At 34.6% G+C, this 230,686-nt stretch carries 179 protein-coding genes and 2 tRNA genes (2 of these 181 cut by a window edge); 135 read left to right on the top strand and 46 right to left on the bottom strand.

The genetic code is table 11. From position 1 onward, the window contains the following. The 24 genes from GJJ64_RS08120 to GJJ64_RS08005 form a co-directional block, all read left to right on the top strand. On the top strand, positions 1-1,238 hold the 3' portion of the coding sequence (locus tag GJJ64_RS08120; protein ID WP_154287307.1) for a cytochrome c3 family protein. It extends 127 nt beyond the left edge of the window; only the last 1,238 of its 1,365 coding nucleotides appear in the window; its start codon lies beyond the left edge, outside the window; its stop codon occupies positions 1,236-1,238. A 43-nt stretch (positions 1,239-1,281) separates the two neighbouring features. After that, positions 1,282-4,302 carry a TAT-variant-translocated molybdopterin oxidoreductase gene (locus GJJ64_RS08115; RefSeq protein ID WP_154287306.1) on the top strand — a complete coding sequence of 1,007 codons (3,021 nt, stop codon included), beginning with the start codon at positions 1,282-1,284 and terminating at the stop codon, positions 4,300-4,302. A 24-nt stretch (positions 4,303-4,326) separates the two neighbouring features. Further along, the gene (gene nrfD, locus GJJ64_RS08110) at positions 4,327-5,799 is read left to right on the top strand and encodes an NrfD/PsrC family molybdoenzyme membrane anchor subunit (protein ID WP_154287305.1); all 1,473 of its coding nucleotides are present in this window, start codon (positions 4,327-4,329) and stop codon (positions 5,797-5,799) included. A 2-nt stretch (positions 5,800-5,801) separates the two neighbouring features. Then, the gene (locus GJJ64_RS08105; RefSeq protein ID WP_154287304.1) at positions 5,802-6,338 is read left to right on the top strand and encodes a DUF3341 domain-containing protein; all 537 of its coding nucleotides are present in this window, start codon (positions 5,802-5,804) and stop codon (positions 6,336-6,338) included. Beyond that, positions 6,331-6,912, top strand: coding sequence for a c-type cytochrome (locus GJJ64_RS08100; protein WP_154287303.1), 582 nt, complete (start codon positions 6,331-6,333; stop codon positions 6,910-6,912). Before GJJ64_RS08105 ends, GJJ64_RS08100 begins: the two co-directional genes overlap by 8 nt. A 16-nt stretch (positions 6,913-6,928) precedes the next feature. Then, positions 6,929-8,149 (top strand): quinol:cytochrome C oxidoreductase, encoded by a 1,221-nt coding sequence (locus GJJ64_RS08095; RefSeq protein ID WP_154287302.1) that lies wholly within the window; start codon positions 6,929-6,931, stop codon positions 8,147-8,149. Between the two features lie 21 nt (positions 8,150-8,170). Next, complete coding sequence (locus tag GJJ64_RS08090) at positions 8,171-9,349, top strand: cytochrome c oxidase subunit II transmembrane domain-containing protein (protein ID WP_154287301.1); 1,179 nt, start codon at positions 8,171-8,173, stop codon at positions 9,347-9,349. 17 nt (positions 9,350-9,366) lie between these two features. Beyond that, positions 9,367-11,259, top strand: coding sequence for a cytochrome c oxidase subunit I (locus tag GJJ64_RS08085; RefSeq protein ID WP_154287300.1), 1,893 nt, complete (start codon positions 9,367-9,369; stop codon positions 11,257-11,259). A gap of 75 nt (positions 11,260-11,334) precedes the next feature. Further along, positions 11,335-12,396, top strand: a complete 1,062-nt coding sequence (locus GJJ64_RS08080) for a COX15/CtaA family protein (protein ID WP_154287299.1) — start codon at positions 11,335-11,337, stop codon at positions 12,394-12,396. A gap of 1 nt (position 12,397) precedes the next feature. Beyond that, a complete protein-coding gene (gene cyoE, locus GJJ64_RS08075) occupies positions 12,398-13,243 on the top strand; it encodes a heme o synthase (protein WP_154287298.1) in 846 nt (281 codons plus the stop codon). After that, complete coding sequence (locus GJJ64_RS08070; protein WP_154287297.1) at positions 13,244-13,822, top strand: cytochrome c oxidase subunit 3; 579 nt, start codon at positions 13,244-13,246, stop codon at positions 13,820-13,822. Between the two features lie 35 nt (positions 13,823-13,857). After that, positions 13,858-14,556, top strand: coding sequence for a cytochrome c oxidase subunit 3 (locus tag GJJ64_RS08065; RefSeq protein WP_195759259.1), 699 nt, complete (start codon positions 13,858-13,860; stop codon positions 14,554-14,556). Positions 14,557-14,576: 20 nt separating this feature from the next. Further along, entirely contained in the window at positions 14,577-14,918 is a 342-nt protein-coding gene (locus tag GJJ64_RS08060) for a cytochrome C oxidase subunit IV family protein (protein WP_154287295.1), read from the top strand. Continuing rightward, positions 14,915-15,616 (top strand): SCO family protein, encoded by a 702-nt coding sequence (locus GJJ64_RS08055; protein ID WP_154287294.1) that lies wholly within the window; start codon positions 14,915-14,917, stop codon positions 15,614-15,616. The genes GJJ64_RS08060 and GJJ64_RS08055 overlap by 4 nt, the downstream gene beginning before the upstream one ends. A 7-nt stretch (positions 15,617-15,623) precedes the next feature. Next, on the top strand, positions 15,624-16,196 hold the full coding sequence (locus GJJ64_RS08050) for a DUF420 domain-containing protein (protein ID WP_154287293.1): 573 nt from the start codon (positions 15,624-15,626) through the stop codon (positions 16,194-16,196). A 7-nt stretch (positions 16,197-16,203) separates the two neighbouring features. Then, on the top strand, positions 16,204-16,470 hold the full coding sequence (locus GJJ64_RS08045; RefSeq protein WP_154287292.1) for a hypothetical protein: 267 nt from the start codon (positions 16,204-16,206) through the stop codon (positions 16,468-16,470). 2 nt (positions 16,471-16,472) lie between these two features. After that, the gene (locus tag GJJ64_RS08040; protein ID WP_154287291.1) at positions 16,473-16,865 is read left to right on the top strand and encodes a DUF983 domain-containing protein; all 393 of its coding nucleotides are present in this window, start codon (positions 16,473-16,475) and stop codon (positions 16,863-16,865) included. Further along, positions 16,849-17,520, top strand: a complete 672-nt coding sequence (locus tag GJJ64_RS08035; protein WP_154287290.1) for a DUF2461 domain-containing protein — start codon at positions 16,849-16,851, stop codon at positions 17,518-17,520. Before GJJ64_RS08040 ends, GJJ64_RS08035 begins: the two co-directional genes overlap by 17 nt. A 39-nt stretch (positions 17,521-17,559) precedes the next feature. After that, positions 17,560-18,396 carry an OmpA family protein gene (locus tag GJJ64_RS08030; RefSeq protein ID WP_195759258.1) on the top strand — a complete coding sequence of 279 codons (837 nt, stop codon included), beginning with the start codon at positions 17,560-17,562 and terminating at the stop codon, positions 18,394-18,396. A 509-nt stretch (positions 18,397-18,905) separates the two neighbouring features. Beyond that, entirely contained in the window at positions 18,906-19,514 is a 609-nt protein-coding gene (locus GJJ64_RS08025) for a HEAT repeat domain-containing protein (RefSeq protein ID WP_154287289.1), read from the top strand. Between the two features lie 151 nt (positions 19,515-19,665). Further along, the gene (locus tag GJJ64_RS08020) at positions 19,666-20,169 is read left to right on the top strand and encodes a hypothetical protein (protein ID WP_154287288.1); all 504 of its coding nucleotides are present in this window, start codon (positions 19,666-19,668) and stop codon (positions 20,167-20,169) included. A gap of 102 nt (positions 20,170-20,271) precedes the next feature. Then, positions 20,272-20,928, top strand: a complete 657-nt coding sequence (locus GJJ64_RS08015; protein WP_195759257.1) for a hypothetical protein — start codon at positions 20,272-20,274, stop codon at positions 20,926-20,928. Positions 20,929-21,240: 312 nt separating this feature from the next. Further along, positions 21,241-21,747 (top strand): DUF2199 domain-containing protein, encoded by a 507-nt coding sequence (locus GJJ64_RS08010; RefSeq protein ID WP_154287286.1) that lies wholly within the window; start codon positions 21,241-21,243, stop codon positions 21,745-21,747. 312 nt (positions 21,748-22,059) lie between these two features. Continuing rightward, positions 22,060-22,689, top strand: coding sequence for a hypothetical protein (locus GJJ64_RS08005; protein WP_154287285.1), 630 nt, complete (start codon positions 22,060-22,062; stop codon positions 22,687-22,689). 149 nt (positions 22,690-22,838) lie between these two features. Here GJJ64_RS08005 and rfbC read toward each other — a convergent pair whose 3' ends face one another. The 3 genes from rfbC to GJJ64_RS07990 all read right to left on the bottom strand — a co-directional run bounded on the left by rfbC (position 22,839) and on the right by GJJ64_RS07990 (position 25,677). Beyond that, the gene (gene rfbC / locus GJJ64_RS08000; protein WP_154287284.1) at positions 22,839-23,387 is read right to left on the bottom strand and encodes a dTDP-4-dehydrorhamnose 3,5-epimerase; all 549 of its coding nucleotides are present in this window, start codon (positions 23,385-23,387) and stop codon (positions 22,839-22,841) included. After that, complete coding sequence (locus GJJ64_RS07995) at positions 23,384-23,695, bottom strand: DUF4286 family protein (protein WP_154287283.1); 312 nt, start codon at positions 23,693-23,695, stop codon at positions 23,384-23,386. Before GJJ64_RS07995 ends, rfbC begins: the two co-directional genes overlap by 4 nt. 164 nt (positions 23,696-23,859) lie before the next feature. After that, positions 23,860-25,677 carry a tetratricopeptide repeat protein gene (locus GJJ64_RS07990; RefSeq protein WP_195759256.1) on the bottom strand — a complete coding sequence of 606 codons (1,818 nt, stop codon included), beginning with the start codon at positions 25,675-25,677 and terminating at the stop codon, positions 23,860-23,862. 125 nt (positions 25,678-25,802) lie between these two features. Between GJJ64_RS07990 and GJJ64_RS07985 the strand changes: the two genes are divergently transcribed. From GJJ64_RS07985 to GJJ64_RS07965, 5 genes are all read left to right on the top strand, one after another. Beyond that, positions 25,803-27,728 carry a S9 family peptidase gene (locus GJJ64_RS07985; protein WP_154287281.1) on the top strand — a complete coding sequence of 642 codons (1,926 nt, stop codon included), beginning with the start codon at positions 25,803-25,805 and terminating at the stop codon, positions 27,726-27,728. Continuing rightward, positions 27,725-29,395, top strand: a complete 1,671-nt coding sequence (locus GJJ64_RS17120) for a sensor histidine kinase (RefSeq protein WP_154287280.1) — start codon at positions 27,725-27,727, stop codon at positions 29,393-29,395. The genes GJJ64_RS07985 and GJJ64_RS17120 overlap by 4 nt, the downstream gene beginning before the upstream one ends. A 2-nt stretch (positions 29,396-29,397) precedes the next feature. After that, positions 29,398-30,084 (top strand): response regulator transcription factor, encoded by a 687-nt coding sequence (locus tag GJJ64_RS07975; protein ID WP_154287278.1) that lies wholly within the window; start codon positions 29,398-29,400, stop codon positions 30,082-30,084. A gap of 247 nt (positions 30,085-30,331) precedes the next feature. After that, positions 30,332-31,600 carry a sensor histidine kinase gene (locus GJJ64_RS07970; RefSeq protein ID WP_154287276.1) on the top strand — a complete coding sequence of 423 codons (1,269 nt, stop codon included), beginning with the start codon at positions 30,332-30,334 and terminating at the stop codon, positions 31,598-31,600. Between the two features lies 1 nt (position 31,601). Further along, positions 31,602-32,231 (top strand): response regulator transcription factor, encoded by a 630-nt coding sequence (locus GJJ64_RS07965; protein WP_154287274.1) that lies wholly within the window; start codon positions 31,602-31,604, stop codon positions 32,229-32,231. Here GJJ64_RS07965 and GJJ64_RS07960 read toward each other — a convergent pair whose 3' ends face one another. The 8 genes from GJJ64_RS07960 to hemW all read right to left on the bottom strand — a co-directional run bounded on the left by GJJ64_RS07960 (position 32,232) and on the right by hemW (position 40,511). Next, on the bottom strand, positions 32,232-32,894 hold the full coding sequence (locus tag GJJ64_RS07960) for an MOSC domain-containing protein (RefSeq protein ID WP_154287272.1): 663 nt from the start codon (positions 32,892-32,894) through the stop codon (positions 32,232-32,234). It abuts the gene before it with no gap. Further along, positions 32,891-33,766 (bottom strand): UbiA prenyltransferase family protein, encoded by an 876-nt coding sequence (locus GJJ64_RS07955; protein ID WP_154287270.1) that lies wholly within the window; start codon positions 33,764-33,766, stop codon positions 32,891-32,893. Before GJJ64_RS07955 ends, GJJ64_RS07960 begins: the two co-directional genes overlap by 4 nt. 17 nt (positions 33,767-33,783) lie before the next feature. Continuing rightward, positions 33,784-35,025 carry a metallophosphoesterase gene (locus GJJ64_RS07950; protein WP_154287268.1) on the bottom strand — a complete coding sequence of 414 codons (1,242 nt, stop codon included), beginning with the start codon at positions 35,023-35,025 and terminating at the stop codon, positions 33,784-33,786. Between the two features lie 6 nt (positions 35,026-35,031). Then, positions 35,032-36,513, bottom strand: a complete 1,482-nt coding sequence (locus tag GJJ64_RS07945) for an AAA family ATPase (protein ID WP_154287267.1) — start codon at positions 36,511-36,513, stop codon at positions 35,032-35,034. A 156-nt stretch (positions 36,514-36,669) separates the two neighbouring features. Then, positions 36,670-37,767, bottom strand: a complete 1,098-nt coding sequence (locus GJJ64_RS07940) for a vWA domain-containing protein (protein WP_154287265.1) — start codon at positions 37,765-37,767, stop codon at positions 36,670-36,672. A 170-nt stretch (positions 37,768-37,937) separates the two neighbouring features. Beyond that, positions 37,938-38,486 (bottom strand): fasciclin domain-containing protein, encoded by a 549-nt coding sequence (locus GJJ64_RS07935; protein ID WP_149075659.1) that lies wholly within the window; start codon positions 38,484-38,486, stop codon positions 37,938-37,940. Between the two features lie 101 nt (positions 38,487-38,587). After that, the gene (locus GJJ64_RS07930) at positions 38,588-39,382 is read right to left on the bottom strand and encodes an SDR family oxidoreductase (RefSeq protein ID WP_154287263.1); all 795 of its coding nucleotides are present in this window, start codon (positions 39,380-39,382) and stop codon (positions 38,588-38,590) included. Beyond that, positions 39,372-40,511: a radical SAM family heme chaperone HemW gene (hemW, locus tag GJJ64_RS07925; RefSeq protein WP_154287261.1), complete on the bottom strand. Its 1,140-nt coding sequence runs from the start codon at positions 40,509-40,511 to the stop codon at positions 39,372-39,374. The genes GJJ64_RS07930 and hemW overlap by 11 nt, the downstream gene beginning before the upstream one ends. Positions 40,512-40,674: 163 nt before the next feature. Here hemW and GJJ64_RS07920 point away from each other — a divergent pair, with 163 nt between their 5' ends. The 7 genes from GJJ64_RS07920 (at position 40,675) to GJJ64_RS07890 (ending at position 50,894) form a co-directional block, all read left to right on the top strand. Continuing rightward, positions 40,675-41,235: an RNA polymerase sigma factor gene (locus GJJ64_RS07920; protein WP_154287259.1), complete on the top strand. Its 561-nt coding sequence runs from the start codon at positions 40,675-40,677 to the stop codon at positions 41,233-41,235. Positions 41,236-41,335: 100 nt separating this feature from the next. Then, positions 41,336-43,345, top strand: a complete 2,010-nt coding sequence (locus GJJ64_RS07915; RefSeq protein WP_154287257.1) for a T9SS type A sorting domain-containing protein — start codon at positions 41,336-41,338, stop codon at positions 43,343-43,345. 17 nt (positions 43,346-43,362) lie between these two features. Further along, positions 43,363-44,391: a FecR family protein gene (locus GJJ64_RS07910; RefSeq protein ID WP_154287255.1), complete on the top strand. Its 1,029-nt coding sequence runs from the start codon at positions 43,363-43,365 to the stop codon at positions 44,389-44,391. Further along, positions 44,381-47,659, top strand: coding sequence for a SusC/RagA family TonB-linked outer membrane protein (locus tag GJJ64_RS07905; protein WP_154287254.1), 3,279 nt, complete (start codon positions 44,381-44,383; stop codon positions 47,657-47,659). The genes GJJ64_RS07910 and GJJ64_RS07905 overlap by 11 nt, the downstream gene beginning before the upstream one ends. 10 nt (positions 47,660-47,669) lie before the next feature. Further along, a complete protein-coding gene (locus GJJ64_RS07900) occupies positions 47,670-49,103 on the top strand; it encodes a RagB/SusD family nutrient uptake outer membrane protein (protein WP_154287252.1) in 1,434 nt (477 codons plus the stop codon). A 10-nt stretch (positions 49,104-49,113) separates the two neighbouring features. Next, positions 49,114-49,758: a hypothetical protein gene (locus GJJ64_RS07895; protein WP_154287250.1), complete on the top strand. Its 645-nt coding sequence runs from the start codon at positions 49,114-49,116 to the stop codon at positions 49,756-49,758. Continuing rightward, the gene (locus GJJ64_RS07890; RefSeq protein ID WP_154287248.1) at positions 49,755-50,894 is read left to right on the top strand and encodes a cytochrome-c peroxidase; all 1,140 of its coding nucleotides are present in this window, start codon (positions 49,755-49,757) and stop codon (positions 50,892-50,894) included. The genes GJJ64_RS07895 and GJJ64_RS07890 overlap by 4 nt, the downstream gene beginning before the upstream one ends. A gap of 318 nt (positions 50,895-51,212) precedes the next feature. Here the strand turns inward: GJJ64_RS07890 and GJJ64_RS07885 are convergent, their stop codons facing one another. Continuing rightward, complete coding sequence (locus GJJ64_RS07885; RefSeq protein ID WP_154287246.1) at positions 51,213-51,380, bottom strand: hypothetical protein; 168 nt, start codon at positions 51,378-51,380, stop codon at positions 51,213-51,215. A gap of 53 nt (positions 51,381-51,433) precedes the next feature. Here GJJ64_RS07885 and GJJ64_RS07880 point away from each other — a divergent pair, with 53 nt between their 5' ends. From GJJ64_RS07880 to porN, 7 genes are all read left to right on the top strand, one after another. Further along, entirely contained in the window at positions 51,434-53,119 is a 1,686-nt protein-coding gene (locus tag GJJ64_RS07880; RefSeq protein WP_154287244.1) for a ShlB/FhaC/HecB family hemolysin secretion/activation protein, read from the top strand. Next, positions 53,119-54,090, top strand: a complete 972-nt coding sequence (locus tag GJJ64_RS07875) for a DUF4271 domain-containing protein (protein WP_154287243.1) — start codon at positions 53,119-53,121, stop codon at positions 54,088-54,090. Before GJJ64_RS07880 ends, GJJ64_RS07875 begins: the two co-directional genes overlap by 1 nt. Before the next feature lie 10 nt (positions 54,091-54,100). Next, positions 54,101-54,868 carry a uroporphyrinogen-III synthase gene (locus GJJ64_RS07870; RefSeq protein WP_154287240.1) on the top strand — a complete coding sequence of 256 codons (768 nt, stop codon included), beginning with the start codon at positions 54,101-54,103 and terminating at the stop codon, positions 54,866-54,868. A gap of 278 nt (positions 54,869-55,146) precedes the next feature. Continuing rightward, entirely contained in the window at positions 55,147-56,496 is a 1,350-nt protein-coding gene (gene porK / locus GJJ64_RS07865) for a T9SS ring complex lipoprotein PorK/GldK (protein ID WP_154287238.1), read from the top strand. Between the two features lie 41 nt (positions 56,497-56,537). Beyond that, positions 56,538-57,347: a type IX secretion system motor protein PorL/GldL gene (porL, locus tag GJJ64_RS07860; RefSeq protein WP_154287236.1), complete on the top strand. Its 810-nt coding sequence runs from the start codon at positions 56,538-56,540 to the stop codon at positions 57,345-57,347. Positions 57,348-57,396: 49 nt separating this feature from the next. Next, positions 57,397-58,956: a type IX secretion system motor protein PorM/GldM gene (porM, locus tag GJJ64_RS07855; protein WP_154287234.1), complete on the top strand. Its 1,560-nt coding sequence runs from the start codon at positions 57,397-57,399 to the stop codon at positions 58,954-58,956. Between the two features lie 22 nt (positions 58,957-58,978). Further along, complete coding sequence (porN, locus tag GJJ64_RS07850; RefSeq protein WP_154287233.1) at positions 58,979-59,908, top strand: type IX secretion system ring subunit PorN/GldN; 930 nt, start codon at positions 58,979-58,981, stop codon at positions 59,906-59,908. Between the two features lie 48 nt (positions 59,909-59,956). On the opposite strand, the gene uvrC is transcribed toward porN, so the two are convergent. The 3 genes from uvrC to porW are packed head-to-tail and all read right to left on the bottom strand — an operon-like array spanning position 59,957 to position 66,868. After that, entirely contained in the window at positions 59,957-61,759 is a 1,803-nt protein-coding gene (gene uvrC, locus GJJ64_RS07845) for an excinuclease ABC subunit UvrC (RefSeq protein WP_154287231.1), read from the bottom strand. A gap of 8 nt (positions 61,760-61,767) precedes the next feature. Further along, complete coding sequence (locus GJJ64_RS07840) at positions 61,768-64,008, bottom strand: transglycosylase domain-containing protein (protein ID WP_154287229.1); 2,241 nt, start codon at positions 64,006-64,008, stop codon at positions 61,768-61,770. 1 nt (position 64,009) lies between these two features. Then, the gene (gene porW, locus GJJ64_RS07835) at positions 64,010-66,868 is read right to left on the bottom strand and encodes a type IX secretion system periplasmic lipoprotein PorW/SprE (protein WP_449421287.1); all 2,859 of its coding nucleotides are present in this window, start codon (positions 66,866-66,868) and stop codon (positions 64,010-64,012) included. 131 nt (positions 66,869-66,999) lie between these two features. On the opposite strand from porW, the gene GJJ64_RS07830 reads away from it, so the two are divergent. The 9 genes from GJJ64_RS07830 (at position 67,000) to atpG (ending at position 74,139) form a co-directional block, all read left to right on the top strand. After that, complete coding sequence (locus GJJ64_RS07830; RefSeq protein WP_154287225.1) at positions 67,000-67,863, top strand: M23 family metallopeptidase; 864 nt, start codon at positions 67,000-67,002, stop codon at positions 67,861-67,863. A gap of 10 nt (positions 67,864-67,873) precedes the next feature. Beyond that, positions 67,874-68,305: a bactofilin family protein gene (locus GJJ64_RS07825; protein ID WP_154287223.1), complete on the top strand. Its 432-nt coding sequence runs from the start codon at positions 67,874-67,876 to the stop codon at positions 68,303-68,305. Further along, positions 68,271-68,504: an AtpZ/AtpI family protein gene (locus tag GJJ64_RS07820; RefSeq protein WP_154287222.1), complete on the top strand. Its 234-nt coding sequence runs from the start codon at positions 68,271-68,273 to the stop codon at positions 68,502-68,504. The genes GJJ64_RS07825 and GJJ64_RS07820 overlap by 35 nt, the downstream gene beginning before the upstream one ends. A gap of 400 nt (positions 68,505-68,904) precedes the next feature. Beyond that, positions 68,905-70,005, top strand: coding sequence for a F0F1 ATP synthase subunit A (gene atpB / locus GJJ64_RS07815; RefSeq protein WP_154287220.1), 1,101 nt, complete (start codon positions 68,905-68,907; stop codon positions 70,003-70,005). Positions 70,006-70,124: 119 nt separating this feature from the next. Continuing rightward, complete coding sequence (gene atpE, locus GJJ64_RS07810; RefSeq protein WP_026905005.1) at positions 70,125-70,340, top strand: ATP synthase F0 subunit C; 216 nt, start codon at positions 70,125-70,127, stop codon at positions 70,338-70,340. Between the two features lie 96 nt (positions 70,341-70,436). Next, positions 70,437-70,931, top strand: coding sequence for a F0F1 ATP synthase subunit B (atpF, locus tag GJJ64_RS07805; protein ID WP_026905006.1), 495 nt, complete (start codon positions 70,437-70,439; stop codon positions 70,929-70,931). Between the two features lie 77 nt (positions 70,932-71,008). Further along, positions 71,009-71,557, top strand: a complete 549-nt coding sequence (gene atpH / locus GJJ64_RS07800) for an ATP synthase F1 subunit delta (RefSeq protein ID WP_154287218.1) — start codon at positions 71,009-71,011, stop codon at positions 71,555-71,557. 47 nt (positions 71,558-71,604) lie between these two features. After that, entirely contained in the window at positions 71,605-73,179 is a 1,575-nt protein-coding gene (gene atpA, locus GJJ64_RS07795; RefSeq protein WP_154287216.1) for a F0F1 ATP synthase subunit alpha, read from the top strand. Between the two features lie 78 nt (positions 73,180-73,257). Then, a complete protein-coding gene (gene atpG, locus GJJ64_RS07790) occupies positions 73,258-74,139 on the top strand; it encodes an ATP synthase F1 subunit gamma (RefSeq protein WP_154287214.1) in 882 nt (293 codons plus the stop codon). A gap of 160 nt (positions 74,140-74,299) precedes the next feature. On the opposite strand, the gene GJJ64_RS07785 is transcribed toward atpG, so the two are convergent. After that, a complete protein-coding gene (locus GJJ64_RS07785; RefSeq protein WP_154287212.1) occupies positions 74,300-74,749 on the bottom strand; it encodes a hypothetical protein in 450 nt (149 codons plus the stop codon). 120 nt (positions 74,750-74,869) lie between these two features. Here GJJ64_RS07785 and GJJ64_RS07780 point away from each other — a divergent pair, with 120 nt between their 5' ends. Further along, positions 74,870-75,055 (top strand): hypothetical protein, encoded by a 186-nt coding sequence (locus GJJ64_RS07780; RefSeq protein ID WP_154287210.1) that lies wholly within the window; start codon positions 74,870-74,872, stop codon positions 75,053-75,055. 36 nt (positions 75,056-75,091) lie between these two features. On the opposite strand, the gene GJJ64_RS07775 is transcribed toward GJJ64_RS07780, so the two are convergent. Further along, complete coding sequence (locus tag GJJ64_RS07775; protein ID WP_154287208.1) at positions 75,092-75,880, bottom strand: patatin-like phospholipase family protein; 789 nt, start codon at positions 75,878-75,880, stop codon at positions 75,092-75,094. After that, on the bottom strand, positions 75,877-76,923 hold the full coding sequence (gldB, locus tag GJJ64_RS07770; RefSeq protein ID WP_154287207.1) for a gliding motility lipoprotein GldB: 1,047 nt from the start codon (positions 76,921-76,923) through the stop codon (positions 75,877-75,879). The genes GJJ64_RS07775 and gldB overlap by 4 nt, the downstream gene beginning before the upstream one ends. Before the next feature lie 26 nt (positions 76,924-76,949). Between gldB and GJJ64_RS07765 the strand changes: the two genes are divergently transcribed. The 3 genes from GJJ64_RS07765 to GJJ64_RS07755 are packed head-to-tail and all read left to right on the top strand — an operon-like array spanning position 76,950 to position 79,707. Beyond that, positions 76,950-77,591 carry a porin family protein gene (locus tag GJJ64_RS07765; protein ID WP_154287205.1) on the top strand — a complete coding sequence of 214 codons (642 nt, stop codon included), beginning with the start codon at positions 76,950-76,952 and terminating at the stop codon, positions 77,589-77,591. A 29-nt stretch (positions 77,592-77,620) separates the two neighbouring features. After that, a complete protein-coding gene (locus GJJ64_RS07760) occupies positions 77,621-79,261 on the top strand; it encodes an NAD+ synthase (protein ID WP_154287203.1) in 1,641 nt (546 codons plus the stop codon). A gap of 47 nt (positions 79,262-79,308) precedes the next feature. After that, a complete protein-coding gene (locus tag GJJ64_RS07755) occupies positions 79,309-79,707 on the top strand; it encodes a nuclear transport factor 2 family protein (protein ID WP_229655496.1) in 399 nt (132 codons plus the stop codon). Between the two features lie 162 nt (positions 79,708-79,869). Here the strand turns inward: GJJ64_RS07755 and GJJ64_RS07750 are convergent, their stop codons facing one another. Beyond that, positions 79,870-80,391: a DUF2911 domain-containing protein gene (locus GJJ64_RS07750; RefSeq protein ID WP_154287199.1), complete on the bottom strand. Its 522-nt coding sequence runs from the start codon at positions 80,389-80,391 to the stop codon at positions 79,870-79,872. A 59-nt stretch (positions 80,392-80,450) separates the two neighbouring features. Then, positions 80,451-82,097 carry a glucose-6-phosphate isomerase gene (gene pgi, locus GJJ64_RS07745; RefSeq protein ID WP_154287198.1) on the bottom strand — a complete coding sequence of 549 codons (1,647 nt, stop codon included), beginning with the start codon at positions 82,095-82,097 and terminating at the stop codon, positions 80,451-80,453. A gap of 126 nt (positions 82,098-82,223) precedes the next feature. Here pgi and GJJ64_RS07740 point away from each other — a divergent pair, with 126 nt between their 5' ends. The 3 genes from GJJ64_RS07740 (at position 82,224) to GJJ64_RS07730 (ending at position 85,615) form a co-directional block, all read left to right on the top strand. Beyond that, a complete protein-coding gene (locus GJJ64_RS07740) occupies positions 82,224-83,537 on the top strand; it encodes a M16 family metallopeptidase (protein ID WP_154287196.1) in 1,314 nt (437 codons plus the stop codon). 2 nt (positions 83,538-83,539) lie between these two features. Then, positions 83,540-84,934: a M16 family metallopeptidase gene (locus GJJ64_RS07735; RefSeq protein ID WP_154287195.1), complete on the top strand. Its 1,395-nt coding sequence runs from the start codon at positions 83,540-83,542 to the stop codon at positions 84,932-84,934. A gap of 234 nt (positions 84,935-85,168) precedes the next feature. Next, positions 85,169-85,615, top strand: coding sequence for a hypothetical protein (locus GJJ64_RS07730; protein WP_154287193.1), 447 nt, complete (start codon positions 85,169-85,171; stop codon positions 85,613-85,615). A gap of 136 nt (positions 85,616-85,751) precedes the next feature. On the opposite strand, the gene GJJ64_RS07725 is transcribed toward GJJ64_RS07730, so the two are convergent. Genes GJJ64_RS07725 through GJJ64_RS07715 form a run of 3 tightly spaced genes read right to left on the bottom strand, consistent with a single transcriptional unit; the run spans position 85,752 to position 90,279 of the window. Further along, on the bottom strand, positions 85,752-87,416 hold the full coding sequence (locus GJJ64_RS07725) for a sodium/sugar symporter (RefSeq protein ID WP_154287191.1): 1,665 nt from the start codon (positions 87,414-87,416) through the stop codon (positions 85,752-85,754). Positions 87,417-87,452: 36 nt separating this feature from the next. Continuing rightward, positions 87,453-88,784: a xylose isomerase gene (gene xylA, locus GJJ64_RS07720; protein ID WP_154287189.1), complete on the bottom strand. Its 1,332-nt coding sequence runs from the start codon at positions 88,782-88,784 to the stop codon at positions 87,453-87,455. Between the two features lie 10 nt (positions 88,785-88,794). Further along, positions 88,795-90,279: a xylulokinase gene (locus tag GJJ64_RS07715; RefSeq protein WP_154287187.1), complete on the bottom strand. Its 1,485-nt coding sequence runs from the start codon at positions 90,277-90,279 to the stop codon at positions 88,795-88,797. A gap of 106 nt (positions 90,280-90,385) precedes the next feature. Here GJJ64_RS07715 and GJJ64_RS07710 point away from each other — a divergent pair, with 106 nt between their 5' ends. Then, positions 90,386-91,399 (top strand): LacI family DNA-binding transcriptional regulator, encoded by a 1,014-nt coding sequence (locus GJJ64_RS07710; RefSeq protein WP_317162919.1) that lies wholly within the window; start codon positions 90,386-90,388, stop codon positions 91,397-91,399. 77 nt (positions 91,400-91,476) lie between these two features. Continuing rightward, a complete protein-coding gene (locus GJJ64_RS07705) occupies positions 91,477-91,941 on the top strand; it encodes a response regulator (protein WP_154287185.1) in 465 nt (154 codons plus the stop codon). Here GJJ64_RS07705 and GJJ64_RS07700 read toward each other — a convergent pair. The 5 genes from GJJ64_RS07700 to GJJ64_RS07680 are packed head-to-tail and all read right to left on the bottom strand — an operon-like array spanning position 91,938 to position 98,741. Then, positions 91,938-92,342: a response regulator gene (locus GJJ64_RS07700; protein WP_154287183.1), complete on the bottom strand. Its 405-nt coding sequence runs from the start codon at positions 92,340-92,342 to the stop codon at positions 91,938-91,940. The two genes, GJJ64_RS07705 and GJJ64_RS07700, sit on opposite strands and share 4 nt — an antisense overlap. A gap of 3 nt (positions 92,343-92,345) precedes the next feature. After that, a complete protein-coding gene (locus tag GJJ64_RS07695; RefSeq protein WP_154287180.1) occupies positions 92,346-93,431 on the bottom strand; it encodes a hybrid sensor histidine kinase/response regulator in 1,086 nt (361 codons plus the stop codon). A 9-nt stretch (positions 93,432-93,440) separates the two neighbouring features. Beyond that, complete coding sequence (locus GJJ64_RS07690; protein ID WP_154287179.1) at positions 93,441-95,588, bottom strand: sensor histidine kinase; 2,148 nt, start codon at positions 95,586-95,588, stop codon at positions 93,441-93,443. A 14-nt stretch (positions 95,589-95,602) separates the two neighbouring features. Next, positions 95,603-97,915, bottom strand: a complete 2,313-nt coding sequence (locus GJJ64_RS07685; protein WP_154287177.1) for an Rv1355c family protein — start codon at positions 97,913-97,915, stop codon at positions 95,603-95,605. Between the two features lie 10 nt (positions 97,916-97,925). Continuing rightward, positions 97,926-98,741, bottom strand: coding sequence for a hypothetical protein (locus GJJ64_RS07680; RefSeq protein ID WP_154287175.1), 816 nt, complete (start codon positions 98,739-98,741; stop codon positions 97,926-97,928). A 401-nt stretch (positions 98,742-99,142) separates the two neighbouring features. Here GJJ64_RS07680 and uxaC point away from each other — a divergent pair, with 401 nt between their 5' ends. From uxaC to GJJ64_RS07660, 4 genes are read left to right on the top strand one after another with little or no spacing between them, the layout of a single operon-like run. Then, a complete protein-coding gene (gene uxaC, locus GJJ64_RS07675; RefSeq protein WP_154287173.1) occupies positions 99,143-100,549 on the top strand; it encodes a glucuronate isomerase in 1,407 nt (468 codons plus the stop codon). After that, positions 100,549-101,568, top strand: a complete 1,020-nt coding sequence (locus GJJ64_RS07670; RefSeq protein WP_154287171.1) for a sugar kinase — start codon at positions 100,549-100,551, stop codon at positions 101,566-101,568. The genes uxaC and GJJ64_RS07670 overlap by 1 nt, the downstream gene beginning before the upstream one ends. Then, entirely contained in the window at positions 101,558-102,214 is a 657-nt protein-coding gene (locus GJJ64_RS07665; RefSeq protein ID WP_154287169.1) for a bifunctional 4-hydroxy-2-oxoglutarate aldolase/2-dehydro-3-deoxy-phosphogluconate aldolase, read from the top strand. Before GJJ64_RS07670 ends, GJJ64_RS07665 begins: the two co-directional genes overlap by 11 nt. 30 nt (positions 102,215-102,244) lie before the next feature. Continuing rightward, positions 102,245-103,603: an MFS transporter gene (locus GJJ64_RS07660; RefSeq protein ID WP_154287891.1), complete on the top strand. Its 1,359-nt coding sequence runs from the start codon at positions 102,245-102,247 to the stop codon at positions 103,601-103,603. A gap of 58 nt (positions 103,604-103,661) precedes the next feature. On the opposite strand, the gene GJJ64_RS07655 is transcribed toward GJJ64_RS07660, so the two are convergent. Next, positions 103,662-104,669, bottom strand: coding sequence for a LacI family DNA-binding transcriptional regulator (locus tag GJJ64_RS07655; RefSeq protein WP_154287167.1), 1,008 nt, complete (start codon positions 104,667-104,669; stop codon positions 103,662-103,664). Between the two features lie 357 nt (positions 104,670-105,026). Between GJJ64_RS07655 and GJJ64_RS07650 the strand changes: the two genes are divergently transcribed. From GJJ64_RS07650 to GJJ64_RS07555, 20 genes are all read left to right on the top strand, one after another. Then, positions 105,027-108,215 (top strand): SusC/RagA family TonB-linked outer membrane protein, encoded by a 3,189-nt coding sequence (locus tag GJJ64_RS07650; RefSeq protein WP_154287890.1) that lies wholly within the window; start codon positions 105,027-105,029, stop codon positions 108,213-108,215. Between the two features lie 11 nt (positions 108,216-108,226). Continuing rightward, positions 108,227-110,080, top strand: coding sequence for a RagB/SusD family nutrient uptake outer membrane protein (locus tag GJJ64_RS07645; RefSeq protein ID WP_195759254.1), 1,854 nt, complete (start codon positions 108,227-108,229; stop codon positions 110,078-110,080). Between the two features lie 13 nt (positions 110,081-110,093). After that, a complete protein-coding gene (locus tag GJJ64_RS07640; RefSeq protein WP_154287164.1) occupies positions 110,094-111,695 on the top strand; it encodes a DUF5123 domain-containing protein in 1,602 nt (533 codons plus the stop codon). 61 nt (positions 111,696-111,756) lie between these two features. Continuing rightward, positions 111,757-113,256 (top strand): pectate lyase family protein, encoded by a 1,500-nt coding sequence (locus tag GJJ64_RS07635; RefSeq protein ID WP_154287162.1) that lies wholly within the window; start codon positions 111,757-111,759, stop codon positions 113,254-113,256. Between the two features lie 11 nt (positions 113,257-113,267). Further along, complete coding sequence (locus GJJ64_RS07630; RefSeq protein ID WP_154287161.1) at positions 113,268-114,749, top strand: pectate lyase family protein; 1,482 nt, start codon at positions 113,268-113,270, stop codon at positions 114,747-114,749. Further along, complete coding sequence (locus GJJ64_RS07625) at positions 114,750-116,135, top strand: pectate lyase family protein (protein WP_229655495.1); 1,386 nt, start codon at positions 114,750-114,752, stop codon at positions 116,133-116,135. A gap of 11 nt (positions 116,136-116,146) precedes the next feature. Next, entirely contained in the window at positions 116,147-116,902 is a 756-nt protein-coding gene (locus GJJ64_RS07620; RefSeq protein WP_154287159.1) for a rhamnogalacturonan acetylesterase, read from the top strand. Between the two features lie 2 nt (positions 116,903-116,904). Next, a complete protein-coding gene (locus GJJ64_RS07615; protein WP_317162918.1) occupies positions 116,905-117,645 on the top strand; it encodes a rhamnogalacturonan acetylesterase in 741 nt (246 codons plus the stop codon). Further along, positions 117,645-118,607, top strand: coding sequence for a pectinesterase family protein (locus GJJ64_RS07610; RefSeq protein WP_154287157.1), 963 nt, complete (start codon positions 117,645-117,647; stop codon positions 118,605-118,607). Before GJJ64_RS07615 ends, GJJ64_RS07610 begins: the two co-directional genes overlap by 1 nt. 290 nt (positions 118,608-118,897) lie before the next feature. Then, the gene (locus GJJ64_RS07605) at positions 118,898-120,232 is read left to right on the top strand and encodes a T9SS type A sorting domain-containing protein (RefSeq protein ID WP_154287155.1); all 1,335 of its coding nucleotides are present in this window, start codon (positions 118,898-118,900) and stop codon (positions 120,230-120,232) included. A 73-nt stretch (positions 120,233-120,305) separates the two neighbouring features. Next, positions 120,306-122,042, top strand: coding sequence for a right-handed parallel beta-helix repeat-containing protein (locus GJJ64_RS07600; RefSeq protein ID WP_154287153.1), 1,737 nt, complete (start codon positions 120,306-120,308; stop codon positions 122,040-122,042). A 42-nt stretch (positions 122,043-122,084) separates the two neighbouring features. Continuing rightward, complete coding sequence (locus GJJ64_RS07595; RefSeq protein WP_154287151.1) at positions 122,085-125,813, top strand: pectinesterase family protein; 3,729 nt, start codon at positions 122,085-122,087, stop codon at positions 125,811-125,813. 164 nt (positions 125,814-125,977) lie between these two features. Beyond that, complete coding sequence (locus GJJ64_RS07590) at positions 125,978-127,612, top strand: glycoside hydrolase family 43 protein (protein ID WP_154287150.1); 1,635 nt, start codon at positions 125,978-125,980, stop codon at positions 127,610-127,612. An 8-nt stretch (positions 127,613-127,620) separates the two neighbouring features. Further along, positions 127,621-128,682, top strand: a complete 1,062-nt coding sequence (locus GJJ64_RS07585; protein ID WP_154287148.1) for a right-handed parallel beta-helix repeat-containing protein — start codon at positions 127,621-127,623, stop codon at positions 128,680-128,682. Positions 128,683-128,685: 3 nt separating this feature from the next. Continuing rightward, positions 128,686-129,666, top strand: a complete 981-nt coding sequence (locus GJJ64_RS07580; protein ID WP_154287147.1) for a pectinesterase family protein — start codon at positions 128,686-128,688, stop codon at positions 129,664-129,666. 42 nt (positions 129,667-129,708) lie between these two features. Beyond that, positions 129,709-130,530 (top strand): ATP-binding protein, encoded by an 822-nt coding sequence (locus GJJ64_RS07575; RefSeq protein WP_154287145.1) that lies wholly within the window; start codon positions 129,709-129,711, stop codon positions 130,528-130,530. A 331-nt stretch (positions 130,531-130,861) separates the two neighbouring features. Next, a complete protein-coding gene (locus tag GJJ64_RS07570) occupies positions 130,862-132,574 on the top strand; it encodes a glycoside hydrolase family 28 protein (protein WP_154287143.1) in 1,713 nt (570 codons plus the stop codon). Positions 132,575-132,577: 3 nt separating this feature from the next. After that, the gene (locus GJJ64_RS07565; protein ID WP_154287141.1) at positions 132,578-134,509 is read left to right on the top strand and encodes a glycoside hydrolase family 88 protein; all 1,932 of its coding nucleotides are present in this window, start codon (positions 132,578-132,580) and stop codon (positions 134,507-134,509) included. A 14-nt stretch (positions 134,510-134,523) separates the two neighbouring features. Continuing rightward, positions 134,524-136,035, top strand: coding sequence for a tagaturonate reductase (locus GJJ64_RS07560; RefSeq protein WP_154287140.1), 1,512 nt, complete (start codon positions 134,524-134,526; stop codon positions 136,033-136,035). Between the two features lie 2 nt (positions 136,036-136,037). Beyond that, positions 136,038-137,690, top strand: a complete 1,653-nt coding sequence (locus tag GJJ64_RS07555; RefSeq protein WP_154287138.1) for a UxaA family hydrolase — start codon at positions 136,038-136,040, stop codon at positions 137,688-137,690. Positions 137,691-137,747: 57 nt separating this feature from the next. On the opposite strand, the gene GJJ64_RS07550 is transcribed toward GJJ64_RS07555, so the two are convergent. The 3 genes from GJJ64_RS07550 to GJJ64_RS07540 form a co-directional block, all read right to left on the bottom strand. After that, positions 137,748-138,701 carry an L-threonylcarbamoyladenylate synthase gene (locus GJJ64_RS07550; protein ID WP_154287137.1) on the bottom strand — a complete coding sequence of 318 codons (954 nt, stop codon included), beginning with the start codon at positions 138,699-138,701 and terminating at the stop codon, positions 137,748-137,750. 83 nt (positions 138,702-138,784) lie between these two features. Continuing rightward, positions 138,785-139,567, bottom strand: a complete 783-nt coding sequence (locus tag GJJ64_RS07545; RefSeq protein ID WP_154287135.1) for a hypothetical protein — start codon at positions 139,565-139,567, stop codon at positions 138,785-138,787. An 88-nt stretch (positions 139,568-139,655) separates the two neighbouring features. Beyond that, positions 139,656-140,549 (bottom strand): AraC family transcriptional regulator, encoded by an 894-nt coding sequence (locus GJJ64_RS07540; RefSeq protein WP_154287133.1) that lies wholly within the window; start codon positions 140,547-140,549, stop codon positions 139,656-139,658. Positions 140,550-140,984: 435 nt separating this feature from the next. Between GJJ64_RS07540 and GJJ64_RS07535 the strand changes: the two genes are divergently transcribed. The 29 genes from GJJ64_RS07535 (at position 140,985) to GJJ64_RS07395 (ending at position 183,766) form a co-directional block, all read left to right on the top strand. Further along, a complete protein-coding gene (locus GJJ64_RS07535; protein ID WP_154287131.1) occupies positions 140,985-142,277 on the top strand; it encodes a PQQ-dependent sugar dehydrogenase in 1,293 nt (430 codons plus the stop codon). After that, positions 142,264-142,734: a c-type cytochrome gene (locus GJJ64_RS07530; RefSeq protein WP_229655494.1), complete on the top strand. Its 471-nt coding sequence runs from the start codon at positions 142,264-142,266 to the stop codon at positions 142,732-142,734. Before GJJ64_RS07535 ends, GJJ64_RS07530 begins: the two co-directional genes overlap by 14 nt. A gap of 7 nt (positions 142,735-142,741) precedes the next feature. After that, the gene (locus GJJ64_RS07525; RefSeq protein WP_195759253.1) at positions 142,742-144,430 is read left to right on the top strand and encodes a hypothetical protein; all 1,689 of its coding nucleotides are present in this window, start codon (positions 142,742-142,744) and stop codon (positions 144,428-144,430) included. A 38-nt stretch (positions 144,431-144,468) separates the two neighbouring features. Continuing rightward, positions 144,469-146,931 carry a glycoside hydrolase family 2 TIM barrel-domain containing protein gene (locus GJJ64_RS07520; protein ID WP_154287127.1) on the top strand — a complete coding sequence of 821 codons (2,463 nt, stop codon included), beginning with the start codon at positions 144,469-144,471 and terminating at the stop codon, positions 146,929-146,931. A 1-nt stretch (position 146,932) separates the two neighbouring features. Then, a complete protein-coding gene (locus GJJ64_RS07515) occupies positions 146,933-149,398 on the top strand; it encodes a glycoside hydrolase family 95 protein (protein WP_154287125.1) in 2,466 nt (821 codons plus the stop codon). Positions 149,399-149,402: 4 nt separating this feature from the next. Further along, positions 149,403-151,988, top strand: a complete 2,586-nt coding sequence (locus tag GJJ64_RS07510; protein ID WP_154287124.1) for a glycoside hydrolase family 95 protein — start codon at positions 149,403-149,405, stop codon at positions 151,986-151,988. 27 nt (positions 151,989-152,015) lie between these two features. After that, the gene (locus GJJ64_RS07505; RefSeq protein WP_229655493.1) at positions 152,016-153,626 is read left to right on the top strand and encodes a hypothetical protein; all 1,611 of its coding nucleotides are present in this window, start codon (positions 152,016-152,018) and stop codon (positions 153,624-153,626) included. 9 nt (positions 153,627-153,635) lie between these two features. Next, a complete protein-coding gene (locus GJJ64_RS07500) occupies positions 153,636-155,789 on the top strand; it encodes a glycoside hydrolase family 31 protein (RefSeq protein ID WP_154287121.1) in 2,154 nt (717 codons plus the stop codon). Positions 155,790-155,813: 24 nt separating this feature from the next. Further along, positions 155,814-157,001, top strand: coding sequence for a glycoside hydrolase family 88 protein (locus GJJ64_RS07495; RefSeq protein WP_154287119.1), 1,188 nt, complete (start codon positions 155,814-155,816; stop codon positions 156,999-157,001). Between the two features lie 202 nt (positions 157,002-157,203). Further along, positions 157,204-158,754: an alpha-L-fucosidase gene (locus GJJ64_RS07490; RefSeq protein WP_154287117.1), complete on the top strand. Its 1,551-nt coding sequence runs from the start codon at positions 157,204-157,206 to the stop codon at positions 158,752-158,754. Between the two features lie 7 nt (positions 158,755-158,761). Then, on the top strand, positions 158,762-160,318 hold the full coding sequence (locus GJJ64_RS07485; protein WP_154287115.1) for a glycoside hydrolase family 28 protein: 1,557 nt from the start codon (positions 158,762-158,764) through the stop codon (positions 160,316-160,318). 12 nt (positions 160,319-160,330) lie between these two features. Next, positions 160,331-161,329, top strand: a complete 999-nt coding sequence (locus GJJ64_RS07480; RefSeq protein ID WP_154287113.1) for a glycoside hydrolase family protein — start codon at positions 160,331-160,333, stop codon at positions 161,327-161,329. Between the two features lie 10 nt (positions 161,330-161,339). Next, the gene (locus GJJ64_RS07475) at positions 161,340-162,326 is read left to right on the top strand and encodes a beta-propeller domain-containing protein (RefSeq protein WP_154287111.1); all 987 of its coding nucleotides are present in this window, start codon (positions 161,340-161,342) and stop codon (positions 162,324-162,326) included. Between the two features lie 8 nt (positions 162,327-162,334). Beyond that, on the top strand, positions 162,335-163,963 hold the full coding sequence (locus GJJ64_RS07470; RefSeq protein ID WP_154287110.1) for an alpha-L-fucosidase: 1,629 nt from the start codon (positions 162,335-162,337) through the stop codon (positions 163,961-163,963). A 10-nt stretch (positions 163,964-163,973) separates the two neighbouring features. Next, on the top strand, positions 163,974-165,524 hold the full coding sequence (locus GJJ64_RS07465) for an alpha-L-fucosidase (protein WP_154287108.1): 1,551 nt from the start codon (positions 163,974-163,976) through the stop codon (positions 165,522-165,524). A 4-nt stretch (positions 165,525-165,528) separates the two neighbouring features. Further along, positions 165,529-165,870 carry an L-rhamnose mutarotase gene (locus tag GJJ64_RS07460; RefSeq protein ID WP_154287106.1) on the top strand — a complete coding sequence of 114 codons (342 nt, stop codon included), beginning with the start codon at positions 165,529-165,531 and terminating at the stop codon, positions 165,868-165,870. Between the two features lie 16 nt (positions 165,871-165,886). Beyond that, positions 165,887-166,630 carry an SDR family NAD(P)-dependent oxidoreductase gene (locus GJJ64_RS07455; protein WP_154287104.1) on the top strand — a complete coding sequence of 248 codons (744 nt, stop codon included), beginning with the start codon at positions 165,887-165,889 and terminating at the stop codon, positions 166,628-166,630. A gap of 17 nt (positions 166,631-166,647) precedes the next feature. Then, positions 166,648-169,071, top strand: coding sequence for a glycoside hydrolase family 95 protein (locus GJJ64_RS07450; RefSeq protein ID WP_154287102.1), 2,424 nt, complete (start codon positions 166,648-166,650; stop codon positions 169,069-169,071). Positions 169,072-169,080: 9 nt separating this feature from the next. Further along, positions 169,081-170,376 carry an MFS transporter gene (locus tag GJJ64_RS07445; RefSeq protein ID WP_154287101.1) on the top strand — a complete coding sequence of 432 codons (1,296 nt, stop codon included), beginning with the start codon at positions 169,081-169,083 and terminating at the stop codon, positions 170,374-170,376. 7 nt (positions 170,377-170,383) lie between these two features. Next, a complete protein-coding gene (locus tag GJJ64_RS07440) occupies positions 170,384-170,806 on the top strand; it encodes an RbsD/FucU family protein (RefSeq protein WP_154287099.1) in 423 nt (140 codons plus the stop codon). Positions 170,807-170,815: 9 nt separating this feature from the next. After that, complete coding sequence (locus tag GJJ64_RS07435) at positions 170,816-171,439, top strand: bifunctional 4-hydroxy-2-oxoglutarate aldolase/2-dehydro-3-deoxy-phosphogluconate aldolase (RefSeq protein ID WP_154287097.1); 624 nt, start codon at positions 170,816-170,818, stop codon at positions 171,437-171,439. A 13-nt stretch (positions 171,440-171,452) separates the two neighbouring features. Then, entirely contained in the window at positions 171,453-172,601 is a 1,149-nt protein-coding gene (dgoD, locus tag GJJ64_RS07430; protein WP_154287095.1) for a galactonate dehydratase, read from the top strand. 130 nt (positions 172,602-172,731) lie between these two features. Continuing rightward, positions 172,732-173,694 (top strand): 2-dehydro-3-deoxygalactonokinase, encoded by a 963-nt coding sequence (locus GJJ64_RS07425; RefSeq protein WP_154287094.1) that lies wholly within the window; start codon positions 172,732-172,734, stop codon positions 173,692-173,694. 35 nt (positions 173,695-173,729) lie between these two features. Next, positions 173,730-174,731, top strand: a complete 1,002-nt coding sequence (locus tag GJJ64_RS07420) for an FAD:protein FMN transferase (RefSeq protein ID WP_154287092.1) — start codon at positions 173,730-173,732, stop codon at positions 174,729-174,731. A gap of 417 nt (positions 174,732-175,148) precedes the next feature. Beyond that, positions 175,149-178,226: a SusC/RagA family TonB-linked outer membrane protein gene (locus GJJ64_RS07415; RefSeq protein WP_154287090.1), complete on the top strand. Its 3,078-nt coding sequence runs from the start codon at positions 175,149-175,151 to the stop codon at positions 178,224-178,226. A 5-nt stretch (positions 178,227-178,231) separates the two neighbouring features. Then, a complete protein-coding gene (locus GJJ64_RS07410; protein ID WP_154287088.1) occupies positions 178,232-179,785 on the top strand; it encodes a RagB/SusD family nutrient uptake outer membrane protein in 1,554 nt (517 codons plus the stop codon). Positions 179,786-179,929: 144 nt separating this feature from the next. Next, positions 179,930-181,135 carry a glycosyl hydrolase gene (locus tag GJJ64_RS07405; RefSeq protein WP_154287087.1) on the top strand — a complete coding sequence of 402 codons (1,206 nt, stop codon included), beginning with the start codon at positions 179,930-179,932 and terminating at the stop codon, positions 181,133-181,135. A 103-nt stretch (positions 181,136-181,238) separates the two neighbouring features. Further along, entirely contained in the window at positions 181,239-182,306 is a 1,068-nt protein-coding gene (locus GJJ64_RS07400) for an alpha-L-fucosidase (RefSeq protein ID WP_154287085.1), read from the top strand. Positions 182,307-182,317: 11 nt separating this feature from the next. Further along, the gene (locus GJJ64_RS07395) at positions 182,318-183,766 is read left to right on the top strand and encodes a sulfatase (protein WP_154287083.1); all 1,449 of its coding nucleotides are present in this window, start codon (positions 182,318-182,320) and stop codon (positions 183,764-183,766) included. A gap of 284 nt (positions 183,767-184,050) precedes the next feature. Here GJJ64_RS07395 and GJJ64_RS07390 read toward each other — a convergent pair whose 3' ends face one another. From GJJ64_RS07390 to GJJ64_RS07375, 4 genes are all read right to left on the bottom strand, one after another. Further along, a complete protein-coding gene (locus GJJ64_RS07390) occupies positions 184,051-184,935 on the bottom strand; it encodes a glycoside hydrolase family 16 protein (RefSeq protein WP_154287081.1) in 885 nt (294 codons plus the stop codon). 10 nt (positions 184,936-184,945) lie between these two features. Next, positions 184,946-186,982 carry a glycosyl hydrolase gene (locus GJJ64_RS07385; RefSeq protein WP_154287079.1) on the bottom strand — a complete coding sequence of 679 codons (2,037 nt, stop codon included), beginning with the start codon at positions 186,980-186,982 and terminating at the stop codon, positions 184,946-184,948. A gap of 98 nt (positions 186,983-187,080) precedes the next feature. After that, positions 187,081-188,580: an autotransporter outer membrane beta-barrel domain-containing protein gene (locus GJJ64_RS07380; RefSeq protein WP_154287077.1), complete on the bottom strand. Its 1,500-nt coding sequence runs from the start codon at positions 188,578-188,580 to the stop codon at positions 187,081-187,083. Between the two features lie 242 nt (positions 188,581-188,822). Further along, positions 188,823-190,361: a sulfatase family protein gene (locus GJJ64_RS07375; protein WP_154287076.1), complete on the bottom strand. Its 1,539-nt coding sequence runs from the start codon at positions 190,359-190,361 to the stop codon at positions 188,823-188,825. 371 nt (positions 190,362-190,732) lie between these two features. Here GJJ64_RS07375 and GJJ64_RS07370 point away from each other — a divergent pair, with 371 nt between their 5' ends. Next, on the top strand, positions 190,733-192,367 hold the full coding sequence (locus GJJ64_RS07370) for a right-handed parallel beta-helix repeat-containing protein (RefSeq protein ID WP_154287075.1): 1,635 nt from the start codon (positions 190,733-190,735) through the stop codon (positions 192,365-192,367). Positions 192,368-192,370: 3 nt separating this feature from the next. Then, the gene (locus tag GJJ64_RS07365) at positions 192,371-193,774 is read left to right on the top strand and encodes a sulfatase family protein (RefSeq protein WP_154287074.1); all 1,404 of its coding nucleotides are present in this window, start codon (positions 192,371-192,373) and stop codon (positions 193,772-193,774) included. 130 nt (positions 193,775-193,904) lie between these two features. Here the strand turns inward: GJJ64_RS07365 and GJJ64_RS07360 are convergent, their stop codons facing one another. Next, entirely contained in the window at positions 193,905-197,978 is a 4,074-nt protein-coding gene (locus tag GJJ64_RS07360) for a two-component regulator propeller domain-containing protein (RefSeq protein WP_154287073.1), read from the bottom strand. Between the two features lie 429 nt (positions 197,979-198,407). Here GJJ64_RS07360 and GJJ64_RS07355 point away from each other — a divergent pair, with 429 nt between their 5' ends. Together GJJ64_RS07355 and GJJ64_RS07350 are read left to right on the top strand one after the other, a co-directional pair. Beyond that, a complete protein-coding gene (locus tag GJJ64_RS07355; protein WP_154287072.1) occupies positions 198,408-199,898 on the top strand; it encodes a sialate O-acetylesterase in 1,491 nt (496 codons plus the stop codon). A 53-nt stretch (positions 199,899-199,951) separates the two neighbouring features. Then, positions 199,952-201,328 carry a sulfatase-like hydrolase/transferase gene (locus GJJ64_RS07350; protein ID WP_195759252.1) on the top strand — a complete coding sequence of 459 codons (1,377 nt, stop codon included), beginning with the start codon at positions 199,952-199,954 and terminating at the stop codon, positions 201,326-201,328. A gap of 548 nt (positions 201,329-201,876) precedes the next feature. Here the strand turns inward: GJJ64_RS07350 and GJJ64_RS07345 are convergent. Together GJJ64_RS07345 and GJJ64_RS07340 are read right to left on the bottom strand one after the other, a co-directional pair. Next, positions 201,877-205,014, bottom strand: coding sequence for a glycoside hydrolase family 2 TIM barrel-domain containing protein (locus tag GJJ64_RS07345; RefSeq protein WP_154287070.1), 3,138 nt, complete (start codon positions 205,012-205,014; stop codon positions 201,877-201,879). A 273-nt stretch (positions 205,015-205,287) separates the two neighbouring features. Continuing rightward, a tRNA-Ser gene (locus GJJ64_RS07340) sits at positions 205,288-205,374 on the bottom strand. 109 nt (positions 205,375-205,483) lie between these two features. Between GJJ64_RS07340 and GJJ64_RS07335 the strand changes: the two genes are divergently transcribed. The 4 genes from GJJ64_RS07335 to araA all read left to right on the top strand — a co-directional run bounded on the left by GJJ64_RS07335 (position 205,484) and on the right by araA (position 210,262). Continuing rightward, positions 205,484-206,131, top strand: coding sequence for an HAD family hydrolase (locus GJJ64_RS07335; protein WP_154287069.1), 648 nt, complete (start codon positions 205,484-205,486; stop codon positions 206,129-206,131). A gap of 117 nt (positions 206,132-206,248) precedes the next feature. Then, positions 206,249-207,916 (top strand): ribulokinase, encoded by a 1,668-nt coding sequence (locus tag GJJ64_RS07330; RefSeq protein WP_154287068.1) that lies wholly within the window; start codon positions 206,249-206,251, stop codon positions 207,914-207,916. Positions 207,917-207,949: 33 nt separating this feature from the next. Then, positions 207,950-208,648 carry an L-ribulose-5-phosphate 4-epimerase gene (locus GJJ64_RS07325; protein ID WP_154287067.1) on the top strand — a complete coding sequence of 233 codons (699 nt, stop codon included), beginning with the start codon at positions 207,950-207,952 and terminating at the stop codon, positions 208,646-208,648. Between the two features lie 123 nt (positions 208,649-208,771). Then, positions 208,772-210,262: an L-arabinose isomerase gene (gene araA, locus GJJ64_RS07320; protein ID WP_154287066.1), complete on the top strand. Its 1,491-nt coding sequence runs from the start codon at positions 208,772-208,774 to the stop codon at positions 210,260-210,262. A gap of 66 nt (positions 210,263-210,328) precedes the next feature. Here araA and GJJ64_RS07315 read toward each other — a convergent pair whose 3' ends face one another. From GJJ64_RS07315 to GJJ64_RS07300, 4 genes are all read right to left on the bottom strand, one after another. Next, entirely contained in the window at positions 210,329-211,387 is a 1,059-nt protein-coding gene (locus tag GJJ64_RS07315; RefSeq protein WP_154287065.1) for a methyltransferase domain-containing protein, read from the bottom strand. A 32-nt stretch (positions 211,388-211,419) separates the two neighbouring features. Continuing rightward, positions 211,420-212,490, bottom strand: coding sequence for an arsenosugar biosynthesis radical SAM (seleno)protein ArsS (arsS, locus tag GJJ64_RS07310; protein ID WP_154287064.1), 1,071 nt, complete (start codon positions 212,488-212,490; stop codon positions 211,420-211,422). 2 nt (positions 212,491-212,492) lie between these two features. Continuing rightward, on the bottom strand, positions 212,493-212,828 hold the full coding sequence (locus tag GJJ64_RS07305) for an arsenosugar biosynthesis-associated peroxidase-like protein (protein WP_039448244.1): 336 nt from the start codon (positions 212,826-212,828) through the stop codon (positions 212,493-212,495). Positions 212,829-212,982: 154 nt separating this feature from the next. Beyond that, entirely contained in the window at positions 212,983-213,639 is a 657-nt protein-coding gene (locus tag GJJ64_RS07300) for a DUF2064 domain-containing protein (RefSeq protein WP_154287063.1), read from the bottom strand. A gap of 292 nt (positions 213,640-213,931) precedes the next feature. Between GJJ64_RS07300 and trxA the strand changes: the two genes are divergently transcribed. Next, entirely contained in the window at positions 213,932-214,228 is a 297-nt protein-coding gene (trxA, locus tag GJJ64_RS07295; RefSeq protein WP_154287062.1) for a thioredoxin, read from the top strand. A 69-nt stretch (positions 214,229-214,297) separates the two neighbouring features. On the opposite strand, the gene trhO is transcribed toward trxA, so the two are convergent. Continuing rightward, positions 214,298-215,251, bottom strand: coding sequence for an oxygen-dependent tRNA uridine(34) hydroxylase TrhO (trhO, locus tag GJJ64_RS07290; protein ID WP_154287061.1), 954 nt, complete (start codon positions 215,249-215,251; stop codon positions 214,298-214,300). 107 nt (positions 215,252-215,358) lie between these two features. Continuing rightward, entirely contained in the window at positions 215,359-217,536 is a 2,178-nt protein-coding gene (locus tag GJJ64_RS07285) for a DUF5686 family protein (RefSeq protein ID WP_154287060.1), read from the bottom strand. 233 nt (positions 217,537-217,769) lie between these two features. On the opposite strand from GJJ64_RS07285, the gene pheS reads away from it, so the two are divergent. From pheS to GJJ64_RS07240, 8 genes are all read left to right on the top strand, one after another. After that, on the top strand, positions 217,770-218,804 hold the full coding sequence (pheS, locus tag GJJ64_RS07275; RefSeq protein WP_154287058.1) for a phenylalanine--tRNA ligase subunit alpha: 1,035 nt from the start codon (positions 217,770-217,772) through the stop codon (positions 218,802-218,804). Next, on the top strand, positions 218,804-219,223 hold the full coding sequence (locus GJJ64_RS07270; protein WP_154287057.1) for a Rieske (2Fe-2S) protein: 420 nt from the start codon (positions 218,804-218,806) through the stop codon (positions 219,221-219,223). Before pheS ends, GJJ64_RS07270 begins: the two co-directional genes overlap by 1 nt. Then, positions 219,223-219,798, top strand: coding sequence for a TetR/AcrR family transcriptional regulator (locus tag GJJ64_RS07265; RefSeq protein WP_154287056.1), 576 nt, complete (start codon positions 219,223-219,225; stop codon positions 219,796-219,798). Before GJJ64_RS07270 ends, GJJ64_RS07265 begins: the two co-directional genes overlap by 1 nt. A 44-nt stretch (positions 219,799-219,842) precedes the next feature. After that, positions 219,843-220,097 carry a type II toxin-antitoxin system Phd/YefM family antitoxin gene (locus tag GJJ64_RS07260; protein WP_154287055.1) on the top strand — a complete coding sequence of 85 codons (255 nt, stop codon included), beginning with the start codon at positions 219,843-219,845 and terminating at the stop codon, positions 220,095-220,097. Continuing rightward, on the top strand, positions 220,094-220,351 hold the full coding sequence (locus GJJ64_RS07255) for a Txe/YoeB family addiction module toxin (RefSeq protein ID WP_154287054.1): 258 nt from the start codon (positions 220,094-220,096) through the stop codon (positions 220,349-220,351). The genes GJJ64_RS07260 and GJJ64_RS07255 overlap by 4 nt, the downstream gene beginning before the upstream one ends. Positions 220,352-220,449: 98 nt before the next feature. After that, positions 220,450-221,265: a serine O-acetyltransferase EpsC gene (gene epsC / locus GJJ64_RS07250; RefSeq protein WP_154287053.1), complete on the top strand. Its 816-nt coding sequence runs from the start codon at positions 220,450-220,452 to the stop codon at positions 221,263-221,265. Positions 221,266-221,267: 2 nt separating this feature from the next. Next, positions 221,268-222,140, top strand: a complete 873-nt coding sequence (gene cysM / locus GJJ64_RS07245; protein WP_154287052.1) for a cysteine synthase CysM — start codon at positions 221,268-221,270, stop codon at positions 222,138-222,140. Between the two features lie 64 nt (positions 222,141-222,204). Then, positions 222,205-222,771: a DUF4142 domain-containing protein gene (locus GJJ64_RS07240; protein ID WP_154287051.1), complete on the top strand. Its 567-nt coding sequence runs from the start codon at positions 222,205-222,207 to the stop codon at positions 222,769-222,771. Between the two features lie 720 nt (positions 222,772-223,491). Here GJJ64_RS07240 and purU read toward each other — a convergent pair. Next, positions 223,492-224,319, bottom strand: a complete 828-nt coding sequence (purU, locus tag GJJ64_RS07235; protein ID WP_154287050.1) for a formyltetrahydrofolate deformylase — start codon at positions 224,317-224,319, stop codon at positions 223,492-223,494. A 247-nt stretch (positions 224,320-224,566) separates the two neighbouring features. On the opposite strand from purU, the gene msrA reads away from it, so the two are divergent. From msrA to GJJ64_RS07215, 4 genes are all read left to right on the top strand, one after another. Continuing rightward, positions 224,567-225,109 (top strand): peptide-methionine (S)-S-oxide reductase MsrA, encoded by a 543-nt coding sequence (msrA, locus tag GJJ64_RS07230; protein ID WP_154287049.1) that lies wholly within the window; start codon positions 224,567-224,569, stop codon positions 225,107-225,109. A 158-nt stretch (positions 225,110-225,267) separates the two neighbouring features. Then, a tRNA-Pro gene (locus tag GJJ64_RS07225) sits at positions 225,268-225,341 on the top strand. Positions 225,342-225,636: 295 nt separating this feature from the next. Then, complete coding sequence (locus GJJ64_RS07220) at positions 225,637-226,890, top strand: site-specific integrase (RefSeq protein ID WP_154287048.1); 1,254 nt, start codon at positions 225,637-225,639, stop codon at positions 226,888-226,890. A gap of 609 nt (positions 226,891-227,499) precedes the next feature. Continuing rightward, on the top strand, positions 227,500-230,686 hold the 5' portion of the coding sequence (locus GJJ64_RS07215; RefSeq protein ID WP_154287047.1) for an Eco57I restriction-modification methylase domain-containing protein. Its footprint extends 209 nt past the window's final position; the window shows 3,187 of its 3,396 coding nt (coding positions 1-3,187); its start codon is at positions 227,500-227,502; its stop codon lies beyond the right edge, outside the window.

Genomic DNA, 230,686 nt, shown 5'->3' with positions numbered 1-230,686 from the left:
GTGCAGCAGCGCCGGCGGCTGGTGGAGCGGCTGTAAATGGAGACCCTGCAGCAGGTGAAGCGCTTTACAAAGCTAATTGTACTTCTTGTCACGCTTTAAACAAGCGTGTACTGGGTCCAGCTTTAGCAGGTGTAAATCAAAAGTACAATGATGAAGCTTATTTGATTAAGTGGATTAAGAACGCTCCGGCCATGGTGGCTTCAGGAGACGAAAGAGCTGTTAAAATTTACGAAGAGTACAATAAGGCAGCAATGACTCCATTCCCTCAATTTTCTGACGACGACGTTAGAAATATTTTAGCTTATATACAAGTTGAGGGAGACAAAAAACCAGAAGCTGCTGCTGCCCCAGGTGGAGCTACTACTGGCGCAGAAAGTGCTGATACTGGTGTTAGCAATTTTATGATTATTGGCCTTGTTGCTGTAATCTTAATTGCATTCTTAGTTATTTTAGTGCTTAACCGTGTTATTGCAACTTTAGAGCGCCTTTTATTAAATAAAGGTGAGGCTATTTTAGCAGAAGAAGACGAAACTGAAGAAGAAGCAAAAGATAAGTTTGCTGGCTTAAAGAGAATGGCTAAAAACAAGAAACTAGTTTTCTTTGTGATTTTAGGATTTGTAGTTTTACTAGCTTCTTTTGGTACGGTAGAAATGTGGAACACAGGTGTTCATACAGGTTACCAACCGGTACAGCCAATTAAATTTTCTCACCAATTACATGCTGGTACAAATCAAATAGATTGTCAGTATTGCCACTCTGGTGCTTGGAAGTCTAAAAATGCTACCATTCCATCTCTTAACGTTTGTATGAATTGCCATAAATACGTACAAGCTACTGAAAAATATGATGGAGAAATTTCACCAGAAATCAAGAAAATTTATACCGCTTTAGATTATAATCCAGAAACTCAGGCTTATGGAGATAACCCTCGTCCTATCGAGTGGGTTAGAATTCATAATCTTCCGGATTTAGCTTACTTCAACCACTCTCAACACGTGAAAGTTGCTGGTATTGATTGCCAAAAATGTCATGGTCCAATAGAGACAATGGAAGAAGTTTATCAGTATTCTCCTTTAACAATGAAATGGTGTATTAACTGCCATAGAGAAACTGAAGTTAAACACGAAGGAAACGCTTACTATGATAAAGTAATTGCTGCTCATGATCAAATCAAGAAAGGCGAGAAAGTTACTGCTGCAGTATTAGGTGGTTTAGAGTGCGGTAAGTGTCACTATTAATAATAAATAATTAGCATAAACAATACAGTCTTATATAGCTTAAATGGAAAGCACAAAGAAATATTGGAAAGGTTTAGAGGAGTTGCAAAAAACTCCAGAATTCGTAGAAAATAATAAAAACGAGTTTTCTGAACCGCTTCCTATAGAAGAAGTATTAGAAGGTACCGGATTAGCAGCGGCTACTCCGCGTAGGGATTTCTTAAAAGCAATGGGCTTTGGTTTAGGTGCTGTTACTCTAGCAGCATGTAGCGAAGCTCCTGTTCGTAAAGCGGTTCCTTACCTTATTAAACCAGAAGATGTAACTCCTGGTATACCTAATTATTATGCATCAAGTTATAAAGGTGCTGGTATATTAGTTAAAACCCGTGAAGGTCGTCCTATTAAAATAGAGCCTAATCCTAACTGCCCTATCAATGGCGGAGGCTTAGATGCGCAAGCTCAAGCATCTGTTTTAGATCTTTACGATGTTTCTAAATTAAAAGGACCTTTGTTATCAGGTTCAGAAGCTTCATGGGCTGATGTAGATAGTTTTGTAAAAGGCGAATTAAATAAAGTTCAAGCTTCAGGAAAAGCTATAGCCATCGTAAGCTCAACTGTTAATAGTCCTTCTGCAAAAGCTGTAATTGCAGACTTTATAACACAATATCCAGCTACTAAACATGTAACTGTTGATCCAGTTTCCTATACTGGTATCATCAAAGCAAATGAAGCTAGTTTCGGAAAAGCTGTTTTGCCTCAGTATCATTTTGAAAAAGCTCAAGTAATTGTAAGTTTCGGAGCTGATTTCTTAGGTACTTGGATTTCTCCAACACAATTCTCTAAGCAATATGCTAGCAATCGTGATATTAAATCATTAGAAGCTAAGAGAATGTCTAGACACATTCAGTTTGAATCTGGTATGAGTACAACTGGTACTAATGCGGATTCACGTATCGCTATTAAAGTTTCAGAAGAAGGAGCTGCAGTTTTAAGTTTATATGCTGCTTTAACTGGTACTGCCGTACAAGGTGCTACTTTAAGTAATGCTGGTGCTGCAAGTGCAATAAAACTAGCTGCTAAAGAATTGTTAAATGCTAAAGGAGCTGCTTTAGTAGTTTCTGGTTCTAATGATATCTCAACACAAACTGTAGTAAACGCTATTAACGCCTTCTTAGGTGCTTATGGTACTACTATAGATTTAGATAATCCATCATACCAATACACTGGTATAGATGCAGATTTCAATGCTTTAGTTGCAGATATGAATGCAGGTAAAGTAGGTGCTATTTTCTTCTTAGATAGCAATCCTGTATTTACTTATCCAAAATCAGCTGATCTAGCTAATGCTTTAGGAAAAGTTGCTTTAAAAGTTTCTTTTGCTGATAGACAAGATGAGACTGCCGCTTTATGTAATGTGGTAGCTACTAACCATAATTATTTAGAGTCTTGGGGTGATGCAAATCCTGTCGAAGGATACTACACTTTAGTTCAGCCTACTATCAACCCAATATATAATACTCGTCAGGCAGAAGAGAGCTTATTAGTTTGGTCTAATAATCCTGTTCAAGAGTATTATACTTATGTTAAAAACAACTGGGCTAAAACAGCTTTAGTTGCTTCTGGCAAAACTTGGGATGATGTTTTGCAAGCGGGTTCTGTACAATTAGCTGCAAAACCAGCTGGTGCATATACTTTTGTAGGAAATGTTAGCGCTGCTGCTGCATCTATCGTTCAATCATCAAAAGCAATCGCAAAAGATGTTGAGTTACAAGTTTATGAGTCTGTTGCTATTGGTAATGGTTCACAAGCTAACAATCCGTTATTACAAGAATTACCAGACCCAGTTTCTAAAGTAACTTGGGATAACTATGCTGCTCTTAATCCTAAATATGCAGAGTCTTTAGGTATCAATCAATTTGATATTGTTACGCTTAAAGGCGGAGATTATGCTATCGATTTACCTGTTTTATATCAACCAGGTCAGGCTCAAGGTACAGTTTCTGTAGCTTTAGGTTATGGTAGAGTAAAAGCTGGTAAAGTAGGAGATGCAGTAGGTAAAAATGCTTACCCTTTCTTAAGCTATGTTAATGGTACTTTACAAGGTATAAATTCTGTAAGTATCACTAAAACTGGTGGTTTTGAAGAATTAGCTCAGACACAAACTCACCACTCTTTTGAGGGTAGAAATGTGATTAGAGAAGCAACCTTTGCAGAGTATAAGCATGATGCAGCTCATGGTAGTGGTAATCATGGTGCAAAACATAAGACTTACGATTTATGGAACAAGTATGATCAGCCAGGTCACAATTGGGTAATGGCTATTGACTTAAATGCTTGTACCGGTTGTGGTGCTTGTATAGTAGCTTGTAACGTAGAAAATAACGTTCCAGTTGTAGGTAAGGACGAAGTTCGTCGTCGTCGTGAGATGCATTGGTTAAGAATCGACCGTTACTACACTTTTAACGAAGAAGGTAAAAAAGTTACTGAGGAGAAAGAGATTGAGGCTATAGAAGGTACAATGGAAAATGTTTCTGTTGTTCACCAACCAATGCTTTGTCAACATTGTGAGCATGCTCCTTGTGAAACTGTATGTCCTGTATTAGCAACTGTTCACTCATCAGAAGGTTTAAACCATATGGCTTATAACCGTTGTGTAGGAACACGTTACTGTGCAAACAACTGTCCTTACAAAGTACGTCGTTTCAACTGGTTTAACTACTGGAATGATTCTCGTTTTGATAACTATCTAAACAATGAGTTTACACAGTTAGTATTAAACCCTGATGTAACAACACGTTTCCGTGGTGTTATGGAGAAATGTTCTATGTGTATCCAACGAATTCAAGCTGGTAAATTAGAGGCTAAGATTGCTAAGAGAGAACTTAAAGATGGTGACATCAAAGTTGCTTGTCAGCAAACATGTCCTACTAATGCTATCATATTTGGAGACGCAAACGATCCTAATTCAGAGGTATCTAAAGCATTAAAGAACGAAAGAACTTATTATGTTTTAGAAGAACTTAACGTTCAACCTGGAATAGGTTATATGACAAAAATTACTAATACTGGATTACAGGAAGCTTAATATTTAAAATAATAGCATCAAGATATGGCATCTCATAACGAATCAATATTAAGAGAACCGTTAATTACAGGAAAGGACATCACGTATGCAAGAATTACGAATGAAGTTCTTTTACCTGTAGAAAATAAACCAAATAAAGCCTGGTGGATGGGCTTTATAGTATCAGCTTTAGGCGCTTTACTATGGGTAGGGGCTGTAAGTTATACTTTCTATTACGGAATTGGAACTTGGGGGTTGAACAAGACCGTAGGATGGGCTTGGGATATCACAGGTTTCGTTTGGTGGGTAGGTATAGGTCACGCTGGAACGTTAATTTCAGCAGTACTTTTATTATTCCGTCAAAACTGGCGTAATTCAATCAACCGTTCTGCGGAAGCGATGACAATTTTCGCCGTAATATGTGCTGCTACTTATGTAGTATCTCACATGGGTCGTCCTTGGTTAGCATACTGGCCTTTACCTTTGCCAAACCAGTTCGGCTCATTATGGGTGAATTTCAACTCGCCACTAGTATGGGACGTTTTTGCAATCTCTACTTATTTCTCAGTATCTCTTTTATTCTGGTATACAGGTCTTTTACCTGATATTGCAACCATTAGAGATAGAGCAACAGGATTGAAAAGAAGAATTTATTCTATACTTTCTTTCGGTTGGACAGGTTCAGTGAAAACTTGGCAACGTTTTGAAGCTGTGTCTTTAATTCTTGCAGGTGTTTCTACCCCATTAGTATTATCGGTACACACTATCGTATCAATGGACTTTGCAACTTCAGTAATTCCAGGATGGCATACCACTATATTCCCTCCTTACTTCGTTGCTGGAGCAATTTTCTCTGGTTTTGCGATGGTGCAAACCTTATTATTAATCGCTCGTAAAGTTTTAGGTTTAGAGAATTATATCACCATGTTCCATATAGAATCAATGAATAAAATCATTGTTTTAACTGGTTCTATTGTTGGTGTTGCCTACTTAACTGAGTTATTCATCGCTTGGTACTCTGGTGTTGAGTATGAACAATATGCGTTCTTAAACAGGATTTCTGGTCCTTACTGGTGGGCTTACTGGTGTATGATGACTTGTAACGTAATCACTCCTCAGCTATTCTGGTTTAAAAAGATTAGAACAAGTATTCCTATTTCATGGGTACTTTCTATTATTGTTAACATCGGTATGTGGTTTGAGCGTTTCGTAATTATTGTTACCTCACTTCATAGAGATTACATTCCATCAAGTTGGGCTATGTTTTATCCAACATGGGTAGATATCTCAATATTTGTTGGTTCTATTGGTTTATTCTTTACTTTATTCTTGTTATTCATTAGAGTATTACCTTCTGTAGCTATGGCAGAGGTGAAATTATTAGTGAAAACTTCTTCAGAACAAAGCAAGAAAAAATTATTAGAGTCTGGAGTTATTAAACCAGAAGAAGCCGAGTATTACAAAGAGTCTTTAACCAAGTTTGATAGTGTAGATCAGGCAGATTACGCAAAAATTTAACAATGAGCAATATCAAGTATATTTTAGGACATTTTGAAGATCCGGATGACATGATGCATGGGATCGACAAGCTAAAAGAAAATAATATTAGCATTTACGATGCTTATACACCAATGCCTATACACGGTATAGAAGACAAACTAGGTGTTAAAAGAAGCAGATTACCAATTGTAGCTTTTATATGCGGTATAACTGGAACTTTTACAGCATTTTCTATGATTTATTACATGATGGTACACGACTGGCCAATGAATGTTGGTGGTAAGCCAGCCTTTGCTTTCCCAGACTTTGTTCCAATCATGTTCGAGTTAACAGTATTATTTTGTTCTTACGGAATGGGTATAGCTTTCTTCTTTAGAACACACTTGTTCCCAGGAAGAGCACCTAGAGTAATGGATTTGAGAGCAACAGATGACCGTTTCATTATTGCTGTTGATGCAAATGAAAATGCGGATCATGATAAAATAAATTCTCTTTTAAAAGATGCTGGTGCTGTAGAAATTAAGCACAATGAAAGGAGATATGTAAGTTATGAATAAGACCAGTATATTAGGTTTGGCATTCTTAGCCATTACCGCTATAACCATGATGAGCTCTTGTAAAGATAAGAGTAAACCAGGTTTAGAGTATGCTCCGAATATGTATGATGCAATAGCTTACAATCCGGATCAGAAGAACCCCAATTTTGCAGATGGTAAAACAGCTCAAGTTCCTCCTAGTGGAACTAACCCAATAGGTTATGCTCGTTTTAACTATCCTGATACTAGAGAGGGTTATGATGCCGCTAGTGCAGGAGTTGTGAATCCACTTCCTGTAAATCAGAAAAATTTGGAAGAAGGAAAACAATTATACATTGCTATGTGCGGTCCTTGTCACGGTCCTCAAGGTAAAGGAAACGGTTCTATTGTAGAGCTAGGTAAATATCCTGCACCTCCATCATATTCAACTGGTGTGTCATCAAGAGGTGGTGCCATGAAGGATTTAACAGATGGTAAAATATATCATACTATTCAGTATGGTTTAAACTTAATGGGATCTTACGCTTCTCAACTTTCTCCAGAAGAAAGATGGCAAGTAGTAATGTATGTTCGTGAATTACAAAAAGTACAATAATTGATTAAGATATAAAATGGGAGCTCATAATCATACATACAATTTTTCAGAGCAGTATGAATTCTCTGGAAAAGCCAAAACTTACAGTTTAATTGCCATTATTGTTGGTATTGCTGCAATTGCTTTTGGTTTCTTAACAGGACACGCAGAGCGCACTTTTGCAAATCTGTTATTAATGAGTTATTACTTTACTTGTGTTTGTGCCGCTGGATTGTTTTTCATTGCAGTACAATTCGTAGCTCAGGCAGGTTGGTCTGCAGGCTTGATAAGAATACCTCAGGCTTTTGCTAAAGTATTACCTATTGCTAGCATTATTTTAACTATTGTTGTAGCTACAGGTTTATTTAGTCATAACTTATATCATCACTGGAACCACGAAGGTATTACTGATCCAACTTCTCCTAATTACGATGCTCTTATCGCAGGAAAAGCAGGTTATCTAAACGTACCGTTCTTCTTAACAAGATTAGTGTTCTTCCTAGCATTGTATTGCATTTTCGCTGTTCTTTTACCTAAATTATCTAATAATGAAGATTTAGAAGGGGGCTTAAATAGCTACAAGAAAAGTATTAAATACTCTGCTATATTTCTAGTAATCTTTGGATTTACTACCCCAATTTGGGCGTTTGATGTTATCATGTCTTTAGAAGCGCACTGGTTCTCAACCATGTTTGGTTGGTATAACTTTGCTGCAATGTGGGTAACAGGTTTAGCTACTATAGCTATTACAGTTATATTATTAAAAAAAGCAGGTTACCTAGGTTGGATTAACGAAAATCATTTACACGATTTAGGAAAGTTTGTATTTGCTTTTTCTATTTTCTGGACCTACGTTTGGTTTGCACAGTTTCTATTAATTTATTATGCAAACATTCCTGAGGAAACTGTGTATTTCTACAAAAGATTTGAGCCTGAATATTTACCATGGTTTTGGGTTAATATTGTAGTAAACTTTGTTGCTCCACTATTAATTTTAATGACTAGAGACGCTAAACGTAAAACTAATCTATTATTAGTTGTTTGTATTATTATCATTTGCGGTCACTGGTTAGATTATTACATGATGATTATGCCTGGTACTGTAGAGTCACACAGAGGGTTTGGAATTATAGAAGTAGGAACGTTTTTAGGATTTGTTGGCTTATTTACCTTCTTAATGTTAAATGCGTTAAGTAAAGCTGCTTTAGCTCCTAAAAATCACCCCTTCTTACAAGAAAGTGTACATCATCACATTTAATATTTATAGATACTTAGAGATATGAACTTGAAAAAGTATTTTAATTTAAAAAGCTTGTTAACGGTGCTTACCTTCGGAGGTTTATCTCTAGGTCAAGCTATGGCTCAAGCTACAGAGGAAGCTGCTAAAAATGAAGGTTTAGGTAAGACTGTTTCTTACTATATACTGTTGTTTTTATTAGCATGTGTGTTTATCGGTATTATTGGTAAAGTTTTACAAGTTTATGAGTTAACGCGTAAAATTCAAGGTAAGAAGAGCGGTATTGCATGGGATAAATTTAACGGTGTAATGTTTGCGGCAGCATTAATCTTAGGCTTATATGGAGCATATTGGTCTTATACAGAGCATGGTAGTTTAATATTACCAGAATCTGCTTCAGAACATGGTGTTGCTATTGATAGCATGTTTAATATTACGTTAATCATTACCACTTTTGTTTTTGTTGTTACGCATATTATTTTATTCTTATTTGCTTATAAATATAAGCACAGTAAAAAGCGTACAGCATATTATTATCCTCATAACAATACATTAGAAAAATACTGGACTATTATTCCAGCAATAGCTTTAACTGTGTTAGTTTTAATGGGTTTCTTCATCTGGAGAGGTATTACTAATATTCCTAAAGATCAAATGGCTAGTGCTATACAAATTGATGTTACAGCACACCAATTTGCTTGGGATGTAAGATATGCAGGGAAAGATAATGTAAATGGAAGAAAGAATTATAAGCTTATCGGAAGTTTAAATGGTCTAAACAATTTAGGTTTAGATTTGTCTGATAAGAGAAATAATGATGATTTAAAAGTGAACGAGATTGTTCTTCCGGTTAATAAGTCTGTAAGATTTACTATTGGTTCTCAAGACGTATTACATAGTTTCTACATGCCTCACTTTAGAGTTCAGATGAATGCTGTACCTGGTATGCCTACATTCTTCCAGTTCACACCAAAAGTTACTACTGCAGAAATGCAAGAAAAAACTAACAATCCTGAATTCAATTATCAGTTGTACTGCGCTAAAATTTGTGGAGGTTCTCACTACAACATGAAGTTTTTGGTAAAAGTTGTTTCTGAAAAAGAATATCAAGAGTGGTTGAAAGAGCAAAAACCAATTGTTACTGAGGAAATGAAAAAAGAGTATCAGTTAGCATTAAGCAAACAAAACTCTGTTAATAATCAAATTGCGTTAAATAACTAATTATAATAAAAGGAGATATGGCAACAGCTGCTATTCATAACCCAACTGCAACACATCACGATGAGCACCATGATCATGCTCATCATCATGAGACTTTCTTGACTAAATATGTATTTAGCCAAGACCATAAGATGATTGCAAAGCAATTCCTTATCACAGGTATAGTGATGGGTGTTATTGCTATGATTTTATCTATTCTATTTAGGATTCAATTAGCTTACCCAGATCAGAGCTTCCCTTTATTTGAAGTTTTATTAGGTAAATTTGCTCCAGAAGGTAGATTAGACCCAAATTTTTACTTATCCCTAGTTACTATACATGGTACTATTATGGTATTCTTTGTATTAACTGCAGGTTTAAGTGGTACTTTTTCAAACTTGTTAATTCCTTTACAGTTAGGAGCGAGAGATATGGCATCTCCGTTCATGAATATGCTTTCATACTGGTTCTTCTTTACTGCTAGTGTGATTATGCTTTCAACTTTCTTCATAGAATCAGGACCTGCTGGTGCCGGATGGACTATTTATCCTCCTTTGTCTGCAGTAGCTAAATCAATGCCTGGTTCTGGATTAGGAATGACTTTATGGTTAGTATCTATGACACTATTTGTTGCATCTTCTTTAATTGGAGGTATCAACTATATATCTACGGTATTAAACATGCGTACTAAAGGTATGGACCTTTGGAAAATGCCTTTAACCATCTGGTCTTTCTTTTTAACTGCTATAGTAGGTTTATTATCATTCCCGGTACTAGTTGCTGCGGTTGTATTGTTAATCTTTGATAGAAGTTTCGGAACGTCTTTCTATTTATCAGATATATATGTTGCAGGACAAGCTTTACCTAATGAAGGTGGTAGCCCTATCCTTTGGCAGCACTTATTCTGGTTCTTAGGTCACCCAGAAGTTTACATTGTGTTAATGCCTGCTTTAGGTATTACTTCTGAAGTTATTGCTACAAATGCTCGTAAGCCTATTTTTGGTTACCATGCGATGGTTTACTCTTTAATTGGTATTACAGTTTTATCTTTCATTGTTTGGGGTCACCATATGTTTGTTACAGGTATGAACCCATTCCTTGGAGGAGTATTCATGATTACGACCTTAATCATTGCGGTTCCATCAGCAGTAAAAACTTTCAACTATCTTGCAACTTTATGGAAAGGTAATATCAGATTTACTCCGGCAATGTTATTTGCAATAGGCTTGGTTTCTTTCTTTATTTCAGGAGGTTTAACCGGTATCTTCTTAGGTAATGCTGCTTTGGATATCAACTTACATGATACATATTTTGTTGTTGCTCACTTCCACTTGGTAATGGGTTCTGCAGCTATATTTGGTATGTTATCTGGTATTTATCATTGGTTCCCTAAAATGTTTGGTAGATTAATGAATGCTAAGTTAGGTTACCTTCATTTCTGGTTAACTTTTATTTCTGCATACTTGGTATTCTTCCCAATGCACTTTATGGGTCTAGATGGTGTTCCTCGTAGATACTACTCTTTTACAGAGTTTGAGTCTATGAATGAATGGTTATCTGTTAACGTATTTGTAACATGGGCAGCAATTTTAGGGGCAGTAGCGCAGGTAGCTTTCTTATGGAATTTCTTCTATTCTATTTTCTTCGGAGAGAAATCTACTCAAAACCCTTGGGAGTCTACAACTTTAGAGTGGACTACACCAGTAGAACGTATACATGGTAACTGGCCAGGTGAAATTCCAACAGTTTACCGTTGGCCTTATGATTACAGCAAGCCTGGTCATAACACTGACTTTATTCCACAAACAACTCCTTTTTCTGAAACAATGAGTTCTAACATGCCTCATGATTTTGAAGGTAATGAAGAAGCAGAAAAAATACAAGAAGAGTGGAATGCGAAAAATGTAAACAACACAGAAGAAGTTAAATAATTTCTTATTGACTAAAAAGCATGGGGTATCTTGTAAGTATCATCTTACCGATACCCCATGTTTATATAAAGAATCATGATGCTTAAGGGTGAAAGTAGATTTATTAAGGTTAATTTAATTACGATAATATCTCTCTTTTTATTGATTTTGGCGGGAGGAGTAGTAAGAAGTACTGGTTCTGGTATGGGCTGCCCTGATTGGCCAAAGTGTTTTGATCAATATATACCTCCAACGGATGTATCACATCTTCCGGCTGATTATAAGGAAAAGTATGTAGCTCAGCGTTTAAAGAAGAATGAGCGTTTCGCCAAAATGCTTGATAAAGCAGGTTATTCTGATTTAGCTTACAAAATCCGTCATGATGAAGCTATAAAGCTTCCCGAGGAGTTTAATGCAGCTAAGACTTACACAGAGTACGTTAACAGGTTAATTGGAGCTCTTACAGGTATATTCTTGTTGCTTTGTTTGGTTTATTCAAGGGTTTATTTAAAGTCAGCTACAAGAATATTTGTGTTGAGTTTATTGAATGTTGTATTAGTTGTTTTTCAAGCTTGGTTGGGCTCAATTGTAGTTTCTACTAACCTTGTAGCTTGGATTATTACTTTACATATGCTTTTAGCAGTATTAATAATTGCTATTTCTATTTATACCTATCACGCTGCAAAAGCATTAAGGCAAACTGTAAACGAAACTAAATTTTCTATTTACGTATATACACTCACACTTATAGCTTTAGTTTTATCTGTAATACAAATAACGTTAGGAACAGAGGTAAGAGAAGAAATAGACGCTGTTTTAGATAAGTTCCCAGATTTACAAAGAGCAGAATGGCTATGGGAAGTTGGTAGAGTTTACTCTTATCATAAAGATTTAGCTTTAGCTGTAGTTTTAGTGAATAGTGTGATTTTTTATCTTTTGTTTAAAAATTTTAGAAACTCAAAGTACTTTACTTATGGTACTTACATGGTCATTTTAATAGGTGTACAAATATTGAGTGGTTTAATTTTAGATAAATTTGCAATGCCTCCTTTTGCACAGTCATTACATATTTTATTTGCCACCCTTATGTTTGGAGCACAGTTTTATCTTTTACTCTTGCTAAAGCCAGCGTTTAGCCAAAACAAACAAGATAAGTGATATGAAGGATTTTAAGAATCTGGTTAAATTAAGGCTTACACTTTTAGTAGTATTTTCTGCTTCTATCTCCTATTTAATTGCTGAAGAGAGTAGAGAAGGCATTCATTGGATAAATTGGATCAAGCTAGTTATTGGTGGTTTTTTAGTTACTTCAGCAGCTAATGGATTCAACGAGATTATTGAGAAGGATTTAGATAAATTAATGACTAGAACTGCAGATAGGCCGCTTCCGTCTGGAAGAATGACTAATGGACAGGCTTTAGTACTCAGTATCATGATGGGGATATTTGGAACTTATCTTTTAGGAAGTTTAAATTTAACAACTGGTTTATTATCCGTTTTCTCAATACTTTTTTACGCATTTATATATACCCCTTTAAAAAGAAAAAGTCCTATTGCCGTTTTTGTAGGAGCTATACCTGGTGCTTTACCTCCATTGATTGGATATGTAGCTGCACATGGTAAAATAGACCATATCGCTTTAATATTATTTGCTATACAATTTGTTTGGCAGTTCCCTCATTTTTGGGCAATTGCTTGGGTTTTAGATGATGACTATAAAAGAGCAGGCTTTAGATTATTACCTACTACTAAAAGAGATAAAGTAAGTGCTGGAGTAACATTATTATCTACCATTATTTTAATTCCGGTAAGTTTACTGCCAACTATTTATGGTTTTGGTGGTTATACCATAGCAGGAGTTTCTTTAATTGCTGGCATTCTTTTTATGTATTATGCTTTTAAACTGTATTTGGATTTAGAAGTAAAATCAGCACAGAAATTAATGTTTGCTAGTTTTATTTATTTACCAATTGTTCAATTAGTTTTATTATTTAATCTTACATAGATGCAAAATTTAAATAAAGAAGTAGACAGGTATAACCTGCAGCCAAAGAAGTTTATCATGTGGCTGTTTATGATATCATCTATCATATTTTTTGCAGGTTTAACAAGTGGTTTTATTGTATACTCTGGAGATGGAGGCGGTAAAACACTTAATGTAGCCTTACCACAGGCTTTTATTTATAGTACTATTGTAATATTATTAAGTAGTGCAACCATGCATTGGGCTTATCTTCAAACTAAAAGGTTAAAGTTTGGCAACCAGCGTTTAGGTTTATGGCTTACCCTTTTATTAGGTATATTATTTATAGCTATGCAGGTTTATGGATGGTCTGTTTGGACAAATCTTGGGGTGTTTTTTATTAATTCTAATGCAACCATAAGCTTTGTTTATGCATTTACTTTTTTACATATTATTCATATCTTGGCGGGGTTAATTATAATAATTACAGCGCTAGTAAGCAGTTATAAGAAGCTACCAAATGTCATTAATTTGTTTAGGATGGAAATCGCATCTATTTTTTGGCATTTTGTAGATATTCTATGGATTTATTTATACGTTTTCTTACTTTTGAACCAGTAAAATTTTTACGAAGAATTTACAAGCAATAATTTTTGATGAATACAGTAGCAAAATTAGACGAAGTTAAAACTACTCCCTGGAGCGGAGGAAGATCTCCATTTTCTGTAGAGTACGGAAAATTGATGATGTGGTTTTTCCTTTTATCAGATGCATTTACATTTTCTGCATTTTTGATTTATTACGGAGCACAACGTTTTAGTAAACTTACTTGGCCAGATCCAGATATCGTGTTTCAATCAATTCCAGGTGTAGCAGATCATGGTTACCCATTGGTGTTTGTTGGTATCATGACATTTATTTTAATTATGAGTTCTGTAACAATGGTATTAGCCGTTGAAGCAGGGCACAGAAAAGCTAAGAAAGAAGTAATCTGGTGGATGATAGCTACCATTATTGGTGGTTTTATGTTCTTAGGTTGCCAAGCTCTAGAATGGACACATCTACACCATGAAGGTTTTTGGTGGGGAACTATTCCTGATGCGGAAACGGTAAAATCTTTAGGAGCTGATGGTGTAAGTGCTCAACAGTTTTCTAACTTGTTTTTCACGATTACGGGTTTCCATGGTTTTCACGTATTTTCTGGTGTGGTTATAAATATTATTATCTTGTTTATGACTATGGCTGGTGTGTTTGAAAGAAGAGGCCATTATCTAATGATTGAAAAAGTTGGTTTATACTGGCACTTCGTTGATTTGGTTTGGGTATTCGTGTTTACCTTCTTCTATTTAGTTTAATCTTAAAATATCAGTATCCCATGTCTCAAGAAAATACACATTTAGAACATGCAGAAGAGCATGCAAGCATGAGTAAAGGTAAAATCTGGAAAGTATTCTTCATTTTACTATTCATTACCGTGATAGAGTTTATTATAGCTTTAGCTATTCCAGAAACTGTAATGTCACATGGTGTTAAAAACTTTTTATACATTGCTTTAACACTACTTAAAGCTTATTATATAGTTGCATTCTTTATGCACCTAAAATTTGAGAAATATGCTTTAATAGTAGCTATTCTGGTTTCTTTTGTCTTTATCATCTATTTTATCATTTTGATGTTAACAGAAGGTAATTACATACAGGATAGCATGCCTATATGAGCAATAAATTCCCATTAGCGAAAATATTAATCCTGGTAACCATATTAGCGGTACCAGGATTTTTATATTATTTACTCCAGTCTAAAGGAGAAAATAGGTATAAACCCTTACCAATTTTTGGCCCAAAAGAAGTAGCCACAACTTTCACCAAAAAGCGAGGTAAGAAAATTCCAGATACTATTTTTCATGTTGTAAAATCTTTTGAAGCTACAAACCAAAATGGTAATAAAGTAGTTATTGATAGCATAAAGAAACAACTCATCGTGGTTAATTTCTTCTATAGTCGTTCTAAAGATTTAGTTCCTCAGATGTATACCAATATAAAATGGTTGAATCAGGAATTCAAAGACAACAAAATCGTAAGATTTTTGTCTATATCTGTAGATCCAGTATTTGATAATCAAAGTGTATTAGCGCAATATGCTAAACAAAATGGTGCTTTATCTGGCAAATGGGATTTTTTAAGTGCTGATACCAATGTGGTTTATCCGTTAGCAAGAAATCAATTCTTTTTAAATGCATTGGAAAACAAGCAAACTGGAGAGTTTATACATAGTGAGAAATTAGTCTTGTTAGACGCAGAACATAGAATACGAGGTTATTACGATGCTACATCAGCGTCAGAAGTAAAGAAAATGGGCGATGAAATGAAAATCTTAATAACAGAAGAGTTAAGGAAAATAAAAGCAGAATTTTAATAAGCATATGAACGATAAACTTATTTTCAGAGTTGTAACAGGAGTATCTATTTTTGTTTTTTTAGTGGTGGTTATTTTAAATCGAAAGATTATACCAGTAACCATAGAAACTCCAGACTTTGTTTATTTTTTGCCTACTCTAAATGCTATCATCAATGGTACTTGTAGTGTTCTATTATTAGTTTCTCTATATTTTATCAAGCAAAAAAATATCACCATGCATAAAAGGGTAAATATCTTTACCTTTTTTCTTTCCTCTTTGTTCTTAGTTTCTTATATCATTTTCCACTATTTTGCACCTGAAACCAAGTTTGGCGATCTTAATCATGATGGGAATTTAGATGTTGCAGAAATTGCAGCAGCAGGCAATGTTAGATATGTTTATTACGTTATTTTAATAACGCATATCATTTTAGCAGCAGGTGTTTTACCGCTAATATTATTGAGTTTTTACAGAGGCTTACAAATGCAGGTAGAGAAGCATAGAAAATTAGTAAGATATAGCTTCCCTGTTTGGTTGTATGTTACTGTTACAGGTGTTATTGTTTATTTAATGATTTCTCCATATTACAATTTTTAATAAAGCCATGAAAAGAGTAGGGATAATTATTGTACTATTTATTTTAATAAGTATTTCATCAGAAACATTTGCACAATGTGCTATGTGTCAAGCCACGGTAGAGTCAAACTTAGATAATGGCGGTTCTGCTGGTAAAGGCTTAAACAGCGGTATCATGTATCTTTTAGCGGCACCATACCTAGCTATGTTAGGTATTGGCTATCTATGGTATAAAAAGTACAGAAAAAAAGACGTTACGATTGAAATCAAATCCGAAAGAATTAATCTGAACTAATTATGGCTAAAACACCTGAAATTAAAGCATTTGTTTTAGCTAAATGCCCACGTTGCAGAAGAGGAGATATGTTTCAAAATTCCATGTATGGATTTTCTTCTCAGAAAATGCATGAGCATTGTCCTCATTGCGGTATGCGTTATGAAATAGAACCAGGTTACTTTTATGCCGCTATGTACGTAGGTTATGCCATTAATGTAGCTTTAGCAGTTGGAATTGGCTTTCTTACGTATTTCATCACTCAGGAAGACAAGAGCCCTTGGATTTATATTATAGCTATTTTAACAGCAAGTTTTTTATTGGCGCCATTAAATTTTAGATACTCTAGAGTAATACTTTTGTATTGGTTATCCCCTAAAATTAAATACGTAGCACATTATGATGAAGATAAGTAAGGATACATTTACTTTTCTGAAAGAATTAATTGCCAATAATGACCGCGATTGGTTTAATACCCATAAAAATAGATATGAGCAGGCCAAGCAAAATGCATTAGATTTTACCGAAGAGCTTTTAGTTGGCATCAAAAAAATAGATCCTAGTATTCCGGAAGATTTACAGGCTAAAAAATGTGTACTTAGAATCTATAGAGATGTAAGATTTAGCAAGAATAAAGCTCCCTATAAAAGTAATATAGGTATAAGTATCTCTTCTGAAGGAAGAGGTGGTACCTTACCGGGATATTATATCCATATAGAACCGGGGAAAAGTTTTGTGGCTGGAGGCTACTGGATGCCAGAAGCTCATCATTTAAAAGCTATCAGACAAGAAATTGATTATAATACATCTGATTTTTTAGATATTATAGAAGCTAAAGCTTTTAAAGCATACTTTGGGGGTTTAAGTACAGAAGATCAGTTAAAAAACGCTCCAAAAGATTATCCTAAAGACCATCCTTATATTCATATTTTAAAGCTTAAAAGTTTTATTTGCTCCAGATCTTTTACTGATGAAGAGATGGCTGGCGATAATATGATAAATACAGTATTAGAAGGAATGAAGCTTATTTATCCACTAAATAAATTTATTAAGGAAGCCATAGTAGCATAAGCCTAAAAGAGTTTTGTATATTTATATAAAATAAAAGAAATGAAATTCAAAATCTTATTATTTACCATCATAGCAGCTTTATTCATGAGTTCTTGTATGGTGATGTCTACGAAGAAGTATAAACAATTATTAGCTGATAAAGATTCTATTGCGGCAGGTTGGGATGCTGCAAAAGTTAAAATACAATCTTTGGAAGAAGAAATTGCAAAGCTTAAAGCCGATACAGCTAATTTAAATCAGCGTATTGCAAGTTTAAGTAGTTCTTTAGATGATGTAAATAATAATTATACAAAGCTGAGAACCAATAGCTCTACAGAGATAAGAAAGCTAGCGGATGATTTACAAAAACGTGAAGCTAGATTAAAGGAGGTTGAAGAAGTATTACGTAAAAGAGATGAAGCTACTAACGCCTTAAAAAATAAACTACAAAAAGCACTTTTAGGTTTTGCTGAAAACGGCTTAACAGTGGAAATTAAAAACGGTAAAGTTTATGTTTCTTTAACCGATAAGCTACTATTTAGCAGTGGTAGCATTGTTATAGACGAGAGAGGTAAACAAGCTTTAAAAGAATTAGCTAAAGTTCTAAATACACAACCCGAGATTAATATAGCCGTTGAAGGGCATACAGATAACCAAAGGGTAGTTAACCTAGGGCAAATAAAAGATAACTGGGATTTAAGTGTGCTGAGAGCTACTTCGGTAACCAGATTTTTGATTGATGAGCAAAAAGTGGATGCTAATCGCTTAACGGCTACAGGTAAAGGAGAATTCCAACCGGTAGAGAATTTAAATACACCAGAAGCGAGAAGTAAGAATAGAAGAATAGAAATTATACTTTCACCAAAGTTGGATGAATTGTATAATTTGATACAATAAAAGGTATTCGATATTATTTAAAGGGGATTTTATCTTTGGATGAATCCCCTTTTTTATTGTATTTCAGGTCTTTTCAGCTATAACGGATAAGTCCTTCCAACCTTAGCCGGGTAGCGGTCTTTTTTCTTTTTCTTGATGATAAGAAACAAAAAAGAGGAACGAGTTCATGAATGCCTTTAAAAAACAATGAATTTATACTGAAGATTTAACTTAAATTATCCGTGTATACCCGTGTATATCCGGATAAATCCGGATAATAGTTGTCTTAATTCTTATAATTGTTTAAATTTTTAGAACAAGTATTGAAAATTGTCATACACGATAGGTAGTAGCCATATAAAAAACTAAAATATAGATGATTACAAAGCATATTAGTCAAATAAAAAAGCTCCTTCAGATAATTTGAATATTTAAAATCTAATACTAAATTGTAACTTAATCGAAAAATATGCGCTATAGTATAGCGGATATTTACTAGTTAGCTGCAAGGCTATTACGACAAAAACGATATGACAGACGACAAATTGAAACTAGAATTTGAACAATTAAAGAAAGACGTTTTTTCTGACGACTGGGAGCTAGTTAAATCATCAGCTGATAGACTGGGACAAATTGGTGGTGACGAAGTTGTTGACTTTTTAATATCACTAATTGCTTTAGACAATTCTGGTATTAGAAATCGAGCAGCTTTAGCTTTAGAAGACATCAAGGACAATCGAGCATTAGAACCGCTCTTGACAGCTATTTTTAAAAAGGAAAACCACAATTATAACGGGACAATGGTTTTTGCATTAGAGTCTTTGGACTGTAGTCAAAAACTTAAAGAAATTTTCAGAATTCTATTCTATGAAACTTACGAATCAAAAATAAGTGCATATGCAATACTTTCAGACCAAATATTTGACTTTACAAAAGAGGACTTATTAGAAATACAAAATATGTGGGACGACTGTAAACAGCACCCAGACAAATGTCCTTGCTATGACGATATAGAAACAAGAGAAATGATGCAAGATGCCGTTGATGGCTTTATGAGTTACTTAAATCCTAAACCGACAATAAAAAAGCGAACAAAAACGACCGACAATGTTAATACGAAGAAAAAGCCCAGCAGCTAACAGCACCTACCCAAAAGTGGCGGTTCATAGGTTAAATCAAGCTTTGTGTTTCTATCAAAGTTTGTGCTTGGTTGACAGTGAAGTGCTTCGAAATCGCCACCTTCGGGTAGCTGCAAAACGTTATGCCTAATTTTAAAAAACACGAACGACAATGAAAATCTTTCCCGAAAGTGATTACAATTTTAAAATAACTGGAAATGAAGTAGAAGCTTTAGACCGTTTAAAAAGACGAACTGAATTTTCAAAAAGTTTGACCTCACAAATAACCGACAAATCATTTCGTGGAATAATAGAAAACAATACATTTACAATAATCTCATCTGAAATTGGGAAAGGTGCATTCTGTGTTTTAAAAGGTAAAATTGACAATCAGGTCGGACAACTGAATATTAGTATTAATAAAGCTTTTCAAATTTTATTAAGCGTTATTTTGTGTTTTCCAGTTGTTCTATTAATTACCGACCTAATTTCAGAAAAAGGAAGATTTTCAATAATGACTCTTCTTACTGTAATTCTAATGTTCATTCTTATACGTTTCTTATTTATAGAAATAGCGTTCAGAAGATTATCTAAAAGCAGTATAAATAGGTTGTCTGACATATTAGATATTGAACGTATAGAAAAAACTAGGCATAACCACAAATTTGTATTATAATGGCTGAACTGCTTTATATTATTTCATCGCAATTAACTAAGTCTATACGGGCAGACAAGTTTTTGCTTTTTAAGCCATTACAACACAAATTCGCCAATCGTTATGCCTAAGCTTAAAATGAAGACTCTGCTAACATACATATTACTGCTTCTGACGACAAATCTCTTGGCGCAAACAGACCTTGGCCTTGGACTTGTTTCAATCAACTTTGACGACAAAACGACCTTGCACTTTTACTCGACACCTAGTGGCAATGAACCAAAAAGAACAATTCAGTTTTTTAATGACCAGACAATTAACAGTTGGAATATTCGTGACCTTGACAAACATAAAGAATGGTTAAAGCCAGAGATTTTGTGGCTTGACTATTCCCAATTCGTTTTTCGCTGCTTGACAGCTAAGGGCAATTGGTTGGAAGTTATGGTTAACAATGAAACTGAAGAAACTCTATGGCTAAAAAAAAGCGACTTTACGACTTTTAATGATTGGGAAAGCTATTTAAAGGAAATGTTCGGAGTTGCGAGACTGTCTGACCAACAACAAAAAATTAGAAGTTTACCAACTGACAATTCGGAAGAAATTATCTATCAAGGACAAGACTGTTTTCAAGTAAAATCAATGAAAGGAGATTGGATTGAAATTTTTACGGCAGACTATTGTGACGAGAGCTATACAGAGAGCAAAACGAAAATAAAATCAGGTTGGATAAAGTGGCGACAAGGAAACAAATTACTAATTGAATATTTCACAACAAGCTGACAGACGAATGGAAAGAAAGCCTAGGCATAACAGCACCTACACGCAAGTGGGGGTTAAGTGCTTCTATGACAGTTTAGTGCAAGGTTCAAGTTTAGTGCTTCTAATGAAATTCAGTGCTAAAAAACCCCACCTGCGTGTAGCTGCAAAACGTCAAACTGTCTAAAAACCTCAAAATTGAAATTCCATATACGGACACCTATCTTACAAAATTCTTGTATATTCAATTCTCAGCGATTAGATTTAGGTTTTTAGACAAACTGACGTTAGGTGCAATTTTAAAACGACAATAGTGCTTAAATAAAAACTCTGCAAATGAAATATACCTGTGAAAAATGCGGAAAAGTTCATGAAGAATGGCCAGCGTTGACATACATTTCTCCTTTAGCATACGACACTTTATCCGATGAGGAGAAAAAATCAATTGCAACTTTGGACTCTGACTTTTGTGTCATTAAACATCCCGACCAAACTGATAGATTTATTCGCTGCGTCTTATTCCAAGAAATCACCGACCATTGTCAAGATTTACAATATGGACTTTGGGTTAGTCTAAGCGAAAAGAGCTTTGAAGATTACTCATTAAATTTTAACAACGACAATTATGAAAATAAATATTTTGGCTGGTTAAGTAATGACCTTCTCGATTACGAATTCGATGAAAGTATTCCGACAACTGTTTACACAAATAAAGACGGAAATAGACCGGAAATTATACCTCATAAAGATTTTGACCATCCATTTGTAAAAGACTTTTATAATGGAATTACAAAAGCAGAGGCTGAGAAAAGAATAAAACATATGATTGAGACAACGAGTTGAAATAAAAAATTGAAAAAACCTTAGGAGAAAACATAAAAAAACTGCACCTAACCACAAATTTGTATTATAATGGCTGAACTGCTTAATGTTATTTCATCGCAATTAACTAAGTTTAAACGGGCAGACAAGTTTTTGCTTTCTATGCCATTACAAAACAAATTCGCCAACCGTCAAACTGTCTAAAAACCTCAAAATTGAAATTCCATATACGGACACCTATCTTACAAAATTCTTGTATATTCAATTCTCAGCGATTAGATTTAGGTTTTTAGACAAACTGACGTTATAAGCCATTATAAAAAATCGACATAAATGAACCACTTGAAATTCTTGATTCTCACATTAGTCCTATTTTTTTGTGTTAACAAATCTAACGCACAAGTCGACCATTTAGAACCAGTAGGAGGAATTTTTGATGTTTATAGCTTTCAGTTTGATTATTATTCCAGTGTAAGAAAAGTTCTTTTCAATGGGTTGACTGATGACCCTGAAATAAGATTTTTAGTAATGCCATCATTTAGTCCAGAAAATGTTTTAGATGTAATCAAAGACGAAGAAAAAGATAAATATTATATTGAGTATCACATAGCAGAACAGAGCATTTGGTATTCGAAAAATAAAGCTGATGTGAAAATATCTAAATTTCGAAAACAGTTATCAAAGTCTTCTGTGGCACTAATAAAAAACCTGTACCGAACTGCGATTTTCAATTCAAGATTTATCCAGAAAGAAAGTTTAGGAGTTGACGGAACTCAATACTTTTTTTCAATTAACGACAGTGGTCTTAAAACTGGAACCGTATGGTCACCGGGGGAAAAGAGCTTAATGAGGGAATTAGTTGAAGTGGGATATGGATTAATTGAATTTGCAAAAAGTGACAAAGTCGAAATCAATAACGACCTAGTAGAAAGAATAACAAATTTAACTATAAAACTAAAATAACGGCTTATAACAATATTTTCTCAGCGCTAAAAGGAAGAAATATTGCTGTAATCAAAATTCTGCTTTCATTATTACTTAAAGCTGATATATACGATTCCAATTTTTAGTCGATAAGTTCTTTAAACTTTCCACTCTCAACTCCCTATACCTCAAAAAAACGCTTTCAAATCTTTAAAATTCTGAAGTTGTTTGTCTTTTTCTGATAAGATGGCTTCTTCGGGTTTAATTTTCCAATCGATATTTAAGTCTGGATCGTTCCACAACACGCCAATTTCTGAGTCTTTATCGTAAAAGCCGGTTACTTTATAAGCAAATATGGTTTGGTCTTCTAAAGTTACAAAGCCATGTAAAAAGCCTGGTGGTACCCAAAACATCTTAAAATTATCGGCACTTAGCTCTACAGCGTGGTATTGGCCGTAGGTTGGCGAGTTTTTTCTAATATCTACCGCTACATCTAGCACTTTACCTTGTATAACCCTTACCAATTTACCTTGCGCAAAAGGATTGGCTTGAGCGTGTAAACCTCTTAAAGTGCCTTTTTGTGAAAAAGATTGGTTGTCTTGTACAAATTCTAAATTGATGCCAGCCTGAGCAAATGTTTTCTGGTTAAAACTTTCGAAAAAATAACCTCTTTCATCTTTCCAGACTTTAGGTTCTATTACGATTAAATCTTTGATGGGGGTTTCTATAAAGTTCATATAGTAGCTTGTGTAAGTTCTAAAACGCTTCTGAAAGAAAGTAGGCTATTGCCAAACTTTTGTTTGATATCTGCCTGTAATTTGGGCGAGTAATGTGCTCTGTAATACACTAAATCTTCTTTAGATTTAGCAAAATACTGGGCACAATAGGTAATACCTTCATTTTGTGGTTCGGTAAGGAGAAATAGTTTAGCATCTGAAAACTTACCTGTAGAGAGTACTTCTGGTATATGGATGTTGTACATATACTCCAAATATTCTTGTTGAATATTTTCTTCTATGATAGAAGTAACATTATAGATAATCATGTTGCAAAGGTAAGTTTTTGGATGCTTAATCAATAGCAGTATCCATATATTTTAGCCCCGATAGTAGCGGCACCCCGTAGCGCCCGATTTTAAGAGGGCAGCGAGGAGTATAGCGGATAGCGGGAACAAAGTAAATGGTTTGCACTGCTGTTGCGCTACAAATACTAAATAGCTTCTTTTAGTAAACGATATTTTTTATTGGCTTCTACTACGTATAAACTACCTGGAAATTTCTCTAAAAGCTGCTCGTAACATTGTTTGGCTTTTGGGGTGTTGTTGAGTTTATCTTGATACAAAAGAGCTAGGTTAAACAAAGCATCATCTGCCCAGATGCTTTGACTATGTTTTTCTATAATGGTTTCGTAAGCTTTTGCGGCTTGTTCAAACTGTTTCATATTGGTGAAAATGCGAGCTTTGGAAACCCAAATATCATCATCTAAAGCATGTGTTGGATAGGCTTTTGTTAGGCTGTCTAATAAGCTTAAGGCTTGGTTATTTAGATTTTGGAAACGTAGAAACTCTGCCCGGGCATAAACTTTTAAAGCGTTTCCACTGGTATCTTCAAAAGTGTTGTCTTTTATGAGTAGGCTTAAATCTAGTGCATCGTTGGCAATAAGTTGCGATGTGGAAGCTTTTAAAACGTCTAGTTGGGATTTTGCCCACTTAAAATCGCCTTTGTAGAAAGATATTTTTGCATTTTTAAACTTAGCTTCTTGGCCTAAGGGATGGTTTGGGAATGATTTTTCTACCTGACCGAACATCAGAGAGGCATCCCAAAAATTTTTATTGAGCGTATAAATATCTGCCAGTTCTATTTTTAATTCGGCTAAATCTTCTGCGTTAAGTCCTTTTGTATCTAAGGCAAGTTCTAAAAGTAATTCGGCCTCTTGAGGTTGATTGAGGTAGTAAGCTTTTAAGCGAGCAAGTTCTGATATAGCCTTAATAGTACGAGCATTTTTACCCAGTATTTCTAAAATATCTTCATAGCTGTTGGCTAGTTTTTGTAACTCGGCCACGTTGGGGCTGTGGTTGTTGTTTAATAGTTTTTCTTTTTGGAGTTTAAGAAGTTCTAGTTTTGATGGAATATAATAGCTATTATTATTGCCCTTTTCTAAGATATAAGTGTAGCCTTTTATGGCAGCATCGTAAGCTTCATTATCTGCCATGATATTGCTTAAAGCAAATACTTTAGCGCCATTATCTTGAGATCTTTTATCTAGAGCGATGGTTTGTATAAGGGCTAAATCATATTCTTTAAGTTGGGTAAATGTCCATGCTAATAAATCTGAAAGTGCAATATTTTGTGGCGCTTTTTGGACTTTTTTAATGAGGATGGTTTTAAAAGTCTGATAATCTTCTGTGCTATCAAAAGTACGTTGTAGGCTAGATTTTGCCATTTGCAAATATTCTGGTGCACTTTCTAAAACGTTAAGAATTTCTGCTGATAGGTTGTTTTTATCTTTGGTGTAACGGTAAATATTTATAAGTTCTATACTAAATTGGCTGTTATTACCTAGAAGCTTTCTACCTGCCAAAAAGGTTTTGGTAGCCATCTCAATATTATTGTTATTGTAAAAATTACTGGCAATGGTGCTAATGGTGAAAACATCTGCCGGAAGATTTTTAATCACATCTGCATAAATTTTTTCAGCTTCGGCGGCGTTGCCTTTATTTTGTTGGATAAGCGCTAGGTAGAGCAATAGGCCGGGCGAGTTACCTTCTTCTTTGATACGTTTTTTAACCAGTTTGGTAGCTTCATCAAAATCATTAATTTTCAAAAGGCTGTTAAAATAATTATCGAATATAAAATCTTGATATTGCTGGTTTTGGTAAAGTTTCTCGTAAAGTTTAATAGCGTTTTGATAATCGCCATTGAAGAAGTATTGTTGTGCTTGTATAATAGCATTTTCTTGCTGCGCTTGTAACAATGTAGTGCAACAACTTAGAAAGGCAAATAGTAATATGAGCTTCTTTATTCTCATTTCTACTAAATTAGGAATTATTATATGATATTTGCTGTTTTTCATGAATTAGAGAACGTAAGTTGTATTTTAAATGTTACTAAAATGTATAGCTTTGATTGCCTTGTTTTAGCTATTTTAAATTTTTGAAAGCGATAGCAGATTATATGGTGATGATGAGAAGTTTTTTAAAAATTTTACCTAGATTATTTTTATTTATTTTTCTGGTTTCTTGTAGTACAGAAGAAAAACCGGCCAAAGTCTCGGTTGAAACTTTTTTTAAAAATCCTCAGCAATCTAATTTCCAAATATCTCCGGATGGTAAGTATATTTCATTTTTAAAACCTTACCAAGGCAAGCTTAACCTTTTTGTACAATCTTTAACCTCAAAAGCATCTTTTAGAATAAGTTCTTTTACAGACCAATCTGTACGCAATTATTTTTGGGCTAGTAACACCCATTTATTATACTTTAAAGACAATGGGGCAAGAGAAAATTTCCAGCTTTTTTCTTCTATTTATGATGGTAGTAATACCATAGAAGTTTCGCTCAAGCCAGGTACCAAAGTTAATTTCTTAGACTATTTAAAACACGATTCTAATGATATTTTATTAGCCATTAATGAGCGAAATCCAGAGAATTTTGATGTTTATAGTTTGGATTTGAAAACTGGTAAAAGGGTAATGATAGAAAAAAACCCGGGTAGCATTGTAGAATGGATTGCTGATAATGATGGTGAGATAAGAATGGCTATAGGTAGTGATGGTGTAACCGAAACTTTATATTATCGCGAAAAGGGAAGCAAAGCTTTTAAAGCAGTAAAATCTAGCAATTTCATAAATACTGTAAAACCTATTGGTTTAAGTAGTAAAGCCAACCATATTTTTGCGCTTTCTGATATTAATAGGGATAAAAAAGCGGTGGTAGAGCTTAATTGTTTAACTGGCGAGGAAACTAAAGTGTGGTATGAGAATAAAGAACGAGATGTACTGGAGGTTAGTTATTCTAGAAAAGGTAAATCGTTAAATTTTGTTGTTTTTGAAGACCCTAAAAGAAAAGTACACTTTTTTGATGAGCAACTAAAAAACGCTTTTTTGGATATCAAAAAGAAATTGAATGATGATGAAATAAGATTGATACATAAAGACCAAAAGGAGCAACATTTAATTATTAGATCTTTTACAGATAAAGACCCTGGCTCTTATTATTTCTATAATTTGAAAAATAAGAATCTGATGAAATTGGCAGATGTAAACCCAGATATTAAGCCGTCAATGATGTGTGAAATGAAGCATATTAAGTTTAAAAACAGAGATGGTTTAGAGTTAGAAGGTTTCTTAACTTTACCTAAGGGCAGAGGAGTTAAAAAATTACCAGTTGTTATTTATCCGCATAGTGGACCAAACCAGAGAAATTCATGGGCTTACTCACCTGAGGTTCAGTTTTTTGCTAATCGTGGTTATGCAGTTTTGCAAGTTAATTTTAGGGGCTCTACAGGTTATGGTAAAGCATTTATAAAGCAAGCATTTAAAAATTGGAGTAAAAATATTCAGCATGATATAACAGATGGGGTTAAATGGCTTATACAAGAAGATATTGCTGACCCTAGTCGCATTGCAATTTTTGGGTATAGTTTTGGAGGTTTTTCTGCTTTAAACCAAGTGGTTTATAATCCTAAAATGTATGTTTGTGCGGCTTCCTATTCTGGCTATATCAACTTGTTTACCTACATTAAAGGTTTTCCAGCTTATTATAAGCCCTATCAGCAAATGATAGATTTGATTATTGGTAACCCCGAAAAAGATGTTGAATACCTTCGTTATTCATCACCCATTTTCCAAACTAATAGAATAAAAACACCCCTTATTATTTGGCAAGGTGGTAAAGATCCAAAGGTGAATTTAAGCGAGACTAACCAGTTTGTGAAGGAGATTCGTAAAAATAATGTAGAGGTAAATTACATTGTAAATGAAAATGAAGGACATTATTTAAGTGATGAAAAAAGTAAAATAAATTTTTACGCCCAACTAGATTCTTTTTTTGACAAATATTTAAATAGGTCTAACAGATGAAATCAGAAGAGTTAAGATATCGTAAAAACTTCCTCCTGATTATAGTTTTTATGGTCTTAATTTCTGTTTCTTTAATTATAGCGCTTTTTTTAGGCTATAATTTCACAAGAAAATATGTAGAGAACGAGTTCTCTTCTAAAAAGATTGAAGTTTTAGAGCAAACTATAGCACCTTATAATTCTTTTTTCCAAAATGCCGTTCCGGAAGTTTCCTTTTATCAAGGATATTTAGATTCTGCTTCTGCATCTAAATATGCAGATTCTGTTCTTCAGCAGTACAGATTTGTAGACCGTATTATTTTTTATGATGTTTATATCAGTAATAGGCCAATAGAAGATGGTTTAACAGCGGATAATTTTAAATTAGGTATTAAGAATGTTTTTAGGTATGGGCGTAATATCTCTAAAGATTCTATTGTAATTTATGATAACTCTAGAGATGATAATTTGTCATTAAATGCCTCGGAAGAGCTAAATAAGGTAGGGTTGAAATTTGTTAATTATATAGAACAAGCAGATACCACACAGGCTTTATCGGAAGAAATTATCTTTAAAACTTTTTATAATGTTACTCCTAATCGTATCACCTACATGAACGTACCTAGGAGAGAAGAAATTAAGGTGTACAAAGATTTAATGCTAAAAAAATTACCCCCTTCACCAAGGTATCAACAAGATATTTTTACCTTCGAACTCAATCCTTATCAATTAGTCATTAAAAATATTCATCCAGAGATTTATCAATTTATAAATATCCGTAAGCAATCTTTTGACCCTGTTTTAGAGAAACCAAACTTACTTACAACTGATATTTCTTTATCGGGTCCTTTTGCAGATTATAAGCTTTATTTTGCTAGCGAGAAAGACTTTTTGATTAAAGAAGTAGGTAGAAGATTTATGCCCATCGCTTTCGGAGTATTTTTTATCTATTGTATTTTGGCGTTGATTACTTTTCTCATTTATAGAAATTTAAACATCAATCAAAAGCTATTTAAACTACAATATGATTTTATAAACAATTTTACCCACGAGTTTAAAACACCTGTTTCTGTTATTAAAATTGCAGGTAACAATATCAAAAGCGCAAAAGAATTATCAGAAAGGGAGAAAAACCACTACGGTAAAATTTTGGATGAAGAGGCTGATAGGTTGAATGATTTAATGAATAGGTTACTATCTTTTACTCAGATAGAAAACCGAGCTATCAAACTAAAAAATGAAGATATAAACCTAGAGATTTTTGCGCAAAACATAATAGATTCTTTTCAAATTAAATATGCAGACTACGAGATTGATTTATTAATTAAAGGAGTTGAAACTTTTAAATCAGATCCGTTGTTACTAGGTAGTTTATTTGATAATTTAATAGAGAACGCTTACAAATATGCTAAGCCAGGGAGCAAATTCTTGAAAATTACCATTTATAAGTTTAGGAAAAACATTGTTTTTTCATTTGAAGATAAGGGTATCGGTATAGAACGTAAAGAAATAAAGAATATATTTAAGAAATTTTATCGCATCCAAAGCCAATACAACCAGCAAGGAAGTGTGGGTTTAGGTTTGGCCTTTTGTAAAGAACTGGTTAATTTTATGGATGGCGATATTACCGTAACTAGCAAGCCCGGTGTAGGCTCGCATTTTAAAATAACTTTGCCATACGATAAATAATTATGCAAAAAGACATTAAAATAGCAATTATTGAAGACGATGAAAATCTTAGATTTTTGGTTTCACATCGTTTACAAACAGAAGGATATAAAGTAGTAGAATGTGCGGATGGCAACTTAGCAGAACAAATGGTTTTAACAGAGCAACCTGCTATTGTACTCTTAGATTGGATGTTACCTGGCAAACAGGGTTCTGAAATATGTACTGCATTGAGAGCTAAAGGTTTTGAAAATCTTATCATCATGATGACAGCCAAAGCGCAAGATCCAGATAAGATAGATGCTTATAATTTTGGAGCTTCTGATTACGTAACTAAGCCTTTTAATATGGATGTTTTGGTAGCTATGCTAGATAGTAAGATTAAATATGTAGTTAGCCACGATAAATCTGAAATTAGCAAGTTTGGCGATATGGAACACCATCCAAATACCCATTCTTTATTAAAAAATAATAAGAAAATAGAGTTAACCATTTTAGAAAATAGAATTTTACTCTATTTCCTGAAAAATGTGAACAGCATCATCAGCAGAGATGATTTGATGATGGTAGTTTGGGGTTACAATTCTGATGTAAATACCAGAACCTTAGATATGCATATTGTAAGGTTAAGAAAGAAAATAGAAGATAATCCAGACCGCCCACAGTTTTTACAAACAGTACGCGGGGTGGGGTACAGATTTCAGGTTTAACTTATTAAACATCAGTTTACTCTAAGCATAGCAAAGATAAACTTAATGTAACCGAATAGAAAAGAGAAAAACCGGTAAACTTTATATCCCTTATTGTTTAATGATGATTTCATAATTTATGAGAGTATAGTGTTGTAAAGTTCGGTTAATGATATTAAATAAAAACTACCCAAAAAGGGTAGTTTTTTTATGAAGTAGCGTATCTAATTTAGCCTTAGATTTGGATGAAAATCCAAAAGCTATAACTATGATGCTAATACGATATTTAATTCATCCTAAGCTCAATAATCCTTTACATGAAGATTATAAGAAGGCTGTTATTTTCGCCTATGCCTTGGTTGTTACAAATGTCTTTTTATTCTTTTACTTAGCATACTTTTTCATTTTTCACAGTCAAGATTATATAAAAATAGCTACCAATCTTTTAGGTTATGTAGGCTTTTTAATTGCAGCTATCTATTTCAGATTAAAGTCTGATTTAAGTAGTTCTTTAGGCTTCTTTATGTTCATTTGCACTCTGCCTGTTTTGGTAAGTGTTTATCATACCGGCGGTATATACTCTGTGGATAATATATGGCTACTTTTATTAATAGTTTGTGCTTATTTATTTACCAATGTAAGGGTAGGCAATATTCTATCTAGTTTTGTTGTTACCTTTATTCTAGTACTCTACATTTTAGATAGCAAGAATGCCTTTGCTTTTAAAGATTATGTGGTAAATAATACATCTACTCATAATGCTTTTACCTATGTTTTTGTAATTGTTTTTTTATCAGGGCTAATTATTGCTTTTAGAAATGTTTTAGAGAAGGCCAATCATAAAATACAAAGCTTAAAACAAGAAAAGATTCAGGAGTTAGAAGAGAAAATTAAAGCTAAAACAGAAGAGTTAAGTAAATTAAGAAATGAGTTGGCTAGGGATTTTCATGATGAGATGGGAAACAAGCTTGCTAGTATAACCATTCTATCACAATCTATTAGCTTAAGAATTAATCATCAGGAAGAGCATAAAGAAGAGATAAAAGAACTTTTGCAAAATATAGAAGAGCGTTCTATGCAGCTTTATCATGGTACCAAAGACTTTATTTGGTCTATAGACTTTAAAAGTGATTATGCTGATGAGTTGTTTATCTATTTAAGAGATTTTGGAGAAGATTTTTTTGTAAAATTAGGTGTTAGTTTTAATTCAGAATCTTTTGTTAAGCCAGAAAGTAATCTCAGGTTTAAGGCCACCGTTAGCAGGCAACTCATCTATATCTTTAAAGAAATCATGACAAATGCGGCGAAACATGCTAATGCTTCGCAAATTATTTTTAAGATGAAAGAGCTTAATGATGGAATAGAAATTTATTTTTCTGATAATGGAATAGGCTTTACTGATACTGAAGTTTGTAAACGCGGCATCAATAATATCAACAACAGAATTAAAAAGATTGGGGCTATTTTAAAAGTTTCTTCTTCTTTAAATGAGGGTACAACGTTTACGGTGTGGGCGCCCTTGGCATCAAGAGATTAATATGGATTTAAAAAGGAAAATTGTCATTATAGAGGATAATTGCGATGTTTCTAAAGGGTTTGAACTTTTGATAAACAGTAGTGAAAGCTATAGAGTTATTGCCATTTATGATAACTGTGAGGATGCTATTAAAGATATTAAAAGGTTAAAACCCGATATTGTTTTAATGGATATTGACTTACCTGGGATGAGTGGTATTGAAGGTACATCTATTATCAAAAATAAATACCCTAAAATTGATATCATTATGATTACCGTTTTTGAAAATAGCGAACGCGTTTTTGAAGCCATGTGTGCTGGAGCTATAGGGTATCTTACCAAAAACAATGGTTACCAAGAATTAATAAGAGCTTTAGATGAAGCTTCTAGAGGTGGAGCACCTATGAGTGCTAACATCGCCCGGATGATTGTGAAATCTTTTGAAAAGAATGTTGCTGAAAATCCGCTATCAAAAAAAGAAACTGTGGTTTTAACACAGCTTGCAGAAGGCAAAAGTTATAAATCTATTGCTTTAAACTTAGATATTAGTGTTGATACGGTGAAATTCCATATCAAAAATATTTACATTAAACTACAAGTAAACAATAAAGAAGACGCTATAGCAAGAGCAAAAGAATTTAAATATATATAGCTATTTCAGCTTGTTTAATAGTACTTGAAACTTTTCTCGCCACTCGGCAGTAAGCTCTTGTAAGGCAACTAACTTTTCTAACCAAGTTTTGTTTTTATTATCGTGGTAACGAATACAATTGATATCCATTACCGAAATTTTGGCTGGGTGACTATAAATTTTAACCAATTTATCTGTAACGTTTACTTTTCCGGGTTTTATAGTTCTCAGATAAAAACCTGTAAAGCCTGTTTCCTGACATAAAGCGGGAAACTGCTTTAGATTATGCCTAATACCGATGATATAACATGGGCCGCGTGGCTCAGAAACTTCAACCACAGCTTCGCCTAGCTGGTATCTATCGCCAATAAAAACGTTTTCTTCTAGCGCATCATCACCTTCTAATGTTAAATTTTCTCCAAAAGCACCACTTTGTAAATCCAGATTTAAGGTTTCATTCCAGTATTTAAATCTATCGGCATTATAGCAACAAATAGCTTTATCATTACCGCCATGGTATTTGGTATGCACCACTGTATCGCCTTTAAAACCTGTTAGGGTGAGATAAATATCAGGTGTACTAATGGGTTCTTTATTGTAAGCCGTTCGGGTAGATTGATGGTTGGCAACTAAACGCTCTGCCTTACCTTTTATATTGATAGTTTTAATAGGGATGATACTCATATCGATAAATTAAAAAGCAACAACATCAAGTATTGTAAAATTAAAGTACCATCCAGATAAAAGAAATAATAATACTCGTTTTTCTCCCATGTTGATCTTAGGATGAGCCAACCTGCCAGTACAATGGTAACCATTAACCCTAAAAAACTTGCATTAAAGCCATCGTTAAAAACAAAAAGCATAACAAGGTATAAAGCCAGTAGAAATTGGCAAAATAAGTAAGCTTTCTTTTCTCCAAAAACAGTAGGTATGGTTTTTAAATCAGCATCTTTATCCTGAAAAAGGTCTCTAATATCAAAAGGGACGGTAATGGCGGCTACAAATAAGAATCTTTTTGCCGTAAGTAAAGTGGTATCTTGTAAAGATATAAAGCTAATATGCAATTCATTAATTTCTAATATGGGTAAAGCAACCGTACTTACAGACCAAACTGTTGCAATTAAAAATAGCTTTAAGCCGGGGATATTTCTTAAGCCAAATTTTTTATTGTTAACGCTAAAAAGGGGTAAAGAGTAGCCAAAAGAAACTAAACCTAGCAAGCATAGTAATACTTTAGAGGCAAAGCTTAGCAGGAAAAACAAGGGGATTAAGGAAAGAACTGCAATTAAAGTAATAGAAATATTTAATCGGTAATGACTAAAAATCCACCTTACCCTGCGGTAGGGCGAGTTTAAATAATCCTGAGGTTTTTGAATAAGGATACTGAAATTATATATGGTTAGGGTTGCAAAAAATAAAAAAGCCAGTATGGTATAAACTGGCTTTATATTTAATAAATAATAAGTAACTAAACCCTGTGCAACAGCGCCTAAAGCAATAAAAACATTACTGAACAGTAAAAAATCAAGAAATTTTTTAAGCTGCTTAATCATCGTTTTAGCGCTTGTTTTTAAGCACTCTTCAATTCAAATATCGTGATTTCGGGTAATATTCCAACCCTGCCAGGATAACCAATAAAACCAAAGCCTACATTAACATATAGTTGCTGGTTATTTTCTTGATATAAACCTTTCCATTGCTCGTAAATATACTGAACGGGGCTCCATTGGAAATCACCAGTATCTATCCCAAATTGCGAACCATGGGTATGCCCAGAGAACATCACATCTATTTGCGGATAATCTTTTAAAACTTGTGCTTTCCAGTGTGACGGGTCGTGAGAAAGCAGCAATTTAACCGCTAAGTCATCGGTATTTTTTACAGCTTCTTGCATCTTTCCAAATTTTGGAAACCTGCCAGCACCCCAGTTTTCTATTCCTAAAATGCCTATCTCTTCATTACCAACTTTTATTCTGCGGTTCTCGTTTATCAATAAATCCCAACCCATGTTTTTGTGGGTTTTGATGATTTCTTGATGGTTTTTGTCTTGTGCAGCTTGGGATGGCCATTTTTCATACATGCCATAATCATGGTTGCCCAAGCAAGAGTATACCCCTAAAGGTGCTTTTACTTTAGAGAAAATATCCTGATAGTCTCGCATTTCTGAAGCTTTACCATTTACCAAATCGCCGGTGAAGAAAGCAATATCTGGTTTTTCATTCAGCAACATTTCTACACCACCTAAAACAGCTTTTTTATTGTAAAAACTACCCGAGTGTATATCAGAAAGTTGGGCTATTTTAATGCCATCAAAAGCTTTAGGTAAATTTGGTAGAATTAAGGTTTGCCTTTTGATACGATAATCATGTGCGCCAGAGGCAATGCCCCAACTTAATGTACCAAAAGGGATAGCTGCAACGGCCATACCAGTTTTTACCAAAAACTCGGACCTACTGATGTTGTTGTCTGTTTTTTCTTCAACAGCTTCTTTTTTATTTGATTTTCTTTTAAACCAGATGATGAGCCTTCTAAAATCATCTATCAATAAAATAGGGATAAAGAAAAACTTACTGACGAAGGTTAAGAAAAAAGCTACCAAAGTAACAGAGCGAATACCTAATTTGATATTGAAAAATATGGATATGAAAACGCCAATCAGTAAAACGATGGTATAACCCCACCAGATATTTCTGAAACGCTTTTTCTTTTGGGTAGACCAATTTGGGAAAATACTACGAATTGCATTGTAGATATAGACATCAAAAACCACTAATAAAATGGAAATGATGGTAAGAGAAATTATTCTGCCCATTAGTTATTAATAATTATCATCATAGTCTTCTTCATCGTCTTCAAACTCGGCAGTGAATAAGCTGTTAAACATATCTTTAAACTCAAAACCAGTTTCTAAAAAGCCTTTGCTAATTAAAGAAAATTCGGCCAAACCATGTAAAACAAATTCCATCAATAACAGATGTTGGTTTTTACTTAAAGATGGATGTATTTTCTTTACTAAATCTTTTAATCCAGGAACGCTGTTTAGTTGTTTTTCGTACTCTTTCTGCGTTAAATGGTCTAAAATATGGATGGTATTACCCGCACTAAACCAATTGATGATTTCTGCATATAAATTTCCGGTTTTAGATTTTTTCATCTTCTCCGGATCTGGGAAATAGGTAGCCAGTAAAGTACGTATAGCCTTACCAATTAGGATGTTAGCCACTTTTGCTGGGCCTTCCAACTCTCCTTCGTAAACCAATTCTATTTTTCCGGTGATGGCTGGTATAACGCCCAAGAAATCTGTAATGCGTACAAAAGTAGATTTTTCATCATTCAGCAGCATTCTTCTTTCTGCATGGGAGATTAAATTCTCATAAGCAGAAATGGTTAAGCGAGCCGATACACCAGATTTTTTATCTATATATTCAGAATTTCTAGCTTCAGAAGCTATTTGCTCTACCAAATCTTTTACCAAGCCATCTGCCTCTATTAAACGTTGTTCATCTGTAAGGGCGGCTTCCTGCTGTGTAATTTTTCTTGATATTTCTACAGATTTAGGATAATGCGTTAAAATCTGACTCTCTATACGGTCTTTTAAAGGTGTTACAATAGAACCACGGTTGGTATAATCCTCTGGGTTGGCTGTAAATACAAACTGTACATCAAGCGGTAAGCGTAATTTAAAACCTCTTATCTGTATATCTTTTTCTTGAAGGATATTGAACAGCGCTACTTGAATACGGGCTTGTAAATCTGGTAATTCATTAATCACGAAGATGCTTCTATGCGCTCTGGGGATTAGTCCGAAATGGATTACTCTTTCATCAGAATAATTTAATTTCTGCGTAGCAGCTTTAATAGGATCAACATCACCAATTAAATCTGCAACGGTAACATCTGGCGTGGCCAATTTTTCTGTATACCTATCGTTACGGTGTAACCAAGCGATAGGTGTATCATCGCCCATGGTCTCTACGGTATGTTTACCAAACCAGCTGATAGGGTTTAATGGGTCGTCATACAAATCAGAACCTACAATATAAGGTACATATTCATCTAAAAGGTTAACCATTAAGCGGGCAATACGAGTTTTTGCTTGTCCTCTTAAACCTAATAACAAAATATTATGTCTGCTTAATATAGCCGTTTGTAAATCAGGCAGAACGGTATCTTCAAAACCAATGATGCCTTCAAAACCTAAATCCTTACTTTTTAATCTTTTAATAAGATTCTCTCTTAACTCTTCCTTAATGGATCTGCTCTTGTATCCTGATTTTTTTAGTTCTCCTAATGTTGTCATTATCAGTTGCTAGTTATCAGTTATCAGTTATCAGTTTGTTAGGTTTTAGTTGGTTAGGCTTTGCATGGTTTTTTATCTATTAACCATTGACCATCGCTTATTGTCCATAGTCTATTGACTAATGAACTAATCCATCCACCAATTACTATCAACCATCTACCTTACTGTTCTTCTTCTGTTTTTGATATAATCTTCAAATATGTATTCGCCTAAACCTTTTAAAGAACTGTAAAAAGCTCTGCCGCCGTTTACTTCTGTAAATTGTCTTACAAACTGTTGTAAGTAAGGGTCGCGGGCTATCATAAAAGTGGTGATAGGGATATTTAATTTTTTACACTGTGCTGCCATGGTTAAGGTTTTGTTAATCACCTTTCTATCTAGTCCAATGCTGTTTTTATAATATTTTAAACCTTCTTTTAAACAGGTTGGTTTCCCGTCTGTAATCATGAAGATTTGTTTATTATGTGTTTTTCTTCTGCGCAAAATATCGGTAGCCAATTCTAAACCTGCGTAAGTATTAGTATGGTAAGGACCAACCTGTAAATAAGGCAAATCTTTAATACTAATAGGCCATGCATCGTTACCAAAAACAACAATATCTAAAGTGTCTTTTGGGTATTTGGTACTGATGAGCTCTGCCAAAGCCATAGCTACTTTTTTTGCTGGTGTAATACGGTCTTCTCCGTACAAAATCATAGAGTGTGATATGTCTATCATCAATACCGTAGAAGTAAGAGTTTTATAATCTCTTTCCTCTACTTCTAAATCTTTCTCGGTCATCATAAAATCGTTGATGCCATGGTTGATTTGCGCATTATGGATAGAACTGGTCATATCTATCTGATCTAAGCTATCGCCAAATTGATATTCTCTTCTATCGGCATTTTTCTCTTCACCGCTGCCAGAGCTACTGGTATTGTGATTGCCTTTTCCAGATTTTTTAAGCTTCCCAAAAATTTCTTCCAAGGCAGATTTTCTGATGGTTTGCTCGGTCTTTGCAGTAATATTAAAACCACCTTTAGGGTCATCGTCACTTAAATAACCTTTATTTTTGAGGTCTTCAATAAAATCGCCCATGCCATAATCGTTATTGGTAAGCTTGTGTTGCTTATCCAACTCGTTAAGCCAAGCCAAAGCTTCGTTGGCGTCTCCGGCGGTATAGTTTAGAAGTTCAAGAAAAAGCTTAAGCAGTTGTTCAAACCCACCTTTAGGCAATTCTTCTTCAGAAAATTTAGAAAACCCGTATCCTCTCATTGCTGCAAATGTTTCATTGTTAACGATTGATAAAGTTAAAAGTTTGTAAGGCGAGCTATTAAGTTTTTAGGTTAAATTGTTGTCATATTACAAAAGCTGAAAAAGCTTTTTAAAACCAAAAAGCCCAGCTATTACAGCCAGGCTTTTACCCACATCACTATTACGAAAAATTATTTTGGTAATACTACGCTATCAATTACATGGATAACGCCATTTTTTTGATTAACATCTGCAATGGTAACATAAGCGGTTCCTTTGTTTTCATCCCAAAGTTTTACTTTATCGCCATCTAAAGAAGCATATAATTTACCACCATTAACAGTTGTAAAAGTTGCTTTTCCGTTTCCAGCTTTAATAGCTTTAACTACATCAGCAGCAGAAAATTTACCTGCTAATACATGGTAGGTTAAAATGCTGGTTAATTTTGCTTTGTTTTCTGGTTTTACTAGGGTTTCTACTGTACCGGCAGGTAATTTTGCGAAAGCTGCATTGGTTGGTGCAAATACCGTAAACGGACCTTTACCTTTTAAAGTTTCTACTAAACCAGCAGCTTTTACTGCAGCTACTAAAGTAGTGTGGTCTTTAGAATTTACAGCATTATCTACAATGTCTTTAGAGGCATACATAGGCGCACCACCTACCATTGGGTTTTCTTGTGCTTGTACATTTGCAGTTGCCATAGCTACTAAGGCAAATGCTGCTAAAAATATTTTTTTCATTTTCTTCTTGTTTGTTTGGGAGCATTTACGCTGTAAAACAAACACTGGATTTTAAAAAATGAAAAACATTTGTAAATTATTGACTGTTAGTGTTTTAAATATTAAATCACATCTCTTTTTCTAATCATCTTAGAGAAATAAGTTGGGAAGAAACGTTTTATCAATACACCAAATTTCTCTTTTTTGCCTATTAATACTTCTTCTTTTTTATCCTCAACAGCTTTTAAAATTTGTGTAGCACAGTCTAAAGCAGATAAGCCTTCTTCTTGGTTTTTATCCATTTTGTTGTAAAGAGAGCCATCCCCGGTAACAGAGTTTAAGGTAATATCTGTACGGATAAAGCCAGGGCAAATAATAGAAATAGCTATACCATGTTGGTAAACTTCATTCCTTAAAGAGTCGAAATAGCCATGTAAAGCATGTTTAGATGCCGAATAAGAACTTCTGTATTGCGTACCAAATTTCCCTACCAAAGAACTAATAACTACAATATGCCCGCTTTGTTGGTTTACCATTTTGGCTACTACTGCCTTACTTAATAAAACCGTTCCCCAGTAATTGGTATTCATGATTTTTTCTTCTGTAGCAGTGGTAGTTTCTAAGGCTAAAGAACGCTGACTAATCCCTCCGCAGTTGAATAGGATATCTATTTTACCATAGATTTTCCAAGCTTCTTCTGCTTTTTGGCTTAAAGTTTCTTTTTGTTCTAAATCTAAAGGTAGGATATGAATATCTAAAGGGTTGCCTTTTAGTTTTTGCTTTAAATCATACAGTTTTTCTCTGCTACGGGCAGATAAAATAACCTTAGCACCTTGCTGAAAAAGTATAATACTTAATGCTTTTCCTATACCAGAGGAAGCGCCAGTAATCCAAACAATTTTATTTTTAAAGTTCATGGTCTTCTATAAAAAGTTCGGCAGCAATATGGTCTGCATACAGCTTGCCATTGGGGGTTAAAATGAAATGATTTTCTACAAAATCTACCCATTCTTTATTAACAAATTCTTCTATGTTTTGCTTTAACATTTCTGTGGCATCGGAACCAAAATTATTGATAACATCATGCAAATTTATACCCCACATGGTTCTTAAAGCCGTCATAACATATTCGTTAAAACGGTTAGCAAAGCTCAATTCTTCTATTTCAAAAGGAATAGAGTTTTGCATTAAAGAACTCGTATATTTTGCATTATTAGCGATATTCCACTGCCTACTTACACCATTAAAAGAGTGTGCCGATGGGCCAATACCTAAATATTTGATACCTTTCCAATAATTGGTATTGTGTTTAGAGTAGCTTTTATTTTTAGCGAAGTTAGAAATCTCATAATGCTCAAAGCCCTGTCCTGCTAGTTTAGCCATTAAAGTTTGAAACTGTTGTGCACTTTGGCTATCATCCATAGGTTTCTGCAACCCTTTTTGTACAAAAGAAGCTAAAGCTGTTTTTTGCTCAACCGTCATGCTGTAACAAGAAATATGTTGAATATCTAAAGCCAGCGTTTGGTTAATATTAGTCAGCCATTTTTCATCGCTTAACAAAGGGTAACCGTAAATTAAATCAATAGTGATATTTTCAAAACCAGCATCTTGAGCAGTTTTAATGGCATATTCACTTTCTTTAGCTTCATGCGCCCTGTTCATCCATTTTAAATCTTCCTCAAAAAAAGATTGTACGCCAATACTAAAACGGTTGATAGGGGTGTTTTTTAAAGCTTTAATTTTAGATGAGGTTAAATCATCCGGATTAGCCTCTAGTGTAATTTCTGCTTCTTTTGCTATTTCAAAAGTTTGATATAAGTTTTGGAAAATGTGGTTTAAATCTGTTTCAGATAGTATAGAAGGCGTACCTCCACCAAAATAAATGGTTTCTATTTTTTCTTGTGCAAGGTAGTTTTTTTGTATTTGAATTTCTTTAAGGATAGCCGCCAGCATTTCATCCTTATATTTTAAAGAAGTGCTAAAATGAAAATCGCAATAATGGCAAGCCTGCTTACAAAAAGGAATATGGATATAAATACCTGCCATTTTGCAAATGTAAGGATATGTTGGGTAAGATTTTTAAAGCAAAGTGAAAATGAGATTTAAATATTACATTTAAGGATTAATTTTTTTGACGATTTAATTTTATATTTGAAATTAGCTTAAGATATTCTTAATCAAGAGTTGCTTTAGTTAGCAATTTTAAAACATGGACTCTCATATTTGGCATAACATAAAGCATGGCGACCAGCAAGCCATGATGCTGCTTTATAAAAGTAGTTATCAGGAGCTTTATGCCTTTGGTTTTAGAATTTGTGCCAATAAAGAGCAGGTAAAAGATTGTATTCATGAAATGTTCTGCGAAATATGGCAAAAGCGTCATTCTTTATCAGAAGTTCAGCAAGTAAAAGCATATCTCCGCACTTATTTAAAAAGAAAGCTTCTAAAAGAGATATATCAAACTAATCATCAGGGAAACTTAACAAAACTTGATGAAGGATTAGATAGAGAAAAATCCTATGAAAGTTTATTGATAGAAGCTCAGGAAAGCGACGAAAAGAAGAAAAAGCTATGGTTAGCTTTAGATTATCTTACCAAAAATCAAAGAGAAATCATTAAACTTAAGTTCTACGAAGGTTTAAGTTATGAGCAAATAGCGTCTGCACTAAATTTACAACCCCGTACAGTGTATAACCACGTTTATGAAGCGCTACAAGTACTTAGAAAGCTGTTAAAATCACTCATGATAGTCTTTTTCTTGCTTTCTTAAAACTATTCAAACCGTTTAGAAAAAAAAATTAAAATTTTTCTGGTAAAAAGTTAAAGTTTTTTGCACTGGTATATAAATCAGAAAACTTAAACAAACCAGTATGAAGAAAATTTTACTTTTTATCCCTCTTTTAATTTCCTGTATGGTGGTTAAAGCTCAGTGGAGTGGAGCTACACCTATTGTAACAACTAGTAACACTACAGCTAAGGCATCTCCTGCGGCTATTAATGATGGTAATGGCAACATGATTATCGCTTGGGTAGATTCTAGGAATAGTGGAACAACAGGGACAGATATTTATGTTCAAAAAATTAATAAAGATGGAACATTACCATGGGGAGCAGAGAAAGTTGTTTGTAATGCAACTGGAAGTCAGTCAAGTGTAAGTTTAACTTCTGATGGAGCAGGAGGTGCTATATTAGTTTGGGAAGATGCTAGAGATGCGGCAACTGCTAATGATATTTATGCTCAAAGAATTAATAATTTAGGATTACCACTTTGGACAACTAATGGAGTTGTAATTACTAATTCAACAGGAACTCAAGTTTCACCAATTGCTACTATCATTAATTCTACTGAAGCAGTTGTTTATTGGAGAGATAGTAGAGGTACTTCTCAGGATCCTTATTGTAATAAAATTTTAATTAGTGATGGCTCTAAACAATGGGGTGTTAATGACATACAACTATCTGATGCTGCGGGAACTCAAACCAATATTTCGATGTTACCGGATGGAAATGGAGGAGTTTTTCTAATCTGGGAAGATCCTACAGGTACTCCTACTGTTACATCTGATAGAGATGTTTTTGGGCAAAGATTAAATAATGTTGGTCAAAAGCAATGGGCTACGACCTCAACTATTGGTCTACCTTTAATTTCAGTAGTAGGTGCTCAGCAAACTCCAGCCATCTGCTCTGATGGTAGTGGTGGTTTTGTTGCTATTTTTGCTGATCAAAGAAGCGGAACCAATGGTGGAGGAGATATTTATGCTCAAAGATTTAATTCATCAGGATTAAAAGTTTGGGCTAATGATGTTCAAGTAGTAAGTGCTGGAGGATTTCAGTCTAATCCTACAATAGTTAAATCAGGGGCAGACTTTGTATGCGTTTGGTCAGATCCTAGAGTTGCGACAAGCGATAGAGGAATTTATGCTCAAAAATTAAATAGTGCAGGAGTTTTACAATGGACACCGTCTGGGGGTACAGCGCTAGATGGGATTTCTATTTGTAATGTAGTAGGTCATCAACCTTCCTCCAGTACTTCAAGCGGATTTGTTACTGTAGAAGATGGATTAGGAGGAGCTTTTATAGTTTGGGATGATGCAAGATCTCCTGGCTCAACAAGTAATTCTGCTATTTATGCTCAACATATTAATACAGATGCAACACTAGCTTATGCTGTTAACGGAGCACTCATAGAATTTGTTGCGGGCACAACGACAATTCCTAGTCCTGCTCAAAAAACTCCTGTTGTTATTACTGATGGAACAGGAGAAATTATCACTGCATGGACAGATTCAAGAGTATCTACAAATGGACAGATATATGCAGCAAAAGTGAAATCCAACGGCACCCTACCCGTAACCTACGCATCTTTTACAGCTACTAAAAATACTTTAAATGAAGTTTCTTTAGTTTGGAATATTGCTTCTGAAATTAATACAGATGAATATTTGATAGAAAGAAAAGGAGAAACTGGAGATTTTGTTACTATTGGCATTGTAAAAGCTCAAAAATTAAGTTCTTACAACTTTACGGATAGAAATCCATTGTTAGAGAATAACTATTATCGCATTAAAGCAAAAGACTTTGATGGTACTTTGTCTTATTCTGATATTAGAACAATTAAGATAGATGCTTTAAATGCAGATGCTCTTAATATTTATCCTAACCCAACTTCAGATAGGTTAAATGTAAATATTACTAAAGCTGGTAAATATCAACTAAAGTTGGTAGACCAAAGCGGGAAAATTGTCTTAAATAAATCTATAGAATTAAATTCAGGCGTAAATGATTTAGGTGTATCTTTATCATCATTTAGTTCTGGTGTATATTATTTAACCTTAACTAATGATGTACATTATATCAATAAAAAAATCATTAAACTATAATTCTATCTTCTTTTACCATGAACTACAACTTATATACAGCAGAAGACTTTGCATCTGATGAGTCATTTATCAATTATTACTTAAAAAGTAATCAGGATGATATTGATTTTTGGACACAATGGATCAGCTGTAATCCAGAAAAGCTGGATGAAGTATTAACAGCAGAGCGCTTATTAGATATGCTGTATTTACACCTTCCAGAGCATGAGTTGGATATCGAATTAAATAAATTCGAATCTTTTTTGAAGGAGAAAGAAACACAACCAGAAATCTTATTAAAAACTTCTCCTTCAAAGTTTTCTGTAAATGGGGTTTATGTGGTTTTAATGCTCCTCATTCTTGTACCAACTCTTTTTATTGGTGTTAAGCGCTTTACTAAAGCAAAGGAAATTGCGCAAACTTATATCACTAAACATAATGAATTTGGGCAAAGAAGTATTATTCAGTTAAGTGATGGTACTAAAATTATATTAAATGCTAACAGCACTATAAAATATCCAAAAACCTTTGGTGCTATTAGAAATGTTGAGCTTGAGGGCGAAGCGTACTTTGAAGTGATGAAAAATCCTAAAAAGCCATTCATAGTGCATGCTGGCTCTTTTACTACTCAAGTTTTAGGTACTTCATTTAATATGAATACTCGTTTAGAACCAGAAAAAATTGAAGTGGCATTGGTAGAAGGTAGCGTGAAAGTAAATGATCAATTATCAGGTAATCATTTAACATTAAAGCCCTATGAGAAGGTGGTATTTGATAAGGTAAGTAAGAAACTCTTAAAGGCTAATTTTGATACTGAGTCACTAACCGCCTGGAAAGATGGTATCATAAAGTTTAAAAATGCATCTTTTAATGAGATTGCCAAAGAAATGTATGCAACTTATGGGATAACCATCATCAACTTAAGCAAACATAAAAACTGGAAGTATACAGGTGAGTTTAAAAATACAGATTACATCAGCATCATGAAAAGTATTTGCTTTTCTGAAAATCTGGTGTACAAACAATTAAACGATACGCTTTACATTAATCATATAAATGCAAAATAAAATTAAAATAGGTTTATTCCTTTTAATAGCCTTAAGTACCCTGTTTGTACGAGTTGTAAAGGCCCAGAATAATATTGTAAGCTTAAATTTTAATAACACTTCTTTAATCAGCGTTTTAACTAGTATAGAGAAGCAAGCTAACGTTAAGTTTAATTACGATGCAGCTGTTGTAGATGTAAATCGTAAAGTAGTTATAAAGCACTCTGGTACTTTAAAAGATGCGCTTAACATTATTTCTAGACAGCTTTTTCTTGATTTTGGAGTAGTTGGAAACAATATTTCCATCAGAAACGCTAGAAAACCTATAGCTCCATCGGTAAAAATGATAACCGGTAAAATAGTTTCTAAGCAAGACGGTGAAACTTTACCCGGTGTTAATGTATTGATTAAAGGAACCAGACAGGGTGCTGTTACAAATATCAATGGAGAATTTACCATTAAATTGGTTGGAGATGATATTGAAAGTACAGTTTTAGAAGCCACTTATTTAGGGTTTAAACCTAAAGAGTTTAGAGTAGGTAAAGAAACTTTTTTTAATATCCAGCTAGAGCTTGATGCTATAGGCATAAATGAAGTGGTAGTTACCAGCTCTTACACTGCTAATAAGAGAAGGGAAGATGTGGTTGGGAGTATTTCGCAGTTAACAGACGCTCAACTTCAGGTAGATAGGCCAATAGAATCATTTGATAAAATGATGGAAGGTTTGGTAGCAGGGGTATATGTAGAAACAAATACCGAGCTAGGAACCCCCGTGAAAATTAATATCAGAGGGCAAGGTTCTTTACCTGCCTTTGGGAGTACTAATAGGGCTACTACTACCACATCTTCACAACCATTATACGTTGTGGATGGTATCCCTATGTACGAACAACAAAAAGGTAATGAAAGTCAAATTTTTAGCAGAGAGCAAAATCTTAACCCCTTAGCGAATATTAATCCGGATGATATTAAAAGCATTTCTGTTTTAAAAGATGCTACAGCTTCTGCGCTTTATGGTGCCGATGCTGCTAATGGCGTAATTATCATTACAACAAAAGGTGGTACAGCCGGAAAAACTAAAATAAATTTTAGTTATGATACCGGAGTATCAACATTTATAAACGAGTTTAAATGGTTATCTGGTCCGCAATATTATAGTTTGTTAAGAGAAACTTATATAAATGATGGAAGGTCTGTAACCTCTGCATCGCAATTAGCCGGAAGCAGTACTATCAATACAGATTGGTTTGATTTAACCAATCGAAATGCAACTTATCATAACGCAAACCTAGAAATTTCTGGAGGTAAAGAAAATACTACATTTAGGTTTTCTGCTGGTTATAGAGATCAACAATCCAGCTCTTTAGGGAATGATTTGCAAAAAACCTATATACGTTTACGTTTAGACCATAGTTTATCAGACCGTTTTAAAGTAAGTTTTTCTTTAAGCCCTACTTTAACTAATAAAAATGCACTTGACAATTATGGTGGTGTATTATTACCTCCTAACTTAGCACCTTATAATGCTGATGGGACTTTTGCAACTTTTCTAGGTGTACCCAATCCATTAGCAGTTTTAGCACAAAATGATGATTTTCATAAAGGTTTACAGCTTTTAAGTAACTTAAACGCTACTTATAAAATAACCGATTCTTGGGCAATATCAGGCACACTTGGATCTGACTTTTATCAGAACAGGCAAACCATGTACATGTCTGCTTTAAACCAAACAGGGGCTAATTTAAATGGTAGACTTTCAATTTTTGATAGAAATTACCGTAGTTATACCGGCTTTTTACAAACTACTTTTGATAAAGTTTATCGAGATAAACATACCATTGGTTTTGTTTTAGGCACACAAGTAGAAGATAAAGCCGCCAATTTATTGAGTGGTACAGGTAATAATTTTAGTTTTGATAGATTACGTGTATTAGGTGCTGCCGCCACACAAACCTCAAATTCTTCTCTTACAGAAAATGCAGTTGTTTCTTATTACTCTCAATTGGGGTATGATTTAAATAAGAAATATTATATCAACATCAATGGTCGTGTAGATCAATCTTCAGTTTTTGGTGGCGATAAACAAGTGGCACTAAATGGCTCTTTGGGTTTAGGATGGATCATCTCTAAAGAGAATTTCTTGAAAGATGTGGAAGCTATTAATTTAATGAAATTGAGAGTAACCTATGGGTCAACCGGAAATTCAAGAATTGGTTCTTATGCTGCTAGGGGTTTATATAGTTTCGGAACTTCTACCGGTAATTTATACAATGGTAATACTTCTTCTGTACCTGCAGCTACATCAGCACCAAATCCAAATTTGGGATGGGAAAAGAATTATAAATTTAATTTGGGTTTAGACTTAACCATATTTAACAGATTCCAGCTAACAGCAGAATACTACAACAACTTAGTTGTTGATTTAATATCTAGTATTAATGTGCCTTTAGAAACAGGGTTTTCTAATATTTTAGCCAATACTAGTAAAATGCGAAATCAAGGTTTTGAATTGTCTATCAGCTCAGAAAATATCAAAACCAAAAACTTTACCTGGAGTAGCTCTTTCAATTTTGGAGCTAACAGAAATAAAATACTAGCCTTTAATAATGGCTTTTCATCACTTTTTGGTTCACGTGATGAGGCTGCAGGTTTTAAAGTGGGCAATAGTGCTAGTGCTATTTATGGTTACCGTTGGGGAGGTGTTAATCCGCAAACCGGGTTAGAAATATTTTTTGATAAAAATGGAAATGTTAAAACGGCTGATGAGATTAACCAACTTCCCATCACAGAAACCGTTGTTATAGGAGATAGACTACCAGATTTTCAAGGTGGTTTTATCAATAATCTTACCTATAAAAATCTGAGTTTATCATTCAATATTTTATACAGTTACGGTGCAGATTTTAAATTCGATAATGCCGATGAAGGCGATGGTAGAAATCTGCAAAACAGAAACCAAAGTATCAATTTGATAGATAGATGGCAAAGGCCAGGCGATATTACTAATATTCCACGATTAAATATCAATAGAGACAGAGTAAGCAATTCATCTAGATATGTATTAGATGCCAGTTATCTAAAACTTTCTAACGTATCCTTAAATTATAAGCTACCCTTAAAAACAATTGCCAAAGTAGGATTAAACAACCTATCTGTTTTCGCTAATGCAACAAATTTATTCTATGTCTATAAAGAACCAGGCGTTAAAAATAGAAATGGCATTGCAGAGAGGAGATTTAGATATCCAGAAACTATGGCTATTACTGGAGGTATAAGAGTAGGCATTTAAATTAAAAATAATGAAGAAGTTTTTCATTTATATCAACATCGTATTTCTAATAAGCTTTACTTCTTGTGAAAAGCTTTTAGATAAAGACCCGGTAGACCAACTTTCTATAGAAGATTTATTTAAAGATGTATCTGGATCAAAAACAGCTTTAGCAGGTGCTTACCGTACACTACTATCCATAGAGTTATATCATCGAAATCTAATGGTACTTCCTGATTTGCTAGGTGGTAATATTAAATATAGTAGAACTGTAAATATTGCTTTGGATGATGTTTACAATCTTGCTCAAACAGCAAACCAGTCATCTATGAATACAACTTATTCAGGTTTGTATCAACACTTAAATAATGTTAACAATATTATTTTTTACACGCCTTCCGCAGAAGGACAAATAGCTCAAAAAAATAGAATATTAGCAGAAGCTAAATGCTTAAGGGCGTTGGCACATTTTGAGTTATTAAGAGTATTTGCTAAACCGTATAACACAACACCAGATGCTAGCCATTTAGGAATAGCTTTAATACTTAAACCACAATTAATAACAGACCCATTACCTGTAAGGTCAACCGCAGCTCAATCTTATCAAGCAGTTATACAAGATTTGTTAGATGCTATTACCTTATTTGAAAATAGCAGCCCTGTATTTTCTTCAGGTGCTCAGCAAACTTTCTTTTCTATTTATGCAGCTAAAGCTTTATTAGCCAAAGTTTATCTATATACCAATAATTGGGATAAAGCTTATGAGTATGCCGATGATGTGATTAGAAACGGAGGATACTCTTTATTAACAAATGCTAATTATGTGGCAAGTTGGGCAACCAGAACGCCTTCTGTTGAGTGTATATTTGAAATAGCACTTGAGAGTAATTTTTCAGGTTCAAGTTTAGGTTCTTTTTATGAGGTTACTGGTGTAGGAGGTTTTAGAATGTACGCAGCTACTAATGATATTCTTAATCTTTATGGTTCTAATGATATACGTAGAAGCGCATCCTTATTTAATACAGTTGCTATCAATAATGTAAATTATGCCTTTACAAAAAAGTATGCTGCTGGTAGTATTAATGCAACTCCTGTAAAAATACTTAGATTATCAGAGATATATTTAATAAGAGCAGAAGCCGCAGCAGAAAAAGTACAGTCAAACTTTACACAAGCTAATGCAGATCTTTCTTCTATCATTAGAAGAGCAGACCCAACAGCTGCTAACACTAATTTTTCTACTAAAACAGATTTAATTGATGCTATCCTTCTTGAGAGAAGAAAAGAATTGGCTTTTGAAGGGAATTTACTTTACGATTTACTAAGGAAAGGCAAGAATATCAGCAGGGTAGATTGTAATGCTACTATTTGTAGTTTACCTTTTACAGATAATAGATTGGTAATGCCAATACCAGCATCAACTATAGATGTAAATCCTAACATGGTACAAAACGCTGATTATTAATAATTATAATATGAATAAGCTTTTAATATTTTTATTATTCATGGTTACTTTATCTGCTGGTTGCAGAGAAGAAGAACCGCCTCTAAAAGAAGATTTATATCCAGAAGAGCCACTCTCTACACCATCTTCATCGGCTATTAATGTATTTCATCAGAACATACCTTTTTATCAGATGTTTGTTTATCGTTACAATGAGGATACAAAGCTATGGTCTAATAGGATAGGAGGGCATTTCTCTATCATATCTACACAAGACCCTAATTATTTAGGTTTTGCTAATCCTTATGTTGCCAATAGTGGGGTTACTTTTTTAGATATGCACAGATTATATGGCACCCAAATAGGAAGTACAAACGCGGTTACCGCAAAAATAAATGTAGATAAAGTTTTAGGTTTTTTTCCTGATTTTGAAGGTGCTAAAACCGGAATTGTAAGGGTAGTCCCGCAAGATATTACTATCAGCAAAAGCCCTAATTCTACTTTTGAGCCAGGTGTGCCCACTTTTAAAATTGGTATCAGTGGGCAAGGTACTTATGATGAAAGAACAGCTATTATAGATCTAGAAGTGATATTTAATGAGACTTCTATTGGTGGTCCGGCAGCAGTAAAACGTATTTATAAAATGAGTACTACGGCTTTAACTTTAAATCCATGAGAAAGATAATGTGTGTTTTAGTAGTTGTGATAACATTTATCATCACTACCGCTTTTTTACAAGATAACCCTAAAGTTTACAGTATAGCAGAACTAAGGGCATTATATAGTGGAGACCCAGCCAAATGGCCAGCTCCTGATGTGGATGAGTCTGTAAAAAATTTTAAAGATATAGGCTATTTAGGAAGACCAACTTATCCTAAGGATAATCCGCATTCAGAAGAAAAAGAGAAGTTGGGGAAACTATTGTTTTTTGATCCTAGATTATCTGCTTCTAAACAAATTGCTTGTGCATCTTGCCACGACCCAGAGCTAGGTTGGGGAGATGGACGTAGGGTAGCGTACGGTCACGACCGCCAAACTGGTAAAAGAAACGCTATGACTTTATTAAACGTGGCATTTTACGAGAGCTTTTTTTGGGACGGTAGAGCTAAAAGTTTAGAAGACCAAGCTAAATTTCCTATTCAAGATCATTTAGAGATGAACCAGAATCTGAATACCATGGTGAAACATGTTGCTCAAATTAAAGGCTATAAACCTTTATTTAAACAAGCTTTTGGCGATGATAAAGTGACCTTAGATAAAATACAAAAAGCCATTGCTACTTTTGAGCGTTCTATCATCAGTACCAATAGCCGTTTTGATGCTTTTGTGAAGGGTAATTCTAAAGCCTTAAAAGATGATGAAGTTTTAGGTATGCACTTATTTAGAACCAAAGCCAGATGTATCAACTGTCATAACTCGCCTCTATTTAGTGATAACCAATTCCATAACGATGGACAAACGCTTTTAGGCTCTAAAATGGAAGATTTAGGCAGGTATAATGTTACCAAAAAACTGGAGGATTTAGGCAAATTTAGAACTCCTTCTTTAAGAGAAACCAATATCACAGGTCCATGGATGCATCATGGTAATTTCCCTTCTTTAAAAGATGTGGTTGAGTTTTATAACCTCGGCAACCCAAGCCCAATACAAAAGGCAGCAGTTGTGCCAGATTCTTTCAGAAACGTACCAAAATCATCCATTTTAAGGAAGCTAAACTTAACCTTAGAAGAGCAACAAGCTTTAGAAGCTTTCCTACGTTCTATCAGTACTAGGGTAAATAAAATTATCCCACCTACGTTGCCAGAAGCATAAGAATTAGTTATAAAATAGGTAGGAGTAAAACTTTATGTTTATCCTACCTTATTTTGTTTTAAAATCTTTAATGTTTTAGAATTTTACTACATTAGTATTAACTCCAATTCCAAAATCTTAAAATTTCTTAGTAAAGTCCACGTATAGCCCACCTATACCCCACCTTTTATCCACGTTTTCTCCATACTTCCTTCGAGGCTTCTCCTAGTCTTCTTCGTAACACCTTCGGAAAAATAGGGCCATTTCCCGAACAAGTCTCGAAGATGGTCCGAAGGAGGTGTAACAAACCGCTTTGTCTTATACTGTAAAAACTTAAATTTATTTGGTTAATACTGTTCTGGCTTTACACTGTTTTTTAATTCCTGCCATCATTTTATATGTTTTATATTGAATAGAAATCACTTTACCATTAATTTGAAGAATACCGTTTTGGGTTATACTGTATTTTAACCATTGACTGCTCATAATAACTTTTGCAACTTCCATTTTTTTAGCTTAAAATCTTATTTTTACTGTATTCATAAGCCCTAGAAGATTTGATGTTGAGAAAATTATGGTTTTTACTACTTATTTCTGTCCAAATACAGGCACAGGATAAAACCTATCAACTTAAATTATCGGGGCTTCCAAAAGGACAACAAATACGCTACAATACCTCCTTTTCTGATTCTTTAAGTACCCTAGCTGCAGTTAATACGATAGTTAATCAACTACAGTTTAAAGGTTATTTTAATGCTGGTGTTAAAGATTATCAATGGAATAATAAAATCTTAACGGCCGAAATAGAAAGCGGGCATCCTTATCAGTCAGCTAGTATCAGTAATGGGAATATACAAGCACAAATTCTATCAGATATCAGATTCCGAGAAAGGTTTTATACAGATGAGCTTTGGGATATCAAGCAAATAAATACCGTAAAGAACGATTTATTAAATTGGTACGAAGGCCATGGTTACCCTTTTGCTCAAGTTTGGTTAGATAGTATCATCATCCAAAAAGAAAAAATAAGCGCTAAGCTTTTTAGTTTACCAGGCCTAAAAATCAGTATAGATACATTAAGATTAGTAGGTTCTGCTAAAATTAATCCTAAATATTTACATGCTTATTTGGGCTTTAAAGAAGGTGATGCTTATGATGAAGCTAAAATTTCTGATATAGATAGGCGTTTAAAAGATTTACCTTTTGCTAAACAGGTTAAAGCTACAGAGGTAATTTTTTCTGGAGAAAATGCTAAAATTAACATTTTCATGGATAAGGAAAATGCTAACCAATTTGATGGAGTGGTTGGCTTTTTACCAAACAACACAACAGGTAAACTACAGTTAACCGGAGATTTTAAACTGAAATTACAAAACGCTTTCAAACGTGGCGAGTTATTAGATTTTAATTATCGGGGTTTACCTGCACAGTCGCAAGAGTTAAATTTAAGCCTCAGTTATCCTTATGTCTTAAATACGCAAATTGGTGTTTTTAGTAATTTATCTTTCTTTAAAAGAGATAGTAGCTTTCTAAATCTTAATGCTCGTTTGGGTTTTGCTTATCAATATAGCGCAGATAAAAGCTTAGGATTCTTTATTGAGAGTTTTACCGGAAATCGAGTAGCTACAAGTCTTAATCAGACTAATAATACAGCCGGAAATGTGCGAACCATTTTTTACGGTTTAGAAAGCAATTTACAAACGCTGAATAATAAAATAATTCCTACTAAGGGCTATAAATTATATTTTAATTTTGGCGCAGGTAAAAGAAATTTACAAGCAGATTCATCAGTAAATAATGGGCGTAGTCAATTTAAACTATTGGCAGATATTAATTATTTCTTAAGTTTAAGTAAGCGTTCAAATATTTATTTACACAACCAAACTGCTTTATTAAGCGGCACTAATTTGCTAGAAAATGAGGTTTTTAGAATAGGTGGTATCAAAACTTTTAGAGGTTTTGATGAGCAATCTTTATTAGCAAATCTCTATAGTATCCAAACTTTAGAATATCGATATTTTTTAGAGCAGCGCTCTTTTTTGAATATTTTTTATGAGCATGCTTATCTCCAATCTAATATCAATAACCAAAAACTAGCAGATTACCCATTTAGTTTTGGTGCTGGCTTTACTTTCCAAACTAAAGCAGGCATTGTATCTTTAAACTATGCTCTAGGAAAACAACAAAATATTCCCTTAGATTTGCAGCGAGGTAAAATACACTTTGGTATAGTTAGTTATTTTTAATGTTGAGGTATAGCTTATTGCTTTTTTTGTTTTTATGTATAGGCTTACTAGCTAAAGCTAATTTGGCTCAGGATAGTATACCTAAAAAAGCCGATAGTTTAAAACTAAGCGTTTATCAAGCTTATCGACTACAAGACTCCTTAACAAAAGCTAAAATCAAACAAACTAGAGATTCTATCACTTGGTATTATTTAAAGCCAGATCCTAATCGTGAGAATCTTTTTGTGCAACAAATGCTAAAAAAGTATATCATTAAAGACTTAGCAAAATATATACACGAAAAATCTTTACAGACCAAAAACGCTACTTACGGACTTGGTAAAGCTATCCAGAAATTAGATTCTTGGGTGCTTTTTGCCATGCTATTTTTATTGCTCTTATTTGCTTTGCTACGCATACTCTTTAATAAAGAAACATCTACTATTTTTTATGCTTTTTATGATAATAGAGTGCTCACACAAATCAATAAAGAGGATAATATTTTTACTTCTTGGTTCTTTTTATTCTCTTATATCCTGTATTCACTCATCATAGGATTATTTGTTTACTTATTTTTAACGCGATATGGAAGAGGTTTCTCTTTAACAGGTTTTCCTTTATATATCAGTATAGCTTTCTATTTAGGGCTTTTTCTGGGTTTAAAAATATTACTACTTAGGTTTGTAGGTTTTATATTTCAATTAGGGAAGTTAGTTAGAGAGTATGTAAACGTAATATATATTACTTTTTTTAATGTAGCGGTTTTATTTATTCCCTTAACCATCACTTTAATTTTAACTGTATTTAAAGAAAGTAATTGGATTTTAGCTACCGCAGCTAGTTTGGTAGGGGTAATTTTAGTACTTCAATTTGCTAGAGTTGCAGTACAAATCTTATCAAATTACAAGCTTTCAAAGTTTTATTTATTTCTCTATCTTTGCACCTTTGAAATTTGTCCCGTTTTAATAATAATTAAGGCACTCAATATATAACAAAAGGTTTATGCAATCTCAATCGGAAGATAGAAAGAAGAAAGTAAAAAGCATATTGGTTACTTTACCAGAACCCGAAAGTAAGAAATCACCTTATTTTGATTTGGCAGCATCTTTAAACTTAAAGATTGACTTTAGGTCTTTTATACATGTTGAAGGCGTTCCAGCAAAAGAGGTTAGAAAGGATAAAGTAAATCTTCCTGATTTTACGGCAATTATCCTAACCAGTAAAAATGCTGCCGATCATTTCTTTAGAGTTTGTGAAGAAATGAGATATGAAGTGCCAGCAGATTTAAAATATTTCTGTATATCAGAATCTATTGCACTTTATCTCCAAAAATATATCCAATACAGAAAGCGTAAAATATTTTTCGGAAAACAAACACCTAAAGATTTAGCAGATGTTCTTAAAAAACACAGTGGAGAAAAGTTTTTATACCCATGTTCTGATGTAGCTGCCGAAGCAACAGAAGTTTTTTTAAGATCTCAAGGGATAGACTTTACACCTGCTGTTTTATTTAAAACAGTAGTTTCAGATTTGTCAGACTTGGCAGAAGTTTTTTATGATGTATTGGTGTTCTTTAGTCCTTCTAGCGTACAGTCTTTATTTACAAATTTCCCAGATTTTAAGCAAAATAATACTCGTATAGCTGCTTTTGGTGCTACTACTCAAAAAGCAATTTTAGATGCAGGCTTAATATTAGATATAGCAGCACCTACGCCAGAAGCACCTTCTATGACTATGGCTATTGAACAGTACATCAAATCAATTAAATAAGAATAAATTATTTAAAATATATACCGCAACAGTTAAGAGTTGCGGTTTTTTTTTGAAACTTTATTAAAAACACCTCGTAATACGTTTATATTAGTATTTTAGGATGTACCTTAAATAGGTTATATTTAGCATTGAACTAACAATTAAATTTGTTTTTTAAGATTTAGTTATTTGACAATAAAATGTTTTAAAATAATTTTTTATTTTCAAATCTCTAATTTCTGTATATTAGAAACATTTTTTAAAGCATTTAAAAGAAGAAAATAGAAAAAACGCACATGAAGAAAATATACTTATCAGCCTTGATAGTATTATATATGGCTTTTACAGGATGCGGTAGCGGTGGGCAAGGAGAGCTTGTTGGTATTAAAGGTAAACCTTATAAACAAGAGCTTCCACTAGGTATGGTTTACATACCTGCCGGTACTTTTATCATGGGACAGGTAGATCAAGATGTCACTATTTCTCAATTTCCTCAAAACAAGCAAGTAACTATTTCTGCTTTTTACATGGATGAAACTGAAATCTCTAACAGCGAGTATAAACAGTTTGTAAATTGGGTAAGAGACTCTATTGCTATCTCAAAATTAGGTACAAAAGCAGAAAAATATATGCTTAAACCTAAAGGTAAAAATGCCAATAATACGGTTAAGTTAATAGACTGGAAAAAAGTTGGAACTGGTAAAAAAGGACTTTGGTCTGATAAAACCCTAGTTGAAGACTTAGAAAAGAACATGTATTATCAAGGGAACGAGAAGTTCTTTAATAAAAGAGAGCTTAACGTAGAGCAATTAAGATACAGCTATGCTTGGATAGATTATAGAAAAGCAGCCGATAATCGTGGAGCTAGAGATCCTAATTTAAATAAGAATGGTATTTCTGTAACCAGAGATAATTTCATCATCAAAGAAGAAGTTTATATTTATCCAGATACTTTGGTTTGGATTTCTGATTTCTCTTATGCGCAGAATGATCCAATGGTTAAAGGATATTTCTCTCATCCAGCTTTCTTAAACTATCCTGTTGTAGGTGTTAGTTGGAAACAAGCGAAGGCATTCTCTGTTTGGCGCTCAAGATTTAATGAAGCTTATAAAGCATCAAGAAATCTTCCTGCAAGATTAGATTACGATTTACCTACAGAGGCGCAGTTTGAGTACGCTGCAAGAGGTGGAAGAGTTGGAACAAGTTATCCTTGGGGTGGTCCTTATATCAGAAATGCAAAAGGTTGTTTATTAGCAAACTTTAAGCCAGGTAGAGGTAATTATATAGATGACGGAGGCGCAACAACAGTAGCCGTTAAGTCTTACTTCCCTAATGATTATGGCTTGTACAATATGGCAGGTAACGTAGCAGAATGGACAAGTTCTATTTATAATGATGTTGCTACAGCTTATGTAAATACTTTAAACCCTTCTTTTGATAGAGCAGTAAAAGAAGGAGATCCAGACTACAACAAAAGAAGAGTTGTTAAAGGAGGATCTTGGAAAGATATTGGTTATTTCTTACAAAACTCAGCAAGGGCATATGAGTATCCAGATTCAGTGCGCTCATCTATAGGTTTTAGATGCGTAACACCGTTTACTGGTAGAGATATAACAGATAAACCTAATAGAAATAAACCTTACTAAATTATACACAACTAAACTAGAAATTAATAAACGTATTCAAAATGGCTCAAAAGAAGAAATTCAAAATCACGCTTGATGCAATCATATCATGGGGTGCTACCGTTGTAATTATTGGTGCGATGTTTAAAATTTTGCACTTACCAGGTGGCGCAATCATTATAGGTATAGGTTTAGGTACTGAAGCTTTACTTTTCTTTATCATGGGATTTGTACCTCCTCATAAAGACCCAAAATGGGAGAAAGTTTATCCTCAGTTATCAGAAGACTATGTAGGTGATTTGCCAGATATGAACAAGCCAGTTAAATTAAATGAGCTTGAAATTAAAGGTGGTGCTGCTGGTGGTGGAAGTTTCTTGCCAGATTTGAAAATAGGCGATGATGTAACAGCTAAAATAAAAGAAGGATTAGAAAACTTTAGTAATAAAGTATCGGCTATTTCAAATGCAGCTGATGCAACTGTTACCACCAATGAGTTTGCTGGTAAACTTAAAGAAGCTTCTGCAAAAGCTGGTAATTTAAGTGTTGCTTTTGATCAAGCAGCAGCAGGCGTTAGCGAAATCGCTCAATCTGTACAGCCTTCTAAAGAATATCACAACCAAATAAATAATTTAGGAAAGAATATTTCTGCTTTAAATGCAGTGTATGAATTAGAATTGCAAGATTCTAGCGCTCATTTAAAATCAATGAATAAGTTTTATCAAAACCTTGCTGCAACTATGCAAAACTTCAACGAATCTTTAGAAGATTCTAAGCAGTTTAAAGAGGAGGTAGGTAAATTATCTAAAAATTTATCTAGCTTAAATGCAGTTTACGGTAATATGTTATCGGCAATGAATCAGCCTAGAGCATAATTAAGTACATATACAATTTATTCATCTGATCACTTAAAATAAAAACAGCATGGCAGGCGGTAAAGAAACCCCGAGGCAGAAGATGATTGGTATCATGTACCTTGTATTAATGGCTATGCTAGCCATTAACGTATCTGATACCATTTTGAATGCTTTTTCTACAATAAATAATAGTTTAAAAACATCAACAGCCAACGTTAACGCAAGTTTAACACAATCTGTTTCTGCTTTTGAACAAACAAAGCTTAAGGAAAACCCTGAAAGAGCAAAACCTATCCTAGATAAAATAAAGCAAGTACAAGCAGTTGCTGCCGAACTAAACACTTATATAGATGCCGTTAGAAAAGAATTAGTAGAAGCTGGCGGTGGCATTGTTCCAGAAACTGGTGAAATAAAAAATAGAGATGATTTAGATGTTTCTCCAAGGATTATGTGGGCAGAAGGCAAGAAAGATAAAGGAAAGGGATATTTACTACAAACAAAAGTTAACGAGACGAGAGATAAGTTATTAAGTCTTCTTGACCCTCGTGACAGAGCATCAGTATCTTTTTCTTTAGAAGCTAAAGACCCAGAGAAAAGAACGACATCGGGTACTAAAGCAGATTGGGTACAATCTAATTTTGGTGAAGGTACACCAGTTACAGCATCTGTAACCATACTTTCTAAAATTGAAGCTGACGCAAAAAATGCTGAAAATGTTATCGTAAGAAAGCTTTTATCTAAAATGGATGAAGCTTTGGTGAATTTAGATGCTTTTGCAGCAGTTGCGGTGGCACCTACGTCTTATGTTATACAAGGGCAACCTTATACCGCAGAAGTTTTCTTAACAGCATATGATTCTAAGCAAAACCCCGATATCGTTGTAAACGGTTCTAGATTAACAACCAAAGATGGTAGAGGTGTTTATACTGTGAATACCAATAGCGAAGGAGAGTTTAAATGGAAAGGTACCATAAGAGTAAAGCAAACTGATGGTACTGAGAAGATTTATGAAACTCCAGAACAAACCTACAGAGTAGCAAGACCATCAGCTGTTGTTTCTCCAGATAAAATGAACGTGTTTTATATTGGTCCGGATAACCCGGTTTCAGTTTCGGCTCCTGGTATAGCAAAAGAAAAATTAAAAGTTAGCATGACTGGTGGTAGCCTTTCTGGTGCTAATGGTAAATATGTGGCTAGAGTAAGTGGTGGTTCACAAGCTACTATAACAGTCTCTGCCGAAGTAGCTCCAGGTAAAACTCAGGTTCTAGGAACTACCAATTTCAGAATTAAAGAAGTACCACCTCCAATTGCAACGTTTGCGGGTAAGGCATCTGGTACTATCAGTGCTTCTGCCGCTAGAAGTACTGGTAAATTAGAAGCAGAATTAAGAAATTTTGATTTCGACTTCAAATATAGAATAAGCAAGTTTACGCTTTACGTTCAAAAGCCGAGACAAGATGCTATTATTTTGCAATCTAGTGATGATAACTTCTCTGGGCAGATAAGACAAGTTATTAGTGGTTTAAATCCTGGTGATGTGGTTTATTTCCTAAACATTTCAGCAGTAGGCGAAACAGGTAAAACTGTTGCTTTAGAAACGCCAGTGAGTATACAAGTTGGTAGATAATACTACCGTAAATAATTTTGGTATGAAAAAGATAATATTTTCTTTGATAGTTACGATGACCTGCATCTCTTTTGCTAAAGGGCAAACTAATGGTGCGTCGCAAACAACTACTCCGGCAGTAGCTCAAAAGAAAAAGAAAAGTATTATTAGATCTATTCATGATTTTACAGATTCTGTAAAATACGATAAGAATATATCTAGGGATAGTATTAAGTGTGCACCAGATATGCCAAAAGTTAAGGCAGATGATGTTACTTATAGTAAAAGAGTATGGAGAGATGTTTTCTTCGTAGAAAATTCTAATAAATTTCTTTCTGCTGCAGATCCTAAGAAAAATATCGTTAGAATTATATTAGATGAGGTTCGTTCTCAAAGAATCTCTGGATATAATAATGATAAATTTGAACTTGATGTTGATAGTGCTTCTATAGACGGAACTTTAAATACCCTAGGTATTATTAGTGATGAAGAATTTAGTGATTATGAAAAGAATATCAAGTTTGGATTAAGGATTATGGAGGATTGGTATTTTGATAAAAATAGATCAGAATTCAAGCCTTTCATCATAGGTATAGCAGTTATTGTTCCAAATACAGTTAATTTAAATGCCGGACCGGCGGCACCAGGAGCAGGTGGCCCTGGAGCAGGTGGTGTAAGTAATTTAGGTGAATTACTTAATAATATGCAACCTGTGGTATGGATTAATTATCCATCCGTAAGAGAGAGATTATGTAAATACATCGTTGCTCATCCAAACGATAAAATCAAATATAGTTTTGATGATATCTTCCAATTAAGGTTTTTTAGTAGTGTTATTACTAAAGAATCTACCCCAGAAGATATTAGAATTAAAGACCGTAAAGATTTAGCTACTGGTATTGATAAGTTATTAGAGGCTGAAAGAATAAAACGCTCTTTAACACAGTACGAGCAAGATTTGTGGGAGTATTAATCCTAAACAACGAAATATAAAAAGGCTTGATTTTAAAATCAGGCCTTTTTAGTTTTTAGAGAAAAATTCTAGAATGGCTTTTGCTTGTTTTAAGTTCACAACCTCAAGCAATTCTTGTTCTTGTGCTTCTTTTATTTTTTTAACAGATTTAAACCTTTTCAATAGCTTTTCAGCAGATGTTTTACCAATACCATCAATCAATTCAAGCTCTGTTTGTAAGGTGCCTTGGTCTCTTTTTTTCCGGTGGAAAGTTATTCCAAACCTGTGGGCTTCATCTCTTAAATGCTGTATAATTCTTAATGTTTCTGATTTTTTATCCAGATATAAAGGATATTGATCTCCTGGATAATAAAGCTCTTCTAGCCTTTTGGCAATACCAATCACAGCTAGTTTATCCATAATGCCTAAGGCTTTTAAACTTTTTACTGCAGAAGATAATTGCCCTTTCCCTCCATCAATAATTACTAATTGTGGTAAGCTTTCTCCTTCCTCTAGTAATCTTTTGTAGCGTCTAAAAACTGCTTCTTCCATGGTAGCAAAATCATTGGGTCCCTCAACAGTTTTAACATTAAAGTGCCTATAATCTTTTTTAGAAGGTTTAGCATCTTTAAAAACTACAATAGCAGAAACCGGATATTTACCCTGAAAGTTAGAGTTATCAAAACATTCTATATGTTTAGGTAGCTCTTTTAACCTCAAGTCTTTTTGCATTTGAGTAAGCAAACGTTCTGTTCTTAAATCTGGATTTAGCTTTTCATATTGTTCTATTTTATCCTTTTTAAAGAATAAAACATTTTTCATAGATAAGTCTAACAATTTCTTTTTCTCACCTTGTTTAGGTACTGTAAAAGTTAGTTTATCATCATCAATATCTATCTCAAAAGGCACCACAATCTCTTTAGATTTACTTTGATATCTGCTTCTAAATTCTGATATCGCTAAACTTAAGAGCTCTTCATCAGTCTCGTCAAGTTTCTTTTTCATCTCAATAGTTTGCGTTTGGATAATGGTTCCATGCATCACTTTGAGATAATTTACAAAAGCAATTTTTTCTTCTGATGCGATGCTAAAGACATCTACTTCTGTAATAGAAGAGTTTACTACCGTAGATTTGCTCTGATACTTTTCTAAAAGCTCGTATTTCTTTTGTAAGCGATGTGCCAACTCAAAATTAAGTTGAGATGAAGCATCTAGTATTTGCTCTTTTAAATTGCGTAATACACCGCTAATTTTGCCATTTAAGATATCTTTGATTTCATCAATAGATTGATTGTAGTCTGCTTCGTTTTGTAAACCTTCGCAAGGGCCTTTACAATTCCCAATCTGATATTCTAAACAAACTCTAAACTTACCTGCTGCAATATTAGGCTGTGTTAGTGGTAAGCTACAAGTACGCAATTGATAAGTTTCTTTAATTAAGCCAAGGATAGAGTGCATCATCCCCACTGATGGATAAGGGCCTAAGTATTTAGAGCCATCTTTTACGATGCGACGAGTCCATTGTATACGAGGAAATTTCTCGTTTTTAATCACAATCCAAGGATAGGTTTTGTCATCCTTGAGCATTACATTATAACGGGGTTGATGCTTTTTAATGAGGCTATTTTCTAGTAACCAAGCATCAACTTCAGAATCTACAATGGTGAAGGTAATATTTCTGATTTTGCTAACCAGTACCCTTGTTTTGGCATTAACTTTATAATTGTCTTTATTAAAATAAGAGCTAACCCTATTTTTTAAGTCTTTAGCTTTTCCTATATAAATCAGCTCATTATCTTCATCATAGTACTGGTATACACCAGGTTTATGAGGTATGTTTTTTAGTGCTGCTTTATAATCAAATAACATCATCAATAAAATTAAAACCCTAAGCGTTGGTCTAAATCTTCTTTATTCCCTTTTGTACCTGTATCAGAACCTTGATATTGATTACAATCTAAAGTTATGGAAGAACCTCCAGCTGGGGCTTCAAAATCTCCTTTTCTAATACCTAAAGAAGAATCAGCATATACCTTCTTGATAAATAAGGCGAATATAGGTAGTGCTGTATTGGCTCCTTCACCTAAATTGGTGCTTCTAAAATGTATGGCTCTATCTTCACAACCTGTCCAAACTCCAGCAACCAATTGTGGTGTTATAGCCATAAACCAACCATCAGAGTTATCGTTGGTAGTTCCGGTTTTTCCTCCTATTGGGTTACTCAATCCGTAACGGTATCTTAGTCTAACACCTGTACCTTCTTCTACTACACCTTTAAGCATATAAGTCATTACGTAAGCTGTTTGCTCATTTAAAGCTTGTACAACTTTAGGTTTACGCTCATATAAAATATTGCCATTTTTATCTTCAATTCTTAATAAATAAGTTGGTTCTGTCCATACACCATGATTTACAAAAGCACTGTAGGCCCCGGTCATATCATAAACAGAAGCTTCAAAAGATCCTAAAGCAATAGATGGGTAAGGCGGTACATCTGTTGTAATACCCATTCTTTTAGCTAAAGTAGAAACTGCTGTTGGTCCAACTTGTTGCATCACCCAAGCTGTAATAAAGTTTTGAGAGTTAGCTAAAGCTTTTCTCAGCGTTAAGTATCCTGGTAAAGAACCATGGCCTCTAGGGGTCCAAGGCTCACCATATCCGGTTACAGTAAAAGGTACATTATTTACTTGATAACATGGAGATAATCCATTATCTATTCCTACTGCATAAGTAAAAGGTTTTGCCGTTGAGCCTACTTGGCGTGTTCCCATTTTTACTTGGTCGTATTTAAAATGCTCAAAACTTATTCCACCAACCCAAGCTTTAATTTCGCCACTTTTTGGGTCCATAGCCATCATAGAGTTTCTCAATATCATTTTATAATATTTGATAGAATCTATCGGTCTCATCATGGTATCAATATTCCCTCTCCAACTAAAAATCTCCATTGATGTTGGCGTATTGAAATTCTCTTGTATCTCTTCTTCAGATAAGCCTTCTTCTTTAAGCACTTTATACCTATCAGAACGCTTCATCCCTTGAATGATTAAATTTTCATTTCCTTTAAAAGGATCTCTGCCTTTCCAATGTGCATTAAACTGTTGTTGCAACGTTTTCATATACTCTTTCTGAGCCTCTTCTGCGTAACGTTGCATTTTAGAATTAATGGTTGTATAAATGCGTAAACCATCTCTATCTAAATCATAGCTGCTTCCATCAGCTTTTCGGATAGACATTTCTTCAAAAGTATCTTGGATGTCTTTCTTTAAAACAGCTCTGAAATAAGTAGCTAAACCTTCACTATGACTGGTTCTGTTTAGGTCTAAGTTTAAATCTTGAGCTTTTAACTCATCGGCTTTAGGTTGGTCAAGAAAACCTTCATCTACCATTTTTTGCATGATAAGATTACGTCTTCCCAAAGCTCTTTCTGGGTTTCTGGTAGGCGAGTATAAAGTTGTTCCTTTTAAAATACCCACTAAAGTTGCTGCCTGTGCCGGGTTAAGCTTTGCCGGAGTTGTATTAAAATAAGTACGAGCAGCAGCTTTTATACCGAAGGAATTATTACCAAAATCTACTGTATTTAGATACATAGTGATGATTTCTTCTTTGGTATAGTTCCTTTCTAGTTTTACTGCAACAATAAGTTCTTTAAGTTTTTGAGGTATTCTTTTGATAACTGATTTTTCTCTGGCTTTATCAGAGAAAAGGTTTAAAGCCAATTGTTGCGTTATAGTACTTGCACCTTGTTTTTTACCAATAAGATTATAAAAAATAATGGTGAATGTTCTTTTAAAATCTATACCAGAATGGTCTAAAAATCTTACATCTTCTGTGGCTACCAAAGCATTAATCACATTCGGAGAAATATCTTTAAACCTGATATTAGAGCGGTTTTGTACATAATAATTTCCTAATTCTACCTTGTCTTCAGAAAGAATAGAAGAAGCTAAATTACTTTTAGGATTCTCTAGATCTCTAAAGGATGGAAGTTCACCAAATAGCCCTAATCCAGTAGCGCTGATAATCAAAATAATAAATAATACGAAGCCTCCAACGCATTTCCAAAAAATACGATTATACCTTTTAATATCTTCTAAAGAAAGACTCTCTTTTCTTTGCATGTTATTTTATATAATTTAAATACTGGTTCAAACTTTCTGTATCTTTTATCAACAGTAAGTTAGATTCAGAAATTACAAACTTCCTGTAATCATTAGCTGGCAGATTTAAAATACCTGGTAGTTCTTTTTCTAAGTCTGATAAAGCTTTTTCTGCCAAATCTTTATTGTTAAGTTGCGCCCTAATGGCTATTAACTTATCTGTTGTACCAATTGTTCTGATGGTAAGATTAACAATTGATGGGTCAAATTTAGAATAAAAATACTTGGTAAGCTCAGCAAAAGGCTTAGCTACATTAATTTTTGCATTTTTTATATTGATGATGATTACATGTTTTACTCTACTATTATTAGTAAATGCTATAACTGCTGGTTTTTCAGGCACTGCTTTAGTGGCCGTAACCTCTTCTTTGATTGCTGTGTTTTCTGAAATTGGTTTAGTAGTCTTAATTTCTTCTTTATTAGCTGTTTTTTCTGAGGATACTATGGGTTTAGGCTCTACTTTAGCAACTGTTTTTTCTTCTTTTACGATAGGTTTTTCCTCTTTTACAGGGATGTTTTTAGTGGTTTCTGCTTTAGCTTCTGGTTTTACTAGAACTGTAGCTACCTTCTCATCTTCTTCTGCTTTAGGAATATACAATTGCACCTGATTTGTACTCGTATTTTCTTTTTTATCACTAGGGTGATATGCTAATAAAGCGGTAGGACGACTATAAAAATTAGTTTTATTTTCATTGATATAAGCTAGTTGTGCTTTAATAGTAGGTATGATGGTAGAATCTGAAGGGTAATCTTTAATGATTTTTTGTAATTGATCTACAAATGATTGAGGTTTTTCAGCATATCCTAAAGCCATGGTTTTTAAATAATGAAACTTAGGTGCTAGGTTAGGATAATTATTTACTGTAGCTGTTAAAGCATCAATTTTATTAACCGTTTCAGTATATTTTTTTTGTTGGTACAAAGCATAAATTTCTTCATACTTTAACCTTAATGCATCTACGGCAGCTTGGTCGTTTTTATTAAAATTAGGATTGATGATGGCCCTAGCATAGATAGATTGAGGGAAATTTTCAACCAATAAAGCTTTATACTTATTTGATTGTTGAATATTTATTTTCTCATAAATTCTATAAAGCTGATAATAAATTTCGGCTAGTTTTTCATCCTGAGGGTTATAATCTTTGACAAGCAGTTCCAAAGCTTCAATAGATGCAATTTTATCATCTAATACATCTTTATAAAAAAGTGCAATTTCATAACGGGCTGTTTTAATCTTATTTAAAGATGTAGCTCTTTTCTCGTTTGTTAATGGTATAGTATTTAAGAAATCAGCCTTTAAAGAGTCTATACTTTCTGCCTGAGTAGCTAAATTATTATTTATTCCACCTAAATTATTAGCTAAACTGGCTACATTATTATTTGCAGAAGAGCTACCACTTATTCTCCAATTATCTTGTAATTTTCTGTTTCCCCATCTCTTTTTAAAATCACTCATTCCTTGGCTCATGGCAAGAGGGTTATTAAAGTAAAAAGCTCCTGCATTTTTATTACTAGCTGAAGCTTGAGGGATGCTTACAAAGGTCTGATTGTTGCTTTCTTCCTTTTTAACAGCCTCCTTTTCTACCTTAGTTTTCATTTTTTCATTGATGTAGGCTTCTCTAGCTTCTTGGGTTAAGGTAGAAAGCATCAATAATTCTTGTTCTTTTTCTATTAAGGTTAGGCGTTGGGCTAAATACTGTAGATTATTAGCTTTTATCACAATGTTTTGATAGCCCGGATACTCTCTTGGCAAACTTTGCAAAGTACTATCATAATAAAGTTGTGCCTGAGTATAATTTTTTAAAGAATCAAAATTGATTTCAGCAAGTTTTAAATAAGATAAACCTCTTTGTTTTTGAGAGCCTGGGATAGTATGTGCAGATATTTGATAATATTCTTGGGCTTGACCTAAATCGCCTTGTTGTAAAAAGGTATTTGCAATTTGATAATAGATTTGGTCTTTAAACTCGCGGTTTTTATCTTCTTTTAATAGTCTTTTAAGGGTTGCAATTTTATTGAAATCTTTACCGCTAGCATTTTCTTCTAGCTTTATACGAGCTAGATTAGCATTGAAAGACATTTCAAAGGCAGCATTACTTTTTACAACTTTAGCGTAATTAGCATAAGCATCTTTAAGCTGATTATTTTTTTCTTGTAGTTGCGCTAGAATAAAAGTCCATCTAGTTTTTTCATACCTGTTTTTAGTAAAATTAACAGCTTTTTTAAGATGAAAAATTGCAGAGTCTATATCTTCATGATAAAGGTGGCTTTGCGCTAAAGCAGCGTTAAGTTTTGCCCTATGATGTTTAAGATTTTTATGATAAGCATTTTTTAGAATAGAATCTGCTAATTCGTAGTTCTCAATAGCGAAATAAGATTTTCCTTGCCATAAAAGCCCTTCAATGGTGTTCTTCTTCTCCTCAGGGAAATTGCTTCCCACATAACCAAAATATTCTATGGCATTATAGTAGTTACCTTTTAAGTATTCAGATTTTGCTAGTAGCAAAAAAGCATCATCTACCCATCTGCTCTCAAATTTCTCAAGTGCAATTCTGTTAGCTTTGGTTACAACTTCGTTTAAATTCTCTGCTTCTGCTGATGAAGCTGCTTCGGTAGGCAAAGGGTAAATATCTAATACTTGGTTAAAATCATCTTTGTGTAGATTCCTTATATTAAGCTCTGATTCATGAAGAAGTTCTGATGCATTGAAATAAATATTGTAATGAGCTGTTATATTCTTCATCAAAGAAGTTTTTTTACCTTTCTTTTTGATAAAACAACCAGAAGAAAAAATAATCGTTAAGAATATAAATAGCCCCAAAAAGCTATTAATTTTATGGAATCTCAAAATGCTGATTTTAAATATTACAACTAAATACGAGCAAATTTATTTTATATTGCCAATATTCACCATTGTAAAGATATTAATAAGAGCAGAATATTTAGGAAAGGATGAGTAAAAGAAAAAAACTCTCGGCCCGTTTAAAAGAAAAATATAAGTTGGTTGTTCTTAATGATGATACTTTTGAAGAAAAAGCATCGTTTAGAGCTTCTTTATGGTACTTATTAATAGGTACATCAGCATTTGCTATTATATTAGTTTTTCTCACGATCATCGTTATAAAGATTACTCCTTTAAGAGAATATATTATTGGTGTGGCAGATATAGATAACAAAAGAGATATTATATCAACCTATGCTAAGGTAGATTCCTTAGAGAAATTGGTTAAAGCAAATGATTTGTATTTAGAAAATCTTAACCAAATCATTAGCGGAAAGCTAGATCAAGATAAATTAAGTAAGCCAAAAGATACTCATATCAAATCTGATAGTATTAAGCTTAGTCAGAAACTTTCTGATGATGAAAAGGAGTTAAGGAAACTGATAGAATCTGAAGGAAGGTTTGATTTGAGTGAAGGCAGTTCAGGTGCAAAAAGCGGAATAGCAACTTTCTCGTTTTTTAGTCCGGTGAAAGGAAAAATATCCTCAAAATTTGATAATAACCAGCAACATTATGCTGTTGATGTAGTAACCAGAAAAAACGAAAATATTAAAGCAACTTTAGATGGCACAGTAGTTTTTTCAAACTTTACCCCAGAAACGGGTTATGTAATTGCCATCCAACATGCAAATAATATATTATCTTTTTACAAGCATTGTTCTGCTTTGTTAAAGAAAGTTGGTAGCTTCGTAAGAGCAGGAGAGGTAATTGCCGTAGTTGGCGATAGCGGTGAATATACAACCGGTCCTCATTTGCATTTTGAACTTTGGTTAAATGGTTCGCCAGTAAACCCAGAGAATTATATAACCTTTTAAACACAATATCATGTTTCAGAAAAAAAAGGAAGACACCTTGAGAGGCGAGCAAAAAGCAGGCTCTATCAATATTGTTGGTGTTGGTACAGAAATTAAAGGTGATTTGGAAACAAGTGGAGATATAAGAATAGATGGGAAAATTACAGGTAACTTATTATCAAGAGCAAAAGTAGTTATTGGGCAAACAGGCGAAGTTAGAGGTAATATCAACTCAGACTCTGCAGAAATTTCTGGCTTAGTAAACGGAAACATCTCTAGCTCGGAAATATTATACCTTAAAGCTACAGCAAAGGTAAATGGCGATATATCATCTAATAAATTAGTTGTAGAAAACGGAGCCAATTTTACAGGTCATTGTCAAACAGGTTTATCTCAAACCAAGTCTATTACAGAAAAAAGCCTATTTGATGTTAGAGCAGAAAGACAAGAAGCCACCGCTTAAAACTGTAAACAATTATATTAAATACTCTGGATTAGCTTTTCAGATGTTTAGTATCATAGGAGTTTTTACCTTTGTGGGATATAAAATTGATGAATCTCGGGCAAGTAAAACACCTATCATCACAGGTATACTAAGTTTGCTTGGTGTTATCATCGCTATTTATACAGTTTTAAAAGGAATAAACAAAACTTCAAATTGAGTCTTTCAAAATTTTTTATCTGGTTTACCATCTTCACAATTTTCTTAATTGGCTTGGCTAGCTTGCTTCAAGGGCCATTAGGTTTAGCAGCGTTTTTTATCCCTAAATTTTGGGTGATATTTAGTTTTATGGCGGTCATTACCCTTATGGTTTTCTTTGTTTCTTATATTGGGATAAAAAAAGGAGGTGAGGGGCAAGTTTTTGTTGTGATGGGGGCTATAGTTATTAGACTGTTAATCAGTATGATAGTGGTGCTTTTCTATCTCAATAAGTTTAAAATAGACCCTATTTTATTCGTGATAAATTTTTTTTCTATTTATTTATCCTTTACGACCTTTGAAATTTATTGTTTGTTACTTAACTTGCGCCACCAAATTAAAAAGTAAAAAACACGGAATCAATGGATTTTAGCCACATTTTAAATTATAAAAATTTTGGATTAAAGGCGTTATTCGCACTTTTCTTAGCGTTTTTGTCATTTAATGCCTATTCAAATCAAGAAAATGCAACCATTGAACCGGCAGGAGCAGAAGCAGGACATCATGCTGTAGCAGAAGAAAAATTTGATCCAACAGTAACTATATTGGAGCACATTAGCGATGGGCATAGCTGGCACTTATGGGGTCATACAAGTTTACCTCTTCCAGTTATTTTATACACTCCTCAAGGTTTAGAAGTTTTTTCTTCAGCTAATTTAATGGATGAGCATCATGCACCAAAACCATACGCTGGTAAATATTATACATACGTAAATGAGCATGAGCATATTAAAGCTTTAAAAGCTGACGGCACTGTTGATGAATCAGTTTCTATTTTAGATTTTTCTATCACTAAGAACGTAGCTGCTATGTTTATATCAGTTATTTTAATTTCAGTGATTTTTATTAGTGTTGCAGGCTCTTACAAAAAACGTGTAGGGAAAGCACCTAAAGGTTTACAGTCTTGGTTAGAGCCATTAATTGTATTTGTTAGAGATGATATTGCTCGTCCTAATATTGGATACAAATACGAGAAATTTATGCCTCTTTTATTAACTATATTCTTTTTTATATGGTTTAATAACTTGCTAGGTTTGGTTCCTATTTTCCCTGGTAGTGCAAACGTAACTGGTAATATAGCGGTTACTATGGTGCTAGCGTTTATTGTTCTTATTGTTGTAAATATCAACGGTAATAAATACTACTGGGCTCACATCTTTAAGCCAGATGTTCCTTTTTGGTTATTACCTATCATGTGGGTGGTAGAAATTATTGGAGTTTTCTCTAAGCCTTTCGCCTTAATGGTTCGTTTGTTTGCAAACATTACAGCTGGTCACATTATCGTATTAAGTTTAATATCTCTTATTTTCATCTTTAAAACATTAGCTATCGCTCCTGTTTCAGTTGCTTTCGTTTTGTTTATGGATGTATTAGAGCTTTTAGTTGCTTTCTTACAAGCTTTTATCTTTACGATGCTTACGGCATTGTTTATTGGTACAGCTGTAGAAGAGCATCACCATTAGAGGGTTAATAAAATTTAGATGAATAGTGAGGTTTTTTCTAAGAAACTATTCAACTAATAAACTAACCAACTAAATATTTAGAAACATTTTGTTTAACAATCATATAATAAATTAAAGTTATGGTAGGTTCAATCGCTGCAATAGGTGCAGGTTTAGCAGTAATCGGTGCTGGTATTGGTATCGGTCAAGTAGGTGGTAAAGCAATGGAAGGTATTGCTCGTCAGCCAGAGGCTGCTTCAAAAATTCAAACTGCTATGATCATCGCTGCGGCACTTGTAGAAGGTGTTGCTTTATTCGGTGTGGTAGTTGCATTATTAGGTAATAATCCTGCATAAGGAGAATTATCGCTAATAAAACCGGAAATCTAGCGATTGGCTGTATTTCCGGTTTTTTAAAAAGACATTCATTAGTAACAACATATATAAATTTTTATGGAATTAGTAACTCCTAGTATTGGATTGGTTTTTTGGACATTAGTATCCTTTCTAATTTTACTTGTTATTTTAAAGAAATTAGCATGGAAGCCAATGTTAGGCGCTATTCATGAGCGTGAGCGTTCTATTGAAGATGCTTTAAATAAAGCAGAATTAGCTAAGCAAGAAATGGCTCGTTTATCAAACGAAAATGAGGCCCTTTTAAAACAAGCTAAAGCAGAGCGTGATGCTATCTTAAAAGAAGCTAAAGAAATTAAAGACCAGATTGTTAATGAAGCTAAAACACAGGCTCAGACAGAAGGTGCTAAATTAATTGAAAAAGCAAAGCTAGAGATTAACAACCAAAAGATAGCTGCTTTAGATGAGGTTAAAAACCAAGTTGCTTCTTTATCTTTAGAAATTGCAGAAAAAATTATGCGTCAGCAATTTAATGACAAGCAAAAGCAAGAAGAACTTGTTGGCGAGTTATTAAAGGATGTTAAGCTGAGCTAAATAGAAAGTAAAAATTAAAAATTCAAAGCGATATTTAGGTTTTTGAATTTTGATTTTTGAATTAAACTTTTAAAAAAATGTCAGAAATTAAAGTAGCATCAAGATACGCTAAATCACTTATAGATCTTGCAATAGAGCAAAATGCTTTGGAGCAGATAAAAGGTGATATGCAATTATTTGTAGATACAGTTAAAGCTAGTATTGAATTGCAAACTGTACTTAAAAATCCAATTATCCCAATAAGTAAGAAAAATAGCATTTTGGTTGCATTATTTGGAGATAAAGTACATGCTACAACAAAAGCTTTTCTTAAAATTCTTATTGATAAAGGAAGAGCAGAAGTGCTATTTGGAACTTCTAAAGAATTTCTAAATCAATACAATCAATATAGAAACATTGTAACAGCTAAAGTAACTTCAGCAGTAGCTTTATCAGATACTGCAAAAGCAGATATCATTGCTAAAGTAAAAGAAGTTACAGGTGGCGAGGTTATATTAAATGCTACTATAGACGAAAGTTTAATTGGTGGTTTTGTTTTAACTGTTGGAGATAAGCAATTTGATGCTAGTATTTCAAGTAAGTTAAATCAACTTAAAAAAGATTTTGCACAAAGAGTAGTAGCGTAAGCTAATTAAGTAGAAAAATTAAAATTAATATCTTAAATAAATAAAAGATGGTAGAGGTAAGACCAGATGAAGTTTCGGCGATTTTACGTCAGCAATTGTCGGGATTCAAGTCTGAAACTGAATTAGAAGAGGTTGGTACTGTACTCCAAGTGGGTGACGGTATTGCCCGTGTTTATGGTTTAACTAAAGTACAAGCTGGTGAGCTAGTTGAGTTTGAAACTGGTTTACAAGGTATTGTACTAAATCTTGAAGAAGATAATGTTGGGGTGGTATTGTTAGGTGCTTCTGACGAGATTAAAGAAGGTGATACCATTAAAAGAACAAAACGTATCGCATCTATTAATGTAGGTGAAGGTATGCTTGGTCGTGTAGTTAACACTCTTGGTCAGCCAATTGATGGTAAAGGACCTATTACAGGTACAACTTATGAAATGCCTTTAGAGCGTAAAGCACCGGGTGTTATCTATCGTCAGCCAGTAACAGAGCCACTACAAACAGGTATTAAAGCTATTGATGCGATGATTCCTATTGGTCGTGGTCAGCGTGAGTTGGTTATCGGTGACCGTCAAACTGGTAAATCAGCAGTATGTATTGATACTATCATCAATCAAAAAGAATTTTACGATGCAGGACAACCTGTATTTTGTATATATGTAGCTATTGGTCAAAAAGCAAGTACTGTAGCAAACGTTGTTAAAGCGTTAGAAGAAAAAGGTGCAATGGCTTATACCATTGTAGTTTCAGCATCAGCTTCAGATCCTGCTCCAATGCAATTCTATGCTCCATTTGCAGGTGCTGCTATTGGTGAGTTCTTCCGTGATACAGGTAAACCGGCTTTAATTGTTTATGATGATTTATCTAAACAAGCAGTAGCTTACCGTGAGGTATCGTTATTATTGAAACGTCCTCCTGGTCGTGAGGCTTATCCTGGAGACGTTTTCTATCTTCACAGTCGTTTGTTAGAAAGAGCTGCAAAAATCAACTCTAATGATTCAATCGCTCAACAAATGAACGATTTACCTGAGTCTATCAAGGGTATTGTAAAAGGTGGTGGTTCTTTAACGGCATTACCAATTATCGAAACTCAAGCTGGTGACGTTTCTGCTTATATCCCAACTAACGTAATTTCGATTACTGATGGTCAGATATTCTTAGAGTCCAACTTATTTAACGCGGGTGTTCGTCCGGCTATTAACGTTGGTATTTCTGTATCACGTGTAGGTGGTAACGCTCAAATTAAATCAATGAAGAAAGTTGCTGGTACATTAAAATTAGACCAAGCACAATATCGTGAGTTAGAGGCATTCTCTAAATTTGGTTCAGATTTAGATGCATCAACTAAATTGGTTTTAGATAAAGGAGCTCGTAACGTAGAAATCTTGAAGCAAGGTCAGTTTTCTCCGGTAACGGTTGAAAAACAAGTTGCTATTATTTACGCTGGTACTAAGAATTTAATGAGAAATGTACCAGTAAACAAAGTAAGAGAATTTGAATTGGAGTATACAACACAATTAGAGCAACGTCATCCAGAAGTTTTAGCTGCTTTAAAAGCTGGTAAATTTGATGATAGCCTAACAGGTGTTTTAGAAACAGTAGCAAAAGAGGTTTCTGATAAATATTAATTTTAGTATTGAGTAGGGTGTATCGTGTATATAGTAAATCAATCGCAATACTCACTACTCAATTCTCAATACTAGAAAATGGCAAATTTAAAAGAAGTAAGAATTAGAATTGCATCTGTAAGTTCTACTCAGCAGATTACCAAAGCTATGAAAATGGTTTCGGCTGCTAAGTTAAAAAGAGCTACTAACGCTATTATACAATTACGTCCTTATGCTAACAAACTAAAAGAGATTTTAGCTAATCTTTCTGCTAGTTTAGAAGATGGGGTATCTGTATACACTCAGGAAAGGGAAGTGAAAAATGTACTATTAATTGTAGTAACTTCTAACCGTGGTTTAGCCGGAGCTTTTAATACAAATGCAATTAAAACTGCTAATAATTTAATAGCAGAAAAGTATGATTCTTACCACAAAAGCGGTAATCTGCATATCATAGCTATTGGTAAAAAAGCTCAAGATTATTACGAGAAGCGTAATTATAATGTTATTGGTAACAATAATGAGCTTTACTCGGATCTTAATTTTGAAAACGTTTCTGTTATTACAGAAAGCGTGATGGATGCTTTTGTTAAAGGCCAATTTGATAAAGTAGAAGTTGTTTATAACCAGTTTAAAAATGCAGCAATGCAGATTTTAACTGTAGAACAATTATTACCAGTGCCTAAAGCAGAGCGTTCTGAAAATCAAGTTTCAAATACAGATTATATCCTTGAACCTTCTAAAGAAGAAATTGTAGAGCAATTGATTCCTAAAAATATCAAAATACAACTTTACAAAGCTGTTTTAGATTCTCACGCTTCTGAACATGGTGCAAGGATGACTGCTATGGATAAAGCAACTGATAACGCTGGAGATTTGCTTAAAAAATTGAAATTAGCTTATAACCAAGCTCGTCAGGCTGCAATTACTACAGAACTTTCTGAGATTGTGAGTGGTGCAGCAGCATTATCTAACGGATAAGATTAGTAAACAGATATTAAGTAAAAAAGAGGTTAGTTTTCTAACCTCTTTTTTTATTTTAAGGTTCTTTGTTTCAGCATCCTTGCAAATAGGAATAAAAAAACACCTCTTTACCATGATGGTTAAAGAGGCGTTAAGGTTAATGTATAAATATATATTGTTAAGGTTTTTCCCAAACGATGGTATTATCGGCTGTAAGTGGTAGTACTTTGTTATTAAAAGAAAGTTTGGTAATTTGTAAAGTACCACAACAATCTTTATCTAAAAATTTAGTTTCAACTTTTAAAGTATCAGACAAAACAGTGCCAACTTTAATGATAAATTCGTCTGAGATGCTTGTTTTAAAACTGATATACCTGGTTGTACTTATCGTACTATCAACATTAAAGCTGATATTTTCTTTTAATCTAAAGCTATAAATACTTAAATCTGCCTGTTGTAGTCTGCCTGTATTAAAAATAAGATTACTCAAGCCTTTATCTGTTATTTTAAGTCTTAAATTTTGAGTAGGAGGAGCGCACAAAGCCGTTGGACAAATCTTATCATTCTCTTGATTATTACAAGACATCATGAAAATGCTTAAAATAAATAGAGGATATATAATTTTCATAATCATATTTTAAAGGCTTTACGTTTTCTAATGTTTATACGCTACAATTTTGTGAAATAAATTAGCGACTATATCTAACTATTTTATATTTTTGCAGCATAAAGCTTTAATATTTAAGTTATGGTAAACGCAAATAACCCTTCTCATTATAAAGTAATTATCTTAGGAGTTTTTGTAACTCTATTTGGTGTATACATTAAACAATTTATAGAGCATTCTACAGTTGTAGATTTACTTGGATGGGCTTTAACTTTTATAGGTTCTTTCATCTCTATAGGTGGTGTTTTCAAAATCTTAAAAGGTTAATAAAAATTAAAATATTAGGTAAAAGCTCTGAGGTTCTCAGGGCTTTTTCTTTTTTAAGCCCAAGATAATTTGCGTTAAAGATTCACTTTCGCGTATTTGTTTTAGCGCTTCTTCATGTGCTATCCAAAATATTTCTTCAGCTCTGCTAATCTCAAAAATACCGGTTTCGCCTAAACCATGCGGTTCAATTAATATATTTACTCCTTTCCTTTTTTCTTCCATATCATGATTGGTAGATAAAGTAGCAGCTCTTTCAATAACATGTTTCATGTTACGTAGCTTTTTTATTTCAGGTAAATGGTTGCAAGATGAACCAATAATGTAATCGCAATTATTTTGTAAAGGCTCTAAAGGGAAATTATTAAGCACACCACCATCAACATAAAAATCACCTTCTATTTCTATGGGACTAAAAATTCCTGGTATACAACTAGAAGCCATTACCTTATCAATTAAAGTGCCCGAGTTAAAATAAGTGAGCTTACCCGTATTAAAATTAGTTGCAGTAACGGTTAAAGGTATTTTTAGTTTCTCAAAGCTATCATGCGGGAGGTAATCTAAAAATAATGAAAAAGTTGATTCTAGCTTCAAAAGTGCCGGACGTCCAATGGCTAGTCTAAATAAGCGAAGTAGTTGCGTTTTTTTGAAGATGGTTAGTGCATCGTAAGGGTCAATTCCATTAGCAAATAAAGCACCTGCAATAGCTCCGGCACTTGTACCTGTAATTTGATGGATAGGGATTTTCTTTTCTTTAAGAGCTTTTAAAACACCTAAATGAGCAATTCCTCTTATCCCGCCTCCACTTAAAACTATACCTATTTTCATTTTTGATTGGGCCTGTATTTAGAATCCTTTAAAATTTTCTGATAGTCTTTTTCTAACATCAGATTTTGTAAAGTTGTTTCAGGATTTTCTTGCATATAATGCTTTACAATTTGCCAGCCAATAAATAATCCAAGTTTTGGTGCAGAATTATTTTTATCGCCCAAGCCAGGTGTAAATGGTGCTTCTGATAAGTATTTCTGTATTTTTAAATAATCGGTATCATAAAGTAAATCTTCACTTAAAAAATAGGCCCAAATATCAGACTCGAAATTGCTCGCCCACTCGGCCTGTGCTTTGGTATAACCAATAAGCACACTATCAGCAACATGAGGTTGTACTTTACTTAAAAAATAAAGAATCTTTCCATTGTAAATCATTTTATCCAATAAGCTTTTCTCTGCATCTGATTCTGGAAATAACTCTTCGCGGGCCAATACTTCCATTACCCTTGGAGTGATATTATCAGGTGTAAACCTTTTACTGATATACATAGGAATACTTTCTACCAGTGCTGGATAAAACTTAGAATTACTGCCTAAAAACATATCTAAACCTATACCAATATAGTTTTCACCGATGGGCGTTTGTACCTGAAAGCCCGAAATGTAGGTAATAAGCGTAGGTATTTTTATTTCTGGATAGTAATATTTAACATGTTTAAAAGCATCTGTAAGTTTAGGGATTTGAGCATCTAAATTTGGATAAACTGCTTGGGTTTCTTTTTGTAAATCTTGATAAGGAGCACCTGATAAAATATCTTTTACAACTGGATAATAAGTGGTGTCAGATGTTGGTCCGGTATTTAAGATTTTCTCAAAATAATCTTGATAAAAAGCCCCATATTCTTTTTGTAATTGAGGTAAGGCTGTAGCAAGCTGGTTCGGATTTACTTTAGCTAAGTCTTGATCAAATCTTTTGATTTTAAGGTCTACTTTAATATTGCTTACATCTACTTTATTTTCTTGTTTACATGAAATACAAGCAAACAAGCATATCAGAAAAAAAAAAGTACTTTTGGGACAGATTTTTGCTTTAAGAATCATCAGACTAATTTTTAATTACCGAAGTTATGAAAAAGATATTATTACTATTTCCCTTTCTATTTTTAAGTTTTTGTGTTTTAGCCCAAGATGAGGAAGAACCAGCTTTTAAATTAGGATTAACAGCACATCCAACTCTAGGATGGGTAAAATCTGATATTGATAATGTAGATGGCAAAGGTGTAAGATTAGGTTTTTCTTATGGCCTTTTGGCAGATATAAATTTTGCAGAAAATTATGCCTTTAGCACAGGGTTAAAGTTAACCACCATTAATGGTAGAACAGAAACCGTAGCAGGAATTACAAATTCTGAGCAAGTTTTTAAACTCCAATACATAGAAATTCCTGCTAAGCTTAAACTATTAACTAATGATAACAATGGGGTTAAGTTTTTTGGCGAGTTTGGTTTAGGAAATGGATTAAATATCAAAGCTAAACAAGATAATACATCAACCATTACGGCAGACAATGCTGATAACAGGGATATTTATAACCAGACTGCTTTTTACAGAGGCTCTATCATTATTGGTGCTGGTGCCGAGATAAGTACTACGGGAAGAACCAAAATATTAGCAGGTTTAAATTTTGATAATGGTTTTACAGACATCAAAAAAGGAGATGGATCTTTGAAAAACGCTTATATAGGTATAAATATTGGTGTGTTTTTTTAAAGAAATAAATACAAAGCGAATACTCAGTTATGAAAATAGCACTAGCACAATTAAATTATCATATCGGAAATTTTGAGTTTAATACTCAGAAAATTATACAAACTATAACAGAGCAGAAAGCAGCTGGGGCAGATTTAGTTGTCTTTGCAGAATTAAGTATTTGCGGTTACCCTCCGAGAGATTTTTTAGAATATCCGGAGTTTATAGCTTTATGTAAACAAGCAGCGTTAAAAATAGCTGAAGCCTGTAAAGGTATAGCTTGTATTGTAGGTGTGCCAGAATTAAATCCAGTTTTAGAGGGGAAAGATTTATATAATGCGGCCTACTTTATAGCTGATGGAGAGATTAAACAGGTAATAAGAAAAGCCTTATTGCCAACTTATGATGTTTTTGATGAATATAGATATTTTGAACCAGCCCATGAATTCAAGTGCGTAGATTATAAGGGCTATAAAATAGCAGTTACCATTTGCGAGGATTTATGGAATTTAGGCGATAACCCTTTATATAAAGCTTGTCCTATGGATGAGCTTATTAAGGAAGAGCCAGACTTTATGGTCAATATTGCGGCATCGCCTTTTGCCTATAATCATGATGAGCAAAGGATTGTTATACTTTCTCAAAACTGCCATAAATATCAAATCCCATTGTTTTATGTAAATCAAGTTGGGGCGCATACAGAGTTGATTTTCGATGGCGGTTCTTTAGTTTTTGATAAAGCAGGAGATATCGTATCAGAGCTTAAATATTTTGAAGAAGATGTTCAGCTTTTTGATGTTGGACAGGTTAAAAGCTCCATTGTTTTAAGCGAGGCTAATGAAAGACCATCAGATACAGCACAAGTGCACCAAGCTTTGGTTTTGGGTGTGAGAGATTATTTTCAAAAATCAGGATTTAAAAAAGCTATTCTAGGCTTGTCAGGAGGCATAGATTCTGCTGTGGTTTGTGCATTAGCATGTGAAGCTTTAGGTGCAGAAAATGTGATGGCTGTATTATTACCTTCTAAGTATTCTTCGGATCATTCTGTTAAAGATGCTCTAGATTTAGTGAAAAATATTGGCTGCCAACATACTACATTGCCTATTGCTCCAGTAACAGCAGCTTTTGAAGATACACTTAGTCCAGAGTTTGAAGGTTTAGCGCCAAACTTAGCTGAAGAAAATATACAAGCCCGTTCTCGGGGAGTATTATTAATGGCTATGTCTAACAAATTTGGGTATGTTTTGCTCAATACCAGTAATAAAAGTGAGGCTGCAGTAGGTTACGGAACATTATATGGAGATATGTGTGGAGCCATTTCTGTGATAGGTGATTGCTACAAGACACAAGTTTTTCAACTGGCAAGGTATATTAATAGAAATGGAGAAATTATTCCTGAAAACACCATTGTTAAACCACCATCTGCCGAGTTAAGACCCGATCAAAAGGATTCTGACTCTTTACCTGAATATGATATCCTTGATAAAATACTATTTGAGTATATTGAGCTTAAGAAAAGCTCAAAAGAAATCATAGAACAAGGTTTTGATGTAGATTTGGTTAAAAAAGTTTTAAATCTGGTTAATAATGCCGAATTTAAGCGCTATCAAACACCTCCGATTTTAAGAGTATCGCCTAAAGCTTTTGGAATGGGTAGAAGAATGCCTATCGTAGGTAAGTATTTATTTTAAACCAATTATAAATTATGAGAAAATTACCTCTTTTAATTCTATTTTTTATGACAACAATTACTGGTGCTTTTGCACAAACAAAAGCGGAAAAAGAAGTTAGCATAGCCGTGGAAAAGCTGCGTGATGCTATGGTTAGCGGTAACCGAGCCGATTTAGAAAGTATAGCATCCAAAAACCTAAGTTATGGGCATTCTGGTGGCAAAATAGAAGATAAAGCTGCTTTTGTAGAAGCAATTGCTAGTGGAAAATCTGATTTTGTGAAGATAGATTTAGCTGATCAAACTATCCATGTAACGGGTAATACAGCTATTGTTAGACATAAATTATCAGCCGATACCAATGATGGTGGTAAACCCGGACATGTGAATTTACATATCCTCTTAGTTTTTGTTAAAGACAATGGAAATTGGGAATTACTAGCCAGACAGGCGGTTAAAATCCTTTAAAAATAAAAAAAGAGGTTGTCTCAAATCACCACTTTGTGTCAGGCTGAGCGGAGTCGAAGCCTTTTCTTATCCTTCGACTTCGCTCAGGATGACAACAAAGGTCCGCTCAATGTGACAAATATGATTTTTAGACAGCCTCTTTTTTATCGTCTTTTAAAAGACTTATTTAACCATAAAGTCTATATGAACATTTCCCCATTCTAAAGCTACTTCTCCGTTTTTAGCAATAGTGAATGTCATTCTTTCCATAAACTCTTTAGCTTTCTCTGCTTTTACAGTAAATCTAAGCGCATCTTCTGTTTCTTTGTATTTGTAATTTCCCCATTGGTCCCAAGTTTTATTAAAAATTACAACCCATTCTTTTTCTCCTGGAATAGTAAATAAAGCATATTTTCCAGCAGTTAAGCTTTTACCATTAATTTTAACGTCTTTACTTATTTCAAACTGAGTAGCTGCGTTTGCACCAGTTCTCCAAACTTTACCATAAGGAGCAATCTCTTTTCCGATAGTTCTACCTTTAATACCCGGTTGTGCATAATTGATAGTTACTTTAGTGCCATTGTTTAGAGTTTCTGTAACACTTGCAGGCGGACTAGCAGGTTGTTTTTTAGCTTCCTGAGCTTTAACTACTACATTCCCAATAAGGAAAAATAGCGTAGAGAATAATAAGATTGTTTTTTTCATGATGTTATTTTTCTTTAGAAACGTTATTATTTATAAAATGTTGATACCTCATCAAAATATTACCTCCAATTTTTAAACAAATTAATTAAACCATTGGTAGAAGCATCATGAGAAGTAATTTCATCATCGTTTTTAAGCTCCGGTAAAATTTTACCAGCAAGTTGTTTTCCTAGCTCAACTCCCCATTGGTCAAAACTAAAGATGTTCCATATAACACCTTGTACAAATATTTTATGTTCGTACATCGCTATTAAAGCACCTAAAGTTTTAGGATTTATTTGTTTTACCAAGATAGAGTTGGTTGGTCTATTACCCTCAAAAACTTTAAAAGGAGCTATTTTTGCAATTTGATCATCGGTTTTACCTTCTTTTTTAAGTTCGGCAATAACTTCTTCTTCTGTTTTGCCATTCATTAAAGCTTCAGTTTGTGCAAAGAAGTTTGAAAGTAATAAGGTATGATGTTCGCCAAGAGGGTTATGAGATTTTGCCGGAGCAATAAAATCACATGGAATTAATTTAGTACCCTGATGAATTAACTGATAAAAAGCGTGTTGTCCGTTAGTTCCAGGTTCTCCCCAAATAACCGGGCCGGTTTGGTAGTTTACTTTATCACCATCTCTAGCCACATATTTTCCATTACTTTCCATATCTCCCTGCTGGAAATAAGCCGCAAAACGATGCATGTATTGGTCATAAGGTAAGATAGCTTGAGTTTCTGCCTCAAAGAAATTATTATACCATACACCTAATAAAGCTAGTATTACAGGGATATTTTGCTCAAACTCTGTTTCTCTGAAATGGATATCCATTTCATGTGCACCTAGAAGTAAATCTTCAAAATTCTCAAAACCTACAGAAAGTGCAATAGGTAAACCAATAGCACTCCATAAAGAGTAGCGTCCGCCAACCCAATCCCAAAACTCAAACATATTTTGGGTATCAATACCAAATTTAGAAACGCCTTCTGCATTGGTAGAAAGCGCAGCAAAATGTTTAGCCACATCACTTTCGGCAGCACCAGCAGCTAAAAACCAATTACGGGCAGAATGGGCATTAGCCATTGTTTCTTGTGTAGTAAAAGTTTTAGATGCAATTAAAAACAGCGTAGTTTCTGGGTTAACCTTTTTTAAAGTTTCTGCTATATGTGTACCATCAACATTAGATACAAAATGAAGCGTTAAATGATTTTTATAAGCTTTTAAAGCCTCGGTAACCATAACCGGGCCTAAATCAGACCCTCCAATACCAATATTTACAACATCTGTAATGGCTTTTCCGGTATATCCTTTCCAATCACCATTTATGATAGCATCAGAAAAGGTTTTCATTTTTTGTAAAACCGCATTTACATCAGGCATTACATCTTTACCTTCAACTATTACAGGTGTATTACTTCTGTTTCTTAAAGCTGTGTGCAGTACGGCTCTATCTTCTGTTTCGTTAATCTTTTCACCATTAAACATGGCTTGTATAGCACCTTCAACTCCGCATTCTTTGGCTAGTTGAGTTAATAAGGCCATGGTTGTTTCGTTTATTCTATTTTTAGAATAATCAACTAAAATATCATTAAACAAAACAGAGAATTTGTTAAACCTTTCAGCGTCTTCAGCAAAAAGACCTCTTAAATGTTTATCTGATATTTCAACGAGATGGTCGGCAAGATATTGATAGCTTTGTGTTTGTGTGAAGTTGATTTTTGGTAACATGCAGTTTAATTTATTGATTTCTAAATTGGCTGCAATATAAGCATTGCAAAATTTTTAAGACAAAACTATTCGCATTCGTTTTTGTAACTTACTATATCTTAAATTGCAACATAACACTAATTTAAAATGAGAAAACTGTTTGTTACTTTGCTAGTTGCATTAAGTTCGCAACTTTTTGCACAGAATAAGATAGATGACGTAAAGACATTTACCTTAAGTAACGGAATGAAGTTTCTGGTTCTGGAAGATGCTTCAATCCCTAATGCCAATATGTACCTATTTTACAAAGTAGGTTCAAGAAATGAACATCCGGGTATAACCGGCTTGTCTCACTTTTTTGAGCATATGATGTTTAACGGAGCTAAAAAATATGGCCCTAAAGAATTTGACCGTACCATGGAGTATAATGGTGGAGCTAATAATGCCTATACCACGCAAGATGTTACAGTTTATACCGATTGGTTTCCTGCCCAAGCTTTGGAAGTTATATTCGATTTAGAATCAGACCGTATTGCTAATTTGGCTATAGCCGATAATATGGTAGAGTCTGAAAGAGGTGTGGTACTTTCAGAAAGAAGTACAGGTTTAGAAAACTCGCCATGGAGAATGCTAGGCGAAGCCGTTAATGCTACTGCTTTTCAAGAGCATCCTTACCATTGGCCTGTAATTGGTTATGAAGAAGATATTAAAAATTGGACAAAACAAGATTTAGAATATTACTTTAAAACTTATTATGCGCCTAATAATTGTACGGTTGTAATCTCGGGTAATGTGAAATTTGATGAGGTAAAAAGACTTGCTGAAAAATACATGCAGCCTATACCATCTCAGAAACCAGGTCCTAAAGTTCATTTGGTTGAGCCAAAACAAACCGGAGAAAGAAGAATTACGGTTCAAAAACAAGTAAGTTCTCCTTATATGATTATTGGTTACCATGCACCAGAGGCGCAACATGCCGATTATTATGCTTTGGATATTTTAAGTTCTGTTTTAAGTAACGGGAACTCATCTCGTTTATACAGCAATTTGGTAGATAAAAACCAATTGGCAACCTCTGTATTTACAGATTATAGCCCAAGTTTTGATCCTACTTTATTCTCTGTTTATGTTTCATCAGCAAAAGGAAAATCTACAGATGAAATAGAAAAGACGGTTTATGCCGAGCTTGAAAAAATAGCTAAAGAGGGTGTTACCGCTACAGAACTACAAAAAATCAAGAATCAAAAGTTGAGCGAGTTTTATAATCAAGTTGAAACCATCAATGGTAAATCTAATAATTTAGGTACTTACGAGGTTTTCTTTGGTGATTATAAAAAGATGTTTACTGCTATGGATGAATACGCTAAAGTAAGTGTAGACGATGTTAAAAGGGTAGCTGCAACTTATTTCAAAAAATCTAATAGAACAGTTGGAGTTTTAAAAAGTAACACAGAAGAATAATCATGAAAAGAAATCAATCAATTATAAAAATAGGCTTTTTCTTGCTAATGGTTTTTCCTTTGGCAGTTTTAGCACAGCAAGCTAAGTTTAAGCTTCCTGCATATGAAAAATTTAAATTACCTAATGGTTTAACCGTTTATTTGATGGAGCAGCATGAGGTTCCTACCATTAATATAGCAGCAGTAATTCCTTCAGGAGCAGTTTTAGATGCAGAAAAACAAGGTTTAGCATCCTTAACAGCTAAGGCTTTGCAATTTGGTACAAAAAGCTATACTAAAGCTCAAATAGAAGAGCAAATGGATTTTATAGGAGCATCTTATAATACTTATTCTGGTAAAGAACTAGCAGGTCTAAGCGCAAAATTTGCAGCTAAATATCAAGATAAGGTTTTGCCTATCATAAACGAGCTGTTAACGGCACCTAGTTTTAACGAGGAAGAGTTTAGTAAGGAGAAAAAAAGAATACTTACACAATTAGAAAGAGCTAAGGAAAGTCCGCGTTCTGTAATTGGTAATTATTGGGATAATTTTATGTATGGTAAGCATCCATACGGTAATCCGGTTTCTGGTAGTGTAAGTTCGGTTCAAAATTTATCTATTGCAGATGTGAAGAGTTTCTATAGCAAGAATTATGGCCCAAATGGTGCAGCTATTGCTGTTGTTGGTGATTTTAAAGCTAAGGAGATGAAAGCTAAAATCTCTAAGCTTTTTGGAAAATGGAATAACTCAGTTAATACCGCAGCTATTTCATCAACTATAGAAAGCCCTAAAGAGGCTAGAGTTTTATTGGTTAATAAAAGTGATGCCCGCGAAACAACCATGTTGATAGGAGGTAAAGGCGTTAGTCGTAACAATCCGGATTTTGTTGCAATAGAAGTTGTAAATACTGTTTTGGGAGGTAGATTTACCTCATGGTTAAATGATGAGTTGAGAGTAAACTCGGGCTTAACCTATGGTGCTAACAGTCGTTTTTCTACCTTAAAAAATTCTGGTACTTTTTACATCAGTACTTTTACAGCTACAGCAACAACAAAAGCTACAGTTGATAAAGCTTTAGAAGTATTAAAAAAGCTTCGGGAGAAAGGTTTGGATGAGGCTACCTTGCAATCGGCCAAGAACTATGTTAAGGGGCAGTTTCCTCCAGATTATGAAACGCCAGCTCAATTAGCTTCTTTACTTACCGATATGTTTTGGTATAACTTTAACGAAGACTTTATCAACACTTTTGAAAGTAGGGTAGATGGCTTAACAATAGAAAAGAGTAAAGAAATTATCCAAAAATATTTCTCTGCAGAGAATTTACAATTTGTATTTGTAGGTAATGCAGCAGAAATTAAGAATGTTGTTAGTGCGTATGGAAAAGTGACTGAAAAACAAATCAAAGAAGACAGCTTTTAAAATAAATACTATACACTAAGTACCCTTAAAAGTGGATTGGCGGTAGTTAATCCACTTTTATTTTTTGGTATAGTAATTGATGCTAATAAGTTAGCTCTCATCTAATTGTAATAATATTAAAATTTGGCTTAATAGTTTATTAAATAAATACTTAATAACTTGCTTTTTTAAAAATATAATTACAATTTTGCTTTATTATAGTTAATTTAATAATCTTACCTAATTTAACAGAAGATGTTTGAAAAGTTGTATTCCATAGTAAAAGAGAATTTAGAACCGCATTTAAATGAGGTAGGTCAAATTTCTGTAAGTGCACACGAAGCTATTATAAACGAAGCATCAGGCACTATCATTGATGTTTTAAAAGCGCAAATTGATAATGGAAAGTTTAATGATTTATTGGCTTTCTTTAGTATTTCAAGTATTGATAATACTTTTTTAGTACGTTCTATTGCTTCTAAGTATGCTATAAGGCTTAATAAATATTATGGCATTAATATCCATGAGGCAAGAGCATTTGCAGATAAACAAATACCAGTTGTGATGAATAAGTTTATTAGGATGGCTAAGGATAATCCTAAGAGTGCTAACGGTATGTTTGCCTTTTTTAATAAGCTTAGTGGCTATACGGTGAACTTTGAAACCTTATTTGGCAAAATGCCACAGTTTCAATTAGCTTAAGTTGTAAAGGTTAAATAATTTAAAATAGTTGAAAGAACCGCTTTATAGCGGTTTTTTTGTTTCTATAATTTTGTTTGCAACAAAAAAAGGAGACTGTTTTTAAGCAATCTCCTTTTGTATTTTTAACTATTTCCTATTACCAGAATACAGTATAAAGCGCAAGTAAAATACCGAATATCAATAGCGCACCAATGGTGAAGCTAGTGTTGGTTTTAAACATGCTGCTATCTATTTCTAAGCCTTTAGGGTTATCACCTTTTCTGTTTTCTAAAATAGAAATCAAGTACATTCCGATAATACAGAATACGAATACAAAGCCCATTCTATCTAGGAATGGAATTTCGTAGATACCATTTACGTTAACTGCAAATCCAGCTGGGTATAGGAAAGAAAGATCTGTCCATTCTGGAAGGAATTTTAATATTACCGATAAGATAAAACCTCCTATAGTTGCAAACATTGCAGCAGATGAAGTAGTTCTTTTCCAGAAAAATCCTAAGATGAACATGGCGAAAATACCTGGAGATACAAAACCTGTATACTCTTGGATGTATTTAAAACCACCTTTTTCTATACCTAAGTGAGGTGCAATAACAACTGCTAATAACATGGTTGCAATAATGGTAATCTTACCAGTTAATACTTGATTAGCTTCTGATGCATTGCGGTTAAATATCTTCTTGTAAACATCTAGTGTAAAGATGGTAGCGATACTATTTGCTTTACCCGCTAAAGAAGCTACTACTGCTGCTGTTAATGCTGCAAAAGATAAACCTTTCAATCCTGGAGGCAATAAGTTTAACAATACAGGATAGGCACTATCAGGGTTTACTTCGCCATTAACAAGCATTTCAGTTGTAAATACCTCTTGTTTGTATAATACATAAGCTGCTATACCAGGTAATACTACGATAATAGGCATTAACAATTTTAAGAAGGCTGCAAATAATAAACCTCCTCTAGCAGTTTTTAAATCAGCACCTAAGGCTCTTTGAGTGATGTATTGGTTACAACCCCAATAGTTTAAGTTTACAATCCACATACCGCCCACAAGTACCGTTAAGCCTGGTAAATCAACAAAGTTTTTGTTGTCTTTATCAAAAATCATGTGGAAATGGTCATCTGCTTGTGAAGTTATCAGGTTGAAACCATTAAGTACGCCACTAGAACCATTGTTTTGAGCTACTAAATCAAGTGCTAAATAAGTGGTAGCTAAACCTCCTAAGATTAAGAAAAACACCTGAATTACATCGGTATAACCAATAACCTTCATCCCGCCAAGGGTAATGATGATAGAGAAAATAGCTAAAGCATACATACAAACCGTGAAGTTTATACCAGAGATGCTACTTACAGCTAAAGCTCCTAAGAAAAGGATGGAGGTTAAGTTTACAACTACGTAAAGCAACAGCCAGAAAACAGCCATAATCATAGCAACAGTTTCGTTGTAACGCTGACTTAAGAACTGAGGCATGGTAAATATCTTGTTTTTAAGATATACCGGGATGAAAAATACGGCAACAATAACAAGTGTTGCAGCAGCCATCCATTCGTAAGTTGCAATAGCAAGGCCCAAAGTAAAGCCAGCACCACTCATACCAATAAATTGTTCTGCCGAGATGTTTGAAGCAATAAGTGATGCTCCAATTGCCCACCATGTTAATGATCCTTCTGCCAAGAAGTAGTCCTTAGAGCTTGCGCTCTCAGCTTTTTTACGGTTGTAAATCCATAGTCCGTAGCCAGCAACAATTACAAAGTATATTAGAAATACAATGTAATCTGAAGTTTGAAGTGTGTTCATTCTTTCTTTAAGTTTAGTTTGGAGGACGTGAATTTATTAAAAAATATGTTTATTAAGCATATTTTCAAAAAATTCTTGTTTCCCACTTATGATTTGAGGTTCTCCATGCTCAATGGCAAAGGCTCTTAAATCTGCTAAAGAAAGTTTTCCTTCTTCAAATTCTTTCCCTTTACCAGAATCAAAAGATGCGTAACGTTGTGCTCTTAGCTTTTTATATTCAGACTTTTCTAAAATTTCTTCAGCTACTAATAAAGCTTTTGCAAAAGTGTCCATACCGCCTATATGCGCATAAAATAAATCTGCAGGGTCTGTAGAGTTTCTTCTGATTTTAGCATCAAAATTAATACCTCCACCTTGTAGGCCGCCAGCTTCAACAATTACAAGCATGGCTTCCACTAGTTCCAAGATATTATTAGGGAATTGGTCTGTATCCCATCCGTTTTGATAATCGCCTCTATTAGCATCGATAGAGCCTAACATACCAGCATCAGCGGCAACTTGTAATTCGTGTTGGAATGTATGGCCAGCTAATGTAGCGTGGTTAACTTCTATGTTTAGTTTGAAGTCATTTAGTAAGTCATACTGTCTTAAGAAGCCAATAACGGTAGCAGAATCATAATCATACTGATGTTTTGATGGCTCACAAGGTTTAGGCTCAATAAAGAAGGTTCCTTTAAAACCATTGCTTCTTGCATAATCTTTTACGGTGTGTAAGAAACGAGCAAAATGTTCTTGCTCTCTTTTCATATTGGTGTTTAGCAAGGTCATGTAGCCTTCTCTACCGCCCCAAAAAACATAGTTTTCTCCGCCTAAAGCAATGGTTGCATCAATAGCGGCTTTTACCTGTGCAGCGCCATGTGTTAATACATGAAAATCTGGATTGGTGATAGCTCCATTCATATAACGTTTATGAGAGAATAGGTTTGCTGTACCCCAAAGTAATTTAATACCGCTTTCTTTTTGTTTTTGTAGGGCATACTCAACCATAATGTTCAACCTTCTTTCGTTTTCTAAGATGTCATTGGTATAATCAACAACATCAACATCATGAAAGCAATAGTAAGGAAGGTTCATTTTGGTCATAAACTCGAAAGCAGCATCCATTTTGTCTTTTGCTCTCTCTACAGCATCAGCTTTAGCGTCCCAAGCAAACTTGTGAGTAGGACCTCCAAATGGATCGGCACCGTTACCATTAAAAGAATGCCAGTATGCGCAAGCAAATTTGACATACTCTTTCATAGTTTTCCCTTGAACTATTCTGTTTTCATCATACCATCTAAAAGCTAATGGATTGTCTGATTCTCTTCCTTCAAATTTAACTTGGTTTATTCCTTTGAAGAATTCTTTTTCACCTGTTACGATTGACATTTTGATTGATTTATAAGTTATTAATTTTTTGATTGAGTAATTGTTTCCATTCTTGGTAGGCAGCATCATAAGCCTCTATATCTTGAGGTTCTATAGTTGCTAGTACTGTTTGATTTTGAAAAGCTTCTTGGGCTGTTTTAAAATGTTTGATGCCAATACCTGCACCTAAGGCAGCGCCTACGCTACCATCATTCTGATAAAGCTCTATAGGTACTTGGGTAGCTCCGGTAAATGCTTTTCTAAATACTTCGCTTAAAAATAAGTTTGATTTTCCGGCTCTGATAACTTTGGGATTTAAGCCATTTTCTCTCATGATATCTAAACCATACCTAAAAGAAAAAGCAACACCTTCTTGTACAGCATTAAGGATATGTGCAGCATGGTGTTGGTTTAAATCGATATTAAAAATATGAGCGCCAATAAGTTTATTATTCAGCATTCTTTCTGCGCCATTGCCAAAAGGTAAAATTCTGAGGCCTTTACTACCAATTTCTATCTTAGAGGCTAGCTGATTCATTTCAGAATAGCTTAAATCTTTGGCGAAAAGTTTTCTTGCCCAGCTGTTTAAGATACCTGTACCGTTGATACACAATAAAACACCTGTTCTAATCTGGTTTTCTAGATAATTAACATGCGCAAATGTATTGATACGCGATTGTTGATCGTAAACTAACTGATTGCTTACACCATAAATAACGCCAGAAGTACCTGCAGTGGCGGCAACTTCGCCTGGCTCTAATACATTCAAAGAAAGCGCATTATTGGGCTGGTCGCCGGCTTTATAAGCTACTTGTATGCCCGCTTTAAGTTGAAGAGTATTAGCTACGTCAGTTTTTACTTCGCCATGATTAGCGAATACAGGTTTTAATTCTGGAAACAGAGAAATATCAAAGCCAAATTCTTTACAAATTTTTTCTGATAGCTGGTTGTTTTTAAAATCCCAGAAAATCCCTTCAGATAAAGCGCTGATGCTGGTTGTAATCTGCCCGGTTAATTTCATGGCTATAAAATCTCCAGGAAGCATGAGTTTATAGATATTGGCGAAAATTTCGGGTTCATTTTCTTTTACCCAAGCCAATTTAGAAGCTGTAAAATTTCCGGGAGAGTTAAGATGATGACTTAAACTTTCTGCTTCACCTATATTTTGAAATGCTTTCTCTCCAATGTCTACAGCTCTACTATCGCACCAAATGATAGCATTTCTTAGCACTTGCTGGTTTTTATCAACCAAAACTAAGCCATGCATTTGATAGGCTATACCAATTCCTATAATGTCTTGCGGATTGTATTTTTTTGTTTGATGATTTTTTAAGATGGCTTTTTGAGTAAAATCCCACCAACTTTCTGGAGATTGTTCTGCCCAGCCTGGTTTAAGAGCTATAATTTCTGCCTCTGTTTCTGGGTATTGGGCAGAAGAGATAATTTCTTGAGTGTAAGCTTCAATAATAGAAACCTTTACAGAAGATGTGCCTACGTCTATTCCTAATAAGTACATAAAATGGTTTTAATCGGCTATTAAAATAAGTGTGCAACCGGTTGCATAAAAGTATTACTAATATTTAAATTCTCAAAATATCCTTTAATTTTATTTACTTTAAGCAGTGAAAAAGAAAGCAACCATATATGATATAGCCAGAGAGCTAAATATTACTGTTTCTACAGTTTCTAGGGCGCTCAATAATTTTTCTACTATTAGTGAGGCAACCAAAAAAGCCGTTTTTGAGACAGCTAAAAAATTAAATTACAGTCCTAATAGGCTAGCGTCCTCCTTAAAATCGGGTAAAACTTACACCATTGGTGTTATTATCCCTAGTATGGAAGTTCATTTTTTTGCTGTAGTTATACATAGTATAGAACAGGTTTTAAAGAATAATGGATACCGTATATTGCTATATCAATCAAATGAATCTGTTGAGAATGAAATTAATGGTGTAAAAACACTTTTAGAAGCTCAGGTAGATGGTATTATAGCTTCCATGTCTTTAGAAACAGAAGATACTTCACATTTCCAAACCCTCATTAAACAAAACAAACCCTTGGTTTTATTTGACCGTGTTGATAAAAGCTTAAATGTTTCAACAGTTACTTTAGATGATTTTAAAGCAGGTTATTTAGCAGCTCAACATTTGATACAACAAGGTTATAAGAATATTGCTTTTGTAACCACCATTCATCAAAATAGTATTTTTGGAAATAGGGTAAAAGGGTATAAAGCAGCCTTAATAGATCATCAGTTAGAGATAAAAGAACACCACATCATTTATGGTGGTTTATCTATTAAAGACGGACGTTACGGGGCAGATAAACTGATGCGAGAGCAAGACAGACCTGATGCTATTATTGCTGGTGACGATTATACAGCTTTAGGGGTTATCAAAAAATTAAAAGAGTTAGATCTTAGCCCTCCTCAGATAGGAGTTATTGGTTTTGCTAACGAAACATTTTCTGCTTTCATTACTCCAAATTTATCCACTATAGACCAACAGGCAAGTAAAGTGGGGTATGAATGCGCTCAAGGTTTTATGAAAATGATAGCAAGTGAAAATCCTTATGAAGTAGTTGAACATACAGTTATAGAGCCTTTGGTTATTGTTAGGCAATCCACCTCAAAATAATATAAGTGTAATTTTACACTTATTTTTAAGTGTAAAGTTTTATTATATTTATTTTTGAAATCTAATTCTATCCTCTCATGTCTGATAAAAAAATAGTTGTGCTTTATGTTGATGATGAAGAAAACAATTTAATTTCTTTTAAAGCCAATTTCAGGATGAAGTATCAAGTGCTTACTGCCATAAGCGGAGATGATGCACTTAAGATTATGGAAGGCAAAGCGGTAGATATCATCATTACAGACCAAAGAATGCCTAACATGACTGGTGTAGAGTTCTTGGAAAAAGTTTTAGAAAAGTTTCCAGAGCCTATGAGGATTTTACTTACAGGTTATGCAGATATGAGTGCTGTTATAGATGCTGTTAATAAAGGGAAAATTTTTCATTACCTAACTAAACCATGGAATGAAGAAGAATTAGATATGACTATTAAGAGAGCATACGATGTTTATCTTGAACGCAAAGAAATAGAATTAATGAATCAAAAGTTAGCCACTTCTAATGATCAGCTTGAGTTTCTCTTAAGACAAAAATTGCTTTCTTAACCAAATTCCTTATTTATTTTATTAATCATTTCTTCAAAATCTTCATAGCTATAAGGCTTTCTTAATACACCATAAACAGAATCATAAGTAGCTATTCTGCTAATATCATTTTTATTAAGTGAAGTGGTTATAGAGATAATGCGATAATGATTTTTAACCTCTTTAGGTAGGGTTTCAAATTCTTCTATAAATTGGAAACCATTCATTACGGGCATCATAATATCTAATAAAAGAATTGTTAAAGTATCTTCTTCTGGTTGCAGTGTTTTAACGTCTTGTAAAGCCTCTACAGCATTATCATAAGCTTTAAAATGATTACACTTACCAGTGTTATAGATAAGCTTTTCGGCTATATAACAATCTAGTTCTCTGTCGTCTACTATAATAAAGTTTAACTTCATGGTTTATTTATTAGGTATTTTGATAGTGAAAGTAGTGCCTTGGTTAAGCTCAGAGTCTACTTCTACCTGTCCGTTTAATTTTAATAAAGCGCTTTTAACATTAAATAATCCAAAGCCAGAACCGGCTTCTTTAATGTGAGCTCTAAAGAATAAATCAAATATCTGATTCTTGTATTTTTCATCAATTCCAGAGCCATTATCAGCAACAATAATGGTAGCAACACCTTTTTCTACAATAATACTCAAGCTTACAAATTTGTTTTCTTTTTCTAAAACTTGATATTTAAAAGCATTTGATAAAAGGTTGTTAATGATTAGGAAGATAGAAACTCTATCACTCCAGAAAGATTCTTCTTGCTGTACATGGATATTAAAAGTAATAGATAAAGTTTTAGCATAAATACTGTATACATCTTCCATTTCTTTAACAAGCGACTTAAAATCAATATCCGTGATTTTAAGTTCTCCTCTTTCTAAGCTATAATAATCATGCATACTTAGGATAAAATCATCAAGTTTCTGAACAGATTTGCTCATCATCCTTAAAATATCTTTTACCTCATCTAAGTTGGGTGTGGTTAAAGCTAAGTTTATCCCACCAGAAATACCTACCAGTGGTCCACGTATATCATGACTAACAGAGTAGGCGAATTTATCCAGTTCTGTATAAGCTTTATGTAATTCTTGATTTTTTAAAACCAGCATAGAGCTTGCCTCATAAAAATTTACGGCTTCTTCAATAGCACTAATGATATCGGCATCTATCCAAGGTTTTTTTACATACCTAAAAACATGACCTTTATTAATTGCATCAATAACCGCTTCTATATCAGAATAAGCGGTTAATAATATTCTAATAGGATAAGGGTGTGTACTTCTAATTTCAGCAAAAAAGTCTACTCCGGTTTGTCCGGGCATCCTTTGGTCGCAAAAAATTACTTTTATATCGGGATGTTTGCTTAAATATTGTATCGCTTCGGTTGTATTTTGTGCGGTAAAAATTTGATAATCAAAACGTAGCGAGGCTTTAAAACCTATAAGGTTATTCATTTCATCATCTACGTACAATATTTTAACTTTTTCTGACATTTTATATTTTTAACCTATAATAATTTGATGAATCACTGGAATTTTAATCAAAAATTCAGTGCCTTTATCCAGTTCTGTTTGAATAAAAATTTGTCCATTATGCTTTTTGATAGTGTTGTATGCAATAGACATACCTAAACCTGTGCCTTCGCCTACATCTTTAGTAGTAAAAAACGGATCAAATATTTTATTTCTAGTGCTATCAGACATTCCACAGCCATTATCTGTAATAGAGATATTTACAAAATCTTCTTCAGCAAAGGTTTTTAAGATGAGTAAGCCATCTTTACTTTGGGCATGCTTTGTAGCGATAGCATGTATAGCATTAGATATGATATTTAAGAAAACCTGGTTTAGTTTACCGGGATAACACTCAACTAAAGGTAAATCACCATAGATTTTCTCTACCTTAATGTTATTTACACTTAACAAATTATTCATAATAACTAAGGTAGAATCTAGTCCTTCGTTAATATCGGCTCGTTTTAAATCGTCTTCGTCTACCCTAGAAAATATTCTTAAACCTTTTACAATTTCTGCTGTTCTGGTTGCACCTTCATGTATACCTTTCAATAGATGGTTGATTTCCATTTTCAGGTAATCATAATCTAATTCCTCTTTGTATTCTTCAATCTCTTTTTGTTTCTCTTCTATACTCTTATCAGATAATCCTACTTTTTCTATAATATCAATAGCATCAAAAAGCATATTAACATCTCTAAGTAGTGGAGAAACGTTAGAAGTTACAAAGTTAATAGGGTTGTTAATTTCATGAGCAATACCAGCAGTTAATTGACCTAAAGAAGCCATTTTCTCTGCCTCTACCAGTTGGGTTTGCGTTTGCTTTAGATCTTCTAAAGTATTGCTAAGTTCTTCATTAGTCTCTATCAACTCAAAAGTTCTTTCTTTTACTTTTTGTTCTAGGATGATATTTTGTTCTCTTATGATACGCTCATTTTCTTTAGCTATAGCTAAGGCTTGAGCCTGAGATTGTTCTTTTTCTTTTTTAAGGATATTGATTCTATCTGCTAGTGCTAAAGAAAGTAATGTAACCTCTAAAGCAGTACCTAGCTGCATAGAGTAGTTGGTAAAAGTATTGTAAGGTAGTATACCAGAGTTTTTTAGGATAAATACAATCAACCCGATGAAGAAGCCACTCCATGCAATGAGGAAGAATTTAGCAGGGCGATAACCCTGAATAGTAATTGTAATGGCAACTATATAAATGATGATGATGGTGTATATAGCAGCAATATCTATTAACCTATAACTTATCAAATCAAAACCTATAACTCTGGCTGTAACTGCGCTGCTGTATAAGACTAAAGAAAGAATGAAAAAGTGATTAAGCTTTGGTGTTCTGGTTTTAGATTGTAAGAAAAGTCTGATAAAAATTACACCCGTTACGCCAGCTAAACCCGGAAAAACTACTAAGGCTTTGTGAAACAAAAAAGGTGTATCGTAAAAGATATATTTAAACGTGTGACCAGATAGCGTAATCTGCGTAAGCAAAGTAAATAAAGTGTAAAGCACATAATAGATATAGCTGGTGTCTTTAGTTGATATATACAAGAACGAGTTGTATAAAATCATGACCAGTAGTATCCCTATTAAAATTCCCCAGAATATATCTTGATTATTTAAAAAAGCCGATATTTTTAAGTCATTTCCTACATAAATAGGAAGGAACATTTGTTCGCTACTGTTAACTTTTAGGTAATAGGTTTGTTCTGTGCCTTTTGCTAAGTTTAAATCAAAAATTGCATGCTGATGCTTATATTTTCTAGCACTGAAATTTTTGTTGTTGCTTATTTTTTGAATATATAAAACTCCATTTTTTTGATAATAAAACTCGCTGTTATCCAATGATGAGTTTTCTATCATCATGAGGAGTTTTTGATGATTGCTTTGGTTATTGATGGTAAATTTTAGCCAAAAATTTGAATTGCTTAAGGGAAGTATAACTGTCTTTGCATCAGAAGGTTTAAATTCTCTGGATGCCATGATAGCTCTAATATTTAAATTTTTAGTTTCATCTTCTAAAACAGCAACATGATTTCCAATGATGATATTATCATTTTTAAACAGAATTTTTTGCTGGGCATTACTTTTTAAAGCACCTATTAAAATCAATAATAGAAAAAGGATATTCTTCATAAGACGAATCAAATTTAACTGATAAATAGAACTTTTTCTAAAGGTAATCTATGAGATTTTATTTCTGGTTCTTTTGCCATAGAAATTTTAGCCAAAAATACCTCTGCATGATGTTGGTTTAGGCCTGTTAAAGCTTCAAATTCTTTTCTAAGTAATTGTAGCTCTTTAATATTTTCTTGGTCTAAACCTTCCCCCTCACCATGATTTATTCTAGTAAATAAATATAAAGGTGATATTAAAGGATGTACAGCTAAACCAAGTTGCGTAGCTGCAAGCCAAAAGCGTTCCATGGCTTGGCCGCCAATGAAAAAGCTTTCTAGTTGATATTTTGGCACACTTATAAGACATAAAGCCGAAGCAGATTCTACAGTCTTTAAAGCTAAAGTATCAAAGGCTTTGCCGCCTTTTAACGATTTTAGGGTTTGTACAACGCCAGCATCTTTTATCATGCTTAATGCGGCAAGTTGCGAGTTGCTGAGCCCTAAAGTTTTTATATCAATACCATCTTTACTTCGTTCAGCATGGTTGGTGGTCCATCTCATCTCTCGGTACACAAAATCGTAATGACCTTCTTTATTGAGTAAACGTATCCTATCACAAATACCTATCATTTTTCCTAGTTTCTTAATTTCATCTTCTTGAGTGAAATATTGAAGCTTTACGTTTGGAATAGTTTGGGTGATGTTTTTTAAATGGTCTAATTTTTCTGTTGGCAAAAGTTGTTTTACAGAAGGATTACGGTTAGTACATCTTTTAAAAATATAGGCAGAGAGTTCTTTTAGTAATGCATTTGAAAGTAAAGTTAAGTTTTCAAAATGAATAGCTGCTACAAGTTTTTCATTCCCAGGAAGAGGAAAAAAATTAATCTTAGTTTCAAGCTTATGGTTTAAAGCTTGTAGATATAGGTTTTCATAAGCGGCACCTAAGGAGATAAATGAAGCCGTTTTTTGAAAATCTCCGAAAGAATAAGAACGATTTTCTTCATGGAAAAGATATAGAAAACCGTCCTGAAAAAGCCATTTCCAAGGTTGGTCATTCCCGGTAGATGGGGCTGCCGAAGCAGCACTGATTAGTTCTTTAATAATGCCAATATCAGGAAGGATAAAATCCTTACTTTTTGAGATGTTTACCTGTTTTACTAAACTTAATAAATCTTCTTTAGATAAAGGTTCATGAGGGTTTGTTCTTTCTGTTGAAAGTTCTGTTGAAGCATCTTTTGGGTTAGCAATTAATTCTTCTAAATCTATATAATATCTGCCAGAAGCATGAAACTGGTTCAATAAAATTCTTCTGCTTACATCAGCGGTTACAGCGCCACCCAAAGTAACAGAGCTAGCAAGCTGCGGCCATGTATTGATGGTTTGCTGTACTTCTACCATAGATGCTTTTCCTCTTAAGGAAATATTTTCGGCACCAAGCATTTGTAATATCAAAGGGATTTTATCCTCATTGCTTAATTCTTTAATGTTCTGCGGGTTTATTCCTTTTACTGTACCATGAAGCAGCTCTCTATTGGGTTCTAAATCAAATCGTTCTACATCAAGCATTCCTCTATCGCTGGTATCCATTAAAACCGGAATTTGCAACGCTTTAGCTTTATCTCTGGCTATAATTTTCATATCTAAACCATCGCATTCATCCACTAAAAGGTCTAGCTTACCATCTTTTAAAAAGAAATCATCCAAATTAACTTCTGTTAAACCTTCTTTAAAACAAACTACATTTAAAAAAGGGTCTATTTCTGAAATTTCACGAGCAGCAATAACCACTTTTGAAAGTCCTAAATTACTTACACCGCTTCTAATTCTGTTAAGATTACTTAATTCTAAAGTATCAAAATCTGCCAAACGTAACTCGCCACAACCTCTTTCCATAGCTAAGGTAAGTGCTATAGATTGCCCAACAGATAGACCTATAATTCCTATTTTTTTAGTCCCTAAAGTGTCTCTTTCGGCTCTGGTTATTTTATACTGATTACGGTTTGTTCTTACCTCAATAAATGCTTCTTTATCAAGTAAATGCACTAATCTTTTACTCCAAGGATAATATACCCAAACACCATAATGCGCTAAACTTAATGTACCAAGTTCTTCATCAATAAGTTTTTGTAATAGCTCCTCTGTTAATCTGATAGATGGATTTTTAGATTTTACAAGTTCTTGTAACTGGCTCCATATTTCATCATGTACAAATTGTACTTCTTGTTGTTCAAATAATTGATGATAGATTTGAAGGTCTTCTTTTTTGTAAATTCTAAGAATTAAAGGTTTGTAAGTTTCTTTAAGTTGTTTGTTGATGCTAAAATGAGAAGTGTTTGGGTCAGGCATTTTTTAAGGTTTAGTAGAAGATATCAAATTCATCTAGGTCTTTATTTTCTAAATCCGGATTTTTTAAAGAAGTGTTAGCTATTGCAGCTTTTAAATCCCAGTTTTCAAGGTTAGGGATTTGTATTTCATAATGTATTTCTATTTGCTTTTTCCTGAGTTCTTCTACACGAGTGATGTTCAAATGCTCTCTAAGTTTGAAAATAGCATCTCTTTCTTCGTTTACAGCTTTACTTAAAAACTCAGGATCTTTTAAAATCATTGTTGTAGCTATTAAATCTAATTTTGGATAGTAAAAAGTACCATTGTTACCTATACTGGTTTCTATTTCATAACCAGAGTTAATGCCCATTTGTACTGTATAAGGAGCGCAAAGCGCAAAAATAGATTTAATGCCAATTTGCGTAGAAATAGCCACACAAGCTCTTGATAAAAAGATACTTCCAACACCATAACCTGCAATTTCTCTAGAATTCCAAAGACCACAAAACTCACCCGTACCTTGTTGGGCATACTGATAAACAAGATTGGTTATTGCAGGATCTAGCGCTTTGGTAGCTTCCTCAATAGGTAATGGCTGGCTACCACCAGCAACATGGATACGTACGCCACCATAAACCTTTTTTTTATCTAAAGATTCTACAATGAGTACAAACGCACCAGGGTTATCTACCCATTCATTTTTAGATGATGTAACCTTAGTAACTCCAATACTGGTAAGTACATTTTTATGTCCTTCTACAAATAAGGCGCAAGTTTCTGGGTCATCTATAGCCCTAAAAGCTCTTAACCTTACTTCTGGTTTCTCTTTGTTTAAATAAGACTCCATTAACATAAGTACTAAGGTGTTGTTAAATAAATATATCTAAGAAAATCTTATACCAAATAAGCAAGGTAAAAGTTATTAATATTTTTTTTATTGAGGCTGAAATTAATAAATAAAATAGCTTTTATATCGGTTTTAATTTGATTTGAACCTAAAATAGCTATCACTTAGGTGTTTATTTAAAAAGTAATATCATTAATCGTTTAAAATTATTGTAACCACTAAGTGTTCTATATCCTAATTTAAGTAATAAAAAATCTATAAAAGAATTAGAATTTATGGGTTTAACTAAAAAATCCACATTTAATAGTGTAAATAAGCAATATTTTTTACAAATTGGCATCGCCGTAGCAACCAGTTAGAAATAATAGAATTAGGCAACAAAAAACAACAGAAATTTCCAAATGAAAGAAGGCGCAGTAATACCAGAGGATTTTTTACTTTACAGCAAGCAGGCAAAGGTTTTATATCATGATTATGCTAAAGATTTACCTATTATTGATTACCATAATCACCTTCCTCCACAAGAGATTGCAGAGAATAAAAAATTTAGCAGCTTAACAGAAATCTGGTTAAAAGGAGATCATTACAAATGGAGAGCCATGAGAGCTCTTGGTGTAGATGAAAATTATATAACCGGTAATGCTTCTGACGAGGAAAAATTTAATGCTTGGGCTAAAGTAGTTCCGGCTACGGTAAGAAACCCACTTTTTCATTGGACACATATGGAGCTTAAGAATCCTTTTGGGGTTCATAGCTTTTTAAACGAGCAATCGGCATCTAAAATTTATAGTCATGCAAATGAGCTGTTAAGTCAAGATAGTTTTAGCACACAAGGTTTATTAACACAGTTTAATGTGGTGATGGTAGGTACTACAGATGATCCTTGTGATGATTTAAAATACCATAAGCAATTACAAGAAAGTGGCTTTGCAATTAAAGTAAAACCATCTTTCCGTCCGGATAAATCTTTATTAATTGGCGATGTAAATGCTTACAGAGCTTATATCCAGAAATTATCAGCAGCATCGGGGATACAAATTACAGATGTAGAGTCTTTAATTGCAGCATTAAGAAATAGGGTTGATTATTTTGAGGCTCATGGTGCAAGTATTTCTGACCATGGTTTACAAGCTATTCCATCAAAGTTAACTTTAACAGATGCCCAAAAACAAGAATATAAAAAGCTTTTAGCTGGTGATGTAGATACTTTCTCTGATACCGATGCTTTTGCGGGATACGTTTTAACAGAGTTAGGCAAAATTTATCATGAAAAAGGTTGGGTACAGCAATTCCATTTGGGTGCTATACGTAACAATAACCATGGTATGATGAGAAAATTAGGTCCTGATACCGGATACGATTCTATCGCCGATTTTAAACAAGCCGAAAGCCTTTCTAATTTCTTAGGTAATCTTTCTTTAGAAGACCAATTAACCAAAACCATTCTTTATAACCTTAACCCAGCAGATAACGATGTTTTTGCTACCATGATAGGAAATTTTGCCGATGGTAAAACAAAAGGTAAGATGCAATTTGGTTCTGGCTGGTGGTTTTTAGACCAAAAAGACGGTATGGAGAAACAATTGAATTCTCTATCAAATATGGGAGTTTTAAGTACTTTCGTTGGGATGTTAACAGATTCTAGAAGTTTCCTTTCTTACTCTAGACATGAGTATTTCAGAAGAATATTATGTAACCTTTTAGGTGCCGAGATGGAGAATGGCCAAATTCCTGATGATGAAAAATGGATTGGACAAATTGTTAAAGATATCTGCTACTATAACGCTAAACAATACTTTAATTTATAATGAGCAAAATATTAACCTTTGGTGAGTTATTACTAAGAATTTCTCCGGATGCAAACGGCGAATGGTTAAAAAATAATGAGATCCCAATTTTTGTTGGCGGAGCCGAGCTAAATGTAGCTACCGGCTTAGCCATTTGGGGTGCTGATGTATCTTTCTTTACTGCCTTGCCAGATCATGATCTTACCAAAGAAATTCTAGGTTATGTAGAAAATTTAAATATTGATGCTTCAAGAATTGCATTACAGGGAGAGCGTATAGGAATTTATTACCTTACCCAAGGTAGAGATTTAAAAAGTGCAGGTGTAATTTATGATAGGGCATATTCATCTTTTTATGCTTTAAAACCTGGTGATGTAAATTGGGATAAAGTACTAGAAGGTATAAGTCATTTTCAATTTAGCGCCATATGCCCTGCTGTTTCGCAAAATGCTGCAAACGTTTGCCTTGAGGCTGTAAAAGCTTGTAAAGCGAGAGGTATACACGTTTCTTTGGATTTAAATTATAGAGCTAAGCTTTGGAAGTATGGTAAAAAACCAGTAGAAGTTATGCCAGAAATTGCTTCTTATTGCGATTTAATCATGGGTAATTTATGGGCAGCTCATCAAATGTTAGGTACGGCATTAGATGATGCTTTGATAACTCAAGATGCTAAGAACGCTTATCTTCAACATGCAGAAAAAACATCCTTGGAGATTATGAGTAAATTTCCTAACTGTAAAGCAGTAGCTAATACCTTCAGGTTTGAAAACGGTGAAGGTATTAATTACTATACCACGTTTTATAAAGAGGCCAAACTACATGTATCTCAACAATATCAGGTAGATAAAATCATTAATAAAGTAGGAAGTGGAGATACCTTTATGGGTGGTTTACTCTTTGGTATATCATCTGGCTATAGCACACAAGATACTTTAGAATTTGCAACGGCGGCAGCTTTTAAAAAGCTTTTCATCCCAACAGATTCAACATCAACAACTAAAGAAGAAATATTACAAACTATAAAAGACTATGCCTCATAAACAAACTGTCTTAGACACCATTATTGGCCAGGGGATGCTGCCTCTGTTTTATCATGAAGATAAAGAGCTAAGTTTAGATATCATTAAAACCTTATACCAAGCAGGCGTAAAAACGCTAGAATACACCAACCGTGGTCCTGCTGCTTTAGAAAATTTTAGATATCTAAAATCACAATTAAAAGATCTTCCTGATTTTTATTTGGGTATAGGTACCATTAAGAACACCAAAGAAGCACAAGATTTTATTGATGCTGGTGCAGATTATATTGTTTGCCCTACGGTAAATGTTGCAGTAGGCGAATTGGTTAATAGTCTTGATATGCTTTGGATACCAGGCTGTATGACACCTACAGAAATTAGTACCGCACAAGGAGTTGGCGCATTATTGATTAAACTTTTCCCGGCAAATGTTTTAGGAACTGGTTTTGTAAGTGCTATAAGAGAACTTTTTGTTGGGCAGCATTTTATGCCAACAGGCGGTGTAGAAATCGAAGAAAAAAATATTAGAGAATGGTTTAAAGCCGGAGTTTCTGCAGTAGGAATGGGGAGCAAACTTATCAGTAAAGATGTAATGCAAAACAGAGCTTTAGATGAGTTAGCAAAAAATACAGCTGAAGCTTTTAGGCTCATAAAACTTTGTAAATAAATCCAAATTATATAAACCAAAATTAAAATGATGAACGAAAAAATAGGGAAATTCAGGTGGACAATATGTTCGCTTTTATTTTTTGCCACTACAGTTAATTATCTGGATAGGCAGGTATTAAGTTTACTGCAACCGTTGCTTGCAGAAGAATTTGGCTGGACAAATTCTGATTATGCCAATATTACAGCTGTTTTTCAGTTTGCGTATGCAATTTCTATGCTTTTTGCAGGGCGTTTAATTGATAAATTAGGAACTAAATGGGGTTTTGCTTGGGCTTTAATCATTTGGTCTTTAGCCGCTATTATTCACGCTTATGCAGAGGCTTTAGGCGAATTAGCATCTCCTCTCTTTATTTCTCTTGGTATTGCTTTACCAGTTTCTGTTATAGGATTCATGATAGCAAGAGCGCTATTAGGGTTTGGAGAGTCTGGTAACTTTCCTGCTGCAATTAAAGCTACTGCAGAGTATTTTCCTAAAAAGGAGAGGGCACTTGCCACAGGTATTTTTAATTCTGGCTCAAACGTAGGAGCTATTTTAGCACCTATAACAGTGCCTTGGGTAGCTTCACATTGGGGTTGGGAACTTACTTTTTGGATAATTGGAGCAATTGGTTTTTTATGGCTATTGTTTTGGTTTTGGCTTTATGAAACTCCTGCTAAGTCTTCTCGCTTAAGTGAAGCTGAAAGAGCTTACATCAACAGTGATATTGAAGATCAAAAAGTAGACACTACAAATGAAGTAGTAGAAAAAGTATCGTGGTTTAAGCTATTAGGATTTAAACAAACATGGTCTTTTGCTTTTGGGAAATTCATGACTGATGGTGTATGGTGGTTCTTTTTGTTCTGGCTACCAGCTTACCTTAAAGCACAATACGGTATGACAGGTACGGATATTATGTTGCCACTTTCTATACTTTATAGTATGACCATGTTTGGTAGTATAGGTGGAGGTGCTTTCCCTATGTATTTTATCAATAAAGGTTATAAACCATATGATGGAAGAATGAGAGCTATGTTTATTATTGCTTTATTCCCATTGGTAGTACTTTTAGCACCTGTTTTAGGTGAAATAAGCTTCTGGTTCCCTGTATTATTAATTGGTATTGGAGCTTCAGCACACCAAGCTTGGTCTGCTAATATTTTTACAACAGTTTCTGATATGTTCCCTAAGAAGTCAGTAGCATCTGTTACAGGTATTGGCGGTATGGCCGGAGGTTTAGGTGGTGTAGTTATGAGTAAGCTAGGTGGATACTTGTTTGATTATTATGAGAAACTTGGACATGTAGAAACAGGTTATACCATAATGTTTACTATTTGTGCTTTGGCTTATGTAGTAGCTTGGTCTGTAATGAAAACTTTAGTGCCAAAAATGAAAGCTGTAGAGATTTAATCTATGCTTTTAACTTTAGCTAAAAAAGCTGCCTTTTTGATAAGAGAGGCAGCTTTTTTTATGCACCGTTTGGATGAAGCGTAGTATCTAACATTATAGATTCAAATTCTTCAATAGGGTATTTACTTTCGATAATATTAATAAGCATTTCGGTAGCTTTTTTACCCATCTCAAAAGCAGGTTGTCTGATATATGACAAAGAAGGGTTTAACAACTCTACCAATTCTGAGTTACTAAAGCCTGCAACCAGAATATTACTATTTGTAGCATATTTTTTTAAAGTACTTAAGCAGCCAGTACTAAGTCTATCGCTGGCAACAAAAATGGCGTCTGGAGGGTCATGATCAATAAATTCTCTTACGGCAATTTCTACTTCCATTTTATCTCTTCCACCGTGTTTGCAGTATTTTATTAATTTATCATCTACCGGGATATTATGTTTTTTTAAAGCTTCTTCATAGCCTTTTTGTCTTTCGGCAGTAATAGAAAGTTGAGAGGCGTTTGCTAAATGGGCAATACGCTTGCATCCCTTCTTAATTAAAAATTCTGTAGCCTCAAAAGCACCTTTTACATTATTACTTGATACTTTATGAGTATTCATCGAGTTTAAAACCCGATCAAAAAAGACAATAGGTAAGCCTTGCTCATGTAATTTTTCTAAATGGCTATAATCTTTAGTTTCTGCACTTAAAGAAACTAATAAGCCATCAATAGAACGGTTAGCTAAGTGTTCTACGTTAATCACTTCTCGGTCATAACTATCATGAGTTTGTGAGATAATGACGTGGTAACCTTTGCTATAAGCAACAGATTCTATACCATCTATAGCTTGAGAAAAAAACTGATTGGCAACTTCGCAAACAATAACTCCAATAGAATAACTTCTTCTTTCTTTAAGGCTTAAGGCTATAGGATTTCTTTTGAAATTAACTTTCTCGGCATAGTCTAAAACTATTTTTTTTGTTTCTTCACTAATTTCATAACCGCCTCTTAAGGCTCTTGAAACCGTTGAAGTAGATAGATTTAAAGCTTTGGCTATATCTTTTATCGTAGTAGGTTTAAACATTAGGCTAAGTGGTTTAAAAAGCTTCAAGATAAATTTAGAAAAAATATACATAAAAGCCTTTTAAAGTTGAAAAAATGTTTAGCTGACATTTACGGTATCGATGCCGGCATCGATTGCGTAGTTTTTTTAAAGTAGATACTTTTTTTTTCTTTAAAAACTGTTTACCATTGTTCAAGCCAATTAAATAAACATATCATTTTACACCTACTCATAGCAAGATTTCCACTTGAAAAAGCTGGTCTATCATGATTTTTATTCATGCGGTTTTAATAACTCTAACCTAAAGTGTTAAAAATTATAAACAAAATTATGATTAAACGATTTCTACTGTTTTTAGTCTTGCTAAGCGTCATTGCGATGTCTGCTTTCTCACAGACAAGACAAATCACCGGTAAAGTAATTGACAAGTCTGGGGAGGCTCTCATAGGTGTAAGTGTAGGCATAAAAGGAACCAGCCAAGGAGCTACTACAGATGTTAATGGTTCATTTAAGTTAAATATCCCAAGTGTAGGTAACACAGTACTAGTTGTAAGATACATTGGTTTTAAATCAAAAGAAATTACGGTTGGTAGTCAAAATAATTTCAATATCACTTTAGAAGATGATACTAAATCTTTAGATGAAGTTGTAGTTGTTGGTTATGGTACTGTTAAAAAAAGTGATTTAACAGGTTCTGTTGGTGTTGTTACAGGTTCAGAATTAGCTAAAGTTCCAGTTCCAAACGTAGCAGAAGCCTTAACAGGAAAAATTGCTGGTTTACAGGTCGTTACCACAGAAGGTTCTCCTGATGCCGAAATTAAAGTAAGGTTAAGAGGAGGAGGTTCTATATCACAAGATAACTCACCTCTTTATATTGTGGATGGTTTTCCGGTAAGTAGTATCAACAACATAGCGTCATCAGATATAGAAAATATTACTTTTTTAAAGGATGCTGCTTCAACCGCTATTTATGGTTCTAGAGCGGCAAATGGGGTAATTGTTATCACAACTAAAGAAGGAAAAGAAGGGAAAATTAGTGTAACGGCTAATGCTTATGCTGGTTTTAGAACCATTACTAAAGAGCTAGAGGCTTTGAGTCCTTACGAGTACGTATTATATCAATACGAACTTGATCAAACTACTACCTTTCAAAATTATTATGGGGTTTATCAAGATTTAGACATCTATAAATCAGTTCAAGGAAGTAATTGGCAAGACCAAGTATTTGGTAGAAACGCTTCTCAAGAGTTTTATAATTTAGGAATTAGTGGAGGCTCAAAAAATACCAGATACAACTTTGGTTTAACAAGAAATAAAGAACAAAGTGTGATGATAGGCTCTGGTTACGAGCGTAACAACTTAAATTTTAAACTCAATACAGATATCTCATCTAAACTAAGTGTAGACTTTAATACAAGATTATCTTATTTATTAATAGACGGTGCGGGTGTAAACGTTGGCTCTGGAGCTACTACACGTTTAAGAAACTCTATAAAATATGCACCAACAAGAGGTTTAAGAGGTTTTGAACAATCATTGGTAGATGATGATGACTTTATTGATGCAGAAACTCAAAGTTTATTGTATAATCCGGTAGAATCTGCTCTGGATGAATATAAAAAGCAATACAGGTTTAATAACAACTTAAACGCGGGCTTAAAATGGAAAATCACCAAGAAGTTTTCTTTCAGAACCGAAGGTGGATACGAATTTAGATACGATAAAACAGATAACGTTTGGGGGCCGGCAACCTCAAATGCTAGAAATTATGCTGGGCAGCCTATAGGAAATGTATCCTCTTTAAATGGCAATTCCTACCGTGTAGCTAACTATTTTACTTATGATAACAATAAATTTTTAAGTAAAAATCATGCTTTAAATGTTGTAGCAGGTCAAGAACTTTTATCATCGGGTTTTAAATCAGTTACCAATGAGTCTAGATTTTTCCCGGTAGATATGAGTGCTGATGATGTATTAGCAAATTTTAATTTTGGTACAGCAATACCAACAGTAAGCTATATTTCTCAGGATGATCGTTTATCATCTTATTTTGGAAGATTAAACTATACTTTTAAAAATAGATACATCCTAACCAGTACTTTAAGAGCAGATGGTTCAAGTAAATTTGCTCCGGGTAACCGTTGGGGATATTTTCCTTCAGTAGCAGTAGCTTGGAAAATGACTGAGGAAAATTTCCTAAAATCCCAAGCAGATTGGTTACAACAATTAAAATTAAGAGCTAGTTATGGTAGTACGGGTAATAATAGAATTCCAAATAATGCTTGGCAATCTATTTATACCACCAATAATGAAAACAAGCCATATTTCTTGAACGAGGTAGAGTCTAGCAACTTTATCCCGGGTAACTTTTTATATAATCCAGAATTAAAATGGGAAACTACTGTTAACAGTAACGTTGGTTTAGATGCAAGTTTATTTAACGGAAGGATTAATGTAGTTTTTGATGCTTATTTAAATAAAACTAAAGATTTATTAGTACAAGCGCCTTTAGCACAAAGCTCTGGTTTTCCTAGTCAATACCAAAACTTTGGCAGTACTTCAAACAGAGGTATTGAGCTAACCTTGGATGGTTATATCATTGATAAAAAAGATTTTAAGCTTTCTGCATCTGTTAATTTTGGTATCAATAGAAATAGAGTTGAAGAGTATAAAAATGGAGATGCTAACTTCAAGTTATTTACTTCTGGTTGGAATGGTACAGCACAACCTCTTGAAGACTATCTCATACAACAAGGTTTGCCAGTTGGGCAAATGTTTGGATATGTAACCGATGGGATGTATTCATTTAATGATTTTACTTGGAATGCAGGAGCTCAAAAATGGGATCTTGTATCAGGCGTACCAAATAACAGTGCTTTAATTTCTGCAAATTATTTTGGCCCAGGAACTCTTAAGTTTAAAGATATAAGCGGTCCTGACGGGGTGCCTGATGGTGTAATCAATAGTTTTGATAGAACGGTTATTGGTAACTCAAACCCAAAACATATTGGTGGCTTTAACTTGGTAGCAAAATATAAAGCATTTGATTTGTTTGCGGCTTTCAACTGGACTTATGGGAACAGTATTTACAATGCCAATAAATTAGATTTTACCTCTTTCCTTTTATCTAGGAGATATCAAAACTTAACATCAGAAATGAGTATCAATAATAGGTTTACTACTATTGATCCGTTAACAGGTAATAATATTGCTTATGGCAGATTTGGAGATCCACAAAGATTACAAGAGCTTAATCAAAATGCTTCTATTTGGCATCCGTTAATGACACAAACTCCTTTACATTCTTGGGCTATAGAAGATGGGTCTTTCTTAAGATTAAATACTTTAACATTAGGCTATACCTTACCTAATAAGGTTTCTAAAAGATTAGGTATGAGTAATTTAAGATTGTATGTAACTGGTTATAACTTGTTTATCATTACCAACTATACAGGTTTTGATCCAGAGGTGGACGCCAGAAGAAACCCACCTGTAACGCCAGGAGTAGACTACTCTGCTTATCCAAAGAGTCGCTCATTTATTGGAGGAATTAATGTTACATTTTAATGAAGTTGATTATGAAACAGAGAATATTAATAGCAATATTAGCTTTAACTAGCTTTAGCATAGTATCTTGTAATAAAGATTATTTAGATACCTCATCACCATCAGAATTTACATCAGATTTGGTGTTTACATCGCCAACTTATACAGATTATGCTGTTACTGGTATATATGCTTTGCTTACACAAGACCAAATGTATTCTGCAAGGTTATCACTTAATTATGCCACCAATTCTGATATAGAGATTGTTGGCGCAGATGCAAACAGTTATAAAGAAAATACTAACCGTGGATTATCAAATTATTTAGGTACACCTGATAATAACTCTATCTCAAGAGAGTGGACATTAATTTATAAGATGATAGAAAGAGCTAATCTTTGTATCGATGGGATTAAAAAAAGTCCGGTAATGTCTACTGCCGATTCTACCAAAATGAAAGCCTACTTGGGTGAGGCTTTAACCCTAAGAGCTTTAGCTTATTTTGAATTGGTTAAAAATTGGGGCGATGTACCTTATAAAGCAGAGCCTACAAAGTTTGATCTTTCTAACGTTTACCTACCAGTAACCGATAGAGATACTATTTATGACAACATCATTGCTGATTTATTAGAGGCAGAAAAATATGTTCCTTGGGTTAAACAAGGTAATTATACAAGTGTAGAGCGTGTAACTAAAGGCTTTATCAAAGGTTTAACTGCCAGAATAGCCTTGTTTAGAGGTGGATATTCTATCAGAAACAAACCGGGTTTCCCTACAGAAAGAGGTAGCGATTGGAGAAAATATTACCAATTGGCCAATCAGAAATGTAGTGAGGTGATGCAACAAGGAGTGCATCAGTTAAATAACAACTATATAGATGTCTGGAAAAAATTATGCCGTTTAGAACTTGATGGTACTTTTAATGAGAACTTATTTGAGGTAGCACATGGTTTAGGAAGAAGTGGCGAGATGGGCTATTCTATAGGAATTAGGTTTTACACCAATGCTAAATACGGTTTTGGTAATAATGCCAATGTGGTAAATACAACGGCTTATTATTTCTACATGTTTGATGCCAAAGATATAAGAAGAGATAACACCATAGCTTATTATACTTATAGCAATAGTGCGGGCGATGTAAAAGAGATATTCCAAACCAACCCTTTGTCTTACAATTTTGCTAAATGGGATCAACGTTTTATGGGCGAAAAATGGTCTGCGCTAAATAAAGCAGCTCAGGGAAAATTTGGATACGGTATCAATTGGGCAGTAATGCGCTACTCAGACATCTTATTAATGTTTGCAGAAACAGAAAATGCACTTAACGGAGCGCCTACTGCTGCTGCTAAATTAGCCTTGAAACAAGTAAGAAGAAGAGCATTTATAGAGGCAGATCGTCCTGCAAAAGTAGAAGCTTATGTTGATGCACTTAATAGCGAGTCGGCGTTTTTTAATGCTATTGTTGATGAAAGAGCATTTGAATTTGGCGGAGAAGCTATTCGTAAGTATGATTTAATTCGTTGGAACTTATTAACCGCTAAAATTCAGAAGCAAAGAGATGATTTCAAGAAAATGTTAGCCGGTACAGCTCCTTATGATGCTTTACCAAAGTTCTTATTTTATAAATATGAAACTAATAACGAAATCTTAGAAAAATCAACCATAAACTTCTACACAGATCGTGGAGCTGTAGATATAGCAGGTTTTACTAGAATACCATGGTTATCTGGTTCAACAGCAGCAAATATCACCAGTTATATAGAGCGTATAGATTTATTTAGCAGCGGTCTTAACTCGGCAGGTGTAGAAAACAGGCATTTATACCCAATTCCTAATTCTGTTATTAGCGAATCTCAGGGTACTCTTAAAAACGGATATAACTTTTAATAGATAAACAGTTATGAAAACAATAAAGAAGATATTTTTACAAGTCTTTGTTATAGGCTTAATCATAACAGGATTGTCTTCCTGTAAAAAAACTTTAGAATGGGAGGTTGATGAAAGTTTTGATAGACTGTTTCGTCCTTCAGAATTAACTGCTTCTGTAAGCGGTGTTACAGCAACCTTAACTTGGAAAGGCAAGCCAGCTACAAATTCTTATGTGGTTGAATTAAGTAAGGATAGTTTGCAGTTTTCGCAGATTGTAAGTACTTATAAAACTCAAGGTGTTAAAACTGCAAACGGATATAGTTTTGAAATCCCAGATTTGTTAGATCCTACAACCAGATATTCTGCAAGAATAAAAGGTATAGATACTACCGATGTTAAAAATGAATCGCAATGGACAGCTGTTACTTTTAAAACAGCCACAGAGCAAATTATGCTAAATGTAACTCCTGCCGATGTAACCACAACTACAGTAGTTTTAAAATGGAGAATACCTAATCAAGTTTCTCATTTCATGATTGGAACAAACAGGTATGATATCTCGGCTCAAGAAAAAGCAGCAGGAACAAAAACTATCACTGGTTTAACTCCAGACAATGGTTATACAGCAGTTTTATACTATAATAATTCTATTAGGGGTTCTCAGCCATTCCGTACTTTATCACTATTACCAACTGGACCCAATGTTGTTAATGTTGGAGCAACAGATGATTTAGCTGCTTTATTACAGAATGCTGCTAATGGGACTATATTTGTACTATTACAAAATTCTGTTTATAGCTCAGATAACACGGTTGTTTTACCAGCCAATACGTCTATTACCATTTACGGTCAAGATGGGCCAAATAAGCCAATAGTAGCTTTAAACGGGATAACACTTGGTGCAGCCCATGGCACTATTAAATTTGAAAATATAGATTTAAGCGGTTATCAATTTGGAGACCCAACAAAGGCTAAGCGTAATTATATATTTAACCAAAGTCTTTCTTCTAACACTACAGAAATAATATTTGAAAACTGTATCATCAGGAATTTTGTAAATACGCCAATGCGTATGCAAGGTGCAAACCCAATTACTATAGATAAGTTTACCGTTAATAAATGTATTGTTTATGATATTGGCGATAATGCCTCTAATGGTACTTATGCGTTTATAAATACCAACGTAGCTACAGGTAAAATCAATAATATCACTATTACCAATAGCACATTTTATAAAATAGGTTATGGTTTAATATTGCATAACCTGGCACCAACAAATGCTTTAATTATAGAGAATAATACCTTTAACAATGTTGTTGGTAACGCAAGATATCTTATTGATTATAATGCGCAAAACGTAACTACTTTCTCTTTCAAGAACAATATTATTGGTAAAACTTTATCTCCTACGGCATCTGCAAGAGGCATACGTTACGGAGGAACTTCTTTGGTGGTAGTAAATTCTTATAAAACTACTGATGCTGTAATTTCTGCTAATGCTATTCCTAATATCATAGATTATAATAATGCAAGCACTGCATTATTCACCAATCCAGATAATGGTAATTTCACCATCCTAGATAATTCCTTTATAGGGAAATCTGATTCTGGAGACCCTAGATGGCGTAAATAAATATTATAAAGCAGGAGAGGCTTTTTGGCACTCCTGCTTTTAAAACTTCTATTCAAAAGTCATGTCAAAAAATATTTTAAGCTTTATAGTGATAGCCCTGTTCTGCTTTACCTCTTGTAAAAAGAACAAGGTTAATACTGGCTTTACAGATTCTGTAATTCCGAAAGAAAATTTACCTGAAAGAGTTATAGAAACAGCCGTTGCTTTTCCAGGTGCAGAAGGCGCTGGTAAAAATACAACCGGAGGGCGAGGAGGAAGAGTTATTAAAGTAACTAATCTTAACGATAGTGGTACAGGAAGCTTAAGAGCTGCCGTTGATGCTACTGGCCCTAGAATAATCGTTTTTGAAGTTTCGGGTAATATCAAACTTAAAAGTCGTCTACAAATAAGAAATGGCGATGTCACCATAGCTGGTCAAACAGCTCCTGGTGATGGAATTTGCTTGCAAGACTATGAAACTAACATAGCTGCCAACAATGTCATCATCAGATATATGAGATTTAGGTTGGGAGATACCAACGTGGCAACCATAGAAAGCGATGCTTTATGGGGCAGAGAAATAGAAAATATTGTGTTAGACCATTGTTCTATCAGTTGGTCTATAGATGAGACAGCATCTTTCTATCACAATAAAAACTTTACCATGCAGTGGTGCATCATTTCAGAAAGTATGAATAACTCTGGCCACTCTAAAGGAGCACATGGTTATGGAGGTATTTGGGGAGGAAGTCCGGCTACTTTTCATCATAACTTATTAGCACATCATACCAATAGAAACCCACGTTTTGATGGTGGTAAAAGATACAGTGGTGGTAGTGGTACAGGGATAGGTAAATACGGTGCCGATAAAATTGACTATAGAAATAACGTAGTTTACAATTGGAGTGGTAATAGTACTTATGGTGGTGAGAACGGCGAATATAATATGGTAAATAATTATTATAAATACGGACCGGCTACCCCATCTACCAGAAGAAACAGAATTATGCAAGTTTCTAAGGATAATACTACCGGAGCAACAAACCCTGCAGATTATGGTGTTGGTTATGGTACTTTTTATATCGCAGGTAATTTTGTTTTTGGAAACCCTACAGTAAGTGCAGATAATTGGAACGGAGGTGTTGATTTTGATTCTGGAGTTACCAAAGCCATGGCACAAAAAACATCACCATTTGAGGCTGTTGTTATACCTGTACATACCGCAGAACAAGCTTATGCAGCAGTACTAAGTTATGTTGGTTCGAGTTTAAAACGAGACGCAATTGATACCAGAATTATAAATGAAGTAAGAAACGGTACAACAACTTTTAACGGTTCTATTTCGGGGCTTCCGGGTATTATAGATAAACAAGGGGATGTAGGTGGATGGCCAACGCTTGTACAAACAGCAGTTTTGCTAGATACCGATGGTGATGGAATGCCCGATGATTGGGAAAAAGCAAAGAAATTAGATCATACCAAAGCTAACGCCAGCGGTAGAGATTTAAGTACAGCATACGATAATATTGAAGTTTATATCAATAGTATAGTGGCAACAATTACAGAAAATCAATACAAATAAGCTCCATTAACATGAAATATAATACCTCGCTTATTTTGTTGTTACTAATTGGGTTTGCAACCATAGCATGTAAAAAGAATAAGGTTAATACTGGTTTTACAGATACAGTAATACCTCAAAACAACTTACCGGTAAAAATTACCGAAACAGCACTAGCTTTCCCTGGTGCCGAAGGTTTTGCTAAAGATATTACTGGCGGACGTGGAGGTAGAGTTATAAAAGTAACCAATCTTAATGATGCAGGTACCGGAAGCTTAAGGGCAGCTATTGAGGCTACAGGCGCAAGAATTATTGTGTTTGATGTTTCTGGAACTATTGTTTTAAAAAGCCGACTTCTTATAAGAAATGGCGATGTTACCATAGCTGGACAAACAGCACCAGGAGAAGGTATATGTTTAAGAGATTATGAGGTTGGTGTTGACGCAGATAATGTTATTATTAGATTTCTTAGGTTTAGGATGGGCGATGCTGCTCAGCAAGAAGGCGATGCTTTAGGTGGCAGATTTAGGAAGAAAATTATGGTAGATCATTGTTCTATGAGCTGGTCTACCGATGAATGTGTGTCTTTTTACGCAAACGAAGATTTTACTTTACAGTGGTGTATTATAGCAGAAAGTTTAAGAAACTCGGTTCATGGCAAAGGAGCACATGGTTATGGTGGTATATGGGGCGGCAGAAGAGCCTCTTTTCATCATAATTTAATGGCTAACCATGATAGTAGAAATCCTAGACTTGGGGAAGAAGCAGGTAAATCCTTTGCTTTAACAGATTTGGTTGATATTAGAAACAACGTATTCTATAATTGGGGAAATAATAGTATGTATGGCGGCGAAGCTATGAATGTTAACATCGTAAATAATTATTATAGACCTGGTCCTGCTACAACAAAAAATGAACGTATTTTATCTATCGATAAGAATAAAGACGCAACAACAGAAGTATATGATATTTGGGGCAAATTCTACGTGGATGGCAACTTTGTAGAAGGTAGTAGTAGAGCTACCAATGATAATTGGGTTTATGGCATTTATAATCAGTTCCATAGCAGTTATGGTACAGTTTCAGAAGCAGATAAAGCCAGTATGCGTTTAGCAAACGCTTTACAAATTAATAGTAATGTAACTACACAATTAGCAACTACTGCTTATGAGCGAGTATTAGAATTTGCAGGTGCCTCATATAAAAGAGATGCTGTTGATACCAGAATAGTGCAACACGTAAAAAATAAAACTTTTACCGCACAAGGTTCTAATGGTAGTACCAATGGTATCATAGATACACAAACAGATGTAGGAGGTTGGCCAACACTTAATCAAACCGCAGTTTTAACTGATACCGACAGTGATGGGATGCCAGATGATTGGGAAAAAGCAAAAAAAATAGACCATACCAAAGCCAATGCTAATAGTAGAGATTTAAGTACTGGTTATGATAATATTGAAGTTTATATCAATAGCTTAGTAAGCTCCATAATAGAAAATCAAGTTAAATAAATGAATAAAATATATAGCTTAATTGCCATCTTTTTTTTCTTTATGATGGATGTTATAGCGCAGCCTATAGCCTTTCCTGGTGCAGAGGGCTTTGGTAAATATACAACCGGTGGCAGAGGCGGGAAGGTTTACATTGTAAGCAACTTGGATGATGATGGTGAGGGAAGTTTAAGAGTAGCAGTTACAGCTAAACATCCCAGAATAGTGGTTTTTACTGTTTCTGGCACCATTCATCTAAAATCTAGATTAAATATCAGTAAAAATATAACTATAGCTGGCCAAACCGCACCTGGCGATGGTATCTGTATTGCAGATTATCCGGTAAGTTTAGCTGGTGATAATATCATCATTAGATACTTACGTTTTAGAATGGGAGACCGTTATCAAAATGGAGGTAAAGTACCCGGCTCTGGTAGTGATGATGCCATGAGTATTTCTAAAAGGAAAAACATCATCATAGACCATTGCAGTTTAAGTTGGAGTACCGATGAAGTATTATCCGCTTACGGTGGCGATAGTACCAGCCTTCAATGGAATATCATTTCAGAACCGCTAAATTATTCTTATCATTTTGAAGAAGGCGATACTGATTTTGAAAAACACGGTTACGGAGGTATTTGGGGAGGCTCAAATTTATCTGCACATCATAATCTTTTTATCCATTGTAACAGCAGAACACCCAGATTTAACGGAGCTCGTTTAGGTTCTACAGATGAGTTTGTAGATTTTAGAAATAACGTAATCTATAACTGGGGGCATAATAATGTTTATGGTGGCGAAGGAGGGAAATACAATATCGTTAACAATTACTATAAGTTTGGGCCATCAACCAACCAAAATATATTTAACAGAATTGTTAACCCTTCGGTAGACAAAAATGGTAAACACGGGCAGTTTTACGTTGCCGGAAACAGCGTTTATAAATCATCAGAAACCACTAGAAATAATCTTAAAGGCATTCAGTTTGATAAGAAAGCCGATAGTTTAAGTAAACAAAATGCTGTTTTAAAACATCCTTTTAAAGTTTTGGATGGTAAAAATCAATCGGCAAAAAAAGCTTATAAAGTAGTTTTAAAAGGTGTAGGCGCAAGCTACAGAAGAGATACTTTAGATAGCAGATTGATTAATGATGTGAAGAAGCAAAAGGGTAGGATTATAGATGTGCAAGGCGGCTTTAAACACGGCACAAGTTACGAAGAAAGCAAAATTGCTTGGCCGTTTTTAGCATCAGAAAAAGCAAAAGTAGATACAGATAAAGACGGTATGCCGGATGATTGGGAAACTAAAAATAAGTTAAATCCAAAATCGGCAGATGACCATCAATTATATAATTTAAGTAAAGATTATACCAACTTAGAAGTATACATCAATAGCTTAACAAAGTAATTTATAAATAGATGAAATTCTTAAAACAAATAAGTTTTGTTTTTTTGGCTGTTATGGTTTTAGCTTTTAACCAAGCTAAAGATAAAACAACTCTTTATTTAATTGGCGATTCTACCATGTCTCAAAAAAGTATAAAAGCTTATCCAGAAACTGGTTGGGGCATGCCTTTTACTCACTTTTTTGATTCTACAGTAGTGGTAGAAAATCATGCACAAAACGGTAGAAGTACCAGAACTTTTATAGAAGAAAACAGGTGGCAGCCCATCTTAAATAAGTTGAAAAAAGGAGATTATGTATTTATCCAATTTGGGCATAATGATGAAGTACCAAGCAAAAAGAGCTATACTACTGAAAAGGATTTTAAAGCCAATCTTTTAAAGTTTGTAAAAGAAAGCAAATCAAAGAAAGCTATCCCCGTTTTAATTACACCCGTTGCCAGAAGAAAATTTAATGCTGAAGGTAAGATTGTAGATACACACGAAGTTTATGCTGCTTTGGTAAGAGAAGTGGCTAAAAAAAATAAAGTCCCTTTGATAGATTTATCTGTTAGTAGCATGAAACTACTTCAAGATTTTGGGGTAGAAAAATCTGCCCATTTATTTAATCATTTAGCGCCTGGTCAAAATCCTAATTATCCAAGTGGAAAAATAGATGACACACATTTTAACGAGTTAGGAGCCCGGTATATGGCGCAATTGGTATTGGCAGAAATAAAATCGTTAAACTTAGCCATTAGCTCAAAAATCATTAAACCTGTAAAAAAATAGCCGTGATAAGAATTTATATTTTAGCTATTGTTTTCATCTTAAGTTCATTTAAACTTACAGAAGATAAGCCTTTAACTATCTGGTTGATTGGAGACTCTACCATGGCGCAAAAGCCTACAAATAAATTTCCTGAACATGGCTGGGGAATGCCTTTTGCCAACTATTTTAACCATGCTGTACAAGTAAAAAATAAGGCTAAAAATGGGAGAAGTACCAGAACATTTTTACAGGAAAATCTTTGGCAGCCAATTGTAGATTCTTTGCAAGAAGGAGATTATGTTTTTATACAATTTGGGCATAATGATGAAAGTCAGAAACATCCGGATAGATATACTTCTCCGGAAGATTATAGAATAAATCTATTAGAGTTTATCAATGAAACTAAGGCAAAAAAAGCAACGCCTATTTTACTAACTCCGGTTTCTAGAAGATATTTTGATAAAGAGGGGAAAATTAAACAAACGCATTTGCTTTATTCTGATGTGGTTAGGGTATTAGCTAAAGAGCAAAACGTTATGGTTATTGATTTGGATGAGAAGAGTAGAAACTTGTATCAGCAATTTGGTGATGAAGACTCTAAACTGTTATTCCTTGATTTTCCTTCTGGCTTACATCCTAATTATCCTGAAGGCGCTAAAGACGGAACTCATTTTAACGAATATGGTGCCAGAAGAATTGCCGAATTGGTGCTGCAAGAGATAAAAAAACAGCAAATTGGTTTAACAACATATATTGTAAAATAATGCGTAATTTTTTAAAGTATCTTTTCTTTTCGATGATGTTTATATCTCAAATACATCTAGCTAAAGCTAAAGATTACCATTTTATTGTTGATGCAAAAGGTAAAGGAGATTTTAAAACCGTACAAGAGGCTATAAACGCAGTTCCTGATTTCAGAAAGCAAACAACCATTATTTACATTAAAAATGGTGTTTACAAAGAGAAATTGATTTTACCAGGGTCAAAAAAAATGGTAAAATTTATTGGTGAAAGTAAAGAAAAAACGATTTTAACTTTTGATGATTTTGCTGCCAAGCTTAACAAATTTGGTGAACCCATTGGTACATCTGGGTCTTCTTCTTTTTATATTTATGGGGATGATTTTAGTGCCGAGAATATTACATTTCAAAATTCATCTGGTCCGGTTGGACAGGCAGTAGCAGTACAGGTCATTGGAGATCGTATACATTTTAAAAATTGTAGATTTCTAGGCTATCAGGATACACTTTATACCTACGGATATGGTAGTAGGCAATATTATGAAAACTGTTATATAGAGGGTACAACAGATTTTATTTTTGGTGCAGCAACCGCTTTATTTAAGTCTTGCGAAATTTACAGTAAAAAAGGAGGCTCGTTTGTAACCGCAGCGTCAACGCCAGATACTATCAAGTACGGTTATGTATTTATAGATTGTAAACTCACGGGTGATGCGCCAGAAAATTCTACTTATTTAGGTAGGCCTTGGCGTCCTTTTGCAAAAACCGTTTTTATCCATTGCGATTTAGGGAAACACATAAAACCAGAAGGCTGGGATTTTTGGGGTAAAGAAAGCAATAAGCGTACTGCTTTTTATGCCGAGTATCAGAACAAAGGCGAAGGTTTTAAACCAGAACAACGTGTAAGTTGGTCTTTTCAATTAGCAGAAAATCAGATAGATAGTTATAAAATGGAATTAATTTTAAAAGATTGGATTCCGAAATAACCTAAGATAAACTTGTTTTAAACAAGTGGTATTTTGAATGTTAGCTAAGACGATAGGCCTGAGAATCTATCGTCTTTTTTTATTTCCTTTTTACTACATCGTTCCCGGCAACGATTGCATAGATTTATTTGCCTAAATGCCTGTTTTTCAATTAAAAACTTAGTAGAATTGGATAGCCAATTAAATAAACCTAAGCTTAAAATCATTCTGGTAAAGCCAATTTTCCATTAATGCCTTTAAATTTTAGGTTTTAAAAAATTAACCAATTAATAAATTTTAATTTCTAGATTATGATTAAAAAATTACTTAATTATTTATTTATTTTAACCCTAATAGTATTTAGTTCGTTACAAGTTATAGCACAAACGGATGTTTCTGCTATATGGGTCCCATCTTCTACTGCATTATCAATAAATCCTGCAACTACTTCTGCAAATATTTCGGCAACAACTGGATTGGGAGCTACCATGAAAATTTTTGCGTTTAATCAAACTACTAGTGGTGCAGTTTCAGATGCTGATAATAAGTGGCTAAGGGTCGCTATACCCCATCCACTTGCAGCTGCTAATCCATCACTCCCTTGGTCTGGAGTACCTGAAGGGAATTACGACCCAACAGAATATTTAGAGTTCACGATGAAATCAGACGATGGTAAATGGTTACAATTAACGAGTATTAATGTTCCTTTAATAGCTTTTGGATCTGGGGACGTACGTATGGTTGCTCGGTATTCTGTAGATGGGACAGCTGAAAGTGATTTTAAATTTTTCTATAAAAAAGCTAATTATTGGGTGCAAACATCTGGAAGCACAGGAGAAGTTAAAGAGGTTGCTTTAACTCCAGCAGATCGGTTAACGGTAAGAAGAAATAGGAATACGGTAGGTACTGACGGTGGACAAGTAACTTTAGATCAAATAACTTTGAAATTTACTGGCTTACAAATTAATGTTGCTCCTGGTAAAACATTTCGTGTTAGATTATATCCTTTTATGAGGTCTGAGCCTTCTTCTACGGGTTCAAGAGGAATCCAGATTAGGGAGTCAATTTCACTAACAGGTAAAACAAGTGATGCCGCTCTAGCAACTGATGAGCCTCTTCCCCTAGACTTCCTTTCTTTCACAGCTAAACCATCAACTTTAGGTGCCGTTAATTTAGATTGGAAAACTACTAACGAGGTTAATACAAAAAATTTCGAAGTTCAAAGCAGAACAGCTCATACAGAATTTAAAACTATTGGCACTGTAAGAAGTAAAAACACATCTGGTATTCATCAATATACCTTTTCAGATGATAAACCTGCTGCTTCAACAGTGTATTACAGATTAAAGCAAATTGATAACGACGGAAAATTTAAATATAGCGATGTGGTTTCTGCAAATGTTAAGTCTAGTTTATCAGTAAAAATCTATCCAAATCCTGTAAGTAGTGTGTTAAGTGTAAGTCATCCAGGTGAAGTTTCACGATTAACAATTGTTAACTTACAAGGTAAAAAGTTAATACAACAGACCATAGCTCTAAGCGCCACCTCAACAGAAGTAAATGTTTCATCGCTTCAAGCTGGTACTTATATCATCATGGTAGAAGGTAAAGGAATAAAATCATCTTTAAAATTCTTAAAAAAATAACCTAATCATCCTTAACAAAAGGGCGTGTTCCTTTTAAAAAGTCACGCCCTTTATTTCTCTGTCATTTATTTCAATGAAAAAGTTTTGCTTATTCATATGGGTTGTTTTTTGTCTAAATTTTGAGCATTTAGTTGCGGCACAATATACTGTAAGTACCGTTACAGAGCTAAGGAGTGCTATTACAGCTGCTGTTGCTGGAGATGTGATTTTGTTAAACGGAGGTACTTACACCTTTACCACAAGATTAGAAATCAAGAATAAAAGTGGCAATGCTACACAGAAAATTACCTTAATGGCTAATCCAAGTAGTGCTTCAAGACCTCGGTTTGATTTCTCTGCAATGCCAGAAAATAGTAGCAATATTGGCGTTTTATTGGATAATGCACACTATTGGCACATTAAAGGAATTGATGTTTTTAAAGCTGGTGATAATGGGATGCAAATTAAAACATCAAATAATAATATTATTGAGTTTTGTACTTTTTCAGAATGCTATGATACTGGTTTACAAATAGATAATGGTTCTTCTTCTAATTTAATTTTAAACTGCGATTCATATTTTAATGCCGATTCTGGGATAGAAAATGCAGATGGATTTGCTTGTAAAATGAATGCAGGTACCGGAAATATTTTTAGAGGTTGCAGGGCATGGCAAAATCTTGATGATGGCTGGGATGGATATCTAAGAGGGACAGATAATATCACCACAACTTATGAAAACTGTTGGGCTTTTGATAATGGGAAACTAAAGTCTGGTGCTATAAGTGGAGGCGACGGTAACGGTTTCAAAACCGGAGGTAGTGATTTAAAAGATTTAAAGCATCATGCTATTTATAAAAATTGTATAGCAGCAAGAAATGTAAAAAAAGGATTTGATCATAATAGCAATCGTGGCGAGGTAAGTCTTTACAACTGCTCGGCCACAGAAAATAATACCAATATGGGATTTGGAAGCACAAATCCTTTGGCTAAACTCGTCATAAAAAACACTTTAACATTAGGTACAACAGGCACTGTTACTGCTACAGTTTTAGATGTAACACATTGTAGTTGGAATAGTAATCCTTCAGTTACTGTTTCTAATACAGATTTTGCAAGTGTAAATATTGCAGAATTAAAAAATCCACGAAAAGTAGATGGAAGCCTCCCTGATATTGACTTTCTAAAATTGGTTTCTGGTAGTGATTTAATAGATAAAGGAACTTCAGTAGGGTTGCCTTTTTTAGGCTCAGCACCAGATTTAGGCGCTTTTGAATACGTATCGTCTTTGCCTTTAAATTTATTGAAATTCGAGGGTCAAAGAACTCCATATGGTGTAAAATTATCATGGTTAACTACTAATGAAGTAAACACCCAAGATTTTGAAGTTTACAAAAGAAGTAATACTGATTTTATTAAAATCCATACTACACAAGCAAAAAACACCTCTGGTACCCATTATTATGAGTTTATTGATGACAACCCTATAGATGGATATTCATACTATCAGCTGAAGCAAAATGATAAAGATGGTAGATTTTCTTTTAGTGATATGGTATTAATATCATCTACAAAAAAATCTAGTGGTCTTTCTGTATATCCAAATCCGGCTAAGGATATTCTTAAAATAAAGGGGGCGTTAAATGATGCTCAAAGTGTCAAAATTATATTCGAGAATCTAATTAATCAGAAGGTTTTAGAGCAAGTTTTAAACTTTAATGAAGGTGAAAACACCATAAATATCCAACACTTACCATCAAGTATTTATTTAATCTATTTAATTAAAAATAATCAAAAGCTATTCATACAAAAGTTTTTAAAAATCAACTAAATAAGAACTAGCTCAAAATAATATCAAATAAAAACAAGTATTATGAAAAGAATTATCTATGTTTTATTCCTGTTAATTTCTTTAGTAAATAGTGCTTCGGCTCAAAGCGTTACAGCTACTTGGTCACTATTAACTAATACTTCCGGAACAGCATCAGGAGGAGGATTAACATTAAGTAACCAAAACTTAGGGAGTGCTATATCTGGCGTTCAATATGGCTCTACTTTTGGAACTGTAACAGGATGGCAAAGGGTAGCCTCAACTGTTACTTTACCTACTAGTTATAATGCAAATTCATATGTTGAATATGCAGTTACTGTACCTGCAGGTAAAAAAATTACCATTAGTAATATTAATTTTAGTGCATTAGGAGGAGGAACAAGTGGTGCAAGAATGGCTGTTTTTTACTCTTTAAATGGTTTTCTAAACTCATCTTCTGCTGGGGCTATTAGTTATAACAATATAAGTTATGTTAATGATACAGGAACTGGGGCAGTAAGTTTATTAAATACAAGTACAACGCCACTTACGGGGCAAGAAGTGGCTAACATAAACACAAATATAGAAGTAGGTCAAAATAAAACGCTCACCATAAGAATTTATGTATGGGCAGGTTCAACAGGTAGATATTTTACTTCTAAAGATTTTAAGTTAACAGGAGTTATAGCAGATGACACTACACCTGTTTTACCTCGTTATACCGTTAACACAATAGTTAATAATAATAGTGCGGGTACAGTTATTAAAACTCCCAACAGTACTGATTATGAACAAGGTTCTTCTCTTAGTATACAGGCAGTAGCCAATTTTGGTTATAGATTTGTAAAATGGATTAATACGGATAATAATGCAGATTTATCTACAACCAATCCGTACGTAATCACAGTAAATGCCTCACAAAATATTACAGCTGTTTTTGAGACCCTCACTACATACAGTTTTACTCTTAATAAAATTGGTTCTAACTGGGGTGAAGTTAATTTATCTCCAGCCCCAACAAATGGAAGATATGTTGAAGGTACAGAAGTAACCATGACGGTTATTCCTAATCGGGTAACCAGTTTTAGCTATTGGGATGATAATTCTACAGCATTACAAAAAATTGTAACTATTAATTCTGATAAAACTTTTACAGCAACTTTTGATGAGATTCCTTTTATTGTTGGCTGGGATTTTAAATCAGAGAACCCTAAAATTAACCGTACTGGAGATTTTTACTCAGAGTCTAGTAATACCGGGTTGATATCTATTCATGAGCCAAACGGCACAGCTGTAAACTGGTTATCTAACACTGGCTCTTTTTCTCCTGCTTATCCAAATTTAAGGTTTTGGACAGCAGCGGCTAATTTTTTAACCAATCGTAGGTATTTAAAAGCACAATTTACAACAACCGGGTATAAAAATATTCAGGTAAAATCTATGATTACGGCTAATTATCAAGCCTATTCTGTACAAAGACTCCAATATTCTTTAGATGATATTACCTATACAGATGTTGCAAGTGTTGATATCACAAGCGTTTACAATACTGCTTGGAAAGACTTAAATGTTACTTTACCTGTTGCAGCAGAAGGACAAGCTAGAGTTTATTTAAAATGGATTGCTGATACTTCTAGCCCTATTTTAGGAAACTCAACAGATAATGATGGGACGGCTTTTACCAATATCTTCATTTTTGCAGATAAAGAAATTGTAAACGACACCAACGCACCTTTATTAATTTCTAGCGTTCCTGCGTCGGCATCTTCTACTGCAACAATAAATGGATCTATAGTGCTTACATTTAATGAAAAGGTTAAAGCAGGTACAGGTAATATTACACTTGGAAGTACTGTCTTAACACCGGTTTTTGGTTCTAAAACAGCAACTTTTGCTTACGAGAAACTAAATTACAACACTTCATATACTTTTACCGTTCCTGCAGGCGCTTTAACAGATATGTCTGGTAACCCTTATGCTGGTACAACTATAACTTTTACAACTGCAAGTCGTTCACAACCTACAAGAAAATTGTTTGACGCTGTTGTAGCAAAAGATGGTTCGGGTGATTATACTTCGGTTATAGATGCTATTGCTGCTGCACCAGCATCAAGAACCACACCTTGGGTAATTTTTATTAAAAATGGTAAATACACAGGTCACCATGATATTCCTAGCAATAAACCCTTTATACATTTAATAGGGCAAAGTAGAAATGGGGTTATCATTTCTGATAATAGATTATCTGGTACAAATAACATCGGTGCAACGGTATATCATGTAAGTCAAGGAGCTACCATGGTAGTAAATTCAAAAGATTGCTATTTCGAGAATATTATTTTTGAAAACAGTTATGGTTTCGAGACGCAAGCAGGACCACAAGCTTTAGCTTTATATACCACAACAGATAAGTTTGCAATGAATAATTGCTACTTAAGAAGCTATCAAGATACTTATTTAACTGCCTACAGCAGCATTGCTGATAGACATTATATCAAAAACTCTAAAATTGAAGGTGCTGTAGATTTTATTTACGGTGGTGGCGATGTGTTTTTTGATAAAGATACGATTACCATGACGCGTAAAGACGGCGGATATATTGTAGCACCAAGTCATGGCAATGGTACAGCTTGGGGTTATGTATTTAGTAATTGTATCATTAACGAGTCTATTGTATCTGGGGCAACATCTTATTTCGGTCGTCCTTGGCAAAATGCTCCTAAAACAGTATTCATCAATACCAAACTATTAACCGGAATTTATGCAGCTGGTTGGTATTATAAAATGGGTGCTATTCCGGCTGTTTTTGCAGACTATAATACTGTTAATGCTCAAGGTAATCCGGTAGATTTAAGTCAGCGTATTTCTAATTACGAGTATGATGTGAAAGATGCAAATGGTAACGTAACCAGTACAGTAACTGGTGTGGCTAAAAAATCTTTAACTGATACAGAGGCTGCAAGTTATACCTATGAAAATGTAATTCTTAGAAGTGGTGATGTTTGGGATCCTAGGTTAATAGCCGAAGCCCCAGATAAGCCTGCAAATTTGCAACGTAGTGGTAATACCCTGTCATGGAATGATGTACCTTATACGCGTTTGTATGTAATTACTAGAAATAATAATGTGATAGGATTTTCACTAACCAATAGTTTTACAGATAATACTGCTGTTAGTAATACCAATTATACTTATACAGTGCAGGCAGCAAGCGAGTATGGCGCTTTAAGTCTAGCTTCTACGCCATATCAAACTTTGCCTCTTAAACTTTTAAGCTTTCAAGCACAAGCTGTAAGACAAGGTAAAGAGGTTGCTTTAAAATGGACTACTACACAAGAAATCAATACCGCAAGTTTTGATATAGAAAGAAGTGTTGATGGACAGGTGTTTAATAAGATTGGTAATGTAAAAGCACAAAACAAGAGTGGTAATTTAAATTATCAATTTACTGATTTCTCACCTCTTAAAGGTGTTAGTTATTATCGCTTAAAGCAATTAGATTTAGATGGAAAGTTTGAATATAGTCCTTTAAAAGCGGTTGATATTACAATTAATCAGACTATCATTTATCCAAATCCAGTGAGTTCTGAGCTGGCTATCTCTCATCTTGGAGCAAAAGCAACTGGCAAACTAAGTATCTTTAATAGTTTAGGTAAAGAGGTTTTAAAAATTGATGGACTGAAATCAGAAAATCAAACTAAAGTTGATGTTTCTACACTTCAATCTGGTGTTTATTTCATCCAACTCTATATCGGTAAAGAAATATTTACAAGTAAATTTATCAAACAATAAAGAATAAGCTTTAATTAAGGGTTTAGGTTTATGAACTTAAACCCTTTTTTTCATTTTATGCGTTTAGCATATCCGGTATCGATTGCATAGTTTATCTGACAGAAGTTCCAACATCTTGAATTTTTTTATGTAGAATTGCAAAAGAAGCCAATTTTATAATCATCATGAATAAACATTTTCTTAAAAGCTTATTACTATCTGTAGCTTACTTTTCTGTTCAAACCATTTCTGCTCAGGAATATGTTTCAAAAGTTTGGGTGGCCGATTTAGGCAATGGGAAATATAAAAATCCCGTTTTAAATGCTGATTATTCAGACCCTGATGCTATCCGCGTAGGCGATGATTTTTATATGATTTCATCAAGCTTTAACCATATACCGGGTTTGCCTTTACTACACTCTAAAGATTTGGTAAACTGGACTATCCTTACGCATGTTCTACCAAAGCAAATCCCTGCCGAAACTTTTAAGAAAGTTCAACATGGTAATGGTGTTTGGGCACCAGCTATACGTTTTCATAAAAACGAGTATTATATATATTATCCAGACCCAGATTTTGGAATTTATGTAACCAAAGCCAGTAACCCAGTTGGTCCGTGGTCTACACCAGAATTAATTTATGAGGGCAAAGGTTTAATAGACCCTTGTCCGCTTTGGGATGAAGATGGTAAAACTTATCTCGTACATGCTTATGCAGGCAGCAGGGCAGGCATTAAAAGCGTTATAGCCATTGCGCCCATGAACCAAGAAGGTACCAAAGTAACCGGGCAAAGTGTAATTGTTTATGATGGGCATGAGGATGACCCAACCATAGAAGGGCCTAAGTTTTATAAAAGAAATGGTTATTACTACATATTTGCTCCAGCTGGTGGGGTACCTACAGGTTGGCAACTTATTTTAAGGTCTAAAAATATTTATGGCCCTTATGAACGTAAGAATGTTCTAGACCAAGGCAAAAGCCCAATTAATGGCCCACACCAAGGCGCTTGGGTTGATACCCAAGCAGGTGAAGATTGGTTTCTACATTTTCAAGACAAAGAAGCTTATGGCAGGGTATTACACCTGCAACCTATGAAATGGGTAAAAGACTGGCCAGTTATTGGTGAAGATAAAGATGGCGATGGAAAAGGCGAACCTGTTTTAGTTTATAAAAAGCCAAATGTTGGTAAAACGTGGCCTGTGCAAACACCAGTTGAGTCTGATGATTTTAATAGTCCAATTTTAGGTAAGCAATGGCAATGGCAAGCAAATGCCGATGGTACTTGGGCTTTTGCCGGTAATAAAGGCCACTTAAGATTATACACCAAGCAAATTCCGGCAGAATCTAAAAGCCTATGGGATGTTCCAAATATTTTAGGGCAGAAATTTCCTGCCGATAATTTTCAAGTAACAACTAAAATTACTTTTACCCCAAATGATAAGTTAGAAAATGAAAAAGTAGGCTTAATCATTTTAGGGCAAGATTATAGCACCCTGTTTCTCAAGAGCAAAAAGGATGGTATCTATCTTGGCTATGGTCTTTGTAAAGGAGCTGTAAAGGGTAAAGAAGAAGTCGAAAGTATCATTAATAAAATAGATACTAAAACTGTGTATTTCAGAGTTCAGGTTAGTAATGGTGGTATCTGTAAATGGTTTTACAGTACAGATAATAAGAAGTTTTTACCTATTACCGAGCCTTTTACTGCTTTGCCAGGAAAATGGGTAGGTGCTAAAGTTGGACTTTATGCTGTTAGAAACACACAAATCAATGACTCTGGCTATGCCGATGTAGATTGGTTTAAGGTAGAACCCATCAAATAATTAAAATAATGAGATATTTTTTAAGCGCATTTTTACTGCTTTTTAGCATCGCCTTAAAGGCACAAATTCAAGTAAATAATGTTGCAGAAATTTTGGCTGCCGTTAAAATAGCTAAAGCCGGAGATATTATTCTGATAAAGGGCGGCGAGTATAAATTTGATGCTCGTATAAACTTAAATACATCTGGTACTATTGAAAAGCCTATCAAATTAATGGCTGCCGATTTAGCAAACCGACCAAAATTTGATTTTTCTGCTCAGCTAGAAGCTGATGCTAACCAAGGTATAGCTTTAAGAGGTCATTATTGGCATATAAAAGGTATTGATGTTTTTAATGCTGGTGATAATGGCTTAATCATTAACGGAGGAAGTTTTAATACCATTGAGTTTTGCACATTTTCAGAATGTGCTGATACTGGCTTACAAATTAGTGGCGGTGCTACTAAAAATCTCATCCTAAATTGTGATTCTTATTTTAATGCAGATGCTAAAGTAGAAAATGCCGATGGTTTTGCTTGTAAACTAGATGCCGGTACAGGTAATACTTTTAAAGGTTGCAGGGCTTGGCAAAATTTAGACGATGGTTGGGATGGCTATCTCAAAAAGACAGATAATATTACCACTACTTACGAAAATTGCTGGGCTTTTTTAAATGGGATGCAAAAAGATGGTACACCAGGCAGAGGTGATGGAAATGGCTTTAAATCTGGCGGCAGCGATGATAAATTGCTTAAGCACAATGCTATTTACAAAAATTGTATCGCAGTGGGTAACTTAAAAAAGGGGTTTGATCATAACAGCAATCGCGGCGAAGTTACTTTGTTAAATTGTTTAGCTTTTGATAATAAGCAAAGCAATATGGGTTTTGGAAGTAAAAATCCATTATCAAAATTAACTATAAAAAATACTCAGGTTATAGGTGAGGTTGGTAGTATAAATGCCGATGTAACCGATATCAGCAATAACAGCTGGCAAAAGCCTACCGCTCAACAAAAGGTTTTAAACATTCAGGATTTATTAAAGCCTCGTCAAGCAGATGGTAGCTTACCTAACATTTCTTTTTTCGATTAAATTATGAAGCATATTCTAGGTTTTCTTTTCTGTTTTTTAAGCATCATCGTTTCACAAGCTCAACCAAAAGTTTACCCATCAAAATTTACGGTAGCACAAGATGGTAGCGGAGATTTTAAAACCATCCAAGAGGCTATAAATGCTGTAAGAGACCATTCAGAAGAGAAAGTCACCATCACTATAAAGCCGGGTATCTATAAAGAAAAATTGGTGATCCCAACATGGAAAAGAAATATCATCCTGCAAGGAGAAAATAAAGAAAATACCATCATTAGCCATGCAGATTACTCTGGTAAAATCTTCTCCGGGACAGATATTACCGGAAATCCAAAATTTAGTACTTATACTTCTTACACCGTCTTAATTGCAGGGAACGATTGCGAACTACAAAATTTAACTATAGAAAACACAGCTGGTGCAGTTGGTCAGGCTGTAGCGCTACATATAGAAGGCGATAGAACCGCAGTTAAAAATTGCGATATAAAAGGTCATCAAGATACTTTATATGTTGCTAAGGATGGCGCAAGAAATTATTTCGAGAATTGCACCATCAGTGGTACTACAGATTTTATCTTTGGAGCTGCAACAGCATGGTTTCAAAGCTGTAACATCATCAGCATAAAGGATTCTTACATTACTGCTGCTTCTACTACCTCCCATTCAAGGTATGGTTTTGTATTTATGAACTGTAAATTGCTTTTCGCTGATGATAAAGTTACCAAAGTTTTCTTAGGCAGGCCATGGCGTCCTCATGCTAAAACGGTATTTATATCCACCTTTATGGATAAACATATTAAACCAGAAGGTTGGGATAATTGGCGAGACCCTAAAAATGAAAGTACCGTTTTTTATGCAGAATATGGAAGTAGTGGCTTGGGTGCCTTTGTACGAGAAAGAGTAAAATGGGCACATCAATTAAAGCAAAAAGAGCTGAGAGCTTATACACTGTCTAAGGTGTTTAACGGATGGCAGCCTTTTAAATAAAGATTCTATTAGTTAGTTTTAAGAAAATTATAAACTAACATCATGAAAAAACTACTTTTTACTTTTTTGTTTTTTGTAGCCTTAAAGGCTGATGCACAGCATAAGCTTACACAAATTTGGAAATCTGCCGATAGTATTCCGGTACCAGAATCTGTTTACTACGCTGCTAAAGAGAAACTTTTATACGTTTCGCAAATAGATGGTGGCGGTAGCGTTAAAGATGAAAAAGGTGCTATTGGTAAGTTAGCTTTAGATGGTAAATCCATCAATTTAAATTGGGTAACTGGCCTTAATGCACCTAAAGGAATTGGTGTTTATAAAAACACCATGTACGTTGCAGATTTAACCGAGGTTGTAGTGATAGATATGAAAGCGGCTAAAATAACCAAGCGTATTGAAGTGCCAGAAACAGAGTTTTTAAACGACGTTACTGTAGACGATAAAGGCGTTGTTTATGTGTCTGATACACGAAAAAGAAAGGTTTTTCGTATCGTTAATAATGTTCCTGAACTTTATTTAAACGATGTTAAAAGCGTAAACGGTTTAAAAGCTATCGGTTCTGATTTGTATATGCTAGCCGGCCCAGAATTATGGAAAGCTAATGCTAAAAAAGAGCTTACTAAACTAGCTGAAGGTTTAGAATTAGGTGGTGATGGATTAGAGCCCGTTAAAGACGGAGAGTTTTTAGTTTCTTGCTGGGGAGGTTTAATTTACTACGTAACTACAAGTGGTAAAGTAGAAAAATTATTAGATACCAGAACAGAAAAAATTAATACAGCCGATATTGGTTATGATCCTGTAAAGCGTATCGTTTATGTTCCAACTTTTCTTAAAAATTCTGTTTTAGCTTTCAAGCTAGACTAAAATATTTTTAATATTTCCCCCTTTAATCTTATCCAAGATTAAAGGGGATTTTCTTTTCAAAAGCAGAAAAGAAAATCTTATTTAGCTCATCTTGTCTGCCAAATGTAAAATATGCTAAAGTTGTTCTAATTTTTTACGCAAACCTTCCCGGTAACGATTGCACAAATAAATACCCTTAAATACTCAAATGCTTTCCTATTTTTCGCTAAAATTGTTGTTTAAAGGTATTTAATCAAATTTTAAAGCCTTTAAAATTCTTATAAACCTGGTCTTTTTTAACGCTAAAACAACTAATAGCTGGTAATTTTTGACCTATAATTTCAAAAAGAATATGATTATTAAAGGGATTAAAAGAGTAATATTTTCAGGGGTAGTGCTTTCTACACTTGTTGCTTCATCTTTAGGGCAAGAAAGCAAACAAAAGCAAATAGCAGATTCTTTAGCTTTTTTAAAAACTTTCAATGTTAAAATGCCTATCATAAAAACTCCTGTTTTTAAACAAGATACTTTTGATATTGTAAAATACGGAGCTAAGCCAGATGGAGTAACGCTTAACACAAGCAGCATTAACCAAGCTATAGAGGCTTGTAATAAAAATGGCGGTGGTGTAGTTGTACTAAATGAGGGTGTTTGGCTTACTGGGCCTCTTTACCTGAAAAGCAACGTAAATCTACATTTAAGAAGTGGCGCTCTATTACTTTTTACTACAGATAAAAGCCAATATAAATTAATTGAAGGTAGCTGGGAGGGTAAACCAGCTGTGGTTAATGAAGCGCCAATATCGGGCTACAATTTAGAAAATATAGCTATTACCGGTGCCGGAATAATAGATGGCAATGGTGATGCTTGGAGATTTGTGAAGAAAAGTAAGTTAAACGAATCGCAATGGAAAAATTTAGTGGCTTCTGGCGGAGTGGTAGAAAAAGATGGCAGTAAATGGTATCCATCAGTAAGTTACCAGAAAGGTTATAATACAAAAGATGCAACGGTAATTAAGCCTGGTACCAAACCAGAAGATTATACAGAATTGAAAGATTTTTATCGCCCTAATTTGGTGGTTTTAAATAGCTGTAAAAAAGTATTGTTAGAAGGCGTTACTTTTCAAAACTCACCAGCATGGAATCTTCATCCTTTAATGTGTCAAGATTTAACGGTAAGAAATATTTTGGTAAGAAACCCATGGTATGCACAAAATGGCGATGGTATTGATGTGGAGTCTTGCAAAAACGTTCTGATAGAAGGCTCTGTTTTTGATGTCGGCGATGACGGTATTTGTATTAAATCTGGTAGAGATGAAGCGGGTAGAAAAAGAGGGATGCCAACAGAAGAAGTAATTGTAAGAAATAATGTGGTTTATCATGCTCATGGCGGTTTTGTTATTGGTAGCGAGATGTCTGGTGGTGCAAGAAACCTATTTGTTTACAACAACTCTTTTATAGGTACTGATATTGGCTTACGATTTAAAACAACTCGCGGTCGTGGTGGGGTGGTAGAGAAAATATATATTGCTAACACTTTCATGAAAAATATCCCTGGCGATGCTATTTTGTTTGATATGTACTATGCAGCAGTAGACCCAGTGCCTATGGCTGGCGAAGAAAGAGCAGCACCCAAAGTAGAGTTTTTACCCGTTACAGAGGCTACGCCGCAGTTTAAAGATTTTTATATCAAAAATGTAGTTTGTATAGGTGCAGAGAAAGGTATTTTCATGAGGGGAATTCCAGAAATGAATATCCAAAATGTCAATTTGGAAGATGTTACCATCAAATCTAAAATTGGTATCGAGCTGATAGAGGCTACTAACGTCAACTTAAAAAATATTCATTTGGTAAGTGATAAAACTAATCCTTTGATTTTAGTTGAAAATAGCAAGCAAATCAATATCAGTGGTTTAAAATCAGATACAGAAATCCAAAATCTGATAACCTTATCGGGTGATAGAACTGAGGCTGTCTCTCTTGCTGGCCCATCTGTTATAACAGCAAAAGATAAGGTGAAATTTAATTTCGGAGCAAAGCCAAAATCGCTAAAAATTAATAAATAAGAAATGATGAAGCGTTTTATAATAGCATTTTTAGCAGGAAGTATTGGTTTAGCTTCTTGTTCTACAACTCGTCAGATTTCTAATCAGCAAAAGCCATTGGCACAAGAGCTGTCTAAAACAGTGATGCATAAATGGCCTTTTCCTATAGAAAATAACAGCAGACCATTAAAGTGGACTTACGAAACTGGTGTTTTCTTAGAGGGTATCACTAATGTTTGGAAAAGTACTGCAGATGCTACTTATTTCAACTACGTACAACGTTGTATGGACATGTTTGTAGAGGCTGATGGAACCATCAAAACCTATAAACTAGCTGATTATAATATTGATAATATCCGTACGGGAAGAGCTTTATTGATGCTTTACCGCGTTACAGGAAAAGAGAAGTATTATAAAGCAGCAGCCCAACTAAGAAAACAATTGCAAGAGCACCCTAGAACAAAAGAAGGGAGCTACTGGCATAAGAAAATATATCCGCACCAAGTTTGGTTAGATGGTTTATACATGGGGATGCCTTTTTATGCAGAGTGGGCGCAACTTTTTAATGAGCCAGAAGCGTTTAATGATATCGCTAACCAATTTATACATATAGAGAAAGTTGCTCGCGATCCAAAAACTGGGTTAATTTATCATGGCTGGGATGAGTCTAGAGAACAGCAATGGTCAAATAAAGAAACCGGAAATTCGCCACATTTTTGGGGACGAGCCATGGGGTGGTACGGTATGGCTATGGTTGATGTTTTAGACCATTTTCCAGTAAATCATCCCAAAAGAGAAGAAATTGTAGCTGTTTTAAATCGCTTTGCAGCAGCTATAGAAGCCTCTCAAGATAAAAAAAGTGGTTTATGGTATCAGGTAATGAATATGCCTGATGGCAAAGGAAATTACCTAGAAGCATCTGCATCTTGCATGTTTGTTTACACCTTAGCTAAGGGTATAAGATTAGGTGTTTTACCAACAAAATACGAAGCCGTTGCTCAAAAAGCATATACTGGTATTCAGAAACAATTTTTAGAGACTGATGCTGAAGGTTTTTTACACCTAAACGGTACTGTAAGTGTAGCTGGTTTGGGTGGAAAACCTTATCGTGATGGTAGTTATGAGTACTATTTAAGCGAAAAAGTTATTCAGGATGATCCTAAAGGTATGGGCGCTTTCATCTTAGCTGCTAATGAAATGCAAACCAGAAATAATCCTCAAGTAGGCAAGGGTAAAACCGTTTTGTTAGATAATTATTTCAATAACGAGTTCCGCAAAAATATCATTGGCCAACAAGAAAGTTTCCATTACATATGGGATGAAATGGATAATAATGGCTTTTCTTTACTAGGAGAGCATATTACTTATGCCGGAGCTAAATTGGCAACTTTAAAAGCAGCGCCAACAGCAGCTAATTTAGCTCAAGCCAACGTGTATATCATTGTAGACCCAGATACTGAGAAAGAAACCGCTTATCCTAATTTTATGGATGCTTCATCAATCCAGGAAATTAAAAACTGGGTTAGCCAAGGTGGAACTCTAGTTCTGATGGCTAATGATGAAAAAAATGCCGAGCTGGATAAGTTTAACAAGCTGGCAGAAGTTTTTGGCATTCGATATAAAAAAGAATTAAAAAACCCGGTAACGGGCAACCAATATGAAATGGGTGCAATACCTGTTCCTGCCGGAAATGAAATTTTTAAATCGGCCAAGAAACTATACCTAAAAGAAATTAGTACCCTTCAACTTCAAGGCCCTTCAAAGGCAGTTTTAACCCATAATAATGATGTGGTTATGGCAACTGCTAAGTATGGTAAAGGAATGGTATTTGCCGTTGGAGACCCTTGGTTGTACAATGAATATGTAGATGGCAGAAAGCTTCCTGCAGATTTTGATAATCTTACTGCAGGTAAAGAATTATTCCACTGGTTATTAAAGCTAACACCTTCAAAATAAACAATCTCTCAAAAATGCAATTATCACAAAGCAATTTAAAAAACATTAACGCTCAAGTGGTAGGTAAGCCAAATGCTGATATATTTGATTTACCTGCTAAAGTATTACAATTTGGCACCGGCGTGTTATTACGCGGTTTGCCAGATTATTATATAGATAAGGCCAATAAAGCAGGAATTTTTAATGGCCGAGTTGTAGTGGTTAAATCTACCGATACAGGTTCTACCAAAGAATTTGATGAGCAAGACTCTTTATACACCGTTTGTGTACGCGGTATAGAAAACGGACAGAAAATAGAAGAAAATATCATCAATGCTTCTATAAGTAAAGTTTTAGTGGCTGGTACACAATGGCAAGAAGTTTTAGATTTTGCTGCTTCACCACATCTTCAAGTTATCATATCAAATACTACAGAAGTAGGAATTCAATTGGTAGAAGACGATGTTCATGCACATCCTCCAGTATCTTTCCCCGGAAAGTTGTTAGCCGTTTTATTTCATCGTTATAAAATATTTAATGGCGCAGAAGACAGAGGTTTAGTTATTGTTCCTACGGAGCTTATTCCTGATAATGCCACCAAGTTAAAAGACATCCTTTTAAAGCAAGCTAAGAAAAACCAATTACCACAAGATTTCATGAATTGGATGCAAAACAGCAATCAATTTTGTAATTCTTTAGTAGATAGGATTGTACCCGGTAAACCTGATGCTGCCGCTTTAGAAAATCTACAACAAGAATTAGGTTACACCGATAATTTACTTACCATGTCTGAAGTTTATAGTCTTTGGGCTATAGAGGGCAATGAAAAAGTAAAGCAAAAGCTTTCTTTTGCCGAGGCGGATAAAGGCGTAGTCATCACTCCTGATATCAATCTACACCGCGAGTTAAAATTACGTTTATTAAACGGTACACACACCATCAGCTGTGGGGTAGCCTACTTAGCCGGTTTTGAGACTGTAAAATTAGCTATGGATAATGAGGAGATGGAAACTTTCATTGCCGATTTAATGAAGGAAGAAATAGCACCTGCCATACCTTATCAGGTTACAAGCGATGTTACAGATGATTTTGCCGATAAAGTTTTAGACAGGTTCAGAAACCCACACATCAAACACCAATGGTTAAGTATTAGTATGAACTATACCTCTAAACTAAAGATGAGGGTAGTACCAGTATTGTTAAACCACTACAAGAAATTTACACATGTACCGCAATTAATTGCTTTTGGTTTTGCAGCATACATTCGTTTTATTGAAGGAAAGCAAGAAGGCGATAAATTTTATGGCGAGCTAAACGGCGTAAAATATCATATCAATGATGATAAAGCCGCTTATGTGATTGATATGTTGCAAAAACATCAAGACAAAAAGGTTGAAGCTATTCTAGCTGATAATTTCATCTGGGGAGATTCTTTAGCCGAGCTTCCGGGCTTTGTAAAAGCAGTTAACAAGTATTACGAAGAAATAAAAAAATCATCAGTAAGTACTTTATTGAAACAATTTAAAAACAGTAAAGCACAGGCATAACCATGAGACAACGTATTTTAAAAGTTCATCCAAATGATAATGTAATTGTTGCCTTAACTGATATTAAAGCAGGCGAACAATTAAGCTACCAAAATGAAAATTATACCGTTTTAGACGATGTACAGGCCAAACATAAATTTCTTACTACTGATTTAAAAGCAGGAGAAGAGGTTATCATGTATGGTGTTTTGGTTGGTAAAGCACAAACAGATTTGAAAAGAGGAAACGTTATAACCACTTCGAATCTTAAGCATGCTGCTTTAGGTTTTGAAACCGGAGAGCGTAAAACAGATTGGGTTAAACCCGATGTTTCTGCATGGCAAAATCGTACTTTCATGGGGTTCCACCGCGAAGATGGTAGCGTAGGTACAGCAAATTATTGGTTGGTTATCCCGATGGTTTTTTGCGAAAACAGAAATATTGATGTGCTACAAGAAACCTTAACCGGAAGCTTAGGTTACAAAAGGAAAAACAACTATCAATCACAAGCAGAGCAACTGATAGCTCTTTATAAAAACGGAGCAAAAACAGATGAGCTTTTACAGGCCGAAGTTTTTGTAGAAGAAACTCATCAGAAAACTGAGCGTGTTTTTCCTAACGTAGACGGTATTAAATTCTTAAAACACGAAGGCGGTTGTGGCGGTATCAGGCAAGATTCAGAAACTTTATGCGGTCTTTTAGCCGGATATATAACGCATCCAAATTGTGCTGGCGCAACTGTTTTAAGTTTAGGATGCCAAAACGCTCAGGTATCTATTTTACAGTCGGAAATTGCTAAAAGAGACCCTAATTTTTCTAAACCTTTATACATTTTAGAGCAACAAAAAATTGGAACTGAAGCTGATATGCTTTCTTGGGCTATCAAACAAACTTTAGCAGGTTTAGCTAAAGCCAACGAGTGTACACGTCAACCAGCTCCGCTAAGTAAAATTACTATAGGTTTAGAGTGCGGTGGTTCTGATGGTTTTTCTGGTATTTCTGCAAATCCGGCTATAGGCTATACTTCTGATTTATTAGTTGCTTTAGGTGGTACAGTAATTTTAGCAGAGTTTCCTGAGCTTTGCGGCGTAGAGCAAAACTTAAGCGATAGATGTACTACGGTAGAACAAGCAGAGCGCTTCTCTAACCTGATGCGTACTTACGAAAAAAGAGCAGAAGAAGCAGGCTCTGGTTTTGATATGAATCCATCTCCAGGAAATATCAAAGATGGTCTAATAACCGATGCTATTAAATCTGCCGGTGCAGCTAAAAAAGGTGGTACATCACCCGTAGTAGAGGTGCTAGATTATCCTGAAAAGGTAACAAAGCCAGGTCTCAATTTACTTTGTACACCAGGTAATGATGTAGAAAGTACAACGGCAGAAGTTGGCTCGGGCGCCAATGTGGTCTTGTTTACCACTGGTTTAGGTACTCCAACCGGAAACCCAATTGTGCCAGTTGTAAAATTATCAAGCAATACCACTTTATATAACCGTATGAGCGATATTATTGATATCAATACAGGTACGGTTATCGAAGGCGAAGAAACTATTGAAGAAGCCGGAGCAAGAATTTTAGATTATGTAATTGCAGTTGCCAGCGGTGAAATTGAAGTTTGCGCTGTAAAACACGGTCAGGATGATTTTATTCCTTGGAAACGTGGTGTTTCTTTATAGAAATTATAATTAAATGGAGAGGGAAGCCGGTTATGCAAATGCATTCCGGCTTTTTTATTAAAGTTTTGTAGCCCGGTTTAACCTGTCATTTATGGTTATTCCCAGGTTAATATCAGGGAATTTTTCTACTATAATCACATCAAGTTCTTGATGGTCTAAAATATGCATGGCTTTATATAGATTCCTTGCAGCTTCTTTCATATCTCCATTTAAAGATAATACTTCTTGATGTACAATATCTTTACCGGTTACTTTATCCCTAAACATCATAACACCTATTCTTTTTCCTTCAAATTCTGCAAGTGATTTGTAAATATCATCAGTTAAATAGGTTCTTGTTTTGGGTGCATAATGCTTAGAAAGCATTCCGGGCGCTTGTGGGTTAGCATTATTAAGCGTGTTGGTTTTAACTGGTCCAATTAGGTTTTCTATATCTTCTATAGCTAAAGATCCGTGGCGGTAAAGGATAGGCTCATTGTTTTCAAACCCAATAATGGTAGATTCTATTCCTTTCTGGCAGGGGCCTCCGTCTAAAATTACAGGTAAAGTATCATGAAAATAGTTATAAACATGTTCGGCCGTAGAAGGACTAATACATCCAAACGGATTGGCGCTAGGTGCTGCCAAAGGAAAATCTAATTCTTTTAATAAAGCTAAGGTTAAAGCATGGTCTGGCATCCTAACAGCCACTGTATCTTTACCTGCAGTAACCATATCTGGTACTGTTGGCTGCTTTTTTAAGACTAAGGTTAATGGTCCTGGCCAAAAATGTTGAGCTAATGTTAAAGCTATAGGAGGTATATCTTTAGCAACTTTATTTAAGAAGTCTACTGATGGAATATGAACAATTAAGGGATTATAATGTGGCCTTTGCTTTAAATCAAATATTTTCTTTACAGCACTATCACTAAAAGCATTTCCGGCCAAACCGTAAACTGTTTCAGTAGGGATAGCAATTAAATCATCATTCTCAAGCGCTTCTTTTGCCTTGCTTATATCTGTTGTTAGCATTTGCTAGCTCAATTAAAACGCAAAAATGATGATTTAATATGATTTATCCTTATTATTTGTGAGGATATCGTTCTAGCAAAGGTTTACGGTTGTCCACCTTCCCATAATCTCACATTTCTCCATTTGGTTTGCATATTGGTAACACCATCAAATTCGCCGTCTTGCTCTCTACCATACACACCAAACTTCATGTAATTCATGAATTCTTTGCCATCTTTTAAGGTTTCGCCGTCTTTAAATCTAAACTTTTCTACGCCATCAACATAAACAATTACGGCATCACCAACATCCTCTTGTAAATGGATAACATTTATCCTTACTTCTTTATTATTGATGTTAGTTGCAATTACTTTATTACCAGATGAAGGCATTTTGGTATCAAAGGTTACTTCTAAAGAACCACCATTACGGTTTCCAAAACCCCTAATTTGCATTTGTGTAGCCCCTTCTGCACTACCAAAAAGCTGGAAAACTGCTTGTTTGTCTAGTTTATCATTCATGGTAATATAGCCTTCAAATTGTCTTGAGCCTGTTCTGTAATTATCATGAATTCTAATCTCGGATCTATTACCAGGGAACTTAACCAAAGTGAAAGTATGTGTGTTTAATGCTGGGTTCCAATGATAATGGGTGGTAACATCTGCACTTAATGTAGGCAATTCTTTACCGTCTTTATCAGCGAAAGCGGTAGTTCTAGGCCAGCTAAAAGGAGTATTATCTCCTGATGGTTTTTTGAAATTCTCTAATTGTATCTTAAATCGGCCTTCTTCTCTTTTGGTAACTTCAGTCCAGTTTTTACCTATTTGGGCAGAAACACTTAGGCCGCTTAGCGTAATAAATGTTAAGAATAATAATGTTTTTTTCATTTTTATAATTGTTGGATGAACAAAAAGCCCATTAAAGGGCTTTTGATTGTTTTACTTAGTTTGAAAAATTGATGTAGGGTAATGATGCTTAGTTTTTCTGCAAAGAATTATAACTGGTTTGGTTAAATTCCTTTTTATAGCTTAACGGACTAAGCCCTGTTATTTGTTTAAAATATTTATGGAAGCTTGCAAAATTATTAAAGCCACTTTCGTAACATAGCTCTTTAATAGAAAGGTTATTTTCCATCAGTAATTTACATGCTTGTCCCACTTTTATTTCAAGCAAGAATTGCGAATAGGTTTTTCTTGTTCTTGATTTAAAATATCTACAAAAAGAATTAGGGCTAATGTGTGCTATTTCTGCAATTTCTTCTAATTGTATTTTCTTACGGAAATTAGCTAATGTATATTCATAAATTAAAGTCATTCTATCATTTTCATTCTCTTCAAGCTCGTTATTATAGCCTATAGATGATAAAAGACTAATTTGCTGAGACTGCGCTATGGTTAAAAGTGTTTCCATCAAAATCATGATTCTTTCTGGACCCTCTGTATATAATAATTTTTCTAAACACTCGGCCACTTTAACCCTTGTTTTCCCTTTAATTTGTATACCTCTTTTAGCTTTCTCAAATAAGGTCCTGAAGATTTTATTTTCAGGAAGATTTAAAAAAGCTTCGCCCCAGAAATTTTCATTAAAATGTACAACTCTAGATTCAGCCGTTAACTTAGGGCTTTCATGAGAGTACAAATCATCATACCTCCAATAATGTGGTAAATTAGAACCTACCAATACAATATCTCCAGGACCAAACCTTTTAATGCTGTCGCCGATAAATTGAGTTCCTTTGCCAGCTCTAAAATGAATAAGCTCTAATTCTGGATGATAGTGCCATCTGTTGTTGATGTTTGGGACTAAGTCTTGCCTCACACTAAATGAGTGTACAGGACCGGAGGTCACTTTTAAAAGTTGTGGTTTCATTGGTTTAATTTTTGGTTAATGCAATTATAAACCAACAAGGCTCTACAATCAATGCTTACTAGGGTTGTGACGTAGGAATTGATTCTTGATAATTAAATATAATTTACTTTTTTATAATTATATTTTAAAATTAATATTTAAAAACACTTTTAGTTAATATAAGTTCTTTTTTAAAAATATATTTTCTTATTATTAATCGAAATCGATTTCGTAAAAACAAGGGTGTTTTTAAGGGTTTTTTACTGATTTTTCTTCGTCAACAAAGCTTGTAAAAAGATAAGGTTGCCAATAGTACTGCATAAATTGCTAATTCAGCATAACCATATGTTTACTTTAAAAGTTAGCTTTGTTATTCATCCTAAGTTAATATAATTCTAAATTTTACAATAAGGTCGGTCAGACGTTTTCTGTATGCCTTAATTTGATAGTTAAATTATGAAGCGCTATACATTTCTTATCGTACAAATCATTGGTATTATAATCTTCTCTTCTTTTAAAAGTGATAACCCTAAATCATTAAAGCCTGTAAAAGTATCGCCTGATCAGGATAACGCTGGACTAGTTTTGCCTAAAGGTTTTGGGGCATTAATAGTTGCAGAAAATTTAGGGAAAGCTAGACATTTAACTGTAACCCCTAAAGGCGATATTTATGTAAAGCTAAGTAAGGCTTTAAATGAAAAAACCATATATCACTTAAAAGATAATAATGGCGATGGCAAAGTTGATGAGCAAATTGGTTTTGGAGATTATATTGGAACTGGAATTTTTTTGAAAAATAATTATTTGTATGCCAGTTCAGACGAAGAGGTTTTTAGATATCAACTTAACCATAATTACGAGGTGATTACACCAGATAAGCCTGAAAAGTTAGTAACTGGCTTAATTAATAAAAGGCAGCACAACACAAAATCTATAGTTTTAGATAACAATAACAATATTTATGTAAACATAGGTTCGCCATCAAACTCTTGTCAGTACCAGAACAGGGCAAAAGGCTCTATGGGTATTCCTAATTGCCCAACTTTAGATTCTGCTGGGGGGATATGGCAATTTAAAGCAGATAAGTTAAATCAATCTTACAAAGAAGGTGTAAGATATGCAACAGGTTTGCGTAATGTGATGGGTTTAGATTGGAATCCAGAAAACAACACCTTATTTGTGATGCAACATGGCAGAGATAACTTAAGTAGTATTTTTCCTGATTTATATGATGATAAAGCAAATGCAGAATTACCTGCAGAATGTATGTTTATGATAAAAAAGGGTGATAATGCCGGATGGCCATATAGCTATTACGATCCAATCCAAAAAAAGAAAATTTTAGCACCAGAATACGGTGGCGATGGTAAAAAGGAAGCCGACCCTTCTTTTATTGATCCTGTAGTAGCTTTTCCGGCGCATCTAGCGCCAAATGCACTACTGTTTTATACAGGTAACCAGTTTCCTGAAAGGTATAAAAATGGAGCTTTTGTAGCTTTTCATGGTTCTTGGAATAGAGCTCCGTTAAAGCAAGAAGGCTTTTTTGTAGCTTTTGTACCTTTTAAAAATGGTAAACCTTCTGGCGAATGGGAAATTTTCGCCAACAATTTTGCAGGTACAGAAAACATTACTTCTACTAGCCAAGCAAAGTATCGTCCTTGTGGTTTAGCACAAGGGCCAGATGGTTCTTTATACATAAGTGAAGATAAGAAAGGAACAATTTTTAGAATAGTATATGATGGTAAATAAGTTAATAGCCAGTTTATTATTGGTTTTAGTAATGTCAATTTCAGCTTTTGCTCAAAGCAAATCTAAGGCACCTGTTAAAAAAGCGGTATCAAAAGCAGCCCCAGTAGCCGCTGGTATGCAAAATTCTATTAATAACGGTAAAGTAGTTTACACCCAATATTGTGCTGTTTGTCATCAGGCCGATGGTTTAGGTGTACCCGGTTTAAACCCACCTTTAAGTAAAACAGTTTATGTTTTAGGAGATCAAACTCGTTTAATTAACATCGTTTTAAAAGGTTTAAGTGAAGGTGTAGAGATTGATGGTGAAACCTATTCTAACGTTATGCCTGCTATGGCTTTTTTAACCGACCAACAAGTTGCTGATGTACTTACCTATGTAAGAAACAGCTTTCAAAATAAGGCCAGTGCTATAACTGCTGCTCAAGTAAAAGCAGTTAGGGCAAATAGTAAAAAATAAAATAATCATGATGAGAAAGATATTCAGTTTTAAAACTATACCTTCTTTAAAGATTCTTACGCTTTTACTTATTTTATCCGTTTTTTCTTGTAAAAAGAAAGAAGTTGCAAAAAAAGAGGAAGCACCACCAAAAGAGGAAACTCCGGTTACACCTACACCAACACCGCCGCCTGCAAATACTACTTCTTTAGTTTATGTGGCTACTAATGGTAAATTAGCATATAACACTTATGTAAACCAAGGCGAAACAGATAAAATCAATCAAGTTCCTGATTTTTCAAATGCTGGTTATGGTGGCGGAGGCGTAGCTATTCCTGCTGTTCCAGTAGTGAGAACCTTATCTCCGCAGTCTGGAGATAATAGAGCTAGAATTCAACAAGTAATAGATGAAGTTGAGGCCTTACCTGTTGGAGCTAATGGTTTTAGAGGTGCTATTTTGCTAAATGCCGGAACTTATGACATAGAAGGAACATTAACCATTGAAGCTAGCGGAGTAGTGCTAAGGGGTGTAGGGCAAGGTGCGTCTGGAACGATTTTAAGAGCTACCAGAAGAGCCCAGCATACGCTTATTGAGGTAAAAGGAAGCGGTTCTGGTTTTGGAGAAATTTCAAGCTCAAGAAGGCTAATTACCGATAGTTATGTTCCAACGGGCGTAAAATCATTTAACTTAGAAAATACAAACGGCTTAACTGTAGGTGATAAGGTATTAGTTACAAGAACTCCAAATCAAGCTTGGATTGATTTATTGGAAATGGCACAATATGGATGGACAGCAACCGGTTATAACATGTCTTACGAGCGTATTGTTACGGCCATAAGTGGTAATAATATCACTTTAAATGCTCCTATGGTAGAACCTATTCAGACTAGGCATGGTGGAGGTAGAGTTGGTAGAAACACCGTTACGGGCAGAATTCAAAATTCTGGAGTAGAAAATATGCGTTTGGTTTCTGTTTTTAACAATGATACTGATGAATTACATGGTTGGATTGGGATAGAATTATCAAGAACGGAAAACTGCTGGGTAAAAGGAGTAACGGCCCAATATTTTGGTTATGCCTGTGTTTCTATTAGCGATAATTGTGTTTTCAATACGGTAGAAGATTGTGCTATGTTAGATCCGAAATCTCTTACAGATGGAGGTAGAAAATATTCTTTCAACTTAGAAAATTCTGCATCTTTTAATTTATTTCAGCGTTGTTTTACAAGAGGTGGAAGACATGATTTTGTCACAGGTTCAAAAGTACCTGGTCCAAATGTCTTTCTAGATTGTGTTGCGGTTCAAACCTTCTCAGATATTGGTCCACATCATAGATGGGCTACAGGAGTTTTGTTTGATAATATTTATGGTGGCCAGATGAGAGTTTGGAACAGACGCGATATGGGTTCTGGCCATGGTTGGGCAGGAGCACAAACCATGTTCTGGAATTGTAGATCTGTTAGTTCTGATGTTGTAGTTGATAGCCCTGCTGGAGCAAGAAATTGGGGTGTGGGTGTTATAGGTTTAAGGTTTTCTGGCACTGGTTATTTTGAGAGTAACAATGTCCATGTTCAGCCAAGAAGCTTATACTTAGCACAACTCAAAGATAGGTTGGGCGATGCAGCCGTAAATAATATTACCATCCCAGCACAAAGAATGGGTAGTATATCCGCCCAACTTCAAAGCTGGGCTGGCGAAGGTGCTTTTAATCCTTAATTTTTATTAATCATTACTTTAAACTAAAATCATACGCTTTGTTAAAGAAAAATATCATTTGGCTAGTCCTTGTAGTTATAGGCTTACAAAATTCAGTAATTGCTCAACAAAAAATAAGATTAAATGATAATTGGGAGTTCCTAAAACAAGATTTAGGAGGTATTTGGGAAGCTGTTAGACCAGTAGGCGCAGGTAACCCAGAAAGTGTACCCCTATGGCAAAAAGTAAGTTTACCACATTGCGTAAACGCAGAAGATTCAGTAGACCCAGATATGAATTATTACCAAGGACCATCTTGGTACAGAACTTTAATAGAGGTTAAAAATCCATATCAAACAGGAAGAACTTTATTACATTTTGAAGGCGCTGGGCAAAAGACCGATGTTTATATCTATCAAACAAAAGTAGGTTCTCACGTTGGTGGATATGATGAATTTACCGTTGATATTACCGATGCTGTAGCTGCTTTCCAAAAGACCGATGTTTATCAAAAACAGTTTAAAGGTAAAATACCTTTGTCTATACGCACAGATAACTCACGTGATTTAGAGCTTATTCCATCAGATTTATCTGATTTTAACCTTTACGGAGGTATTTATCGTTACTTAAATTTAGTTTATAAACCAGCGCTCTCGGTTGATAAGGTTTTTGCATTAGCCACGGTAGATAAAGACGGTAAAAATGCATCCTTAAATGTAAAAGCTAGGTTTTATAATCCTAAAAGCGCTAGCAATGCAGAGGTAGAACTTAAGTTGATATCACCCTCAGGTAAAGTTATCAATACACAAAAAAAGCAAATTCAGTTAACGGGTAAAGATTTAGAAATTGCTAATATAAAAGTAGCTAAAGCCGAGCTTTGGTCTACCGATAAACCAACACTTTATACCGTTGAATTAAATGTTAAAACTGCTGATGGTGTAGATCAACATCAAGAAAAAATAGGATTTAGACATTTTGAATTTGTAGAGAAAGGGCCGTTTTTATTAAACGGAAAGCGTTTGCTGTTGCAAGGTACACACCGTCATGAAGACCATGCCGGAGTTGCCGCCGCCATGACAGATGAAATGATGCGTACCGAAATGAAGATGATGAAAGATATGGGTGTCAATTTCATCCGTTTAGGTCATTATCAGCAATCTAGAACCATCTTAAATTTATGCGATAGCTTAGGAATGGTGGTTTGGGAAGAAATTCCTTGGTGTCGTGGTGGTTTAGGTGGCGATGTTTATAAACAACAAGCTCGTAGAATGCTCACTAACATGATTGAGCAGCATTATAATCATCCATCCATAATCATTTGGGGTTTAGGTAATGAGAACGATTGGCCTGGAGATTTTCCGGAATTTGATAAAGAGAAAATCAGAGTATTTATGAAAGAGCTTCATGATCTTTCACATGCTTTAGACCCTACCCGTAAAACAGCCATTAGAAGATGCGATTTCTGTAAAGACATTGTTGATGTTTACTCGCCTTCTATTTGGGCCGGCTGGTATCGCGGTATTTATACAGAATATAAGCAAGTTTCTGAAGAAGAATTTAAGAAAGTTAAACACTTTTTACATGTAGAGTGGGGTGGCGATGGTCATGCTCGCCGTCATTCCGAAAACCCTGATAACGCTTTACGTAAAGTTAAAACTGGCGTTGGCGCCGATGAAAGAGCCGGAGATGCTTCTTTAATTGGTGGTGCTAGTAGGGTTTCTAAAGATGGTGATTGGAGCGAATCTTACATCGTAAACCTAGTTGATTGGCATTTGAAAGAACAAGAAACCATGCCTTGGCTAACAGGTACTGCACAATGGCCTTTCAAAGATTTTTCTACCCCGGTAAGGCCTGATAACCCTGTACCTTACATGAACCAAAAAGGAGTTGTAGAAAGAGATTTCACTAAAAAAGAGGTTTTCTATGTTTACCAGTCTTACTGGACCAAAAAGCCTATGGTACATATTTATGGACACACTTGGCCTGTACGTTGGGGTGCAGCTGGAGAAGAAAAAATGATTAAAGTTTTCTCTAATTGTGATGAGGCCGAATTGTTTGTAAACGGTAAAAGCCAGGGGGTTAAAAAGCGTAACAGTCAGGATTTCCCTGCGGCAGGTTTACGTTGGAATGTAGCGCCAAATGCAGGTAAAAATCATGTTAAGGTAATTGCTAAAAAAGGTAAAACCGTTTTAGAAGACGAGATTACTTTTGAATACGAAACCAGACAATGGGGGGCTCCAGCAAAATTAGAAGTACGTAAAATTGCTGAAGAAAATGGTAAAGCTACTATAGAAGTAAAACTTAAAGATGCTAATGGCGTAACTTGTTTAGATTCTAGAAATTGGGTACGTTTTTCTTTAGCCGGAGATGGTGAATTGATAGATAATCAAGGAACTTCTACAGGCTCTAGATATGTGCAGTTCTACAATGGCCGAGCTTTAATAAGTGTTAAAACTAATGGTGGCAAAAATACCATTGCTGTTAAATCAGAAGGTGTACCTTCAGAATTATTAACTTTATAAGATGAAGAAATACATCTCCTTATTGCTTTTAATGGCTTTTTCTAAAGTAAGTTTTAGTCAAGCTGGTTTAGATAAAACTTTAAAACTTTGGTACGATAAACCTGCTGCCAACTGGAACGAAGCCTTGCCAATAGGTAACGGACGTTTAGGTGCTATGATTTTTGGAGGCCCCGCTAAAGAACAGTTGCAGCTTAATGAAGAAACAGTTTGGTCTGGTGGTCCAAATAATAACGTAACTGCCGAGTCTGGGAAAGCCATTCCTGCTGTAAGAAAACTCTTAGCAGAAAGTAAAATTGTAGAAGCGCAGGCTTTGGCCGATGTTGAACTCATGCCTAAAAAAAATAGTGGCATGATGTATCAACCTGTTGGAGATTTATTTTTAGATTTTCCGGGGCATGAGCAAGTTCAAAACTATTACCGCGATTTAAATATCGAAAAGGCCGTAGCAACTGTTACCTATAAACTAAAAGGAGTGAGCTATAAAAGAGAGATTTTCTCTTCATTTTTAGACCAAGCCATCATTGTTAGGCTAACCGCAAGCGAAGCAGGTAAAATTACTTTCAATGCTTCTTTAACATCACCTTTAGAGGGAGAGCAAAAAGTAGCTAATCAAAAACTTATCCTAAGCGGAACATCATCAGACCATGAAGGTGAAAAAGGTCAAGTAAAATTTGAAGCTCAAGTTAAAGTACTTGCCAATGGTGGCACAACACAACTTTCAGATAAACAATGGAGAGTAAAAAATGCAAACTCAGCTACTATTTATGTATCCATAGCAACTAATTTTATTAATTATAAAGATGTTTCAGGTAATGCCTCAGCAAAAGCGAGTGCTTATTTAAGTAAAGCTGTTCAGGTAAACTATCCTCAAGCATTAGCTAAACATATTCAGTTTTATCAGCAATATTTTAACCGTGTAAAATTAGATTTAGGCGTTAATGATGCTGTTAAGAAGCCAACTAACTTAAGAATTTATGAATTTGCTAAAAGTAACGACCCGCATTTAGCAGCGCTTTATTTCCAGTTTGGTAGGTACTTGTTAATATCAAGTTCGCAACCGGGTACACAGCCAGCTAATTTACAGGGTATTTGGAATGCTCAGGTTAATCCATCTTGGGATAGTAAATATACCATCAACATCAACACAGAAATGAATTATTGGCCTGCCGAGCTTACCAATTTAACCGAACTGCATGAGCCATTGTTTAAATTAATTAAGGATATTTCTGTAACAGGAAAAGAAACAGCCCAATTGATGTATGGTGCTAAAGGTTGGGTAGCGCATCATAACACAGATATTTGGAGAATTACAGGTCCTGTTGATAGGCCTTATGCAGGTTTATGGCCTATGGGAGGCACTTGGCTGAGTCAGCATCTTTGGGATAGATATGAGTTTACCGGAGACGTTAATTTTTTAAAAGAGCATTATCCGATATTAAAAAGTGCTTGCGAATTTTACTTAGATGTTTTACAAGAAGAGCCTAAAAATAAATGGCTAGTAGTATCGCCATCAAACTCGCCAGAAAATACACAAGTGGCTAAGCAAAGAGTTTCTATAACAGCAGGCGCAACTATGGATAATCAGCTTTTGTTTGATTTGTTTAGAAAGACCATAAAGGCAGCTGAAATTTTAGGTATTGATGCTGATTTTGCTAAACAACTAGCCGCTACACAAGCCCGATTAGCACCTATGCAAATTGGTAAACATAGTCAATTACAAGAGTGGATGTGGGATTTAGACCGCCCAGATGATAAACATCGTCATGTATCTCATCTTTACGGCTTGTACCCTAGTAATCAAATATCTCCATACAAAACTCCAGAACTATTTGATGCAGCTAGAACTTCTTTATTGTACCGTGGCGACCCGGCAACAGGCTGGTCTATGGGTTGGAAAGTAAATTTATGGGCTAGGTTTTTAGATGGAAATCATGCTTACAAATTAATAACAGACCAATTACGATTGGTAGATCCAGCTATGCCAATGAGTGTAACCGGAGGGGGTACTTACCCTAATATGTTTGATGCACATCCACCATTCCAAATAGATGGAAATTTTGGCTGTACGGCAGGTATCGCAGAAATGCTTTTGCAATCTCATGATGGTGCTTTACATATTTTACCAGCCTTACCAGATAATTGGCCTAGCGGAAGTATAAAAGGTTTAAAAGCCAGAGGTGGTTTCGAGATAGATATTATCTGGAAGGATAAAAAGCTAACATCAGTAACTATAAAATCTTCTTTAGCAGGTAATTGCAGGTTAAGAATTAATGAAGATTTAATGAGCATAAAACCACTAGGATTAAAAGAAGCTCAAGGCTTAAATGCTAATACTTTTTACGAAGTTCCAGAAGTTAAGAAACCTATTATTGCTGCTGAAGCCAAATTAAATCCGGTGGGTATAAAAGCATCAAAAGAATTTGATATAGATGCTAAACCAGGTAAAACCTACTCTTTTAAATTTTAAACTAATGATGTTAACGCGTTTTTTACTGATAGTTGCTGCTAGTTTATCGTCGTATTTAGTTGCTGCTCAAGAGAACTCAAATAAATTATGGTATCAAAGCCCCGCCAGAGTTTGGGAAGAGGCTTTACCCTTAGGCAACGCCAAAACCGGAGCAATGGTGTTTGGTAATGTCAGCAAAGAGCGCCTGCAACTCAATAATAATACTTTATGGTCTGGTTATCCAAACGCTGGTAATAATCCTAAAGGGGTAGCAGCTTTACCTATGGTAAGGCAAGCTATCAATACTGAAGATTATGGTAAAGCAACAGATATTTGGAAAAAGAACTTACAAGGACCTTATTCTGCCCGTTATCTCACCATGGCAGATTTATATTTGGATTTTAACTTTAAAGATTCTACAGCTACCACTTACAGAAGAGAGTTAGATATAAGCAAAGCCATCCATAAGGTTACCTATAAAGTAGGAGGAGTTACTTATACCAGAGAAACTTTTATTAGCCATCCCGATAGGGTTTTACTGATACGCATAACTGCCGATAAGCCAAATGCTATAAGCTTTAATACTCAGCTACATAGCAAACTAAAGTATGTTACACGGGCAAATGCTGCTAACTATTTAGTATTAAAAGGTAAAGCGCCTAAGCATGTAGCTCATAGAAGTACAGAACCAGAACAGATTGTTTATGATGAAAAGGAAGGGATGACTTTTGAAGTTCATCTAAAAATTAAAACAGAAGGTGGTTCGGTTAAATCATTGCAAAATCAATTACAGGTGAGTAAAGCAAATGCAGTAACCATTTACCTTACCGATGCTACCAGTTATAATGGTTTTGATAAATCGCCAGGTTTAGAGGGTAAAAACCCAGCTATACAGGCACAAGCAGACATGAACAAAGCTTTTGTAAAGTCTTATACTGCGATGAAACAGTTGCATGTAGCAGATCATCAAAAACTGTTTAATCGTGTAAGTTTTACTTTAAAAAGCAATTCAGATTTAGATAAATTACCTACTAATATCCGTTTGCAAAGACAAGGTATTAGCGGTAACGACCAAGGCTTACAGGCTTTATATTTTCAGTTTGGAAGGTATTTGATGATAGCCGGCTCGAGACCGGGTTCTTTACCAACCAATTTGCAAGGTATCTGGAATGATTTAGTACAACCACCTTGGGGTAGTAATTATACAGCTAACATCAATACACAAATGAATTATTGGCCAGCAGAAAACGGAAACCTTTCTGAATTACATGCTCCATTATTTGATTTTATTGGGAGATTAGCTGTTAATGGAAAAGAAACTCTAAAAACCAATTACGGGATTAATGAGGGGTGGGCAGTACATCATAATACCGATATATGGGCTAAAACATCACCTACAGGTGGGTACGATTGGGACCCTAGAGGAACACCACGGTGGTCTGCCTGGGCAATGGGTAGTCCTTGGTTTTGTATGCACTTATACGACCATTATTTATATACCGGCGATGTTAATTTCTTGAGAAATAAAGCTTATCCTTTAATGAAAGGTGCAGCCCAGTTTTTATTAAATTGGTTACAAGAAGATGCTAACGGACACTTGGTTACCAACCCATCAACCTCGCCAGAGAATGTATTTAAAATAAATGGTAAAGAATATGAGATGAGCATGGCTACCACTATGGATATGGGTATCACCAAAGAGTTTTTTTCAGCTTTTTTAAATACATCTAAGGTTTTAAATGTTGATGCAGCTTTAAGAGCTCGGGTAGAAAATGCTTATCAGAAATTATATCCTTACAAGATTGGTAAACACGGGCAGTTGCAAGAGTGGTTTAAAGATTGGGATGATCCTGAAGATAAACACAGACATATTTCTCATCTTTTTGGTTTGTTTCCGGGTAATCATATTACTCCACAGAATACGCCAGAATTGGCAGCAGCCTCAAAGCAGTCTCTTATACACCGTGGTGATATCAGTACCGGTTGGTCTATGGCTTGGAAAATCAATTGGTGGGCAAGGCTACAAGATGGGAATAAAGCTTTAGAGATATTAAAGGCCGGTTTAACCGAGATAGATCCTGTACAAAAGAAAGAAAGTGGCGCTGGTGCTAATGCCCAGTTAAGTAATTTCCAGATGAGCGGTGGTGGCACCTATCCTAATTTATTTGATGCACATCCGCCATTTCAGATAGATGGTAATTTTGGAGCTACAGCAGGTGTTATAGAAATGTTAATGCAAAGCCATACTGACGCTATAAGTTTACTACCAGCATTGCCTAAAGAATGGGAAAAAGGTGTAATTAAAGGAATTAAAGCGAGAGGAAATTTTACCATAGATATTTCTTGGGATAAAGGTCAGTTAACACAAGCTACTCTAGTATCTCACATAGGAGGAAACTGCCGTTTAACCACTAAGATACCTGTTAAAGTTGTGGGTATAGCTAGTAAGGCAGCATCTGGTAAAAATCCAAATCCTTTATATTATCATTTTGATGATGTTAAATACGATAAAGTAGCACAAGCGAAACTACCAGACTTAAATACTTCAAAAGAATTTACTATCGATTTTAACACTCAAAAAGGGATGAAGTACATGATTGTACCTTTATAAAACTTGAATTTGTAACAATCTTATAGGATGTTAATTCAGCTTATTTTTAAGGTAATTGATGTGATTTTTATACCGCAAAAATGCCGTTTATTTGGTACACCCATAGTAACCAATTATAAAATGAAATTACATCCTTTAAAGTTTTTTTTGTTGGTAGCAATTACCACTACACTTCTCTTTGCATTTTCTAATGCAACGTGGCAGTCTAAGTTTTTAAAGCTTAACGCCGATGGTAGTATTACCTATTTCCCAGATAAGCAAGGGAATACCATTCCAGATTTTAGCCGAGTGGGCTATCACCACGGAGATAAAGCAATTCCTGATGTTAAAGTTGTAAAAACACTTACTGTACCAACATCTGGCGATAGCGAAAAGCTAATACAGCAAGCTATAGATGAAGTGGCAAAATTAAAGCCCAACAGCATGGGGCATCGTGGGGCTATATTACTCAAAAAGGGAACTTATAAAATACCCGGTGTTATTAGGATTAATACGGGCGGTATAGTGTTAAGAGGAGAAAAAGGGACTGTTTTGGTTGCCACAGGAAAGTTGAAAAGAAACCTAATTGTGGTTTCTGGTGATGGCGATGTTAAAGAAGTTAATGGCACAAGGGTAAAAATTACTGATGATTATGTCCCTGTTGGTGCTAAATCTTTTAAAGTGAAATCTGCTAAAGATTATCAGGTTGGAGATGATATTATTGTGTACAGGCCAGCTACAGAAAAATGGATTGCTGATTTAAAAATGGATAAAATTGTTCCCAAATCAGACACCAGACAGTGGGATACTAAATCCTATAATTTCCCTTTCGAGCGTAAAATAACCAAAATAGAAGGCAATACTATTTTTATTGATAATCCTATAGTTATGGCTATGGAAGCACAATACGGTGGTGGCGAAGTTTATAAATATACTTTTACAGGAAGAATTAAAGAAGTAGGTATAGAAAATTTAGAGATACAATCAGAGTATGCCAATGATACCGATGAAGAGCATGGCTGGATAGCTGTACAATTTAATAAGGTTGAGAATGCTTGGGCTAGAAACATCGTTTCTAAATATTTTGGATACTCTTGCGTAAGTTTAGAAAGAGGCGCCAAGAAAGTTACTGTAATTGATTCTAAATGTTTAGATGGAAAATCGCAAATAACTGGTGGAAGACGTTATTCTTTTAACAACGTCGGACAGCAAAACCTCTTTATGAATTTAGAAACTACTGAGGGCAGACATGATTATGTTACAGCTGCTCAAGTTCTTGGACCAAATGTATTTTACAATTGTAAAGCATCTAAAACCCATTCAGATATTGGTCCGCACCACCGTTGGACAATGGGTACTCTTTATGATAACGTAGTAACAGACGGGCAGATGAATGTTCAAGACAGAGGAAACTCTGGTACGGGACATGGTTGGGCTGGCGTAAACCAAGTGTTTTGGAATTGCCGAGCTAAAGAAATAACTCTACAAAACCCTTATGTAAGTGGTAAAAACTATGCTATTGGTGTCATAGCAGAAAAAAGAATCAATACCAAACTTGGCGACCGTCCGGATGGTGAGTGGGAAGGACAAAATAAAGAAGGCTTACAGCCAAGTTCTTTGTACATAGCGCAATTAAATGCTCGTAAAAATTTAAAGTAATATTTCATCATGAAGAAAATAAGTTTATTAGCTATCTGCCTTTGTTTTATTGTTATACAAGCATTTCCTCAAGCTATACAATGGACAGAAGTTTATCCCGGTGTATGGAAAGGTGTAGCCGGAAAGCCAGAAAATTTTGATTTATTAAAGGCATCAGGCGCAAAGCCAAATGCAACTGCTTTAGCTAAGGTAGGGAGTGCAACTTTTCCGCTTCAACAAGCTGATATTAAGTTTGAATTACAAGACGGAAAAACTTTTTTAAGTTTTCCTTTGGATTTAGAAGAACAGCTTTATGGCTTTGGTTTAAACTTTCAAACCGTACATCAAAGAGCTAAGGTTTTAGAATTGCATGTAGACCACTATGGTGGTAAAGATAACGGACGTACCCATGCACCAGTGCCTTTTTACATGTCATCTAAAGGTTATGGTGTTTTTATCAATTCGGCCAGATATATTAAAGTATGGGCAGGCACAAGTTTAAGAAAAGATAGCCCTATTTTCCCAGCAGAACCTGTGGATAGAACAGCTGGTAAAAACTGGCAATCAAGAAATACTTCTGATGCTGTTGAGATTTTAGTACCAGCCGAAGGAGTAGAGTTTTATGTTTTTGCAGGTCCAAAACCGTTGCAAGTGATGCAACGCTACAACTTATTTAATGGTGGAGGTTATTTACCACCAAGATGGGGTTTAGGCTTTACACAACGTGTTAAAACAAAATTTACCGACGCTGAAGTAAAAGAAGAAGTTCAAGCCTTTCAGGATAAAGGTTATCCATTAGATTTTGTTGGTTTAGAGCCAGGTTGGCAAAGTTGGGCTTATCCAGGAAGTTTTACTTGGGATAAAGGCAGATATCCAAACCCGCAGGCTTTTGTAAAAGAAATGCTTGATAAAGGCATCAGGTTAAACCTATGGATAAATCCTTACGTATCGCCAAAAGCTAGTTTTTATAAAGAGATAAGACCCTTAACAGGTTCACATACAGTTTGGCGTGGTGCAGTTCCTGATTTTAATTTGCCAGAAGCCAGAAAAATATTCTTCAATCAGCTTAAGCAAGACCAAATAGACATCGGCGTAAGCGGATACAAAATAGATGAGGTTGATGGTTACGATTATCATTTATGGCCAGATATAGCAAAGTTTCCTTCCGGAGTTTCTGCCGAGCAAATGAGACAAACTTATGGTTTAATGGTTCAACGTTATACTTCAGAATTATTTAAAGAGCGCAACCAAAGGACATTTGGTTTAGTAAGAGCATCAAACGGAGGAGGTACTTCTTTCCCTTATGTTATCTACAATGATTATTACAACCACGAAGACTTTATTACCGCTTTAATCAATAGCGGTTTCTCTGGCGTACTCTGGACACCAGAAGTTAGGGCATCAAAAACTGGCGAAGAATGGTTAAGAAGATTTCAATCTAATGTATTTTCTCCAATGGCCATGATTAACGCTTGGTCATCCGGCACAAAACCTTGGACTTACCCAGACGTTGCCGAGCAAGTTAAAGAATTCTCATTACTGAGGATGAAAATGATGCCTTACTGGTATACTACTTTTGCTAAATATCATTTTGAAGGAATCCCTCCTTTTAGAGCGATGAATTTAGAAGAAGGTTTCCAGCAAGAAGCTAAAAAAGAAGTTGTTTCAGGAAATGTTAATCTAGAAGAAAACCCTTATGCAGAAGCTACCTCTAGAGAAATTAAAGACCAATACATGGCTGGCGATTATTTATTAGTAGCCCCAATGTTTACTGGCCAAACTTCAAGAAAAGTAGTGTTACCAAAAGGTAAATGGTATGATTTCTATACCGGAGATTTTGTTGGCGATGGTAAAGTAATTACTGTAACACCAGGTTTAGATAAAATTCCGGTTTTTGTTAAAGATGGCGGTATTATACCTATGATGCCTGCCAAATTACATGCTCCAAAATTGAATGAGAAAGTTGATTTAGAAGTTAGATTTTATGGTGAAAAACCAAACTCTTTTATGCTTTATGATGATGATGGAGAAACCTTCAATTACGAAAAAGGTGCTTACAGCTGGAGACAAATTAAGGTAGAAAAACAGAAAAACGGAACATTTAAAGGGTCAATATCAGCACCAGAAAAAGGTAAACCTAATACCATTGGTAAAGTAAGTTTTACCTACATGACAAAGAAATAATAAAAGCCCAAAATTGAATATAAAATGAAATATTTTAAACTGATTCTTACGTTAGCCTTATTAAGTAATATTGCTTTTGCACAAAAAGTAAATATTAAAAAGGCCTTTAAACATGCCGAAAAGCAAACAGCAGTAATGCTTACAGAAGTAGAAAAAGCTAAAGCTAAAACAACTAACAAAAAGCTGGTTTCGCCGCGTACTATAGAAAATGGAGAGTTAAAGTTAGTAGCTTCTAGAGATTGGACTAGCGGTTTTTTCCCTGGTGTACTTTGGTTTTTACACGAGAATAATAAGAAAAACAAAACCTGGTTTACAGAAGCTAAGAAGTTTACTGCAGATATTGAGGAAGAGAAAACAAACGGAACAACTCATGATATGGGTTTTAAAGTTTATTGCAGTTTTGGTACAGGTTACAGGTTAACCAATGACCCACATTATAAAGATGTAATTATACAGTCTGCTAAAACTTTAATGACCAGGTTTAACCCTAAAACCGGAGTTATTTTATCTTGGGACCATAGTAGGGATAAATGGGTAAATCCAGTGATTATTGATAATATGATGAATCTAGAATTGCTTTTTGCAGCTACAAGATTAACTGGTGATTCTTCTTTTTATAAAGTTGCGGTTACCCATGCCAATACCACTATGAAAAATCATTTTAGATCAGATTACAGTTCGTACCACGTAATAGATTATGACCCAAATACAGGTGCGGTGCTAAAGAAAAATACGCACCAAGGATATTTTCACGAGTCGGCCTGGTCTAGAGGGCAAGCTTGGGCACTATATGGCTATACTTTATGTTACAGAGAAACTAAAAACCCTGTTTATTTAGCTCAGGCAGAAAATATTGCTAAGTTTTATCTTAACCATAAAAATTTACCAGAAGATTTAGTGCCTTATTGCGATTTTGATTCTAAAAAAATACCTAACGAAGCTCGTGATGCATCTGCAGCAGCTATTGTAGCATCAAGCTTGTACGAGTTAAGTACCTACACACGCGATAAGAAGTCGTATTATCAACAAAAAGCAGATAAAATGCTACACAGTTTAAGTACAAAATACATCGCTCCGGTTGGCGAAGCTAAAGGCTTTATCTTGTTACACAGTACAGGTTCTGCACCTTCTAACAGCGAGGTTGATGTGCCTTTAAACTATGCCGATTACTATTATTTAGAAGCTTTATTAAGAAAAAGACAGTTAAAATAAGTTAATCATTTACCTATGAAAAACATTGTTTTTTAACTGCAAAAATCTGCCAAAATAACTTACTTAATAGCTAATTTTTAGTAGCGATTTAAGCTAAAATTACTGTTTATTTGATTTAATCAATTATACAACTAGCGTAAGTATGCCACCTTATTTTAAAAGGTAAATACCCATACTTTAAATGCTTAGCTTTTAAATCATCATGGTTGATACTCATAAAACAGTTAAGAAAACTCTTCTGTGTCTTGTTTCAGGATGCTTTTTAAGTGTTAATAGTTTAATAGCTCAGCCAAAATTTGAATCTAGTTGGTCATCATTAGCGCAAAATTATAAAACCCCTGATTGGTTTAGAGATGCCAAATTTGGGATTTTTATGCACTGGGGTATTATGGCTGCTATAGATGAAAATAGAGAATATGGTGGCTCACATTACGGCAGATACATGTATGGCCCTGGAGAGTATCCTCCTGGACATGAAAGAAGTGTACAAGCAGAAAAACTATTAGCATGGCATACCAAGCGCTATGGGCATCCAAATAAATTTGGTTATAAAGATTTCATCCCTATGTTTAAGGCAGAACGATGGAATCCTGATTCTCTAGTAGCTTTCTATAAAGCCTGTGGTGCAAAATATATAGTACCAGTAGCAGTACATCATGATAATTTTGATATGTACGATTCTCAACATCGTTGGAATGCTGTAGCTATGGGGCCCAAAAAAGACATTATTCAAGGTTGGAAAGAAGCCGCTGAACGTCAGGGTGTAAGATTCGGGGTATCAACGCATCTTGATAGAGTGGCTTCTTTCTTTCAAACCTCAAGAAAATTTGATGGTAAAAATCCTAAATATGCCGATTTCTACAATAGCAACTACAGCTTAGATTACATGAATGATGAAGCTTGGATGAAAGTGTGGTATAGCAGAACATTAGAACTTGTAGATAAGTATAAACCCGATTTACTTTATTTTGATGGGTCTTTACCTGGTACCAATAAAGGTATGACATATGGTTTGGATTTAGCTTCACACTTTTATAACAGTAATATCCAAAAGCATAATGGTAAACTAGAAGCCGTTATGAATTTAAAACATGGGCCAGATAAAAGAGCTTTTGTTTGGGATATAGAACGTGGGCAATCTGATGCTTTGCAGCGTTTACCTTGGCAAACAGATACTGACTTATCAGGAGGTTGGTTTTACCGTAAAACCGAACCGCAATTTACCATTGATGTTTTAGTAGGCAATTTAATTGATATTGTAAGTAAAAATGGTAATCTACTTCTAAATGTTGGTTTAAGAAGTGATGGTACTTTGCCAGAAAATCAAGCTCAAATCTTAAAACAATTGGGTGGGTGGCTTAAAATTAATGGTGAAGGTATTTACGCAAGTCGCCCTTGGTTAGTTTATGGCGAGGGGCCTACCAAAGTAACTTCTGGCGCTTTTCAAGAGCAAAGAAAACCTTATACAGAACAAGATATACGCTTTACAACCCGAAATGGGTATGTCTATGCTTTTGTACTTAAAATCCCTGAAAAAGAAGTTAATATCAAGTCTTTAGCATCAAACCTTACATTGGTTAACAAAATAGAGGATATTCAACTTTTAGGTACAACAGAAAAGCTAATCTGGAAACAAACTCCAGAGGCTTTAAATATTCAATTACCTAAAAATTTAGATGCCGATTATGCACTTGTCTTTAAAATAAAAACTGATGATAAGAGCAAGCAAACCTGGGAATTAATTTTAGAATAATATAAGCATGTTAAAAAGCATTATTAAAGTATTAAGCGTAGCATTTTTACTACTTACAATAAACCGAACAGCTGTAAAAGCTTCAGAAACAGTTATAGTTGATGTTACCAAGCATGGCGTAGTTGCCGATACCAATGTGGTAAACACGAAGGCTATTCAAAAGTTAATTGATGATTACAGTAAAAAAGGTGGTGCTCTTTTACATTTTCCTGCAGGTAAATATGTTTCAGGTACTATTTTATTAAAAGATAATATCACCATTTCTTTATCAGAAAAAACAGAATTATTGGGCAGTAAAAATATTGCAGATTACCAAATGGTAGACGCTTTTAGAACCGGTAATGGAGCTTTAATGGGCTACTGTTTTATTGGTGCAGTTGATGCTAAAAATGTAGGCATCATTGGTGGAGGAACCATAAATGGCAGAGGGAAAGATGTTTTAGCATCAGGCGGAAGAGGTAAAAGACCTTTCTTGGTAAGATTTGTAAGAAGTACAGGTATTGTTGTTAAAGATGTGAAACTGATTAATTCTACCGCGTGGACTACCCACTTTTTTGCTTGTAAAGGTATAGACATTTCGGGTGTTACCATTAAAAGTCGTGGCTTAGGTAATAATGATGGTTTTGATATTGATTGCTCGCAAGACGTAAAAATATTCAATTGTGATATTGATACCGGTGACGATGGTTTATGCTTTAAAACCACCTGGAGCCAAATGGCTTGTAAAAACATAGAAGTAAAAGGTTTAAGAATTACCAGTAACCATGGCGGTATAAAGTTTGGCACCGAGTCTATGGCGCCTTTCGAAAACATCAAAATATCTGATGTTTATATCTATGATACTAGAAATGGAGGTATTAAAATTAACAGTGTTGATGGCGCACAAATACGTAATGTAGAAATATCTAACATCACCATGAATAATGTGCGTACCCCAATGCTCATTAGATTAGGTTCTCGTCTTAACGTTTTTAGAAAAGATAGTGATACCAAACAAAAAACCGGAGTAATAGAAAATGTAAGCATCAGAAATGTAAATGCTAAAGCTGCCAATCCTGCACAAATAGATCCACCAAGTGGCATTTTAATTACTGGCGTACCGGGGCATGACATTAAAAATCTAACATTAGAAAATATAGACATCAGAATAGCAGGAGGTGGTAATGCCAAACATGCTAGGCAAGTAGTACCAGAAGCAGAAACAGCCTATCCAGAAATCAGCACTTTTAAGCCAACTATTCCGGCTTATGGTATTTGGGCCAGGCATGTATCGGGTTTAACCCTAAAAAATATAAGTTTTACGGTTGATAGTACCGATTTAAGACCAGCTTTTATTATTGAAGATGGTAAAAACGTAAATATCTCTAACAGTCAAGTACCAACTTTTGAAGGTGCAGAAGCAGTAATCAGGTTAGAAAATGTACAAGCTGCAAATATCACTCAGGTAAGTACTACTGGCAAAGCAAAAGCATTGGTAAGGGTAGAAGGTAAAAGTGGGGATGTTAAGGCCTTAAAAAACAAATTCGATAAGATAGTTAAAGAAATAGAAATCATTAAACCTTAATCATAATATAACATGAAGTTTTCTTTAAAAGTATTTATCATTTTATTACTTGTAACTTCAAGTAAAGCTACCATAGCGCAAGAACAAGCTTTTGAGAGCATCAAGAATTTTATAAAGCCAGCAAAAAAAGATGGAGGCCTAAAGCTAAGTCAGTATTTTTTATGGTGCCCATCGGTTATAAAAGTTGGGAATACTTACCACATGTTTGCTTCGGCATGGCCTGCAGAAGGTGGTATGGCAAGCTGGACAGCAAAGTCTTTATGTATCAGGGCAACCTCAAAAAATCTTTTAGGCCCTTATGAATTTGCCGAAGTTGTTTTAGAAAAAAGAGAAGGTAAATGGGATAATGATAGGGTACATAATCCTAAAATAGTGAAGGTTGGAAATAAATATGTATTGTATTACATTTCTTCAGCTAACGAAACCGGTTATGCAGAGGCTGATGCTATTACAGGTCCATGGACAAGGTCTGAAAAGATGATGAGTTTTAGCAATCCGGCTCCATTGGTAAGACCCGATGGTAGCGTATATGTATTTGGTAGATTATCTGTTAAAATTGGTGATAAACAAGTGCGTACAGCCAGAGCCGCAGAAGCAGCAAGCTATAAAGGGCCTTATCAAAACTTAGCTCCTGAAAAAGAAAATCTTTTCCCTAATAATTACGAATTGGAAGACCCAACCATTTGGTGGGCAAATAACCAATACAATGTTATTTGTACAGATTTTGCTGGTGTAGCTACAGGAAGAAATAAAGTTGGTGTTCAATATTATTCTAAAGATGGTATCAATTACCAGTTATTAACCAAAGAACCTATCAACACCAACGAGATTACTTACGATGATGGTAGTAAAGAAAAATTTAAAAGGGTAGAAAGACCTTTTGCTTATGTAGAAAATGGTGTAGTAAAAGCATACTTTTTAGGTTGCATGACACCTGATGATAAAGGCGTAATTGTAGCCCATCCTGTTGATGATTATGTGCCTGGTAAATCATCATCTAAGAAGAAATAATAGAAAGGTTATGAAGATTAAAGCCGCCTTATTTTTCTTATGCTTGGGTATAGTAAGAGCTTATACACAAGAGCTTATTACAGAGCCAACAACTCCGGCTGTTTTACCCGGTAAAGGACTTAAACAATATGATTTCTTGTATGCTGGTGAGCAAAAGCATAGAAATATGTATATTGTTAAAAACGGTAAAATTGCTTGGTCTTACATAGATACTTTGGGCAAGGGAGAAATAAGCGATGCTGTTTTAATGTCTAATGGGAATATTGTTTTTGCGCATCAACATGGTTTATCTGTGATAGATAAAAACAAGAATTTCTTATGGAAACTTAATTGCCCTAAAGGAACAGAGATACATACTGCACAACCCATCGGGAAAGAACATGTAATATTTATTGAAAACTCCAATCAGCCCAAAGTAAGGGTGGTAAATATCCGTACTGGGGATTTTGTAAAGGAATTTGCTATACCTGTAAAAGATACATCCAGAGCGCATATTCAGTTTAGACATGCCCGTTTAACTAAAAGAGGAACTTATCTAGTTGCACACATGGATTTAAGTAAAATCATAGAATATGACAGCAATGGTAAGCAACTTTTAAATCTTGATTTCCCAACACCTTGGTCTGTAGAAGAGCTCGCTAATGGTAATTTATTAGCAGTTTGTAATAAGAATTTCATCAGAGAGATAACCAGAGAAGGTAAAACGCTTTGGGAATTAAAACCTGAAGATTTAATAGGTTACAGAATTTTTGGGATGCAGATGGCTTATCGTTTGCCTAATGGAAATACTTTAATTAACAATTGGTTTAACCAATGGAAGAAATATAAAATAGAACCTCAAAATATGCCTGCACAATTCTTAGAAGTTACTCCTGATAAGAAAGTGGTTTGGGCATTAAAAGAATGGCTTCCACCTGTGAATTTAGGTCCATCAACCATTATTCAATTTTTAAACGATGATAAAGCTGAGGATGTTAGGTTCGGTAATATCAAATAACAACTTATATGAAAAGACGTAATTTTTTAAGAAACAGTTTAGGCTTAACCGCTGGCGCATTATTATCAACTAAAATGGCCAAAGGTTTAAGCTTTTTAGCGCAAGAAGAAAAGCCTTTTTATGCTTCATTAAGTGGTAAGTTTTCAAGATATTCTCACCGTTTACCAAAAACCGATCAAAACTATAAAAGGTCAAAAAATTATATAGAAGACGATCCTATTCCAGAATATTCTTGGGCATCTGATGAAGCTTACGAAGCATTTCAAGATATGAAATATGGAGTTAGAATACACTGGGGCTTATATTCTATCTTAGAAATGGGCGGAGAATCTTGGCCGTTTTTAGGTAACAGAGAGCCTGCTTTTGATTTCCAAAAAAGACAAGAATATCAGGAACTTTATAAGACATGGAATCCTAAAGGTTTTGATGCTGACGAGTGGATGGATTTTTTCAAAGAGAGCGGCATGAAAATGTTTGCTTTTACCACTAAGCATCACGAAGGTTTTTCTATGTATGATACCAAAACCAGGGTAAAACGCCGCCCTAATTGGACTGCCCCAGGTGGTCCTAAAATAGAAGAGTGTGATACTACTTACAGTATCATGGACACACCTTTTAAAAGAGATGTTGTAAAAGAACTATGCGATGCTGCCCGCAAGCATGATATCAAAATAGATTTATACTATTCACATTCTGATTGGTACGATGCAGATTTTAGACCTTATGGTTATCACCCTTTGCAAATTCCTTCTAGTGAAGAATGGTGTAAAGCTAAAGCTGATGATGAGGAGTTTTCTGAATTTGAAAGAGCTAAGGAAAGACAAAAAGCATTTTTAACCATTGTACCAAACCCTACTCCGGAAGAAGAAGAAGCTATGATTGCCAGACATCGGGCACAATTAAAAGAGCTTTTAACCAATTATGGTAAAGTAGATATGATTTGCTTGGATATCTGGTTAGGGCCAAGAGTATGGCCACAACTCAGAGAAACATTAATGGAGCTTAGGAAAATACAACCTAATGTCATGTTCAGAGCCCGTGGAATTGGTAATTATGGAGATTACTATACTCCAGAGGGTTTCGTTCCCGGAGACAAAGAAAATTCAGACTCACCATGGTTTGTTATTTATCCTTTGGCAAGCTCTTTCTCTTATGATCCATCATCAAAAAAATATAAAGGTGCTAAATGGGTGGTAAAAAATCTTATAGACTCTGCTTCTAAAGGCGGAAACTTTATGGTTGGTATTGGGCCAGATGGTAACGGAAAATTCTCTCCAACAGCTATTAAGCAATTAAAAGAAGTTGGGGCTTGGTTGAAAAAGAATGGAGAAGGGATTTATGCAACCAGAGCTAGAGCAGGCGAAAATTGGAAAGAAGGTGATAACATCAGATTTACCCGTTCTAAAGATCAAAAAACCATTTATGTTCATTGTTTAGAATGGCCAGGAGATAATTTAATCTTAAAAACTGTACAGCCTAAAGCGGGTTCAACCATAACCTGTTTAGGTAACCAAAAAGCAGTTACTTGGGATTATAATGCTTCAACCAAAGAACTTACCATTCATACATCAGCAAAAATAAAAGCAGGGATTCCTAAAAAAGAGCAAATCGCATACAGTTTTGCTGTACAGGTTTAATTTATGAATTATGAGAAATAGCGTAATTAAAATATTTATCGCAGCATTTATACTTCCTTTTGTAATTCAAGCGCAAACCAGAAGTAACGAAGAAAATGCTAAGCATTATTTGCCTAAAACAGATAAACAATATACCTATACCAGTGGATATATAGAAGAAAACCCAGTTGCAGAATATACTTGGGCGTCAAAAGAAGCTTATGAGGCTTTTGATGATATGAAATTTGGTGTACGTATACATTGGGGATTATATTCTGTCATTAAACAAGAGAAAGAGTCTTGGCCGTTGTTAAAACTCCCTAATGAGCAAAAGCAAGCCTATTTTGATATGTATAAAACTTGGAATCCTACAGGTTTTAATGCAGATAGCTGGATGGAATTATTTAAAGAAAGTGGCATGAAAATGTTTGCTTTCACCACCAAACATCATGAAGGTTTTTCTTTGTTTGATACCAAAACTAGGGTGAAAAAGAGGGTAAATTATACTGCTCCCGGTGGCCCAGTTATAGAAGATTGCGATGTTGCTTATAGCATTATGGAAGGCCCCTTTAAACGAGATATCGTTAAAGAACTAACCGATGCTGCCCGTAAAAGAGATATTAAAATAGATTTATACTATTCTAACCCAGATTGGTATGATGCTGATTTTCGCCCCTATGTTTGGCATCCTTTGCAAACGCCATCTTCTGCAACCTTAGCGGTAAGAGGTAAAGATTATAAACCAGAAGGTGCTATAGAATCTCATTATGGTAAAAATGGGCCTATCATGGCACCAGACCCAACTCCGCAAGAAGTTGAGAGAGCCATGTTACGCCACCGTGAGCAGTTGAAAGAGCTATTAACCAATTACGGCAAAATAGATATGATTTGCTTGGATATGTGGTTTGGTCCGGCGGTATGGCATTACCTCAGAGAAACCATGATAGAACTGCGTAAAATACAACCCGATGTCATGTTTAGAGCTCGTGGCATTGGTAATTACGGAGATTATTACACCCCAGAAGGTTTTGTACCTGGTGCAAAAGAAAATACACAAGTGCCTTGGTTTGTGATTTATCCTTTAGGTCGCACTTTTTCTTATGAAGCTGAGGCTGATAAGCATAAGGGGGCGAAATGGGTAGTACAAAATATTGTAGACTGTGCTGCAAAAGGCGGTAATTTTATGGTTGGGGTTGGCCCCGATGGCGATGGCAAATTTCATCCTACAGCAGAAGCACAATTAAAGCAAACTGGTAAATGGTTAAAAACAAACGGAGAAGCTATTTATGGAACCAGAGCTCGCGAAGGCGAACATTGGAAAGAGGGAGATAGCATACGTTTTACCCGTTCTAAAGACCATAAAACATTATATGCTCATAGTTTTGAGTGGCCTAATAAAGTTTTTAATCTAAAAACTGTACAGCCGGTAAAAGGCTCTAAAATCTATTTAATTGGATCTAATCAGCCATTAAAATGGAAATATTCTACTAAAAAAGGTCTAACCATTCAAATACCAGATGATTTGAAAACTGCTATTCCTGCAGAAGAGCAGTTGGTTTATACATTTAAAATAGCACAGTAAAAGCATGAAAAGATATTGTTTGGCACTAGACTTAATTGATGATGAAACGCTTATTGCAGAGTATGAACATTGGCATAAAGCAGAAAACGGTTGGCCAGAGATAAAAAAAAGCATCTTGGATGCACATATAACCGCCATGGAGATTTACAGAACAGGTAATAGGCTCTTCATGATTATGGAAACCAGCGATGAATTTAGTTTTGATGAAAAGGCTAAAGCCGATGCTGAAAATCCTAAAGTACAAGAATGGGAAAAGTTAATGTGGAAATTTCAACAGCCACTAGCTTGGGCAAAAGAAGGAGAGAAATGGATACTTATGAACAAAATATTTGAATTAAAAGCTTAATTATAAAATACATACAATGGAATTAACAAATAAAGTAGCCCTTATAACGGGTGGTACACAAGGTATTGGCGCAGAAACCGCATTAAAACTTGCTCGTGAGGGTGCGCATATAAGTTTAGTAGCAAGAAATACAGATGATGAATCTTTAATCAATCAAATCAAAAGCTTAGGTAGAAATTGTGTATTGCTTAAAGGCGATATGAGCAAGCCAGAGGATTGCGAACGTGTAGTAGCAGAAACTATTGCAGCTTTAGGAGATATAGATGTTTTAGTACATTCTGCTGGTGGTGCAGCCCCTGGTAGTTTATTAAACGGTGCAAAAGATGTATGGTATAGTGCTTTTGATATTCATATACATGCAGTTTTTCATTTATGCATGGCCGCAGTACCTTCTATGAAAAGAAAAGGTTCTGGTGGTATTATCCTTATTTCATCAGCGGCAGGTTTAAGAGGTGTTAAAGGTGCTTTAGCTTATGCGGTTGTTAAAGGTGCTTTACCTCAGTTTACAAGAGCTTTAGCTTATGAACTTTCTGAGTTTGATATTAAAGTTAACTGTGTTTCTCCGGGTGTTATTCGTACCCGTTTTCAAGATTTCTTAAAACCAGAGCAAGTGAAAAATAACATAGAAAATCGTATCCCATTAAGAAGAGAAGGTAAACCAGAAGATGTAGCAGATGCCGTTGCTATGTTGCTTAAAAACGATTTTATAACTGGTGAAAACGTAGTTATAGACGGCGGTATGAGCATGCGTATTTGCTAACCAAACCAAGTTTCTAAATGAAAAAAATCTTTGTTTTTATATTCTTTTACGGATGTTCTTTATCTCTTATAGCACAAAATGCAAAGGTAAAGAACGCTGAAATGAGCTGGTGGTATAATCAGCCAGCAAAAAAGTATTGGGAGGGTTTACCTATAGCAACAGGCAGATTTGCGGCTATGATTGGTGGCAGTATCAACCAAGAAGTTATTCCATTTAACGATGAAACTTTGTGGTCTGGTGGGCCTTACAATCCTAATAATCCGCAGGGGCCACAAGTTTTAGAAGATATCAGAAAGAAAATCCTCATAGAAAAAGATTATGCGGCAGCAAGTAAAGCCTCGCTAAAATTAGGGAGTATACCTTTAAGGGTACAACATTACCAACCTATGGGTATTCTTCATTTAGGATTTAATCATGATGAAGCAAAAGTGCAAAACTATCAGCGTAAGCTTAGTATGGATAGTGCTACGGTAACCATTACCTATCGTTTAAATGGTGTTAACTACAAAAGAGAAATTTTTGCGAGTTACCCAGACCAAGTGGTGGTCATGCGTATAACAGCTAGCAAACCTAAGAGTATCAACTTAAAAGCTTCTTTAAGTAGTTTGCAACAATCTGCTGTAACACAACTCTTAAATGGAGATATTGTGATGAATGGCACAACTACTGAGCTTACTGAGGAAGAATATGCAAAAAAAGTTTTGCCCGCAGCTATGAAATGGCAATCGCGTTTAAAAGTAAATGCAGAAGGTGGTAAAACCAGTTATCTGAAAAAGGCGGGTAAAACAGGCGATGAAATTCAGATTTCTAATGCTAACGCGGTGGTTATCATGCTTGCAGGTGCTACCAATTGGGTAAATTATAACGATGTAAGTGCTAACGAGAAACAAAGATGTAATGATTACATCTCTAAAGCTGTAAAATTTAAATACGCAGAGCTTAAAAATCGTCATTTGAGAGACTACATGCCGCTTTTTGCAAGTTGTAAAATTGATTTAGGTGGACATGAAAAAGCTAAGATGAATACTACTGATCGGATTTTAGCTTTACGTAAAGGGGCTCACGATCCCTTATATATTTCGCAGTATTTCCAATATGGTAGATACCTCATGTTAGCCGGAGCTAGAGAAAAAACTTTAGCTTTTAATAATCATAACATTTGGTTAGACAACATGGAGGGGCGTTGGCAAGGGCGTTGGACTTTAAATATCAATATTCAAGAATGTTATTGGCCTATAGAAAGCACAAACTTGGCAAGTTTAAACGAATCTTTATTAACCTTTACAGAGATTTTAGCTGAAGCCGGAGCCAGAACAGCAAAAGAACTATATGGTTGTAAAGGATGGGTTGCACATCATGGTACGGATATTTGGTTTAATACTGCACCAACAGACCCAAATCCAAAAGCATCTGTTTGGCCGTTGGCAGGTCCGTGGATTTTACAACAATTATTTGATCATTACTCCTATGAGCCCGATGCTGTTTACCTGAAAAGATTATATCCTTTAATGAAAGGTTCAGCAGAATTTATTCTTGATTTCTTAGTTAAAGATCCAGAAACAGGTTATTTGGTTACCTGTCCGTCAACCTCGCCAGAGAATAATTTCTTTACTACTAAAGGAGAAGAAGCTTCTGTTTCTGCAGGTTCTTCCATGGATAACCAGCTTATTAGAAATCTGTTTAGAAATTGTATTACAGCTATAAAAGTTTTAGGTGAGGATGCTGCTTTTGCTAAAAAATTGGAAGATACTATGAAACAATTGCCACCTCATCAAATTGGGCAATTTGGTCAGTTACAAGAGTGGTTGCATGATTATAAAGAAATGCAAGTAGGTCATAGGCATATTTCACATCTGTTTGCATCATATCCTGATGATGACATCACCCTAAGGAAAACACCAGAACTGGCTAAAGCTGTAAAAGTTGTTTTAGATAGGAGGGGAAATATCAATAAAGGATGGTCTGGCGCTTGGAAAATTAACCAACAAGCTCGTTTTGAACAGCCTGAAGAAGCTTATCAGATTTTAAAATCTATGCTTACTGATATCAGTATACATCCAAGACCAGAGGATAGTGACATTACACCTTCTTTTGAAGGAAACCAAGGTATACAAGGTATTACAGCTGGCGTAGTAGAAATGCTGATGCAAAGTCACTCTAACGAGTTATACCTGCTGCCAGCAGTGCCAAAAGATTTAAAAGATGGTCATATCAGTGGTTTAAGAGCCAGAGGAGGCTATGGTGTTAATATCAGTTGGGCAAACCGCGAATTAAAAGAGGCCACAATTACCTCAAAATTTGCCCAAACCTGCAATTTAAGAAGTAAAACGCCAGTGAAAATCCTGCTGAATAAACAGGTAATTAAGCTTACAAAAGCAGCCGATAATTTATATACTTTTAACGTAGAAGCAGGTAAGACTTATACCGTTTTACCCAACTAACCTAAACTAATGACAGATACTACTTTTAAGCCATCTAAAATGCGCTGGGTCATGATAGGCTTTGCGTTTTTAGCTACCGTTTTAAATTATATAGACCGTTTGGCTTTTAATTATTTAAGTGCCGAAGGAGCTTTAAGAGAGCTCATTCCTGATGATGCTTTTGGATATATTACCACTGCTTTTTTTGTGGCCTACATGGTTTCAAACGGTTTTTCTGGCTTCGCCATAGATAAGTTAGGAACCAAATTAGGATATTCTATCTGCATGGCTTTTTGGACTACCGCTGCCATGTTACACGCTTTAGCAAGATTACCTTGGCATTTTGGTTTAGCCCGTTTCTTTTTGGGTATTGGTGAGGCAGGTAACTGGCCATCAGCTATTAAACTAACTAGTGAGTGGTTTCCGCAGAGCGAGCGTTCTACTGCATCAGGTATTTTTAACAGTGGTTCTGCTATAGGTGCTGTTGTTGCGCCACCATTAATTGCATTTTTGGGTACTGTTTATGGCTGGAAAGCTACTTTTATTATTGTAGGTTCTTTAGGTTATTTATGGCTTATTGCTTTCTGGTTTACTTATTATACCCCAAAACAAGCTTTAGAAGAAACCAAATTAAGAACCATCCCGGCTAAAAAACTCATCAAAAACAAATTTGTATTGGGTTTTACTTTATCTAAAGTATTGATGGACCCTGTATGGTATTTCATCACATTTTGGATAGGACGTTATTTAGTTGATGTTCATGGATGGGATTTAACTACCATAGGTTGGTTTGCTATGATACCTTTTATTTCTGCCGATTTTGGAAATATTTTAGGAGGCTTATTTACTCAAACCTTAATTAAAAGAGGTATGGCTGTACCTAGGGCAAGAAAATTAGCTGTTACTATTTTCGGGCTGATGACTGCTGGCTCATTAATATTAGGTCCGCTTATTATCACCTCACCAGCAATTGCAATAGCTGTTTTAGCAGTAGCAGGCTTTGGCTACTCTTCTTATACCGCTAACTCTATGGCTTTCCCTGCTGATGTTGTTCCAAAAAATGCAACAGCTTCTGTTTGGGGTTTGGCAAGTGTTGGTTCTGGTTTAGGCGGAGCTATCTTTCAATCTATATCTGGTGTAACGGTTAAGAATTTTTCTGATGCATACGGCTACTCATCGGCATACAATACGGTTTTCATAGGTTATGGAGTATTAGCACTTTTAGGCTTATGTGTGGTGCTTTTTGTTATAGGGCCTTTGGTAAGAGATGAAGAATTGCATGCTTATGTAAATCAAGATAATCCTGAAGAAAATCAATCAAATTAAATTTGCCATGTTAAAAACACAATTACTACATCCTGAAATATTAATGGAACTAGGCCGAAACGGACATGGTTCTAAAATTTTAATTTCTGATGGTAATTTTCCAGTAAGTACATGTACACCCCAAACAGCAAAAAAGGTTTACTTAAATCTTACGCCAGGTGTTTTAAATGTTATTGATGTGTTAAAAGTGATTAAAAACTTTATCCCAGTAGAGAAAGCTTATATCATGAACCCTCCAGATGAAACACCACAACCTATCCACCATGAATTTAAACAAATTCTTGATGAGGATACTTCATTTGAAGCTTTAAAAAGATATGAGTTTTATGATATTGCCAAAACACCTGATGTTTGCTTAGCTATAGCAACAGCAGAGGTTAGAAGATTTGCCAATATTATTTTAGAAATAGGAGTAATTAGGCCAGAATAAATTAGCATCATGCAAACCTTAAATCATATATATCAACATAAAATAGTAGCCATTATTAGAGGCGTTTCTGCCGATAAGGCTAAAGATGTGGCTTTCGCTTTAGCAGAAGGAGGTGTGAAAATTTTAGAAATCACCTTAAACTCACCTAAAGCCTTACAAGTTATAGAGCAATTGGCAGATAGTATTGGAAATAAAGTTTTAATAGGTGCAGGTACGGTATTAGATCCAGAATCTGCTAGAGCAGCAATTTACGCTGGGGCGAAGTTTATTTTATCGCCAACGGTAGATATCAATACCATACACATGACCAGAAGACATGGTGCTGTAAGTATTCCTGGAGCTTATACACCAACAGAAATTTTAAATGCTTACGCCTGGGGCGGCGATATTGTAAAAGTTTTTCCAGCAAGTGCAGGTGTAGCTTATATCAAAGATGTAAAAGGGCCTTTACCTCAAATTCCTATCATGCCAACCGGAGGTGTAGGTTTAGATAATATCAAAGAGTTTAAGAAAATTGGTGCTGTGGCTTATGGAATAGGAAGTTCTTTGGTTGATGCTAAGCAAACCATAAATGATGAATATTTAAAGCAATTAACTTCAAAAGCTAAGCAGTTTATAGAAGCTGTTCAATAATATCAATATTAAAATGAAAATTACAGGTTACGAATTATATCAAGTTCCACCAAGATGGTTATTCCTTAAAATAGAAACTAGCGAAGGTATTGTGGGTTGGGGCGAGCCCGTTGTTGAAGGTAAAGCAGCTACAGTTAAAGCGGCTGTTATAGAATTAATGGAAGGCTTAATCGGTAAAGACCCTCAAAATATAGAAGACCATTGGAATATGATGTACCGAGCAGGTTTTTATCGTGGTGGCCCTATTTTAATGAGTGCTATTGCTGGTATAGACCAAGCACTTTGGGATATAAAAGGTAAGTTCTATAATACACCAATTTATCAACTATTAGGTGGTAAAGCTCGTGATACCATGAAGGTATACTCTTGGATTGGTGGCGACCGCCCAGCTGAAGTAGGTACAGCAGCCAAAGAAATGATAGATAAAGGCTTTAAGGCAGTAAAAATGAATGCTACCGAGGAGCTTCAAATCATAGATACTTACGATAAAATTGATGCTGCCATAGCTCGTATTGCCGCCGTTAGAGATGCTGTTGGACCGGCTGTTGGTATAGGTATAGATTTTCATGGTAGGGTACACAAACCTATGGCTAAGATTTTAGCCAAAGAGTTAGAAGCCTACAGGCCGATGTTTATTGAAGAACCTGTTTTACCAGAAAATAACGAAGCATTAAGGGAAATTGCCAACTTAACCTCTATTCCTATCGCAACTGGAGAGCGTATGTTCTCAAGATGGCATTTTAAGGATTTATTAATTGGTGGTTATGCAGATATCATTCAGCCAGATTTATCCCACGCAGGTGGTATAACAGAGTGTAAAAAAATATTCTCTATGGCCGAAGCTTTTGATGTTGCGGTTGCGCCACATTGCCCACTTGGCCCTATAGCTTTAGCTGCTTGCTTACAAGTAGATGCCACCAGTTACAATGCTTTTATTCAAGAGCAAAGTTTGGGTATCCACTACAATCAGGGTAGTGATATTTTAGATTATATCGTTGATAAAAATGTATTTAAGTATGAGGATGGTTATGTTAAAATACCAGACGGACCAGGCCTCGGTATAGAAATAAATGAAGACCACGTAAAAGCTATGGCAAATGTTGGCCATAATTGGAAAAACCCCGTTTGGCGTCATCAGGACGGAAGCATAGCAGAGTGGTAATCATTAAAAGATAAAAAGAAGGAGTCATAAGCGTTCATTGTTTGAAGGGTGTATTCATTGGTTTGGTTTAATTAATCTTCTTTCAGTAAGATGTACATTTTTGATTTCCTTCTTTTTCTAATTCTAACACATGAATAATTTGTTTTTAAGTTGCGATTGGGGTACATCATCTTTCAGACTACGTTTGATAGATGCATACGGTTTAAATACTTTAGCTGAAGTAAGCAATGCAGAAGGTAACGCTATCTTATTCCAGAAATGGAAAGCCGCAGGGGCTGATACTGATAGAAGAACAGATTTTTATCTTTCCTTCTTAAAAGAAAATATAGATAAAATTAGTTTAGAATTTGGTAAAAGCTTAGATGGGCTACCAATTATTATTTCTGGTATGGCATCTTCTACGGTTGGTATGCAAGAGCTTCCTTACAAAAAGCTTCCTTTTTCTTTAAACGGTGCCGATTTAAAGGTTACACATTTTCAAGCTACCAAAGACTTTTCGCATTCTTTTACTTTAGTATCTGGCGTTTGTTCTGATGCTGATGTTATTAGAGGAGAAGAAATACAACTAGTAGGTTGCCAACCCGATAAAAGACTTAAAGAGCAAGTTTTTATTATACCAGGTACACATTCTAAACACGTTTTTACTGTTGATGATAAAGCTGTAGGCTTCTCTACTTATATGACGGGAGAACTTTTTAGCTTATTAAGTAGTCAAAGTATCTTATCAACCACAGTAGAAAAACAAGGTGTTTTAACAGATGATGAAAATACAGCAGCCTTTAAACAAGGTGTTTTAGATAGCTTTAAAGCTAATTTACTGCATGCTATGTTTTGGGTAAGAACCAACCAGCTGTTTAATAAATTTAGTAAAGAGAGTAATTATTACTATTTGAGTGGCTTATTAATTGGTGCCGAACTAAAAGAATTAAAAGGAACAGAAAAGGCAATAACTTTATTGTCTTCTGGTATCTTAAGTGAGAGCTACTTGTTAGCCTTAGAAACTTTAGGTTTAGGACAGCAAGTGTCTCAGAAAAGTGTTGATGAAGCTATTATTAATGGTCATTATCAGCTTTATATGCTTCATTACCAATAGAAAATCCTTATTTTCAAAGTCTGAAAATAAGATGGATGATATTTAAAACTCAATACTACCTTTTTTTATTAGCATTAATCTGTTCTTCTTTTGTGCCTAAGCAAAAGATGTTAGAAACTTACCAGATTCATGGCTATACCCAAGGTACTACCTATTCTGTAAAATATTATGCATCTAAAGCATTAGTTTCTGAAGAAGAAATTGAAGCTATTTTGGCAGAATTGAACCAATCCTTATCCGTTTATCACGATACATCCCTCATCAGCCAATTTAACTTTAGCAAAAGAGGTGTTTTGTTAGATAAGCATCTGCATAAAGTGGTGAAAGAAGCTCAGAAAGTAGCTCAAGCTTCACAAGGGGCGTTTGATATTACTGTTTATCCTTTAATAGAAGCATGGGGCTTTTTAGGAAAGCAGAAACAAACTATACCAGATAGCTTGACCATCAAAAGCATATTAAAGCATGTAGGTTATCAGCAAATTACCATCAAAGGGGATAGCTTGGTAAAAACGAATCCGTTAGTTAAAATTGATGTGAACGGGATTGCGCAAGGTTATTCGGTTGATGTTCTTGCTGATTTTTTAGAGCATAAAGGTATCAGGAATTATATTGTAGAAATAGGTGGTGAGCTAAGGATAAAAGGTAAAAAACCTGATGGCTCTTATCCTAAAATAGGCATAGAATCACCAAGTCTAAAAGAAACATCTTTACAAAAAATTATCGTCCCTAAAAAAGGTGCTATAACCACCTCTGGAAGCTACCGTAAATTCATAGAAAGTAAAGGTTTAAAGCAAACACACTTAATAGATACTAAAACAGGTTATTCTATTAAAAGTAAGAATATAAGTGTAACAGTTTATGCTAAAACGGCAATGCTTGCTGATGCCTATGATAATGTTTTGATGGGGATGGATATAGAAGAAGCTTTTCGCTTTTTAAAAAAACATCCACACTTAGAAGCATTTTTTATTTACCAACAGCAAGGTCTACTAAAAGATACCGCTACAACTGGATTTTACAAGCTCCTAGCGCCTTAATTGACTATAAGTTTATGTTGTTTTCTTTAGCCAAGAAAGCCTGTGTATTATGATGTCTAAATCTATAGCTAACAGGGTACTAACAGGGTACTAACAGGGTGCTAACAGGGTTATAACAGGGTTGTTATAAGGTTAATTAACCTGTTATGTTCCTATAAATACCCTATTATTTACTTGTTAATTTCTAATAAATACTTGACATGGCTCTTTCTTGTCCTTTTATAGAGGATGCTACTTAAACAGTTTCCTAAATAAATGGGCTCTAGGTCTAGGTAATGAGATGGATGAAGGGGTTGTTTCTATTCAAAAGCGGGTGTAATTTATATCAATCTATTTAACTCATACTAACGGATTGAAATACTATTGATAGGTTTACATCAACCAATTAAACTCGATTGTAAACTAATTAATTTTCGTATGAAGTTTTATACTTTCTTAGTATTGCTGTTAATTTCTAGTTTGGCCTCAGTGGCACAAAAAGTTATTAGCGGAAAAGTCGTTTCAGACGACGATAAACTACCTCTACCCGGGGTAAGTGTTAAAATCTCAAAATCAAATGCTGGAACTTTAACAGATGTAAATGGTAATTTCAAAATATCGGCTAAGCCAGAAGATATTTTGATTTTTTCTTTTATTGGTTTTGATAGTAAAACTGTTACTGTAGGTAACCAAACAAATTTATCTGTTTCGCTACGTTCATCTAATACTGTATTAGATGAGATTGCGGTTGTAGGTTATGGTACACAGAAAAAAGTGAATCTTACAGGTTCTGTACAAACATTACGTTTGGATAGTGCTGTAAACACTCCAGTTACTAATTCAGCACAATTGATGTATGGTAAATTTTCTGGTGTTCAGTTAACTCAAGGTAGTGGACTTCCTGGTGCAGATGCTTCGTCAGTAATTATTAGAGGTATTGGTACTTTTGGGAATTCTAATCCACTTGTAGTCATTGATGATATCCAATACAGTGGTTTAGGAGCTTTCAATAATTTAGCCCCTTCAGATATTGAAACTATTTCTGTATTAAAAGATGCTTCTGCTAGTGCAATTTATGGTGCTAGAGGAGCTAATGGAGTAATAGTAGTAACTACAAAGAAAGGTAAGAGCGGAGCTTTGGATGTAAGCTATAATGTTTACCAAGGTTTTCAAAATGTAACGGTTGTACCAGAATACTTAGACGCAGTTGATTATGCTATTTTAAGAAATGAAAGAGATATTAATTTGAATGGAGCAAATGCCCCTATAAGATACTCTCCTGCTAATATTCAAGCTATTATTGATGGTACTAATCCAGACCAGTATTCTAATACTAGATGGTCTGATGTTATCTTAAGAACTGCCCCAATACAAAACCATTATTTATCTTTTGCAGGTGGAAACGACAAAACTACCTTTAGAGTTTCTTTAGGTTATTTAAATCAAGAAGCGGTTGTAAGAGGTAAGTTTGAGAATGAGAGATTTAACTTAAGTTTAAATATCAATTCTAAATTAAAGAATTGGCTAACAGTTTCAAACGTTACCAATACTTATTGGACCAAGTTTAGAGGACCTTCTGGTGGTGCTGGTGCTATAACAGGTGAAACTGGTATCATCAATCAATTCCAAAGATCTGCACCTACTATACCTGTTTATTACTCTTCTGGTGAATTCGGTACAGTGGATGGTTCTTATCAAAATGTAAATTTTAGTTATCCTATTAACCATCCATTAAGAACCGGCCAATTAGGAGATCATACGAATGATGATATAAACATTGCTGAAAGAATAGGTGTAAAAGCAAATATTACTAAAAATTTATCTTTTGAGACTAGTGGCGCTATCAATCTAAATTATGGAATGGTGTCTAATTTCACACCTAGATTTACTACTGTTGATTTTAACGGAGACATTGTTTCTGCTCCGGGAAATAATACTTTATCTAATAGCACAGATCTTAACTATAGATTGTTAAATGAGAATATTTTAAGATATGCTAAAGTTTTTAACAAAGATCATGATGTTAGTGTATTAGCCGGTCATTCTGTTATTTATGGTAGAAGTGATTCATTTAGCGGTTCATTACAAGGTTTTCCATCAGACTTATTACAAGAATTTAACGCAGGTGGCGTCTTAAACCCTTCAGTAGCAGGTGGTGCTAATGAGGAATCATTACAATCTTTCTTCTCTAGAGTTAATTATGCTTATAAAGGTAAGTATTTAGTTGAGGTTAACTTTAGAAGAGATGGGTCATCTAGGTTTGGGCCTAATAGAAGATACGGTAATTTTCCATCGGCTTCTGCGGGTTGGAGAATTTCAGAAGAAAGTTTCATGAAGAATTTTACTTGGTTATCTGAACTAAAGTTAAGAGGTAGTTGGGGTATTACAGGTAACGACAACATAGATAATTATATTTATGAGCAATACTTAAACACTAATTTAGATTATTATGTTGGAAGCTCAGTAGTACCAGGCGTAGCATTAACAAGACTTTCTAACCCAAATATCTCTTGGGAACAAGTGGAACAATTTGATATTGGTCTTGATGCTGATTTATTTAAAAATAGATTATCAGTTTCTGCAGATTATTTTAGAAGAAGTAGTTCTGAGGTATTATACAGTAATTTTCCAATTCCGTCTACTATTGGTGTAAACAGTTTGTCTGCGCAAAACGCAGCTAATATGGTTAACGAAGGTATTGAGGCAAACTTTAGTTTTCGTGGAAAAATAAATGAGTTTAATTACACTTTAAGTGGTAACGTTTCAAAATTTGCTGATAATAAGGTTACGAGTTTAGGTTTTAGAGGGGTTGAAACTATTAGTGGTAATAACATTATTAGAATAGGACAGCCATTCAACGCTTATTATGGCTATAAAGTAGAGGGTATTTTCCAAACAGATGATGAGGTAGCAAATGCACCAAGACAGTTTGGTTCTCCATTAACACGCCCCGGAGATTTTAGATATGCAGATTTATCAGGACCTGCTGGTGTACCAGATGGTGTTATTGATGCTTTTGATAGAACAGTAATTGGTAATCCATACCCATCATGGTTATATGGTTTTAGTGGTAACTTCAATTATAAAGGGATAGATTTAGCTGTAACTTTTCAAGGTGTACATGGTCTAGATCGTATTTTAAATAGTAACGGTCAACAACCAATGCCAGATGATAGAAATAACGGATTATCTTATTGGCTTAACAGATGGACACCAGAAAACCCATCAACAGAATTACCACGTTTAGGTGGTGTTAATAATACTGTTATTTCTGATTTTTATGTACAAGATGTTTCTTTCTTAAGATTAAGAAATCTTGAATTGGGTTATACTATTCCATCAATATTAACCAAAAAATACGGAATATCTAGACTTAGATTCTATTTAAGCGGACAAAATATCTTAACCTTCACGAAGCTAGAAAATTTTGATCCAGAGCGTGAAAGAGGTGGAGCTACAGATAGATTAACCCCTCTTTACAAAATTTATTCATTTGGTTTAAACCTTAAATTTTAATAGGTATGAAAAAGACATTAATAGTTAGCTTGTTTTTTGCCCTTGCGGGATGTAAAGAAAGCTACTTAGAAAGAAGCTCTTTAGTTGCTGTTACCTCAGCTAGCTTTTGGCAAAATGAAGCCGAAGCAAAACTTGGCATTAATGCTATTTACGATGCTTTACAAGATAGACCTCAATACAGCGGGACATTAAACGTAACCAATGCGGCAGGTTTACCCATGTATGATTGTTTTGGAGACAACGCTTTTAATAATTATAGATATGAAGGACCTGGAGATTACATGGTACGTAATATGGACCCAGGCAAAGGTTTCTTTAACGGTTTATGGAACTCCAGTTATAGGGGTATAGCAAGAGCTAACTTAGCTCTAGAAAATATTGGAAAAATACCTTTATCAAAAATATCAGCTGAAAGTAAGAAAACACTTCTAGCTCAAGCTTTATTCTTAAGATCTTTATTCTACATGAATTTGGCTATCTATTTTGCGGATGTTCCTTTAATATTAAAAGTACAAAGTTTAGATGAAGCATACGTTCCTAAAAATACATATACAGAAGTTGCAGAGCAGGTAGTTAAAGATTTAAAAGCGGCAGCAATTGACCTACCAACTAGTTATCCATCAGCCGAATATGGTTATGCTACAAAAGGTGCTGCATTAGGTTTATTAGCTAGGTTTGAACTTTACAATAAAAATTATCAAGGAGTTTTAGATGCAACACAACAAATGTTGTCTTTAGGTTACTCTTTAAATACTAGTTATGCACAATTATTTACAGAAGATGGGGAGCTTTCTAGAGAAGTTGTGTTTTCTGTAAGATTTTTTCAAGATGCAATTTCTAGTAATGGGGAGCTATTTTCTGCAACTTTTGAGGGTATTCCGAGAGTTAATGAACAGCCAATGAGAAATTTAGTAAGAGAATACTATTGTACAGATGGTAGACCTATTACTACCTCTCCGTTGTTTAATCCAGCAAACGAAAAGGCTAATAGAGATCCAAGACTTCTTGCTACTGTTTATTTCAGAAATGATGTTTGGTTAACAAGTCCATTAAGAACTTTTGCAGGAAATACAGCTACTGGTTATGCCCGTAAGAAGTATATAAGAAACGGTCCGTCATCCACCGGTATAAGACCATTTAATCCTGGAGGACAAGATTTCATTGTGCTTAGATGGGCTGATGTTTTATTGATGAGAGCTGAAGCTTTGATTGAATTAAACAGATCAGCAGAGGCAGCTCCATTAATTAATCAAGTAAGAGCAAGGGTGAGTATGCCATCTATAGCACAAGTAGAGGGGGCTAATAATGCCGTATTAACACAAGAAGATTATAGAACTATCTTAAGACGCGAGAGACGTGTTGAGTTAGCTTTAGAGGGTCTAAGATTTTTTGACTTAAAACGTTGGGGCGAAATGCAGCAAGCAGTAGCTAGAGCGGCGGCAGATAATGTTCCTGGTTATGCTCCTCTTTATGAAGGTAAAAAATCAGAGATTTTCGCTATTCCGCAGACAGAGATTGAGGCTAACCAGTTTTTAGTACAGCATCCTGCATGGCAATAGTAAAGTATAAGTAGGTGGAAAATGAGTTACTCTCAGGAATTTTGAAACCTAATATCTCTTTGTATAATCTGTTTAGAGTTTAATCTCATGGATTGAACTCTAAACAGATGTTTTAATCTTATTGTAAACCAATATAAAATTGATATGAAAAATTTAAAACTCTCATTTATTTTATTGGGCTTAGTTAGCATAGTAGCTATTTCATGCTCTAAGAAAGAAGCAGAGGTGAGAAAAGCGCCTGTAGTTCCTCCAACAGATGAAGTACCGCCAACTTCTACAGTTACTACTGGTTTAACTATTTCACAAGGCACTAATTTAGCCAATCCAAAGTTTGATTTAGAAGAATATTTTGTCTATACCTCTGGTGGCCAAAGTACAATTAATTTTAAATCTCTACCAGCTACTTACAATGATAAAATTAAATCTATTAACATACCAAGAGGTTATATGGCAGTTCTGGCTGAGAATCAGAATGGTACAGGAGAATCTATTTGTTATGTAGCTGCTGTAAGTGATATTAGAGCAAATCTGCCGCAAAGACTGGTAGATAAAGTCTCCTTCGTAAGATTTGTACCAATAAATAATGTTGAAAAAAAAGGGCTTGGTCTTGTCGTAGCAAATGATATTAATGCTATAAATAGTGCATGGTATTACAATTGGAGTTTAAATCCTTTTTCTGCACCAAATAAGCAACATGTGCCTATGACTTGGGGAAAAGGCTCTGCTACTACAGCTACTGCTCTTGATTTTATAGCAAGAAAAAATATAGATCATTATTTATCATTTAATGAGCCTGATAATAGAAATCAATCTAACATACCTGATATAGATACAGCTATTTCAAGGTATAGATTGATGCTTCAAACAGGTTTAAGAATGTGTTCGCCAGCAGTAGAGCAAGATAATGCTCTTGACCCTACAGATTGGTTACCAAGATTTATGGCAGCTGCAACTGCACAAAAACTTAGAGTAGATGTTATTGCTTTACACTGGTACGATTGGGGTAATGAAAGAAATAATTTATCTACTCCAGAAGCTACCGCTGCTGCCGTTTTAAACAGATTTAAAAACTATATAGAAAGAGTAAGAGCAGCGTATCCTAATCAAACTTTATGGTTTACAGAATACAATTGTAATCCTAATAGAACTGCCGATGTACATCAAATTTTTATGAGAGAATCTGCGGCATACCTCAATACATTACCTTATGTAGAGCGCTATGCTTATTTCTTCCCTGCTGTGCACCCTGTATCTTCTGGTGCACCTAATCATACTTTAACTCCTATAGGACAAACTTGGTCTGATATTACTTCAGTACCATCATTTAGCGCTAATATAGTTCCTAGATAATACTTCCAGTTTTAATGGTTCAAAAAACAATACTTTTTGTTTTTGAACCATTTTTTATTTGAGTGTAATTAAAACCCTCATCATATCAAGTAAGCCATATTTTATGAAAAAAAACTTCCTAATGGTCATCCTGACTTTTATAATCACGATACAACTCACATCCGCCCAGCAAAAAGCTCCCTTACAAGAAACTAAAGAAGAGTTTGATACTCGGATGAAATGGTTTAAAGATGCCAAATATGGTATGTTTATTCATTTTGGGCTATACAGCCAATTAGGTGGGGTTTGGAAAGGAGAAAGTATTCCTAAATACGCAGAGTGGTTACAAGCTAACGCTGATATTTCTCCACAAGAATATGCCTTATTAGCACACCATTTTAATCCAAAAGATTTTAATGCCGAGGCTATTGTAAAACTGGCTAAAAAAGCTGGGATGAAATATATCGTGATAACAACTAAGCATCACGAAGGTTTTTGCCTTTGGGATAGCAAATACACCAGTTTTGATGTCGGTAATTCGCCATTTAAAAGAGATATCTTAAAAGAACTAAGCGATGCCTGCCGTAAACACGGTATTAAATTTGGTACTTACTACAGCCTTTTTGATTGGCATCATCCGTCTCAAGAAAAAAATAGTGTTAACAAAGGTAAAGATGATGAATGGCCTTGGGCTAACAACATCATGAAACAAGGGCAAAAAACTGCTTATGTTAACTACATGAAAAATCAGGTTAAAGAGTTAATAGACCTTTACAATACTGATTTGATATGGTTTGATGGAGATTGGGTTGGCTGGTGGACTTTAGAAGATGGTTTAGATTTGTATACCTATATTAGAGAATTAAAACCCAACATCATCATCAATAACAGGGTAGCCAAAAGAAAATCATTTACCAAAGATTACGGTACACCAGAACAATTTCACTTTGATAGTGCAGTTGATTATGAATGGGAAGCTTGCTACACTTTAAACGATAATTGGGGCTTTAAAAAGAACGATTCAAACTGGAAATCTCCTGAAAAAGTTTACCAAATGTTGCAAGATATTAATGGTAAAGGTGGTAACTTTTTACTAAATATTGGTCCGGATGGAGATGGGAAAGTACCAGAAAAAAGCAAAGAAATTTTGTTACAAGTGGGTAAGATGTTGGAAGCCGATAATAAAAAATAGCCTAATCACTCATGAAAAGAAATGCCATTATTACTGCTTTATGTAGTGTTTTCTGTTTAGCTACCCAGGCTCAAGAAGGTACTAAACCTAATATTATATTTTTTTTGGTTGATGATTTAGGCTGGGCAGATACAGAACCTTACGGAAGCAAATTTTACGAAACACCTAATATCAAAAAGCTGGCTCAAGATGGTTTGCTTTTTACGCAGGCCTATGCAGCAAACCCAGTTTGTTCGCCAACCAGAGCAAGTATCATGAGCGGTAAGTATCCTAGCAGTATAAAAGCCACCAATTGGTTTGGTGCGCCGCAACCCGATGAAGAATTGGCAAATCTTAAAACAAAAGCTAACAACCCATTGCTATCGGCAGCATATCATGAAGATTTACCTTTAAAAGAAGTAACCATTGCCGAGGCTTTAAAAAGTGCGGGCTATAAAACTTTTTTTGCAGGTAAATGGCATTTGGGCGAAACCGAAGATTTTTGGCCAGAGCATCAAGGTTTTGATATCAATAAAGGCGGATATCACAGCGGAAGCCCTAAGAGTTATTTCTCTCCTTATAAAAACCCACGATTAACTGATGGCCCTGTAGGAGAGCATTTGCCGGATAGATTGGCTACAGAAACCAATCAGTTTATACAAGCCAATAGCACAGAACCTTTCTTTGCGGTTTTATCTTTCTATTCGGTACATAATCCTTTAGCCGGAAGAAAAGATTTGCTAGAAAAATACGAGGCTAAGAAAAAGGCTATGGGTTTAAAAGATGAATTTGGCTTAGAAGGGAAATTTAAACTACGTTTAAACCAAAGTCATGCTACTTATGCCGCTGTGGTAGAGGGTATGGATTTAGCCGTGGGCAAGGTAATGCAAAAACTAAAAGACTTAGGCTTAGAAGACAATACCATCATAGTTTTCTTTTCTGATAATGGTGGTTTGGCTATTAATGAAGGTACGCCAACATCAAATTTTCCGTTAAGAGCAGGTAAAGGCTGGTTGTATGAAGGCGGAATAAGAGAACCCTTAATTATGAAATGGCCCAAAGTTATCAAAGCAGGAAGTAAAACCGAAACTCCGGTGATAAGTAACGATTTTTATGCTACTTTACTTGCAGCAGCCAAACTTCCTTTAATGCCTAAACAACATACAGGTAGTGCCAATCTTTTACCACTTTTAAAAGGAGAAGATTTAAAAGAACGAGCTTTGTTTTGGCATTATCCGCATTATAGCAACCAAGGTGGTAGCCCAGGCTCTGCCATTAGAAAAGGCGATTGGAAATTAATCCGTTGGTATGAAACAGGCAAAGAAGAGCTTTTTAATTTGAAGGATGATATAGGTGAGCGAAATAATTTGTTAGCTAAAGAACCTAAAATTGCCAAAAGCTTAGGAAAAGAACTTAGCAGATGGTTAAAAAGCGAAAAGGCATTATTCCCAACCAAAAACCCGGTATATCAAAAGAATTAAGATAGACTTCAATACTGTTTAGTTTTATCAATATAAAAACAGTATGAATTTCTGATATTAAAATATTAAATGATTTATGAAAAACTTATTAAAGTAATAAATGTGAAAAGCATATCAATGTAATAATTATCCAGAATCACACTTAGTGGAAATAGAAATTTTGTTTAAGTAAGACCTCAGTTTTAACCAATTTCTCATCCTGAAAATTTTAAAGTTTAAGGACGTGAACACCAACATTATAAAAGCAGGAATCAAAGATAAAATCTGAAAACTAGTAATTAAACTTAATTTTTCTGATAAACCCTTACATAATCTACTTCATAAGTGATAGGGAATTTAGATAATGTTGGATCTCCACCATTTTCTCCGCCAATAGCTAGATTAAGTAAGAAATAATGCTCTTGGTGAAAAGGATTAAATCCGTCTGGGTTTTTAGTATTTGTGATGTCAATATCGTTAAGCAATTCATCATCTAAATAAATTTTGATGGCTTTTTCATCCCAATCCATACGCCAAACATGAAATTTTTCTAGCCATTTTGGGTCTTTAGCTAAAAAATAGCTTAAGCTGATAACTTTACTATTCCATTTTGCTTCACGATGTGTACCTAAATGTGCCGCATTAGCCAAAATGCTTTGTTTTTGGTTTTTAATATAAAACTCCATGATATCAATTTCGCCGTTAGCAGGCCAAGGGCCTTTATCTCCTAATGTCCAGATAGCAGGCCAAGAACCTTTAGTAGAATCAATTCTCGCTCTAACTTCAAAACGGCCATATTTCCATGATTTTAAGCCTCTGGTATTGATACTTGATGAAGTGTAGTTACCTTCTTTTCTGTTTAACCTCCAGTCTGTACTATTTGCTTCGTATTTAGTGTTTTTAACTTTTTCTCTTAAGGCTGTAATAGTAAGCACCCCGTTTTTACAAATAGCATTTTCTGGTTGATACCACTGTAATTCATGATTTCTTTTAAAACCAACCTCATGTCGCCAAAAATTAGAATCAGGTTTAGAAGTTCTATTAAACTCATCGTTCCAAACCAATTTATAGCCTTCTATCTGTTTAGGCTCAGAGAAATCAGGTAACGTAGCGCTATTTTGTTGCCCATAAACTTGAAAAGCACTTATGAGTATTAAGACCGTATAAAATGTATTTTTTAATATGCTCATGGTATGGATATTATCTTGCTATTTTAATGCTTTGTTGTCTATCAGTAATTAAATGAATAATACCAATGGCACTGCTTGATTTTGATACAGGAATATTAAATGTATTTAACCCAATTTGTAAGACTACATTCTTTTGGTAAAGAATTTTACCATCTATAGCTAAATAAGAAAGTAAGGCGTTTTGTGTTTTTGAAGCAGTTGCACTTATGCTTACACTTGTTTCTGTACTTTGTAAAAGCTTTAATTCATCGGCTTTAAAGCCAAAATTTACTGCAACTGGGGCAAAACTTTCTGATTTTCCATCAGTATCATATTGTTTTAATTGATAATAGTTAGCACCTATTTGCGGATTAAAATCAGTGAAACTATAAAATTTAGGGCTATTAGTATTACCAGCCCCATTAATTTTTGCGATGGCCTTAAACTCATTCTGAGTATCTGCTTTTAAAATCTCAAAATATTGGTTATTTATTTCTTGTGCAGTTTGCCAGTTTAATTTGATACCGTAATCTTTTACCTCGGCACTAAAATCTGTTAAGCTAATGGGCAAGGTGCCTAAAGTCTCAATAACTTCTATTTTATCTAGAATAGGGGCTTCAGAAAATTCTATAGTATTGTTTCCAGAGGATAAAGCTACTGTAGTTTCAAAAGAACCTGCCGAAACATTTTCATAACACCAACCAGATGTTGCAGGTATAGCTATTGTAGAAACTGGATTAGCATTTATTTTGACGTTAATATTTCTTGCAATTCCTTTAGAATAATAAAATATTTTCAATTTATAATTACCTGCAGAAGCAACAGAAACATTATTAAAAGTTACTCTTTGTGTGCCAGATATAGCAGGAACAATTTGACCTCCAGAACCAGAGGTACAGTTTGTTATTGTTGTTACGCCTGTTAAAGTAGCATCTTCTGCTTCTAATGAAATTGTACTTGGCGTACCCTCAGCATTTGTGGTTATAGCGGGGGTTGAGGCACTAAAATTACTATAAGCAGTGCCTATTGGGGTTAAATTGCCATTTACATCTACAGGTTGTAATGCCGGAGGAAAGAAATATGCATAACGTTCTATAAAAGTTTGTGATTCTAGCCAAGGAAGAGCTAAATTGATGAAACCAATATGAGTCTGTTCGCTGGTATTTCTGTTTGCATTAAACTCGGTAATCCAGATGGGTTTTTTATAGGTGTTGTATATATTATTTACATAAGATTTAAATCTGTTAAAAACATCCTGAGGATTAGGGTTAACGTTTCCCGTTTGCAACCAACTTCCCCAATCATACCAGTGAATAGCAACATAATCTACCCTTACGTTATTAGCGCTTGCCAAATTCATAAAGTTTCCTAACCATTTATTTGATTGCGCTTCGCTTTCAGTAGGCGCTGGCGAGCCTAGTCTGTAACCTGTTGCTTGTAAGTTTCTGTGTAGCGGAACGGCATCTGCAACAGGGATATTAGATTGATCTATATTATCAGGCTCGTTAAAAGATAATAAATGTGTAATGTCTGTTTTTGCGATATAGTTATTTACATTGGTAGTATTAGCTGCATTTCTACCCCAAGCCATTAATGCATATTCTCTGGTAGTTGTAGTAACATCATTTGGTCCCCAATCATAAAACCAAGAAACATTTAATTGATTTATAACATTATTATCTTGAAAACCTGCACCTTTTTTTAGCGTATTTCTAAGAGGTAGTACTCTTATAAAAGAAACTTTATTTCTTAAACTACTATTTAGGTTCACAGAAACATCACTGGTAACAGCCATAAAAGGGTAAGAATTACCTGTACCATCTTCATTTTCTGCCAAGGTTGCCATGTAACCTTTTGTTAATCTGATAGATGCTATTTGATTATCTAGCCCTCCTGGTATAGTAGTACCTTTATAAATAGTGTTTACCACACAATCCTCAAAAGTTCCAGTCTGTTGTAAACCTTGATAAATTCTGAGTTGTGCAGAAACAGAATTAGTATTAAAAAAATAAATTGTAATAATGGCTAAGGCACTTAGCAGTCTTATGGTAAATCGGTTAGTAGCCATGGTTGGTTTTTTGGTCTTAGATGAGAGTTTTTTAAGATTCCAAATTGAGCGAAGTTGATTTTATTCTTCAACTTCGCTCAGAATGAGATTTAATTCACCTAGCGTGATATTTTAATACTTTGTTGTTCTTTATTAGCGCTTACGCTGATGATACCAATATTTCCGGCAGATTTATTAACAGGAAGTGTAATACTATTTAAACCTGCTTTTAAGTAGGTTTTTTGTTGATAGATAATTTTTCCATCTAAACCTACATAAGAGATAACAGCTTCTTTATCTGTAGCAGATGAGATACTTATAGTTACAGCCAAATCAGAAGAGCTTAATAAACTAATTTTATTGCTTGTTAAACCAAAACTAACAGCTATAGGAGCAAATGATGCTGATTTACCATCAAAATCTACTTGTTTTAATTGGTAGTAGTTGTTGCCAGTTGCAGGATTAAAATCATCAAAAGAATAAGATTTTGAAGTTGACGAGTTTCCTGAGCCATTAACTTTACCAATGCTTACAAAGTTTTTATCTTCTCCGGCTCTTAAAATTTCAAAATATTGGTTGTTAGTTTCGCTAGCTGTAGTCCAGTTTAATTTAACGCCATTCAAATTAGCTGAACCCGCGAAATTTGATAAAGTAATTGGTAAAGTAGTTGGCGCAATACTATTTATGGTAATAGGAGTTGAAGTTGATCCAGTATTTATTATTGTAGAAACGCCGTTCCATATTCCGTCGCTACTTGAGTTTCCTGTCCCATTACCAACTACTATTTCTGAGCCATCAGAGGCATTAAAAAACCTTATTGCTCTTACGGCAGTATTGTTAGGCACCACAGCACCCCATTTACCTGAAGTACCTTCAACATTACCTGTATACCATGTTGTAAAACCAGTTATATTAATGCCTTCGTTTTCAGTATAAGTGGTAGATAAAGGTCTTCCAGTTCCATTAACATTATTATAAAGAAGAACAAATTTCTCGTCTCCTATGTTACTTGTTGTACCAACTAAAGGAGATAAGCCAGTATTGTCATTAGTATAATCTAGAAGTTGAATTGTATTTGTTGTTCTGTAAGATATTGTTGGATTGGAAACAGGAGCAGAGTTAAGACATAAATGAATATAGAAATATGCATTTGAATTTATAGCTTGCTGCGTACTATTACCTACAGGGGCAAGAAGAAACCAACCAGTATAATTTCCGGATGCATCTGTAGTAAAACGAGCGTGATAATTAGTAGGGCCAAATTGAATTTGGTCGCCACTCAGTTCATTACCATTTAAAGCAAATTTTTGGGTTGTATAACCTGTTATGTTACCTGATGCTCCTGGTGAGCCATTATTTACTCTCCAAAAACTACCGGGCGCAAAAGCAGTAGTAATATTATCTGTTGAAGATAAGCCCACAATGTAACGATAAGTTGTACTAGGAGTTAGACCTCTCAAGGTCAATCTAGTAGCTAAAGGGGCTCTACTTGCAGCTGTACCTCCAAAATATGCATATTGAGGCAAGACTAGCTCATCAGCAGGGGGAATAAGCGTTTGCGCAAAACTGCTGATATATAAAATACAGCTTAAAAAAAATGATAAGTAAATTTTTTTCATAATTCTAATTTTTAAGATTTTATAATTTGGTTAGCTAAAATTAGATGGAATTTCATTCTCCAGAGGGTCTTTCAATTTCAAAATAGGGTTTCAATGGGCTCATTTTAAGGAGACTAATGAGGTCTGAAACCCTTTTAATAATAGATTGTCAATTTGAATAAAGATTGCTGTAAAGCCACCTCCACAAAACCATACAAATGCTTTGGTAGCTTTACTTTCAATCTTATTTTCTGATTAAAAAATTATTGGACGGTCTGAGCTTTCCTTGTATTACCTTGCTTTATTTCTTCTAACAAAGCCTGCATTTTTATTACTTTTTTAGGGTGCTTAGCGGCAATGTTATTTTTTTCTGCTGGGTCTGCTTTTAGGTTATATAACTGTACTTGTTTACTTAAAGCAGATTCAACTTTTTTATGATCTAGCCATTGTGGTGTAGACATACTCACAGGGTGTATATATTTCCAATCTCCAACTCTTAAAGCTAATGTGAAAGCTTCTTCAATGATATATTTTCTGCCTTTTTTATCTTTTCCTAATAAAACTGGTAAGGCATCAAAGCTATCTAAAGCTTCATTATGGTTTAGTTTAATACCAGCAAGTTTACTTACCGAGTGATAAATATCAACTTGTGTAAATAAAGCATCGCTTACACCCGGTTTGATTTTAGAAGGCCAGTAAGCAATAGTAGGTACTCTTGTACCAGCCTCAAAAGCGCTGTATTTACCTCCTCTAAATGGACCTGCTGGTTTATGCTCTCCTAGCATCTCAACAGCCTTATCATCATATCCGTCATCTAAAACAGGTCCATTATCACTACTAAAAATTACTAATGTATTTTCTGCAATACCTAAACTGTCTAGTGTCTTTATTAACTCTCCAGTATAATGGTCCATTTGTACAATAGCATCTCCACGTGGCCCCATGCTACTTTTTCCAGCAAAATCCGGATGTGGTACTCTAGGTACATGTATATCCTGAAAAGCAAAGTATAAGAAAAACGGATTGTTTTTATTGGCAGTTATATATTCTTTTGCTTTCTGTGTAAATACTAAAGAGAAATCTTCATCTTTCCATAGTGCAGATTCGCCACCTCCCATAAACCCAATTCTACTAACGCCATTAACAATGGTATTGCTGTGCTGCAAATCGGCTTTCATTTTTAAAAGTTCGGGGTTTTCTGTTCCAGTTGGTCTGTTGCCTATTTTTTTCTCGTAACTTACTTGGATAGGGTCTTTAGGATCTAAATTAACAACTCTTTGGTTTTCTGTATAAACGGTAGGTACTCTATCGCCCGTTGCCGGGATTAAGAAACTATAATCAAAACCTATTTCTTTAGGCCCCATATTAATGTAACCATTCCAATTGATATTACCTGTACCTAAACCTAAATGCCACTTGCCAATAACGGCAGTATGGTAACCAGCTCTTTTTAAAGTACTGGCTATAGTTGGCGTTCCTTCGGTTATTAATGCTGGAGCGTCTCCGGGTAAAATAGCCGCTTTATTTCTAAAAGCATAATTCCCCGTTAATAAAGAATATCTAGAAGGTGTACAAGTAGATGCATGGCAATGTCCATCCGTAAATAACAAGCCGTTTGCAGCCATTCTATCTAAGTTTGGTGTTTTTACACCCTTTGCTCCTGTTACGCCTAAATCGCCATAACCCAAATCATCTACATAAATGATAATAACATTAGGTTTTTTAGATTGTGCATTCATAAAAAGAGGCAACAAAAAAATAACAGCTGCCACGACAGTAAAACGAGAAAAGAATTTCTTCATAATTGATATGGTAAATACGTTAAAAAGACTGTTAGACTAAATGTCTAAAGCAGTTTAATCGGTTTATAAACCTCAAAAATAGTAGTCGGTAAGCTTATCGTTGGGTATAAAGCATTCAAAAAGGCGACCTAAACAAGTCAAAAATAAGTTTAGCTCGTTTTAATCGATGCTTTTTAATCTTTCTTAATTATTTCTTTTATGCTTGTTGATAGTGCTTCATTTAAATAATATGTTGTTTCGGTAAAATCATTCTTTTTAGGTTCTTTTGAACCAGAACCGCCCTTAAATTGAATGCAATTTTACTTTTAGAGCCATACGTTTACCATATTTTTGGATAGTTAAGATCAATAATAATATTAGGTATTTGTAGAATGAAGAAACTATTGCTTGGCTTACTAATTTCCTTTGGCTCTATTTTGTGCGTACAGGGGAAAAGCTATTATTTTAATGCTCAAGATGGGCAGGATAACCATGATGGTACATCCCCAAAAAGCGCTTTTAAAAGTCTATTTAAAATTGCTGATATAAATATTTATCCCGGAGATTCTATTCTACTGGCAAGCGGAGTTACTTTTAAGGGGACATTAATTCTGAAAAATATTAGCGGTACTTATGCTAAGCCTATTGTAGTATCAACATATGCTTTTAATGGAGATGAAAAAGCTAAAATTGATGCAAAAGGTTTTGCTAATGGTATTCTTCTGCAAAATTGCAACTTCATTCAAGTAAGTAATCTTTTTATTACGGCTAATGGTGGTAAACTTGAAGCCATCAATGGTAAATTACCTGATATGAGATGCGGCGTATTAGTAAATACAAGTATCGCAGGTAAGTATAGCGATATAAGCCTTAAAAATTTGATAGTTAAAGACGTTTATTATGAAGAGCCGGGCTTCATCAGAGGTAAAGATGAAGTGAGAACAGCAAACGGTACCCAAAAATATGGTTGGGGAATACGTTTTATAAACGATACAGAAGGTGCATTTTTCGAAAATATTTTGGTCGAGAACTGTGACGTATCTTATGTAAGCCACACCGGATTAAAACTAACCGGAAGAAAAGAAAGTATCAAAAACATCAAATTGTTAAATAACAAAATTACCCATGTTGGCGGGCCAGGTGTGCAAATGTCTGGTGTAAAAAAGGGTTTGGTAAGTGGTAATTGTGTTAATGGTTCTGGCAGTAGAAGCGATAGCAGAAACTGGAGTAGGGGAAGTGGTTTATGGACTTGGGGTACTTCTGATGTTGTGATAGAAAAAAATGCTTTTTTGAATGCTAATGGTCCCGGAGATTCTGCCGGATGCCACATAGATTATAACTGCAATAACATCATTGTCCAATATAATTTAAGTGCAAACAACGCCGGAGGTTTTTGCGAGATTTTAGGTAATAATTACAATTGTGCGTATCGTTATAACATCAGCGTAAACGATGGTTATAGGATAAAAGGAAAAGATGGTGCTTTCCAAGAAGGTAAAATATTTTGGTTAAGCGGATACGTTGGCGATAAAGTGAAGCCCAAAGGGCCTTTTAATAGTTACATTTATAACAATACTATTTATACCAAAAATGAAATGATAGCACAGGTTGCTGTAGCTACAAGTGCAGCGGGTGTTTTGGTAGCCAATAATATTTTTCATATAGAGGGAGAAAGTAAATTTGTTGCCGGCGACCAGCTAAAGGCAGAAAGTATTGCACAAGTAAATATTGAAAACTGTTTCTTCCAGAATAATTTATTCTTAACCCAAAATAGCTGGCCCAAAGAAACTATCATTCAGGATACAAAGCCCCTTTACGGAGATGCTAAATTCACCAATAAAGGTGGTTTTAAGTTAGAAGATTATATCCCCACAAACACTACTTTAATTAAAGATAAAGGCATCATGATTAAAAAAATTAATGGCGATGCTATTGGTTTAGAAGTAGGTTTAGCGGTTGAGTATGATATTTTAGGAAATAAAATTACAGGTAAGCCCGATTTAGGCGCTATAGAAATTAAAAAATAGGTTATGAGGAAATTTATGTTTTTATGGGCTTTACTTTTATGTTTGGCTATACAACTAAAGGCTCAAAATAGTAGTAAACCTAATGTAATTGTTATCCTGGCTGATGATTTAGGCTATCAGGATGTTGGTTTTAACGGTTGTAAAGATATCCCCACTCCTCATATAGACCGCATTGCAAAAAATGGAGTAAAATTTACAAATGGCTACGTTACTTACGCGGTTTGTGGGCCAAGTAGGGCAGGTTTAATTACAGGTAGGTATCAAGATAGGTTTGGCTATTCAAGAAATCCGTTATATGCACCGCAAGATGTTGAAATGGGCTTGCCATTAACCGAAGAAACCATGGCCGATATCCTAAAAAAAAATGGATATTATAGTACTGCAATTGGTAAATGGCATTTAGGTACACACCCAGATTTACATCCTCAAAAAAGAGGATTTAACGAGTTTTTTGGCTTTTTAGAAGGTGGACATCATTACATGCCAGAAATGTGGACTTTAGAAGATGATACTAAAGCTAAAACACAATACGATGGATATAAAACCAAGATATTAAGAAATACAACACCTATTGAAGAAAAGGAATATCTAACAGATGCTTTATCAAGAGAAGCGGTTAGCTTTATAGATAAAAATGCGCAAAAACCATTCTTTATTTACTTAGCCTACAACGCTCCGCATACCCCATTGCAGGCAACCAGTAAGTATTTAAATAGATTTTCGCATATCCAAAACCCAAAAAGAAAAACTTATGCAGCCATGGTTAGCGCCATGGATGATGGTATTGGTGCCGTACTTAAACAATTAGAAGATAAAGGTTTAGATAAAAATACCATTGTTGTTTTCCTTTCGGATAACGGAGGACCAGAAAATGATAATGCCTCTGATAATGGCCCGCTACGCGGCCAGAAATCTAACTTTTGGGATGGAGGCATTAAAGTGCCTTTTGCCATACAATGGCCTGCAAAAATTAAGGCGGGTACTGTTTATGAAAAACCAGTTATATCTCTAGATATTTTGGCTACAGTGGCCGCAACTGTTAAATCAAAAATTAATCCTGAAAAACCTTTAGACGGTGTTAACTTATTGCCTTATTTAAACGGAGAGAATAAAAAAGCGCCACACGAATATTTGTTCTGGAGAAATTATGATAAAGGTGTAATTGCTGTAAGAACTTTAGAGCATAAAATAGTAGTAACAGAAACACACAACCAAGAATTGTTTAATAGCTTAAAAGATATTTCAGAAAAAGCCAACCTTTATCAAGAAAATAAACAAGCTTTTGATAAGCTTATGCAACAATGGAAAGTTTGGAATGGGCAATTGAAAGAGCCCTTATTTTTAGGTTTAACACAAGAAAAACAATATAACGAGCTTCACCCTAAACGTTTTGTTTTTGATAAGTAAAATTGGTTTTATTATTTGTTAGTGGGTTATTGTTATATGTCAACAGCGTCTCTCTTATTGAGGACGCTGTTTTTTATTTCTAGTTAGTATTAAATGTTTTAATGCTCTCCTGGAGTAAAAATTCTAGCTATCAGTCTTCGTCTTTTACCTGTTGCCCGCCTTCTTTCTTGATGTAATCAGAAGGAGTCATATTATACTGTTTAATAAAACATTTTCTAAAGTGTTTGGTATCATTAAAGCCCACTTCATATGCAATTTGTTTAATGGTATACTCTCCTGATAACAGCAACTGCGCACTTCTTTGTATTTTAATAAATCTGATAAACTCTGAGCCCGACATATCTGTAATAGCTTTTAGCTTACGATAAAATGTTGATCTACTCATATTCATTTCCTCTGCCAGTTCATCGGTATTGAAATCAGAATTACTTAGGTTGTCTTCTATTTTAGCGATGATTTTCTTAATAAACTCGCCCTCAAAAGATGTAATTTCTACTTCACTTGGTCCTAAGCTTACTTTTTGTGTAAACAATTCTTTTAGCTTCTTTCTTGATTCTAGTAAATTTCTAACATGAGAAAGTAGTATAGGCGAGTTAAAAGGTTTAGATAAATATACATCGGCACCTTCATTAACGCCTTTTAAATGTGCTGATGAATCAGACTGGGCAGTTAATAAAATAACCGGAATGTGAGAGGTACTCAATGTTGATTTTATCTCATGACACAATGTATATCCATCCATTTCAGGCATCATAACATCGCTAATGATAACATCAGGGATAATATCTAAAGCCATTTTCAACCCTTCTTTCCCGTTAAAGGCTGTAAAAGTTTGATAGTTTGTTTTTAATAAAGAAACCAAGTATTCATTTACTTCTGTGTTATCTTCTACAATAAGCACAATAGGTTTTACAGTTTCAGTTGCTTCGTTTAAACGCTCATCAGCCTCTTCTATAATGGTTTCTTCAGGTGTTAAATCTTCATCTAAAGCCTCGTAAACTGGTAAATCTATGTTTTGATGTGCCTGAAGAGGCAATAATATCCGGAAAGAACTACCCTTTTGTAACTCGCTATCAACCGTAATACTGCCGCTGTGTAATAAAACAAGATCTTTGGTAAATGCTAAACCTATGCCCGTACCAGCAAATTTTCCTGCTTCAGCCTTAGCTACTTGATAAAACCTATCAAATATTTTTTCTTTTTCGCTTTCGCTGATGCCTTTACCTGTATCACTAACAATAATTTCGCAATACGAGGTATTTTGCTCATCTAAGGTATTTACAGTTAAACTAACTGTACCTCCGGTACTAGAAAATTTAAATGCATTTGCTAAGAGGTTATATAAAATGATGGTCATTTTCTCCTCATCGAAATCAAGCATAATTTGGCTACTTGAAGAAGAAAACTGAAATTTTATATTCCTTCTGTTAGCCTCATTCCTAAAAGAATAAAATATTTGCTTGCTAAAAGAAACCATATTTCCTTTAGTGGCATTTAGAGTTAGCTTGTTCGCTTCTGCTTTCTGAAAATCTAATAGTTGGTTTACAAGATTTAATAATCTTTTAGCTTGATCTTGAAGGCTTAAAACTGTTTTTCTTACCCCAAAGTTTAAATTTTCTGTTCTAGATAAGTCATCAAGCGGACCAATCATTAAAGTTAATGGTGTTCTAAACTCATGAGAGATATTGGTAAATAATTTTGATTTTATCTCTGTTATTTCACGCTCTCTTTTTAAGCTTAGGTTAGCCAGTTCTAATTTGTTTTTTAATCTTAACCTGTTTAAACCAATATATCTTGATAGCCATAGTAAAAACAAGAAAACAGATACATAAATAAGTTTTGCCCACCAAGTTTTCCAAGGTGGTGGTAATATGGTGATTTTTAAGGCTGCACCTTTATGATTCCAAATATTATCACTATTTGAGGCTTTAACTTCTAAGGTATAAGTACCCGCCGGAAGATTTGTGTAGGTTACATTACGTCTACGCCCAGCGTTAACCCATTCATTTTCAAAGCCTTTTAAGCGGTAAGTGTATTGGTTTTTATCTGATGCATGGTAATCTAATGCTGCAAAAGAAATGGTTAAGAAATCTTGCTTATAATTTAGGGTAATGTGTGGCGTTTTTAATAAAGATTGTTTTAAAACTACATTGCCTTCAATTTCTTCGCCTACAACAGCTTGTTTATTATTAATGTATAAGTTGGTGAAATATACTGGTGGTAGCATTTCATTAATTTTAATGCTATCTGGGTTAAAATAAGTAATACCCTTTATACCACCAAAGTAAAAAACACCGCTAGCATCAGCAAAAGCTGCATTTTCTGCAAATGCATTTGATACCAAACCATCTCTTATATCAAAGGTTTTAAACTCTTCTGTAGCCGTATTAAAACTGGCTATCCCTTTATTGGTACTTATCCAAATTCTAGATTTTTTATCAGGTAAAATGGCATGTATATAATCGTTAGGGAAATTATCTCTAGCAAAATAATTTTTAAAACTAATTTGATTTTGCTTTTCTATTAATTTATTAAGTCCGTTTGGTGTACCTATCCAAATAGTACCTTTTTGATCTTGCGCTATGCTTAAAACAATACTATTACTAATAGAAGTAGAGTCTTTAATATAGTGTTGGAAGTTTTTAAACCCATCTTTATTTCTGTTGTAAAGGTGTAAACCATTAAAAGTACCTATCCACAGTCTTCCTTTTTTGTCATTAAACATAGCAGTGATACGCTCGCTTTGTAATTTATCCGGAGCAGATGAAAGAGCATATCTTTTCACTAAAGGTTCGCCAGATTTTTGATATCCAACAACTCTATTTAATCCGTTATTTTGGGTGCCTAACCAAATAATACCAGCTTTATCTTTAATAATGGTTGTAATTTTATTTGCACTGATGCTTGTTTTCTCATCAGAGCTGATGTACCTGCTAATCTTACTGTTTGGCTTTAAGCCATCCATGATAAATAAGCCTTCGTTAGTGCCTATCCATAGCTTACTACCATCTTGAAAAACAGTATTCACTCTAAAATTAAAGCTAACTGGCAGCGGTAAATTAACTTTGGTAAAGGTTTTTCCATCTGCAGAATAAACCAAACCACCATCTTTAGTACCTACCCATAAAGCATGATTACTGTCTTTTAATACCGATACAATATGGGTGTTTATTAAGCTCCCTGGTTTGTTATACTGATGGGTGATGTTATAAAATTTCTTTTTGTGAGGGTTTATCCTGTAAATACCACCCTCTGTACCAAACCAAATCACACCAGAGTGGTCTTGTTCTATACTTAAAACAACTTTATTAATGTAGTTTAAATTGTCTGCCGAAGAAAATACATAACGAGTAAAATTTTGGCTGTTGATATTAAATTTGTTTAAGCCACCGCCCCAAGTACCTACCCATAAAAATCCGTTTTGATCTAGTAAAACTCTGTAAGTATTATTATTGCTTAAGCTATTAGGGTTTTTAGGGTCATGGGTATAATTTTTAAAAGCTTTGGTAATAAAATTATAAATAAACAACCCTTTGTTCCAGCTTCCTATGTACAGCGTATTTCTTTTTTTATCTAAAGCTAAAGAGGTAAGGGTAACAAAGTTAAGTCCAAACTTAATCTCAGAAATAAGCTTTTTGTTCTTGTTGTAGTTTCTTAAGCCACTTGTGGTTGCAGTCCAAATCATACCCCTACCGTCGGCAATAATGCTGTTGGCGATACTTTTATCTATCTGTTTAAACTTTTGTGTTTTTTGATTTAAATAGTAAAGCCCTTTAGAAGAGCCAACATAAACATCTCCATTTTGATCTTCATAAACAGAAAATATATCTATAACCCCCTCTACACCAGGTATTATATAACTGGTGATGCTATCCTTTAGAAAATCATATTTATTTAATCCACCTGTTTTGGTACCTATCCAAAGAAACTCTTTTCCGGCATGCATAGCTTCAACAGCTTGGCTAGATAAATTATTGGTAGAGCTTGATTTATTTCTTAATAATTTTAGGTTATAACCATCATAGTGATTAAGTCCACCACGGGTACCAAACCATAAAAACCCATATTTATCTTGTTTTATTGATGTAACCTCATTGTTTACTAATCCATTATCAATAGACAAAAATGTATTAACATTCTCTTGGGCGGTAAGACCTAAAGAATAGCAAAACACACAAAAACAACAAATTATAAGTTTAAACATCTTTATCAAACAAAATAATTGCTTTTATATCGTATTCGCATACCATGAGCAATGTGTGAAGTATTTAATTGGTTTGTTTAGGTTAATTAAATATACCTTAATTTTTAAAATATACCGTACTCCTTTGGTTTATTTTTTACATCATAATCAATAAAAGGAACACTGCTATTAATGCAAAATATACAGCATACTCATAGCGATTTAGTTTCATCATTTCTTTAACTTTTAAGGCAAATTCAAAATACAATTGTGGTTTCTAAATTAAAATTAATATGCTTAGGCTAGATATTTAAAACAGTTCAAAAGAGGGGTACTTTTAGCTCATCTTGATTTTTCTTTGACATGTCTGTACCCTTATTTTGGGCTGTTTAAACCAATATTTTTTAAATCTAATGGTGAAATTAAATTTTAGATTTAAAGCGTATTTACATGAAATCTTATTGCTATAAACTTCTAGTTCTATGTTTCTCTTTGATCAGCTTTAGTGCTCTAGCTCAAGAGATTAAAGTGGCAAGTATTTTTGGAGATCATATGGTTTTGCAGCAAGGTATAGCAATCCCTGTTTGGGGAACAGCACAAGCAAAACAAGAAATTAAAATTGTTTTTGGAGGTAAAAGCTTCGAAACTATTGCAGATGAAAACGGGAAATGGTTGGTGAAATTACCTAAAATGCGAGCTAATCGTATTCCGCAAGAGCTCAATATCATTTCAAAAAGTGATACACTAATTCTAAAGAATATTCTTATTGGTGAAGTTTGGTTAGCTTCCGGACAATCTAATATGCAAACGAAATTGTCTGAGACTAACCAAGCTGCTGAGGAAATAAAACAGGCAAATTACAATCAGATAAGACTCTTCAATGTTGGTTTAAATATCAGTCATCAACCCTTAACTGCTGTTGCAGGAAGTTGGAAAGTATGTAATCAAACAAATGCGGGAGGCTTTTCTGCAGCAGCTTATTATTTTGCTAAAGATTTATATCAAGACCAAAACGTACCTGTTGGTATTATTTCTGCATCATGGGGGGCAACTCCTGTAGAAGCATGGACATCGGGCGAAAGCCTTATCCAACACCCAGATTTTAAAGATTCTGTTCTCAAATATCAAAAACTTGAAGCCAATTGGGAATTACTCTATCTTAACTATTTAAAAGAGGCCGAACTTGCAAAAAAGGCAACACCTCCAGCTAAAGCGCCAGTACTTCCAAAAGAGAAAAACTATCCAACTGCACTTTTTAATGCCATGATAGCGCCTCTTATTCCTTACGAAATTAAGGGGGTTATTTGGTATCAAGGAGAAAATAATGCTAGTAGAGCAGCACAGTATCACAGCTTATTTCCTTTACTGATTAAAGATTGGCGAGCCAAGTGGCAAAAAGATGAAATGCCTTTCTTATTTGTACAGTTGGCAAATTTTAGAGCCAGAAATGTAGAACCTGTATTTGCAGATAACTGGGCTTTACTTAGAGAAGCACAAACAGCTACTTTAAAAGTGCCTTATACAGGTATGGCGGTTACCATTGATATTGGCGATGCTAAAGATATTCATCCAAAGAATAAAAAAGATGTTGGCAAAAGACTTTACCTAGCAGCTAAGGCAATTGCTTATGGTAAATCTATAACCTATAGCGGGCCAATTTATGCCAACAAAACCATAAAAAATAACCAAGTAACCCTAAATTTTTATCATGTAGGTAAAGGTTTAACCACAAAAGGTGAACTAAAAGCATTTGAATTGGCTGGTGCCGATAAGAAATTCTATTGGGCCAAAGCTAAAATTGTAAGAAATAAAATCATCCTAACTTCTGATAAAGTAGCACAGCCTGTTGCTGTACGCTATGCTTGGTCTAGCAACCCCGAAGCAAATTTATATAATAAGGATGGACTGCCAGCAGTACCATTTAGAACAGATGATTGGTAAAACTAATTGAGATAAAAAACTAAAAACTTTAATAGCAGCAAATGAAAATGTTTATGAAGTACCTGTTCGTTTATGTAGTAATAGCGCTTGTTCCGTACGTACTTAAAGCCCAAGAAAGAAGCACTAAAAAACCTAATATCATTGTTATTTTACTTGATGATGCAGGCTATGCAGATTTTGGCTTTATGGGGTCAAAAGATTTGCAAACACCAGAGATTGATAAGTTAGCTAAAAGTGGTATCGTTTTCACTGATGCACATACTAGCGCTACAGTATGTTCTCCGTCTAGAGCCGGATTAATTACCGGCAGATATCAACAACGTTTCGGTTTCGAGTGTAATGGAACTGGAGATAGCCTAGGTTTAGATGTTTCTGAAATTACCCTTGGCGCAACCTTACAGCAAAAAGGTTATAAAACTATCGCCATAGGGAAATGGCATTTAGGTGATAGAGAAGTATATAGGCCAAATGCCAGAGGTTTTGATGAATTTTATGGCTTTTTAGGAGGTTCTAGAAGTTATTTTTCAAATCCGAAAGATGATAAACCGGGTAGCATTAATGCTATCAGACATAACCAAAACCATATAGATTTTAAAGAGGGTTATTTAACCGATGTTTTAGGAGATGCTGCCGTTAATTATATCGATAAATTTAAAAATCAGCCTTTTTTTATGTACTTGTCTTTTAATGCGGTACATACCCCTATGCATGCTAAAAAAGAAGATTTGGAAAGATTTAAAAATCATCCTAGACAATTACTAGCCGCTATGACATGGTCTTTAGATGAAAATATTGGTAAAGTGATGAGAAAGCTAGAAACTGAAAAATTACTAGAAAACACGCTGATTTTCTTTTTAAGTGATAATGGTGGTGCCAATAATAATCAATCTACGGTATTTCCTTTAAAGGGATGGAAAGGGAATAAATTTGAAGGCGGCCATAGGGTGCCTTTTATCATGAGTTGGAAGGGGCAATTACCTGAGGGAGTAAAATCAGATAAACTGGTTTCATCTTTAGATATTTATGCTACTTCTTTGGCTATTGTAGATGCTAAAAATCCTACTCATAAACCGATAGATGGTGCTAGTTTGATACCTTTTAAAGCGAAGGAAAAAGGTCATCAGCAATTGTTTTGGAGAAAAGATGAAGCAGCCGCAGTACGTAAAGGCGATTATAAACTTATCAGGATTAAAGAAGGCGGTACAGTTCTTTATAATTTAAAAGCTGATATTGGGGAGACTAAAGACTTATCTAAACAAGAAACAAAACAATATAAATCATTAAGTAAAGCTTTATTAAGGTGGGAGAGGGGCTTAATTGACCCTTTATGGTTTGAAGAACCAGAATGGATGCAGATTACTTCTGATATTCATAAAGCTTTAATGAATAATCAGAAACCTAAAAAGATTCAGCCTAAAGAGGTTAAATAGCTATTTGAGTTTTATGAATATTTACTATTATTTGGAGTAGAAAGTAAAAGTATAAAGATTCCTAAAGAACGGATATTTAGGAACTGCCTTTAATATTAAGACAAACTTACTCCGAAGAACGAATGGTGGCCTATGAAGATTTGGAAGTATAGTCAATAAATCTTTGCATAAACTTTCCTAGAGCATTATCAGAAAACAATCCGACGGGTGTTGTAAAAACTTCCATAAAGCAAAACCTTTCACACTACTCAGGATTGTAGATAAAGATTTATTTAGACGAAACAACAAATATTATTAGCCTTGATTTATTCATTTTTTGTTTATGGTTTTTCTTAGGCATTCATGAACTCGTTCCTCGTTTTTGTTTCTTTTCATCAAGGAAAAGAAAAAAGCCGTTACCCGGCTAGGGTAGGAAAGACTTGTGCAGGAAGCCTCGAGTTTAAAAGATTTATAAATAGAAGAGTCGAAACCTTATCTGATATACCCAGAAGAAAGTTTCGACTCAACTCATACGATATGATAATTTCTTAAGAGATAGCCGCTTTGTGTTATTTAGAATTAACAGCCTTTAGTATATAACTGTATGCATATTTGCTTTCTAGCAATCTGTATTGTTTATGGGGTAAAGCTCCCCAGCTATTATCACCGCCAACACCTCGTTGTTTTAAATCAACATGTACGGCTATAGATTTTGCCAGAGGCACATCAACCGGATGTTGATTTTTCTTAGTTAAACCAGGGTCTAAATTCTCTGTCGTGTATTTTAAAGCACTAAAACCCAAAGGTTGTAAACCGTTTATTTGGATGCCAGTTCCGTTTTTATCTTTTAATGTTATCCATCTTACATCGGTTTTATAACCATTCTCTTGCGGTCTGATGTAGTTTGCCGTAAACTGATTAGCTACCAGATCTTGGTACAGACCTAAGAAAGACGAAGTGTTTCTGTCGCTGTAATTTTCCCATGGACCACGACCATAATAGGCTAAGTTGTCTAAACTAAGCGGAATTTGTAATCGCATGCCAAAACGCGGAAGCTCTGGCAACTTCTTATTCGTCATATCAATGCTAGCATCCACTTTAATAGCTCCATCATTTAAAATGGTGTAATTTGTGATGTAGATTGCATCAACATCAGTTAAACGATAAGTAGCGTTTATGGTTAAACCTTCGGCAGTTTTTTCTCCAATTTCAACTTTTGTAGCTATTTTATTAAGATGTGCAGTTCTCCAGATATTTCCTGTATTCTGCATTTTGCTTCCAAAATCATTATCGGTTGGCGCTCTCCAGAAATAAGGTTCTGGTATGGCATTTAAAACCGATTCGCCTTTAATACTATAATGTGTTAAGAAGCCTGTTTTGATATTGAAAGTACCTTTAATATCTCCCGAACTGAAATTTAAAAAGTTACCATCTTTTTGAATACTTAAAGTTCCCTGGTTTTGGATATCCTTTTTGAAATAATTTACAGCATCATAACCAAATTGTTCTCTTGCTATCTCAAAATTTGCAGGCACTAGGGCAGAAGCTTGTTTGGTATAAGCATAAACATTTAATAGATACTCGTTACCATCATTAAAGTTAATAGGTGGTAATTTTATGGTCACTTGTTTTTCTTGTTGTGCATCTACTACCGCATTAAAAGTGCCGTTTTTAAGAGGCTCTCCATTTTTGATGATTACCCACTTAAAGTTATAATCGTTTAAATTTTTAAAGCTAAATAGATTCCTTACAGTGATGATACCTTTTTTCCAGTCTTTATCTTTAAATAAAATATCTTGATAAACCTTTTTAACCTCGTATAATCCTGGATGCGGAGTTCTATCGGCAGCTACTAACCCGTTTGCACAAAAGTTCTCATCGTTTTGAAGGTGCAAACCGCCCAAATCGCCACCATAAGCATAATATTGCTCGCCAATTTCGTTTTTAGCTTTAATGCCTTGGTCTACCCAATCCCAAATAAAGCCACCTTGCATATGCTTGCTACTCATGATGATGTCCCAATAGCGCTGGAAATTACCAGTACTATTACCCATAGCATGGGCATATTCGCACATAATGTAAGGTCTGGTTTTGGTATTATCTGCCGCATAAGATTCCATATAAGAAATACTTGGATACATAGGGCTAACAATATCTGTATTAGATTCTTCCATGGCCTGCTCAAACATAACTGGTCTACTAGGGTCTTTAGCTTTTAACCATTTGTAAGCGTCAAAAAATACTTGTCCGTTACCACACTCGTTTCCCATGCTCCAGATAACAACCGATGCATGATTTTTATCTCTTTCAAACATCCTTTCTATCCTATCTTGAAAAGACGGAGCCCATGATTTTAAATAAGCAGGATGTACAGATTGATCAAAGCTGCCAGGTAAAACACCCATGCCATGCACTTCGATATTAGCTTCATCAACTATGTAGAAGCCATACTCATCGGCCAGTTTATAAACTATTGGGTCATTAGGATAATGTGCTAATCTTATTGCATTGATATTGTTTTGCTTCATCAACTGCATATCCTTGATAATGGTTTCTTTATTAGGAACACGCCCTGTAACATCATCATGCTCATGCCTGTTAACACCGTGGAAATAAACTTTTTTACCATTAACCAGAAGCTGTGCATTTTTAATTTCTATCTTTCTAAAACCTATTCTGCTACTTGTAGTTTCAATTAATTTTCCTGCTTTATCTTTCAAGCTAATCACCATGGTGTATAGGTACGGCGTTTCTGCCGTCCATTTAAAAGGTGCTTTAATTTTAGCACTAAAATCAGATGATAAATTATTGTCTATATTTTTAGATTGTTCTATAACCAATTTCTGCTGGGCATCATATAAATGAACAACAGCTTGATAGTTATGAGCAGGCTCTTTCTTGAAAGAAGAAAAAGCTACATCAACGTTCAATAAGCCATCTTTATAGCTATTGTCTAAATCTGCTTTAACAGAAAAATCAGTAATGCAGAAATCGTTTTTAGCAAAAATGTAAACATCTCTTTCTATACCAGATAAACGCCAAAAATCTTGGTCTTCTAGGTAGCTACCATCATGCCACCTAAAAACTTGTGCAGCAATGGTATTTTTTCCTTTTTTCAGATATTTAGTAATATTAAACTCTGCCGGGGTTTTGCTCGCTTTAGTTAAGCCCACTTCTTGCCCGTTAATGTATAAATACATAGCACCAGAAACAGACCCAAAGTGAATATAAGTTTGCTTACCTTCCCAGTTTTCTGGTATTGTAAAGTCTTTTCTATAAGTACCAACCGGGTTAAAAGCATGGTCTATATAAGGCGGGTTTTTAGGAAACGGATAAATAATATTGGTATAAATAGGAATACCAAAACCGTTCATCTCCCAGTTTCCGGGTACTTTTATAGTTTTCCATTGGCTATCATCAAAATTAGCTTGAAAAAAATCTAAAGGGCGTTGCGCTGGTTGGTTAACATGATGGAATTTCCAATCGCCATTTAATAATTTGTATTGGTTTGATTTCGAAAAATCGTCTTTTAAAGCATCATTTACATTTTGATAAGTAGTAAATGTTACATGAGGTTTTTCTAGATTGATATGGACAATCTTTTCGTCTTCCCATTCGCGGTAAGAGAAAATTTTATTTTGTGCAAAGGCATAGTTAGCCACAAGCACAGCCGAAAGTGCTATTTTAAAAAATATAAATTTATACATGGATGAAATAAGTTTATCCTTCAAAAATAGCTATAAGATGTGTTAAGAAGGGGCTTTAAAAGATTCAATATAAGGGTAGAATTAATTCAAGTGAGGGTATTAAGGTGTGATGGTAGAAATGTGGTGAAATTTTATCTTGCAAGATATTGAGCTGATTAGAAGTTCTAACTAGCTAAAAATATTGTCAAAGTTTTAGGGCTTTAATTTCTGTTAATCTTAAAAACAAAAAATCCTCGTAAATGAAATATTTACGAGGATTTAGGATGTATTTTGCGGAGAAGGTGGGATTCGAACCCACGATACCGTTGCCAGTATACAAACTTTCCAGGCTTGCTCTTTCGACCACTCAGACACCTCTCCGGTTTCCCCTTTCGGGGGATGCAAAACTAACTAATTCTTTCAATTTTACAGAACAATATCTCCTAATTTAAACGTTAAGCTTAAATTAGCTTTCTAAAATTTTCGAGATATGAACTATCAGGCTTATTTATTTGATTTAAACGGAACCATTATAGACGATATGCAGTTTCATGCCAGAGCATGGTATGATATTTTAAGCAACGATTTAAAAGCCGATATCACTTTTGAAGAAACCGTTTTACAGATGTACGGTAAAAACCAAGAATTGCTAGAGCGTGTCTTTGGGAAAGGCTATTTCACACAAGAGCAAATGGATAAGCTTTCTATGGAAAAAGAACAGCGTTACCAAGCCGAGTATAAAGCTCACATGAAACTTATTGATGGTTTAGGTGATTATCTAGAAAATGCAAAATCAAAAGGTATCAAAATGGCTATAGGCTCGGCCGCTATTCCATTCAATATTGATTTTATTTTGGATAACCTGCATATCCGCGAGTATTTCCCTGTTATAGTAAGCGCAAATGATGTTGCTTTAAGTAAGCCACATCCAGAAACATTTTTAAAAGGAGCAGAGCTTCTGGGGGTAGCTCCAAGTGCTTGTGTGGTTTTCGAAGATGCACCAAAGGGAGTTGAAGCAGCACAAAATGCCAATATGAAAAGTGTTGTACTTACTACCCTGCATGAACCTGCTGATTTTAACACCTATAGTAATATTTTAACTTTTACAGCTAACTATCAGAATCTAAATCTTTTTTAAAAAAAATGATTTTTTGCCCTTATGAAATTTTTTGGAAAAATAAATAAATGTAAATTATACACTTAATAAAATAAATTGTATTTTGCGATGCTATTATAAATCTCAAATTCTTTAATAATGAGTCAAGGTAAATATGTTATAGGGGTAGATTACGGAACAGATTCTGTACGTTCTGTATTGGTAGATGCCTCAAATGGTGCAATTGCTGCTACTTCGGTTTTTTATTATCCCCGTTGGAAAAAAGGATTATACTGTAACCCTGGTCAAAATCAATTTAGACAACACCCATTAGATTATATTGAAGGCTTAGAACAAACTATAAAAGCTTGTTTAGAGCAAGTAGGTGCAAACATAGCACAACAAGTAAAAGCTATTTCTATAGATACAACAGGCTCTACACCGGTAGCGGTTAATGAGCAGGGTGTACCTTTGGCTTTAACGCCAGAGTTTGCAGAAAACCCCCATGCCATGTTTATCCTGTGGAAAGACCACACTGCATTAAAAGAAGCTGCCGAGATTAATAAACACGCAGAAAAATTTGATACCAATTACCTAAAATACGTTGGCGGAATTTACTCTTCAGAATGGTTTTGGGCAAAAATATTAAGAACCTTAAGGGTTGATGAAAGCGTTAAAAATGCTGCTTTTTCTTGGGTAGAGCATTGCGATTGGATTCCGTTTTTACTAACCGGAGCTCAGCATGTTTCAGAATTAAAAAGAGGGGTTTGTGCTGCAGGCCATAAAGCTTTATGGGCCGAGGAATTTAATGGTTTCCCACCAGAAGATTTCTTTACCTCTTTAGATCCTCTTTTAAAAGGTTTAAGAGAAAGAGTTTCTCAGGAAGTTTTACCAGCTTCAGAAGCTGCTGGTACACTTAGTGCAGAGTGGGCGAAAAAACTAGGCTTAAATACCGATGTTAAAATCGGAATTGGTGCTTTTGACGCACACATGGGTGCTGTTGGCGGCCAAATAGAGCCATACCATTTAAGTAAAGTAATGGGTACTTCTACCTGCGATATGTTGGTAGCACCTTCTGCTGAAATGACAGGTAAATTGGTTAAAGGTATTTGTGGACAAGTAAATGGTTCTATCATACCGGGTATGAGTGGTTTAGAAGCCGGTCAGTCTGCTTTTGGCGATGCTTATGCATGGTTCCAAAAAATGCTAAAATGGCCTCTAGAGCAAATTCTGGCCGATTTAAACGCTATTTCTGAAGAACAAAAAGAGAAGTTAAGAGAAGAATATAACGAGCAAATCATCATTAAACTTAGTAAAGCTGCTGCAGCTTTGCCGCTTGATGTAAAAGATGAATTAGCCATAGATTGGTTAAACGGAAGAAGAACGCCAGATGCTAATCAAGAATTAAAAGGTGCTTTTTGGGGTTTAGATTTAGGTACCGATGCGCCTGCTATGTTTAAAGCCTTGGTTGAGGCTACTTGTTTTGGTGCAAAGAAAATTGTGGATCGTTTTATAGAGCAAGGTATCCCTGTTAAAGGCTTAATTGGTTTAGGTGGAGTAGCCAAAAAGTCGGCTTACATTATGCAGGTAATGGCCGATGTGATGAATATGCCTATCAGGATTCATCAATCAGACCAAACTTGTGCTTTAGGTGCAGCAATGTTTGCCGCAACCGTAGCAGGTTTTTATCCAACTGTAGAAAATGCTATGGAAGCTATGGGACATGGTTTTAGCGATGAGTATTTCCCTAATCAAGAAAATGTAGCGCTTTACCAAGCTCGATACGAAAAATACAAAGCTATGGGAGCTTTTATAGAGAACAACTGATAACCAGAAACCTATAACTGTAAACTGAAAAAAATGAATAAATATAGAAAAATACAAGAAGAAGCTTATGCAGCTAATATGCGTTTACCAGAGTTAAATCTGGTGATTTTTACCTTCGGAAATGTAAGTGTTGCTGATAGAGATTTGGGTGTTTTTGCGATTAAGCCTAGCGGAGTAGATTATACCAAACTTCAGGTAGAGCAAATGGTAATTGTAGATTTTGATGGAAATACCGTTGCCGGAGATTTAAGACCTTCATCAGACACTAAAACGCATGCTGTTTTATATAAGCATTGGGATAATATCAATAGCGTAGTGCATACACACTCTACTTATGCCACGGCTTGGGCGCAATCTCAAAGAGATATTCCTATTTATGGTACTACACATGCAGATTATACCACTTGTGATATTCCTTGCGCTCCGCCAATGAGCGATGAAATGATAAAAGGCAATTACGAATATGAAACCGGTTTTCAAATCATCAATTGCTTGAAAGAAAGAGGTTTAAGTAATAGCGATGTAGAGATGATTTTAGTAGGCAACCATGCACCTTTTACTTGGGGTAAAACGGCTGATAAAGCTGTACATAACAGTGCTGTTTTAGAAGAAATGGCTCGTATGGCTTATTTAACTGAGCAAATTAATCCGCAAGTACCAAAGTTAAAAGACGCTTTAATTAAGAAACATTACGATAGAAAGCATGGCGAAGGTTCTTACTATGGACAATAAACGCTAGATGTGAGATACTAGATTTTAGATACAATAGATAGAGATTATTAATCAATTAACATTATAAAAGCCATGGAAATCCAACTTTTTTAGGGTTTTTAGGCCGAGGAAAACAACATCAAAATGATAGATTTAAAAAAATTTGAACTTTGGTTTATTACAGGTAGCCAAGATTTATATGGCGAAGAAACGCTAAAGCAAGTAGCGCAGCATTCTCAAATTATTGCAGAATCATTAAATAAGGCAAGTGCTATCCCGGTAAGGGTAGTATTTAAACCAACTGTAAAATCTCCTGATGAGATTTTTAACATCTGCCAACAGGCAAACGTAACCGATAATTGTATTGGGGTAATTGCTTGGATGCATACTTTCTCGCCAGCAAAAATGTGGATTGGTGGTTTAAAAGTATTGCAAAAACCTATGCTACACTTGCATACACAGTTTAATCGTGATATTCCTTGGGCTAACATAGATATGGATTTCATGAACCTTAACCAAAGCGCACATGGCGATAGGGAGTTTGGTTTCATGGTATCGCGTATGCGCATTAACCGTAAGGTAGTTGTTGGCCATTGGAAAGATGAAAATGTCATTTCTCAAATTGGTGATTGGGCTCGTGTTGCAGCAGCTTGGAAAGACTCTAACCAAACTAAAGTTGCCCGTTTTGGCGATAATATGCGTTACGTAGCTGTTACCGATGGCGATAAAGTTGAGGCTGAAATAAAGTTTGGTTACCAAGTAAATGGCTATGGTATTGGCGATTTGGTAAAAGTTATTGATACTGTTTCTGATTCCGAGGTAGATAAACTTATTCAAGAATATGGCGATAGTTACCAGTTGGTGGATAGCTTGCTTAAAGGTGGTGCACAACATCAATCTTTAAGAGATGCCGCTAAAATAGAATTAGGTTTAGAGCGCTTTTTAACCGATGGTGGCTTTACCGCCTTTACCGATACTTTTGAAGATTTACATGGTATGAAACAATTGCCGGGTATTGCTTCTCAAAGGTTAATGGCTAAAGGTTTTGGTTTTGCTGGTGAAGGCGATTGGAAAACGGCCGCTTTGGTACGCACTATGAAAGTGATGGGTACTGGTTTAAAAGGTGGTAACTCTTTTATGGAAGATTATACTTACCATTTCGACCCAGCTAACCCTCAGGTTTTAGGCTCTCATATGTTAGAGATTTGTCCTTCTATTGCTGATGCTAAACCTAAATGCGAGATTCATCCATTAGGAATTGGTGGTAAGGCAGATCCTGTACGTTTGGTATTTAATTCGGCAGCTGGTCCGGCTATTAACGTTTCTGTAGTAGATATGGGCAACCGTTTTAGAATTTTAGTGAACGAGGTTGATGCTGTAGCGCCAGAGCATGATTTACCAAAATTACCTGTAGCAAGAGTTTTATGGAAACCACAGCCAGATATGTACACAGGTTGTGCTGCATGGATTTTAGCTGGTGGTGCACACCATACTTGTTACAGCCAAAACTTAACAGCAGAGCATATCCAAAGTTTTGCAGAAATTGCTGATGTTGAGTTTGTTTTAATAGGTAAAGACACCAACTTATATCAATTCAAAAATGAATTGAGATGGAATGAGGTTTATTATAAATAATCAATTTAATTTTTCTAAGAATCAGGCCTTGTAGTTTTGCTACAAGGCCTTTTCTATAAGGACTTTTTAACAACAAGAAACCCCTGGCGAGCTACCATCTAATGTTGTGGTAAAAGGGATATTACCACCGCAACCCTCAAATATTCCATAATGGGTATCCCAGGTTCCGTAAAAGTCAAAAGCATCCCGGTAACGGGTATCATGAAGCATTTTGTAGGTATTTCCGCACACACTTACCAGTTTGCCTTTAGGGAAATGGTGGTGATTATCTAAATCAAAAGCATGTGGAGCGCCTTCAACCGTACCTTTATAAGCAACGGCCTGTCCGTAATCTTCACAATCACTTTCTAAACCATCAATTTTGAATAAACGATAAGTTACAGAGTATACTTTTATCTCGCCCATTAAAGCCTCAATTTCTTCATTGTTTACGGCAATAGGCTTGTCTTCTACAACGCGTGGGTCTGTAAAACCTGCTTTTTTAGCAAAATTTAGAAAATCATTCCAGTAAAGAGCGCCACTTAAGCATTCTCCCCAAAGTATAGGGTTATTTTGTAAAGTTTTAGGGAAGCGTCTATCTGCATAAACGTCAGAAAAATACATTTCGCCACCTTTTTTTAAGAGCTTATAAGCATCGTTAAGTACTTTTTGCTTATCTGTAGCCAGGTTTATCACACAGTTAGAAATAATTAAATCGAAGCTCTCAGGCTCAAATCCAAGCTTGTCTAATTGCTCTATATTTCCCTTAACAAAAGTTACATTAGATTTTTGATAGCCAAATCTCTCACGGTGATATTCCAGATGTTTGTTGGCAACTTCTAGTTGTTCTGGTGTCATATCCACACCCACAACTTGCCCTTGTTCGCCAACCAGTTGTGCGGCAATGTAACAATCTCTGCCACTTCCAGAACCTAAATCTAATATCTTTAGTCCTTTTAACTGATTAGGTATGGTTAATCCGCAACCGTAATATTTAATAACTACCTCATCATGAATAAGTTTTAAAGCCTCTTGTATATGTTTAGGGGGTGGCGCCAATGTACAGCAGGCACTTGTTTTTAAATCAGAGCTTTGCTGTAATTCTTTACCGTAATAATGTTGTACTTCTTCGTGTATGTTAGACATTCTTATTTTTTGTTTGATATTTATACTAACCTTTAAGATGCTATTTCGCCTCCACAGCTACTTCCTGAGCCCGCGGTACAGCCATAGCAATGGTTATTTACAATAATATTTCTGTTTAATACTTCATCCACATCAAAATCATTGATATGTTTGGCTTTTCCGGTAAATTTTAAATCAAGCATTTGGTTAAAATCACAATCATACATATAACCTTCCCAGCTAATGCTGATGGTATTTCTACACATTAAGCCGTTTAAAGTTGCCGGATTAAAAGCGTCTACCAGTTGATGCATATAATCTAAATATTTGCCAGTTTCTAATAGATAATCTAAAAACCTACTGATAGGCAGATTGGTAATAGCATAAAGATTGTTAAAAACGATATCAAATTTACGTTTAAGCTGTCTTTTAAATTCGGCCTCTAATGTAGTTTGGTCGCCAGGTAAAAAAGCTCCCGAAGGATTGTAAACTAAATCTATCATCAAACCAGAATCTTCTTTTCCGTAACCTACATCATTCAGCTTTTTTAAGGCAGCAATAGAATCTTCAAAAACCCCATCTCCACGTTGTGCATCAGTTCTTGAAGCAGAAAAATGAGGTAAAGAGGATACAACATGAACTTTATTAGTCGCAAAGAATTGAGGTAAATCAGCATATTTCTGATTAGCCATAATGATGGTGAGGTTACATCTTACCATTACTTTTACGCCTAAAATACTACAGTTTTCTACAAACCATCTAAAATGAGGGTTCATCTCTGGTGCGCCACCAGTAATATCTACGGTTTTAAATCCGTAAGTTTTAATAAGGTATAAACATCTTTCTAGTGTTTCAAAAGACATATTTTCTTCCTTACGGTCTGGCCCGGCATCAACATGGCAATGTGCACAAGTTTGGTTACATAATTTTCCTATGTTAAGCTGAAATATTTCTAGATGACTAGGTTTAATAACGGGTACACCAGCTGTATTTATTTTATTGTTAAAATTCTCAAAACGACCATCTTCTATCTCTTTTTGAGATAATACTTTTAATTGATAAAAATGATCACCAAGAGCATTTCCTGATGCTTTAAGCGATTTTGAAATTTGTTTTACACCCATAATTACATGGTTTGTTCCTTAACATGATTCATCATTTGCACACCAAAAACTAGTGTAGCACCGCCTTTTATGGCAGCTGCTACATGCACCGCTTCCATCATTTGTTCTTCATCTGCACCTTTTTGTAAGCAATCTGTAGAGTAAGCATCAATACAATAAGGACATTGTACGGCATGTGCAACAGCTAAAGCAATGAGAGATTTTTCTCTAGCAGTTAATGCTCCTTCTTTAAAGACTTCTCCGTAATAATCGAAGAATTTTTTACCTAGCACTTCTTGGAAATCAGTAATGTTTCCAAATTTTTTTAAATCTTCCGGATTGAAATAGTTCTTAGCCATAAATATTGTTTGTAGCTTTTTTTTTAAGAGTTCTTATTTGTTGTGAAGAAAGAAATCGCCTTATATTCAAGGCAGCATCAACACATTTACAAAAGCAACCTCATTAAATAAGTTAGTTTGTTTTAAAATGAAAAAATGTTTGAATGGTGTATGCCTAATTAATAATAGGCGGAGCTTTGAAATCGTAATTTCTTATGCTTTTTTGTGAGTAAAAAGTATGATTAAGTATGCTTTTTGTAGCAGGATGAATAAATTCAAGAGCTGTAGCAACAAGTTTATTTTCTTTTAACTGATAAAAATCAGCTAAATAATCTAAATCTTGAAGCTCTTTCAATTCAAGCAACTCTTCATCTTGGAACAGGGCTTTTAAATCTTTATAGGTATAGCTACTTTGCCACTTCACCTGTAAAAAATGCGTTTTATGAAAAGCTTTTTTAGGTATAGCAATTAAGTAAGCGCCAGCATCTGTTGTTGGTCCTAAAACCGTTTTACCATTTTCAACTTCTTCTATAGCTTTATAAAGCATTTGTACTTGAAGTTCTGGGCAATCATTCCCGATACACACTACAGCATCGTAACCTTTAGCATACATGCTTTCAAAAGCATTGGCTAAACGTTCGCCAAAGTTTTGGCCTTCTTGTACTAAAGTATTGTACCAAAAAGTATCAGTATGGGTGTTTTTTGCTAGCTCTATAAAATGTTTAGTAAAAAGTTCAGATACTCTTCTGGTATTTTTAAAACCTGCAAAATCTTTTATCCTAGCCTCTATTTCTGGCAAATGGGAAAAAATGATAATGGCGGTTTTAGACATGCTGATGTTTTTATTTTAAATACGGTGTATCGGTTAAACCGGATTTATATCTTTTACAATAAATATAATAAATAGTTTTAGTAAGCCTTCCTTTTTAACTGATATTTGCATTTGGTAATTTGATGGAAATTGGGAAAGTTTAAATTCTACAGACATATTATTGCACTTAGTTTCTTAATTTTATTAGGCTTAAGGCTGGGTAAAATAAAAGGACTATTAATTGTATTGGTAGTTTATTTGGCCTTAAATATGGCAACTATTGTAAGATATATTAGAGAAAGGAGCGTAAGAAATGGCAAATTTTAAAGAAATTATAAATTCTGGTAAACCCGTACTCGTAGATTTTTTTGCTACTTGGTGCGGCCCTTGTAAAATGATGTCGCCCATGCTAGACGAATTGAAAAAACAGGTAGGAGATAATGCCACCATCATTAAAATTGATGTTGATAAAAACCCTCAAGCGGCGGCGGCCTATCATGTGCAAGGTGTGCCAACCTTAATTTTATTTAAAGATGGCGAGGTTAAATGGCGACAATCTGGCGTTGTGCCTGTAAATGAATTAAAAAGACTAATTTCTAGTATTAGCTAATAAAAAAAGCGAACCAAACTAGAGTGCCCCCAAAAAGTTAGACACTTTTTTGAGGGCATTTTTATGATATTAAGAGTTTGCTAATGCTACTTTTTTCTTATTTACAGGTTGAGGAACTTTTACATAATAACCAGTACCATCATAAGGGCGCTTACGCGGATGTTCTTTGCATGCTGTAGAACAAGCACCATCTAATTCCCATCCACATTCATCGCATTGGGTAAAGTGCTCATTACATTCTGGATTGGCACAGTTAATCATTTTAGGTGTAGTTTTGCCACAATTTCTACAAGTAGAAACCACCACTGGGTTAACCGAGTTTACATCAACCGCTATACGGTTATCAAAAACATAACATTTACCTTCAAAATCTTTACCGCCGGCTTCTTTACCGTATTTAATAATACCGCCATGTAATTGGTAAACATCTTTAAAACCTTCATGTAACAATAAAGCAGAAGCCTTTTCACATTTAATACCGCCAGTACAATAAGTTAGTATTTTTTTGTCTTTATATTGTGCCAGTTCATTTATCATGGCAGGGAAATCCCTAAAATTATCAATATCTAAAGTGATAGCATTTTTAAACTTACCTAAGTTATGTTCATAATTAGAACGAACATCTAAAATAACCACATCATCACGGTCTTTCATTTCCATGAATTCTTTTGGTTCTAAATGCTTTCCTGTTTTTTTAGTAGGATCTATAACGTTAGGGTCTTTTAATCCAGAATGTACAATTTCCGACTTATAACGGCAATGCATCTTCATGAAAGAAGGCTCGTCAACATCGTCAATCTTAAATTCTGTAGCATTAAAACGACCATCAGCATAAACATAATCCATATAAGCTTTACATTGCTCACGTGTGCCCGATACTGTTCCGTTTAATCCTTCATCCGCAATGATAATTCTGCCGGTTAAGCCTAAATCTTTACAAAATTTTAGATGGTCTGCTGCGTACTGCTCCGCATCCTGGATGTGGCTATAACAGTAATAAAGAAGTGTTTGGTATGCTTTCATTATTTTCATTGATACTGCTGTAAACAGTGTTAAATGAGCTGCAAAGGTATGTTTTTTAGGGAGATTATAAAAGTGATATACATCACAAATAGCGGCTATTTAAATACTTAGAAAGAGTATGCAAGCTTAAATCCTTGGTTTAACTTACCATTTTCGCCAAAAGAGATGGCATAATCTGCCCTAACTGTTAATCGGCTTAAGCCAATATAAAATTCATAATAGCTTCCTCTATCTGGGCTTCCTAGGTAAGCAGCGCCTGCTAATTCTTGTAGTTTTAACTTTCTTAATAAGGGCAATCTTCCAATAAATTTAGAATTGAAATTATGCTCGTAGTGGGCTTCAATAAATTGTTTATCGGTACTATAAGCATAAAAATCAAGAAAGTGGAAGCTTTTTAAATTACTGTTAAATACCAAGGCATTATTACCCAAAAAATGCTTCCAATCTGGATAATAATTGGTTCTGTTATTCAGGAATTTACCTGTTGAAAAAGAAAAAGATGAAAAGCCCCATAGACCTAAATTTAAACGCTCTTGTTGTATTTCTAGCTCAATAAAATCATAATCAGTCTCAGAACCTAGTATGTTAGGTATGCCTTTTCTGTAAGAAAGAATTAACCTAGGGTTTTTAGGTATCTGATAAATTTTAATACCTTCTTTGGTGGTATAGTGGTGATGAAAATTATAAATCAAAGAACCAGATAATCTAAAAGTAGTATGGTCTGGAAATAATTTTCCTCCATTAATAGGGTCAAAAGGGTTGTTTGAGGTGAAATTTCTGGTTTTAATATCTCTTAGGGCATAGTCATAATTGTTAGATACTGATATGTTTTTAGAGAGCTCTGCACCTCCAGAAAAATAAAGTCCATTTGTAAGCTCTCTTCCAGAGGATATACTGGCATACTCTTTACGATATAATTTCAAGAAATTTTGTTCAAATAATAAGGTATTTAAAGAGTTATTTAAGGTGCTTAGGGTTCCATTAGGGTTTAAATCTCGGTAAGTGCTTCCTAAACTAAAGTTTACAGCTGCTCTGTTTTTAGGGTCATAAAGCCAAGAAAAAGATAAGTCAGAATTAAGCTCGTTATTCTTAAAACCATATCTTATCTCCGGTCTTATTTGCCAAGAGCTGCCATTATAGGCATATTTAATAAACTCAACACCGTATTTTATACCAGGTCCTTCTACTGTATTATAAAATAAAGAAGGCGCAACAGCATCCATGTAAAAAGTATATCTTCTATAAGAGTTTTGGAACTTAAATCTGCTAAAAAGTAAAGGATAAAGCCTTTGTTTTAAAGTAAGCCTATCTAAAGAGTCTAAGTATTTTCGTTCGCCTTGGCTATTCTTTAAGCTATCATGTTTATAGCTAGCTTTTTGCTCTAGAGGGTTTAACGGAATAGTTCTTCTACTTACCACATAATTATTTGAGCTGCTATCCTGAGTTTGTATTTTTAGTACTTCTAAAGGGGCAAAAGTTTTAGCAAAAACCGTATTGTGCATATATCGATAGGTTGCTACACAAGTACCACTAAAGTAAAACCCTGCTAAATTACCTTGATAGGTGATTTTGGTTTCAGTAGGGTAATAAGTACTGTCTATCTGTAATAAATTTTGCTCTATTTTAATTTGATTGATAAAACTAATGCCTGCATTATTACCTAATGTTAAAGACAATTTACAAATCTGTTGAGTTTTGTTGTTGATGTGTATGTAGCCATTAAAGGCAGGAGAAAACTTACTTTTAGGTATTATTTTAATGATATCTGTTTTATTACCTTTTTTATCTGTTTCTGTTTTTTCTAGCTCGTACTTGTAAAATTTAAAAGCGTTTTTGGCAATAGGCGATACAAACTTTTTAGGTGTTAAAACCTCAAGGGTGATATAATCTTTATTAAAGTTGAGTTGTAAATCTGCAGCATGCTTAAACTCCCAGGTTCTGTATTTGCCTAAAGTTTTGTAAGCTTTTACATCTTCTTTTATCTCTCCTGTTTTAGAGAAATAAAGTTTCGAGCTAGCTTCATAAAGCGATAAAACTTGCTCTTCATTAGATTCTAGTTTTAATAAAGAGGTTACTTTTTTACCCAAAAATCTTTTTGGAGCTTTATGAAGGATGTGTGAATTTTTAAGATAAGCTTCAGCCTCTAGGGTAAGATAGCTATCTACTTTATTTCTTTCTATTACCTTTCTGATAATGCTGTCTGCTATACCTGTAGCTTTCCCTCTTGGATTAGAAAATCCATAAAAGTTGCACAACATCAATAGCAATACCAGTGTACTTTTCATATTTGGTACAGCGAAACAAAATACCCCGCTAAAATCTTTCTTAAATTAAAGGTTTTTATAAGCCTTTGTTATTGGCTAATATGATGGCAATTCTTTCACGCTGCATCATCTCAATAAATATAGCATAAACGTGTAAAAAACTGAAGTTCTTATTTTCAAAATAAAAAAGTTTTTTAAGATTGAGCTTATGCATGCTTCTAATGCCTCAATTATTTTTATTAAATTTGTGACCTATGCAGTCTAAAATCAGTCAGTACACTAGTGAAATAGAGGTTTTTGAACCCAAAACAGCAGAAGAGCTTGAGAATTTCAGAATAAAATTTTTAGGTACAAAAGGTATTGTAAAAGATCTTTTTGAAGAGTTTAAAACCGTTTCTGCAGAAGAAAAGCGTGTTTTAGGTAAAGTATTAAATCAGTTTAAACAGCTTGCAGAAGCCAAGTTTAATGATTTTAAAGATGCTTTTTCTAAGCAATCAACAAAAAGCGATATCCCTAATGATTTAACTTTACCAGGCTTTGGTGTAGAAACCGGAGGAAGACATCCGCTTTCTTTAGTGAGGAAAGAAATTGTAGAGATTTTTAAAAGACTAGGTTTTATTGTTGCAGAAGGACCAGAAATTGAGGATGATTGGCATAACTTCTCGGCGCTTAACTTTCCAGAAGAGCATCCGGCCAGAGATATGCAGGATACCTTTTTCATCAAGAAAAATAGCGGGCAAGATGATATCGCTTTAAGAACACATACTTCATCTGTTCAGGTACGTTTAATGGAAGCTGGCAAGCCGCCTTTTAGAGCCTTAATGCCAGGTAGAGTTTACAGAAATGAAGCTATATCTGCCAGAGCACACTGCTTTTTCCATCAGGTAGAAGGTTTATATGTTGATGAAAATGTGTCTTTTGCAGATTTGAAACAAACCTTGTACTACTTCGTTCAAGAACTTTATGGTGAGGGTACAAAAGTACGTTTCCGCCCGTCTTATTTTCCTTTTACAGAGCCATCTGCAGAAATGGATATTTCTTGTACCATTTGCAAAGGCGATGGTTGCCAAATGTGTAAGCAAAGTGGTTGGGTAGAAATTTTAGGTTGCGGTATGATAGATCCAAACGTTTTAGAAAACGTAGGTATTGATAGTAAAAAGTATTCGGGCTTTGCGTTTGGAATGGGTATAGAGCGTATCACGAATTTGAAATATCAAATTAGAGATTTACGTTTATTTTCTGAGAACGATATCCGTTTCTTGAAACAATTTCAATCAGAGATTATTTAATGATACTTAAAAAATTAACAGTTATAATTTTCGGATTAGTTTTCTTTAGCGCTTGCGGCAATAAAGAAAGTTTAATTCCTGATGTGCCTGTTAATTACAATGGCTCTTTAATTGGTGGTGAGTTAGAAGGCATCACCAGTCCGGGTAATGTAAGAATAGTTTCCAATACAGCTGTTGGGGTTGCCGGATTAATTTTATATAACAATGCAGGCAGTATCAGAGCTTATGACCGTTGCAGTACGGTTAATCCGGTACAAAAAAATGCTGTAGTACCTATTGGAGGCAACTTAGTAGAAGATAAAGTGAGTGGCGCTTTATTTAATTTACAAGATGGCTCGCCCGCTAAAGCGCCAGCAACTATACCTTTAAAGAGGTACAGGGTCTCTATCAATGGAAATCTAATATCGATAACAAACTAATGGAAATAGATAAAATCAAAGAAAGCATAAAAAAAGCAGCTCAGGATTTATTTCGTAAATACGGGTATCATAAAACCAGTGTTAACGAGATTGCTAAGAAAGCTAAAATCGCGAAAGCTACTATTTATAAGTATTTCGAGAGTAAGGAGCTTGTTTTACATGCCATTTTGATGGATTATCTTAAAATAAGCGTTAATGATGTGGTGCATCAAAACACTTCAGGAATCTCTAAAGAAGAGCATCTTAAAAGCTTAATTTTAAAGGTTAGTAGGTTATCTTATACCGTTTGTAACGAGTTTATCGGCTGGGATTTTATCCGTGAGTCTACCAATTCTCAAGAATTTTTAAAAAAACTATCAGACGAGTTAGAGAATTTACTGTATAACGAGTTTATTGCTATTGAAAAATTTAACGATGGCAATAACTATGCAGAGCGTTTAAGATTTTTAATTAAAGCCAGCAAGAGCATTATTTTTTCTTTTGCTTTTACCTCTGTTAGCGATGCCGATGTGCGTAAGAACTTTATATCCTTCCAAAAAGAAATATTACCCTATTTGGTTAAAGCGGCTTTATAGAATACCAATATTTAATTATATTTGTACATCTAATTGTACAAAATATGTTGACAACTACAATTTCCGACTTTAGGAAAGACATTAAAAATTATCTCGATAAAGTTTCTAAAAACTTTGAAACATTAATTATCAATAGAGGTAAAGATAATGGTGTCGTCATCATGTCTTTAGATGAGTACAATTCTTTATTAGCTACTAAACATGAATTAAGTTCTAGGATTAATGAGAAACGTTTAGATAATGCAATTGAAAAGATAGAAAATAAACGGTCTTTCCCAAAGGATTTAATTGAATCATGAAATACATTTTTGTAGATGAATCTTGGGAAGACTATCTGTACTGGCAAAAAGTTGATAAAAAGTTATTATCAAAAATTAACGATTTATTAAAAGATATATCAATAACACCTTTTCACGGTTTAGGTAAGCCAGAGCCATTGAAATTTAAATATAAAGGATATTGGTCTAGAAGAATAAATGATGAGCATAGGTTGATATATAAAGTTCAAGATGATGAAATTTTAATAGTTAAATGTAGGTTTCATTACGATTAATTATTATTGTATCAACACAGTTATAAAACTTAGGCTTTTTTACACAGATTAAACATAAAAATCCATAAAATTGTAAATCAAACCCAGCGATTATACAAATGGATAATTCCTTTTATCAATACATTTTTAACAAGCACCAGCAAACAGAAAATGTACCACCAAACTCTGATATTGCCCATTGGGCCATTAAGCTTATCAGTTTGTTATTTCCGCAATACACCAACTTTTCTTTTGCTCAAGAAGCGGATGTTAAAATATCTTTTGATAAGTTGGAAACGGAGCTATTAAGTCTGCTTAATGCTACCCAAGCTTGCAAAGAATGCAATAACGAAGAAATTGCTCAAACCTTTATCAATAGCATTCCTAAACTTTACCAAACTTTGCAAACAGATGTTTCTGCGATGTTAGCCGGAGACCCTGCTGCTAATAATGAATTTGAGGTGATTAGAACTTATCCAGGTTTTATCGCTATCTCATTTTATAGAATTGCAAATCGCTTATTGAAATTAAAAACACCGCTTATTCCACGTATTTTAACAGAATATGCACATTCTAAAACAGGTATTGATATTCACCCTGGTGCAGAAATAGGCGATTATCTGTATATAGACCACGGTACAGGCATTGTTATTGGTGAAACAGCCATTATTGGAAATCATGTTAAACTGTATCAAGGTATTACTTTAGGTGCATTAAGTGTAGAAAAACACATGGCGGGTATCAAAAGGCATCCAACAGTAGAAGACCATGTGGTGATTTATTCTGGCGCAACCATTTTAGGTGGCGAAACGGTTATTGGTAAAAATAGTATCATTGGTGGTAATGTTTGGCTTACCAAGAGTGTTCCAGAAAACTCTATTGTTTATCATTTATCATCGGTACAAGTAGCAGAAAAAAGTAAGTCGAAGTTTTAGTTATGGCAGGCATTATAGATTTAGTTGGTAATACCCCTTTAGTAGAAATTCAGCGTTTAAATCCTAACCCGAACGTTAAAATATATGCCAAATTAGAAGGTAATAACCCTGGCGGAAGCGTAAAAGATAGGGCTGCACTTAATATGATTAAAAGTGCGGTGGAGCGTGGCGATATTAAACCGGGTATGCGTTTGGTAGAAGCTACCAGTGGCAATACAGGTATAGCCTTAGCCATGATAGCTAGGTTGTTTGATATTGAAATTGAATTGGTGATGCCTGCAAATTCTACCAGAGAGCGTACTTTAACCATGGAGGCTTTAGGTGCTAAAGTAGTTTTACTAGAAGATATAGAAAAGTGCAGAGATTATGCCGAGGAAAAAGGAGCTAGTGGCGATTACTTACTTTTAAACCAGTTTGCTAACGCAGATAATTACTTGGCGCATTATAAAACAACAGGACCTGAAATTTGGAGAGATACCAACCATCAGGTTACCCATTTTGTAAGCTCTATGGGTACAACTGGAACCATCATGGGTACATCCATGTATCTTAAAGAGCAAAACCCTGATATACAAATTGTGGGTTGCCAACCTACCGAAGGTTCTTCTATACCGGGTATTAGAAGATGGCCAGAGGCGTATTTGCCTAAGATATTTAACCCAGAAAGGGTGGATAGGGTGATAGATGTTTCTCAAGAAAATGCTACCTTAACCACCAGGAAATTAGCTAAAGTAGAAGGCATATTTGCCGGAATGAGCTCTGGAGGTGCTTGCTATGCTGCTTTAAAACTTGCTGCCGAGCTAAAAAGTGGTACTATCGTATTTATAGCTTGTGATAGGGGAGACCGCTACTTAAGTAGCGATTTATTTGGTTAAATAAGCAAAAAAATATTTGGTCTGGTTTTTGGGTTGTTGTGCTAAATTTAAAAAACACATCACCATGAAAAAATCATTTTATTTAGCAAGCGTACTTGCAGCAGGTATCGCTTTGCAAGCATGTAATAATCAACAATCTAATCAAGACAGTGTAGACAGTGCAGAAGCTGTTAATGATTCTACACTAACCAGCCAACAAGACGACCCTGCAGAATTTTTAGTAGAAGCCGCTAGCGGAGGTATGATGGAAGTTGAACTAGGCAAAATAGCTCAAGCTAATGCTAATCATCCACGTGTTAAAAGCTTTGCGCAAATGATGGTTAATGACCATTCTGCGGCTAATACAGAGTTAATGACTTTAGCTCAATCTAAAAATGTTACCCTTCCGCAAACCATGGGAGAAGATCATCAAAAAATGATGGACGACTTAAAAAATAAAAAAGGTGCTGATTTTGATAAAGCCTACATGGATATGATGGTTGATGACCATAAAGATGATGTAGAACTTTTTGAAGAAGCTACAACAAGTAAAGATGTTGAAATAAGTGCTTTTGCAGGTAAAATATTACCTAAATTAAAAATACATTTAGATTCGGCAAAAGCTATACACGATGCTGTAAAGCAGAAATAATTTAGAAGCTTAAAAGGAGTTGTCTGAGATTTATTTCACAGGCAGCTTTTTTTATTATCTAAAGCAAGATTTGCTTTCATACTTAGCGATTTCGAAGAATTAGAAAAGGTTCAACTTCGCTACCATTGACGTTATATGAAAATTAGGCCTTAACGCAAACCTTTCCGGCCTCTTGACCGGCCATGTCAAGTCACTTTTTTCCGCAAAAAGTAACCAAAAACTCTCCGCTGCGCCGCTTGCTTCTAAAGGTTCTGCTAGGGCTAGTCCTGTAGATGCCGCAATCGCCAAGGCGGAACTGAACGTAAACGGTTGTTTGTACTTAGGCTAGACTATCGAACTACCTAAATGTCATTTCATATTAATTTATATGAAATATTTGCCTACGGAAGGCATGTATTAGACCTCGACTTAACAGAAAATTGTGATTTTAAGACTGCCTCTTTTTTTATCTCAAAATTAAATATATACCATTTTGGTTTTTGGTATAAAAATTGTTATTTTAGAATATATACATTAAAAATTAATGAGAAAAGAACTGTTAGATTTTTCTTTGATGATAGACGAGCGCTTTGAAATAGCAGATGATCCACAAACCAGTTGGTTTGTGTTTTTATTGGCTTTATTTAGATAGTTGCCGTTTGTATCTAGCAATTTTACCATTGTTAACCCTGCTTAATTTCTACAAAAGTCATTAAATGGGCGTTTTATGTCTTTTTCTATCTAATCAAAAACTACTGTTTTATTGTCTAAAACAAAAACTCTATCATCAAAAACTAACTGGATTGCCTTAATTAAAACCGCTTTTTCTATTTCTTTTCCGGCTTTAACCATATCAGCCACGCTAAATGTATGGTTTACAGGAATGGTTTGTTGGGCAATAATTGGTCCTTCATCTAATTGGTTGGTTACAAAATGCGCTGTAGCGCCTATCAGTTTTACTCCTCTGTTAAAAGCTTGGCGGTAAGGGCTAGCACCTATAAATGCTGGTAAAAAAGAATGATGGATATTGATGATACGTTCTGGAAAATCAGCAATAAAGTCTGGCGATAGGATACGCATGAACTTAGCCAATATCAAATAATCAAAGTGGTATTGATGAATTTGCTGTTTGATTTCATTTTCAAAAAGATATTTTTCTTTCCCTTCATGGCTGATAAAATGAAAAGGAACCTCAAACCTTTGACAAATATTTTCTAAATCAGGATGATTCCCAATCACAGCTTCAACGCTAGCACCTAAAGTTTTAAAATGATTTCTGATGAGGATATCGCTTAAGCAATGGTATTCTTTGGTAACCAGTAAAATAACTTTTTTAATAGGATTAGGATTAACCTTAATACTGGCATCCTCCGGAAGAACAGTTTTTAAAGCACCTTGTAAATCTGAAGCATCTTCATGCGAGTCTACTACTATGCGAGCAAAAAATACGCTGGCTGTAGTATCAACAAACTCTCTCATGGATAAGATATTGATGCCATGTTGAGCCAATACACCTGATATCAAGGCAACCAACCCAATTTTATCTTTACACTGTATAACAATTACCATAGCTGAAAATTAAGCCCTCGAAAATAGCGAATATCTTCTAAACAGCTTCTTAAAATAGTTGTAAAAAAGCTCCTTGTTGAGTTTTGCTAAACGCATGAGGCTAATCTTATAAGTTTGTACCATTTATTATTTATTAAAATGATGGCTTATCCAATAAGGTAGGGATGGAACATTTTAATGAATTACTTGTTTAATCTTATAATAACTATGAAAAAAAGTATTTTTACTGAATAAGTTAATAACAAAAATGGCAAAAAGAATAACATTGGGTGGTGGATGCTTTTGGTGTACAGAAGCGGTGTTTACGGCTATTGAGGGTGTAATAGGTGTGAAGCCTGGTTATATGGGCGGAAAGCGAGAAAATCCAACTTATGAGCAGGTGTGTAGTGGTGCTACCGGGCATGCGGAAGTTATTCAAATTACTTATGATGATGCATTGATAAGCCTAGAAGAACTGTTATATGTGTTTTTTTATACACATAATCCAACAACTTTAAATAGGCAAGGTGCCGATGTTGGGACACAATATCGCTCGGTAATTTTTTATGAAGATGTGCAGCAAGCAGAAATAGCTCATCAGGTTATAGCTAAGCTTCATGAAGAAAAAGTTTATCCAGACAAGATTGTAACAGAAGTTAGTCCTGCTTCTGTATTTTATGTAGCAGAAGATTATCATCATCAATATTTTATCAGAAACAGGAACCAGCCCTACTGCATGGCTGTTATAGAACCTAAATTGGTTAAACTTTTGAAGGGTTTTAGAGATAAAATAAAGCCAGAATTACTTTAATTAAAAGAGCAAATTGGTTTATGTAAAAATAAAGTGCTGTTTATGAAGAGGTTTACAGTATTTTTTAATTTTAATTTGCAGGAGATATAATTAAAACCTACATTTGTGCCACTTTAGAAAAAAGACACGGGTTCTAAAGTTGTTAACAAAACCCTCATCGGGGTGTAGCGTAGCCCGGTATCGCGCCACATTTGGGATGTGGAGGTCGTAGGTTCGAATCCTGCCACCCCGACTAAACTCAGTACAAATGAGTTCAAAAGCCTCTAAATTTCATGTTTAGAGGCTTTTTTGTTTTCTAAATAGTCTATTTCAATCCATTATAATTCATTTGTCGTGAGAACCAAAAGGTGACCTAATTTAATGATTACCTTAGTTCTCAAATAGGTATTTAAGTGTTTGATTTTTAATGTTTTGTGTGTTTTTTTCATATGAACTTAAATAAATCAAAATGAACTACTTTTTAAGGTTTTACCATTTCTGTTTTTGAGATAATAATCAATCAGTTAATGAAATTTAAAATCAAGACTATGAGAACAATGAACAGCTTTGGAATTCATTTTATTTTAAGAATGAATAAAGTTAAAAATGGTAAGGCGCCAATCTATGTGAGGATTTCTGTCAATGGAGAAAGAATAGAAATGTCATTACGACAATCAATTAAATTGGATGATTGGAACAATGTTAAAGGATTAGCAAAGCCTAAAACCCAAGAGCTAAAAGAGCTAAATAATTATTTGGAGAAAAATCGTGGTAAGCTTTCTAATATATATCAGGAGTTAGTAACTAGTAAGGCACTTGTTTCTGCCACCCAAGTAAAGAATAAATACCTAGGTATAGAGGAGCAGCAGAACACACTTTCTAGTCTTATGGATTATCATAATACTAATATGAAAGAAGTGCTAGCACACGGAACTCTAAAGAACTATTTTACGACAGAAAAGTATTTAAAAAAGTTTTTAATAAAAAAATATAGTAAGAAGGATATTTACTTGTCTGAGTTATCCTATGAGTTTCTTACAAACTTTGAATATTTCTTGAGAAAGTATGAGCCTATAGACCATCATAGAGGTATGGCTAATAATGGGGTAATGAAGCATTTAGAAAGATTTAGAAAGATGGTTCGTTTGAGTGTGAAATTAGGCTGGTTGGAGAAAAATCCTTTTGAAATGTTTCAGCTAAAAATGCAGAAAGTAGAAAGGGGCTATCTTGATAAAGCAGAGCTTCTTGAAATTGAAAATAAACACATTGATATTCCACGTATTAGGTTTGCCAGAGATTTATTTGTTTTCAGTTGTTATACAGGAATGTCTTATATCGATGTCATGCAATTAAAGCCTTCTCATATTGTTAAAGGTATTGATGGTAATTATTGGATAAAGACTCTTAGAGAGAAAACAGATACCCTAGTAAATGTTCCTTTATTGCCTAAGGCTTTAGAAATAGTTGAGCAATATAGGTCTAATTCTCGGTCATTAGCAAGTGGAACTATTTTTCCTGTTATATCTAATCAGAAACTAAACAGCTATTTAAAAGAAATAGCTGATATCTGTGGGATTAAAAAGAACTTAACTTTTCATTTAGCTAGGCATACGTTCGCTACTTCAGTAACACTTTCTAATGGAGTTCCAATAGAAACAGTAAGTAAGATGCTTGGACATACCTCAATTAGAACTACTCAGATTTATGCTAAAGTTGTAGAGCATAAAGTAAGTTTTGATATGGAAACACTAAAGAACAAATTGGAGTCTGAAAAGCAGCTTACAAAATCGCATTCCATTTAAAGATAAGACAGTCGAAAATTTTGCAAATTGATTTTTAGTATTATTAATCCTTTTATTTAAATAATGTTCTATTTTCCCTACGAGCTACAAATTAAGCAGTAATCGTACGAGATTGCTGCTTTTTTTATAGCTGAATATCAAGTATTATTATTTGATTACCAGACTATTAAATGTTCCTGTGTTTTAAAAAAATGAAGAAATATTTTAAATGGAAATTGAGCTTTCGATTTGTATAAGTATTACAAAGTCTCATTAAGTTCTAGTGTTACTTCCCCTATACCATTTTTAGAAATGATTTATAAAGTGCAAATATATTGAGAATATAAATAATAGTTATCGGCCGGTTTTGGAAATCCAAGATGTCTAATTTACATTCAATAAAATAGCTTTTTGCCGTTTATCTCTAACAGCCCATTTTATTATTTCAACTGAAATATAAAGTGATAATTAAATGCTTTATGTTGTTTTGTTTAAATGAATTTCTCAACGACAACACTTAGTTGCCAATTATTATTGACTTTAAATGCTAAAAGTGTTTTATTTTTACAATATTATTTCTAATTTCGGAGAATACTAATAATTTTAGCGTCATTTACCTTTAACTTATTTGTGAACAGAATAAAACATCTTTTTCAACAACTTGGTTATACAAGGGAAAATGGTCTTTTTTACTTATCAGAGGCAGATCAATGGGTACATAAATTCCCTTACAGAATTAGTAACGTCCTTAAAAATATTATCAAGCCTGATGCTTTTTACAGTCTGCACCATCACGGTAGTGTTGATTTAGAGCATCCTGAGCCAATCAATAATCCTATAATCCTATTTTTTGATAAACCTGAGCCTGAAAAAAGAGCTGAAATTCCGAAGTGGTCCTTTTGCTTTGGTCAGGCTCCAATTGTAATTATCAATACTGATGATCATGGACCTTTAGATATCTTTCATGGGTATCAATTTGAATCAGATCATAATTATACTTTAAAGAGTATTGATACAGATATAAATACATTTTCCTTGATTAATCTTACTTTGGGTAAAACATGGAAATTACTATATCATCGATATTTTAAAAATGTTCCAAAGGTTGATAAGTTCTTGTTGAATAATATTGTTGATGCCCGAAGAATTCTGATTGCGCAAGATGGGTATGGACTTGCACCGCGACTTGCTAATAGACTTATAGGTCGTTTACTTTTTGTTAGGTATATGATCGATAGACATGTAGACTTTAAAGACCAATCTTACATCACTGGGAACACAAAAACAGAAAAGCAGGTTAGCTTAAATAATTTGTTGTTAAATAAGGAGCAATTGTATCAATTTTTTTATTATTTAACAGATAAATATCAAGGAGATCTATTTCCGTTGAATGACGAATATACTAATGAAGATACTGGGGAAATAGTACTTTTATATGATGAGCAATCGCATGTGACTAGTGAACACTTAGGCATATTATATCACTTATTTTCCGGATCACATTTTTTCAAAAGTGGAAATAGTCACAAAGGATATGTAGTTCAACCATCCCTTTTTATGGTTTATGATTTTGAAGTCATACCTGTTGAATTGATCAGCAATATATATGAAAATTTTATAGGAAAAGAAGAAGAAAATTATATAGCTAAACTTGAAGAGTTTAATACACAGTCTAAGCAATATTCAATAAAAGCTTATTATACACCTCCCTTTATTGTAGATTATGTTCTTTCTCAAACTGTTACTCCTTTTTTGGAGTCAAATAACAGCTCGGGATGCCGGATACTAGACCCGGCATGCGGATCAGGAATATTTTTAGTGGAAACTCTACGGAAAGTAATTGAGAAAGAAATATTGCTATTGGGTGGAGATAAGAAGAAGCTTAATAACATTCGCTTATGGAAACTTTTAAAGGATAATATTTATGGTATTGACATAGATGACGATGCTATTGAAATTACTATATTTTCTCTTTATATCACTTTACTTGATTATAAAACTCCAATAGAAATAGAGCAATTCAAGTTTGAACGGTTAAAAAATCAAAACCTTTTTGGTGGAATTTCTGCAGATTTTTTTAACACTAATTCTGCTTTCAATAAATTATTTACTGAAAAATTACCTCTTGATTTTATTTTAGGTAACCCACCTTGGGGTAAGGTTGCTAGTTCGAGATATCAAGATTATATCTTGGAAAGGAATCGTTCTGAATTAAAGATTTCACAGGGAAGTCAAAAATTGATAAAGAATGTTATTCATCCTGAATTAGACTTAGAAATCGGTAATTTGGAAATATCACAGGCTTTTTTAGTTAGAGTTAGTGATTTTAATCTTAACCCTAATATGAAAATAGCTTTAGTTGTTACAGGTAAAAGTCTTTACAATTCTGATTCTACCACTAAGAATTGGCGGAATTACTTCTTAAGTAATTTTGTGTTAGAACAAGTTTTGGAATTATCTGCTGTAAACAATAAAATTGTCGGTGGAAATCAAATTTTTGAAAAAGCAAAACAAGCACCGGCAATATTGTTTTATCGTGTTGCTATAAGTAAAGAATTACTTATAAAAAACGTTATTACTCATATTACAGTAAAACCGAATAGGTTTTTTAATTATTTCAGAACAATTGTTATAGAGAAACATGACATTAAAAAAGTAATTCAAGCAAAATTCATAGAAAGGCTTGGAGGTTACGATTGGTTATGGAAAGTAATGCTGCATGGTAATTTACTAGACTTTTATTTTATGCTTCGACTTAAGTCTTTTAAAACAATCGCTAATTTTATGCAAGAATATGATCTGGAATTTAAGGGTGGATTGAAGATTAAAGATGGGAATAATAAAAAAAGAACCGACCCAATACGTCAATATAAATTTCTCGAAGTAGAAACTAGAAAGGAGTTTCAACAATTTGATTTGTCTCCATCAATGACATGGGATGAATTTGTCGCTGATACTTCTGGAAAAACACTTAATAATACTTCTAGAATCACAGGGCGAAACAGAATAGATGTTGAAGGTAATGTTGGTTATTTTCCAGATCCTTACTATTTTAAGGGTGAAAAGCTTTTAGTAAAAAAAGGATTAAAAGCAGAGGACAACTTTAAAGCTGTAGCTGCATATTCGAATGAAGATTTAGCATTTACATCAACTGTATGTGCAATTAAGACTCGATTTGGAAGTCTTGTAAAAGAGGGTACTAGTGAAGTATTAAAAAGTTTATCTGGGCTTATAAATTCAAGCCTCTTTAGCTATTACATTTTTCATACAAGCTCCTCAGCGGGAATAGATCGCACTCGAATAGATTTTGCTGAAATTTTTTCATCGCCTGCTGTAAGTAATAGCGAAATTGCATCTTTAGTAATTACTATTCAACAATGGATTCAACAGCTTAAAGGATCATTTATGTATGATCACAATGCTTATAAAATTAAACAGCAGTTGGAACATGCTTACGAACGTTTAAGCTTACTTATTTCTAACTCATTCCAGATTTCTGCTGTAGAACAAACATTAATTGACTATTCAACTGAAATAGCTTTACCCATTTTGAAAAGATCTGAAGAAACGGGATATGGCAAACGAAATATTTTTAAAGCCCTAGATCTATCGCAGCAGGATGATCAGGTATATCTCTCTAAATATGCAAATGTATTTATAGATCATTTTAAACATAGATTTAACTCAGTTGAACAATCATTCTTTGTTAAGGTTTATGTAGCAGATGATTTCATAGGTTTTCATTTCATTGTTGATAAGCTACCTATGGAGGGAAATAGAATTATTTTCCAACAAACAGGAGATGCCGAACTTTTTA

Origin of the sequence: Pedobacter puniceum (genome assembly GCF_009674685.1) — a bacterium.
GTDB classification, from domain to species: Bacteria; Bacteroidota; Bacteroidia; order Sphingobacteriales; family Sphingobacteriaceae; genus Pseudopedobacter; species Pseudopedobacter puniceum.
This window is presented reverse-complemented; position numbering and strand designations above follow the sequence as displayed.

Excerpts from the sequence above, each read along its gene's own strand:
- GJJ64_RS08115 (WP_154287306.1), top strand. The coding sequence starts at position 1,282 with ATGGAAAGCACAAAGAAATATTGGAAAGGTTTAGAGGAGTTGCAAAAA.
- nrfD (WP_154287305.1), top strand. The coding sequence starts at position 4,327 with ATGGCATCTCATAACGAATCAATATTAAGAGAACCGTTAATTACAGGA.
- GJJ64_RS08105 (WP_154287304.1), top strand. The coding sequence starts at position 5,802 with ATGAGCAATATCAAGTATATTTTAGGACATTTTGAAGATCCGGATGAC.
- GJJ64_RS08100 (WP_154287303.1), top strand. The coding sequence starts at position 6,331 with ATGAATAAGACCAGTATATTAGGTTTGGCATTCTTAGCCATTACCGCT.
- GJJ64_RS08095 (WP_154287302.1), top strand. The coding sequence starts at position 6,929 with ATGGGAGCTCATAATCATACATACAATTTTTCAGAGCAGTATGAATTC.
- GJJ64_RS08090 (WP_154287301.1), top strand. The coding sequence starts at position 8,171 with ATGAACTTGAAAAAGTATTTTAATTTAAAAAGCTTGTTAACGGTGCTT.
- GJJ64_RS08085 (WP_154287300.1), top strand. The coding sequence starts at position 9,367 with ATGGCAACAGCTGCTATTCATAACCCAACTGCAACACATCACGATGAG.
- GJJ64_RS08080 (WP_154287299.1), top strand. The coding sequence starts at position 11,335 with ATGATGCTTAAGGGTGAAAGTAGATTTATTAAGGTTAATTTAATTACG.
- cyoE (WP_154287298.1), top strand. The coding sequence starts at position 12,398 with ATGAAGGATTTTAAGAATCTGGTTAAATTAAGGCTTACACTTTTAGTA.
- GJJ64_RS08070 (WP_154287297.1), top strand. The coding sequence starts at position 13,244 with ATGCAAAATTTAAATAAAGAAGTAGACAGGTATAACCTGCAGCCAAAG.
- GJJ64_RS08065 (WP_195759259.1), top strand. The coding sequence starts at position 13,858 with ATGAATACAGTAGCAAAATTAGACGAAGTTAAAACTACTCCCTGGAGC.
- GJJ64_RS08060 (WP_154287295.1), top strand. The coding sequence starts at position 14,577 with ATGTCTCAAGAAAATACACATTTAGAACATGCAGAAGAGCATGCAAGC.
- GJJ64_RS08055 (WP_154287294.1), top strand. The coding sequence starts at position 14,915 with ATGAGCAATAAATTCCCATTAGCGAAAATATTAATCCTGGTAACCATA.
- GJJ64_RS08050 (WP_154287293.1), top strand. The coding sequence starts at position 15,624 with ATGAACGATAAACTTATTTTCAGAGTTGTAACAGGAGTATCTATTTTT.
- GJJ64_RS08045 (WP_154287292.1), top strand. The coding sequence starts at position 16,204 with ATGAAAAGAGTAGGGATAATTATTGTACTATTTATTTTAATAAGTATT.
- GJJ64_RS08040 (WP_154287291.1), top strand. The coding sequence starts at position 16,473 with ATGGCTAAAACACCTGAAATTAAAGCATTTGTTTTAGCTAAATGCCCA.
- GJJ64_RS08035 (WP_154287290.1), top strand. The coding sequence starts at position 16,849 with ATGATGAAGATAAGTAAGGATACATTTACTTTTCTGAAAGAATTAATT.
- GJJ64_RS08030 (WP_195759258.1), top strand. The coding sequence starts at position 17,560 with ATGAAATTCAAAATCTTATTATTTACCATCATAGCAGCTTTATTCATG.
- GJJ64_RS08025 (WP_154287289.1), top strand. The coding sequence starts at position 18,906 with ATGACAGACGACAAATTGAAACTAGAATTTGAACAATTAAAGAAAGAC.
- GJJ64_RS08020 (WP_154287288.1), top strand. The coding sequence starts at position 19,666 with ATGAAAATCTTTCCCGAAAGTGATTACAATTTTAAAATAACTGGAAAT.
- GJJ64_RS08015 (WP_195759257.1), top strand. The coding sequence starts at position 20,272 with ATGCCTAAGCTTAAAATGAAGACTCTGCTAACATACATATTACTGCTT.
- GJJ64_RS08010 (WP_154287286.1), top strand. The coding sequence starts at position 21,241 with ATGAAATATACCTGTGAAAAATGCGGAAAAGTTCATGAAGAATGGCCA.
- GJJ64_RS08005 (WP_154287285.1), top strand. The coding sequence starts at position 22,060 with ATGAACCACTTGAAATTCTTGATTCTCACATTAGTCCTATTTTTTTGT.
- rfbC (WP_154287284.1), bottom strand. The coding sequence starts at position 23,387 with ATGAACTTTATAGAAACCCCCATCAAAGATTTAATCGTAATAGAACCT.
- GJJ64_RS07995 (WP_154287283.1), bottom strand. The coding sequence starts at position 23,695 with ATGATTATCTATAATGTTACTTCTATCATAGAAGAAAATATTCAACAA.
- GJJ64_RS07990 (WP_195759256.1), bottom strand. The coding sequence starts at position 25,677 with ATGAGAATAAAGAAGCTCATATTACTATTTGCCTTTCTAAGTTGTTGC.
- GJJ64_RS17120 (WP_154287280.1), top strand. The coding sequence starts at position 27,725 with ATGAAATCAGAAGAGTTAAGATATCGTAAAAACTTCCTCCTGATTATA.
- GJJ64_RS07975 (WP_154287278.1), top strand. The coding sequence starts at position 29,398 with ATGCAAAAAGACATTAAAATAGCAATTATTGAAGACGATGAAAATCTT.
- GJJ64_RS07970 (WP_154287276.1), top strand. The coding sequence starts at position 30,332 with ATGATGCTAATACGATATTTAATTCATCCTAAGCTCAATAATCCTTTA.
- GJJ64_RS07965 (WP_154287274.1), top strand. The coding sequence starts at position 31,602 with ATGGATTTAAAAAGGAAAATTGTCATTATAGAGGATAATTGCGATGTT.
- GJJ64_RS07960 (WP_154287272.1), bottom strand. The coding sequence starts at position 32,894 with ATGAGTATCATCCCTATTAAAACTATCAATATAAAAGGTAAGGCAGAG.
- GJJ64_RS07955 (WP_154287270.1), bottom strand. The coding sequence starts at position 33,766 with ATGATTAAGCAGCTTAAAAAATTTCTTGATTTTTTACTGTTCAGTAAT.
- GJJ64_RS07950 (WP_154287268.1), bottom strand. The coding sequence starts at position 35,025 with ATGGGCAGAATAATTTCTCTTACCATCATTTCCATTTTATTAGTGGTT.
- GJJ64_RS07945 (WP_154287267.1), bottom strand. The coding sequence starts at position 36,513 with ATGACAACATTAGGAGAACTAAAAAAATCAGGATACAAGAGCAGATCC.
- GJJ64_RS07940 (WP_154287265.1), bottom strand. The coding sequence starts at position 37,767 with ATGAGAGGATACGGGTTTTCTAAATTTTCTGAAGAAGAATTGCCTAAA.
- GJJ64_RS07935 (WP_149075659.1), bottom strand. The coding sequence starts at position 38,486 with ATGAAAAAAATATTTTTAGCAGCATTTGCCTTAGTAGCTATGGCAACT.
- GJJ64_RS07930 (WP_154287263.1), bottom strand. The coding sequence starts at position 39,382 with ATGAACTTTAAAAATAAAATTGTTTGGATTACTGGCGCTTCCTCTGGT.
- hemW (WP_154287261.1), bottom strand. The coding sequence starts at position 40,511 with ATGGCAGGTATTTATATCCATATTCCTTTTTGTAAGCAGGCTTGCCAT.
- GJJ64_RS07920 (WP_154287259.1), top strand. The coding sequence starts at position 40,675 with ATGGACTCTCATATTTGGCATAACATAAAGCATGGCGACCAGCAAGCC.
- GJJ64_RS07915 (WP_154287257.1), top strand. The coding sequence starts at position 41,336 with ATGAAGAAAATTTTACTTTTTATCCCTCTTTTAATTTCCTGTATGGTG.
- GJJ64_RS07910 (WP_154287255.1), top strand. The coding sequence starts at position 43,363 with ATGAACTACAACTTATATACAGCAGAAGACTTTGCATCTGATGAGTCA.
- GJJ64_RS07905 (WP_154287254.1), top strand. The coding sequence starts at position 44,381 with ATGCAAAATAAAATTAAAATAGGTTTATTCCTTTTAATAGCCTTAAGT.
- GJJ64_RS07900 (WP_154287252.1), top strand. The coding sequence starts at position 47,670 with ATGAAGAAGTTTTTCATTTATATCAACATCGTATTTCTAATAAGCTTT.
- GJJ64_RS07895 (WP_154287250.1), top strand. The coding sequence starts at position 49,114 with ATGAATAAGCTTTTAATATTTTTATTATTCATGGTTACTTTATCTGCT.
- GJJ64_RS07890 (WP_154287248.1), top strand. The coding sequence starts at position 49,755 with ATGAGAAAGATAATGTGTGTTTTAGTAGTTGTGATAACATTTATCATC.
- GJJ64_RS07885 (WP_154287246.1), bottom strand. The coding sequence starts at position 51,380 with ATGGAAGTTGCAAAAGTTATTATGAGCAGTCAATGGTTAAAATACAGT.
- GJJ64_RS07880 (WP_154287244.1), top strand. The coding sequence starts at position 51,434 with ATGTTGAGAAAATTATGGTTTTTACTACTTATTTCTGTCCAAATACAG.
- GJJ64_RS07875 (WP_154287243.1), top strand. The coding sequence starts at position 53,119 with ATGTTGAGGTATAGCTTATTGCTTTTTTTGTTTTTATGTATAGGCTTA.
- GJJ64_RS07870 (WP_154287240.1), top strand. The coding sequence starts at position 54,101 with ATGCAATCTCAATCGGAAGATAGAAAGAAGAAAGTAAAAAGCATATTG.
- porK (WP_154287238.1), top strand. The coding sequence starts at position 55,147 with ATGAAGAAAATATACTTATCAGCCTTGATAGTATTATATATGGCTTTT.
- porL (WP_154287236.1), top strand. The coding sequence starts at position 56,538 with ATGGCTCAAAAGAAGAAATTCAAAATCACGCTTGATGCAATCATATCA.
- porM (WP_154287234.1), top strand. The coding sequence starts at position 57,397 with ATGGCAGGCGGTAAAGAAACCCCGAGGCAGAAGATGATTGGTATCATG.
- porN (WP_154287233.1), top strand. The coding sequence starts at position 58,979 with ATGAAAAAGATAATATTTTCTTTGATAGTTACGATGACCTGCATCTCT.
- uvrC (WP_154287231.1), bottom strand. The coding sequence starts at position 61,759 with ATGATGTTATTTGATTATAAAGCAGCACTAAAAAACATACCTCATAAA.
- GJJ64_RS07840 (WP_154287229.1), bottom strand. The coding sequence starts at position 64,008 with ATGCAAAGAAAAGAGAGTCTTTCTTTAGAAGATATTAAAAGGTATAAT.
- GJJ64_RS07830 (WP_154287225.1), top strand. The coding sequence starts at position 67,000 with ATGAGTAAAAGAAAAAAACTCTCGGCCCGTTTAAAAGAAAAATATAAG.
- GJJ64_RS07825 (WP_154287223.1), top strand. The coding sequence starts at position 67,874 with ATGTTTCAGAAAAAAAAGGAAGACACCTTGAGAGGCGAGCAAAAAGCA.
- GJJ64_RS07820 (WP_154287222.1), top strand. The coding sequence starts at position 68,271 with ATGTTAGAGCAGAAAGACAAGAAGCCACCGCTTAAAACTGTAAACAAT.
- atpB (WP_154287220.1), top strand. The coding sequence starts at position 68,905 with ATGGATTTTAGCCACATTTTAAATTATAAAAATTTTGGATTAAAGGCG.
- atpE (WP_026905005.1), top strand. The coding sequence starts at position 70,125 with ATGGTAGGTTCAATCGCTGCAATAGGTGCAGGTTTAGCAGTAATCGGT.
- atpF (WP_026905006.1), top strand. The coding sequence starts at position 70,437 with ATGGAATTAGTAACTCCTAGTATTGGATTGGTTTTTTGGACATTAGTA.
- atpH (WP_154287218.1), top strand. The coding sequence starts at position 71,009 with ATGTCAGAAATTAAAGTAGCATCAAGATACGCTAAATCACTTATAGAT.
- atpA (WP_154287216.1), top strand. The coding sequence starts at position 71,605 with ATGGTAGAGGTAAGACCAGATGAAGTTTCGGCGATTTTACGTCAGCAA.
- atpG (WP_154287214.1), top strand. The coding sequence starts at position 73,258 with ATGGCAAATTTAAAAGAAGTAAGAATTAGAATTGCATCTGTAAGTTCT.
- GJJ64_RS07785 (WP_154287212.1), bottom strand. The coding sequence starts at position 74,749 with ATGAAAATTATATATCCTCTATTTATTTTAAGCATTTTCATGATGTCT.
- GJJ64_RS07780 (WP_154287210.1), top strand. The coding sequence starts at position 74,870 with ATGGTAAACGCAAATAACCCTTCTCATTATAAAGTAATTATCTTAGGA.
- GJJ64_RS07775 (WP_154287208.1), bottom strand. The coding sequence starts at position 75,880 with ATGAAAATAGGTATAGTTTTAAGTGGAGGCGGGATAAGAGGAATTGCT.
- gldB (WP_154287207.1), bottom strand. The coding sequence starts at position 76,923 with ATGATTCTTAAAGCAAAAATCTGTCCCAAAAGTACTTTTTTTTTTCTG.
- GJJ64_RS07765 (WP_154287205.1), top strand. The coding sequence starts at position 76,950 with ATGAAAAAGATATTATTACTATTTCCCTTTCTATTTTTAAGTTTTTGT.
- GJJ64_RS07760 (WP_154287203.1), top strand. The coding sequence starts at position 77,621 with ATGAAAATAGCACTAGCACAATTAAATTATCATATCGGAAATTTTGAG.
- GJJ64_RS07755 (WP_229655496.1), top strand. The coding sequence starts at position 79,309 with ATGACAACAATTACTGGTGCTTTTGCACAAACAAAAGCGGAAAAAGAA.
- GJJ64_RS07750 (WP_154287199.1), bottom strand. The coding sequence starts at position 80,391 with ATGAAAAAAACAATCTTATTATTCTCTACGCTATTTTTCCTTATTGGG.
- pgi (WP_154287198.1), bottom strand. The coding sequence starts at position 82,097 with ATGTTACCAAAAATCAACTTCACACAAACACAAAGCTATCAATATCTT.
- GJJ64_RS07740 (WP_154287196.1), top strand. The coding sequence starts at position 82,224 with ATGAGAAAACTGTTTGTTACTTTGCTAGTTGCATTAAGTTCGCAACTT.
- GJJ64_RS07735 (WP_154287195.1), top strand. The coding sequence starts at position 83,540 with ATGAAAAGAAATCAATCAATTATAAAAATAGGCTTTTTCTTGCTAATG.
- GJJ64_RS07730 (WP_154287193.1), top strand. The coding sequence starts at position 85,169 with ATGTTTGAAAAGTTGTATTCCATAGTAAAAGAGAATTTAGAACCGCAT.
- GJJ64_RS07725 (WP_154287191.1), bottom strand. The coding sequence starts at position 87,416 with ATGAACACACTTCAAACTTCAGATTACATTGTATTTCTAATATACTTT.
- xylA (WP_154287189.1), bottom strand. The coding sequence starts at position 88,784 with ATGTCAATCGTAACAGGTGAAAAAGAATTCTTCAAAGGAATAAACCAA.
- GJJ64_RS07715 (WP_154287187.1), bottom strand. The coding sequence starts at position 90,279 with ATGTACTTATTAGGAATAGACGTAGGCACATCTTCTGTAAAGGTTTCT.
- GJJ64_RS07705 (WP_154287185.1), top strand. The coding sequence starts at position 91,477 with ATGTCTGATAAAAAAATAGTTGTGCTTTATGTTGATGATGAAGAAAAC.
- GJJ64_RS07700 (WP_154287183.1), bottom strand. The coding sequence starts at position 92,342 with ATGAAGTTAAACTTTATTATAGTAGACGACAGAGAACTAGATTGTTAT.
- GJJ64_RS07695 (WP_154287180.1), bottom strand. The coding sequence starts at position 93,431 with ATGTCAGAAAAAGTTAAAATATTGTACGTAGATGATGAAATGAATAAC.
- GJJ64_RS07690 (WP_154287179.1), bottom strand. The coding sequence starts at position 95,588 with ATGAAGAATATCCTTTTTCTATTATTGATTTTAATAGGTGCTTTAAAA.
- GJJ64_RS07685 (WP_154287177.1), bottom strand. The coding sequence starts at position 97,915 with ATGCCTGACCCAAACACTTCTCATTTTAGCATCAACAAACAACTTAAA.
- GJJ64_RS07680 (WP_154287175.1), bottom strand. The coding sequence starts at position 98,741 with ATGGAGTCTTATTTAAACAAAGAGAAACCAGAAGTAAGGTTAAGAGCT.
- uxaC (WP_154287173.1), top strand. The coding sequence starts at position 99,143 with ATGAAAGAAGGCGCAGTAATACCAGAGGATTTTTTACTTTACAGCAAG.
- GJJ64_RS07670 (WP_154287171.1), top strand. The coding sequence starts at position 100,549 with ATGAGCAAAATATTAACCTTTGGTGAGTTATTACTAAGAATTTCTCCG.
- GJJ64_RS07665 (WP_154287169.1), top strand. The coding sequence starts at position 101,558 with ATGCCTCATAAACAAACTGTCTTAGACACCATTATTGGCCAGGGGATG.
- GJJ64_RS07660 (WP_154287891.1), top strand. The coding sequence starts at position 102,245 with ATGAACGAAAAAATAGGGAAATTCAGGTGGACAATATGTTCGCTTTTA.
- GJJ64_RS07655 (WP_154287167.1), bottom strand. The coding sequence starts at position 104,669 with ATGTTTAAACCTACTACGATAAAAGATATAGCCAAAGCTTTAAATCTA.
- GJJ64_RS07650 (WP_154287890.1), top strand. The coding sequence starts at position 105,027 with ATGTCTGCTTTCTCACAGACAAGACAAATCACCGGTAAAGTAATTGAC.
- GJJ64_RS07645 (WP_195759254.1), top strand. The coding sequence starts at position 108,227 with ATGAAACAGAGAATATTAATAGCAATATTAGCTTTAACTAGCTTTAGC.
- GJJ64_RS07640 (WP_154287164.1), top strand. The coding sequence starts at position 110,094 with ATGAAAACAATAAAGAAGATATTTTTACAAGTCTTTGTTATAGGCTTA.
- GJJ64_RS07635 (WP_154287162.1), top strand. The coding sequence starts at position 111,757 with ATGTCAAAAAATATTTTAAGCTTTATAGTGATAGCCCTGTTCTGCTTT.
- GJJ64_RS07630 (WP_154287161.1), top strand. The coding sequence starts at position 113,268 with ATGAAATATAATACCTCGCTTATTTTGTTGTTACTAATTGGGTTTGCA.
- GJJ64_RS07625 (WP_229655495.1), top strand. The coding sequence starts at position 114,750 with ATGAATAAAATATATAGCTTAATTGCCATCTTTTTTTTCTTTATGATG.
- GJJ64_RS07620 (WP_154287159.1), top strand. The coding sequence starts at position 116,147 with ATGAAATTCTTAAAACAAATAAGTTTTGTTTTTTTGGCTGTTATGGTT.
- GJJ64_RS07610 (WP_154287157.1), top strand. The coding sequence starts at position 117,645 with ATGCGTAATTTTTTAAAGTATCTTTTCTTTTCGATGATGTTTATATCT.
- GJJ64_RS07605 (WP_154287155.1), top strand. The coding sequence starts at position 118,898 with ATGATTAAAAAATTACTTAATTATTTATTTATTTTAACCCTAATAGTA.
- GJJ64_RS07600 (WP_154287153.1), top strand. The coding sequence starts at position 120,306 with ATGAAAAAGTTTTGCTTATTCATATGGGTTGTTTTTTGTCTAAATTTT.
- GJJ64_RS07595 (WP_154287151.1), top strand. The coding sequence starts at position 122,085 with ATGAAAAGAATTATCTATGTTTTATTCCTGTTAATTTCTTTAGTAAAT.
- GJJ64_RS07590 (WP_154287150.1), top strand. The coding sequence starts at position 125,978 with ATGAATAAACATTTTCTTAAAAGCTTATTACTATCTGTAGCTTACTTT.
- GJJ64_RS07585 (WP_154287148.1), top strand. The coding sequence starts at position 127,621 with ATGAGATATTTTTTAAGCGCATTTTTACTGCTTTTTAGCATCGCCTTA.
- GJJ64_RS07580 (WP_154287147.1), top strand. The coding sequence starts at position 128,686 with ATGAAGCATATTCTAGGTTTTCTTTTCTGTTTTTTAAGCATCATCGTT.
- GJJ64_RS07575 (WP_154287145.1), top strand. The coding sequence starts at position 129,709 with ATGAAAAAACTACTTTTTACTTTTTTGTTTTTTGTAGCCTTAAAGGCT.
- GJJ64_RS07570 (WP_154287143.1), top strand. The coding sequence starts at position 130,862 with ATGATTATTAAAGGGATTAAAAGAGTAATATTTTCAGGGGTAGTGCTT.
- GJJ64_RS07565 (WP_154287141.1), top strand. The coding sequence starts at position 132,578 with ATGATGAAGCGTTTTATAATAGCATTTTTAGCAGGAAGTATTGGTTTA.
- GJJ64_RS07560 (WP_154287140.1), top strand. The coding sequence starts at position 134,524 with ATGCAATTATCACAAAGCAATTTAAAAAACATTAACGCTCAAGTGGTA.
- GJJ64_RS07555 (WP_154287138.1), top strand. The coding sequence starts at position 136,038 with ATGAGACAACGTATTTTAAAAGTTCATCCAAATGATAATGTAATTGTT.
- GJJ64_RS07550 (WP_154287137.1), bottom strand. The coding sequence starts at position 138,701 with ATGCTAACAACAGATATAAGCAAGGCAAAAGAAGCGCTTGAGAATGAT.
- GJJ64_RS07545 (WP_154287135.1), bottom strand. The coding sequence starts at position 139,567 with ATGAAAAAAACATTATTATTCTTAACATTTATTACGCTAAGCGGCCTA.
- GJJ64_RS07540 (WP_154287133.1), bottom strand. The coding sequence starts at position 140,549 with ATGAAACCACAACTTTTAAAAGTGACCTCCGGTCCTGTACACTCATTT.
- GJJ64_RS07535 (WP_154287131.1), top strand. The coding sequence starts at position 140,985 with ATGAAGCGCTATACATTTCTTATCGTACAAATCATTGGTATTATAATC.
- GJJ64_RS07530 (WP_229655494.1), top strand. The coding sequence starts at position 142,264 with ATGATGGTAAATAAGTTAATAGCCAGTTTATTATTGGTTTTAGTAATG.
- GJJ64_RS07525 (WP_195759253.1), top strand. The coding sequence starts at position 142,742 with ATGATGAGAAAGATATTCAGTTTTAAAACTATACCTTCTTTAAAGATT.
- GJJ64_RS07515 (WP_154287125.1), top strand. The coding sequence starts at position 146,933 with ATGAAGAAATACATCTCCTTATTGCTTTTAATGGCTTTTTCTAAAGTA.
- GJJ64_RS07510 (WP_154287124.1), top strand. The coding sequence starts at position 149,403 with ATGATGTTAACGCGTTTTTTACTGATAGTTGCTGCTAGTTTATCGTCG.
- GJJ64_RS07505 (WP_229655493.1), top strand. The coding sequence starts at position 152,016 with ATGTTAATTCAGCTTATTTTTAAGGTAATTGATGTGATTTTTATACCG.
- GJJ64_RS07500 (WP_154287121.1), top strand. The coding sequence starts at position 153,636 with ATGAAGAAAATAAGTTTATTAGCTATCTGCCTTTGTTTTATTGTTATA.
- GJJ64_RS07495 (WP_154287119.1), top strand. The coding sequence starts at position 155,814 with ATGAAATATTTTAAACTGATTCTTACGTTAGCCTTATTAAGTAATATT.
- GJJ64_RS07490 (WP_154287117.1), top strand. The coding sequence starts at position 157,204 with ATGGTTGATACTCATAAAACAGTTAAGAAAACTCTTCTGTGTCTTGTT.
- GJJ64_RS07485 (WP_154287115.1), top strand. The coding sequence starts at position 158,762 with ATGTTAAAAAGCATTATTAAAGTATTAAGCGTAGCATTTTTACTACTT.
- GJJ64_RS07480 (WP_154287113.1), top strand. The coding sequence starts at position 160,331 with ATGAAGTTTTCTTTAAAAGTATTTATCATTTTATTACTTGTAACTTCA.
- GJJ64_RS07475 (WP_154287111.1), top strand. The coding sequence starts at position 161,340 with ATGAAGATTAAAGCCGCCTTATTTTTCTTATGCTTGGGTATAGTAAGA.
- GJJ64_RS07470 (WP_154287110.1), top strand. The coding sequence starts at position 162,335 with ATGAAAAGACGTAATTTTTTAAGAAACAGTTTAGGCTTAACCGCTGGC.
- GJJ64_RS07465 (WP_154287108.1), top strand. The coding sequence starts at position 163,974 with ATGAGAAATAGCGTAATTAAAATATTTATCGCAGCATTTATACTTCCT.
- GJJ64_RS07460 (WP_154287106.1), top strand. The coding sequence starts at position 165,529 with ATGAAAAGATATTGTTTGGCACTAGACTTAATTGATGATGAAACGCTT.
- GJJ64_RS07455 (WP_154287104.1), top strand. The coding sequence starts at position 165,887 with ATGGAATTAACAAATAAAGTAGCCCTTATAACGGGTGGTACACAAGGT.
- GJJ64_RS07450 (WP_154287102.1), top strand. The coding sequence starts at position 166,648 with ATGAAAAAAATCTTTGTTTTTATATTCTTTTACGGATGTTCTTTATCT.
- GJJ64_RS07445 (WP_154287101.1), top strand. The coding sequence starts at position 169,081 with ATGACAGATACTACTTTTAAGCCATCTAAAATGCGCTGGGTCATGATA.
- GJJ64_RS07440 (WP_154287099.1), top strand. The coding sequence starts at position 170,384 with ATGTTAAAAACACAATTACTACATCCTGAAATATTAATGGAACTAGGC.
- GJJ64_RS07435 (WP_154287097.1), top strand. The coding sequence starts at position 170,816 with ATGCAAACCTTAAATCATATATATCAACATAAAATAGTAGCCATTATT.
- dgoD (WP_154287095.1), top strand. The coding sequence starts at position 171,453 with ATGAAAATTACAGGTTACGAATTATATCAAGTTCCACCAAGATGGTTA.
- GJJ64_RS07425 (WP_154287094.1), top strand. The coding sequence starts at position 172,732 with ATGAATAATTTGTTTTTAAGTTGCGATTGGGGTACATCATCTTTCAGA.
- GJJ64_RS07420 (WP_154287092.1), top strand. The coding sequence starts at position 173,730 with ATGATATTTAAAACTCAATACTACCTTTTTTTATTAGCATTAATCTGT.
- GJJ64_RS07415 (WP_154287090.1), top strand. The coding sequence starts at position 175,149 with ATGAAGTTTTATACTTTCTTAGTATTGCTGTTAATTTCTAGTTTGGCC.
- GJJ64_RS07410 (WP_154287088.1), top strand. The coding sequence starts at position 178,232 with ATGAAAAAGACATTAATAGTTAGCTTGTTTTTTGCCCTTGCGGGATGT.
- GJJ64_RS07405 (WP_154287087.1), top strand. The coding sequence starts at position 179,930 with ATGAAAAATTTAAAACTCTCATTTATTTTATTGGGCTTAGTTAGCATA.
- GJJ64_RS07400 (WP_154287085.1), top strand. The coding sequence starts at position 181,239 with ATGAAAAAAAACTTCCTAATGGTCATCCTGACTTTTATAATCACGATA.
- GJJ64_RS07395 (WP_154287083.1), top strand. The coding sequence starts at position 182,318 with ATGAAAAGAAATGCCATTATTACTGCTTTATGTAGTGTTTTCTGTTTA.
- GJJ64_RS07390 (WP_154287081.1), bottom strand. The coding sequence starts at position 184,935 with ATGAGCATATTAAAAAATACATTTTATACGGTCTTAATACTCATAAGT.
- GJJ64_RS07385 (WP_154287079.1), bottom strand. The coding sequence starts at position 186,982 with ATGGCTACTAACCGATTTACCATAAGACTGCTAAGTGCCTTAGCCATT.
- GJJ64_RS07380 (WP_154287077.1), bottom strand. The coding sequence starts at position 188,580 with ATGAAAAAAATTTACTTATCATTTTTTTTAAGCTGTATTTTATATATC.
- GJJ64_RS07375 (WP_154287076.1), bottom strand. The coding sequence starts at position 190,361 with ATGAAGAAATTCTTTTCTCGTTTTACTGTCGTGGCAGCTGTTATTTTT.
- GJJ64_RS07370 (WP_154287075.1), top strand. The coding sequence starts at position 190,733 with ATGAAGAAACTATTGCTTGGCTTACTAATTTCCTTTGGCTCTATTTTG.
- GJJ64_RS07365 (WP_154287074.1), top strand. The coding sequence starts at position 192,371 with ATGAGGAAATTTATGTTTTTATGGGCTTTACTTTTATGTTTGGCTATA.
- GJJ64_RS07360 (WP_154287073.1), bottom strand. The coding sequence starts at position 197,978 with ATGTTTAAACTTATAATTTGTTGTTTTTGTGTGTTTTGCTATTCTTTA.
- GJJ64_RS07355 (WP_154287072.1), top strand. The coding sequence starts at position 198,408 with ATGAAATCTTATTGCTATAAACTTCTAGTTCTATGTTTCTCTTTGATC.
- GJJ64_RS07350 (WP_195759252.1), top strand. The coding sequence starts at position 199,952 with ATGAAGTACCTGTTCGTTTATGTAGTAATAGCGCTTGTTCCGTACGTA.
- GJJ64_RS07345 (WP_154287070.1), bottom strand. The coding sequence starts at position 205,014 with ATGTATAAATTTATATTTTTTAAAATAGCACTTTCGGCTGTGCTTGTG.
- GJJ64_RS07335 (WP_154287069.1), top strand. The coding sequence starts at position 205,484 with ATGAACTATCAGGCTTATTTATTTGATTTAAACGGAACCATTATAGAC.
- GJJ64_RS07330 (WP_154287068.1), top strand. The coding sequence starts at position 206,249 with ATGAGTCAAGGTAAATATGTTATAGGGGTAGATTACGGAACAGATTCT.
- GJJ64_RS07325 (WP_154287067.1), top strand. The coding sequence starts at position 207,950 with ATGAATAAATATAGAAAAATACAAGAAGAAGCTTATGCAGCTAATATG.
- araA (WP_154287066.1), top strand. The coding sequence starts at position 208,772 with ATGATAGATTTAAAAAAATTTGAACTTTGGTTTATTACAGGTAGCCAA.
- GJJ64_RS07315 (WP_154287065.1), bottom strand. The coding sequence starts at position 211,387 with ATGTCTAACATACACGAAGAAGTACAACATTATTACGGTAAAGAATTA.
- arsS (WP_154287064.1), bottom strand. The coding sequence starts at position 212,490 with ATGGGTGTAAAACAAATTTCAAAATCGCTTAAAGCATCAGGAAATGCT.
- GJJ64_RS07305 (WP_039448244.1), bottom strand. The coding sequence starts at position 212,828 with ATGGCTAAGAACTATTTCAATCCGGAAGATTTAAAAAAATTTGGAAAC.
- GJJ64_RS07300 (WP_154287063.1), bottom strand. The coding sequence starts at position 213,639 with ATGTCTAAAACCGCCATTATCATTTTTTCCCATTTGCCAGAAATAGAG.
- trxA (WP_154287062.1), top strand. The coding sequence starts at position 213,932 with ATGGCAAATTTTAAAGAAATTATAAATTCTGGTAAACCCGTACTCGTA.
- trhO (WP_154287061.1), bottom strand. The coding sequence starts at position 215,251 with ATGAAAGCATACCAAACACTTCTTTATTACTGTTATAGCCACATCCAG.
- GJJ64_RS07285 (WP_154287060.1), bottom strand. The coding sequence starts at position 217,536 with ATGAAAAGTACACTGGTATTGCTATTGATGTTGTGCAACTTTTATGGA.
- pheS (WP_154287058.1), top strand. The coding sequence starts at position 217,770 with ATGCAGTCTAAAATCAGTCAGTACACTAGTGAAATAGAGGTTTTTGAA.
- GJJ64_RS07270 (WP_154287057.1), top strand. The coding sequence starts at position 218,804 with ATGATACTTAAAAAATTAACAGTTATAATTTTCGGATTAGTTTTCTTT.
- GJJ64_RS07265 (WP_154287056.1), top strand. The coding sequence starts at position 219,223 with ATGGAAATAGATAAAATCAAAGAAAGCATAAAAAAAGCAGCTCAGGAT.
- GJJ64_RS07260 (WP_154287055.1), top strand. The coding sequence starts at position 219,843 with ATGTTGACAACTACAATTTCCGACTTTAGGAAAGACATTAAAAATTAT.
- GJJ64_RS07255 (WP_154287054.1), top strand. The coding sequence starts at position 220,094 with ATGAAATACATTTTTGTAGATGAATCTTGGGAAGACTATCTGTACTGG.
- epsC (WP_154287053.1), top strand. The coding sequence starts at position 220,450 with ATGGATAATTCCTTTTATCAATACATTTTTAACAAGCACCAGCAAACA.
- cysM (WP_154287052.1), top strand. The coding sequence starts at position 221,268 with ATGGCAGGCATTATAGATTTAGTTGGTAATACCCCTTTAGTAGAAATT.
- GJJ64_RS07240 (WP_154287051.1), top strand. The coding sequence starts at position 222,205 with ATGAAAAAATCATTTTATTTAGCAAGCGTACTTGCAGCAGGTATCGCT.
- purU (WP_154287050.1), bottom strand. The coding sequence starts at position 224,319 with ATGGTAATTGTTATACAGTGTAAAGATAAAATTGGGTTGGTTGCCTTG.
- msrA (WP_154287049.1), top strand. The coding sequence starts at position 224,567 with ATGGCAAAAAGAATAACATTGGGTGGTGGATGCTTTTGGTGTACAGAA.
- GJJ64_RS07220 (WP_154287048.1), top strand. The coding sequence starts at position 225,637 with ATGAGAACAATGAACAGCTTTGGAATTCATTTTATTTTAAGAATGAAT.